Annotated in this window: 224 protein-coding genes and 1 riboswitch (2 of these 225 only partly in view); of the genes, 157 read left to right on the top strand and 67 right to left on the bottom strand. The window is 70.9% G+C overall.

Annotated features, from left to right (window positions below):
• Positions 1–406, top strand: the 3' portion of a protein-coding gene (gene map / locus FHR82_RS33130) for a type I methionyl aminopeptidase (RefSeq protein ID WP_184814529.1). It extends 452 nt beyond the left edge of the window; the window shows 406 of its 858 coding nt (coding positions 453–858); its start codon lies off the left edge, out of view; it ends in the stop codon at positions 404–406.
• A gap of 22 nt (positions 407–428) precedes the next feature.
• Here map and FHR82_RS33125 read toward each other — a convergent pair whose 3' ends face one another.
• The gene (locus FHR82_RS33125) at positions 429–1130 is read right to left on the bottom strand and encodes an alpha/beta fold hydrolase (protein WP_184814528.1); all 702 of its coding nucleotides are present in this window, start codon (positions 1128–1130) and stop codon (positions 429–431) included.
• A gap of 35 nt (positions 1131–1165) precedes the next feature.
• Here FHR82_RS33125 and FHR82_RS33120 point away from each other — a divergent pair, with 35 nt between their 5' ends.
• The 7 genes from FHR82_RS33120 (at position 1166) to FHR82_RS33090 (ending at position 9767) form a co-directional block, all read left to right on the top strand.
• Positions 1166–2686, top strand: a complete 1521-nt coding sequence (locus tag FHR82_RS33120) for a cobyric acid synthase (RefSeq protein ID WP_184814527.1) — start codon at positions 1166–1168, stop codon at positions 2684–2686.
• A 202-nt stretch (positions 2687–2888) separates the two neighbouring features.
• Complete coding sequence (locus tag FHR82_RS33115) at positions 2889–5144, top strand: sensor histidine kinase (protein WP_184814526.1); 2256 nt, start codon at positions 2889–2891, stop codon at positions 5142–5144.
• A 41-nt stretch (positions 5145–5185) separates the two neighbouring features.
• A complete protein-coding gene (locus FHR82_RS33110) occupies positions 5186–6484 on the top strand; it encodes an ABC transporter substrate-binding protein (RefSeq protein WP_184814525.1) in 1299 nt (432 codons plus the stop codon).
• 4 nt (positions 6485–6488) lie between these two features.
• Positions 6489–7349: a branched-chain amino acid ABC transporter permease gene (locus tag FHR82_RS33105; RefSeq protein WP_184814524.1), complete on the top strand. Its 861-nt coding sequence runs from the start codon at positions 6489–6491 to the stop codon at positions 7347–7349.
• Positions 7346–8356: a branched-chain amino acid ABC transporter permease gene (locus FHR82_RS33100; RefSeq protein WP_184814523.1), complete on the top strand. Its 1011-nt coding sequence runs from the start codon at positions 7346–7348 to the stop codon at positions 8354–8356. The genes FHR82_RS33105 and FHR82_RS33100 overlap by 4 nt, the downstream gene beginning before the upstream one ends.
• Entirely contained in the window at positions 8353–9063 is a 711-nt protein-coding gene (locus tag FHR82_RS33095; protein ID WP_184814522.1) for an ABC transporter ATP-binding protein, read from the top strand. The genes FHR82_RS33100 and FHR82_RS33095 overlap by 4 nt, the downstream gene beginning before the upstream one ends.
• Positions 9063–9767, top strand: coding sequence for an ABC transporter ATP-binding protein (locus FHR82_RS33090; protein ID WP_184814521.1), 705 nt, complete (start codon positions 9063–9065; stop codon positions 9765–9767). The genes FHR82_RS33095 and FHR82_RS33090 overlap by 1 nt, the downstream gene beginning before the upstream one ends.
• Positions 9768–9943: 176 nt before the next feature.
• Here FHR82_RS33090 and FHR82_RS33085 read toward each other — a convergent pair whose 3' ends face one another.
• The 3 genes from FHR82_RS33085 to FHR82_RS33075 all read right to left on the bottom strand — a co-directional run bounded on the left by FHR82_RS33085 (position 9944) and on the right by FHR82_RS33075 (position 13157).
• Positions 9944–10864, bottom strand: a complete 921-nt coding sequence (locus FHR82_RS33085; RefSeq protein WP_184814520.1) for a choice-of-anchor P domain-containing protein — start codon at positions 10862–10864, stop codon at positions 9944–9946.
• A 354-nt stretch (positions 10865–11218) separates the two neighbouring features.
• Complete coding sequence (locus tag FHR82_RS33080) at positions 11219–12583, bottom strand: mycothione reductase (protein WP_184814519.1); 1365 nt, start codon at positions 12581–12583, stop codon at positions 11219–11221.
• 37 nt (positions 12584–12620) lie between these two features.
• On the bottom strand, positions 12621–13157 hold the full coding sequence (locus FHR82_RS33075) for a YbhB/YbcL family Raf kinase inhibitor-like protein (RefSeq protein ID WP_184814518.1): 537 nt from the start codon (positions 13155–13157) through the stop codon (positions 12621–12623).
• A gap of 114 nt (positions 13158–13271) precedes the next feature.
• Here FHR82_RS33075 and FHR82_RS33070 point away from each other — a divergent pair, with 114 nt between their 5' ends.
• Positions 13272–14357, top strand: coding sequence for a M48 family metallopeptidase (locus FHR82_RS33070; protein ID WP_184814517.1), 1086 nt, complete (start codon positions 13272–13274; stop codon positions 14355–14357).
• Positions 14358–14390: 33 nt separating this feature from the next.
• Here the strand turns inward: FHR82_RS33070 and FHR82_RS33065 are convergent, their stop codons facing one another.
• Together FHR82_RS33065 and FHR82_RS33060 are read right to left on the bottom strand one after the other, a co-directional pair.
• A complete protein-coding gene (locus FHR82_RS33065) occupies positions 14391–15020 on the bottom strand; it encodes a YHS domain-containing protein (protein ID WP_184814516.1) in 630 nt (209 codons plus the stop codon).
• The gene (locus FHR82_RS33060; protein WP_184814515.1) at positions 15017–15568 is read right to left on the bottom strand and encodes a peroxiredoxin-like family protein; all 552 of its coding nucleotides are present in this window, start codon (positions 15566–15568) and stop codon (positions 15017–15019) included. Before FHR82_RS33060 ends, FHR82_RS33065 begins: the two co-directional genes overlap by 4 nt.
• 71 nt (positions 15569–15639) lie before the next feature.
• Here FHR82_RS33060 and FHR82_RS33055 point away from each other — a divergent pair, with 71 nt between their 5' ends.
• On the top strand, positions 15640–16245 hold the full coding sequence (locus FHR82_RS33055) for a TetR/AcrR family transcriptional regulator (RefSeq protein WP_184814514.1): 606 nt from the start codon (positions 15640–15642) through the stop codon (positions 16243–16245).
• On the opposite strand, the gene FHR82_RS33050 is transcribed toward FHR82_RS33055, so the two are convergent.
• The gene (locus FHR82_RS33050) at positions 16242–17102 is read right to left on the bottom strand and encodes a M15 family metallopeptidase (protein ID WP_311771385.1); all 861 of its coding nucleotides are present in this window, start codon (positions 17100–17102) and stop codon (positions 16242–16244) included. The genes FHR82_RS33055 and FHR82_RS33050 overlap by 4 nt on opposite strands.
• Before the next feature lie 111 nt (positions 17103–17213).
• Here FHR82_RS33050 and FHR82_RS33045 point away from each other — a divergent pair, with 111 nt between their 5' ends.
• Entirely contained in the window at positions 17214–17993 is a 780-nt protein-coding gene (locus FHR82_RS33045; RefSeq protein ID WP_184814512.1) for a S1 family peptidase, read from the top strand.
• 88 nt (positions 17994–18081) lie between these two features.
• On the top strand, positions 18082–18519 hold the full coding sequence (locus FHR82_RS33040) for a GNAT family N-acetyltransferase (protein ID WP_311771384.1): 438 nt from the start codon (positions 18082–18084) through the stop codon (positions 18517–18519).
• Positions 18520–18562: 43 nt separating this feature from the next.
• Here the strand turns inward: FHR82_RS33040 and FHR82_RS33035 are convergent, their stop codons facing one another.
• The gene (locus tag FHR82_RS33035; protein ID WP_184814510.1) at positions 18563–19717 is read right to left on the bottom strand and encodes an 8-amino-7-oxononanoate synthase; all 1155 of its coding nucleotides are present in this window, start codon (positions 19715–19717) and stop codon (positions 18563–18565) included.
• Positions 19718–19864: 147 nt separating this feature from the next.
• Here FHR82_RS33035 and FHR82_RS33030 point away from each other — a divergent pair, with 147 nt between their 5' ends.
• The 8 genes from FHR82_RS33030 (at position 19865) to FHR82_RS32995 (ending at position 29004) form a co-directional block, all read left to right on the top strand.
• The gene (locus FHR82_RS33030; protein ID WP_184814509.1) at positions 19865–20668 is read left to right on the top strand and encodes an ABC transporter ATP-binding protein; all 804 of its coding nucleotides are present in this window, start codon (positions 19865–19867) and stop codon (positions 20666–20668) included.
• 61 nt (positions 20669–20729) lie between these two features.
• Complete coding sequence (locus FHR82_RS33025) at positions 20730–21500, top strand: ABC transporter ATP-binding protein (protein WP_311771383.1); 771 nt, start codon at positions 20730–20732, stop codon at positions 21498–21500.
• 128 nt (positions 21501–21628) lie between these two features.
• Positions 21629–23398, top strand: a complete 1770-nt coding sequence (locus FHR82_RS33020; RefSeq protein WP_184814685.1) for an AMP-dependent synthetase/ligase — start codon at positions 21629–21631, stop codon at positions 23396–23398.
• Positions 23395–24291: a branched-chain amino acid ABC transporter permease gene (locus FHR82_RS33015; protein WP_184814508.1), complete on the top strand. Its 897-nt coding sequence runs from the start codon at positions 23395–23397 to the stop codon at positions 24289–24291. The genes FHR82_RS33020 and FHR82_RS33015 overlap by 4 nt, the downstream gene beginning before the upstream one ends.
• 92 nt (positions 24292–24383) lie before the next feature.
• Complete coding sequence (locus FHR82_RS33010; RefSeq protein ID WP_225944110.1) at positions 24384–25415, top strand: branched-chain amino acid ABC transporter permease; 1032 nt, start codon at positions 24384–24386, stop codon at positions 25413–25415.
• Positions 25416–25457: 42 nt separating this feature from the next.
• The gene (locus FHR82_RS33005) at positions 25458–26729 is read left to right on the top strand and encodes an ABC transporter substrate-binding protein (protein ID WP_184814506.1); all 1272 of its coding nucleotides are present in this window, start codon (positions 25458–25460) and stop codon (positions 26727–26729) included.
• 57 nt (positions 26730–26786) lie between these two features.
• Complete coding sequence (locus FHR82_RS33000) at positions 26787–28028, top strand: bifunctional cobalt-precorrin-7 (C(5))-methyltransferase CbiE/decarboxylating cobalt-precorrin-6B (C(15))-methyltransferase CbiT (RefSeq protein ID WP_184814505.1); 1242 nt, start codon at positions 26787–26789, stop codon at positions 28026–28028.
• Between the two features lie 175 nt (positions 28029–28203).
• Positions 28204–29004, top strand: coding sequence for a S1 family peptidase (locus FHR82_RS32995; RefSeq protein ID WP_184814504.1), 801 nt, complete (start codon positions 28204–28206; stop codon positions 29002–29004).
• Positions 29005–29041: 37 nt separating this feature from the next.
• Here FHR82_RS32995 and FHR82_RS32990 read toward each other — a convergent pair whose 3' ends face one another.
• Positions 29042–29596 carry a thioredoxin family protein gene (locus FHR82_RS32990; protein WP_184814503.1) on the bottom strand — a complete coding sequence of 185 codons (555 nt, stop codon included), beginning with the start codon at positions 29594–29596 and terminating at the stop codon, positions 29042–29044.
• 40 nt (positions 29597–29636) lie between these two features.
• On the opposite strand from FHR82_RS32990, the gene cobA reads away from it, so the two are divergent.
• Positions 29637–30836 (top strand): uroporphyrinogen-III C-methyltransferase, encoded by a 1200-nt coding sequence (gene cobA, locus FHR82_RS32985; protein ID WP_184814502.1) that lies wholly within the window; start codon positions 29637–29639, stop codon positions 30834–30836.
• 631 nt (positions 30837–31467) lie between these two features.
• Here the strand turns inward: cobA and FHR82_RS32980 are convergent.
• The 3 genes from FHR82_RS32980 to FHR82_RS32970 form a co-directional block, all read right to left on the bottom strand.
• On the bottom strand, positions 31468–32817 hold the full coding sequence (locus FHR82_RS32980; protein ID WP_225944111.1) for a DEAD/DEAH box helicase: 1350 nt from the start codon (positions 32815–32817) through the stop codon (positions 31468–31470).
• A gap of 696 nt (positions 32818–33513) precedes the next feature.
• The gene (locus FHR82_RS32975; RefSeq protein WP_376706462.1) at positions 33514–34488 is read right to left on the bottom strand and encodes a serine protein kinase RIO; all 975 of its coding nucleotides are present in this window, start codon (positions 34486–34488) and stop codon (positions 33514–33516) included.
• 210 nt (positions 34489–34698) lie between these two features.
• Positions 34699–35058, bottom strand: a complete 360-nt coding sequence (locus tag FHR82_RS32970) for a VOC family protein (RefSeq protein ID WP_184814501.1) — start codon at positions 35056–35058, stop codon at positions 34699–34701.
• A 32-nt stretch (positions 35059–35090) separates the two neighbouring features.
• Between FHR82_RS32970 and mtnA the strand changes: the two genes are divergently transcribed.
• Together mtnA and FHR82_RS32960 are read left to right on the top strand one after the other, a co-directional pair.
• On the top strand, positions 35091–36065 hold the full coding sequence (gene mtnA / locus FHR82_RS32965) for an S-methyl-5-thioribose-1-phosphate isomerase (protein WP_184814500.1): 975 nt from the start codon (positions 35091–35093) through the stop codon (positions 36063–36065).
• A gap of 68 nt (positions 36066–36133) precedes the next feature.
• Positions 36134–37882: a proline--tRNA ligase gene (locus FHR82_RS32960; RefSeq protein WP_184814499.1), complete on the top strand. Its 1749-nt coding sequence runs from the start codon at positions 36134–36136 to the stop codon at positions 37880–37882.
• An 82-nt stretch (positions 37883–37964) separates the two neighbouring features.
• Here the strand turns inward: FHR82_RS32960 and FHR82_RS32955 are convergent, their stop codons facing one another.
• On the bottom strand, positions 37965–38648 hold the full coding sequence (locus FHR82_RS32955; RefSeq protein ID WP_311771382.1) for an HAD family hydrolase: 684 nt from the start codon (positions 38646–38648) through the stop codon (positions 37965–37967).
• 119 nt (positions 38649–38767) lie between these two features.
• Between FHR82_RS32955 and FHR82_RS32950 the strand changes: the two genes are divergently transcribed.
• Positions 38768–39802 carry a YhgE/Pip domain-containing protein gene (locus FHR82_RS32950; protein ID WP_184814498.1) on the top strand — a complete coding sequence of 345 codons (1035 nt, stop codon included), beginning with the start codon at positions 38768–38770 and terminating at the stop codon, positions 39800–39802.
• On the opposite strand, the gene FHR82_RS32945 is transcribed toward FHR82_RS32950, so the two are convergent.
• A complete protein-coding gene (locus FHR82_RS32945; RefSeq protein WP_184814497.1) occupies positions 39786–40193 on the bottom strand; it encodes a secondary thiamine-phosphate synthase enzyme YjbQ in 408 nt (135 codons plus the stop codon). The two genes, FHR82_RS32950 and FHR82_RS32945, sit on opposite strands and share 17 nt — an antisense overlap.
• Before the next feature lie 108 nt (positions 40194–40301).
• Here FHR82_RS32945 and FHR82_RS32940 point away from each other — a divergent pair, with 108 nt between their 5' ends.
• Positions 40302–41327, top strand: coding sequence for an aminotransferase class V-fold PLP-dependent enzyme (locus FHR82_RS32940; protein ID WP_184814496.1), 1026 nt, complete (start codon positions 40302–40304; stop codon positions 41325–41327).
• Positions 41328–41514: 187 nt separating this feature from the next.
• Positions 41515–42138 (top strand): hypothetical protein, encoded by a 624-nt coding sequence (locus FHR82_RS32935; protein WP_184814495.1) that lies wholly within the window; start codon positions 41515–41517, stop codon positions 42136–42138.
• Positions 42139–42141: 3 nt separating this feature from the next.
• On the opposite strand, the gene FHR82_RS32930 is transcribed toward FHR82_RS32935, so the two are convergent.
• Complete coding sequence (locus FHR82_RS32930) at positions 42142–42621, bottom strand: ferritin-like domain-containing protein (RefSeq protein WP_184814494.1); 480 nt, start codon at positions 42619–42621, stop codon at positions 42142–42144.
• Positions 42618–43085 carry a hypothetical protein gene (locus FHR82_RS32925; RefSeq protein WP_184814493.1) on the bottom strand — a complete coding sequence of 156 codons (468 nt, stop codon included), beginning with the start codon at positions 43083–43085 and terminating at the stop codon, positions 42618–42620. Before FHR82_RS32925 ends, FHR82_RS32930 begins: the two co-directional genes overlap by 4 nt.
• A gap of 137 nt (positions 43086–43222) precedes the next feature.
• Here FHR82_RS32925 and rimP point away from each other — a divergent pair, with 137 nt between their 5' ends.
• The 9 genes from rimP to FHR82_RS32880 all read left to right on the top strand — a co-directional run bounded on the left by rimP (position 43223) and on the right by FHR82_RS32880 (position 50458).
• Positions 43223–43756 (top strand): ribosome maturation factor RimP, encoded by a 534-nt coding sequence (gene rimP / locus FHR82_RS32920; RefSeq protein WP_311771381.1) that lies wholly within the window; start codon positions 43223–43225, stop codon positions 43754–43756.
• Positions 43753–44793, top strand: a complete 1041-nt coding sequence (gene nusA, locus FHR82_RS32915) for a transcription termination factor NusA (protein ID WP_184814492.1) — start codon at positions 43753–43755, stop codon at positions 44791–44793. Before rimP ends, nusA begins: the two co-directional genes overlap by 4 nt.
• Before the next feature lie 22 nt (positions 44794–44815).
• The gene (locus tag FHR82_RS32910) at positions 44816–45181 is read left to right on the top strand and encodes a YlxR family protein (RefSeq protein ID WP_311771380.1); all 366 of its coding nucleotides are present in this window, start codon (positions 44816–44818) and stop codon (positions 45179–45181) included.
• A gap of 90 nt (positions 45182–45271) precedes the next feature.
• Entirely contained in the window at positions 45272–48292 is a 3021-nt protein-coding gene (gene infB / locus FHR82_RS32905; protein WP_184814490.1) for a translation initiation factor IF-2, read from the top strand.
• A 63-nt stretch (positions 48293–48355) separates the two neighbouring features.
• Positions 48356–48649: a DUF503 domain-containing protein gene (locus FHR82_RS32900; RefSeq protein ID WP_184814489.1), complete on the top strand. Its 294-nt coding sequence runs from the start codon at positions 48356–48358 to the stop codon at positions 48647–48649.
• 37 nt (positions 48650–48686) lie between these two features.
• Positions 48687–49139, top strand: coding sequence for a 30S ribosome-binding factor RbfA (rbfA, locus tag FHR82_RS32895; protein WP_184814488.1), 453 nt, complete (start codon positions 48687–48689; stop codon positions 49137–49139).
• A gap of 25 nt (positions 49140–49164) precedes the next feature.
• On the top strand, positions 49165–49695 hold the full coding sequence (locus FHR82_RS32890; protein WP_184814487.1) for a TetR/AcrR family transcriptional regulator: 531 nt from the start codon (positions 49165–49167) through the stop codon (positions 49693–49695).
• Positions 49696–49736: 41 nt separating this feature from the next.
• Positions 49737–50057 (top strand): hypothetical protein, encoded by a 321-nt coding sequence (locus FHR82_RS32885; protein WP_184814486.1) that lies wholly within the window; start codon positions 49737–49739, stop codon positions 50055–50057.
• Positions 50054–50458, top strand: coding sequence for a MerR family transcriptional regulator (locus FHR82_RS32880; protein WP_184814485.1), 405 nt, complete (start codon positions 50054–50056; stop codon positions 50456–50458). The genes FHR82_RS32885 and FHR82_RS32880 overlap by 4 nt, the downstream gene beginning before the upstream one ends.
• On the opposite strand, the gene FHR82_RS32875 is transcribed toward FHR82_RS32880, so the two are convergent.
• A complete protein-coding gene (locus FHR82_RS32875; protein WP_311771379.1) occupies positions 50427–50999 on the bottom strand; it encodes a TetR/AcrR family transcriptional regulator in 573 nt (190 codons plus the stop codon). The two genes, FHR82_RS32880 and FHR82_RS32875, sit on opposite strands and share 32 nt — an antisense overlap.
• A 79-nt stretch (positions 51000–51078) precedes the next feature.
• On the opposite strand from FHR82_RS32875, the gene FHR82_RS32870 reads away from it, so the two are divergent.
• Positions 51079–51831, top strand: a complete 753-nt coding sequence (locus tag FHR82_RS32870) for an SDR family NAD(P)-dependent oxidoreductase (RefSeq protein WP_184814483.1) — start codon at positions 51079–51081, stop codon at positions 51829–51831.
• Positions 51832–51931: 100 nt separating this feature from the next.
• Complete coding sequence (locus FHR82_RS32865) at positions 51932–52387, top strand: putative periplasmic lipoprotein (protein ID WP_184814482.1); 456 nt, start codon at positions 51932–51934, stop codon at positions 52385–52387.
• On the opposite strand, the gene FHR82_RS45345 is transcribed toward FHR82_RS32865, so the two are convergent.
• A complete protein-coding gene (locus FHR82_RS45345) occupies positions 52346–52597 on the bottom strand; it encodes a DUF8817 family protein (RefSeq protein WP_221464548.1) in 252 nt (83 codons plus the stop codon). The genes FHR82_RS32865 and FHR82_RS45345 overlap by 42 nt on opposite strands.
• Positions 52587–53039, bottom strand: coding sequence for a MarR family winged helix-turn-helix transcriptional regulator (locus FHR82_RS32855; protein WP_184814481.1), 453 nt, complete (start codon positions 53037–53039; stop codon positions 52587–52589). The genes FHR82_RS45345 and FHR82_RS32855 overlap by 11 nt, the downstream gene beginning before the upstream one ends.
• Before the next feature lie 37 nt (positions 53040–53076).
• Between FHR82_RS32855 and FHR82_RS32850 the strand changes: the two genes are divergently transcribed.
• The 7 genes from FHR82_RS32850 to FHR82_RS32820 all read left to right on the top strand — a co-directional run bounded on the left by FHR82_RS32850 (position 53077) and on the right by FHR82_RS32820 (position 61658).
• Entirely contained in the window at positions 53077–54153 is a 1077-nt protein-coding gene (locus FHR82_RS32850) for a DHH family phosphoesterase (RefSeq protein ID WP_184814480.1), read from the top strand.
• Positions 54154–54306: 153 nt separating this feature from the next.
• Positions 54307–55536: an extracellular solute-binding protein gene (locus FHR82_RS32845; RefSeq protein WP_184814479.1), complete on the top strand. Its 1230-nt coding sequence runs from the start codon at positions 54307–54309 to the stop codon at positions 55534–55536.
• Between the two features lie 137 nt (positions 55537–55673).
• Positions 55674–56537 (top strand): carbohydrate ABC transporter permease, encoded by an 864-nt coding sequence (locus FHR82_RS32840; protein WP_184814478.1) that lies wholly within the window; start codon positions 55674–55676, stop codon positions 56535–56537.
• Entirely contained in the window at positions 56534–57457 is a 924-nt protein-coding gene (locus FHR82_RS32835) for a carbohydrate ABC transporter permease (RefSeq protein ID WP_311771378.1), read from the top strand. Before FHR82_RS32840 ends, FHR82_RS32835 begins: the two co-directional genes overlap by 4 nt.
• A gap of 122 nt (positions 57458–57579) precedes the next feature.
• Positions 57580–58698, top strand: coding sequence for an ABC transporter ATP-binding protein (locus tag FHR82_RS32830; RefSeq protein WP_184814477.1), 1119 nt, complete (start codon positions 57580–57582; stop codon positions 58696–58698).
• A gap of 121 nt (positions 58699–58819) precedes the next feature.
• Positions 58820–59683 carry an SIS domain-containing protein gene (locus tag FHR82_RS32825; RefSeq protein WP_184814476.1) on the top strand — a complete coding sequence of 288 codons (864 nt, stop codon included), beginning with the start codon at positions 58820–58822 and terminating at the stop codon, positions 59681–59683.
• Positions 59684–60293: 610 nt separating this feature from the next.
• Positions 60294–61658, top strand: coding sequence for a Gfo/Idh/MocA family protein (locus FHR82_RS32820; protein WP_184814475.1), 1365 nt, complete (start codon positions 60294–60296; stop codon positions 61656–61658).
• Here the strand turns inward: FHR82_RS32820 and FHR82_RS32815 are convergent.
• Positions 61655–62254, bottom strand: coding sequence for a tetratricopeptide repeat protein (locus FHR82_RS32815; protein ID WP_311771377.1), 600 nt, complete (start codon positions 62252–62254; stop codon positions 61655–61657). The genes FHR82_RS32820 and FHR82_RS32815 overlap by 4 nt on opposite strands.
• 35 nt (positions 62255–62289) lie before the next feature.
• Positions 62290–62814 (bottom strand): CGNR zinc finger domain-containing protein, encoded by a 525-nt coding sequence (locus tag FHR82_RS32810; RefSeq protein ID WP_184814473.1) that lies wholly within the window; start codon positions 62812–62814, stop codon positions 62290–62292.
• 61 nt (positions 62815–62875) lie between these two features.
• Here FHR82_RS32810 and FHR82_RS32805 point away from each other — a divergent pair, with 61 nt between their 5' ends.
• On the top strand, positions 62876–64180 hold the full coding sequence (locus FHR82_RS32805; RefSeq protein ID WP_376706460.1) for an MATE family efflux transporter: 1305 nt from the start codon (positions 62876–62878) through the stop codon (positions 64178–64180).
• A gap of 126 nt (positions 64181–64306) precedes the next feature.
• Positions 64307–65596 carry an MFS transporter gene (locus FHR82_RS32800; RefSeq protein WP_184814471.1) on the top strand — a complete coding sequence of 430 codons (1290 nt, stop codon included), beginning with the start codon at positions 64307–64309 and terminating at the stop codon, positions 65594–65596.
• 145 nt (positions 65597–65741) lie between these two features.
• Here FHR82_RS32800 and FHR82_RS32795 read toward each other — a convergent pair whose 3' ends face one another.
• Entirely contained in the window at positions 65742–66443 is a 702-nt protein-coding gene (locus FHR82_RS32795) for a TetR/AcrR family transcriptional regulator (RefSeq protein WP_184814470.1), read from the bottom strand.
• A gap of 38 nt (positions 66444–66481) precedes the next feature.
• Here FHR82_RS32795 and FHR82_RS45340 point away from each other — a divergent pair, with 38 nt between their 5' ends.
• The 14 genes from FHR82_RS45340 to FHR82_RS32730 all read left to right on the top strand — a co-directional run bounded on the left by FHR82_RS45340 (position 66482) and on the right by FHR82_RS32730 (position 79575).
• A complete protein-coding gene (locus tag FHR82_RS45340) occupies positions 66482–66724 on the top strand; it encodes a hypothetical protein (protein WP_221464546.1) in 243 nt (80 codons plus the stop codon).
• Positions 66703–67389, top strand: a complete 687-nt coding sequence (locus tag FHR82_RS32790; RefSeq protein WP_221464545.1) for an FAD-dependent monooxygenase — start codon at positions 66703–66705, stop codon at positions 67387–67389. The genes FHR82_RS45340 and FHR82_RS32790 overlap by 22 nt, the downstream gene beginning before the upstream one ends.
• Positions 67386–68216: a tRNA pseudouridine(55) synthase TruB gene (gene truB, locus FHR82_RS32785; RefSeq protein WP_221464619.1), complete on the top strand. Its 831-nt coding sequence runs from the start codon at positions 67386–67388 to the stop codon at positions 68214–68216. Before FHR82_RS32790 ends, truB begins: the two co-directional genes overlap by 4 nt.
• Positions 68217–68301: 85 nt before the next feature.
• Positions 68302–69807, top strand: coding sequence for an amidohydrolase family protein (locus tag FHR82_RS32780; RefSeq protein WP_184814468.1), 1506 nt, complete (start codon positions 68302–68304; stop codon positions 69805–69807).
• 110 nt (positions 69808–69917) lie between these two features.
• Positions 69918–70871 carry a bifunctional riboflavin kinase/FAD synthetase gene (locus tag FHR82_RS32775; RefSeq protein WP_184814467.1) on the top strand — a complete coding sequence of 318 codons (954 nt, stop codon included), beginning with the start codon at positions 69918–69920 and terminating at the stop codon, positions 70869–70871.
• 133 nt (positions 70872–71004) lie between these two features.
• Positions 71005–71484, top strand: coding sequence for a helix-turn-helix domain-containing protein (locus FHR82_RS32770; RefSeq protein WP_184814466.1), 480 nt, complete (start codon positions 71005–71007; stop codon positions 71482–71484).
• 2 nt (positions 71485–71486) lie between these two features.
• Complete coding sequence (gene thpR, locus FHR82_RS32765; protein WP_184814465.1) at positions 71487–72044, top strand: RNA 2',3'-cyclic phosphodiesterase; 558 nt, start codon at positions 71487–71489, stop codon at positions 72042–72044.
• A 119-nt stretch (positions 72045–72163) separates the two neighbouring features.
• A complete protein-coding gene (rpsO, locus tag FHR82_RS32760; RefSeq protein WP_133906004.1) occupies positions 72164–72433 on the top strand; it encodes a 30S ribosomal protein S15 in 270 nt (89 codons plus the stop codon).
• A 270-nt stretch (positions 72434–72703) separates the two neighbouring features.
• Positions 72704–74953, top strand: a complete 2250-nt coding sequence (locus FHR82_RS32755) for a polyribonucleotide nucleotidyltransferase (RefSeq protein ID WP_184814464.1) — start codon at positions 72704–72706, stop codon at positions 74951–74953.
• A 5-nt stretch (positions 74954–74958) separates the two neighbouring features.
• Complete coding sequence (locus FHR82_RS32750; protein ID WP_184814463.1) at positions 74959–76305, top strand: M16 family metallopeptidase; 1347 nt, start codon at positions 74959–74961, stop codon at positions 76303–76305.
• A gap of 9 nt (positions 76306–76314) precedes the next feature.
• Positions 76315–77061, top strand: a complete 747-nt coding sequence (dapB, locus tag FHR82_RS32745) for a 4-hydroxy-tetrahydrodipicolinate reductase (RefSeq protein WP_184814462.1) — start codon at positions 76315–76317, stop codon at positions 77059–77061.
• An 831-nt stretch (positions 77062–77892) separates the two neighbouring features.
• Positions 77893–78120: an RlpA-like double-psi beta-barrel domain-containing protein gene (locus FHR82_RS45335; RefSeq protein ID WP_221464544.1), complete on the top strand. Its 228-nt coding sequence runs from the start codon at positions 77893–77895 to the stop codon at positions 78118–78120.
• A 25-nt stretch (positions 78121–78145) separates the two neighbouring features.
• Complete coding sequence (locus FHR82_RS32735; protein ID WP_225944114.1) at positions 78146–78757, top strand: cell wall protein; 612 nt, start codon at positions 78146–78148, stop codon at positions 78755–78757.
• Positions 78758–78771: 14 nt separating this feature from the next.
• Positions 78772–79575, top strand: a complete 804-nt coding sequence (locus FHR82_RS32730) for a MauE/DoxX family redox-associated membrane protein (RefSeq protein WP_184814460.1) — start codon at positions 78772–78774, stop codon at positions 79573–79575.
• Between the two features lie 39 nt (positions 79576–79614).
• Here FHR82_RS32730 and FHR82_RS32725 read toward each other — a convergent pair whose 3' ends face one another.
• Together FHR82_RS32725 and FHR82_RS32720 are read right to left on the bottom strand one after the other, a co-directional pair.
• Positions 79615–80124 carry a YqaA family protein gene (locus FHR82_RS32725; protein ID WP_184814459.1) on the bottom strand — a complete coding sequence of 170 codons (510 nt, stop codon included), beginning with the start codon at positions 80122–80124 and terminating at the stop codon, positions 79615–79617.
• A 147-nt stretch (positions 80125–80271) separates the two neighbouring features.
• Positions 80272–80832 (bottom strand): GNAT family N-acetyltransferase, encoded by a 561-nt coding sequence (locus FHR82_RS32720; RefSeq protein WP_184814458.1) that lies wholly within the window; start codon positions 80830–80832, stop codon positions 80272–80274.
• Between the two features lie 81 nt (positions 80833–80913).
• On the opposite strand from FHR82_RS32720, the gene FHR82_RS32715 reads away from it, so the two are divergent.
• Genes FHR82_RS32715 through FHR82_RS32705 form a run of 3 tightly spaced genes read left to right on the top strand, consistent with a single transcriptional unit; the run spans position 80914 to position 84723 of the window.
• Positions 80914–82485: a serine/threonine-protein kinase gene (locus FHR82_RS32715; RefSeq protein ID WP_184814457.1), complete on the top strand. Its 1572-nt coding sequence runs from the start codon at positions 80914–80916 to the stop codon at positions 82483–82485.
• 46 nt (positions 82486–82531) lie between these two features.
• Complete coding sequence (locus FHR82_RS32710) at positions 82532–83494, top strand: EamA family transporter (protein ID WP_311771376.1); 963 nt, start codon at positions 82532–82534, stop codon at positions 83492–83494.
• Complete coding sequence (locus FHR82_RS32705) at positions 83482–84723, top strand: winged helix-turn-helix domain-containing protein (protein WP_184814456.1); 1242 nt, start codon at positions 83482–83484, stop codon at positions 84721–84723. Before FHR82_RS32710 ends, FHR82_RS32705 begins: the two co-directional genes overlap by 13 nt.
• A gap of 786 nt (positions 84724–85509) precedes the next feature.
• Here FHR82_RS32705 and FHR82_RS32700 read toward each other — a convergent pair.
• Both FHR82_RS32700 and FHR82_RS32695 read right to left on the bottom strand, forming a co-directional pair.
• Positions 85510–86427 (bottom strand): DUF4097 family beta strand repeat-containing protein, encoded by a 918-nt coding sequence (locus FHR82_RS32700; protein WP_184814455.1) that lies wholly within the window; start codon positions 86425–86427, stop codon positions 85510–85512.
• A 5-nt stretch (positions 86428–86432) separates the two neighbouring features.
• Complete coding sequence (locus FHR82_RS32695) at positions 86433–86972, bottom strand: toxin-antitoxin system HicB family antitoxin (RefSeq protein WP_184814454.1); 540 nt, start codon at positions 86970–86972, stop codon at positions 86433–86435.
• A gap of 111 nt (positions 86973–87083) precedes the next feature.
• Between FHR82_RS32695 and thyX the strand changes: the two genes are divergently transcribed.
• Together thyX and FHR82_RS32685 are read left to right on the top strand one after the other, a co-directional pair.
• Positions 87084–87836 carry an FAD-dependent thymidylate synthase gene (thyX, locus tag FHR82_RS32690; protein WP_184814453.1) on the top strand — a complete coding sequence of 251 codons (753 nt, stop codon included), beginning with the start codon at positions 87084–87086 and terminating at the stop codon, positions 87834–87836.
• Positions 87837–87841: 5 nt separating this feature from the next.
• Positions 87842–88219 (top strand): ACT domain-containing protein, encoded by a 378-nt coding sequence (locus FHR82_RS32685; protein ID WP_184814452.1) that lies wholly within the window; start codon positions 87842–87844, stop codon positions 88217–88219.
• Here the strand turns inward: FHR82_RS32685 and FHR82_RS32680 are convergent.
• Positions 88216–89310 (bottom strand): DNA polymerase IV, encoded by a 1095-nt coding sequence (locus FHR82_RS32680; protein WP_184814451.1) that lies wholly within the window; start codon positions 89308–89310, stop codon positions 88216–88218. The genes FHR82_RS32685 and FHR82_RS32680 overlap by 4 nt on opposite strands.
• Positions 89311–89332: 22 nt before the next feature.
• Here FHR82_RS32680 and FHR82_RS32675 point away from each other — a divergent pair, with 22 nt between their 5' ends.
• From FHR82_RS32675 to FHR82_RS32650, 6 genes are all read left to right on the top strand, one after another.
• The gene (locus FHR82_RS32675; protein WP_311771375.1) at positions 89333–90772 is read left to right on the top strand and encodes a serine/threonine-protein kinase; all 1440 of its coding nucleotides are present in this window, start codon (positions 89333–89335) and stop codon (positions 90770–90772) included.
• 24 nt (positions 90773–90796) lie between these two features.
• Positions 90797–91447 (top strand): TIGR03085 family metal-binding protein, encoded by a 651-nt coding sequence (locus tag FHR82_RS32670; RefSeq protein ID WP_184814449.1) that lies wholly within the window; start codon positions 90797–90799, stop codon positions 91445–91447.
• Between the two features lie 110 nt (positions 91448–91557).
• Positions 91558–93015, top strand: a complete 1458-nt coding sequence (locus FHR82_RS32665; protein ID WP_311771374.1) for a serine/threonine-protein kinase — start codon at positions 91558–91560, stop codon at positions 93013–93015.
• A 10-nt stretch (positions 93016–93025) separates the two neighbouring features.
• Positions 93026–94039 (top strand): 4-hydroxy-tetrahydrodipicolinate synthase, encoded by a 1014-nt coding sequence (gene dapA / locus FHR82_RS32660; protein WP_184814448.1) that lies wholly within the window; start codon positions 93026–93028, stop codon positions 94037–94039.
• Positions 94036–95712: a ribonuclease J gene (locus FHR82_RS32655; protein WP_184814447.1), complete on the top strand. Its 1677-nt coding sequence runs from the start codon at positions 94036–94038 to the stop codon at positions 95710–95712. The genes dapA and FHR82_RS32655 overlap by 4 nt, the downstream gene beginning before the upstream one ends.
• Before the next feature lie 93 nt (positions 95713–95805).
• Positions 95806–96936, top strand: coding sequence for an FAD-binding oxidoreductase (locus tag FHR82_RS32650; protein ID WP_184814446.1), 1131 nt, complete (start codon positions 95806–95808; stop codon positions 96934–96936).
• Positions 96937–97114: 178 nt separating this feature from the next.
• Here FHR82_RS32650 and FHR82_RS32645 read toward each other — a convergent pair whose 3' ends face one another.
• A complete protein-coding gene (locus FHR82_RS32645) occupies positions 97115–98110 on the bottom strand; it encodes an EamA family transporter (protein ID WP_184814445.1) in 996 nt (331 codons plus the stop codon).
• Positions 98111–98205: 95 nt separating this feature from the next.
• Here FHR82_RS32645 and FHR82_RS32640 point away from each other — a divergent pair, with 95 nt between their 5' ends.
• Positions 98206–98679 carry an Lrp/AsnC family transcriptional regulator gene (locus FHR82_RS32640; RefSeq protein WP_311771373.1) on the top strand — a complete coding sequence of 158 codons (474 nt, stop codon included), beginning with the start codon at positions 98206–98208 and terminating at the stop codon, positions 98677–98679.
• Here the strand turns inward: FHR82_RS32640 and FHR82_RS32635 are convergent, their stop codons facing one another.
• Entirely contained in the window at positions 98680–99429 is a 750-nt protein-coding gene (locus tag FHR82_RS32635; protein ID WP_225944115.1) for a lysophospholipid acyltransferase family protein, read from the bottom strand.
• Positions 99430–99646: 217 nt separating this feature from the next.
• Here FHR82_RS32635 and FHR82_RS32630 point away from each other — a divergent pair, with 217 nt between their 5' ends.
• Positions 99647–102244 (top strand): FtsK/SpoIIIE family DNA translocase, encoded by a 2598-nt coding sequence (locus FHR82_RS32630; RefSeq protein WP_376706459.1) that lies wholly within the window; start codon positions 99647–99649, stop codon positions 102242–102244.
• Here the strand turns inward: FHR82_RS32630 and FHR82_RS32625 are convergent.
• On the bottom strand, positions 102241–103140 hold the full coding sequence (locus FHR82_RS32625; RefSeq protein WP_184814441.1) for a carcinine hydrolase/isopenicillin-N N-acyltransferase family protein: 900 nt from the start codon (positions 103138–103140) through the stop codon (positions 102241–102243). The genes FHR82_RS32630 and FHR82_RS32625 overlap by 4 nt on opposite strands.
• A 78-nt stretch (positions 103141–103218) precedes the next feature.
• On the opposite strand from FHR82_RS32625, the gene FHR82_RS32620 reads away from it, so the two are divergent.
• Entirely contained in the window at positions 103219–104349 is a 1131-nt protein-coding gene (locus FHR82_RS32620) for a lipase family protein (protein WP_184814440.1), read from the top strand.
• 64 nt (positions 104350–104413) lie between these two features.
• Entirely contained in the window at positions 104414–104689 is a 276-nt protein-coding gene (locus FHR82_RS32615) for a hypothetical protein (protein WP_184814439.1), read from the top strand.
• A gap of 6 nt (positions 104690–104695) precedes the next feature.
• On the opposite strand, the gene FHR82_RS32610 is transcribed toward FHR82_RS32615, so the two are convergent.
• Positions 104696–105214, bottom strand: coding sequence for a phospholipase (locus FHR82_RS32610; protein ID WP_184814438.1), 519 nt, complete (start codon positions 105212–105214; stop codon positions 104696–104698).
• Positions 105215–105324: 110 nt separating this feature from the next.
• Positions 105325–105810 carry an amino-acid N-acetyltransferase gene (locus tag FHR82_RS46655; protein WP_311771402.1) on the bottom strand — a complete coding sequence of 162 codons (486 nt, stop codon included), beginning with the start codon at positions 105808–105810 and terminating at the stop codon, positions 105325–105327.
• Positions 105811–106036: 226 nt separating this feature from the next.
• Here FHR82_RS46655 and rimO point away from each other — a divergent pair, with 226 nt between their 5' ends.
• The 7 genes from rimO to pspM all read left to right on the top strand — a co-directional run bounded on the left by rimO (position 106037) and on the right by pspM (position 111907).
• Positions 106037–107461, top strand: a complete 1425-nt coding sequence (gene rimO, locus FHR82_RS32600; protein ID WP_376706458.1) for a 30S ribosomal protein S12 methylthiotransferase RimO — start codon at positions 106037–106039, stop codon at positions 107459–107461.
• Positions 107458–108084, top strand: coding sequence for a CDP-diacylglycerol--glycerol-3-phosphate 3-phosphatidyltransferase (pgsA, locus tag FHR82_RS32595; protein WP_184814437.1), 627 nt, complete (start codon positions 107458–107460; stop codon positions 108082–108084). The genes rimO and pgsA overlap by 4 nt, the downstream gene beginning before the upstream one ends.
• Positions 108077–108589 carry a CinA family protein gene (locus FHR82_RS32590; protein ID WP_184814436.1) on the top strand — a complete coding sequence of 171 codons (513 nt, stop codon included), beginning with the start codon at positions 108077–108079 and terminating at the stop codon, positions 108587–108589. Before pgsA ends, FHR82_RS32590 begins: the two co-directional genes overlap by 8 nt.
• Positions 108590–108761: 172 nt before the next feature.
• A complete protein-coding gene (locus FHR82_RS32585) occupies positions 108762–109202 on the top strand; it encodes a helix-turn-helix domain-containing protein (RefSeq protein WP_184814435.1) in 441 nt (146 codons plus the stop codon).
• 119 nt (positions 109203–109321) lie between these two features.
• Complete coding sequence (locus FHR82_RS32580; RefSeq protein WP_184814434.1) at positions 109322–109996, top strand: hypothetical protein; 675 nt, start codon at positions 109322–109324, stop codon at positions 109994–109996.
• A 169-nt stretch (positions 109997–110165) separates the two neighbouring features.
• Entirely contained in the window at positions 110166–111005 is an 840-nt protein-coding gene (locus FHR82_RS32575) for a PspA/IM30 family protein (RefSeq protein WP_184814433.1), read from the top strand.
• 41 nt (positions 111006–111046) lie between these two features.
• Entirely contained in the window at positions 111047–111907 is an 861-nt protein-coding gene (pspM, locus tag FHR82_RS32570; protein WP_184814432.1) for a phage shock envelope stress response protein PspM, read from the top strand.
• 6 nt (positions 111908–111913) lie between these two features.
• Here the strand turns inward: pspM and FHR82_RS32565 are convergent, their stop codons facing one another.
• The gene (locus FHR82_RS32565; RefSeq protein WP_184814431.1) at positions 111914–112921 is read right to left on the bottom strand and encodes a quinone-dependent dihydroorotate dehydrogenase; all 1008 of its coding nucleotides are present in this window, start codon (positions 112919–112921) and stop codon (positions 111914–111916) included.
• 36 nt (positions 112922–112957) lie between these two features.
• On the opposite strand from FHR82_RS32565, the gene FHR82_RS32560 reads away from it, so the two are divergent.
• Positions 112958–113866, top strand: a complete 909-nt coding sequence (locus tag FHR82_RS32560; RefSeq protein ID WP_184814430.1) for a hypothetical protein — start codon at positions 112958–112960, stop codon at positions 113864–113866.
• 452 nt (positions 113867–114318) lie between these two features.
• Here the strand turns inward: FHR82_RS32560 and FHR82_RS32555 are convergent, their stop codons facing one another.
• Positions 114319–114696, bottom strand: a complete 378-nt coding sequence (locus FHR82_RS32555; protein ID WP_184814429.1) for a hypothetical protein — start codon at positions 114694–114696, stop codon at positions 114319–114321.
• 16 nt (positions 114697–114712) lie between these two features.
• Positions 114713–115603, bottom strand: coding sequence for a ParA family protein (locus FHR82_RS32550; RefSeq protein WP_184814428.1), 891 nt, complete (start codon positions 115601–115603; stop codon positions 114713–114715).
• Between the two features lie 34 nt (positions 115604–115637).
• On the opposite strand from FHR82_RS32550, the gene FHR82_RS32545 reads away from it, so the two are divergent.
• Complete coding sequence (locus FHR82_RS32545; protein ID WP_184814427.1) at positions 115638–116360, top strand: class I SAM-dependent methyltransferase; 723 nt, start codon at positions 115638–115640, stop codon at positions 116358–116360.
• Here the strand turns inward: FHR82_RS32545 and FHR82_RS32540 are convergent, their stop codons facing one another.
• From FHR82_RS32540 to FHR82_RS32530, 3 genes are all read right to left on the bottom strand, one after another.
• Positions 116361–117764: an MFS transporter gene (locus FHR82_RS32540; RefSeq protein ID WP_311771372.1), complete on the bottom strand. Its 1404-nt coding sequence runs from the start codon at positions 117762–117764 to the stop codon at positions 116361–116363. It abuts the gene before it with no gap.
• A gap of 635 nt (positions 117765–118399) precedes the next feature.
• The gene (locus tag FHR82_RS32535) at positions 118400–118759 is read right to left on the bottom strand and encodes a hypothetical protein (RefSeq protein WP_184814426.1); all 360 of its coding nucleotides are present in this window, start codon (positions 118757–118759) and stop codon (positions 118400–118402) included.
• Between the two features lie 49 nt (positions 118760–118808).
• Positions 118809–120074 (bottom strand): DNA polymerase IV, encoded by a 1266-nt coding sequence (locus FHR82_RS32530; RefSeq protein ID WP_184814425.1) that lies wholly within the window; start codon positions 120072–120074, stop codon positions 118809–118811.
• A 161-nt stretch (positions 120075–120235) separates the two neighbouring features.
• Between FHR82_RS32530 and FHR82_RS32525 the strand changes: the two genes are divergently transcribed.
• From FHR82_RS32525 to FHR82_RS32510, 4 genes are read left to right on the top strand one after another with little or no spacing between them, the layout of a single operon-like run.
• Positions 120236–120718, top strand: coding sequence for a YbaB/EbfC family nucleoid-associated protein (locus FHR82_RS32525; protein WP_184814424.1), 483 nt, complete (start codon positions 120236–120238; stop codon positions 120716–120718).
• A complete protein-coding gene (locus FHR82_RS32520) occupies positions 120715–121035 on the top strand; it encodes a hypothetical protein (RefSeq protein WP_184814423.1) in 321 nt (106 codons plus the stop codon). The genes FHR82_RS32525 and FHR82_RS32520 overlap by 4 nt, the downstream gene beginning before the upstream one ends.
• Positions 121028–122041, top strand: coding sequence for a hypothetical protein (locus FHR82_RS32515; protein WP_184814422.1), 1014 nt, complete (start codon positions 121028–121030; stop codon positions 122039–122041). Before FHR82_RS32520 ends, FHR82_RS32515 begins: the two co-directional genes overlap by 8 nt.
• Positions 122041–122607, top strand: coding sequence for a hypothetical protein (locus FHR82_RS32510; protein ID WP_184814421.1), 567 nt, complete (start codon positions 122041–122043; stop codon positions 122605–122607). Before FHR82_RS32515 ends, FHR82_RS32510 begins: the two co-directional genes overlap by 1 nt.
• Here the strand turns inward: FHR82_RS32510 and FHR82_RS32505 are convergent.
• Positions 122595–123551: a penicillin-insensitive murein endopeptidase gene (locus FHR82_RS32505; protein WP_184814420.1), complete on the bottom strand. Its 957-nt coding sequence runs from the start codon at positions 123549–123551 to the stop codon at positions 122595–122597. The two genes, FHR82_RS32510 and FHR82_RS32505, sit on opposite strands and share 13 nt — an antisense overlap.
• A 55-nt stretch (positions 123552–123606) precedes the next feature.
• Between FHR82_RS32505 and FHR82_RS32500 the strand changes: the two genes are divergently transcribed.
• Positions 123607–123999: a hypothetical protein gene (locus FHR82_RS32500; protein ID WP_184814419.1), complete on the top strand. Its 393-nt coding sequence runs from the start codon at positions 123607–123609 to the stop codon at positions 123997–123999.
• A 6-nt stretch (positions 124000–124005) separates the two neighbouring features.
• Here the strand turns inward: FHR82_RS32500 and FHR82_RS32495 are convergent, their stop codons facing one another.
• Together FHR82_RS32495 and FHR82_RS32490 are read right to left on the bottom strand one after the other, a co-directional pair.
• Positions 124006–124791 (bottom strand): SIR2 family NAD-dependent protein deacylase, encoded by a 786-nt coding sequence (locus tag FHR82_RS32495; RefSeq protein ID WP_184814673.1) that lies wholly within the window; start codon positions 124789–124791, stop codon positions 124006–124008.
• A gap of 48 nt (positions 124792–124839) precedes the next feature.
• Positions 124840–125847 (bottom strand): PHP domain-containing protein, encoded by a 1008-nt coding sequence (locus tag FHR82_RS32490; RefSeq protein ID WP_184814418.1) that lies wholly within the window; start codon positions 125845–125847, stop codon positions 124840–124842.
• Positions 125848–126063: 216 nt separating this feature from the next.
• Between FHR82_RS32490 and FHR82_RS32485 the strand changes: the two genes are divergently transcribed.
• Together FHR82_RS32485 and FHR82_RS32480 are read left to right on the top strand one after the other, a co-directional pair.
• Positions 126064–126468, top strand: coding sequence for an SCO2097 family morphological protein (locus FHR82_RS32485; RefSeq protein WP_184814417.1), 405 nt, complete (start codon positions 126064–126066; stop codon positions 126466–126468).
• Positions 126469–126607: 139 nt separating this feature from the next.
• On the top strand, positions 126608–128170 hold the full coding sequence (locus FHR82_RS32480) for an aldehyde dehydrogenase family protein (RefSeq protein WP_311771371.1): 1563 nt from the start codon (positions 126608–126610) through the stop codon (positions 128168–128170).
• Between the two features lie 160 nt (positions 128171–128330).
• Here FHR82_RS32480 and FHR82_RS32475 read toward each other — a convergent pair whose 3' ends face one another.
• Entirely contained in the window at positions 128331–128885 is a 555-nt protein-coding gene (locus tag FHR82_RS32475) for a helix-turn-helix domain-containing protein (RefSeq protein ID WP_184814416.1), read from the bottom strand.
• Positions 128886–128924: 39 nt separating this feature from the next.
• On the opposite strand from FHR82_RS32475, the gene FHR82_RS32470 reads away from it, so the two are divergent.
• Positions 128925–129431 (top strand): GNAT family N-acetyltransferase, encoded by a 507-nt coding sequence (locus FHR82_RS32470; RefSeq protein WP_184814415.1) that lies wholly within the window; start codon positions 128925–128927, stop codon positions 129429–129431.
• Here the strand turns inward: FHR82_RS32470 and FHR82_RS32465 are convergent.
• The 3 genes from FHR82_RS32465 to FHR82_RS32455 are packed head-to-tail and all read right to left on the bottom strand — an operon-like array spanning position 129414 to position 134319.
• The gene (locus FHR82_RS32465) at positions 129414–131891 is read right to left on the bottom strand and encodes a transglutaminase TgpA family protein (protein ID WP_184814414.1); all 2478 of its coding nucleotides are present in this window, start codon (positions 131889–131891) and stop codon (positions 129414–129416) included. The two genes, FHR82_RS32470 and FHR82_RS32465, sit on opposite strands and share 18 nt — an antisense overlap.
• 14 nt (positions 131892–131905) lie before the next feature.
• Positions 131906–133168 (bottom strand): DUF58 domain-containing protein, encoded by a 1263-nt coding sequence (locus FHR82_RS32460; RefSeq protein WP_184814671.1) that lies wholly within the window; start codon positions 133166–133168, stop codon positions 131906–131908.
• 17 nt (positions 133169–133185) lie between these two features.
• Positions 133186–134319, bottom strand: coding sequence for an AAA family ATPase (locus tag FHR82_RS32455; RefSeq protein ID WP_184814413.1), 1134 nt, complete (start codon positions 134317–134319; stop codon positions 133186–133188).
• Positions 134320–134808: 489 nt separating this feature from the next.
• Between FHR82_RS32455 and mraZ the strand changes: the two genes are divergently transcribed.
• From mraZ to FHR82_RS32425, 6 genes are all read left to right on the top strand, one after another.
• Positions 134809–135240 carry a division/cell wall cluster transcriptional repressor MraZ gene (gene mraZ, locus FHR82_RS32450; RefSeq protein WP_184814412.1) on the top strand — a complete coding sequence of 144 codons (432 nt, stop codon included), beginning with the start codon at positions 134809–134811 and terminating at the stop codon, positions 135238–135240.
• Between the two features lie 159 nt (positions 135241–135399).
• Positions 135400–136365, top strand: a complete 966-nt coding sequence (rsmH, locus tag FHR82_RS32445) for a 16S rRNA (cytosine(1402)-N(4))-methyltransferase RsmH (RefSeq protein ID WP_184814411.1) — start codon at positions 135400–135402, stop codon at positions 136363–136365.
• A complete protein-coding gene (ftsL, locus tag FHR82_RS32440; RefSeq protein ID WP_184814410.1) occupies positions 136362–137015 on the top strand; it encodes a cell division protein FtsL in 654 nt (217 codons plus the stop codon). The genes rsmH and ftsL overlap by 4 nt, the downstream gene beginning before the upstream one ends.
• A gap of 94 nt (positions 137016–137109) precedes the next feature.
• On the top strand, positions 137110–139176 hold the full coding sequence (locus FHR82_RS32435) for a peptidoglycan D,D-transpeptidase FtsI family protein (protein ID WP_184814409.1): 2067 nt from the start codon (positions 137110–137112) through the stop codon (positions 139174–139176).
• 10 nt (positions 139177–139186) lie between these two features.
• A complete protein-coding gene (locus FHR82_RS32430) occupies positions 139187–140071 on the top strand; it encodes a haloalkane dehalogenase (protein WP_184814408.1) in 885 nt (294 codons plus the stop codon).
• A 45-nt stretch (positions 140072–140116) separates the two neighbouring features.
• Complete coding sequence (locus FHR82_RS32425; RefSeq protein ID WP_184814407.1) at positions 140117–141673, top strand: SWIM zinc finger family protein; 1557 nt, start codon at positions 140117–140119, stop codon at positions 141671–141673.
• 609 nt (positions 141674–142282) lie between these two features.
• Here the strand turns inward: FHR82_RS32425 and FHR82_RS32420 are convergent.
• Positions 142283–144547: an ATP-binding cassette domain-containing protein gene (locus tag FHR82_RS32420; protein ID WP_184814406.1), complete on the bottom strand. Its 2265-nt coding sequence runs from the start codon at positions 144545–144547 to the stop codon at positions 142283–142285.
• A 72-nt stretch (positions 144548–144619) separates the two neighbouring features.
• On the opposite strand from FHR82_RS32420, the gene FHR82_RS32415 reads away from it, so the two are divergent.
• The 22 genes from FHR82_RS32415 (at position 144620) to FHR82_RS32310 (ending at position 168487) form a co-directional block, all read left to right on the top strand.
• Positions 144620–145399: a TetR/AcrR family transcriptional regulator gene (locus FHR82_RS32415; protein WP_184814405.1), complete on the top strand. Its 780-nt coding sequence runs from the start codon at positions 144620–144622 to the stop codon at positions 145397–145399.
• A gap of 131 nt (positions 145400–145530) precedes the next feature.
• On the top strand, positions 145531–145878 hold the full coding sequence (locus FHR82_RS32410) for a YciI family protein (protein WP_184814404.1): 348 nt from the start codon (positions 145531–145533) through the stop codon (positions 145876–145878).
• A 2-nt stretch (positions 145879–145880) separates the two neighbouring features.
• A complete protein-coding gene (locus tag FHR82_RS32405) occupies positions 145881–147098 on the top strand; it encodes an RNA polymerase sigma factor (RefSeq protein WP_184814403.1) in 1218 nt (405 codons plus the stop codon).
• Between the two features lie 46 nt (positions 147099–147144).
• Positions 147145–147810: a rhomboid family intramembrane serine protease gene (locus FHR82_RS32400; RefSeq protein ID WP_221464540.1), complete on the top strand. Its 666-nt coding sequence runs from the start codon at positions 147145–147147 to the stop codon at positions 147808–147810.
• Positions 147811–147881: 71 nt separating this feature from the next.
• Positions 147882–149438: a UDP-N-acetylmuramoyl-L-alanyl-D-glutamate--2,6-diaminopimelate ligase gene (locus FHR82_RS32395; RefSeq protein ID WP_184814402.1), complete on the top strand. Its 1557-nt coding sequence runs from the start codon at positions 147882–147884 to the stop codon at positions 149436–149438.
• Positions 149439–149544: 106 nt separating this feature from the next.
• A complete protein-coding gene (locus tag FHR82_RS32390) occupies positions 149545–151026 on the top strand; it encodes a UDP-N-acetylmuramoyl-tripeptide--D-alanyl-D-alanine ligase (protein WP_184814401.1) in 1482 nt (493 codons plus the stop codon).
• Positions 151023–152111, top strand: coding sequence for a phospho-N-acetylmuramoyl-pentapeptide-transferase (mraY, locus tag FHR82_RS32385; protein ID WP_184814400.1), 1089 nt, complete (start codon positions 151023–151025; stop codon positions 152109–152111). The genes FHR82_RS32390 and mraY overlap by 4 nt, the downstream gene beginning before the upstream one ends.
• 1 nt (position 152112) lies before the next feature.
• Complete coding sequence (murD, locus tag FHR82_RS32380) at positions 152113–153453, top strand: UDP-N-acetylmuramoyl-L-alanine--D-glutamate ligase (RefSeq protein WP_184814399.1); 1341 nt, start codon at positions 152113–152115, stop codon at positions 153451–153453.
• Positions 153450–154871 (top strand): putative lipid II flippase FtsW, encoded by a 1422-nt coding sequence (gene ftsW, locus FHR82_RS32375; protein ID WP_184814398.1) that lies wholly within the window; start codon positions 153450–153452, stop codon positions 154869–154871. Before murD ends, ftsW begins: the two co-directional genes overlap by 4 nt.
• A complete protein-coding gene (gene murG / locus FHR82_RS32370) occupies positions 154868–155968 on the top strand; it encodes an undecaprenyldiphospho-muramoylpentapeptide beta-N-acetylglucosaminyltransferase (RefSeq protein ID WP_184814397.1) in 1101 nt (366 codons plus the stop codon). The genes ftsW and murG overlap by 4 nt, the downstream gene beginning before the upstream one ends.
• Positions 155969–156014: 46 nt before the next feature.
• A complete protein-coding gene (gene murC, locus FHR82_RS32365; protein ID WP_184814396.1) occupies positions 156015–157436 on the top strand; it encodes a UDP-N-acetylmuramate--L-alanine ligase in 1422 nt (473 codons plus the stop codon).
• Positions 157436–158464 carry a cell division protein FtsQ/DivIB gene (locus FHR82_RS32360; RefSeq protein WP_184814395.1) on the top strand — a complete coding sequence of 343 codons (1029 nt, stop codon included), beginning with the start codon at positions 157436–157438 and terminating at the stop codon, positions 158462–158464. Before murC ends, FHR82_RS32360 begins: the two co-directional genes overlap by 1 nt.
• 42 nt (positions 158465–158506) lie before the next feature.
• Positions 158507–159013: a DinB family protein gene (locus FHR82_RS32355; protein WP_184814394.1), complete on the top strand. Its 507-nt coding sequence runs from the start codon at positions 158507–158509 to the stop codon at positions 159011–159013.
• A gap of 193 nt (positions 159014–159206) precedes the next feature.
• Complete coding sequence (gene ftsZ / locus FHR82_RS32350; protein WP_184814393.1) at positions 159207–160574, top strand: cell division protein FtsZ; 1368 nt, start codon at positions 159207–159209, stop codon at positions 160572–160574.
• A 168-nt stretch (positions 160575–160742) separates the two neighbouring features.
• The gene (gene pgeF / locus FHR82_RS32345) at positions 160743–161456 is read left to right on the top strand and encodes a peptidoglycan editing factor PgeF (protein WP_221464538.1); all 714 of its coding nucleotides are present in this window, start codon (positions 160743–160745) and stop codon (positions 161454–161456) included.
• A complete protein-coding gene (locus tag FHR82_RS32340; protein WP_184814392.1) occupies positions 161453–162181 on the top strand; it encodes a YggS family pyridoxal phosphate-dependent enzyme in 729 nt (242 codons plus the stop codon). Before pgeF ends, FHR82_RS32340 begins: the two co-directional genes overlap by 4 nt.
• A gap of 36 nt (positions 162182–162217) precedes the next feature.
• Positions 162218–162913, top strand: a complete 696-nt coding sequence (locus FHR82_RS32335) for a cell division protein SepF (RefSeq protein WP_184814391.1) — start codon at positions 162218–162220, stop codon at positions 162911–162913.
• A 19-nt stretch (positions 162914–162932) separates the two neighbouring features.
• Positions 162933–163217 carry a YggT family protein gene (locus FHR82_RS32330; RefSeq protein ID WP_184814390.1) on the top strand — a complete coding sequence of 95 codons (285 nt, stop codon included), beginning with the start codon at positions 162933–162935 and terminating at the stop codon, positions 163215–163217.
• 47 nt (positions 163218–163264) lie between these two features.
• Positions 163265–164095, top strand: coding sequence for a DivIVA-like cell division protein Wag31 (gene wag31, locus FHR82_RS32325; protein WP_184814389.1), 831 nt, complete (start codon positions 163265–163267; stop codon positions 164093–164095).
• Positions 164096–164128: 33 nt separating this feature from the next.
• Positions 164129–164764: a hypothetical protein gene (locus tag FHR82_RS32320; RefSeq protein ID WP_184814388.1), complete on the top strand. Its 636-nt coding sequence runs from the start codon at positions 164129–164131 to the stop codon at positions 164762–164764.
• A gap of 238 nt (positions 164765–165002) precedes the next feature.
• On the top strand, positions 165003–168131 hold the full coding sequence (gene ileS / locus FHR82_RS32315) for an isoleucine--tRNA ligase (protein ID WP_184814387.1): 3129 nt from the start codon (positions 165003–165005) through the stop codon (positions 168129–168131).
• Positions 168132–168235: 104 nt separating this feature from the next.
• Positions 168236–168487: a DUF167 domain-containing protein gene (locus FHR82_RS32310; RefSeq protein WP_184814386.1), complete on the top strand. Its 252-nt coding sequence runs from the start codon at positions 168236–168238 to the stop codon at positions 168485–168487.
• Here the strand turns inward: FHR82_RS32310 and FHR82_RS32305 are convergent.
• Together FHR82_RS32305 and FHR82_RS32300 are read right to left on the bottom strand one after the other, a co-directional pair.
• Positions 168477–170417, bottom strand: coding sequence for a YhgE/Pip family protein (locus FHR82_RS32305; protein ID WP_184814385.1), 1941 nt, complete (start codon positions 170415–170417; stop codon positions 168477–168479). The genes FHR82_RS32310 and FHR82_RS32305 overlap by 11 nt on opposite strands.
• Entirely contained in the window at positions 170404–171015 is a 612-nt protein-coding gene (locus tag FHR82_RS32300; protein ID WP_184814384.1) for an ATP-binding cassette domain-containing protein, read from the bottom strand. The genes FHR82_RS32305 and FHR82_RS32300 overlap by 14 nt, the downstream gene beginning before the upstream one ends.
• Positions 171016–171072: 57 nt before the next feature.
• Between FHR82_RS32300 and FHR82_RS32295 the strand changes: the two genes are divergently transcribed.
• Entirely contained in the window at positions 171073–171720 is a 648-nt protein-coding gene (locus FHR82_RS32295) for a TetR/AcrR family transcriptional regulator (RefSeq protein ID WP_184814383.1), read from the top strand.
• Here the strand turns inward: FHR82_RS32295 and FHR82_RS32290 are convergent.
• Complete coding sequence (locus FHR82_RS32290; protein WP_184814382.1) at positions 171710–172669, bottom strand: M28 family metallopeptidase; 960 nt, start codon at positions 172667–172669, stop codon at positions 171710–171712. The genes FHR82_RS32295 and FHR82_RS32290 overlap by 11 nt on opposite strands.
• 104 nt (positions 172670–172773) lie before the next feature.
• Between FHR82_RS32290 and FHR82_RS32285 the strand changes: the two genes are divergently transcribed.
• Together FHR82_RS32285 and FHR82_RS32280 are read left to right on the top strand one after the other, a co-directional pair.
• Entirely contained in the window at positions 172774–174258 is a 1485-nt protein-coding gene (locus FHR82_RS32285; protein ID WP_311771370.1) for a potassium/proton antiporter, read from the top strand.
• Between the two features lie 125 nt (positions 174259–174383).
• Positions 174384–174605 (top strand): hypothetical protein, encoded by a 222-nt coding sequence (locus FHR82_RS32280; RefSeq protein ID WP_184814381.1) that lies wholly within the window; start codon positions 174384–174386, stop codon positions 174603–174605.
• A 37-nt stretch (positions 174606–174642) separates the two neighbouring features.
• On the opposite strand, the gene sthA is transcribed toward FHR82_RS32280, so the two are convergent.
• The gene (gene sthA / locus FHR82_RS32275; protein WP_184814380.1) at positions 174643–176046 is read right to left on the bottom strand and encodes a Si-specific NAD(P)(+) transhydrogenase; all 1404 of its coding nucleotides are present in this window, start codon (positions 176044–176046) and stop codon (positions 174643–174645) included.
• 71 nt (positions 176047–176117) lie between these two features.
• A riboswitch (SAM riboswitch) is annotated at positions 176118–176246 on the top strand.
• Positions 176247–176284: 38 nt separating this feature from the next.
• Between sthA and FHR82_RS32270 the strand changes: the two genes are divergently transcribed.
• The 4 genes from FHR82_RS32270 (at position 176285) to FHR82_RS32255 (ending at position 179509) form a co-directional block, all read left to right on the top strand.
• Positions 176285–177604 carry an aminotransferase class V-fold PLP-dependent enzyme gene (locus tag FHR82_RS32270; protein ID WP_184814379.1) on the top strand — a complete coding sequence of 440 codons (1320 nt, stop codon included), beginning with the start codon at positions 176285–176287 and terminating at the stop codon, positions 177602–177604.
• A 22-nt stretch (positions 177605–177626) separates the two neighbouring features.
• Positions 177627–178196, top strand: coding sequence for a signal peptidase II (gene lspA, locus FHR82_RS32265; protein ID WP_376706457.1), 570 nt, complete (start codon positions 177627–177629; stop codon positions 178194–178196).
• Positions 178196–179128, top strand: a complete 933-nt coding sequence (locus FHR82_RS32260) for an RluA family pseudouridine synthase (protein ID WP_184814377.1) — start codon at positions 178196–178198, stop codon at positions 179126–179128. Before lspA ends, FHR82_RS32260 begins: the two co-directional genes overlap by 1 nt.
• A 66-nt stretch (positions 179129–179194) precedes the next feature.
• Positions 179195–179509, top strand: coding sequence for a hypothetical protein (locus FHR82_RS32255; protein WP_184814376.1), 315 nt, complete (start codon positions 179195–179197; stop codon positions 179507–179509).
• 1 nt (position 179510) lies between these two features.
• Here FHR82_RS32255 and FHR82_RS32250 read toward each other — a convergent pair whose 3' ends face one another.
• Positions 179511–180551: an Lrp/AsnC family transcriptional regulator gene (locus FHR82_RS32250; RefSeq protein ID WP_311771369.1), complete on the bottom strand. Its 1041-nt coding sequence runs from the start codon at positions 180549–180551 to the stop codon at positions 179511–179513.
• A gap of 185 nt (positions 180552–180736) precedes the next feature.
• Between FHR82_RS32250 and FHR82_RS32245 the strand changes: the two genes are divergently transcribed.
• From FHR82_RS32245 to FHR82_RS32225, 5 genes are all read left to right on the top strand, one after another.
• Positions 180737–181894, top strand: coding sequence for a CehA/McbA family metallohydrolase (locus tag FHR82_RS32245; RefSeq protein ID WP_221464537.1), 1158 nt, complete (start codon positions 180737–180739; stop codon positions 181892–181894).
• A 264-nt stretch (positions 181895–182158) separates the two neighbouring features.
• Positions 182159–183562: an extracellular solute-binding protein gene (locus tag FHR82_RS32240; protein ID WP_184814374.1), complete on the top strand. Its 1404-nt coding sequence runs from the start codon at positions 182159–182161 to the stop codon at positions 183560–183562.
• 56 nt (positions 183563–183618) lie between these two features.
• The gene (locus FHR82_RS32235) at positions 183619–184509 is read left to right on the top strand and encodes a carbohydrate ABC transporter permease (RefSeq protein WP_184814373.1); all 891 of its coding nucleotides are present in this window, start codon (positions 183619–183621) and stop codon (positions 184507–184509) included.
• Complete coding sequence (locus FHR82_RS32230; RefSeq protein ID WP_184814372.1) at positions 184506–185327, top strand: carbohydrate ABC transporter permease; 822 nt, start codon at positions 184506–184508, stop codon at positions 185325–185327. The genes FHR82_RS32235 and FHR82_RS32230 overlap by 4 nt, the downstream gene beginning before the upstream one ends.
• Positions 185327–186379, top strand: a complete 1053-nt coding sequence (locus FHR82_RS32225) for an ABC transporter ATP-binding protein (protein ID WP_184814371.1) — start codon at positions 185327–185329, stop codon at positions 186377–186379. Before FHR82_RS32230 ends, FHR82_RS32225 begins: the two co-directional genes overlap by 1 nt.
• Here the strand turns inward: FHR82_RS32225 and FHR82_RS32220 are convergent.
• The 5 genes from FHR82_RS32220 to FHR82_RS32200 all read right to left on the bottom strand — a co-directional run bounded on the left by FHR82_RS32220 (position 186312) and on the right by FHR82_RS32200 (position 190344).
• Positions 186312–187481, bottom strand: a complete 1170-nt coding sequence (locus tag FHR82_RS32220; protein WP_184814370.1) for a glycosyltransferase 87 family protein — start codon at positions 187479–187481, stop codon at positions 186312–186314. The genes FHR82_RS32225 and FHR82_RS32220 overlap by 68 nt on opposite strands.
• A 22-nt stretch (positions 187482–187503) precedes the next feature.
• Entirely contained in the window at positions 187504–188130 is a 627-nt protein-coding gene (locus FHR82_RS32215; RefSeq protein ID WP_184814369.1) for a LysE family translocator, read from the bottom strand.
• A 461-nt stretch (positions 188131–188591) separates the two neighbouring features.
• The gene (locus tag FHR82_RS32210) at positions 188592–189110 is read right to left on the bottom strand and encodes a GNAT family N-acetyltransferase (RefSeq protein WP_184814368.1); all 519 of its coding nucleotides are present in this window, start codon (positions 189108–189110) and stop codon (positions 188592–188594) included.
• A gap of 51 nt (positions 189111–189161) precedes the next feature.
• Positions 189162–189587: an OsmC family protein gene (locus FHR82_RS32205; protein ID WP_184814367.1), complete on the bottom strand. Its 426-nt coding sequence runs from the start codon at positions 189585–189587 to the stop codon at positions 189162–189164.
• A gap of 112 nt (positions 189588–189699) precedes the next feature.
• On the bottom strand, positions 189700–190344 hold the full coding sequence (locus tag FHR82_RS32200; protein ID WP_184814366.1) for a nucleoside/nucleotide kinase family protein: 645 nt from the start codon (positions 190342–190344) through the stop codon (positions 189700–189702).
• A 295-nt stretch (positions 190345–190639) separates the two neighbouring features.
• On the opposite strand from FHR82_RS32200, the gene dnaE reads away from it, so the two are divergent.
• Positions 190640–194230, top strand: a complete 3591-nt coding sequence (gene dnaE / locus FHR82_RS32195; protein WP_184814365.1) for a DNA polymerase III subunit alpha — start codon at positions 190640–190642, stop codon at positions 194228–194230.
• Between the two features lie 119 nt (positions 194231–194349).
• Complete coding sequence (locus FHR82_RS32190; RefSeq protein ID WP_184814364.1) at positions 194350–195906, top strand: phosphodiester glycosidase family protein; 1557 nt, start codon at positions 194350–194352, stop codon at positions 195904–195906.
• A 246-nt stretch (positions 195907–196152) separates the two neighbouring features.
• Here FHR82_RS32190 and FHR82_RS32185 read toward each other — a convergent pair whose 3' ends face one another.
• Positions 196153–197094 (bottom strand): GlxA family transcriptional regulator, encoded by a 942-nt coding sequence (locus tag FHR82_RS32185; protein ID WP_184814363.1) that lies wholly within the window; start codon positions 197092–197094, stop codon positions 196153–196155.
• Between the two features lie 71 nt (positions 197095–197165).
• On the opposite strand from FHR82_RS32185, the gene FHR82_RS32180 reads away from it, so the two are divergent.
• On the top strand, positions 197166–198056 hold the full coding sequence (locus tag FHR82_RS32180) for an NADP-dependent oxidoreductase (RefSeq protein WP_184814362.1): 891 nt from the start codon (positions 197166–197168) through the stop codon (positions 198054–198056).
• A gap of 392 nt (positions 198057–198448) precedes the next feature.
• Complete coding sequence (locus FHR82_RS32175; RefSeq protein ID WP_184814361.1) at positions 198449–199714, top strand: adenosylmethionine--8-amino-7-oxononanoate transaminase; 1266 nt, start codon at positions 198449–198451, stop codon at positions 199712–199714.
• 345 nt (positions 199715–200059) lie between these two features.
• Here FHR82_RS32175 and FHR82_RS32170 read toward each other — a convergent pair whose 3' ends face one another.
• Positions 200060–200752, bottom strand: coding sequence for a barstar family protein (locus tag FHR82_RS32170; protein WP_184814360.1), 693 nt, complete (start codon positions 200750–200752; stop codon positions 200060–200062).
• 64 nt (positions 200753–200816) lie between these two features.
• On the opposite strand from FHR82_RS32170, the gene bioD reads away from it, so the two are divergent.
• The 4 genes from bioD to FHR82_RS32155 all read left to right on the top strand — a co-directional run bounded on the left by bioD (position 200817) and on the right by FHR82_RS32155 (position 203649).
• Positions 200817–201536 carry a dethiobiotin synthase gene (bioD, locus tag FHR82_RS32165; protein WP_184814359.1) on the top strand — a complete coding sequence of 240 codons (720 nt, stop codon included), beginning with the start codon at positions 200817–200819 and terminating at the stop codon, positions 201534–201536.
• A gap of 99 nt (positions 201537–201635) precedes the next feature.
• Complete coding sequence (bioB, locus tag FHR82_RS32160) at positions 201636–202670, top strand: biotin synthase BioB (protein ID WP_184814358.1); 1035 nt, start codon at positions 201636–201638, stop codon at positions 202668–202670.
• A 127-nt stretch (positions 202671–202797) separates the two neighbouring features.
• Positions 202798–202992, top strand: coding sequence for a biotin synthase auxiliary protein BsaP (gene bsaP, locus FHR82_RS46650; RefSeq protein WP_225945265.1), 195 nt, complete (start codon positions 202798–202800; stop codon positions 202990–202992).
• A 51-nt stretch (positions 202993–203043) separates the two neighbouring features.
• On the top strand, positions 203044–203649 hold the full coding sequence (locus FHR82_RS32155) for a DUF2567 domain-containing protein (RefSeq protein ID WP_184814357.1): 606 nt from the start codon (positions 203044–203046) through the stop codon (positions 203647–203649).
• Positions 203650–203752: 103 nt separating this feature from the next.
• Here FHR82_RS32155 and FHR82_RS32150 read toward each other — a convergent pair whose 3' ends face one another.
• Genes FHR82_RS32150 through FHR82_RS32135 form a run of 4 tightly spaced genes read right to left on the bottom strand, consistent with a single transcriptional unit; the run spans position 203753 to position 207069 of the window.
• Entirely contained in the window at positions 203753–205180 is a 1428-nt protein-coding gene (locus FHR82_RS32150) for a hypothetical protein (protein ID WP_184814356.1), read from the bottom strand.
• 15 nt (positions 205181–205195) lie between these two features.
• Entirely contained in the window at positions 205196–205570 is a 375-nt protein-coding gene (locus FHR82_RS32145) for a hypothetical protein (RefSeq protein WP_184814355.1), read from the bottom strand.
• Between the two features lie 55 nt (positions 205571–205625).
• The gene (locus FHR82_RS32140; RefSeq protein WP_184814354.1) at positions 205626–206342 is read right to left on the bottom strand and encodes an LON peptidase substrate-binding domain-containing protein; all 717 of its coding nucleotides are present in this window, start codon (positions 206340–206342) and stop codon (positions 205626–205628) included.
• Positions 206343–206352: 10 nt separating this feature from the next.
• Positions 206353–207069: an NUDIX hydrolase gene (locus FHR82_RS32135; protein WP_184814353.1), complete on the bottom strand. Its 717-nt coding sequence runs from the start codon at positions 207067–207069 to the stop codon at positions 206353–206355.
• A gap of 70 nt (positions 207070–207139) precedes the next feature.
• On the opposite strand from FHR82_RS32135, the gene nadA reads away from it, so the two are divergent.
• From nadA to nadC, 3 genes are read left to right on the top strand one after another with little or no spacing between them, the layout of a single operon-like run.
• Positions 207140–208150, top strand: a complete 1011-nt coding sequence (nadA, locus tag FHR82_RS32130; protein ID WP_184814352.1) for a quinolinate synthase NadA — start codon at positions 207140–207142, stop codon at positions 208148–208150.
• A complete protein-coding gene (locus FHR82_RS32125; RefSeq protein WP_184814351.1) occupies positions 208147–209763 on the top strand; it encodes an L-aspartate oxidase in 1617 nt (538 codons plus the stop codon). Before nadA ends, FHR82_RS32125 begins: the two co-directional genes overlap by 4 nt.
• On the top strand, positions 209760–210602 hold the full coding sequence (nadC, locus tag FHR82_RS32120) for a carboxylating nicotinate-nucleotide diphosphorylase (RefSeq protein WP_184814350.1): 843 nt from the start codon (positions 209760–209762) through the stop codon (positions 210600–210602). The genes FHR82_RS32125 and nadC overlap by 4 nt, the downstream gene beginning before the upstream one ends.
• 183 nt (positions 210603–210785) lie before the next feature.
• On the opposite strand, the gene FHR82_RS32115 is transcribed toward nadC, so the two are convergent.
• Entirely contained in the window at positions 210786–211358 is a 573-nt protein-coding gene (locus FHR82_RS32115) for a TetR/AcrR family transcriptional regulator (RefSeq protein ID WP_184814349.1), read from the bottom strand.
• A gap of 49 nt (positions 211359–211407) precedes the next feature.
• On the opposite strand from FHR82_RS32115, the gene FHR82_RS32110 reads away from it, so the two are divergent.
• On the top strand, positions 211408–212718 hold the full coding sequence (locus FHR82_RS32110) for a cytochrome P450 (protein ID WP_184814348.1): 1311 nt from the start codon (positions 211408–211410) through the stop codon (positions 212716–212718).
• 88 nt (positions 212719–212806) lie between these two features.
• Here the strand turns inward: FHR82_RS32110 and FHR82_RS32105 are convergent, their stop codons facing one another.
• Positions 212807–213580 carry a carbon-nitrogen hydrolase family protein gene (locus FHR82_RS32105; RefSeq protein ID WP_184814347.1) on the bottom strand — a complete coding sequence of 258 codons (774 nt, stop codon included), beginning with the start codon at positions 213578–213580 and terminating at the stop codon, positions 212807–212809.
• Between the two features lie 75 nt (positions 213581–213655).
• Here FHR82_RS32105 and FHR82_RS32100 point away from each other — a divergent pair, with 75 nt between their 5' ends.
• A complete protein-coding gene (locus tag FHR82_RS32100; protein WP_311771368.1) occupies positions 213656–215176 on the top strand; it encodes an ABC transporter substrate-binding protein in 1521 nt (506 codons plus the stop codon).
• Positions 215143–216348: an aminotransferase class V-fold PLP-dependent enzyme gene (locus FHR82_RS32095; protein WP_311771367.1), complete on the top strand. Its 1206-nt coding sequence runs from the start codon at positions 215143–215145 to the stop codon at positions 216346–216348. The genes FHR82_RS32100 and FHR82_RS32095 overlap by 34 nt, the downstream gene beginning before the upstream one ends.
• A gap of 180 nt (positions 216349–216528) precedes the next feature.
• On the opposite strand, the gene FHR82_RS32090 is transcribed toward FHR82_RS32095, so the two are convergent.
• Positions 216529–217803: a M14 family metallopeptidase gene (locus FHR82_RS32090; protein WP_184814345.1), complete on the bottom strand. Its 1275-nt coding sequence runs from the start codon at positions 217801–217803 to the stop codon at positions 216529–216531.
• 191 nt (positions 217804–217994) lie between these two features.
• Between FHR82_RS32090 and hisD the strand changes: the two genes are divergently transcribed.
• Genes hisD through FHR82_RS32070 form a run of 4 tightly spaced genes read left to right on the top strand, consistent with a single transcriptional unit; the run spans position 217995 to position 221217 of the window.
• Positions 217995–219320, top strand: a complete 1326-nt coding sequence (gene hisD / locus FHR82_RS32085; RefSeq protein WP_184814344.1) for a histidinol dehydrogenase — start codon at positions 217995–217997, stop codon at positions 219318–219320.
• Positions 219313–220416: a histidinol-phosphate transaminase gene (locus tag FHR82_RS32080; RefSeq protein ID WP_184814343.1), complete on the top strand. Its 1104-nt coding sequence runs from the start codon at positions 219313–219315 to the stop codon at positions 220414–220416. The genes hisD and FHR82_RS32080 overlap by 8 nt, the downstream gene beginning before the upstream one ends.
• Positions 220413–221012, top strand: a complete 600-nt coding sequence (gene hisB / locus FHR82_RS32075) for an imidazoleglycerol-phosphate dehydratase HisB (RefSeq protein WP_184814342.1) — start codon at positions 220413–220415, stop codon at positions 221010–221012. The genes FHR82_RS32080 and hisB overlap by 4 nt, the downstream gene beginning before the upstream one ends.
• Before the next feature lie 43 nt (positions 221013–221055).
• Positions 221056–221217: a CG2302 family histidine operon protein gene (locus FHR82_RS32070; RefSeq protein ID WP_184814341.1), complete on the top strand. Its 162-nt coding sequence runs from the start codon at positions 221056–221058 to the stop codon at positions 221215–221217.
• Here the strand turns inward: FHR82_RS32070 and FHR82_RS32065 are convergent.
• On the bottom strand, positions 221214–221771 hold the full coding sequence (locus tag FHR82_RS32065; RefSeq protein ID WP_184814340.1) for a TetR/AcrR family transcriptional regulator: 558 nt from the start codon (positions 221769–221771) through the stop codon (positions 221214–221216). The two genes, FHR82_RS32070 and FHR82_RS32065, sit on opposite strands and share 4 nt — an antisense overlap.
• A gap of 30 nt (positions 221772–221801) precedes the next feature.
• Here FHR82_RS32065 and FHR82_RS32060 point away from each other — a divergent pair, with 30 nt between their 5' ends.
• Positions 221802–222221: a DnaJ family domain-containing protein gene (locus FHR82_RS32060; RefSeq protein ID WP_184814339.1), complete on the top strand. Its 420-nt coding sequence runs from the start codon at positions 221802–221804 to the stop codon at positions 222219–222221.
• A gap of 51 nt (positions 222222–222272) precedes the next feature.
• Here FHR82_RS32060 and soxR read toward each other — a convergent pair whose 3' ends face one another.
• Complete coding sequence (soxR, locus tag FHR82_RS32055) at positions 222273–222734, bottom strand: redox-sensitive transcriptional activator SoxR (RefSeq protein WP_184814338.1); 462 nt, start codon at positions 222732–222734, stop codon at positions 222273–222275.
• A gap of 164 nt (positions 222735–222898) precedes the next feature.
• Here soxR and FHR82_RS32050 point away from each other — a divergent pair, with 164 nt between their 5' ends.
• The 6 genes from FHR82_RS32050 to priA form a co-directional block, all read left to right on the top strand.
• On the top strand, positions 222899–223489 hold the full coding sequence (locus tag FHR82_RS32050; RefSeq protein WP_225944116.1) for a thiamine pyrophosphate-binding protein: 591 nt from the start codon (positions 222899–222901) through the stop codon (positions 223487–223489).
• A complete protein-coding gene (locus tag FHR82_RS32045) occupies positions 223486–224370 on the top strand; it encodes a transketolase family protein (protein ID WP_221464536.1) in 885 nt (294 codons plus the stop codon). Before FHR82_RS32050 ends, FHR82_RS32045 begins: the two co-directional genes overlap by 4 nt.
• A gap of 104 nt (positions 224371–224474) precedes the next feature.
• Complete coding sequence (locus FHR82_RS32040; protein ID WP_184814337.1) at positions 224475–225083, top strand: LamG-like jellyroll fold domain-containing protein; 609 nt, start codon at positions 224475–224477, stop codon at positions 225081–225083.
• Positions 225058–225717, top strand: a complete 660-nt coding sequence (locus tag FHR82_RS32035) for a fibronectin type III domain-containing protein (protein ID WP_184814336.1) — start codon at positions 225058–225060, stop codon at positions 225715–225717. The genes FHR82_RS32040 and FHR82_RS32035 overlap by 26 nt, the downstream gene beginning before the upstream one ends.
• Before the next feature lie 9 nt (positions 225718–225726).
• A complete protein-coding gene (gene hisH, locus FHR82_RS32030) occupies positions 225727–226356 on the top strand; it encodes an imidazole glycerol phosphate synthase subunit HisH (RefSeq protein ID WP_184814335.1) in 630 nt (209 codons plus the stop codon).
• Between the two features lie 13 nt (positions 226357–226369).
• Positions 226370–226810, top strand: partial view of a bifunctional 1-(5-phosphoribosyl)-5-((5-phosphoribosylamino)methylideneamino)imidazole-4-carboxamide isomerase/phosphoribosylanthranilate isomerase PriA gene (gene priA, locus FHR82_RS32025; protein WP_184814334.1) — the 5' portion only. The gene runs 291 nt beyond the window's last position; the window shows 441 of its 732 coding nt (coding positions 1–441); the start codon lies at positions 226370–226372; its stop codon lies off the right edge, out of view.

Below are 226810 nucleotides of genomic sequence, written 5' to 3'. Positions count from 1 at the left end.
CGTCGACGAGGAGGTGCGGCTCCTGGTGGAACGCACCCACGAGGCGACGATGCGTGCCATCAAGGCGGTCAAGCCGGGGCGCGCGCTGAACGTCATCGGCCGGGTCATCGAGGCGTACGCCAAGCGGTTCGACTACGGCGTGGTCCGCGACTTCACCGGCCACGGCATCGCGCGGAGCTTCCACAGCGGCCTGGTGATCCTCCACTACGAGGAGCCGAAGGTCGACACGGTCATCGAGAAGGGCATGACCTTCACCATCGAGCCGATGATCACCCTGGGCGGCATCGACTACGACATCTGGGACGACGGCTGGACCGTCACGACCAAGGACAAGAGCTGGACCGCCCAGTTCGAGCACACGATGGTCGTCACCGAGAACGGCGCGGAGATCCTGACACTGCCCTGACCGGCTCGGGCCGGACGGCAGGTCAGAGCAGCTCCGACAGCACCTCGAGGATCGCCAGCGCCACCGGACCGGGGTCGGTCGCCGGTGCGAGGTGGTGTGTGGCCAGGCGGCGGATCGGCCACCCCTGCGCCACCGCGGCGTCCGCGTCCGCGTCGTAGGGCGACGACAGCCGCACGTACCCCGAGGGCCCGGTCCACTCGACCTCCGGGCGCTCCTCCTTCAGGAACGCGATCGGCACCTCCGGCGCCTCGTCCGCGATCTCCGCACGCAGCTCCGGATCGGTGACCAGCGCCTCCAGGGGGTCCGGGGAGAACCACCGCTGCCAGCGGGGCAGCTGCCCTTCCCGCGACATCGCCCGCAGCTCCGAGTACAGGGGCCCGGGCACGGTGTCGCGCCACGACCGGCCGGGCGTCGGCAGGCCGGCGTCCACGTACACCAGCCCGGCCACGCCGTCCTCCAGCGCGTCCGCGAACCCCGGCAGCAACGGTCCCGCGCCGCTGTGCCCGATCAGGACGACCGGGCCGTCGAGGAGCTCCTCGCTCATCGCGTCGGCGAACGCGCCGAGCAGCACCTGGTGCACGGGCGGGGCCACCACCGACGGCCGCAGGTCCAGCAGTACCGCGGGGTGTCCCAGGGACGCCAGCGCGTCGGCAAGTGGACGTAGGCTCGCCGGACCGAGGAACGGGCTGTGCACCAGTACGGCGGTGACCGGGGTGGCGGGCATGACCGCGATGATGGCAGGTGGAGGGAAGGACGGGGATGCGGGGAGCACTGCTGGTCGCCGGGACGTCGTCGGACGCGGGCAAGAGCGTGCTGGTCGCCGGGATCTGCCGGTGGCTGGCGCGGGAGGGCGTGCGCGTCGCGCCGTTCAAGGCCCAGAACATGTCCAACAACTCGGCCGTCACCGTCGAAGGCGGTGAGATCGGGCGCGCGCAGGCGATGCAGGCCCGTGCCGCCGGGCTCGAACCCAGCGTCCGGTTCAACCCCGTGCTCCTCAAGCCCGGGTCGGACCGCAGCTCCCAGGTCGTGCTCCTCGGCAAGCCCGCCGGCACGCTCCGCGACTACCGGCAACGGGACTTCGGCCCCACCGTTCTGTCCACATTGGACGAACTGCGGCGGGATTTCGACGTCGTGGTCTGCGAAGGGGCCGGATCGCCTGCCGAGGTCAACCTCCGCGACGGTGACATCGTCAACCTCGGTCTCGCCCGCGCCGCCGGCCTGCCGGTGCTCGTCGTCGGCGACATCGACCGCGGCGGGGTGCTCGCGCACCTCTTCGGCACGCTCGCCGTCCTCGATCCCGCCGACCAGGCAATGATCCAGGCCTTCGCGATCAACAAGTTCCGCGGTGACCTCGGGCTGCTGCGGCCGGGGCTCGACTGGCTCACCGGTGCCACCGGCCGCCCGGTGCTCGGGGTCCTGCCGTGGCGCGAGGAGCTGTGGCTCGACACCGAGGACTCCCTGTCCTACGCCGCCGACGGCGTCATCGGGCGGCCCCTGCCCCCGCTCGGCGACCAGTGGCTGCGCGTGGCGGTCGTCCGCCTGCCGCGCATCTCCAACGCGACCGACGTCGAGGCGCTCGCCTGTGAACCCGGTGTCGCGGTCCGGTTCGTCACCGAACCGTCCCGCATCGCGGATGCCGACCTCGTCGTCATCCCCGGCTCGAAGTCCACTGTGGACGATCTGACGTGGTTGCGGGAACGGGGGATCGCCGACGCGATCGTCGAGTCGGACCTGCCCGTGATCGGCATCTGCGGCGGGTTCCAGATGCTGGGCAGGCGGATCGTCGACGACGTCGAGTCCGGCGCGGGCGAGGTGGCCGGGCTCGGGTTGTTCGACCTCGACGTCGAGTTCGCCGCCGAGAAGACGCTCACCCGCCCCAGGGGGACCGCGCTCGGCCACCCGGTCAGCGGGTACGAGATCCACCACGGCCGGGTCGCCCGGCAGTCCTCGCCCGGGCTCGTCGAGCTGCCCGACGGGTCACTCGAAGGGGCGTTCACCGATCGGGTGATGGGCACGCACTGGCACGGGCTGCTCGACAACGACGGCTTCCGTCGTCACGTACTGCGATGGGCGGCGGCCCGCGCGGGCCGTGACCGGTTCCTGCCATCGCCCGGCACGTCGGTCGCCGCCGCCCGCGCGGCGCAGCTCGACGTGCTCGGTGATCTTGTTTCCGAGCACCTCGATACCGCTGCGCTGGTAAATCTCATCGAGAATGGTCCGCGCGGCGACCTTCCACATCTCGTTGTCGGTGCACCGAATAACACGTCAACTGTCCACTGAGGATGATCCAGTAATATCTGGAGAAAGATCGGGTTCCTGGTCGATTTCGCAACAAATCCCCCATGCGGATTACGACAACCGAGTGTAGTTGGAGAATTCTCCTCAGCATTGGTTCCTCCGAACGGGGGATGTCGCTATAGTCCGCCGGGTGTCGCGATCCAGTCACGCTGTGTTTACAGGGGCGAAGACGAAATTCGGGTTCGTGAGGCGCGCCGTGGCGACGCTCTCCGGGCTGCGCCATTGGCGGGTGCAGTGGAAGCTCGTCGTGGTCGTCGTCGGCCCGACGCTCGTCGCCGTCGCCCTCGCGGTCAGCAGCGCCTTCAGCTCGTGGTCATCGGTCGCCGACTACGGGCAGGCCTCCGACCTCGTGCGCGTCAACCACCAGATCAACGCGCTGGTCGACGCGCTGCAGCAGGAGCGGGACGTCACCGCCGTGTACGTCGCCTCCGGCCGCACCCGCGGCGGTGACGAGGTCGACGGCGCGAGAGTCGACGTCGACACGGCGGCCGCGGACTACCGGGCGGCCATCGACGGCATCGACGTGGCCGAGTCCGAGGGACTCGCCGACGACGTGCGGAGAGCCGACGACGCGCTGAACGGCCTGTCGTACGTGCGGAGCGCGGTCAGGGACGCGAGCCTCACCGAGGGCGCGATCCGCGCGACCTACACCGACACGATCGCGAAGCTGTACGCGCTGGTGGTCTTCGACCCGGCGGGCACGAACTCGCGCCTCGCGGGCGACCTGCGCGTGCTCGGCGACATCTTCGTGGTCAAGGAGAACGCCAGCCAGGCCCGCGCCGAGCTGGGCGCGATCGTCGCCACCGGCGCGTTCACCATCGGCAAGCTCCAGGACTTCACCGGCGTCCTCGCCCGGCAGCGGGCCGCGGTCGAGGCGTTCCAGACCGACGCCTCCGACGAACAGCGCACCAGGTACGCGAACGCGGTGCAGGGCGTGCCGGTCTCGCAGGTGCAGACCGACCAGACCAGCGCGGTCGAGCAGGCCACCTCGGAACGGCTCACCATCGACCCGGCGACGTCGTTCGCCGCGGCCACCGAGAAGCTGGGGATGCTGCGCACCGCGCAGACCCAGCTGCTCGACGGCGCGATCGCCGCCATCGACGGCTTCCACGACGACGCGCTCTTCTCCGCGTGGATCGCGATCGGCACGCTCGCGCTCGTCGTCATCCTCGCGGTCGTCGTGTCGACCGCGGTCGCCCGCTCGATGTCCCGGTCGCTGCGCAGGCTGCGCTCCTCGGCGCTGCACGTCGCGGAGGACTGGCTGCCCGAGATCACCCAGCGGCTCCGGCTCACCAACGTCGAGGCGATGGCCGAGGTGCACGTGGCCCGCGTCGACCTGGACGCCGAGGACGAGATCGGCGAGGTGGCGCGCGCGTTCGACTCGATCGCCGCGGCCTGTGCGCGGCTCGTGCGCGACCAGGTGGAGCTGCGGGTGTCGATGAACTCCGGCTTCATCAACCTGGCCCGCCGCAACCAGCTCTGCGCGGAACGCATCCTGCGCGCGCTCGACGAGTGGGAGCAGGACGAGCTGGACACCGAACGGCTGCAGAAGCTGTTCGTCATCGACCACCTCGCGACCCGCATGCGCCGCACGGACGACAGCCTCATGGTCATCGCGGGCGCGCAGACGATCACGAAGCGGACCGGGCCGCGGTCGCTCGACGACGTGGTCGGCGCCGCACTGTCCGAAGTGGAGCACTACACGCGCGTCGTGCGGCGGGTCGCCGGGGACGGGGTCGTCGTGGTCGGGCACGCGGTGCCCGACGTCGTGCACCTGCTGTCGGAGCTGCTGGACAACGCGACCACGTTCTCGCCGCCGTCGAGCCAGGTCACGGTCGGGTTCATGCGCACACCGACCCACCCCGGCGCGGTCGTCGTGCTGGTCCGCGACCACGGTGTCGGCCTGTCGCGGGACCGGCTCGACGAGCTGAACCAGCGGATCACGGCACCGGAGGCCATCGACGGTTCGATGGTCCGCAGCATGGGCCTGATCGTGGTCGGCCGCCTCGCGGCGCGGCACCGCATCTCGGTGAAGCTCGGCCCGACCGAGGGCGGCGGGGTCACCGCGACCGTCGTGCTGCCGCAGCAGTTGCTGGCCGGTGAGGGGCGGCAGCAGGAGCCGGAGTGGCAGCGGATGCCGCAGACCGCGGCCGTGCAGCGCTTCGACCCGTACTCGGAGCAGACCACCGCGCGGCAGAGCCCGCCGCCACCGCAGTGGTCACCACCGCCCGCCCCGCCCTCAGCGCTGCCGGTGCGGCAGTCCGCACAGCCCGTGCCACCGCACCGCGTGGTGCCGCCGCACGTCGCGGGCGGCTACCCGCAGGACACCGGCACCGCGGAGATCGCGCCGCTCGTGCCGGGCAAGGCACTCACCCTGCAGGACGCGATGGCCATGCGCCGCCAGCAGCGCAGGCAGCGTTCGCACCCGTCCGACAACTGACCGATTCCTGTTCGATTCCTCTTGTGAGTCAAGGAGTTCCAGTGTTCCAGCGTGTGTCGGCCTCACGCAGAGGCCGGGTCATCGCCGTCGCGGCCGTGACCGCGGTGCTCGCGGTGTCCGCGTGCTCGACGTCCGGTGCCGACGGCGGCGGCGCCGACGTGACGGAGATCAAGATCGGCGCCCCGCTGCCGCTGTCCGGCCCGAACGCGCCGCTGGGCAAGGACGCGCTGCAGGGCGCCGAGCTGGCCGCCGACATCCTCAACGACGGCCTGCCCGGGTTGAAGCTGCCGCTGGCGAACGACAAGGGCGTGCCGAACCTGGACCACGCCAAGTTCACGATCGTGCCCGCGGACACGCAGGGCAAGCCGGAGAACGGCGCCAGCGCGGTCAACCACCTCGTCAACGACGAGGAGGTACACGTGCTCGCAGGCGCGCTGGAGTCCGGTGTCACGAAAACCGCGGCACAGCAGGCAGAACGGCTGCAGGTGCCGTTCGTCACCAGCATCTCGTCCTCGCCCGCGCTGACACAGCAGGGCCTGAAGTGGTTCTTCCGCACCGGTCCCACGGACGTCACGTACGCCCAGTCGTTCTTCGGCCTGCTCGACGAACAGAAGAAGAAGGACGTCCCGGCCGACAGGATCGCCCTGCTGTACATGAACAACACGTTCGGCACGGACGCGGCGAAGGTCGCGAAGAGCCTCGCCGAGTCGAACAACAAGCAGATCGTCGCGGACGTGCCGTTCGACCCGGCCGCGACCGACCTGACCTCGCAGCTGCAGAACGTGCGCGCGGCCGAGCCGGACACGGTGTTCGTGGTGGCCTACCCGCCGACCGCGACGCTGTTCATCAACGCCACCGAGCAGCTCGACTACGTCCCGCCCGCCGTGATGGCGTTCGGTGCCGGCTTCATCGACGCGGGGTTCATCGAGTCCGCTGGTGACGGCCTGGAGGGCATGTCGCGCCGTGTGGCGTGGTCGGAGGACCTCGGCAACCGCAACCCGGCCGCGAAGATCGTGGCGGACGAGTACCAGAAGCGGTACGACGCGCCGCTGACCGAGAACTCCGCGCGCGTGTTCACCACGATGATGGCGCTGGCGCAGGCGGTGAACAACGCGCGTTCCGTCGACCCGGACCAGATCCGCGCCGCGCTGACCGCGCTGGACATCCCCGGCCGCGACACGATCATGCCGTGGGACGGCATCAAGTTCGACGACCAGCACCAGAACACCGGCGCCCGCGCGGTGGTCGAGCAGCGGCTCGACGGGGTGTGGAAGGTCGTGTACCCGAAGGACGTGGCCGCTCAGGAGATCGTCTGGCCCGCTTCGGAAGCACGCAAGTAAGTTCATGCAGGACCTTCTGCAGGCGTTGACCAACGGCGCGTTCCTCGGCGCGGTGTTCGCCCTGGCCGCCGTTGGCCTCACGCTGGTCTTCGGCGTCACCAACATGCTGAACTTCGCGCACGGCGACTTCATCATGGTCGCGATGTACGCGGGGTTCGTGTGCTGGTCGCTCGCCGGGATCGACCCGCTGATCGCGATCCCGATCGCGGCGCTGACGCTCGCGCTGGTGGCGGTCCTGGTGTACGCCGGGATCATCCGCCCGGTGCTCGGCTCGACGCAGCTCGCGCAGATGGTGGTGACGTTCGGGCTGCTGACGTTCTTGCGCGGGGCGATCCAGTTCGCGTTCACCGCGACCCCGCGCCGGATCGAGGACCCGATCGTCGGCGGCATCCGGGTGGTCGTCGGGGGCGTGGCGGTCACCGGCGCGCAGCTGGTGTCCGCGGTCGGCGCGCTCGTCGCGACCGGTGCGCTCGCCTGGTTCGTGTACCGCACGGAGACCGGCCGGGCGCTGCAGGCGGTCGGCGAGGACGCGGCGGGCGCGTCGCTCATGGGCATCAACTCGGGTCGCATGTACGGGCTCACGTGGGCACTCGCCGGTGTGTCGACCGGAGTCGCGGGTGCGTTGCTCATCAACAACTTCGGCATCGACCCGCTCGCCGGTGCGACGTTCGGGATCATGTCGTTCATCGCGGTGGCGCTCGGCGGGTTCGGCAGCGTGTTCGGCGCCGCGCTCGCCGGGCTGCTGCTCGGTGTCGTGCAGGGCGTGGTGGGCCTGTACCTGTCGGGGTACACGCTGACCGCCGCGCTCGGGATCTACCTGCTGGTGCTCGTGGTGCGCCCGCAGGGTCTGCGAGGCAGCCGATGACCGCCACACTCGCACCGCCGTCCGCGCGGCCGGTGCCCGCGAGGAAGGTGCCGTGGGGCCGGTACGCGGGGATCGCGGTGGTCGCCGTGCTCCTGGTGGTGTACCCGCTGGTGGCGAAGACGTCGTTCCTGCAGACGATCGGCGTCACGGCGCTGACCATGGCGATCGCGTCGACGGGGTGGAACATCCTCGGCGGGTACGCGGGCCAGATCTCCTTCGGGCACGCGGTGTTCTTCGGCACCGGCATGTACGGCACGACGCTGCTCGTGACCGGCGGCTGGTCGCCGTGGCTGACGATGATGCCGATCGCGCTGCTGGCGGCTGTGCTGGGCGTCCTCATCGGACTGCCGACGTTCCGGTTGCGGGGCCACTACTTCTCGATCGCGACGCTCGCCATCGGCATGATGGTGATGTCGATCCTGCCGAACATCCAGTGGCTCGGCGCGACGGACGGCCTGTCGGTGCCGTTCCTGGACGAGGGCTTCTGGAACCTCACGTTCTCGTTGCGGGACAAGACCGAGTACTACTACACCGCGTTGGGCCTGTTCGCGGTGGCGACGGTCGCGGCGTGGCTCTTCCTGCGCGGCCGCATCGGCAGCTACCTGGAGGCCATCCGCGACGACGACGTCGCCGCCTCGGCCGTGGGGGTGCCGGTCCGGCGGTACAAGCTGTACGCGGTGGCCATGTCGGCGGCGCTGACGTCGATCGCGGGCAGCTTCCACGTCATGTTCGTGACGTTCGTGGACCCCAGCTCGAGTTCTGACCTGTCGCTGTCGACGGCCATCGCGCTGATCGCGGTGGTCGGCGGCGCCGGTTCGATGTGGGGCCCGATCCTCGGTGCGTGGCTGGTGATCGCGCTGCAGGAGTACACCAGGACCTACCTCTCGGCGACGGGCCGCACGATCGACCTGATGATGTTCGGCGCGCTGATCATCCTGGTGGCGGTGGTCGACCCGCGCGGCCTGGTGAACCTGGTCAAACGCGGCTACCGGAGGGTGCGGCGATGACCCTGCTTTCGGTCGACGGGGTGACCAAGCGGTTCGGTGGCCTGGCGGCGGTGTCGGACGTGTCGTTCGAGGTGCCGGAAGGCACGATCACCGGGCTCATCGGCCCGAACGGCGCCGGGAAGAGCACGCTGTTCTCGATGATCGCGGGTGCCCAGCGCCCGACGGCGGGCCGGATCTCGTTCGCGGGCAAGGACATCACCGGCTGGCAGCCACACGAGGCGGCCCGCGCCGGGGTGGGCAGGACGTTCCAGCTGATGCGCGTCTTCGGCTCGATGACCGTGCTCGAGAACCTGACGACGGCCGCCCACCTGCGCCACCGGACGAAGGCGTCGGCTCGAGCCGTGGCGGAGCGCGTGTGCGCCGAGACCAACCTGGGTTCGTACGCGCACCGCCCGGCCGCCACCCTGACCGGTGCGACGAAGAAACGCCTGGAGCTGGCACGTGCCTTGGCGACCTCGCCGCGGCTGTTGCTGCTGGACGAGGTCCTGTCGGGGCTCACTCCCACGGAGACGGCGGAGGCCATCTCGCTGATCGAACAGGTGCACGCGCAGGGGATCACCATCGTGCTGGTGGAACACGTGATGCAGGTGGTCATGAGCCTCTGCCCACGGCTGGTGGTGCTGGACTTCGGGAAGCTGATCTTTACGGGCAGCCCTGACGACGCTGTCAAGGACCAGGCCGTGCTCGACGCGTACTTGGGGGCCTGATGCTGACGGTGACCGACCTGCGGGTGTCGTACCAGGACGCGCCTGCCGTGAACGGGGTGTCGCTGTCGTTGTCCGCCGGTGAGCTGGTGTCGCTGGTCGGCTCGAACGGGGCGGGGAAGTCGAGCGTTCTCGCCGCCATCGCCGGGCTGCACCGCCCCATTGGCGGCTCGGTGGTCTTCGACGGCCGGGATGTCTCGCGTCTGCCCGCGCACGCCATCGCCCGGCTGGGGCTGGCGCTGGTGCCGGAGGGGCGGCGGCTGTTCGCACACCAGACCGTGCGGGCGAACCTGATCCTGGGTGCGTACCTGCAGCGGGACCGTGCTGTGCGTGCCGAGCTGCTGGCCCGGGTGGTGTCGCTGTTCCCCGTGCTGGGGGAGCGGATGGGCCAGAAGGCGGGGATGCTGTCGGGCGGGGAGCAGCAGATGCTGGCGCTGGGCCGGGCGCTGATGAGCAAGCCGCGGCTGCTGGTGCTGGACGAACCGTCGCTGGGCATCGCGCCGCGCACCGCGGAGCTGATCTTCGACGCGATCTCCCAGGTGCGCGCCGAGGGGGTGACTGTTCTGCTGGTGGAACAGAACCTGCGGGCGGCGCTGCGGCTGTCGGACCGGCTGTACGTGCTGCAGACGGGGTCGCTGGTGCTGGCGGGCACCGCGGCGGAGCTGGAGGAGTCACCGCTGATCAGGCAGGCCTACCTGGGACTGTGAGCGTCCCGCCTGTGGACGGTCGAGCGTCCTGTGGACAACCCGGCGCTCGCACGCCGTCGTCGTAGGTCCCCGCTGGGAGATGGGCATCGGGGCCGGAGGCCGAAACGCGGACACCGCGGCGGTGGGGTCCGTGGGGACCGGGCCCACCGCCGCGGCTGGTCAGCGTGCTGGCCGGGTCAGTCCTGGCTTGCCGTGCGCTTGCGCCGCGCGATGAACAGCGTCGTACCGCCCGCGGCCAGGAGCGCCAGCGCCCCCAGCGAGATCGGCACGATGCCGCTCGCGCCGGTTTCGGCCAGGTCCTCGTCGTTCGACGCCTTCGAGATGCCCTGCTTCGTGGTGGTGGGCTCGTCGTCGTCCGGCGTGGTGGTCGATGTCGGCTCGCTCGGGTCCGTCGTGCTGGTCGGCGGTTCGCTCGGTTCCGTGGTGCCCGGCGGCGTCGTGGTCGTGGTGGTCGTCGGCGGGGTGGTGGTGCCGTGCCACGCGCACTTCGCCTGCGACAGCACGATGTCGGCGCTCGTGACGTTGCCGACCGGGCCGCCGACGATGACGTGCACGGCGTTGACCGTGAGGGTCCTGCCGCTGCGGACCTGTTCGTTGACGCGGACCTTCGCGATGCCGAGCACGTCGATCTCACCCGGCAGGGGCGAGGTGACATCGATCTTCTGGCCCAGCACCGTCAGGTCGGCGATGGTGGACTTGCCCGTCACACCGGTCGGACCGGCCACACAGTCGGCCTCGATCACCGACGCGCTGAGCAGGTTCTTCACCACCACGTCGGCGATGCTGGCCGCGCTGACCAGCGTTCGTCCCTTGAGGACGGACGACGCGTTCAGCGCGTTCGCGGTCACCAGGCCCGCGACGTCGGGGCCCACCTTGACCAGCGAGTCACTGCCGCCGCGCGGGTACACCGCGGTCGGGCGGGGATCGATCTTCACCAGTGGCTGGTCGAGCAGCGTGGTCGTGACGGACAGCGCGTAGGCGGAGCCGCGCGGCCCGTTGCCGGCGAGTGCAGGCGGCGCGGTGAGGACCGCTGCCAGCGCGGCGACGCCGATCAGGCCACATCCGGACGCGAGCATGCGGGTACGACGCAAGGTCATCTCCAGGTTCTTCTGCGGACAGGATTCCCCGACGGAAGGACCCCAGAATTGTGATTACCGTCGGTGAAGTCAATTCACGGACAGGAGTGAGTGTCGGCCCGGAAGTGTCACCCACAATTTCCGAGAGCCGTTACCAATCCGTGATCTTTGCACGATGTCCTGCGACAATGCGCAAACGACTCTGCTGTGACCACGGTGCCATTGGGCCAACCAGGCGTCTGCCTCACTCGAAAGAGTGACCCTGTCGATCACAAAAGCATCACAAACACGTGACGCGGATCACCGACGATTCTTCTGAATCGACAAGAAACGTCAGGGGTGGGGAAATGGTGGCGAAATCGTCTGATAAGAGAGTCAGTCCAGTGGCAGGTTCAGCAGCGCGTTCTCGACCAGCTCCGGCATGGCCGGGTGGATCCAGTACTGGCCGCTTGCCATGGACCGCGCGTCGAGGCCGAAGCTCATCGCCTGGATCAACGGCTGGATCAGCGTCGACGCCTGCGGGCCGATGATGTGCGCGCCGAGCAGCTGACCGGACGCGGGGTCGGCGAGCAGCTTCGCGAACCCGGTGGTGTCCTCCATCGCCCAGCCGTACGCGATGCCCGCGTAGTCCTGCGTCGCGGTGACGTACCGGACGCCACGCGCACGGGCCTGCTCCTCGGTCAGCCCCACCGCCGCCACCTGCGGCGACGTGAACACGGCGTGCGGCACGTACCGGTGGTCGGCCGCGATCGGCGCCGCCGGGTTCAGCAGGTTGTGCCGCACGACGCGGGCCTCGTGGTTCGCGACGTGCTTCAGCTCGACGGGCGAGCTGATGTCACCCAGTGCCCACACGCCCTCCGCGGTCGTGTGCTGGAACTCGTCGACGACCACGTGCCCGGACGACGCCACCTCGATCCCGGCGGCGGGCAGGTTCAGCAGGTCCGAGTTCGGGGTCCGGCCGATCGCCACCAGGACGAGGTCCGTCGTCAGCGACTCGCCGTCCAGCTCCAGCCGGATGCCCGCGGCGTCGCGGGACGCGCCGAGCACCTTCCGGTTCAGCCGCACGTCCCACGTCTGCGCCGCGAGCTGCGTGAACCGGGACGAGATGTCGCTGTCCTCGCCCCGCAGCAGCGCACCGGACCTGGCGATGACGGTCACCTCGACGCCGAACGACGCGAACACGTGCGCGAACTCCGCCGACACGAACCCGCTGCCGATGATCGTCAGGTGCCGGGGCAGCTCCTCGAGCCGCATGATCGTGTCGCTGGTGTGGTAGCCGACCTCGTCGAGACCCGGGATGTCCGGCAGCACCGGCCGGGCGCCGGCGGCGAGCACCATCCGGTCCGCGGTGATGGTCTCGCCGTCCACGTCGAGCGTGCGCGGCCCGGTGAACCGCGCCGTGCCCTCGTACACGGTCACGTTCTCGTTGTCCGGGTGGTTGATCCGGTACTCCCGGCCACCGGCGGCGATGGGGTCGATCCGGCCGAAGATGCGGTCCCGGATCTCGGTCCAGCGGACGCCGTCGAGCGAGAGGTCCACGCCGAGCCGCGCCGCTTTCGCGGGGGTCGCGGCCAGGTCGGCGGGGTGCACGAACATCTTCGTGGGGATGCAGCCGACGTTGAGGCAGGTGCCGCCGAACGTGCCCTTCTCGACGATCGCGACGCGCTGTCCGGCGAACCGCTCGTCGAGGATGGAGTTGCCGGAGCCGGTGCCGATGATGACCAGGTCGAAGTTCGTCACATGGTCATTCAACCCGCACCGGCCCTGGCGGATTCCGCTAGTGGCGGTAGGTGGGTGTGATGATGGCCCTGGCCAGGGTGTGGAAGGCCAGGTTGAAGCTCACCACCGCGGCGGAGGCGTTCTCGTCGACCTCCAGTGCCTCCACGTCGACCGCGTGCACCACGAAGTAGTAGCGGTGCGGCACGTCGCCCTGCGGCGGCGCGGCACCGCCGAAGTCGCGGGAGGAGAAGTCGTTGCGCACGTGGAACGCCTCGCCCGGCAGGCTCGCGTCGCCGGCGCCGGCGCCGGCGGCCAGCTCGGTGACCGAGGCGGGGATGTTCACGGCGATCCAGTGCCAGAACCCGCCTGGCACGGGCGCGTCCGGGTCGAAGCACGTCACCACGTAGCTCCTCGTCCCGTCCGGCGCGCCCTCCCACGACAGCTGCGGCGAGGTGTTCTCGCCACCGGCGCTGCCGTGCACGGCGCTCGTGGGCAGCTGCTGCCCGTCGGTCACGTCCGTGGACGTCACGGTGAACGAACCGGTCGCGGGCAGCAGCGCGTACGGATCCGGTGCGGTGGGACGCTCCAGGCTCATCGCTTCTCCATTCGATGATCACGTCGGGGGCGCGTCCACCCTAGTCCCGCGCGAACCGACTCGCTGTTCACGTCGTGAGGCCTATGGTGGCGTCACGGACCGAGGGAGATGAAGGTGACCGAGAACAACGACATCGAGCGCAGCGCGTCGACGCGGGTGCGTTTCCGGGGGATCAGTCCGAGGGCCTACGAGCACCCAGCCGACCGGGGTGCCATGGCGGCGTTGCGGGCCGTGCCTGGGGTGGCGTCCGTGCTGAAGGCCGTCGCAGGCATGTGGAACGAGCGGGCGGAGCGCCTGTACGCCGTCGCGTCGGCGATCCGCGTGGGGGAGAAGCAGTACCCGAAACTCAACACGCTGCGGCTCGACTGCGCGGAAACCCTGGACCTGGACACGACACCCGATCTGTTCGTGACGCGCCACCCGGTGGCCAACGCGTACGCGATCGGCATCGACAAGCCGTTCATCGTGGTCACGACCGGCCTGGTCGAAGCGCTGGACCTGGAGAGCATGCGGGTGGTGATCGGGCACGAGACGGGCCACGTGCTGTCCGGTCACAACGTGCTGCGAACGCTGCTCATGCGGCTGCTGCGCCTGCAGGCCACCGTGCAGTGGGTACCGATCGGGGCGCTGGGGCTGCGCGCGGTGATCGCGGCGCTGATGGAGTGGTACCGCAAGGCGGAGCTGACCGCCGACCGCGCGGGCCTGCTGTGCTCGCAGGACCCGGCGGCGGCGCTGCGCCAGCACGTGTACATGGCGGGCGGCACGTCGATGTCCGACATCGACATCCCCGAGTTCATGCAGCAGGCCAAGGAGTACGAGGATGTCGACGACATCCGCGACAGCATCCTGAAGCTGATGACGGTGGAGAGCATGAGCCACCCGTTCGCGGTGGTGCGTGCCGCGCAACTGCAACGCTGGGCCGCGTCGGAGGAGTACCGGGCGATCCTCGCGGGCGACTACCTGCGCCGCGCCGACGACCAGCCGTCCTCGTCGATGATGGACGACATCAAGGCGGCGGGAAGGTCCTACAAGGAGTCGTGGTCGAACTCCACCGACCCGCTGACCAAGGTGCTGAGCGACGTGGGCGAAGCCGTGTCGGGCGCGGCGGGCAACCTGTTCAGCCGCTTCGGCGGCGGCAACCGCACCGACTCCGACGGCAACGACAACGACAACGAGTCGAATGGCGCGGACCCGAAGTGACCTGACGACGGACCGGCCCGGTGCGTGCCGACCTCACGCTCCACCGCTGCCTCGACGGGCACCACCGGCTCGGTCCTCGCTGAAGACCTTCTTGCACACCGGCGCGCAGAACGCGTACAGCGTGCCGTCGTGCTCGAGGGTGATCGTGGCGGTCGCGAGGTCGACGGTCATGCCGCACACCGGGTCGATCGCCGTGCCGGGAGCGGGTTCCCGCTGGTCGGCGGACGCGCGGTAGCCGTCGGTGATGAGCCGGGTGATGTCCGTCGCCGTCGTCACCCGGCCCAGCGTGCCGACCGCGTGTTCCTTCAGGCCCACGACCTGCACCTGGCAGTGCGGTTCGCGGTACAGGCGACCCGGATCGTCCTCCGTCGCCGCGACCGCCTCGGTGACGGCGGCGATCATGTACTCGGTGAACTCCTTGCTCTGCCAGGACCCCGGCACGGTCAGGCGGACCAGGTAGCGTGGCTCGTCGCCCTGCGTCACCCAGGTCTCCTCCTCGCGCACCAGCACGTTCGTCAACGCCCTGGCCGTCGCCAGCACGGATTCCGGGGCCTTGCCGTCCCCTGGGTCCCCGGCCACGCTGCCGAGCAGCCTGCGCCCCAGCTCCTCCCGCCGCTGCGCGGTCAGCGTGCCCTTGCGCACCTGCACCTCGATGGTCATCATGGCCGGTTCTCCTTCACTGGCAACAGGTTCAGCAGTTCGTCGACGGACCACTGGTCGTAGACGTGGGTGCCGTGGTGGCTCGCGAGCACGCGGCCGTCCGGCGCGATCAGGAAGTCGGCAGGCAGCCCGAACCGGCCGCCCTCCGGCTTGTTCGGGGGCGCCGGCCTGCGCTTGCGGGCGATGTCGGGCAGTGCGACCGCGAGCGCCCGCAGGATCGCGGGCCACGCCTTCGGGTGCAGCAGCGCTCTCGGCGCGGACTCGACGCCGAACTCGCGGTACAGCGCCTTCTCCGGGTCGGCGACCACGTCGAGCGGCAGGTCGGCGACGTGCGGCCGCAGGTCGCCGACCCCAGAGTGGAACAGCACGACCTCGTGGATGCCCGCCGCCTCGACCTCCGCCCGCCGCGTCACGAACGACCGCAGGTGCAGGCCGCACACCGGGCAGCCCGCGAAGCGGCGGAACTGCAGGTGTGTCAGGCGGTCCGGGTCCGGCACGCGCACCGGTTCGCCCATGACCGTGACGAGCTCTCTCGCGGGTACGTGGTCCATGCGGTCCTCCTCCGACGTAGGCGTACAACGTACATCTACGAGTATGCGCGTATCGCGTACGCTGTCAACTCGTGCCCCGGCCTCGCTCGCTCACCCCGGACCGCCTCGCGACCGCCACACTCACGGTGATCGACCGCGACGGTCTCGACGCGCTCACCATGCGCGCGGTCGCCAAGGAGCTGGGCATGGCGACCATGTCGCTGTACCGGTACGTGACCGACAAGGACGAGCTGGAGATGCTCGTCGTCGACCACGTCCTGTCCGGTGTCAACCTGGCCGTGCCGCCCGGTGACTGGCGGGAGCGGATCACCGAGCTGTTGTCGCGCGTGCGCAAGCAGGTGCTCGCGCATTCGGCTGTGGTGCCGTTGTTGTTGCGGCACCGGCATTCCGTGCCGTCGTCGATGGTGCTGATCGAGGCAACGCTCGCGATCCTCACCGACGCCGGGTTCGCGGGGGAGCGGCGGGTGATCGCGCAGCGGACGATCGTCGCGTTCCTGTTCGGGATGTTGCAGAACGAGCACTACGGGCCGTTGTCCGGCCCGGGCACCGCGGTCATGGCCGCGCAGGAGCGGTTCCCGTTGCTGGCGGAGACCGCGGCGCTGGCGCGGGACGTCGCGGGGGACGCCGAGTTCCACAAAGGACTGGCCGTCGTGTTGCGGGGGCTCGCCGACGGCTAGTCGCCCGTCGCGGTGAAGTGCTGGATGTCCTTCGGGGTCGTCCATTCGCCGCCCCAGGACCAGCCGATCGCGGTGAACGCGCGGACCGCCACGTCGCCCGGTTCGACCATGCCCGGTCGTACGTTCGCCCGGTCCAGGTAGGACGACGCGAGTTCCGGCAGCACCAGGTCCCCTCGGACATACGGGTTGCAGAACGGGTTCAGGTCGATCGCCAGGCCGTACGCGTGTGCCGACCACCTCGACTGTCCGACGGCGGGACGGCACACGAACCCCGTCGTGTTGTTGCCGTCGCCGGTCGGTGGGGCCGTCAGTTCCGCCGGTGTCACCACCCGCATCTCCTCGATCGGGAACCGCGCCGCGAAGAGGTGGCCGAACACGCGGGTGACGGCGTCGGCCACGCGTGCGCCGACGATCATCTCGCCGGTGTGCACCCTGCCGTCGTACCCGGTGAACGACATCGTGAGGTAGCGCAGGTCCGTTGCGGCGACCGGACACGATGGCTGCCACGTGCTGCGCGCGAGCACGTCATCGGGCACCGCCGCGACCGTCGAGTGGTAGCGACCATCACCCGGCGGGGGCAGCACGTCGGCGGTCGGCAGGTGCCGGTTCACCAGTTCGGGTGGTGTCGGCAGAACCTGGCCGAAGCCGTCCGGTCGCAGCGGCAGCGGCCGCCCGCCGACCGTCCACTCGGGACTCGGCGGTGCGGGCGCTGGCGTGGTCGTGGTGGGTGGCGAAGTCGTTGGTACGCCGGACGAAACGGATGGCGAGGACGAGACGGGCGGCGGTGCGGACGGCGTGCTCGTGCAGCCCGCCACCACCACGGCGGCGAGCACGACCAGCCTGCGCGGACGAACCACGCGTCCCAGCATGCCTCATGCCCAAGTTCACCCGGTCCAGCTACATGGTCGAGTTGACCACGTCACACCCAGCGGGGAAGGTCGGGGAACTCAACAGTGAGGAGATGACACATGGGGGCGACCTCCAGGGTCACTCGGCTTCTGCTTGCGGCGGTTCTGGCGTCCGCCGCGGTCGTGGCCGGGCTCACGCAGGCGAACGCCGACCAGGAGAACCAGCAGATCGTCGGCGGCAGCCGGGCCAGCATCGCCGACCACCCCTACGTCGTGTACCTGACGACCGCCGAGGGCTTCCAGTTCTGCGGGGGCACGCTCGTCGACGACAACAAGGTCATCACCGCCGCCCACTGCACCGCGGGCAAGCAGCCTGCCGACGTCGTCGTGGTCGCCGGCCGCGAGGACAAGGAGAGCGGCGCGGGTCTCGCCAGCCCGGTCCGCCAGATCTGGGTGCACCCGGAGTTCACCAACGTCCGGTCCGGCAACGACGTTTCGGTGCTGACGCTCACGCAACGGGTGCAGTACGCGCCGCTGCCGCTGCCGAGCAAGGACGACGCCGACATCTACCGGGCCGGGCAGCCGGGCCTGGTCCTGGGGTGGGGCCGCGTCGCAGCCGACGGGCAGCCGTCGCGGTACCTCCTGCGGGCGGGCGTCCCGATCATGGCCGACCCGGACTGCACCAAGTCCTACCCCGCGTACCAGCCGACGACCATGGTCTGCGCCGGGTTGCCGCAGGGCGGCGTCGACACCTGCCAGGGCGACTCGGGCGGTCCGCTGGTCGTGGACGGCAAGCTCGCCGGGATCACGTCGTGGGGCGAGGGCTGCGCCGCGCCTGGCAAGCCCGGTGTGTACACCCGGCTGGCCGTCTACCGGGACGTGCTGGAGGACCAGGTCTGATTCGGCCAGCGCGAGCCTCGTGCCGGCCAACCGGACCTTTCATGGCGGTGACGGCACCGGTGGCGCGTGGATCTGATATCCAGGTGTGGTGCTGTACTCCGCGAAGGGCGACGAGATCACCGCGGCCGAGCTGTACCCGCTGCTCAAACTGCGGGTGGACGTGTTCGTGGTCGAGCAGGAGTGCCCGTACCCCGAACTGGACGGCCGCGACCTGCTGCCGACGACCGTGCACGTCTGGTGGCAACCGGCCGGCGAGGTCCTCGGCTACCTGCGCCTGCTCCGCGACCCAGACGGCACACACCGCATCGGCCGCGTCTGCACCCCACTGTCCGCCCGGGGCGGCGGGCTGGGCGCCCTGCTCATGAAGGCGGCGATGGAGGTCGTCGGCGACGAGGAAGCGGTGCTGGAGGCCCAGACGTACGCCCTGGACTTCTACGCCCGGTTCGGCTTCGTCGCAGAAGGTGACCGCTACCTGGAAGACGGCATCGAACACCAGACGATGCGCCGGGCCGCGCTGGTGCCATGAGGATCGCCGCACCGGCGGCGGCCGCCCGCCGGCCCGCGGAACCTCACGTGCGGGGAGGCGCGCTGGGCGCGTGCTTGACGATGACCTCGATCGCGCGCTCGATGTCGGAGTCCGACAGGTCCGCGCGGGCGGTCAGCCGCAGCCGGGACACGCCGTCCGGGACCGACGGAGGGCGGAAGCAGCCCACCCACACACCGGACGCGCGGCAGTCGTCCGCCCACTGAACCGCCTGCTCCGGGGTCGGCGCGAGTACCGACACCACCGCCGCGGCCGGGTCGGTCACCCGTAGGCCCGCTTCGCGCAGCCGGGAGGAGAACGTCAGCGCCACCTCACGCACCTTCTCCGGCAGCGCGGGTTCCTCCTTGAGGACGTTCAGCGCCGCCAGGGCGGCCGTCGTGCTCGACGGGGCAAGACCGGTATCGAAGATGAAGCTCCGCGCCGAGTCGACCAGGTGCTTGATCACCCGTCGCGGGCCGAGGACCGCGCCACCCTGCGCACCCAGTGCCTTCGACAGCGTCACGGTCGTCACCACGTCCGGCTCGCCGATCAGGCCCGCCTCCGCCACGGCACCGCGACCACCTTCGCCCAGCACCCCCAGGCCGTGCGCGTCGTCCACCACCAGTGCCGCGCCGTTGGCGCGGCACGCCTCGTGCAGCTCGCGCAGCGGGGCGAGGTCACCGTCCACTGAGAACACCGAGTCCGTCACCATCAGTGCACGCTCGGTGCGGCGCGTCTTCAACGCGTGCGTGACGGCCGCGACGTCACCGTGTTTCATGACCGCCACGTCCGCGCCCGACAGGCGGCAGCCGTCGATCAGTGAGGCGTGCAGGTAGGCGTCGGTGACGATGGCCGAGCCCTTGCCGGACAGGGCGGTCACCGCGCCGAGGTTGGCGGTGAAGCCCGACGAGAACACCAGCGCCGCCTGCGCGCCGCAGAACTTCGCGAGCTCGTGCTCCAGCTCGATGTGCGCCTCGGTGGTGCCCGTGACCAGCCGCGACCCGGTCGAACCGGCGCCCCAGCGCAGGGTCGCGGCCGCCGAGGCGCCGGTGACCCGCTTGTCGCGGGACAGGCCGAGGTAGTCGTTGCCCGCGAGGTCCAGCAGGTCGGAGTCGACGCGGCGGGGGTGCAGCCGCCGGGCGAGGCCTGCCCGGCGGCGCTCGTCCGCGCGGGTGTCGAGCCAGTCGAAAACCGAGGTCACGGCGTCGAGTCTGACACCCCGTGGATCGAGGGCGGTTCGTGGCCTCGCGGGCCGGTGGGTAACGGTTCGGCATGATCCTTGCCCGGACCGATTTGGCCGGTTACCGTCCGGTTCTGGCGTGATCGACGTCACAACCACGGAGTGGCGATGGCAACGGTGCCGGTCTTGTCGGTCAACAACCTCGAGGTCGTGTACGACGACGTGGTACTCGTCCTCCGCGGCCTGTCCCTCGACGTACCGGACGGCTCGATCGTGGCGCTCCTCGGTGCCAACGGCGCGGGCAAGACCACCCTGCTCCGCGCCGTCACGGGCCTGCTCGTCGCGCACCGCGGCAAGATCACCAAGGGCACGGTGACCGTCGGGGGCGACGACCTCACCGGCGCGGACCCCGCCGACGTCGTCCGCAGGGGCGTCGCCCAGGTCATGGAGGGGCGGCGGATCTTCGCCGAGATGTCGGTCGAGGACAACCTGCGCGCGGGCGGCCACTCCAGGAAGCGCGCCGAGTACCGCGAGGACGTGACCAGGGTCTACGACCTGTTCCCGCTGCTCGCGCAGCGCCGCCGCGGCACGGCGGGCTACCTGTCGGGTGGCGAGCAGCAGATGCTCGCGATCGGCCGCGCGCTGATGGCCCGTCCGAAGCTCCTGCTGCTGGACGAGCCGTCGCTGGGACTCGCGCCGCGGCTGGTCGAGCAGGTCCGCGACATCGTCGTGCAGATCAACGGGCAGGGCACGAGCGTGCTGCTGGTCGAGCAGAACGCGGTGATGGCCCTGTCCATCGCGAGCTACGGCTACGTCCTGGAGGTCGGGAAGGTCGTGCGGGACGGCCCGGCCGCCGAGCTCCTGGACGACGAGGACATCCGCGAGTTCTACCTCGGATCCACACCGGATTCGGGACGACGGTCGTTCGCCGAGGTCAAGAGCTACCGGAGGAAGAAGCGATGGAGCGCGTGAGCGGAGCCTGCGGAGCGAACCACGCCGACGAACGGCGTGACCGAGCCTGCGAGGGGACGGCGTGACCGAGCCTCTTCTCGACGTGTGGGACCTGACGCTGCGGTTCGGTGGCGTCACGGCCCTCAACGGGGTCAGCTTCACCGTCGGCCGAGGTGAGCTGTTCGCGGTCATCGGCCCGAACGGCGCGGGCAAGACGTCGATCTTCAACTGCCTCAACGGCGTGTACCGCCCACAGCGCGGCACGATCACCCTTGCGGGACAACGGGTCAACGGCCGCTCACCGGCGACGATCGCCGGCATGGGCGTCGCGCGGACGTTCCAGAACCTCGGCCTGTTCGAGCAGCTCACGCTCATCGAGAACCTGATGCTGGGCCGCCACCACCTGATGCGCACCGGGATGCTCGCGGGGATGGCGTGGTGGGGACGGGCCAAGCGCGAGGAGGTCGATCACCGGGCGGCGTGCGAGGAGATCGTCGAGCTGCTGGAACTGGAGCCCTACCGCCGCATCCCGGCCGGCCTGTTGCCCTACGGCGTGGCGAAACGCGCGGAACTGGGCCGGGCGCTGGCGATGTCGCCGACGCTGCTGCTGCTCGACGAGCCGGTGGCGGGCATGAACGTCGAGGAGACCGAGGACATGGCCAGGTACCTGGTCGAGGTCCGCCGTGAGCTGGACCTCGCGATGATCCTCGTCGAGCACGACACGCGGCTCGTGATGGACCTCGCGGACCGCGTGCTGGCACTGGACTTCGGGACACCCATCGCCATGGGCACCCCCGAGGAGGTCCAGCACGACCCGAAGGTGGTCGAGGCGTACCTCGGCGGTGCGGCATGAGCGGAGCTCGCGGAGCGAATCATCGGCACCAGAGCGGAGCTCGCGGAGCGAATCATCGGCACCAGAGCGGAGCTCGCGGAGCGAATCATCGGCACCAGAGCGGAGCTCGCGGAGCGAATCATCAACCTCTGGCTCCCACCCTGTGCGCCCGCCTGCTGGAACACGCGACCACGCGGGCGGACGAGGTCGCCATCCGCGAGAAGTACCGCGGCATCTGGCGCGAGTGGACGTGGGCGGAGTACGCGCGGCGGGTCGCGAACGTGGCGGGCGGCCTGCGGTTGCTCGGGGTGGGCCCCGGCGACCGGGTCGCGATCCACGCGGAGAACCGGCCGGAGTGGGTGATCGCCGACCTCGCGGTGCAGGGGCTCGGCGCGTGTTCGGTCGGTGTGTACCCGACGTCCCCGGCGGCCGAGGTGGAGTACGTGCTGGCGCACTCGGAGGCGTCGGTGCTGATCGCCGAGGACGAGGAACAGCTGGACAAGGCACTGGAGGTCCGCTCGCGGCTCCCGCTGCTGCGGCACGTGGTCGTGATGGACCCGCGCGGCGTGCGCGAGGAGGTGCTCACGTTCGCCGACATCGAGAAGGACACCCCCGACTTCGTCGCGGCGTACGAGGATTCGGTGCGCGCGCTGGACGCCGACGACACCGCGATCCTGGTGTACACGTCCGGCACGACCGGGCCGCCGAAGGGCGCGATGATCTCCCACGCGAACCTCGTGGCGGCAGGCGAGACGGCGGTGGCGCTGGGCACGCGGCAGGGCGACGAGGTGCTGAGCTACCTGCCGCTGTGCCACGTGGCCGAGCGGCTGATCTCCGTGATCGACGGCGTGTGGGTGCCCGCGGTCGTGAACTTCGGGGAGGGCGGCCCGTCGTTCCCCAACGACCTGCGGGACGTGCAGCCGACGGTTTTCCTCGGCGTGCCACGGGTCTGGGAGAAGATGCTGGCCACGGTCGAGATCCGGATGTCGGACGCGTCGTGGCTCAAACGCCTGCTGTACCGGGCCTGTCTGCGCCAGGGCAGGCGCCTCGCCCCGCGCCGGATGGCGGGTCGCCTGCCGGTGCCCGCCCGCGTGGTGGCTGGTCTGTGCGAGGTGCTGGTTTTCCGTGCCCTGCGGGAGAAACTCGGGATGGCACGGGTGCGGGTGCCGCTGTCCGGGGCCGCGCCGATCGCGCCGCAGGTGCTGGAGTACCTGTGGGCCATCGGGATCCCGGTGCGTGAGGGCTACGGGCAGACCGAGAACACGGCGATCTGCACGCTGACCCCGGCCGACGACATCCGCCTCGGCTCGGTGGGCACGGTGCTGCCGGGCGTGGAGGTGCGGCTGGCGCCGGACGGCGAGATTCTGACCCGCTCTGCGGGTGTGTTCCAGGGCTACCTCAACGACCCGATCGCCACCAAGTCCACGGTGGACGAGGACGGCTGGCTGCACACGGGCGATGTCGGTGAGCTGGCGGACGACGGGTTCCTGCGGATCACCGACCGCAAGAAGGACATCATCATCACCGCGGGTGGCAAGAACATCTCCCCGTCGGAGATCGAGAACCGGTTGAAGGTGTCCCCGTACGTGCGGGAGGCGGTGGTGATCGGCGACCGCCGCAAGTACCTGACGGCGCTGATCGGCATCGAGCTCGACACGGTCGGCAACTGGGCGTCCCGCAAGGGCATCCCGTACACGACCTACGCCGACCTGACCACGAAGGACGAGGTGCACGGCCTGATCGACGCCGTGGTCGCAGCGGCGAACGAGGAACTGGCGCAGGTGGAACGCATCAAGCGCTTCACGCTGATAGCCAAGGAGCTCGACCACGAGGACGGCGAGCTGACCGCGACGCAGAAGGTGAAACGCAGAGCCCTCGAACACCGCTTCGCACCCGAGATCGAGGCGATGTACCGGTGACCACCTTTCTCACGAACGTGTTCGCGGGGCTCGCACTCGGGTCCACCTACGCGCTCGTCGCGCTCGGGTTCGTCGTCATCTACAAGTCGACCGGTGTCATCAACTTCGCGCAGGGCGGCCTGCTCGCGCTGGGCGCCTACCTCGGCTACACGTTCGCCGACAACCTCGCCATCGCGTTCGCGGTCTCGATCCTCCTCGCGTGCGCGGCCGCCGCCATCGTCGGCGCGAGCGTCGAACGGCTCGTGCTGCGGCGCATGGTCGGCCAGCCGCCGTTCGCCGTCATCATGATCACCATCGGGCTCCTGTTCGTCATCGAACCGCTGATCACCGCGATCTGGGGGTTCGACAACCTGCCGCTCGCCAACCCGTGGAACATCCAGACCGTCGAGGTCGGCGGGCTCGTGCTCGGCGTGCGCGACCTGTGGACCATCGGCATCACCGCCGCGGTCGTCGTCGCGTTCTTCCTGTTCTTCCGGTACACCCGGATGGGACTGGCCATGCGGGCCACGGCCTTCGACCCGGAAGCCGCGCTGGCGCAGGGCATCAGCGCCCGCCGCGTCTACGCCACGTCGTGGGCCATCGCCGCCGCGCTGGCCGCGCTCGCGGGCATCACGCTGGCCGCCGGACCGGGCGGGCTGTCGCCGTCGATCAGCTTCATCGCCCTCGCCGCGTTCCCGGCGATGATCCTCGGCGGCCTCGACTCACCGGCGGGTGCCGTGCTCGGCGGCGTGATCATCGGCCTCGCCGAGGCGCTGACCCGCGGCTACCAGGACCAGCTGTTCTCGTGGGCGGGCGCGAACGTGTCGCTGATCGTCCCGTACCTGCTCATGATCGTGATCCTGCTCATCCGGCCGTACGGGTTGCTCGGCACCAAGGACGTGAGGCGCATATGAGCGGAGCTCGCGGAACGAACCGGGCACAGGGCAAGCCACATCGTAATCTGGTCCGCTCTTACGAGCAGGACCTGCGCCTCTTCGGCTCGCCCATGTCCAAGGTCGGGCTCGGGCTCATGCTCGCCACCCTGCTGGTCCTGCCGACCGTGGTGCGGGACGACTTCTGGCTGTCGGTCCTGATCTACTCCGGGATCACCGCGATCGGCGCGATCGGGCTCAACCTCCTCACCGGCTACTGCGGTCAGATCTCGCTGGGCCACGCGTTCTTCATCGGCGCGGGTGCCTACGCGGCCGCGGTCGTCGGCGGCGACCTCGGCCTGCCGCTGCCGGTGTGGTTGCTCGCGTCGGCGGCGATCGGTGCCGTGCTCGGCGGGCTCATCGGGCCGTTCGCGCTGCGCCTGCGGGGCCACTACCTCGCGATCGTGACCCTCGGGCTGATCTTCATCGGCGAACACCTGTGGCGGAACCTGCGGGACGTCACCGGCGGCAACAACGGCACGTCCGTCGGCGCGGAGGCCACTGTCGGGCCCGTCGACCTCGGCGCGCTCGAGCTGGCGGGCGAGAACTACTCCCGCAACCAGGGGTACTTCTGGCTCGTCTGGGCACTGGTCGCGATCATCGCGCTGCTGGCCAAGAACCTCGTCCGCACCCGGCCCGGCCGGGCGCTGCGCGCGGTTCGCGACCACGACCAGGCCGCCGAGGTCATCGGCGTGCGCGCGGGCCGGTACAAGATCGGCGCGTTCGTGGTGTCGAGCGCGATCGCGGCCATGGCAGGCGCGCTCTTCGGTTCCTACCAGCAGCACGTCAGCCCGGACGACTGGACGTTGCTGCTGTCCATCCAGTACATCGCGATCATCATCGTCGGCGGTCTCGGGACGATCTTTGGGGCGATCCTCGGCGCGATCTTCGTCGGGGCGCTGCCCGCGCTCATCGACGAGTACAGCTCCGCCATCCCGGGGGTCGCCACCGAGGCCGGCGGCGACGGGTTCATTTCCGTGTTCGCGCTCAACCAGGCCATTTTCGGCCTGCTGATCGTGTTGTTCCTCGTCTTCGAACCCAGAGGGCTCGCGGGCATCTGGTTCCGGGTCAAGGCCTACTTCAAAGCCTGGCCCTTTTCCTACTGACGCAAGAGAGCGAAGCGATCCAATGAAGAACGGAGGCGTCAGATGACGCGCAAAATTGCCGCGCTGGCACTGGGCCTGACACTGGTCCTCGCCGCCTGCGGCGGTGCGGGGGAGGACGACGACGGTGGCGGCGGCTCGGCGGGAGCGCCGGGCAACACCGCGGGATTCGACGGCAAGACCATCAAGCTCGGCGTGCTGACCCCGTTGTCCGGCACGGTCGCGGTGATCGGGCAGCCGCTGACCGCGGGCAACGAGGTGTGGTTCGAGGCGCTCAACGCCAAGGGCGGCGTCGCGGGCAAGTACAAGGTCGAGCTGGTCCAGGAGGACACCCAGTACAAGACCGACATCGCGGTCCAGAAGTACAACAAGATCAAGAGCGATGTCGTCGCGTTCACCCAGGTGCTCGGCACCGCGCCGACACTGGCCGTGCTGCCACAGCTCAAGACCGACAAGATCCTCGCCGCGCCGGCGTCGCTGGACGCGTTGTGGGTGCGGGAGGAGAACCTGCTCCCGGTCGGCGGCCCGTACCAGGTGCAGGCCATCAACGCGATGGAGTACCACTTCACCGACGGCGGCGGCACCACGAGCGACCGGATCTGCACGATGATCCAGGACGACGTCTACGGCGAGGCGGGCCAGCAGGGCATCGACTTCGCGGCCGAGAAGTACGGGTTCACGGTCACCAACACGCAGAAGTTCAAGGTGGGCACCGAGAACTACGCGGGCCAGATCGGTGCGCTCGCCGGTGCGGGCTGCCAGGTGGTGTTCCTCGTCGCCACGCCGTCGGACGCCGCGAAGATCTGGGGCACCGCCGCGCAGGCCCGGTTCGCGCCGCAGTGGTTCGGGCAGTCGCCGAGCTACACGGGTGCGCTCGCGAAGTCCGCGGTGGCGCCGTACATGCAGCAGTCGGTGCTGATCGTGTCCGAGGGCACCGAATGGGGTGACAACTCCGTGCCCGGCATGACCCAGATGGTGGCGGACGCGACGCAGTACGCGTCCGACCAGGAACCGGACTACTACTTCGCGTTCGGCTACAACCAGGCCCGTGCGATGACGGCGGTGTTGGAGAAAGCCGTCGAACTGGGCGACCTGTCCCGCGAAGGAATTCTGCGCGCGTCGAATGAGCTGGACACCGTGACGTTCGACGGACTCACCGGCGACTACCGGTACGGCGCGACCGAGGACCGGAATCCGCCCAGGTCGAGCACGGTCTTCAAGGTCGACCCGAGCAAGCCCTTCGGCCTCGCGAAGGTCAAGTACAACTTCTCCTCCGACGCCGCGAAGGAGTTCGAGTTCAAAAAAGCAGATCTCTGATAACGAACAGTCCGAACATTCGCCGCGCGGCAGGCCGGATCGTGGTCGAATTGGACCATGGCGGCGACCGTGACCCTGATCGGCCTCGCCGGGGTACACCTCCCGTGCGGCGCCGATCCGGCGCTCGCCGCGGCGCGACTGGTGGTCGGGTTCGACGCGGCGCTGCACACGGTGCTCGCCGCGGCGGGAACAGGCAACGGGCCCGGTGCGCCACGCACCATCGAGGTGCCGCGCGCACCGGGTCTGCCCGCGCCCGCACTGGACGCGCTCGCGGCCGCGGTGGCGGCGGGGGAGCCCGCGGTGGTGCTGGTGCCCGGTGACCCGGGGTACTTCGGTGTGTTGCGTGCACTGCGGGACCGCGGGCTGCCGACCGAGTGCCTGCCCGGGGTGACCGGGGTGCAGCGGATCGCGGCGCTCATCCAGCGGCCGTGGGACGACGTGAGCGTGGTCAGCGCGCACGGCAGCGCGTTCCGCAAGGCGGTCAACGTGTGCCGGGCCCGGCCCGCGGTCGGCGTGCTGACCGGACCGGACGCCGGTCCCGCCGAACTGGCCGCCGCGCTCGGGGGCTGGCACAGGACGCTCGTGGTGCTCGAGGACGTCGGCGGCCCGGCCGAGGAACTGTCCATCGTGGATCCCGCGGAGGCGGTGGCGCGCACCTGGCGCGCCCCGAACGTGGTCCTGTGCCTGTCCGATCTGGACCGGGTGGGCGCGCCGGGCTGGCTGGCCGGTGGCGAGCCGGGTCCGCCCGCCGACGGGTGGGCGCTGGCGTCGGACGCGTTCGCGCACCACGACGACACGGGTGGCTCGCCGGAGCTGCGCGCGCTGGCGCTGGCGAAGCTCGCGCCACGACCGGGCGCGCTCGTGTGGGACGTCATGGCCGGCTCCGGCGCGATCGGCATCGAGGCGGCGCGCATGGGTGCCGCGGTGATCGCGGTGGAGCCCGACGCGGGACTGCGCGTGCGGCTGCTCGCGAACGCCCGGCGCCACGGCGTGGACCTGCGGCTGGTCGACGGTCCCGTCCCGGCCGCCCTGACCGGGCTGCCGCGGCCGGACGGGGTCTTCCTCGCGACCGCCCGCGGCGACGTCGTGCGCACCTGCGCCACGGCAGGCGCGACCCGCGTCGTCATCGAGGTGCACGAGCTGGGCAGCGTCGGCCCGGCCCGCGACGCACTCGTCGACGGCGGCTACGCGGTCGACGGCAGGCTGCTGTCCGCGGCGCCGTTGCAGGGCCTCGCGAGCGGCGGCGCCGCGGTGGAGACGGCCACGTCATCGCTGCTGCTGTGGGGTGTGCGGCGGTAAGTCCATCCGTTCGTCGGGTCGCGGTCCCGCCGGATGAATCCGCTGGTCAGCGCCCTGTTGACGATCAGTTTCACCCAGATGGCCTACGACCTTCTCCCGTTGTGGCAGCTTGTGACCGCCGAGTAACCATAAGTCAGCTCGTGGGCACAACGAGCCTGAACAAGGGAGAAGAGGCATGGCTGAGGCAAGGCGCCTGCTACGCCTGATCGGGGTTGCCGCAGCGGCTCTCGCAACGGCTGGTATCGCCGGCACGGCCACCGCGGCCGCCGACGACGTCACGCCGATGATCATCGGTGGCGAGGAGACCACCATCGAGGAGAACCCGTTCGCCGTGGCGCTGACCACGCCGGACGGCTTCCAGTTCTGCGGCGGCACCATCGTCGCGCCGAACAAGGTCCTCACCGCGGCCCACTGCACCGAGGGCAGCTCGCCCGCGGACATCCAGGTGGTCGCGGGCCAGACATCGCTGTCGGCCGGTGGCGGCACCACCGCCGGTGTCACCGACATCTGGATCCACCCGGCCTGGAACTCCAGCGCGCTGCAGAACGACGCCTCGGTGCTGACGCTCGACGCGTCGCTCACCGAGACGCCGATCGCGATCGCCGGGCCGGACGACTCGGCGCTGTACGCGGAGGGCGCGAACAGCACCGTGCTCGGCTGGGGCACGACCGAGAGCGGGTCCACCTCGGACACCCTGCGCAAGGTCGACGTGCCGGTCGTGTCGGACGCGGCGTGCACCGAGTCCTACGCCGACCAGTACGACGCCGCCTCCATGGTGTGCGCCGGCCTGGCCGAGGGCGGCAAGGACAGCTGCCAGGGTGACTCCGGCGGTCCGCTGGTGGGCGTGGCCGCGGACGGCACCCGCAAGCTGATCGGCATCGTGTCGTGGGGCCAGGGGTGCGCCGAGCCGGGTTACTACGGCGTGTACGGCCGGGTCTCCGCGTTCTACGACGAGCTGTCCGGGCAGATCGGCTGAGGTTCGTCTTCTCGTTCGGAAGGACCGCTCCTGCGTGTCAGGGGCGGTCCTTCCATTTGATGGAGCACCCGATGCTCGGCAGCTGCCCGACCTCGATCTCCTCGCCGGCGAGCACCGAGTCGACGGCCGCACCCAGCTCGTCACCGGTCACCGGTACCCCGTTGCCGGGCCGCGCCGCGTCGAACCGCCCCCGGTAGACGAGTCGGTTCGCCCCGTCGTAGAGGAAGAAGTCCGGCGTGCAGGCGGCACGGTAGTCCCCAGCGGCCGACTGCTCGGTGTCCGAGACGTACGGGAACGTCCACCGCCAGGCCGTGGCGTTGACGGCCATCTGCTCGGGCGTCTCGTCGGGGTGGTCCGGGTTGGGGTTGATCCCGATCACGCCGAGCCCGCGCTGCCGCCACCGCGCCGCGAGCGCGCCGAGGTGGGGAGCGATGTGTTTCACGTACGGGCAGTGGTTGCAGACGAACGCGACCAACGTGCCGCGCGGCCCGGCGATCCCGTCGAAGGTCCAGGTGGTGCCGTCCGGCTCGGCCAGGGCGAACGCCGGGGCGGCGCTGCCGAGCGGGGCCATCGTCGAGGGTGTGGCGACCATGACCCGACGATACCGACGTGCGTGGGGCATGCTGTCGGCCATGAGTGAGTCGCACTACCTGGCCGGACTGGACCTGGCAGGCCGCCGCGTGGTCGTCGTCGGTGGGGGGACGGTGGCGCAGCGCAGGCTGCCGAGGCTGGTGTCGTCGGGGGCGCGGGTGGAGGTGATCTCCCCGTCGGTCACGCCGTCGGTCGAGGCCATGGCCACGTCCGGTGCGGTGACCTGGCACGAACGTCCCTACGCGGACGGCGACCTGGCGGACGCCTGGTACGTGCTGTGCTGCACGTCCTCCAAGCCGGTGAACGAGTCGGTGTCGGCCGAAGCCGAACGGCGGCGCGTGTTCTGTGTCCGAGCCGACGACGGCGCCGCGGGCACCGCCGTCACTCCCGCGACCGGCAACCACGACGGTCTGCTCGTGGGCGTTCTCGCCGGCGGTGCGTTCCGCCGCTCGGCCACGGTCCGCGACGGCCTCCTGTCGGCGTTGCGGGCGGGCGCGGTCCACGTGGAAGGCACGCGCCCGCAGGGTGTCGCCCTGGTCGGCGGCGGCCCTGGCGACCCGGACCTGATCACCGTCCGCGGCCGTCGCCTCCTGGGGCTCGCCGAGGTGGTGGTGGCCGACCACCTGGCTCCGGCCGCGCTGCTGGAGGAGCTGGACCCGTCGGTGACGGTGATCGACGCGGCGAAGCTCCCGTACGGCCGGGCCGCCTCCCAGGAAGCGATCAACGACCTGCTGATCACCCACGCCCGCGCAGGCCGTTTCGTGGTCCGCCTGAAGGGCGGCGACCCTTATGTCTTCGGCCGCGGTTTCGAGGAGCTGCTGGCCTGCGCCGCGGCGGATGTCCCTGTCACGGTGGTACCGGGCGTGACGTCGGCGTTCGGCGTGCCCGCGGTGGCCGGAGTGCCGGTGACCCATCGGGGAGTGGCGCACGAAGTGGTGGTGGTGTCAGGCCACGTCCCACCGGGCCACCCGACGTCGTTGGTGGACTGGCCCGCACTGGCCGCGCTGCGGGGAACGCTGGTGCTGCTGATGGCGGTGGAACGCATAGCCCCGATCACCAAGGCCCTGCTGGACGGCGGCCGGGCCGCGGACACCCCGGCAGCGGTGATCCAGGAAGGGACGACGGCGAACCAGCGGGTCGTGAGGTCCACTTTGGACAAGTTGGCGGACGAGGTTGCGGCACAAGCGATCCGCCCACCGGCGATCGTGGTGATCGGCCCGGTGACCGCGCTGGCGGACTGAGGACGGCCTCCGGCCCCCGACTCCCTGCGTAGCAACGAGGACCGACATTCCCGGGAAGTTGTCCACAGCCAACGAGGTTGTCCACAGCGGCCGGACGAACACCCGAACTTGTCGCCCCCACAAGGTAATGTGGATCCGGGGGGCCGGAGGCCAGCCACGGGCTGGCGGTCCGGTTGTCCGAGGCGTCCGATCACGGGGCTGATTGCCCGGATTGTCCGGCGCGCGAGACGGGCGTGGCTCGAAGCGTTGGAAACCAGGCGATTGCCCCTATCCCGCGCTCGACTGCATTGCCTGCGGCGCAACCCGATGGAGACTGGGCATCGGCGGCCGCGCGTCGCCAGCCGTTCCGTCCTGGGCAGTCGTGCCCGCTCGCCGGGGCCCTGCGGAGGTTGTTCGCAGCCATGCCCGCCGTCCAACTTTGGTGATGGCGCGTCGTCAAGGGGTTTCTGCGGTGAGGCGTGTCGTGCTGCCAGTGGTTCGGTCAGAAGAGCTGGGTTGTCCACAGCCTCGTTCGCCGACGTCCGTTTCTGTCGGTGGTGGCCGGTAGCGTGGTTCGAGGGGGCCGGAGGCCACGGCCCGGAAACGCGTCGGCCCCCGGCTGGAAAGCCGGGGGCCGACATCGTACGAAAAATCAGCGGTCGCGGCTGCGTTCCGAGCGGCCGCGGCGCGGGTTGAAGCGGTCGCGGTTGCGGTTGCCCTGCCCGCGGTAGCCGCCGCCGCCTGCGCTGCGTGCACGCGGCGGACGCTTCGACTGCTCCTGCTCGACGATCGGCTCGCCGCTCGGGACGCGGGCGCCCGTGATGCGGACCAGGTCGTCGTCGCCCGGGGTGACCTTCGTGCTCGTCGGGCGGACGCCTGCCTGCTCGGTCATGCGGGACACCGTGCGGCGCTCCTGGTGCGTCACCACCGTGACGACCGTGCCCGACTCGCCCGCTCGCGCGGTGCGGCCCGCGCGGTGCAGGTACGCCTTCGAGTCGGCGGGCGGGTCGACGTGCACGACGAGGCTCACGCCGTCGACGTGGATGCCGCGGGCCGCCACGTCCGTCGCGACCAGGACCGGAAGGGAGCCTTCCTTGAAGTCCCCGAGGACCCGGTTGCGGGCACCCTGGGTCTTGCCGCCGTGCAGTGCGCCTGCGCGGACGCCCATGGAGCGCAGCTTCGCGGTCAGGCGGTCCACGTGGTGCTTGGTGCGCAGGAACATGATGGTGCGGCCCTCACGGGCGGCCATCTCCGCGACCACGGCGGGCTTGTCCTCCTTGGACACCAGCAGCACATGGTGGTCCATGGTGGTCACGCTGGCCTTCGCCGACTGCACCGAGTGCGTCACCGGGTCGGTGAGGTAGCGGGAGACGAGCTGCTGGACGTCACCGTCCAACGTCGCCGAGAACAGCATCCGCTGACCCTTGGGCGTCAGGTCGAGGATCGCGCGGACCTGCGGCAGGAAGCCCATGTCGGCCATCTGGTCGGCCTCGTCGATCGCGGTGAACGCGACCTCGTCCAGGACGCAGGTGCCCTGGCGGACGTGGTCGGACAGCCTGCCGGGGGTGGCGATCAGCAGGTCGACGCCGCGACGGAGCGCGTCCGACTGCTTCGGGAACGACATGCCGCCGACAACCGTGCGGCACCACAGGCCGAGCGCCTTCGCGAGCGGCGCCAGCGAGTCGCTGACCTGCATCGCGAGCTCACGCGTCGGCACGAGGACGATCGCGCGCGGGTGCTTCGGGCGGGCCTTGCCGCCTTCGAGACGGGACAGGAGTGCGAGCCCGAACGCGAGCGTCTTGCCGGAGCCGGTCTGGGCACGGCCCAGGACGTCACGGCCGGCAAGGGCGTCGGGCAGCGTCGCGACCTGGATCGGGAACGGCTTGGTGATGCCGGCACGCTCCAGTTCCGTGGACAGTCTGGCGGGCAGTCCCAGCTCGTCGAACGTGTCGATGTCGGGGATGGTGCTGGTGGGGATCTCGTCCAGTGCCGACGTGTGCATGTCGACACGCGGACGGGGCGTGCTCACTCGGCTGCGGGGCTTGCGTGAGCGGTGGCCGGCGGATGCCGACCGGTTGTGCATGGTCGTCACAAAGGTCCTCTCGGGACTTGGCGCGTCTCGGAGAACCCTGGTGTCCAGGGGCACGGACGAGCCCGGCGCACGTTGCGCCGAAGTGCGTGGTGGTCACCGCTTGCCGAACCGGCGCATCTCCGCCGGGCTGGGGAGCGGCACAGGGTCCGCTCGCGGTGCGATCTTCATCTTACTCGACCCCGTCGTCTCACGGCGCGCGGCACGACATGCCACCTGCCAGGACGGGCCATGGGGCCTGGGCGCCCGTCTCCTGGAGGAACCGCCGGACCACCGGTTTGATTCCCCCGCGGCGGATCGGGAGCCACATCATGACGTTCGACACAGGACCTCGGCCGGGCCCGTGTGTCGTGGCGAGGACGGGGCGAGCCGCGGTGGCCGAGGGGAGACAGGGTCGACGCGCCGATCGGGTGAAAGCCGGCGAGCCGGGGGACGAACGTGGCGAGCGACATGCGAGCGAGGGACAAGGCGCGCACAAGTCGAGGTGCTGCGCGGAACGTGTGACGAAAGAGATGCGGGATTGGACAACGAAGCGGGCGTGGGCGTGTTGGGTTGCCCCGCCGGCCGACTGGGTGTCGGCCGGCGGGGGCCCTTCCCCCGGGGTGGGCTTCAGTCCAGGCCTGCCGTCTCTATCAGGTGTTCTGTCAGTGCTGCCGGGTTTGCCTTGTCTTCCGGCAGACCCTTGGACATGAACCAGTTCGCCACGTTCGCCACGTCCCTTGTCAGGAACTCCAGGCCCCTTGGGTTGGCGACGAGGTCGACGATCTGTGGCAGGTCGATCAACATGAGCCTGTCCTCGTGGACCAGGATGTTGTAGGCCGACAGGTCGCCGTGGGTCACGCCCTCGCTTGCCAGTAGGGACAGGACGTCAGTCAGTTGGTGCCACAGCGCTTCCAGCTCCTCGCCCGTGGGCCGCAGCTCCGCCAGGCGGGGAGCGGCGGTGCCGTCGTCGTCGCCCAGGTACTCCATCAGCAGCTCCGTGCCGCTGCGTTGCACCGGGTACGGGACCGGGGCGCCTATCGACCACAGCCGCGACAGCGCCGCGAACTCCGCCACCGCCCACCGTTCCGCGATCAGGTTGCGGCCGAAGGCCGTCCTGTTGGCCATTGCGCGCATCTCTCGGCTGCGGCGCATTCTGCGGCCTTCCAGATAGCCAGCGTCGCGGTGGAACATCCGGTGTTCGTTCGAGCGGTAGCGTTTCGCGGCCATGATGCAGCCACGGGAGGTGTCCGGCACCGCCCGTTGGATCAGGTAGACGTCTGCTTCCTTGCCCGTCTTCAGTACTCCCAACTCGCTGTCGGCCGCTGCCAGTTCGGTCACCACCCAGCTCGGCCTCGGGCGCGGGCCTTGTTCGGCGTCGTCCCACGTGGACCAGCGGTCGGCGCCATCGGGCAGCGGCGGGCCGGTCTGTGCGCTGTCGCGTACCGCGGCCAGCCGGATGCGTTCTTCTTCCGTCAGCCGGCCGGCGCGGGTCTGTACGGGATCGGAATCGGCGTCGTCGCGCTTCTGCCTGCGTGGGCGGGAGCGGCGTTCCTCGTAATGGGTCTCGTCGTCCAGGAAGTCTTCGAAATCGTGCATGCGCACTGGTGGGTACTCCTCAGAGAAAGGATGTGAGCGCCCCACCAAGGCGCGTTGCGACGACTCTCAGTGGGACGGGCGGACGAGGGCGTGCCACGTCCAGGCGACCTTGTTGGCCATCCGGCACCTCCCTCATGTCCGCCGGTCACCGACCGGCGTGCTTCAACGACGGCACGCAGTTTCTCAGAGCCCGCTGCCGTGTCGCAACCGATTAACTCAGCTGTGCGCCGAGCCCACGCAGAACTCGTTGCCTTCGGGGTCCTGTAAGACCGTCCACGTGAGGCCGGGCATCTCGTGTGTCGCGCCGACCGTCGCGCCGAGGGACTCCAGGCGCTTGAGCTCGCCTTCTCTGTCGTCCGTCGCGAAGTCGAGGTGTACGCGGTTCTTGCCCGCGCGCTGCTCCGCCACCTTCTGCAACCCGAGGTACGGCTGCTGCGGGTTGGCAGAGGAGGTGAGCTGCAGGAACTCACCGTCCGCGTCGAACGCGATCTGCAGGCCCAGAGCCTGCGTCCAGAATTCCGCCAGCGTGCGCGGATTCGAGCTGTCGATGGTGATGCCGCCGAGGTTGAGGTTCATGCGGCGCACGCTACGGGCGACCACCGACAAAAATGGGGCTCGTGCGGACCATTGATTGGCAGGATCACCACATCGTGGCGATCGACCAGACGAAACTACCGAGCGAGGTCGTCGTCCTGGAGATCTTCACCGTCGAACGGCTCGTCGACGCCATCCAGCGACTCGCCATTCGGGGAGCTCCGGCACTCGGAGTAGCGGGCGCGCTGGGCACGGCCATGGCGGTCCTCGGCGAGCCCGCCCACCTGGACCGCGACATCGCCGCCCTCCGGGCCGCGCGGCCGACGGCCGTGAACCTCGCCTGGGGCGTCGACCAGGCCCTGGCGGCGCTGCCGGACGGCCGGGACGCCGTGCTCACGGCCGCCCTGGAGATCCTCGAATCCGACGCCGCACGCAACCGCGCGCTGAGCGAGCGGGCCGCGGACTGGCTGACCGCCCAGGTCGACGGGCCCATCGCGATCCAGACGCACTGCAACGCGGGCGCGCTCGCGTGTGTCGAGTGGGGCACCGCGCTCGGCGTCGTCCGGTCGCTGCACCTGCGCGGCCTGCTGCGCCACGTCTACGTCGACGAGACCCGCCCGCTCCTGCAGGGGGCGCGGCTCACCGCGTGGGAGCTGGCCGACATGGGCGTCGCCCACACGCTGGTCGTCGACTCGGCGGGCGCGACCGTGCTGGCCAGGGGACTCGCGCAGGCCGTGGTGGTCGGCGCGGACCGCATCACCGCGAACGGCGACGTGGTCAACAAGATCGGCACGTACCCGCTGGCCCTGGCCGCCGCACGGGCCGGTGTGCCGTTCCTCGTGGCGGCTCCGGAGTCGACCGTCGACCCGGCGCTCGCGTCCGGCGCGGACGTCGAGATCGAGGTGCGCGACGGCCGGGAGATACTGGGTGGCCTGCCGGACACCCCGACGCTGAACCTCGCGTTCGACGTCACCCCGGCCGACCTCGTCACCGCGATCGTGACCGAGGACCGGCTCGTGCGGCCGGCGACCGGTGAGCGGCTCGCATAACCCGCCTGCGCTGGCAGGGGGTCGTTCACTACCCTTTGCCGCACGTTTCCCGTACAAGGAGAATTGCCGTGATCACCAGGATGTCGTCGCTGTTCCTGCGCACGCTGCGTGAGGATCCGGCGGACGCCGAGGTGCCCAGCCACAGGCTGCTGGTGCGCGCCGGGTACGTCCGCCGGGTGGCACCGGGCGGCTTCTCCTGGCTGCCGCTCGGCCTGAAGGTGCTGCGGAACATCGAGCGCGTCGTCCGCGAGGAGATGGACGCGATGGGCGGGCAGGAGATCCAGTTCCCCGCGCTGCTGCCCCGCGAGCCCTACGAGGCGACCGGCCGCTGGACCGAGTACGGGGACAACATCTTCCGCCTCAAGGACCGCAAGAACGCCGACTACCTGCTCGGGCCGACGCACGAGGAGCTGTTCACACTCACCGTGAAGGGTGAGTACACCTCGTACAAGGACTACCCGGTCGTGCTCTACCAGATCCAGACGAAGTACCGGGACGAGGCGCGGCCCCGTGCGGGCATCCTGCGCGGCCGCGAGTTCCTCATGAAGGACTCGTACTCGTTCGACCTGTCCGATGACGGATTGGCGGACTCGTACCAGAAGCACCGCGACGCGTACATCAAGATCTTCGACCGCCTCGGCCTGAAGTACGTGATCGTGTCGGCCACGTCCGGCGCGATGGGCGGGTCCGCGTCCGAGGAGTTCCTCGCCGAGGCGGAGACCGGTGAGGACACGTTCGTGCGCAGCACGGAGTCCGGTTACGCGGCCAACGTCGAGGCCGTGGTGACGCCCGTGCCCGCCGCGCAGCCGGTCGACGGCAAGCCGGCCGCACAGGTGCACCACACGCCCGGCACGCCGACGATCGAGACGCTGGTCACGTTCCTCAACAAGGCGGACCTCGGCCGGGAGTTCACCGCCGCGGACACGCTGAAGAACGTGCTGCTCAAGACGCGTGCGCCCGGTGCGGACAAGTGGGAGCTGCTGGCCGTCGGGCTGCCGGGTGACCGCGAGGTCGACATGAAGCGCATCGAGGCCGCGCTGGAGCCCCGCGAGGTGGCGATCCTCGAGGAGGCCGACTTCGCCGCGCACTCCTTCCTGGTGAAGGGGTACATCGGGCCGAAGGCGCTGCAGGACAACGGGGTCACCTACCTCGTCGATCCTCGCGTCGTCACCGGCACCGCGTGGGTGACGGGTGCTGACAAGGCCGACCACCACGTGGTGGACCTGGTGTGCGGACGCGACTTCACGCCGGACGGGACGATCGAGGCCGCCGAGGTCCGCGAGGGCGACGCCTCGCCGGACGGCAAGGGCACGCTGGTCGCCGCGCGCGGCATCGAGATCGGGCACATCTTCCAGCTGGGCCGCAAGTACGCCGACGCGTTCTCGCTCGACGCGCTCGGCGCGGACAGCAAGCCGATCCGGATCACCATGGGTTCCTACGGCATCGGGGTGTCGCGTCTCGTGGCGGCGATCGCCGAGCAGTCCTACGACGACCACGGGCTGATCTGGCCGCGCGGCATCGGTCCCGCCGACGTGCACGTGGTGATCGCGGGCAAGACCGACGAGATCCGCGCGGGCGGCGAGCAGGTCGCGGCCGATCTCGACGCGGCGGGTCTGACCGTGCTGCTGGACGACCGGACGGCGATGCCCGGGGTGAAGTTCGCGGACGCGGACCTGATCGGGGTGCCGACGATCGTGGTGGTCGGGCGCGGGCTCGCCAACGGGGTCGTCGAGGTCAAGGACCGGCGGTCGGGGGAGCGGACCGAGGTCGCGGTCGGTGACGTGGTGGCGCATCTGACCGAACTGGTGCGCGGCTGACGGAGTGTCGAAAGGGCCGCCGGGTGTTGTTCGCCCGGCGGCCCTTTCGCTTGACCGCCTGTGCCGGCGTTCGTCAGAAGCCTTACGCCAGTAGGACTTTCGCCACCGCTGAGGTGTCCGACAGGTCCCGAAGCGTCACATGGGCGCCCGACTCCGACAGTTCCTCCACTGTGTACCGGCCAGTGGCCACGCCAACGGTCGTCGTGCCGTGGTGGAGGCCCGCCGCGACGTCGTGGGGCGTGTCGCCGATGACGACCACCGACTCGAAATCGGTGCTGTGTTTGGACTTCGCCTGTGCGATGGCGGCCTCGACCAGGTCGTGGCGGTGTTCGGACAGTGAGCCGTAGCCGCCGATCTCGAAGTCGATGTGGTGGTGCAGGCCGAACGCTTCCAGCTTGTAGCCGGCCAGTACCGGCAGGTTGCCCGTCACCAGCGACTGCACCACATGCGAGCGCGTCGACAGTTCCGAGAGGATCTCCTGCGCGCCCGCCAGCGCACGGCCCAGGCTGGGCAGCGAAGGTCGGTCCTGCTCCGCCAGCGCCGTGAGTGCCGCGAAGAACCGTTCCACCCGTTCGTCCGAGTGCTCGAACCCGTGTGCGGTCAGGAACTCACGGGCCAGTGACCGTTCGGTCCGGCCGGGGAACGACGGCAGGTGCGTGATCGGCACCCCGGCCACCTCGGCCAGCGCGTCCGCGTACCAGCGCCTCCCGACGCCCGAGTAGTCGACGAGGGTCAGGTCGATGTCCCACAGCACGAGCGTTCTCACCCGGCCATCGTGACACGGACCACCGACAGACCCTGCAATTCAACGGCAGTTGACCCACGTTGCGGGACAGGCGTACCGTCGGCACCAAATTCAACGCACGATGAATCGAGGGGTAGAAAATGCGCAACCCGACCACGGTCGCGGTGGGGCTGGGGCTCGTGGGGGCGGTCGTCGCCACGGTGCTCGGGTTCCTGACCTTCGGCGCGCAGGCGACCGTCGCGCCCGACCACCTGCCACTGGCGGTCGCCGTACCGCGGGACGCGCCGCCCCAGCTCGGTGCGGCCGCCGAGCGGATCGCAGGTCAGGGCGGGGACGCCGTCGAATGGCAGGTCACCGATCCGGCCCGGGCGAGGGACCTCCTCGCCGACAAGGAGATCTACGGGATCCTCGAGCTGAACGCCGGTCCCGCGCTCACGATCGTCACGTCCGGGGCCGTGAACCCGCAGGGCACGCAGGTCGCCCAGCAGGTGCTCACCGGCGCCGCGCAGGGGCTCGCGGGTGCGCTCGCCCAGCAGAACGTGCAGGTGGCGCCGCCCAAGGTGGAGACGCTGCACGCCGTAAGCACCGCGGGCCGGACCGCGCCGCTGGCCGCCAGCGCGCTCCTGTGGATCGGTGGCCTGGTCGCGGCCATGGCGTTCGGGCTGCTCGTCGTCAAGCCGGGAGTACGCACCAGGGCAGGGGCACGGCTCACACTCGTCCTGTCCGTCAGCGTGCTCGCCACCGGTGCGGTCGCCGGGCTGCTGAAGCTCTGGGACTCCTCGCTGACCCTCGGCTGGGACGTACTCGGCTTCCTGCTGCTCACCGCTGTCGCGTTCGCGTCGGTCCAGGGGGCCCTGCTGCGCCTGCTCCACCTGCGTGCCGCCGCGATCCTCGGCCCGATGTACCTGCTCGCCCCGGCGGTCGCGGGGGCCGTGCCCGAGATGCTCGACCCGGCCTACCGCACGCTGCTGTGGTCGTGGACGCCGTTCCGCTTCTCCACCGAAGGCCTCCGCAGCCTCCTGCAGGGCACGCCGGACGCGCCGGACGTGCGGACCGGGATGCTCGTCCTCGCGTCGATGGCGGTCGTCGGGCTCGTGGTGATGGTCTGGCCGGGGCGGCGGCAGCAGGCGGAGGCGCCGGCACAGTCGCGGGAGCTGGTCAGCTCAGGTAGCTGAGCCGCACCTTCCGCGTGTGGTTGTCGACGTTCGTGTCGACCAGGCAGATCGACTGCCAGGTGCCGAGCGCGAGCCGGCCGCCGACGACGGGGACGGTGGTCGAGGGCGGGACCAGTGCGGGGAGCACGTGGTCCCGCCCGTGGCCTTTCGAGCCGTGCTTGTGCCGCCAGCGGTCGTCGGCTGGGAGCAGGTCGTGCAGCGCGGCCAGCAGGTCGTCGTCGCTGCCCGCGCCGGTCTCGATGACCGCGATGCCCGCGGTGGCGTGCGGCACCCACACGTTCAGCAACCCGTCCGCCGCGCCGACGGACGACAGGAACTCCTCGCAGTCCCCGGTGAGGTCGCGCACGACCTCGTGGCCGCCGGTCCGCACCTCGATCTCGGTGGTCTCCATGCCGCCATTAGCTCACGGCGATCGCCTCGATCTCGAGGAGCCACTCCGATGCGTGGACGTCGGTGACGGTGTGATCACGCGCGCATCCTCGCGGGTAGGTTCGAGCGTGTGCGAGAGGTTTTCGAGGCGCGCTTCGACGTGCCGACCGGGTACCTGAACACGGCGAGCATCGGTATCCCGTCGGCGGCGGTCGCCGACGCGGTGGCCGAGGCGATCACGGGTTGGCGCACGGGTGCCGCGCGGCCGCCGCAGTACGACCGGTACGTCACGGCAGCGCGGGTGAACTGGGCCCGGCTCACCGGCGTCGCACCGGAGCACGTGGCGAGCGGGGCGAGCGTCTCGCAGCTGGTCGGCCTCGTCGCCGCGAGCGTGCCGGACGGGACCCGCGTGGTGACCGTGGGGAGCGAGTTCACCAGCGTCACCTTCCCGTTCGCCGCGCAGGAGAAGCGGGGTGTCACCGTCACCGAGGTGCCGCACGCGCGGCTCGCCGAGGCCGCCGCCGACGCGGACCTCGTCGCCGTGAGCGTGGTGCAGTCCGCCGACGGGGTGCTCGCCGACCTCGACGCGCTGGCGGCCACCGGCACACCGGTACTCCTCGACGCCACGCAGGCCGTCGGCTGGCTGCCGCTGGACCTGGCCTGGGCCGACTACGTGGTCGGCGGCAGCTACAAGTGGCTGTTCGCGCCCCGCGGCGCGGCCTGGCTCGCCGTCCACCCGGACGCCCGGCCGGTGACACCGCACGTCGCCAACTGGTACGCCGCCGCCGACCCCTGGGACGGCGTCTACGGTTTGCCGCTGCGCCTCGCCGACACCGCCAGACGGCTCGACCTGTCCCCGGTCTGGTTCTCGCAACTGGGTGCCGCCGTCTCCACCGAGTGGCTGGCCGCGCTCGACCTCGCACAGGTCCGGGACCACTGCGTCCGGCTCGCCGACAAGGTGCTCACCGAGCTGGGGCACGAACCGGCGGGCTCGGCGATCATCTCCCTCGAACTCACCGCTGACCAGCGGGAACGCCTGGCCGCCGCGGAGGTGGTGAGCAGCGTACGGGCGGGCAGGACGCGGCTGTCGTTCCACCTGTACAACACCGAGGACGACGTCGACCGGGTGCTCGGGGCGCTGGCTACCAGACCCTGACGAGGACCGGTATGGGACCTCGCCCTGGTTAACCAACGTATGTCCGGTTACGGTGCCTCCCGTGTCGGCTCCTTACCGCCCCGGGCAACCGCAGTGGCCCGCAAACGGCCCGCAGAGGGCACCGGATCGCCCACCCCCGATCCAGTTCCGCCAGGACGAACCACCCCGGCCGAAGGGGAACCCCGCCATGCAGTGGGGGTTGCGGATCCTGGGCCTCGTCGGGGTCGCGGTCATCTCCGGTGTGGTCTGGTACTACGTCATCGACGACGGCAAACAGGAGAACACCGCGGGTGACCAGGGCGGCACCGAGCAGAAGGCCGAGGGCAGGTACGCCTTCACGCCGCACCCGGACATGACCTCGCCCGCCACCGACGAGAACTGCGCGGAGCACGCGTACGGCCGCATCCGTGAGCACCTGCAGTCCACCCCGTGCGACCACCTGTCCCAGCAGCTGTTCGTCACGGAGGTCGACGGGCGCACCGTCTACGCGTCGGTCTCGGTGGTCACCATGCCCGACGACGAGAAGGCCGCGGAACTGCGCGCGCTCACGGACGAGGACGGCTCCGGCAACGTCAACGACGTCGTGCGGGACCGCGGCGTCACGATCGAGGGCATGGACCGGCTGAGCGCGGGCGGCGGCTACGCGGCCAAGCAGAACGGCAACGAGGTCGTCATCGTCGAGGCCGACCTGGACCCCAAGGACCAGAGCGAGACCGAAGGGGACCAGAAGAAGGACGAGAAGAACATCCTCGACCCCGTCTGCGAGGACGCGCTGCTGCTCGCGCAGCAGGTCGACACGAAGTCGGGCTGAGCCTCAGCCGGGCGTGCCCGGCAGCGGCGGCGTCGCGGGCGTCTGACCCGCGGCGCGCCGCCACCGCGTGGCCCGCACGGCCGCGTCCGTGAGACCGCCCAGCGCGGCCGCGCGCAGCGTCTTGTCGTCCGTGCGCTCCAGCACCGCGCGCCACGCGACCGTCACGTCCGTCTCCACCACGACCAGCACGGCGAGCGCGGACGGCTCGTCGGCCACCTCCTGCGGCAGCACGTACGCGGCCTCCGCGGAACGCGGGCTCTGCCCGGCACCGCTCAGCAGCAGCTCGGTCGCGTCCCGGCGCGCCCGGTGCGCGTTCGAGCCCTCCTGCAGCGCGTTGCCGTAGTCGGCGGGCAGGAACGCGCTCACCAGCCCGTACACCCACAGGGCCGCGTGCTCGGCACCCAGTGCGTCCTGCGTGGCCTGTGCGGCGTCGTCCGGCAGCGAAGAAGGGCCCTGCGACGGCGGTGGCGTGGGAGAGGTCATGTGAGCACCACCCGGAGGCTCGCGCAGCCCGCGGCGACCGACCCGAGCAGCCCGGCCCGGTAGCGCGGCACGGAGGCGACCAGGTCGGCGGCCTGCTTCTCCGCCGTCGTGAGGGCGTCGACGAGCGCGGCGACCCCGTCCGCGGGGACGTCCGGCGTGGCGGGCGGCCGCGTCGAGGAGGACGACACGGGCGGTCGTTCGCGGTCCACCTCGGCCTGCAGCGCGGTCGCGTGCTCGGTCCGCGCCGTGGCGATCTCCGTCGCGGCGGTGGCGAGCGCGGGCTGCGCGGTCGCGATGGCGGTGGCCAGTGCGGCGTCGGCACGGGCCTTCGCGGCGAGCTCGGCGAGCGGATCGGGAGGTGGCGGGGCGGACGGCTCCTCCGTGCACGCCGCCACCACCGGTACCAGGGCGGCCACTGTGCCGACCTGTAGGCCAAGACGCAGTGCCGCTCGACGGGTGACCATCACAGGCGGTCATACTGCCAGGCCGCTCCGCCACCCGGTCGGACGCACCATGCCTGCTCGGGGCCAGGGCGTCAGGGCAGACGAGATACGCTTGGCAACCACGCAAGGTGAACGTCCACAACAGCAGGGAGCGGCACGTGCCAGGTCAGCGACAACGCGCAGGCGGCGCCGGCGAGGAGCTGGAGCCAATCGTCGCGGACGCCGTGGCACAGGCCGGTTTCGAACTCGAGGAGCTGGTCGTCCAGCAGGCCGGCCGCAAGCAGATCGTGAAGGTCGTCGTCGACGGTGATGACGGAATCGGCCTCGACGAGGTAGCCGTGGTGTCGAGAGCGGTGTCGGAGGCGCTGGACTCGCGCGACGACGTCCTTGCCGCCGCCTACACGCTCGAGGTCACCTCGCCCGGCCTGGACCGGCCGCTGACCAAGCCGAGGCACTGGCGCCGCGCGCGGCTGCGGAAGGTCTCGGTCACGCAGGCCGGTGGCGACGCGGCAGCCAAGTTCCTCGCCCGCGTCGGCGACGCGGGCGACGACGACGTCGAGCTGCTGGTCGAGGGGCAGTTGCGCCGCGTGGCCTACACAGACATCGAACACGCCGTCATCGAGGTGGAGTTCAAAGAGCCACCCGCGGCGGAGATCGCCCAACTGACACACGAAGAGGAGGGGTCGAGGTGAATGTCGACATCGCGGCACTGCGTGCCATCGAACGTGACAAGGACATCCCCTTCGACACGGTGATCGAGGCGATCGAGACGGCGCTGCTCACCGCGTACAAGCACACCGAGGGCCACCAGGCGCACGCGCGCATCGACATCGACCGGCGCACCGGCGTGGTCCGCGTGCTCGCGTCCGAGTTCGGCCAGGACGGCGAGCTGCTCAACGAGTGGGACGACACGCCGGAGGGCTTCGGCCGGATCGCCGCCACGACCGCGCGCCAGGTCATCCTGCAGCGCCTGCGGGACGCCGAGAACGAGAAGACCTTCGGCGAGTTCTCCGCCAAGGAGGGCGAGATCGTCGCCGGTGTGGTGCAGCGCGACGCGCGCGCCAACTCCCGCGGCATGGTCGTGGTCCAGGTCGGCGACACCGAGGGCGTCCTGCCCTCGGTCGAGCAGGTGCCCGGCGAGCGCTACGAGCACGGCACGCGCATCAAGTGCTACGTGCTCGGGGTGAGCCGGGGAACACGGGGACCCCAGATCACGTTGTCCCGATCGCACCCGAACCTGGTGCGGCGGCTGTTCGCGCTCGAGGTCCCGGAGATCGCCGACGGCACCGTCGAGATCCCGGCGGTCGCGCGCGAGGCCGGCCACCGCTCCAAGATCGCGGTCCGGTCCACGGTCCCCGGCGTCAACGCCAAGGGCGCGTGCATCGGCCCGATGGGGGCGCGGGTGCGCAACGTGATGAGCGAGCTGCTCGGGGAGAAGATCGACATCATCGACCACTCGGACGATCCGGCCACCTTCGTCGGCAACGCGTTGTCGCCTGCGAAGGTGATCTCCGTCCGCGTGGTCGACGAACGGGCGAAGACCGCTCGAGTCGTCGTGCCGGACTTCCAGCTGTCGCTGGCGATCGGCAAGGAGGGCCAGAACGCCCGCCTCGCCGCCCGCCTGACCGGCTGGCGAATCGACATCCGGAGCGACGCCGCTCCCGCCGACCCGGAAGAGGCTTCCGGCGACGTGGGGCAGGTCGCACCGGCGTCGGGTTCGGCTGACTGACACGGACGGGATAGACTCATCAGTGGTTCGACGATCTGGACCGGCGCCCTCGCACGCGTCAGCACCGGCCTCTGGCCCGGTGCGCACTTGTGTCGGCTGCCGGACCAGGGCGTTGTCCGGTGAGTTGCTCCGGGTCGTGATTTCGGATGGGGAACTCGCTCTCGATCTGCGAAGATCACTTCCGGGTCGCGGGGCGTGGGTGCATCCCGATCTCGGTTGCCTGAGCAAGGCCGAGCGGCGGCGCGCGTTCGCGAGAGCGTTACGCGTACCGGAGCCGCCCGACACCGGAGGCCTCCGAGCCCAGCTGGAGGCACTGGTTCACCGCACGACCGGCACGGGATCTTCCCGGACCGGGCTGGACGAACGAAAGCAGGTCGACCCGTCATGAGTCAGCCGTGAAGCTGAAGCCATGAACGTCAGGCAATAGACGAGGTCGCGCGGGTCAAGTGCCGCCGGCCTCACTCGGACGAGGAGAGCAGTGGCAGGCAAGGCCCGAGTGCACGAGCTCGCTAAGGAGCTCGGTGTAACCAGCAAGGACGTCCTCTCGAAGCTCAAGGAGCTCGGAGAGTTCGTGAAGAGCGCGTCGTCGACCGTCGAGGCCCCGGTGGCCCGGCGGCTGCGAGACGCATACCCCAAGGCAGGCGGCGCCAAGTCCGACGGCGCGCGCAGGTCCCAACCCCAAGCAGCCCCGGCGCAGCCGAAGCCCGCGGCGAGTCCCAGTGAGCCGGAGGTCACCGAAGCGGTGGCGCAGACCGTTCCGAAGCCGGCGATGAAGCCAGGCCCGAGGCCGCCGGCCCCGCAGCCGGCCGCCGCGAAGGTGGAGACGACCGAGGCACCGAGGCAGCCGGCGGCGGGCCCAGGCCCGCGGCCCGGCCCGGCCCGGCCGTCGACGCCCGCCCCCGCTGAGGCGCCGGCCCCAGCTCCGGCACCGGCCCAGCAGCAGCCGCCGGTTCAGCAGCAGCAGCCGCAGGCCCAGCAGCCCGCGGCCGCCCGGGACAACAACCAGGGTGGCCAGGTCGTGCCGCCCAAGCGGCAGTCGCCCAAGCCTGGCCCGCGTGCGCCGCGCGTTGGCAACAACCCGTTCGGCGTCGGCGCTGGCGCGCCGCCCGCTCGTCCCACTCCCGGCCCCCGGCCGACTGGTCAGGGCGCGCCCGGCGGCGATCGTGCGGCTCGTCCCGGTGGCGACCGTCCGGCGCCCGGCCCGCGTGGCGGCGGCGCACCCGCGGGTGGCGGCAACCGGCCATCGCCCGGCTCGATGCCGCCCCGGCCCAACCCGGGCATGATGCCCCCTCGGCCTGCTCGTCCGGCCGGTGGCGGCCGCGGTGGTCCCGGTGGCGGCGCACGTGGCGGCCCTGGTGGCGGCGCGCGTGGCGGTCCCGGTGGCGGTGGCGGCGGTGGCGCACGTGGCGGTCCCGGTGGCGGTGGCGGCGGTTTCCGCGGCGGTCCCGGTGGTGGCGGCGGCGGCGGTGGCGGTGGCTACCGTCCCGGTGGCGGCGGCGGTGCCCCGGCCGGTGGTGGCGGTGGCTTCCGCGGTGGCGGCGGTGGCCGTCCCGGCTCCGGTGGCGGTCGCGGTGGCGCCGCGGGTGCGTTCGGCAGGCCCGGTGGGCCGTCCCGGCGTGGCCGCAAGTCGAAGCGGCAGAAGCGCCAGGAGTACATGGAGAACATGCAGGCGCCCAGCGTCGGCGGTGTTCGCCTCCCCAAGGGCAACGGCGAGTCGATCCGTCTCCCGCGTGGTGCCTCGCTGACCGACTTCGCCGAGAAGATCAACGCCAACCCGGCCTCGCTGGTGCAGGTGCTGTTCCACCTCGGTGAGATGGTCACCGCGACGCAGTCGGTCTCCGACGACGTGCTCGAGCTGCTCGGCACCGAGATGAACTACAAGGTGCAGGTCGTCTCCCCGGAGGAGGAGGACCGCGAGCTGCTCGACTCCTTCGACATCTCCTACGGCGAGAACGCCGGTGGCGAGGAGGAGCTGCAGGCGCGGCCGCCGGTCGTGACCGTCATGGGTCACGTCGACCACGGTAAGACGCGACTTCTGGACACCATCCGGAAGACGACCGTGCACGAGGGCGAGGCCGGTGGCATCACCCAGCACATCGGTGCCTACCAGGTCGCGGTCGACGTCGACGGCAACGAGCGGCTGATCACCTTCATCGACACCCCGGGTCACGAGGCGTTCACCGCCATGCGTGCTCGTGGTGCGAACTCGACGGACATCGCGATCATCGTGGTCGCCGCCGACGACGGCGTCATGCCGCAGACGGTGGAGGCCATCAACCACGCGCAGGCCGCTGACCTGCCGATCGTGGTCGCGGTCAACAAGATCGACAAGGAAGGTGCCAACCCGCAGAAGGTGCGCCAGCAGCTCACCGAGTACGGGCTGGTCGCCGAGGAGTACGGCGGCGAGACGATGTTCGTCGACATCTCCGCGCGGCAGAACATCAACATCGGCGGGCTGCTCGAGGCGGTCGTGCTCACCGCGGACGCGGCGCTCGACCTGCGGGCCAACCCGGAGATGGAGGCGCAGGGCGTCGCCATCGAGGCGCACCTGGACCGCGGTCGCGGCCCGGTCGCCACGGTGCTGGTCCAGCGCGGCACGCTGCGCGTCGGCGACTCGATCGTGGCGGGCGACGCCTACGGTCGCGTGCGCCGGATGGTCGACGAGTTCAACGAGGACATCACCGAGGCGACCCCGTCGCGGCCCGTCCAGGTCATCGGCTTCACGTCGGTGCCCGGCGCGGGTGACACCTTCCTGGTGGTCGACGAGGACCGCACGGCACGGCAGATCGCCGAGCGCCGAGCGGCCCGCATGCGCAACGCGGCCAACGCCTCGCGGCGCAAGCGGATCAGCCTCGAGGACCTGGACTCGGCGCTCAAGGAGACCAGCCAGCTCAACCTGATCATCAAGGGCGACAACTCGGGTACCGTCGAGGCACTCGAGGACGCGCTCACCCAGCTCGACGTGGGTGAAGAGGTCGAGCTGCGGGTGATCGACCGCGGTGTCGGTGGCATCACCAAGGCCAACGTGGACCTGGCGATCGCGTCCGAGGCGATCATCCTCGGGTTCAACGTCCGCGCCGAGGGCAAGGTCACCGAGCAGGCCAACCGCGAGGGCATCGACGTCCGGTACTACTCGGTCATCTACCAGGCGATCGACGAGATCGAGCAGGCCCTGAAGGGCATGCTCAAGCCGGTCTACGAAGAGGTCGAGCTCGGCCGCGCCGAGGTGCGCGACGTGTTCAAGTCCTCGAAGGTCGGCACGATCGCGGGTTGCATGGTGCTCTCCGGCGAGATCCGGCGCAACGCCAAGGCCCGGCTGCTCCGCGACGGTGTCGTGGTCCAGGAGGGCCTGCCGATCAGCTCGCTGCGCCGCTTCAAGGACGACGCCGTCGAGGTCCGCGAGGGCTTCGAGTGTGGTCTGACGCTCGGCAACTACGGCGATCTCAAGGTCGAGGACATCATCGAGACCTACGAGCTGCGCGAGAAGCCGCGCGACTGAGTCGACGTTCCCGGCGCCGCCCTCCGAGGCGGCGCCGGGACCTACTCGTTTCAAGGATTTCCGTTGTATGTGGGGGCTCTCGAGCTGGATGTGCTGCTTGGCGACATCCGCTCGTTGAAGGAGAAGCGTTCGGCCGTGCGGCCGGTCATCGCCGAACTGCGCAAGCGGTTCGAGGTGACCGTCGCCGAGGCCGGGCACCTGGACAAGCACCGGCGATCACTGATCGGTGTCGCCGTGGTCGCCGCCGACGCGTCGCACGTGGACGACGTGCTGGACGAGTGTGAGCGGCTGGTCGCGGGACGGCCGGAGCTGGACCTTCTGTCGGCGCGTCGCCGGTGGCTGGGTCCCGAGGACTGATCCGTGCTCCGTCGAAGCACAGTAGAAGGAGACCGTCGTGGCTGACGCACCACGCGCCCGCAAGCTCGCGAAGCGGATCGCGCAGATCGTCGCGTCCGCGCTGGAGCACGAGGTGAAGGACCCGCGGCTCGCCCGCGTGACGATCACGGACACCAAGGTGACCGCGGACCTGCACGACGCGACGGTGTACTACACCGTGCTCGGCGACAGGCTGGACGTGACGCCGGACATGCAGGGGGCGGCCGCCGCGCTGGAGTCCGCGAAGGGTGTGCTGCGGTCGATGGTCGGCGCGGGCACCGGCGTCCGGTTCACCCCCACGCTCACGTTCGTCGCCGACCCCATCCCGGAGGACTCGAAGAACATCGAGGACCTGCTGGCCAGGGCGGCCGCCGCGGACGCGGAGGTGGCCCGGCTCGCCAACGGCGCGAAGCCCGCCGGTGACCCGGACCCGTACCGGGCACCCCGTGAGGACGACGAGGAAGAGGATTGATCTTGTCGGCGGTAAGATCGCCGGCATGCCGTACCACCACGGGGATCTGCGGCGCGCGATCCTGAGCGCCGCGGTCGACGCGATCACGGCCGTCGGGTCGGCCAACCTGAGCCTGCGCGACGTCGCCCGCAGGGCCGGAGTCTCGCACGCGGCGCCGGTCCACCACTTCGGTGACAAGGCCGGCGTGCTGACCGCGTTGGCCGAGGAGGGTTTCGACCTGCTGGCCGAGGCGCTGACCGCGGCCGGGGACGACTTCGCGGAAGTGGGCGTCGCGTACGTCCGGTTCGCGGTCGCGCACCCGGCGCACTTCGAGGTGATGTTCCGCCCCGACACCCACCACCGCGACGACCCGGCACTGGCCGCGGCACGCGCGCGGGCGGGGGCGGTGCTCGCGCGTGGCGCGGCGCGGAAACCGGGTGACTACAACGAGGTCGCGGCGTGGTCGCTGATGCACGGCTTCGCGACGCTGTGGCAGGCCGGCGCGCTGCCCGCGCGCCTGGGCGACGACCTGACCGCCGCGGCGCGTGGCGTGGCGCGGACGCTGTTCCAGGATTGAGGCTTGCATCCGGTACCCGGGTACGGGCTTACCGTGGAGTCATGGAGCTGGAATGGGTGCCGTCGGCGTGCACGCTGCCGACGGCGGACCGGCCGCTGCGGGTGGCCGAGTTCGACGCGTTGTTCGCGACCGCGACCAGTGCGGAGCGGGTCGCGCCGGGGGAGCTGCGGTTCGCGCTTCCCCCTGAGGTGGCGGGTACCGCGGCGGCGCTGGCCGCGCGGGAGACCGGATGCTGTTCGTTCTTCACGTTCACCCTGACCCTGACGGCGGGGGAGCTGACGCTCGGGGTGTCGGTGGGGGAGCAGCACGTCGAGGTGCTCGACGCGCTGGCCGCGCGGGCCGTGTCGGGAGTGGCGCCGTGACCGGGTTGCGGAGCGGGGAGGTCGCGCGTGCGGCCGGGGTGAACCCGGAGACGCTGCGCTACTACGAGCGGCGCGGGCTGCTGGCCGAGCCGGAGCGGACGCTCGGCGGGCACCGCGTGTACCGGCCGGAGGCGGTGACCGTCCTGCGCGTGATCAAGGCCGCGCAGCGGCTGGGGTTCACGCTGGACGAGGTGGCGGAACTGCTCGAGCTCCACACCGGACTGGCGGACCGTGCCACGGCGAAGCTCGCCGAGGTGGAGGCGCGGATCGCGGACCTGTCGATCGTCCGCGACTCGTTGCGTGCCGCGCTCGACGCCGGGTGCGACGACCTGGTCGAGTGCGCGGACCGGCCCGAGTGCCCGGTGCCGTTCAGTTCCGGAGGGACTCGAGCGCGTCCGTGAGCGCGGTCTCCAGGTAGGTCATGTCGCCGGTCGCCTGGAGCAGGTTCGCGCCGCCGGTGACGGCGGTCAGAATCGTTGTGGCAGCACGGTTTTCGTCCAACCCGGCCGGGGTGGCGCCGTTGGCCTTCAGTGCGTCGATGCCGGTCACCAGGTGCCGGTGCCACTGCTCGTACAGCTCCGTGATGATCTCCCGGGCGCCCGGGGTGGCCAGTTGCGACACCAGCGCGGAGAGCGGGCAGCCCGCGCGCTGGCCGTCGTAGATCTCGATGACCCGGTCCCGCCACGCCAGCCACTTCTCCCACGTGGTCAGGTCGGCGAGGTGCGGCTGCTGGTCGCCGAGCACGCGGGCGGCCTCGTGCCGCGCCACCGCCAGCAACAGGTCTGCCTTGCCGTCCGGGAAGTAGTGGAACAGCTGGCTCTTGCTCGTCGACGTGGCGCCGCGGATGTCGTCGAGGCCGACGGACAGGCCGCGGCCGCGGATCAGCTCCGCCGCGCCCAGCACGATCCGCTCGCGGGTCGCCGCGCCCTTCGCCGTCAGCACGATCACACTCTAACTCTTGGACTGATCGGTCCAGACGAACGTAGGATTGGACCGGTCAGTCCAAGAAGGGATCGAAGCCATGCGTCTCACCGGCAGGACGGCACTCGTCACCGGCTCCACCAGCAACATCGGCCGCGCGATCGCGCTCGCGTTCGGGGCGGAGGGTGCGCACGTGCTCGTGTCCGGCCGCGACGAGGAACGTGGCGACGCCGTGGTCGCCGAGATCAGGGCGGCGGGCGGGAAGGCCGACTTCGTCGCGGCCGACCTCGGTTCCGCGCAGGGCGCACGTGCGCTCGCCACCGAGGCCACCAGCGTGCTCGGGCACGTCGACATCCTGGTCAACAACGCGGGCCTCATCGACCCGGCACGGACCGAGCAGGTGCGGGAGGAGGCGTTCGACGCGGTGTTCGCGGTCAACGTGAAGGCGCCGGTCTTCCTGGTCGCCGCGCTCGCGCCCGCCATGGCCGAGCGGGGTGGCGGGGTGATCGTCAACCTCGGCTCGTGGATCGCCCGGCTCGGTGTGCCGAGCGGGATCGCGTACTCGGCGAGCAAGGGCGCGGTCGAGACGATGACCAGGACGTGGGCGGCGGAGTACGGGCCGCGTGGCGTGCGGGTCAACGCGATCTCGCCGGGCGTCGTCCACGAGCTGGGGGAGGACCACCCGGCCGCCGGCATGATGGCCGGGACCCCGGCCGGTACGCCGGGTGATCCCGAGGCGATCGCCCGCGCGGCGGTGTACCTCGCGAGCGACGACGCCGCGTTCGTGCACGGCATCACGCTCGACGTCGACGGCGGCCGCCAGCACGTGGCGGTACTCGCCGGGCAGAACTAGCGGCTCGATCCGAGCCCGGCACCGCTATCCTCGTCACACCGCGGTGGACCTGGAACGTCCACTCTGGAATTCGCGGTGCTCCGACGAAGGTGGTGTGGCTGTGGCAGTGCGGCGCGCCCTGAGGTGGTTCCCGCTCCTCGCCATCACGCTGGTGCTGGCGGGGTGCGGCGGCCCCGCCACCTCGGATGAGGTGACGGAGTCGGAGGCGTACGAACGGGTGGACAGCTACGTCCGCCGCGCCGCCACGGCGCTGCCGGACGTCAAGCTGGAGGAGGCTGCGCCTGCCGCGTCCGGCCCGTGCCGGGGGGAGCCCCGCGGCCGCGTGGTCGTCCGCAACACGTACTGGATCCGTGGCCTCGTCGACGAGAACCGGCACTTCGACACGATGGTCGGCTGGTGGGAGGACAACGGCTTCGAGGTCGTGCGCGACCTGCGGCCCGCCCGGCACTACGTGTGGGTGGAGAACACGGCGGACGGGTTCCGGATGTCCTTGAAGGACAACGACGAGGGCGAGCTACTGCTCGGGGCCGAGTCCCCGTGCGTCGCCACCGGGTAGCAGGTCGGTGAGCGCCTCCACCCGCTCCGGCGCGTCCGGTTCGCGGGCGAGCGCGCCGTCGAGGATCTTGGTTGCCGCCCGGCCGCACCACGACGTAGGGGTTCGGCTTCGTCTGGCGGAGGTGCGCCGGAAGCCGAGCGTGTCGTAGAACGCCACCATGTCGTCCACCGCCGCGCACGGCAGCAGGGGGACGGTCACCTCACCGGTCATGTGTGTCCTCCAGCAGGTCGCCGAGATCGCGCAGCACCGCGAGTGCCGCGCGCAGTTCCGAGTGCGGCATGCGCTCGGCGATGGCGGACGCCCAGCCCGCCTGCTGTTCCTCCACGTACCGCAGCGCGGTGCGGCCGGTGTCGGTCAAGGTCATGAGCCGTGCCCTGCGGTCGGCGGGGTTGTCGGTGAACGCGACCATGCCGTCCCTGGCCAGCGCGTCGGCGGTCTGCCGCACGGACTGCCTGGTCAGACCCATCGTGCGCGCCACCTGCGCGACAGTGGCCGGGCCGTGGTCGACGACGCCGAGCACCTGCCACCGCGCGCTCGTCAGCCCGGCCGGCCGGGTCAGTGCGTCGCCCGCGGCCAGCAGCAACCCGTTCACGCGGAACACCTCGACCAGCAACTCGGAGAACGCCCACCCGCCGGGGCTGAGTTCGGACACGCGAGACAAACTGCCAGATCGACAGGTACCTGTCAAAATGCTGTCCGTCGCGGCCACCCGGGTACCACTGGACGGCACCGCCCGGTTGCGTGAGGCTGTGCGGGTGCTGACCGCCGATCTTCGTGCGGCCGCGGAACTGCTCAGGACCGCGACCGACGTGACCCTGCTCGGGCATGTCAACCCGGACGCGGACGCGCTCGGCAGCGCACTCGCGCTCGCCCTCGCGCTGCGGAAGCTGGGTGCGACCGTGCGGGTGTCGTTCGGGCCGCCCGCCGAGGTGCCCGAATCGCTGCGCGGCCTCGACACCGCAGGGCTCGTCGTCCCGGCGAGCGAGGTGCCCGCCGCGCCGGAGCTGCTGGTCGCCCTCGACACCGGCAGCGCGGCCCGGCTCGGCTGGCTGGCGGACCGGGTCGGCACGAGCGGACACGTGCTCGTCGTCGACCACCACGCGTCCAACACCGGGTTCGGCACGCACAACGTCGTCGACGAGACCGCGGAGGCGACGGCCGTGCTGGTCCTCGCGCTGGTCGACGAGCTGGGCGTCCCGCTCGACCAGGACATCGCCCGCTGCCTGTACGCGGGGCTGATGACCGACACCAGTTCCTTCCGCCGCGCCACCGCGGCCACCCACCGGACCGCGGCCCGCCTGGTCGAGGCCGGTGCGGAGCCGACGGTCATCGCGCGAGAGCTGATGGACGGGCACCCGTTCGCGTGGCTGCCGATGCTGGCGCGGGTCCTCGGCAGGGCCGAGCTGGAGCCGGCGGCGGCGGGCGGGCACGGGCTCGTGCACACCGCGGTGACCCTGGACGACATGGCGGGTGTGCGGCTCGAGGAGGTCGAGTCCGTCGTGGACATCCTGCGCACGACGAGTGAGGCCGAGGTCGCGCTCGTGATCAAGGAGATGGCGCCCGGTGAGTGGTCGGGCTCGCTGCGTGCGAAAAGCGCGGTGGACGTGCGGGTCGTGGCGGTCGGCATGGGCGGTGGCGGGCACCGGCTCGCGGCCGGCTTCACGACGACCGGGACCGCGGCCGACGTGGTCGCCCGGGTGCGGGAGATGTTGCGGGAGTGTCCGGTGCTCGCTCCGCACACTCCACTGACCCGGTACCGCTCGTAACCACTTGAGGACAATGGGCGGCGTTCGGGTGAACAAGTGGTATAAACCAATCGCCATTTCGGGCCAAGGGACCACAGCGGTCCGGAGCGGCGACCCAGCCAGGCGGACCGGACCGGCCAGGCGGAAACGGAGGACATCTTGAGGCGCGTCACAATGGCAGTCGCGGTGGCGACCGCGGCAGCGCTCGGACTCGCCGGCTGCGGCAGTGACTCGGGCAGCGGCAGCGGCGGCGATGGCGAGAACGTCAGCCTGGAGCTGCTGGTGCCCATCTACGGCGACAAGACCAAGCCGTACTGGGAGCAGTTGGTCAAGGACTTCGAGGCGGAGAACTCGAACATCGACGTCAAGCTCGAGACCCAGAGCTGGGACGACATCTACAACGTCATGACCACGAAGATGCAGAACAACAAGCCGCCGGACATCCTCGAGCTGGATGCCGCGGGTCCGGCCTACGCCACCGACGGCGCGCTGTACAAGGCCGAGGAGATCGTCTCGCCGGAGACGTACGAGGACATCGAGCCGGCGTTCATCGACAGCGCCAAGATCGACGGTCAGGCCTACGGCGTGCCGACCGTGGCCTCGACCCGCGCGCTGTTCTACAACAAGACGCTCTTCGAGCAGGCAGGCATCACCGCGCCGCCGAAGACGTGGGACGAGCTGCTCGACGCTTCGAAGAAGATCTCCGCGCTCGGCGGCGGTGTCTACGGCTACGGCATGCCGCTGGGCTCCGAGGAAGCGCAGGCCGAGACGTCCATCTGGGCGTACGGCAACGGCGCGTCCTGGGAGAAGGACGGCAAGATGACGATCGACACGCCGGAGGCCAAGGAAGCCCTCACCTTCATGAAGAAGATGATCGACGAGGGTGCCACCCAGCCGAACCCGGGCGCGACCGACCGCACCCCGCTGCTGGACGTGTTCATCCAGGGCAAGATCGGCATGATCGAAGGCCTGCCGCCGATCGTCGGCCAGATCAACGAGAAGGCCCCGGACCTCGACTGGGCCATCGCACCGAGCCCGACCAAGGACGGCGAGCCGGTGACCCTCGGTGTCGCCGACTACTTCGTCGGCTTCAACAAGGACGAGGACAAGCAGGAGTCGATCGCGAAGTTCCTCGACTTCTTCTACCAGCAGGACAACTACGTCAAGTTCAACGACAACGAGGGCTTCATCCCGGCGACCAAGTCGGGCGCCGAGGCGGCCGCCGCCAAGCCGGAGCTGAAGACGTTCCTCGAGTCGCTGCCGGACGCGAAGTTCTACCCGGCCACCAACCCGGCCTGGGGCCAGACCTCGGGTGCCTTCAAGTCCGACGTCGGCCAGATCGAGACCAAGTCGGTCGACGAGGTGCTCAAGTCGATCCAGGCCAAGGCTGACGTCGAAGGCTGAGACTGAGGCGTACAACAGTAAGACGGCCGGCGCGGGGCCCTGCCGAGACAGGGCCCCGCGCCGGTACCCAGAAGGGCGCTCGGGTGGTAACAGCACGTAACAAAGCCTTGCGGCGGCAGGCGCGCCGGCAGTCGACGATGCAGGCGCTTCCCTGGCTCCTGCCTGCGCTGGTCCTGATCGTCGGGGTGGTGATCTTCCCCGCCGGCTACATGGTCTACACGTCGTTCCGCGACCTGTCCCGGTTCGGCAAGGACCGCGGCTGGGCCGGGTTCGAGAACTACGTCCGCGTGTTCGGGCTCGACCCGCTGCCGACGGTGCTCACGAACACCGTTGTCTGGACGGTCGGCACGGTCGTGGTGACCGTGCTGCTCTCGCTGGTTCTCGCCCAGTTCCTGAACAAGAAGTTCCCCGGCCGCAAGGTCCTGCGGATGGTCATCATCGTGCCGTGGGCCGCTTCGGTCGTGATGACCTCGACGGTGTTCGTCTACGGCCTCGACCCGTTCTACGGGATCATCAACAAGTTCCTCGTGGACGTCGGCATCATCGACGAGCCGTACGGGTTCCTGAAGAACGCGACGTCGGGGTTCCTGTCAGCCATGGCGGTCGCCGTGTTCGTGTCGGTGCCGTTCACGACGTTCGTCGTGCTGGCGGGTCTGCAGACGATCCCGCACGACGTGCTGGAGGCCGCGTCCATCGACGGCGCGGGCAAGGTGCAGACGTACTGGAGCGTGGTGTTCCCGATGCTGCGGCCCGCGCTCGCGGTCGCCGCGATCATCAACATCATCAACGTGTTCAACTCGCTGCCGATCCTCAAGACCATGACCGGCGCCATACCCGGCAACGACGCGGACACCACCACCACGTTCATGTTCAAACTCATCCAGAACGACCGGCAGATCGACACGGCGAGCGCCCTGTCGGTGGTCAACTTCGTGGTGATCATCGTGGTCATCGGTGTTTACCTGAAAGTGGTCAAGCCCATGCGGGAGGTGAACGCGTGAGGGAGCTTGCGACCGAACCATCGCCGTCGACCAGCGGAGTGCTCGATCCGCCGAAGACCGAGGCGGGCACGGGGAACGCGGCCACGCCGCGCAAGCGGGACCGCAAGCGCTGGGGACTCACGGTGGTCGGCAGCGTCGTCGCACTGGTGTTCCTCGCGCCGTACCTGATCATGCTCTCCGGTGCGTTCAAGTCGCGCCAGGAGATCCTGAAGGTGCCGCCGGAGTACCTGCCCGGGGACTGGAAGTTCGACAACTTCGTCAACATGTGGGGCACGCCGGAGACGCCGCTGCCCGACAACCTGCTGTCCACGGTCGTCATCTCGCTCGGCGGCACCCTGCTCGCGCTGCTGGCCGCGCTGCCCGCCGCCTACTACACCGCGCGGCACAGCTTCCGCCTGAAGCTGCCGTTCATGCTGCTCGTGCTGATCACGCAGATGCTGCAGCCGACGGTGCTGGCGTCGGGCCTGTTCCGCGAGTTCGTCTCGCTGGAGATCAACGACACCTGGCTCGCGATGATCCTCGTGAACGCGGCGTTCAACCTGTCGTTCGCGGTGTGGATCATGCACAGCTTCTTCGCGACCGTGCCGAAGGAGATCGAGGAGGCGGCCTGGCTGGACGGCTGCTCCCGCGGCCAGTCCATGCGGCGGATCATGCTGCCGCTGGTGTGGCCGGGCATCGTCACGGCGATCATCTTCACGTTCATCGCGTGCTGGAACGAGTTCGCGGCGAGCCTCATCCTGTTGCCCACGGACACGAACCAGCCACTCACCGTGGCGCTGACCAGGTTCATCGGTCAGTACGAGTCGGCGTGGCAGTACGTGTTCGCGATCTCGATCATCGGCATCTTGCCGGTCGTGGCCCTGTTCGCCATGATCGAGAAGCACCTGGTGTCCGGGCTCACCGCGGGCGGGGTGAAGTGAATTCGTGATTCTGAATCGTGGTGTTCACGTCTTTGTTGTTCTAGATTGTGCACGCGCGCCGGTTTCAGACCGGACCGCGACAACGGGGTGCGGTCTTTGACCGGCGGAAGGAAAGGATCACCATGGCGACAGTGACCTTCGACGGCGCGAGCCGTTACTACGCGGGCACGGAGCGGCCCGCGGTCGACCAGCTGAACCTCGAGGTGGAGGACGGTGAGTTCCTCGTCCTGGTCGGGCCGTCGGGCTGCGGCAAGTCCACCACCCTGCGCATGCTCGCGGGGCTCGAGGGCGTCGACGAGGGCGCGATCCGCATCGGCGAGCGCGAGGTCACGGACCTGCCGCCGAAGGACAGGGACATCGCGATGGTGTTCCAGAACTACGCGCTGTACCCGCACATGACGGTGGCCGACAACATCGGCTTCCACCTCAAGATCAAGAAGGTGCCGAAGGCGGAGCGCGCCGAGCGCGTGCTCGAGGCCGCGAAGCTGCTGGACCTCGAGCAGTACCTGGACCGCAAGCCGGCCAAGCTGTCCGGTGGTCAGCGCCAGCGCGTCGCCATGGGCCGCGCGATCGTCCGCAGCCCGCAGGTGTTCTGCATGGACGAGCCGCTGTCGAACCTCGACGCCAAGCTCCGTGTGCAGACCCGAACGCAGATCGCCTCGCTGCAGCGGCGGCTCGGTGTCACCACGATCTACGTGACGCACGACCAGACCGAGGCCATGACCATGGGCGACCGGGTCGCGGTGCTCAAGGACGGTCTCCTCCAGCAGTGCGACACCCCGATCGGCCTGTTCGGCAAGCCGAAGAACCTGTTCGTCGCGGGCTTCATCGGTTCGCCCGCCATGAACCTGATCCCCGCCACCATCAACGGTGAGGGCGCGGTCATCGGTGGCCAGTCCATCGACCTGACCCCGGCCCAGCGGTCGGCGCTCACCGGTTCCAACGTGGTCGTCGGCATCCGCCCCGAGGGCTGGATCCTCAAGCCGGCAGGCGAGGGCATCTCCGCCACCGTCGAGGTCGTCGAGGAGCTGGGCTCGGACCAGTTCCTGTACTGCTCGACCTCCGCCCCGCAGCTCGCCACCGACGACGACGCGGGCGAGGAGGCCGCCGCGCCGCCGCCGATCACCGTCCGTGCGCCGGGCATGTCGGCGTTCCAGCGCGGTGAGAAGGTCGGCCTGGTGCCGCAGCCGGGTGCGGTGCACCTGTTCGACGCCGACTCCGGCGAGCGCCTGCCCGACTGATCCCTGTTCGCGAGGAGCCCGGGGCCTGCTGGTCCCGGGCTTTTTGCTGCCAGCCCAGCTTGCGCGATTGTGCGCGAATGTATGATGAAACGAGCAAGTTCACGCAACAGGGGAGTGGCACATGACGTACCTGCGGGACGAGATCGCCAGCCAGCCGTCCGTGTGGGAGCGAGCACTGGAAGTGCCCACCGGATCCCTGCCCGCCTCGGGCGAACGGGTGGCGGTCATCGGCTGTGGGACGTCGTACTACATGGCGCAGGCGTACGCGGCCCTGCGCGAGGCGGCGGGTCACGGCGAAACGGACGCGTTCGCGGCATCGGAGTTCCCGGCCGGCCGTCGCTATGACCGAGTGGTGGCCCTGACGAGGTCGGGAACGACAACGGAAGTCCTGGCGGCACTGGCCCGCACGTCGACGCCGACGGTGGCAGTGACAGCCGACCCGGCGACCCCGATCTCCGACGTCGCGGACCAGGTGCTGGCACTGGAGTTCGCCGACGAGAAGTCGGTGGTGCAAACCCGCTTCGCGACAGCGGCACTGGTACTGCTGCGAGCCTCCCTGGGAGAGCCACTGCCAGGCCTGACCACGGCGGCGACCGCCGAACTGGCGACATCGCTCCCGCGCGAACTGGTGGCCGCGACCCAGTGGACGTTCCTGGGCACCGGCTGGACGATCGGCCTGGCCAACGAAGCGGCACTGAAACTCCGCGAGGCGACGCAGTCGTGGACAGAGTCCTACTACGCGATGGAGTACCGCCACGGCCCCATCTCCATCGCCGCCCCGGGTCGCGTGGTGTGGGTCTTCGGCGAGGCGCCCACCGGTCTGGTGGACGAGGTGAAGCGCACCGGCGCACACATCGAGCTGTCGACGGGCGACCCGCTGGTATCGCTGGTCCGCGCGCACCGGGTGGCGGAAGCCGTCGCGGAGGCGCGGGGCCTGGACCCGGACCGGCCGCGCAACCTCGACCGCTCGGTCATCCTGACGTAGCCCTGTGGATGGATGCCCGGGTTCTGTCGGTGCTCGCGGCTAAGCTGGATTCCGGGGCCGGAGGGCCGCCCCCTGTGGACAACTCGGGCTGATTGTCGGTGGCCCCGACTACGCTGGATGTCGGGGGGCCGACGGCCGCCGTTGATCTTGAAGTGGCTCTCCTCGGTTGCCTTGCCTTGCCTTTGCCTTGCCTTGTCGAGGTGCTGTCTCGTCGCCGTCTCGCTTGTCACGGTCCCGCGTTGCCGCCGTGCCGCGCTGTTTGCGGTGCCGTCGTGCCGTGTCGCGTTGAGTGGCGTTGCCTTGCCGTGGTTCCGTGTTGTCGCCGTGTCGCGCTGGCTTGTCGTGCCGTTCCCTCGTGCCGTGTCGCCCTGTCGCGTTGAGTTGAGTCGCGCTGGCTCGCCGTCTTGCCGTCGTGCTGCGCTGGCTTGTCGCGTGGCGTCGGCCGTGTCTCCTCGCCGCGTTCAGCAGTTGGGCAGCCTGCTGCTCCCGTCAGCCCGGTGCGCGCCCTCTTTCTCTGGCTAGTCCGATTGGACGTAGCTTTCCCACGACTCTCTGTGTGATAGTGCTTGCAATCGAGCAGTTTCACGCACGAGAGATCGGAGATCTTGCAATGGGTGAGCAGTCGGGTGTCTCGCGCAGGTCGATGTTGCGTGGTGCTGCCATCGCGGGTGTCGGGCTCGCGGCCACGGCGGGGGTGGCTGAGGCGGACACCGCGGCGGCTCCCGCGGCTCGGGGCAAGTCGATGATCGGTGTGCCGTTCGAGGGGGTCGCCAATCCGCGGTTCGGGATCATCGGGCTCGGCAACCGTGGTGGTGGGATGCTCCCGCTGCTCCTCGCGGTGCCCGGTGCGAAGGTGACCGCACTGTGTGACATCCGGCCTGAGTTCGCCCAGGCGGCCGCGAAGGTCGTCACCGACGCGGGACAGCCTGCGCCTGCCGTGTACACGAACGGCGATGAGGACTTCCGCAACCTGGTCGAGCGTGACGACGTGGACTTCGTGTACGTCGCGACGCCCTGGGAGTGGCACACGCCGATGGCGCTCGCCGCCATGCGGGCCGGCAAGCACGTCGGGGTCGAGTGCCCGATCGGGTTGACGCTCAAGGACTTGTGGGACCTCGTCGACACGTCCGAGCGCACGCGGCGGCACTGCATCCAGCTCGAGAACTGCTGCTACGGCCAGAACGAGATGCGTGCGCTGCGGATGGCGCACGAGGGCCTCTTCGGCGAGCTGCTGCACGGCTCCGGTGCCTACCTCCACGACCTGCGCGAGCTGCTGTTCTCGAAGACGTACTACGAGGACCAGTGGCGGCGGAAGTTCCACACCACCACCAACGGCGACCTGTACCCGACGCACGGCCTCGGCCCCGTCGCCGCCTACATGGACCTGAACCGCGGTGACCGCTTCGTGCGCATGACGTCGATGAGCACACCCGCGCTGGGCCTGGCCGAGTACCGCGCGGCGAACATGCCGCCGGGCGACCCGACCTGGCAGGAGGACTACGCCAACGGCGACGTCACGATGAGCCTGATCCAGACCGCGCGCGGACGAGTGATCCACATCGTGCACGGGGTGTCGAACCCGCACCCGTACTCGCGGCTCAACCACCTCGCGGGCACCAAGGGCGTGTTCGAGGACTACCCGCCGCGGATCTACCTGGAGCCCGCCCAGTCGAACGACGAGTGGGGCTCGTTCGACGCCTACGCCGACCACGACCACTGGCTGTGGACCGACGTCGGTCCCGGGCCCGGCGGGCACGGCGGCATGGACTACATCATGCTGTGGCGCCTCGTGCAGACGCTCCAGCTGGGGCTGCCGCCGGACATCGACGTGTACGACTCGGCGGCGTGGAACGCGCCGTACCCGCTGTCGGTGCTGTCGGTGAAGGGGAAGAGCAAGTCCGTCGAGTTCCCGGACTTCACCCGCGGCCGGTGGAAGACCCCGCACCCGGGTACGGACTCGGAGAAGCCCGCCTAGCCCCCAAGCTGGCGCAACGCCTGCCGCGCGATCGGCGCGGCCTCGGCGTGACCACTGTCGGCGGCACGCCGGTAGAGGTCGGCAGCGCGCTCGGGGTCGTCGTCGCACAACACGTCGGCGAGCCCGAGCATCGCGCACGGCGCGGTCGCGGGGGCGCCGGAGTCGATGGCGCGTTCGTAGGCCGCGATCGCGGCGGCCCTGTCGTGCAGGTCGTACCACTGGACCTCGGCGAGGCGCACGAGCGCGTCCGGGCGCAGCGCGTGGCCGGTCCCGATCACCACCTCGTACGCGGCCACCGCCTCGTCGAAGTGGCTCGTGTCCGTGAGCACCTCGCCGAGCAGGTACGCCGCACGCGGGGTCTGGTCCGGGTCGCCGGTGGACATCACCGCGCGGTACGCGGCCGCGGCCTTCGCGGGTTCGCCCGCGCGCCGCAGGGCGGTGCCGAGCCTGACTCCGGCCTCCGCGGTCACCTTCGGGTGACCGGAACCGGCCGCCCGGCGGTAGGCGGCGATCGCACCGTCGTGGTCGCCGCGCTCGGCCAGCTTGTCACCGCGGGCGAGGAACGCCACGGGGTCTCTCCGTACGAGGAAACGCACACCTCATCGTCGCGCCCGGCGTCCGGGACCGGTCCCTAGTCCGCCTTCCTGCGGGAGCGGAACGCGGCCACGTGCACGCGGTTCGCGCAGCGCGGCGAGCAGAAGCGCTTGGCGCGGTTGGTCGACGTGTCGAGGTAGTAGTTGTCGCAGTCCGCCGCGCCGCAGTGCCCCCACCGGCTCAGCCCGTGGTGGACGACGCCGTGCGCGATGCCCCACGCCGCCGCTGCCGCCACCTCTGTCGCCGGGGACGCGTCCGGGTCGGCCATGTGGATGTGCCAGTTCGGCTCGGCCGAGTGCCCCGCTGACAGTCGGGGACCAGGCGGATTGGCGGCCAGCAGTTTGTTGATCTCGGCCAGCACGCCGTCGTTGTCCCCGGCCACGGCACACGCCAGCGTCCTGCGCAGCCCTTCCGCGACCGGGCGCAGTGCGACGAGGTCGTCCTCGCCCGCGCGAGACGACCACCACGGCTCGTCGTGCAGGGCCGCACGCAGGTCCGCCACGTCGTCGAGTGTGGCGTTCGTCAACCTCAGTGCCACATCCAGGTAATCGGCGTTGTCCATCTGCGGTCCTTACAGCTACCGTCAGGGGCGAAATTACAAAGCACACCTTACTGGAGTTGTGGTGGACGACCGGGCGAGCCTGCGGCAGGTGCTCGGTCTCGCCGTACCCGCACTCGGGGTGCTCGCGGCCGAACCGCTGTACCTGCTGGTCGACACCGCTGTCGTGGGTCACCTCGGAGCCGTGCCGCTGGGGGCGCTGTCCGTCGGCGCGATCGTGCTCGCGCAGGTCTCGACACAGCTGACCTTCCTGTCGTACGGCACCACGGCCCGGACCGCCCGCCTGCACGGCGCCGGTCGCCGGGCCGAGGCGGTGGCCGAGGGAGTGCAGGCGACGTGGCTGGCCATCGCGCTCGGCCTCGTGCTCATCCTCGCCGGCCAGCTGCTCGCCGCGCCGATCGCGAACCTCCTTGCCGGACAAGGGGAAGTGGCGGACGCGGCGGTCGGCTGGCTGCGCATCGCCTTGTTCGGCACGCCGTTCATCCTCATCACGATGGCGGGCAACGGGTGGATGCGCGGAGTGCAGGACGCGCGCCGCCCGCTGCGGTACGTGCTCGCGGGCAACGGGATCTCCGCCGTGCTGTGCCCGCTTTTCGTCTACGGGTTCGGCTGGGGACTCGAGGGTTCCGCGATCGCCAACGTCACCGCCCAGGTCATCAGCGCCGCGCTGTTCCTGAGGGCGTTGCGGGTCGAACGTGTGCCGCTGCGACCGGAACCGGCGAAGATGCGCGCGCAGCTCGCGCTCGGCCGTGACCTCGTGCTGCGCAGCCTCGCGTTCCAGGCGTGCTTCGTCTCCGCGACCACCGTCGCGGCCCACCACTCGACGGCCGCGGTCGGCGCGCACCAGATCGTGTTGCAACTGTGGACGTTCCTCGCGCTGGTGCTCGACTCGCTCGCGATCGCGGCGCAGTCGCTCGTCGGCGCGGCGCTCGGCGCGGACGACGACCGGCGGGCACGAGGGCTCGCCTGGCAGGTCACCGGGTACGGGTTCGTGTTCGGTTGTGTGCTCGGCGTGGTGTTCGCAGCACTCGCAGGTGTGCTGCCGCACGTGTTCACCTCCGATGCCTCCGTGCTCGGCGAGATCCCGCAGGCGTGGTGGTTCTTCGTTGCACTGCAACCAATCGCGGGCATCGTGTTCGCCTTGGACGGTGTGCTGCTCGGCGCGGGCGACGCCGCGTTCCTGCGCACCGCGACGATTTTCGCCGCTGCCACGGGATTCCTGCCGTTCGTATGGCTGTCGTTCGCGTTCGACTGGGGACTCGCCGGGATCTGGACCGGACTGTCGCTGTTCATGCTGGTACGGCTGGGCACCGTCGTCCTGCGGACCCGGTCCGGCCGGTGGGCCGTGCCGGGTGCCGTCCGCGTGTGACGGTGTGGTCAAGCGCACGCTTAGCTTCGCTAACGATTTCGTGATCAACGGCGCTGTACATCGTGGACACACCCGCCCACGACCCGCGAACGGAGAGTCTTGGCCCCGCAGCACTTCCGACGGGCAATGTTCATCTGGGTGACCGCGGTGCTGGTCTACCTCGCCGCGGTGTTCCACCGCACCTCGCTCGGCGTCGCGAGCCTGGAGGCGAGCCAGCGGTTCGGCCTCGGCCCAGCGGCGCTGGGCACGTTCACCGTGTTGCAGATCGGCGTGTACGCGCTGATGCAGGTGCCGACCGGCATGCTGGTCGACCGCTACGGCGCGCGCCGCGTGCTCACGATCGCCGCGGTCCTCATGGGACTGGGTCAGCTGCTGTTCGCGTTCGCCACCTCCTATCCGCTGGGCCTGCTCGCCCGTGCCGTGCTCGGCGTCGGCGACGCCATGACCTTCGTGAGCGTGCTGCGCCTGGTCGCCGCACACTTCCCGGCACGCCGGTACGCCGCGATCGCGTCGTTCACCGCCGCCCTCGGGGCGCTGGGCAACCTCCTCTCGACCGTGCCGCTGTCGCTGCTCCTCTCGAGCGCGGGCTGGACCGCCACGTTCGCCGTGGCAGGCGCCGCGACCGCCCTCTACTCGGTCGTGCTGGTGCTACGGGTGCGCGACAACCCGATCGGTGCCGTCCCCGAGCCGGTCGACCGCACCGAGTCGCTGCGCACGGTGCTCGCCCAGGTGAGCCAGGCGTGGCGGACCCCGGGCACCCGGCTCGGTTTCTGGGTGCACTTCTCGACGATGTTCGCGCCCGCGATGCTCGGCCTCCTCTGGGGATATCCGTATCTGGTGCAGGCCCAGGGACTGGGCACGGCAGCAGCGGGCCTGCTGCTGTCGTTGCTGGTCATGGGCGCGATCGTGGGCGGTCCCATCGTCGGCGGCGTGATTAGCGCCCACCCGGAATGGCGCATCCCGATGGTGGTCGGCTACCTGGTCGCCGCGCTTGGTGTGTGGGCCGTGCTGCTGGGCTGGCCCGGCGGGCACGTGCCGCTGTGGTTGCTGGTGGCAGGCTTCGGTGTCCTTTCTTTCGGTGGCCCGGCGTCGACCATCGGCTTCGCGCTGGCCCGCGACTACAACCCGCTGCGCCGCGTGGGCACGGCGACGGGTGTGGTCAACGTGGGCGGGTTCGTGGCGATCACGGTGTCGGCTCTGGCGGTCGGCCTCCTGCTGGACGTGGCCGAGTCACTGGCGCCGGCGACGGCGTTCCGGCTCGCGTTCCTGTCGGTGGTGGCGGTGCTGGTGCTGGGCCTGTGGCGCACGTCTGTCTGGTGGCGCCGCGCCCGCGCGGCGGTCTTCGACGCCGAGTCCCGCGGCGAAGAGGTCCCCGTGCAGATCCGGCGCCGTTCGTGGGACCTGGCCCCGGCCTAGCTGTGGCGTCCGGTCCTCGACGGCGCGTCTGGTTCCGGCCTCGCCGGTCGCGTCGCGCGCGATGGCCAGGGAGACACCCTGGCCCGAGGTAAGGCGCCCGTTCTGCCGGCGAACGAACGCCAGCCCTTCCATAGGTATGTACCGGTCAGGCGTGCACCATGGTCGCCAGGCCGGACAGCAGCCACTCGAGGATGGTGTCGAAGTCCTGCGGCTGCTGGGTGAGCCGGTCCGGGTCGGCGGCCCAGCTGCTGAAGTGCGGGTACTTGCCCGACTCGGCGATCCGCGCCAGGTACGGCTCCGCCGCGTTCGCGAGGTCTTCCTCGGACGTGATGCCCGCGCGGGCATGCATCGTCTGCTCCTCGACGAGGGCCAGACCGGACCCGAACACGTGGCCCAGCACCGTGTTGACGAAGCCCATTCGGGCCGCCGCCGGAAGTGCCAGCGGTTCCAGCTCGGCCAGCGCCGCGTCGTAGACCGCCAGCGCGTTCGGGCCCAGCGGCGGGCGGCTGAACGCGAGCCGCGCGAACCACGGGTGCCGTCGCACCGTGGCCCAGCCCGACGTGCCCAGTGATCGCAGCGCGGGCCGCCAGCCCTCGCCACGGGTCACCTCGAGATAGCCGTAGACGTGATCGGCCATGAGGTCGGCCAGGCCGTCCTTGCTGCCGACGTAGCGGTACAGCGCCATCGGGCTGCGCACGCCGAGCCTGCTCGCGAGCGTGCGCATGGTGACCTCGCCGCTCGTCTCCTCGTCGGCCAGCGCGGTCGCCGCGGCCACGATCCGCTCGCGGCTCAGCGGCTCCGAGCGCCGCGGCCGGGGTTCCTGGAACCACACCACATCGATGTTCATGGTGGACACAGGCTATCAGTGGGTGTACGACGTACATCATGATGGACACTGTACACGACGTGCTCAAGGTGGACGGCGGCCTCGTCGGGCTGACCGCGGCACTGGTGCTCCGGCACCACGGCTGCGCCGCGCAACTGCCCCTGTGTCAGCCCGGCGCCGACGGCGAACCGGTCGAGGTCAGCCCGGAGTCGCCTTGTCTGATCGCCCAGGACATCCTCGAACCCGTGCTGCGGGCGGCGGCGGTGACGCGGGCGCGGACGTGCGGTTCGGCACCGCGTTGACGAGCATTCAGGAGACCACCGACACGGTGGTCGCCACGCTGTCCGACGGCGAGTTGCGTGCCCGCCACGTCATCGCCGCCGACGGCGCCCGTAGCGGGATCAGGAACGCGCTCGGCATCGGCAGGAACAGGCGCGGCGCCATCGGCGAGCCGAGCGTGTACTTCCACGCCGACCTGGCCGACGTCGTCCGGGGCCGCGAGTTCAACCTGTGCCTGCTCGACGCAGGCGGTCTCGCGTCGGTCGACGGGCGGACGCGCTGGGTCCTCATGGTCACCGGCGGCGACACCGACCGCGACTGGCCCGCGGTCGTCCGCACCGCGCTCGGAGTGCCGGCGCCGGACGTGGAGATCCTCAGCGTGCTGCCGTGGCAGGCGGAGATGCTGGTCGCCGACGGCCGCTCGACGCTCGACCTGGCCGGACCGGGCTGGGCCGTGCTGTCCGACGTGGACTTCCTGGCTGCGGCGAGCGGGCATTGCCGCGGCCGGACCACGTCGTGGCGTGGCGCGGCACCGGCGATCCCGAACCGGTGCGGAAAGCATTGCTGGGTGGGCGGTTACCCGTGGTGGCAGCCGTGTCAGGATAGTCGACCGTGCCACCCGCAGCCGCCAAACAACGTGTCACCGTCCCGCCAGGGCTCGTCGTCGTCGACAAGCCGGACGGGATGACCTCCCATGACGTCGTCGCGAAGGTGCGGCGGATCATGAGCACGAGGAAGGTGGGCCACGCGGGCACGCTCGACCCGATGGCGACGGGCGTGCTGGTGCTCGGCATCGAGCGCGCCACCAAGCTGCTGGGACACCTGGCGCTGGACACCAAGGCCTACCTCGCGACCATCCGCCTCGGCTCGGCCACGACGACCGACGACGCCCAGGGCGAGACGCTGTCCACTTCGGACGCCTCAGCGGTGACCGACGAGGCGATCAAGGCAGGCATCGCCAAGCTGACCGGGCACATCCAGCAGGTGCCGAGCGCGGTCAGCGCGATCAAGGTGGACGGCAAGCGGGCCTACGCGCGCGTCCGCGCGGGTGAGCAGGTCGAGCTCGCCGCGCGGCCGGTGGAGGTGTCCCGGTTCGACCTGCTCTCGGCTCGTCGCGAGGACGGCCTGGAGCTGGACGTGATGGTGGAGTGCAGCTCCGGCACCTACGTGCGCGCGCTAGCACGGGACCTGGGCGCGGACCTCGGTGTCGGCGGCCACCTCGCCGCGCTGCGCCGCACCCGCGTCGGTCCGTTCGACCTGCGGGTGGTGACCACGCTGGAGAAGCTCGCCGAGAACCCGGTGCTGTCGCTGCCGCTCGACGAGGCGGTGGCGGCTGCCTTCCCCCGCCACGACGTGCCCTACCGGCAGGCCAAGTCCCTGCTGATGGGCCAGCGCCTGCCCGCCGCGGGCATCGAGGGCACGTACGGCGTCTTCGACCCGGAGGGCCGGGCGATCGCGCTCGCCGTGGACGAAGGCCCCGCGGCACGTTCGGTAGTCGTCCTGATCACCGCGTGACCCGTTCGAGGGTGGGGTAATCCCCACCTGAACTGGGTGGTGCTCCTCAGTGTGCGAGCCGCCGTATTTCGGCAGCATTTCGGGCATGACAGGGAACCTCTCCCGGCGCGGCATGATCGTCGCCGGCGCGGCCACGGGCCTGGCGGGCGCCGCGGCCGCACTGACCCGTCCTGCGGTCGCGGTGGCCGAGCGGCGTGGTGGCGGCACCGCGTTCACGCACGTGACGGTGATCGACCCGGCGTCGGGGCGTGTGCTCCCGGACGTGACGGTGCTGGTCCGCGGCGACTCGATCGTCGACGTGGGCAGGCAGGTCCGGCTGGACGGTGCCACGGAGGTCGACCTGCGCGGCAAGTTCGTCATCCCGGGTCTGGCCGACATGCACACGCACGCGCAGGCGGAGGGCATCGACACCGGCCTGTACATCGCGAACGGCGTCACGACGGTCCGCGAGATGGCGGGCTCGCCGCTGGCCACCGACTGGCGTGACCGCATCGAGGCGGGTTCTCTGCTGGGTCCGCGGTTCACGGTCGGCAGCAGGATGATCGACGGGACACCGACCATCTGGAACCCCGAGTGGGTCGACATCGTGCAGGTGAGCGACCCGGCGACGGCCCGGGCGGCGGTGCGCGAGGAGATCGCCCGCGGTGCCGACTTCATCAAGGTCTACTCACGGGTGCCCAGGGACGCCTACCGCGCGCTGGCGGCGGAGGCACACCGCTACGACATCCCGTTCGTGGGTCACTGCCCGGACGTGGTGCCGCTGGAAGAGGCCGCTGACCTGGGCCAGGCGAGCATCGAGCACCTGTTCTGGACCCCGTTCGAGACGTCGACGAAGGAGGCGTGGATCCGCGCGGAGATCCAGCGCATCCGCCTCGGGCTGGGCGAGTACTCGGGCTGGTTCGCGGCGCTGCACCCTCTGGAATGGACCGCGGCGCACACGTACAGCCCGGTGAAGGCCCGCCACCTGCACGGCAAACTCGCCCGCCGCCGCATCCGCCAGGTCCCGACCCTGGCGATGCACCGGGGGCTGGACTTCGCGCGGACCGTCGACATGAACGACCCGCGCAACAAGTACCTGCCCGCGTCCGCGCTGGGGAGCCAGGAGCTGGCCAGGCAGGAGTTCTACCTGAAGGACCGGGCGCCGTCCGAGGACGCGGAGTGGGCGGCGATGTTCGACTTCCGCCTGCGCACGGTCCGCCAGTTACACGAGGCCGGGGTTCCGCTGATGACAGGCACGGACACCGGCACGGTCGCGGTGTGGCCCGGCTTCTCCGTCCACGACGAACTGGAGCTGCTCGTGGCGGCGGGCCTCTCGCCGATGGCGACTCTGCACGCGTCCACGGCGGAACCGGCGGCGTTCCTGGGAGTCCGGACGGGTCGCGTCGCCGCGGACCATGCTGCCGACTTGGCGATTCTCGACGCCAATCCGCTGCATGACATTCGCAACACACAGAAGCTCGCCGGGGTCGTGGTCCGGGGGCGTTATGTCGACGCGGAGGAGCGGGTGCGGATTCTGGCCGAGGTGGAGCGGGTGGCGGCCGCGATGCCTGCTGACGCTGTGGCGGCTGAATGTCCTTGTCACGGGGGGTGAGTGGGGGTGTTGCCCGGGGAAGCTTCCGCTTGTTCTCTTCTCTCACGGATGCGTGTCCCGGCTGGGTGAGTTGCCGGTGGTCGGAGTGAGCGGCTGCGTAGGCTGTGGGCGTGCAACGCTGGCGTGGACTGGAGGATCTGCCGGGTGGGTGGGGACGGTGCGTCGCCACCATCGGGACGTTTGACGGGGTGCATCTCGGACATCAGGAGCTCATCCACCGGGCGGTGACGATCGCCGACGAGCGGGGGATGAGGAGCGTGCTGGTCACGTTCGACCCGCATCCGTCCGAGGTGGTGCGGCCCGGTAGCCATCCGGCGCAGCTGACCACGCTCCGGCGCAAGGCGGAGCTGGTCGAGGGGCTGGGCGTCGACGTGTTCTGCGTGCTGCCGTTCACGCCGGAGCTGTCGAAGATGCCGCCTGACGAGTTCGTGCACGAGATCCTCGTCGAGAAACTGCACGTCGCGGCCGTGGTCGTCGGGGAGAACTTCCGGTTCGGGCACAAGGCCGCCGGCAAGGTGGAGACGTTGCACCACCTCGGGCAGCGGTTCGGGTTCTCCGTCGAGGGCGCGAAGCTCGTCACCGTGCCCAACCACGTCGCCAGGGAGGAGATCACGTTCTCCTCGACCTACATCCGGGCCTGCATCAACGCCGGTGACGTGACCGCCGCCGAGGCGGCGCTGGGGCGGCCGCACCGGCTCGAAGGGATCGTCGTCCGGGGCGACCGTCGCGGGCATGAGCTGGGTTTTCCCACCGCCAACCTCTCCACCCCGCGGTACGCCGCCATCCCGGCTGACGGGGTGTACGCCGCTCGCTTCTCCTTGCTGAACTCGCCGGGCCGGGAGTCCCTCATCGCCGCGGTCAGCGTCGGGACCAACCCGACCTTCTCCGGGCGGGAACGCCGTGTCGAGGCGTTCGTGCTGGACGTCGACGAGGACTTCTACGGGCAGCGGATCGCCATCGACTTCGTCGCGAAGCTGCGCGACATGGAGCGGTTCGAGTCCACCCAGGCTCTGGTCGAGGAGATGCACCGGGACGTGGCCAGGACCCGCGATCTGCTGTCGTGACGTCCCCGTGATCCGTGCAGATGCGAACAGCTGTCCGGATTTACCGCGCTTCGCGAACTTGCCTGGCAAGATGCTCTGAGGTCGGGATCGAACACAGGGTGTCAAGGGTGAGCAGGACCAGGGGAGCGCGAACGTGGAGGACCACAAGATCGTCCAGCGCAACCTCGCGCTGCAGCGCGAGTGGTATGGGGAGCCGCTCGGCGACCGGGTCCGCCGCCTGGTGGTGGCCTTCGACATCTCCCAGGCCTTCCTCGCCGACGTGCTCGGCATCAGCGCGCCCATGTTGAGCCAGGTCATGAGCGGTCGGCGGGCGAAGATCGGCAACCCGGCGGTGCTCGCACGGCTGATCATGCTCGAGCGCAAGATCCTCGTGCCGGACGTGGCGGCGGGCAAGAAGGAAGCCCTCATGCGGGCCCTGGAGGAGGTGCGGGCCTCTCGCCCGTCCGTGACCAGGGACAACCTGCCTGTCGACATCGGACGCAACGACCGCGTGGCGGTGGCCGCGCTGCGGCGGGTGGCGGAGGCGAACGACCTGACCGCGGCCGCTGGCCTGCTGAACGGGCGGTTCCCCGAGCTGGCGGACCTGCTGCGAAGGGCGGGCCAGCCGCAGTAGACATGGTGCGGCTCTTCTCCGCGATCGAACTGCCGAACCCGGTCCGCCACGAACTGGCGGACCGGCTCGCCGCGGTCCGTACCGCCACGCCCGAACTACGGTGGATCCCGCCGGACCGGTGGCACATCACCCTGGGCTTCTACGGTGACCGCGAGCACCCCGACCGGCGGGCCGCCTGGTTTCGGGAACACGCGCGGGCGCTGCGGCCGTCGCGGGTGCGGCTGCGGGCGGTGGGCCGGTTCCCCGGTGTGCTGTGGGTCGGGGTCAACGCGCTCGACGGCGACAACGCGGCGACCCTGCGCAAGCTGGCCGGCACCCTCGCCGACCAGCAGCTCGACCAGCTCGCGTTCGTCCCGCACGTCACGGTGGCGCGGTGGAAGCGGGGCCGCCCGGGCAACGAGGTCGCGACACGGGCGGCGGCCGCTCTCGACGGGTATCGTGGTCAGTGGTGGCAGACCAGCGAGGTGGTGCTGTACCGGAGCGACCTCACCGCTGACGGGCCGGTGTACACCGCACTGGACCGCGTGGTGCTGTCGGGCGCGCCCGGTCAGCAGCGCTGACGCCATACCTGCTAACCTCGCTCTTTGGATCCGGCTGCGGTCCGTGGCGGCTGGTATCCAGATCCCGATCACCGGGGCACCCCATCAACACGGCACATCTCAAATGAGGAGAACAACGCGTGGCGCTGTCCACCGACCAGAAGAAGACCATCCTGGACGAGTACGGGGTCCACGAGAAGGACACCGGCTCGCCGGAGGCCCAGGTCGCGATGCTGACCAAGCGCATCAGCGACCTGACCGAGCACCTGAAGGTGCACAAGCACGACCACCACTCCCGTCGTGGCTTGTTGCTGCTGGTCGGCCGTCGCCGCCGACTGCTCAACTACCTGACGAAGGTGGACATCGAACGCTACCGGTCGCTGATCCAGCGACTCGGCCTGCGCCGATAGGACCCCGAGGGGGAGTGGTCACCTGACCGCTCCCCCCGCGTCTATATCGGACAAGAAAACAAAGAGGGCGGACGCTCGCCACGTGCGGGGATCAGATCGCCGGTCCTCGGTAGTGGTTCCCGGGTGACGAACCCCGGGGGCTTCGATCGAAGACCGGCCTCGTATGAGCGGAGCTTGCGGAGCGGCCATCGTCGTAGACCGCGAATCCGTGCCCTGTAGCCCCTGATGTGGGGTGTGCACGCGCCCGTGATTTAACGAGGAGTCAACTACATGACCGACTTCAGCCAAGCTGGAGTGCACGAGACGACAGCCGTGATCGACAACGGCAACTTCGGCAAGCGGAGCATCCGCTTCGAGACCGGCCGGCTCGCCCGGCAGGCCGCCGGCAGCGTCGTGGCCTACCTCGACGAGGAGACCATGCTGCTGTCCGCCACCACGGCGTCGAAGCACCCGAAGGAGCACTTCGACTTCTTCCCCCTGACGGTGGACGTCGAGGAGCGCATGTACGCGGCGGGCCGCATCCCCGGCTCGTTCTTCCGTCGTGAAGGCCGTCCGTCGACGGACGCGATCCTGACCTGCCGCCTGATCGACCGGCCGCTGCGCCCGTCCTTCGTGGACGGTCTCCGCAACGAGATCCAGGTCGTCATCACCGTCCAGTCGCTCAACCCGCAGGACCTGTACGACGTCGTGGCGATCAACGCCGCGTCCGCGTCGACGCAGCTCGCGGGCCTGCCCTTCTCCGGTCCGGTCGGCGCCGTGCGCGTCGTGCTGATCGGTGAGCAGTGGGTGGCGTTCCCGACCCACGAGCAGATCGAGAAGGCCGCGTTCGACATGGTCGTCGCGGGCCGCGTGGTCGAGTCCGGCGACGTCGCGATCATGATGGTCGAGGCCGAGGCCACCCCGCAGGTGCTCGACCTGATCGCCGAGGGCCAGAAGGCGCCGACCGAGGAGGTCGTCGCTTCCGGTCTCGAGGCCGCGAAGCCGTTCATCAAGGTGCTGTGCGAGGCGCAGTCGCGCCTGGCCGAGGTCGCCGCGAAGGAGACCCGCGAGTACCCGACGTACCCGGCCTACCAGCCGGACGCGCTCGAGGCCGTCACCGCCGCCGTCTCCGACGAGCTGGCCCAGGCGCTGACCATCGCGGGCAAGCAGGAGCGCGAGTCGAAGCTCGACGAGCTCAAGGCCGCCACCCTGGAGAAGGTCGGCGCGGTCGAGGGCGGCGCGTTCGAAGGCCGCGAGAAGGAGATCGGCGCGGCGTTCCGGTCGCTGAACAAGAAGCTGGTCCGCCAGCGGATCCTCCGCGACAAGATCCGTATCGACGGCCGTGGCCTGACCGACATCCGGCAGCTGTCCGCCGAGGTCGCGATCATCCCGCGGGCGCACGGCTCGGCGCTGTTCGAGCGCGGCGAGACCCAGATCCTGGGTGTCACCACGCTGAACATGCTGCGCATGGAGCAGCAGATCGACTCGCTGTCCCCGGAGACGCACAAGCGCTACCTGCACCACTACAACTTCCCGCCCTTCTCCACCGGCGAGACCGGCCGCGTCGGTTCGCCGAAGCGGCGCGAGATCGGCCACGGCGCGCTCGCCGAGCGGGCCCTGATGCCGGTGCTGCCGAAGCGTGACGAGTTCCCGTACGCGATCCGCCAGGTCTCCGAGGCGCTGAGCTCCAACGGCTCGACGTCCATGGGCTCGGTCTGCGCCTCCACCATGTCGCTGCTCAACGCCGGTGTGCCGCTCAAGGCGCCGGTGTCCGGCATCGCCATGGGCCTGGTGTCCGATGAAGTGGACGGGGAGACGCGCTACGTCGCGCTGACCGACATCCTCGGTGCCGAGGACGCGTTCGGCGACATGGACTTCAAGGTCGCGGGCACCAAGGAGTTCGTGACCGCGCTGCAGCTGGACACGAAGCTCGACGGCATCCCGTCCGACGTGCTCGCGGGTGCGCTGAAGCAGGCCAAGGACGCGCGCTTCACGATCCTCGAGGTCATGGCCGAGGCCATCGACAGCCCCGACGACATGTCGCCGTACTCGCCGCGTGTGACGTCGGTGAAGATCCCGGTCGACAAGATCGGCGAGGTCATCGGGCCGAAGGGCAAGATGATCAACTCGATCACCGAGCAGACCGGCGCCGACATCTCCATCGAGGACGACGGCACGATCTACGTCGGTGCGTCGGACGGCCCGTCCGCGGAGGCCGCCATCGGCCTGATCAACGCCATCGCCAACCCGCAGCTGCCGAAGATCGGCGAGCGCTTCCTCGGCACCGTGGTGAAGACGGCCGCGTTCGGCGCGTTCGTCTCGCTGCTGCCGGGCAAGGACGGCCTCGTCCACATCTCGAAGCTGGGCAACGGCAAGCGGATCGGCAAGGTCGAGGACGTCGTCAAGGTCGGCGACAAGCTCCGCGTGGAGATCGCCGACATCGACCAGCGCGGCAAGATCAGCCTGGTGCCGGTCAAGGAGGACGCCCCTGAGACGGCGGCGGACGAGGCTCCCAAGACCGACGCTCCCGCTGAGGCGTAAGCACCTTGGCACGTAACGGTGGCACCCGGGTCCTCGAGCGGACCGACAACGGGTGCGAGGTCAAGCGAACCGTGTTGCCGGGTGGCCTCCGGGTGATCACCGAGCACGTGCCGGGTGTGCGGTCGGCCTCGGTCGGCATCTGGGTGGGCGTAGGTTCCCGCGACGAACAGCAGTCCGTCGCGGGGGCCGCCCACTACCTCGAACACTTGCTGTTCAAGGGCACCGCGAAACGCTCCGCGGTGGGGATCGCCGAGGAGATCGACGCCGTCGGCGGTGAGCTGAACGCCTTCACCGCCAAGGAACACACCTGCTACTACGCACACGTCCTGGACAGCGATCTGCCGCTGGCCATGGACCTGGTGTGTGACGTGGTCTTCGACGCCCTGCTCGCCGAGCGGGACATGGAGATCGAGCGCAGCGTGGTCCTCGAGGAGATCGCCATGCGCGACGACGACCCCGAGGACCTGCTGCACGACAACTTCTGTGCCGCGTTGCTGGACGGCCACCCGCTCGGGCGGCCGGTGCTCGGCACCGAGGAGTCGATCACCGGCATGAGCCGGACCGCGCTGAACGGGTTCTACCGGCGGCGGTACTCGATGCCGAAGATGGTGCTGGCCGCGGCGGGCAACATCGACCACGCGACCGTGCTGCGGCACGCGCGCAGGCTGTTGAAGGACCGGCTGACCGGCGAGCACGAGCCGAAGCCGCCCCGGTCGGGCCGGGCACGGGTTCTCACGCCGCAGAAGCTGGCGCTGCACACCGACGACACCGAGCAGGCACACCTGATGCTCGGCGTCCGCGCACTGGACCGGCACGACCCGCGCCGGTGGACGCTCGGGGTGCTGAACACCGCACTGGGCGGCGGGATGAGCTCCCGGCTGTTCCAGGAGGTGCGGGAGCGGCGGGGCCTGGCCTACCAGGTGTACTCGTCGGTCGCGTCCTACGCGGACACCGGGCACCTGTCGATCTACGCGGGCTGCCAGCCGGACCGGCTGGGTTCGGTCGCGGGGGTCGTGCACTCGGTGCTGTCCGAGGTGGCCCGCGACGGGTTCTCCGACGCCGAGGTGGCCCGTGCGAAGGGTCAGCTGCGGGGCAGTCTCGTGCTGGGGCTGGAGGACACCAGCTCGCGCATGTCCCGGATCGGCAAGGGCGAGCTGAGCTATGGCGAGTACCTGACCGTCGAGCAGACCCTCGAGAAGATCGAGTCCGTGACCACCGACGAGGTGGCGTCGCTCGCGGCGGTGCTGCTGGACCGGCCCGCGGCGACCGCGCTGGTGGGCCCGTACGCGCACGTCGACGACGTGCCTGCCGAAGTGCTTGATGTTCGCTCCGCAAGCTCCGCTCAGAGGTGAGGTGATCTTGTGACGATCCGGGTCGGAGTGCTGGGCGCGCGCGGGCGCATGGGCGCCGAGGTGTGCCGTGCCGTCGAGGCCGCGCCCGACATGGAGATCGTCGCGATGATCGACGCCGACGAGTCGGTGCACGACCTCGCGGACGTCGCCATCGACGTGGTCGTGGACTTCACCCACCCCGACGTCGTGATGGACAACCTGCGGTTCTGCGTCGAGCACGACATCCGCGTGGTCGTCGGCACGTCCGGTTTCACGCCGGACCGCCTGGACACGCTGCGCGGGTGGCTGGCGGAGAAGCCGCTGCTGGGGGTGCTGATCGCACCGAACTTCGCGCTCGGCGCCGTGCTGTCGATGAAGTTCGCGCAGCTGGCGGCGCGGTACTACCCGTCGGCGGAGATCATCGAACTGCATCACGCGGGCAAGGCGGACGCCCCGTCCGGCACCGCCGCGCACACGGCGGCGCTGATCGCCGAGGCACGTGCGTCGGCCGGGCTCGGCAAGGCCCCGGACGCGACCACGTCCGCGTTGGAGGGAGCGCGCGGGGCGCTGGTCGACGACGTGCGCGTGCACTCGGTGCGGCTCGCCGGCCTGGTGGCGCACCAGGAGGTGCTGTTCGGCGGCGAGGGCGAAACGCTGACCATTCGCCACGATTCGCTGGACCGGAAGTCGTTCATGCCAGGGGTGCTGCTGGGTGTGCGGGAAGTTCTCGGCCGCGACGGGCTGACCGTGGGCCTGGAGAACGTGCTGTCGCTCTGAGGGGCGGCCTCCGGCCCCCGGATCCAGCCTACGCGTTCGCGCCGACGGAATTGGGCTGTGCGGCGGGGACTGTGGACAACTGTGTCGGTTGTGGACAACCCGGGGTCATCAGACCGTAGTTGTCGGTCCTGCCCGCTACGCTGGATTTCGGGGGGCCGACGGCCGCCGTTGCGCCGGATGTCGGTGCCCGCGGCCGCGACCGTCAGTAGATCTTGGCGGCTTTCGCGTGGAGCCGCCGCGGCCAAGATCAATACCAATGCCGCGAGAGCAGGCTCGCTGGGCGAGCGTTGTCGCTGATCACAGTGTTGAAAACTGCCATCTGTGACGGAATTGGTCCACTTGCCTCGTGTGGCTACTCCGGTTGGTCGGTGCGTGATCAAGGATTCACGCAGTAGCGTCGAGAACCGTCAGTAGCTAACCAACTCTTGTCTGTTCGTGCGAAAGTCCCACCCTGCTTCCCTGCCGGGACCGTTGTGCGATGAGGGCCAGACGAGAGACGAGGGTGAGCTCGCGTCCCCGCGCGGGCTCACCCCTGCTCGCCAACCGGTCCGACACCGCGCGCGGATCTCCGGGAAGCCAGGGCACCCCCGAAGGGAATGTCCCATGGCACAACCGGATGGTCGCTACGCAAGCTCCGCTGAGCCAGATCCGAGGGCACCTACAACCGCAGAAGCGTCGTGGTTCTGCTGCGGCGCCGCCTGGGGCCCGTGTGGCTCCGCCGGCGGCGGCGCCTGTGGTAACTGCAGTTCCGGCAGCCGCCACTGCGCGTGGCCGAACACGTCCGACAACTGCTTCGCCATCACACGCCCCGACAAGTGTGGCGACACGCTGTTGCGCAGGACGTGTGGACACACGTTCTACGTCAAGAACCTGTGCGGCACCACGGAGATCGGCGTGAAGATCACCGACTGCGGGCCGCAGACCGACCTGTGGTGCGGCGAACGCTCGTGTTGCAACGGCAACTGCGCCACCAACCGGCTGATCGACTTCACACCCGCCGCGTACAGCGCGATCGGCAACCTGTCCAGTGGCATCATGCCCGTGACGATTCGGAGCTGAAACGATGGTCACTCCGCAAGCTCCGTTGAACGCAGGGCCAGACATCCTGGGACGTAGGCGTTTCCTGTCCAGCGCGGTGCTCGGCACCACCGCAACGGTGATCACCGCGACGACGATCGGCTCGGTTGCCCCCGAGGCCGTCGCCGATCCGAAGCTCGACGTCGAAGCTGGCGCGCCGGACCCGAACTTCGTCGAAGGCCGGATCACCGGCATCGCGGGCGGACTGCTGATCGTGACCGGCTCCGACCGCACGATCAACCAGATCCACCTGACCAAGGCGACAAGTGTGTGGAAGCTGCGACCGACCACATCGGACGCGGCGAAGGTCGGTGACGGCCTCTACGCACGCGGCGTGCGGATGCCCGACGGCACCCTCGCGGCCGACGCGATCTGGCTGAACATCGTGAACCTGCAGGTGCACATCACCTCCATCGGCAGGAGCGTGATGCACATGGACCACCGCGGTGACCGCATAGTCGGCCACGTGGTGTCCGGCACCACCGCGGCCGTCTACAACAGCACACCCGCGGTCAGCGACCTGTCGCTGCTGCAGGTGGGCAGGCACGCGCAGGTGATCGGCGCGTGGCGGCCCGACACGAACGAGGTCGACCTGGCCACCGTCTACGCGGCCGCCTAGAAGGGACCGTCATCGTGATCGAGTGGTTGGCGAGCACGCAGCAGGCCGTCGTCGGCGGTGTGCTGGTGTGGGCCAGTGCGTTCAAACTGGTGCACCGCAACGCTTCCGCCGCGGCGCGGCGATCGGTGCTGGCGCGGATCACCGGCAAGGAACACGCCGTCGGCGCGTACCGGGCCGTCGGCGTGGTGGAGGCGCTCATCGGGCTGCTCCTGCTCGCGCCGCCCGTGCTGGTCGTCGAGGCGTACGCGGCGGCGGCACTTTCCTCCTGCATGCTGGGTTATCTGGCCTACGGGAAGGTGAAGGCGCCGGACGCGGGCTGCGGCTGCCTCGGGGACAAGGAGGCGCCGATCACGGCCCGCGGGTTCGTCCGCGCCGGGTTGCTGGTGGCGCTTTCCCTGCTGGCCGTGGCGGGTTCCGGGTGGTGGCCGACGGAACGTCCACTTGCGACGATCGGCCTGGTCGTCGTCGAGCTGGCCGTTTTCGCCGCGCTGTCACCGGAACTGGACCACCGCTGGCTGTTCCCGTTGCGGCGCTGGCGGGTGCGGATGAGTCACCCGCTGGCGGGCACGGAGGTCGTGGTGCCGCTGGAGTCGACCGTGCAGCAGCTGGTGAAGAGCACCGTGTACCAGTCGGTGGTCACGCAGCTCAGCTCGGACCTGCTGGACCACTGGGACGAGGGCGAGTGGCGGCTCCTGGCGTACGCGGCCCGCACCCCGTCCGGTCCGGCGACCGCGGTGTTCGCGGTGCCCCGCCTCGCCTACCGGCCTGACGACGTCAAGATGGCAATGGTGCCGGCGGAACAGGAGGCACTGGTGTGACAGCTGGGGCGGCGGGGACCCCTCGCCGCCCCACTCCTGTCAGAGGATCCAGTTCGCGAACACGGCCGGGGACGCGGCGACGACGCTGAACCGGATGAAGCGCCCGATCAGGCCGGCGCTGAGGAACGCGGACAGGCTCATCCGCACCATCCCCGCCAGCACCGAGGTCGCCATGAACGGCGGCAGGCCGATCACCGAGCTGACACCGTAGGTGCCGACCATCCAATGCGGATGGCGGTGGCACTTCTCCCGCAGGAACTCGACCCACATGCGGAGCCGCTTCGTGCGCCGCCGCCACGTGGCCCTGCGCGGGGTTTCGACCTTCTCCTTGCGGTGCATGAACGAGGGCAGCCGCAGTGTGCCCTTGGCCGCGTAGTAGTACAGCAGTTTGCCCGCCACCTGTCCGACCGCGACCGTGGCGCCGAGGCACAGCCACGGGATGTGCGGCTGCTGCATGGCAAGCCCCACCAGGAAGATCTCGACGCTGATGAGTGGCAGGAGCGCAGACCCGAAGGCGACGCCGAGCGTCAGTCCGAGCCACGCGATCACCAGCAAACCTCCAGCCGTGGTCGAGATCGGCATGCAGCGTACCTGAGCCACCTGTGGGCTCTGGGCAAACTCGGGGCAAATGCTCGCCCACCACTGAGACGTCGCGCGGACCCGAACGGTTGTGTCGAATTTTCCCGGCGGTGACGCTCAGTCCTCCAAGGCGAAGCGGAGCGTGCCGGTCAGCCGCACCTCACGAAGTGGCCTGCCTCCCGCGTCCAGCGTACGCACCGTTCCGTCCAGCACCCATCCCGCGCGTTCCCAGAACCCCAGCGACGCCTTGTCCGCCTCGGCGACCCACGCGATCCCGCGGGCCAGCCCCGCGGCCAGCATCGCCTTGCCCGCCGTCGCCAGCAGGCGGCCACCGTGGCCCCGTCTGCCCCAGCGCGGTTCGACGAGCAACGTGCTGACCATCGCGACCCGCTCCGCGTCGGGCACCGGCACACCCGTCGCGTCGGCGGAGTCGTCCTGCGGCGCCTGCCCGGCCGCGCAGAACCCGACGCACCACTGGCCCTCGAACGCCACGAACACCCTGGCCGGACCCTGTTCGATCGTGTGCCGCCAGGTCGCGGCCGCCTCGTCGGCGTCCAGCGCGTCGAGGATCTCGGCGGACAGCAGGTCGGTGTAGGCGGCCCGCCAGGTGGCGAGCTGGATGCGGGCGATCTCCGCCGCGTCGGACGGCTCGGCTGGGCGGACAGCGGCTTCGGCCATGCACAGGAACGTAGACGGTCCGGTGCCGAGGTCGCCCGGCAGGCACCTTTCACGAATATTGCTCGGCTACGCTCTCCGACCGTGACCGTCTCCGTGCCCGGCTACGAGATCGTCGACGCGTTGGGGCGTGGCGGTTTTGGCGTGGTGTACCGCGCCCGGCAGCTCACGATCGACCGCGAGGTCGCGATCAAGGTCGACACCCGCGTCATCCTCGACGACCGCGACCAGCGCCGGTTCCTGCGCGAGGTGCGGGCGGCCGGGCGGCTGTCCGGGCACCCGCACGTGGTCGAGATCTACGACGCCGGTGTGCTGCCCGACCACCGGCCCTACCTGGTGATGGAGCTGTGTCCCGGCGGTTCGCTCGCCGACCGGCGCGCCCCGTCGCCGCCCCGCGAGGTCGCGGAGATCGGGCAGAAGATCGCCGACGCGCTCGCCGCCGCCCACGACCTCGGCGTGCTGCACCGCGACATCAAACCCGCGAACATCCTCGTCAAGCGGTACGGGACGGTCGGACTCGCCGACTTCGGGCTCGCCGCGCTGATGGAGACCGGCCGTGACACGTCGGTCACGCTCGCCGCGCTGACGCCCGCGTACGCGGCGCCGGAGCAGTTCCACCTCGCGCCGCCGACACCGCAGTCCGATGTGTACGCGCTGTGCGCGACGCTCTACACGCTGCTCGCGGGGCGGCCGCCGCGCTATCCCCACGAGGGGGAGCTGAGCGTGCCGGAGATCGTGCGCCGCCACGACCTGCCGCTCGAGGACATCCCCGGGGCGCCGCCGGAGTTCATGGCCGTGCTGCGGCGCGGGCTCGCGAAGGACCCCGCGCACCGGTACCCGGAGGCGGCGGCGCTGCGGGCGGACCTCTCACAGCTGACCGTGGCCGGGTTCAGCGGGCCGCGGCACGTGGTGACACAGCCGGTCGTCACCGTGGCCGGCCCGCGTCCGTCCACCCCGCCCGCGTCGCCGCCGCCGTTCACGCCGCCGCCCGGGTTCGCGCGGCCACCGGCGGTGACCGGGCCGCCGCCGTTCCAGCAGCCGACCGCGCCGCCGAAGCGGAACCTGGCCGCGATCTGGCTGGCCGCGGCGCTCGCGGCCGTGCTGGTGGGGGCCGGGATCTGGTACTTCGTTTCGCGTGGCACCGGTGGTGAGCAGCAGGCAGGCTCGCCTGCCGGTGACGGCACGACCACGACGGTGTCCTCGACGCCGTCGTCGACCGACATCTACGGGGTCGCGACCGTGGCCGAGGACTGCCCGGCGGCCGAGGTGCCGGACGGGCAGGCCCAGTGCGTGCGCAAGGCCGAGTGCTGGTCCGGATGGGTCATGATCAACGGGGAGATCAACAGCATCCGGAAGATCCCGTGCGAGCAGGGCCACGTCTGGGAGGTCTTCGCGAGCGCGGTGGTGCCGGGCGACGTGTCCGACCCGTACCAGGACGTGCTGGCCGAGCACCCGGTCGTCAAGCAGGTGTGCTCGGTGGACACCCTGCTGGCGTCGCGGTACGGGGACGCGCTCGAGTACGGGGCGGACCGCTGGGATTTCGAGATCCTGCCCCCTTCGAGCGACGACGTGTCCCGTGACCTGGGCGTCTACCGCTGCGTCGGCAAGATCAAGGACAACACGGGGATCACGGGTTCGGCTTTCCGCCCGCGCTGACCAGGCCTGGTCAGTTTTTGTCGGTGGTCCATGTCATGGTGTCGCCGTGACTGTTTCCGCGGCCCCGTCGACCGCTCCGACCCGCGCCCCGGCCTGGCTGGCCTGGGCGGCGCTCGGCGTGGTCTACGTGGTGTGGGGCTCGACGTACCTGGCGATCCGGGTCAGCGTCGAGACCATGCCGCCGCTGCTGTCCGCCGGGGCGCGGTTCCTGGTGTCCGGTGGGCTGCTGTGCCTCGCGGTGCTGGCGTTCGCCGGCCCGGCGGCGTTCCGGATGACGTGGCCGCAGTTCGGCACGGCGGCGCTGGTGGGGGTGCTGCTGCCCGCGTGGGGCAACGGGCTGGTCGTGGTGGCAGAGCGGCAGGTGGCGTCGGGGCTCGCGGCGCTGCTGGTCGCGTGCGTGCCGCTGTACGTGGTGGTGTTCCGGCGATTAACGGGGCAGCGGCCACCGCTCGTGACGGTCGCCGGGGTGGCGATCGGGCTGGTCGGGCTGGTGGTGCTGCTGCTCGGTGGTCCGGTCGCGGGCACCCACGGGACGGCGTGGTGGGGGCCGTGGCTGGTGGTGCTCGCGGCGCTCGGCTGGGCGGCGGGCACGGTCGCGGGGTCGCGGCTGCCGACACCGCCCAACCCGGTGACGTTCTCGGCGGTGGGCATGCTCATCGGCGGTGCGGTGCTGACCGTCGGCGGCGTGGTACGCGGTGAACAGGTCGTGGTGGCCGAGGTGTCGACGGCGTCGTGGCTCGGGTGGGGGTACTGCGTGGTGTTCGGGTCGCTCGCGTTCAGCTCGTACGTATACGCGCTGGGCAGGCTGCCGGTGTCCACTGTGGCCACGTACGCGTACGTGAACCCGGTGATCGCCGTGCTGCTCGGGGTGCTGTTCGCCGACGAGCGGTTCGGGGCGGCCCAGTTCGCGGGCGGGCTGGTGGTGCTGTGCGCGGTGGTGCTGGTGGTGCGCGGGGAACAGCGGGCCAAGGAGAAGTTGACGAGCGTGACGGAGGGATGTCCACGATGACCGTGCTCGGTGCGGATGCCGCGCGGCGGATCGCGTTGGGGGCGCAGGGTTTCACCGAGCCCCGGGCAGGCGGCGACGTGTCGCGGCGGCACCTGAAACGGGTGCTCGACCGGGTGCGGCTGATCCAGCTCGACTCGGTGAACGTGGCCGTGCGCGCGCACTACATGCCGCTGTTCTCCCGGGTCGGCCCGTACGAGATGGCTGTGCTCGACGACGCGGCGTGGACACACCACGCCCGCAAACCGCGGCAGCTCGTCGAGTACTGGGCGCACGAGGCGAGCCTGTTGCCGGTCGCGGACTGGCCGCTGTTCCGCTGGCGCATGCGCGAGTACGAGGCGAAGTACGCCCACCGGTACGCCTCGCTGCGCAAGGACGCCCCGGGCCTGTTCGACGACGTGCTTGCCGCGGTGAAGGAACTGGGCCCGATCGGCGCCGGCCCGCTGGAGGACGAGCTGGGCCTCGCGGAGGGCCGCGCGAAGAAGGCCCCGGGTGGCTGGTGGAACCGTTCGGCGGTGAAGCACGCGTGCGAGTGGCTCTTCGCGACGGGCGAGCTGACAACAGGCACCCGCCGCGGTTTCCAGCGCCTGTACGACTTACCGGAGCGGGTGCTGCCGCCGGAAGTCCTTGCGGCAGCACCGATCCCCGACGAGGAGGCCGCCCGCGAACTGATGCTGCGCGCCGCCACGGCCCACGGCATCGGCACCGAGCCGGACCTGCGTGACTACTACCGGCTGAAGCCGTCCCGCAGCCAGGCCGCGCTGGCGGAGCTGGTGGCCGAAGGCTTGGTGGAGGAGGTCGAGGTACGGGGCTGGCCCCAGCCCGCGTACCGCCACCTGGCGGCGAAGACCCCGCGCAAGGTCACGGGCCGCGCGCTGCTGTGCCCGTTCGACCCACTGATCTGGCGCCGCGAACGCACCGAGCGGATCTTCGACTTCCACTACCGCATCGAGATCTACGTCCCGGAGCCAAAACGCGTCTACGGCTACTACGTCTTCCCGTTCCTGCTCGACGGGGAACTGGTGGGCCGGGTGGACCTGAAGACCGACCGCGCGGAGGGCGTTCTGCGAGCGCGGGGCGTGTTCGCCGAGCCGGGGGTGGACCACGCACGCGTGGCCGTCGAACTGGCAGCCGAACTGCGCGCGATGGCCGGATGGCTCGGTGTGGACTCGGTTGCGGTGGGAGACAAGGGAAATCTGGCGGCGGCGCTGGCGAAGGTGCTGAGGGTCTGACTGCGGGGCCGGGGGGCCAGTCGGGGGAGGAATGCGAGGGGAGGAGGGAGATTTCGGCAGTTCGGGTCGGACTGGACCTGGGCTAGACGGATTGGGATTGGGTGGCCCGGGCGGCGAGCTGGGTTGGGCACGGGCCGGATTGGCGGCCGGGCTGCCGGATTGGGCTGAGTGCTGGGCTGCCGGATTGTGCTCGGCCGACGGGCCGGGTTGGCGTTGAGCCGGAATCGGCGCTGGTGGCCGGGCCGGGGCTTGGGAATTGGATCCGTAAGCGGCTGAGCCGAGCGGGGTTCTGGCCTGGGCCGAGCAGCTGAGCTGGGTTGGGGTGCCAGGCCGGGTGGGGCCGGACTGGGCTGGCGGCCGGGCCCGGTTGGCCTGGTGGCTGGGCCGGGCTGCGCGGCCGGACTCGCTGAGCGGCCGGGCTGGGTTGGGTGCCTGACCGCGCAGGGGGAGCGCCTTCGCCTACCGGGTCGGGCTGTGGCCGAGTCGGGTTGGGTGCCGTGTCGGCCGGGGCGAGGCGGTCGGATTGGGCGCTGAACCGGCCGCGGCTGTGTGGGCGGCCCGGGCTTGAGCTGGTGCGCCCGGGGGAGTGCCTGCACGTGTTCCGCAGTTGTCCACAGGGGTCGTTCCGCTGCGGCCGAAGTTGTCGGTGCTTGCCGTTACGCTGGATTTCGGGGGCCGGAGGCCGCCGTTGATCTTGTCCGGGAGGCCCGAGCACAGGCCTGAGCGGCGCCTCGTGTGCTGGGAACGGAGGCGCCGCTCAGGTTCTTTCCCCCTGTGGGCAGTGATCTACTCCGTGGCTGCGGCCGTGACCAGTGCGCTGCCCGAGCCGGTGCGGCCGCGGATGCGCAGGGACGGCTTCGACTCCGGTGGGCTGGTCTTCAGGTCCAGGTCGCTGCGGGCTTCGCCCGAGCCGGAGGACAGGTCGACCTCTGCCGGGCTGCCCTCGCGGACGCCCACGTGGATGGCGCCGGAGCCGGTGTGCAGCTCCAGTTCGCCCGACGCCGCGTTGGCGATGGTCACGCGGCCGCTGCCCGTGCGGGCCAGGACGTCGCCCGTGACGGCACCCAGCCAGACGTCGCCACTGCCGGTGACCACGGTGCTTGCGCCGCCGATCGCGGTGATCTCCACGTCGCCGCTGCCGGTTTTGGCTCGCAGGCCCGCTGCCATCGGGCCCAGGCGCACGGTGCCCGAGCCGGTGTCCACGTGAACCGTGCTCTCGGCCTGGTCGGCGCTGATGCGGCCCGAGCCCGTGTTGAGGTTCAGGCGGCCCGCACCACCGTTGACCGTCACGTCGCCGGAACCCGTGCGGGCCTCGACGTGGGAGCCGACCGGGGCCTGGACGGACACCAGGATCGGGATGTTGCGGAGCTGGATGTCCTTCGGTGTGCGGACCACCAGGCGGCCCGCGTTGAAGTCCACCCTGGTCTGGCGTACGGCTTCCGCGTCGGCGTTGGAACCCGGTGGCACGGTTTCGCCGAACTGGCCGCCCAGCTGGCTGCCGAACTGGGTGCTGACCCAGCTCATCAGGTTGGTGACGCCCTGGGCCCACGGGCTCGCGGCACTGGGGTCGTGGCGGATCTCCACGTGCACCCCTGGCTCGTCGACCAGCCGCACCGTGACGCCGCCGCCCCCGGTGCCGAGGTCCAGCTCGACCGGGCCCTCGGCGTCGAAACTCTGTCTGCGCACCACGTTCTCTTCAGTCATCCCCGTCACCCCTCGTACCAGCCGTGCACGCGGGAGCCGCTCTGCCCGCGCTCGGGGCCGCCCCAGCCACGCTGGCCGCCGCCCCACTCCTTGCCGCCACCGAACGCGCGGCTCCTGCCGTGCAGTGCCCCCTGCACCGCCTGCTGGACGAACGTGTTCAGCGACACCCCCTGTGCCGCCGCCGCCTGCTCGGCCTTCGACTTGAGCTGTTCGAACAGCCGGAGCGTCATGCGGCTCATGTCGCCGCCCGCCGTGTCGTCGACCGGCGGGAGGTCGCTCCCGCGCGGGTCGTCGTGCGGCTGTGCCCTGGACGTGACCACGACCTGGACGTCACGGCCGGCGAGCCGCACGTCGACGACGTGGTCCTCCTGCGCGGCGGTCACCTCGGCGGCCAGGTCGGACAGGGCGTTCATGATCGCGAGGCGTGCCGCCGGCTCCAGCGCCGCCGCCAGCACCTCCGCCGTGCGGCGGGTGTTCTCGTCGCCGGCCGAGGCGGCCGTGGCGAAGTCCTCCCGCAGCGAGGCGATATACGGTGTGAGATCCATGATGTCACTATGACACCACGAATGACATCAGGCAAGTGTCGCTGGCGACAGCGTTGTGACGGCACGCGTCGATGCGAAGCGGCGCCACGTGCGGCGGTTACTCTTTCCGGCATGACGGAGACCGTGTCGCCGAGAGTGCAGCTCATCGCCAAGACGGAGTTCTTTCCGCCGAAGGACGTGCCGTGGACGACGGACGCGGACGGTGGCGAGGCGCTCGCCGAGTTCGCGGGCCGCGCGTGCTACCAGTCGTGGAAGAAACCCAATCCCGTGACGGCCACCAACGCCGGGTACCTCAACCACATCCTCGAGGTGGGGCACCTCTCCGTGCTCGAACACGGCACGGTGAGCTTCTACATCACCGGGATCTCCCGCTCGCTCACCCACGAGTTGATCCGGCACCGGCACTTCTCCTACTCCCAGCTCTCGCAGCGCTACGTCCCCGAGCGGAACGCGGCGATGGTGGAGCCGGACGTGATCGCGGGCGATCCGGTCCTCCACGACAAGTTCATGAAGGCCGCCGAGGCGAGCGTCGCCGCGTACACCGACCTGCTCAAGGGGCTCGAGGAGCACTTCGCGGACGTGCCGAACGCGACGCTGCGGCGCAAGCAGGCCCGGCAGGCCGCCCGCGCGGTGCTGCCGAACGCGACCGAGACGAAGATCGTCGTCACCGGGAACTACCGGGCCTGGCGGCACTTCATCGCGATGCGAGCCAGCGAGCACGCCGATGTCGAGATCCGCCAGCTGGCGATCCAGTGCCTCCGCGAGCTGCAGCTGGCGGCGACCAACGTCTTCGACGACTTCAAGATCTCCGAGCTGCCGGACGGCACCGAGGTCGCGTCGAGCCCGTTCGTCACCGAGGGCTGAGGCGGGTGAAGCGGCTCACGATCGACATCGCGCCGGGGGACTACACCGTCAGTCGTCTGCCGGCCGGTACCGAGGCGCCTCGGATCGAGGCGGCCGGGCTGGTGTCGATCACCAGCACGCCGACCGAGGTGTCGATCGTCTGCCCGACCGACGTCGCGCCCGAGACCGAGCACGCGCACCCCGGCTGGCGGCTCCTCACCGTCCGCGGTCCGCTCGAGTTCGACCTCACCGGGATCATGGCGGCGCTCGCGGGTGAGCTGGCGGCGGCCGGGGTGAGCCTGTTCGCGGTCTCGACCTACGACACCGACCACGTGCTGGTGAAGGCCGCCGACCTGCAACGCGCGGTGAAGGCGCTGCGCGAGGCGGGCCACGAGATCCCTTAGGACTCGGGGAACTCCGCGCGCACGCCGAGGAGCCGGACCGGGCGGTCCAGCTCGAACTTCGCCAGCACCGCGAGCGCGGCCTCCGTCAGCCGCGTGACGTCGTCGGTCGGCGACGGCAGCGTCATGCTGCGGGTGTGGGTGAAGAACGGCGCGAACCGCACCTTCACCGCCACCCGCGCGGCGGGGCGGCCCTCCGCGACGACGTCGGCCGCGACCCGCCGGGCGAGTGCCGACACCTCGGCGGCGATCTCGGTGCCGTCGGTCAGGTCCACCTGGAACGTGGTCTCCCGGCTGCGCGACTTCGCCACCCACGGCGTGTCGGTGACCTCGGCACTGCCCGCACCCCGCGCGAGTCCCCGGTACCACGGGCCCATGCGCGGCCCCAGCCGCTCGGCCAGCACCTCCGGCTCCGCGCGGGCCAGCTCCGCCACCGTCGTGAACCCCAGCTCGGCGAGCTTGCGGCCGGTCTTCGCGCCGATGCCCCACAGCGCGGTGGTCGGCCGCTCCGCCATCACCGCGAACCAGTTGTCCCTGGTCAGCTGGTACACCCCGGCTGCCTTCGCGGAGCTTGCGGAGCGAACATCCCGACACGTCGCGGAGCTTGCGGAGCGCACGTTCCGACACTTCGCGAACCCGGTCGCGAGCTTGGCGCGCAGCTTGTTGTCCCCGATCCCGATCGAGCACGACAACCGGGTGTGCTCGAGCACCGCCGCCCGCACCGACAGGGCGAACGCCACCGGGTCGTCGGTGGTGACGCCGAGGAACGCCTCGTCCCAGCCGAGTGCCTCCACCACGACACCGTCGAGCGACCGCAGCACCGCGTAGACCTCGGCCGACGCCGCGTCGTACGCGGGTGGGTCGTGCGGCAGGAAGATCGCGTCCGGGCAGCGCTTCTTCGCCAGCCGCAGCGGGATGCCCGAGTGCACGCCGAACTCCCGCGCCTCGTAGGACGCGGTGGCCACGACCGCGCGTTCGGCCGGGTCGCCCCGCCCGCCAACGACCACGGGTTTCCCGGCCAGCGACGGGTCCCGCAGTACCTCGACCGCCGCGATGAACTGGTCGAGGTCGACGTGGAGCACCCAGGCCGCCATACGGCCATCTAACATCCTGCGGGTGACACAGCAGCCCGAAGTAACCCGTCAGCGGGTGATCGCCGGCCGGTACGCCGTTCTCGAGGAGATCGGCCGCGGCGGCATGGGCATCGTGTGGCTCGCCGAGGACCGGACCATCGGCAGGCGGGTCGCCATCAAGGAGCTGCACCTCCCGGCCGGTGTGCCTGCGGAGGAACGGCGGGTGCTGGAGGAGCGCGTGCTCCGCGAGGCACGTGCGGCGGGGCGGCTCAACGACCCCGGCGTGGTCACGGTGTTCGACGTGCTGCAGGAAGCGGGCGCGACCTACATCGTCATGGAGCTGATCCAGGCGCCGACGCTGACCGACATCGTCGCCCGCCAGGGCCCGCTGGGCCACGAGGCGGTCGCGCGGATCGCCGAGCAGCTGCTGTCCGCGCTGGAGGCCGCGCACGCCGCGGGCGTGGTGCACCGCGACGTGAAGCCGTCGAACATCATGGTGCAGCCGAATGGGCGGGTGAAGCTGACCGACTTCGGCATCGCGCAGACCACCGACGACCCGCGCCTGACCAGCAGCGGCATCCTGCTCGGTTCGCCGACCTACCTGGCGCCGGAGGTCATCCACGGCAGGCAGGCCGACGCGGGCTCCGACCTGTGGGCACTGGGCGCGTCGCTGTTCTTCGCGATCGAGGGCAACTCCGCGTTCGAGCGGCCGACCACCGCCGCGACCATGCACGCGATCGTCAGCGAGGTGCCCTACCTGACGCGTGGCCACGGTCCGCTCGCGTCGGTGATCATGGGCCTGCTGAACGCGACCCCGCAGGCGCGGCTGTCCGCGCAGCAGGTGCGCGGGCTCCTCGCGCAGGTCGGCACCCCGACCGGCGAGCAGACGGTGGCCGCCGCGGCGACCGCGATGTACCCCGGCCCGCATGCCACCCAGCTCGCGCCCGCGCCGCGCGGGAAACGCAGGTCCTGGCCCATCGTGGCCGTGGTCGCGGTGCTGGTCGCCTGCGCGTTCGCCGGTGGCTGGTTCTCCGGCCGCACCGGGCTGGTCGAGCCCGTCGTCGACCCGGCGAAGGGCGAGACGTTCACCTACGGCGAGAACGGCGACATCCCCGAGCTGCAGGTCTCGCCCGGCAGCTGCGGCAGCTCCCCGCTGCAGCGGGGGCGCGGCGTCCCGTCGAGTGTCACCTGCGACGAGCTGCACGACTTCGAGATGGTCTACGGCACCGAGCTGTACCAGTCGGATGACATGGGCTACCCGGGCAAGGACCGCCTCGCGTCCCTCGGCGAGAGCATCTGCTCGGTCGTGTTCAACGACGACACCCACGTCGTGGAGAAGGAGCGCGGCGGCCGGTCCTACGTGACGCTGCTGCCGACCGAGGCGACGTGGACCGACTCGGAACAGGGTGACCAGTCCGTGCTCTGCGCGGTCCGCAACACCGACCGCACGCAGCTGTCGAAGCCGGTGACCCCGCAGGAGTGAGCTACCCGTCGGTAGGCTCGGGGCATGTCTGTTGCCACGGACGAGCGTGCCGCGCTGTGCGACCTGCTCGACGAACTGGGTCCCGACCAGCCGACGCTGTGCGAGGGCTGGCAGACCCGGGACCTCGCCGCACACCTCGTGGTGCGGGAGCACCGGCTGGACGCCGCGCCGGGCATCCTGCTGTCCGCGTTCGCCGGGCACACCAAGCGCGTGCAGGACACCTACGCGCGCAGGCCGTGGCGTGAGCTGGTCGGCCTCGTCCGCGGCGGCCCGCCCCTGTGGTGGCCGACCCGCCTGCCCGCCGTGGACAAGCTGGTCAACAGCATCGAGCTGTTCGTCCACCACGAGGACGTGCGCCGCGGCCAGGAGGGCTGGACGCCGCGCGAGCCCGACGCGAAGCGCGACGCCGCCCTGTGGGCCGGGCTGAAGCGGGCCGGGAAGATGACGCTGCGGCGCACCCCCGTCGGGCTCGTCCTCGCCCGGCCGGCATCGGCTCCGCAGGCTCCGCTCGGTGGCGAGTCGATCGTCGTCAAGCGCGGTCCGAACACCGTCACCGTCACCGGCGAGCCCGGTGAGCTGCTGCTGTTCGCGTTCGGGCGGGACGCCGCGCGGGTCGAGTTCGACGGCGAGCAGTCCGCGATCGGAGCCGTGCAGGGCCTCAGCCGCGGGTTGTGAGCGAAGCGAATTCCTGAACACCGTGAGCGAATTCGACGGAACCTGGCATCCTCCTCACCGGTCCGAGTAACCAGACCGGGCGACGAACCGGGCGACGAGGAGGCCGGAAGGTGACGGAGCAGGTCGGTCAGCGAGTGGTCGCGAGCCGGTACGCCCTGCTGCGGGAGATCGGCCGCGGCGGCATGGGCGTCGTGTGGCTGTCGGAGGACCGCACCATCGGCAGGCAGGTGGCCATCAAGGAGCTGCACCTGCCCGACGGGGTGGTGCCCGCCGAGCGGGAGGTGTTCGAGGAGCGGGTGCTGCGCGAGGCCCGCGCGGCGGGGCGGCTGAACGACCCCGGCGTCGTCACCGTCTACGACGTGGTCCGCGACGAGGGCACCACGTACATCGTGATGGAGCTGATCGAGGCCACCACCCTCACCGACCTGGTCCGCGACCGGGGGCCGCTGCCGCAGGACGCGGTGGCCAGGCTCGCCGAGCAGCTGCTGTCCGCGCTGCGCACGGCGCACGCGGCCGGTGTCGTGCACCGGGACGTGAAGCCGTCGAACATCATGGTGCTGTCCAACGGACGGGTGAAACTGACCGACTTCGGCATCGCCCAGTCGACCGACGACCCGCGCCTGACGACGAGCGGCATCCTCGTCGGCTCGCCGGTCTACATGGCACCGGAGCGGCTGCACGGCCAGCACGCCGACGCGGGCTCCGACCTGTGGGCGCTGGGCGCGGTCCTGTTCTTCGCGGTCGAGGGGTACGCGGCGTTCGAGCGCGCGACCGCGGCCGCGAGCATGCACGCGATCCTCAACGAGGTCCCCTTCCTCACCCGCTGCCAGGGCCCGCTCGCGTCGGTGATCATGGGCCTGCTCAACACGCACCCCGAGGCCAGGCCGTCGGCGGAGCAGGTCGCCGGGCTGCTCGCGCAGGTCACGATGACCCCCGCGAGCGGCTTCCTGGCACAGACCGCGGCGATGACGCCCCAGGCGACCACCCACTACGCACCGCACTCGGCACCCCGCGGGCGCCGGTGGGGTGTGGTCACGGCGGTCGCGCTGATGGCCGCGGCCGCGCTGTTCGCGGGCGGGTTCGCCACCCGCATCGCGACCGAGCCGGAGCCGGGGGAGGGCAGGCCTGCCGAGATGGACCCGCCGCTGACGTACGGCGAGAACGGTTACCTCCTCGAGCTGTCGTGGAGCTCCTACCCCCCGGGCGGCTGCATGGCCAGCGACCTGACCGAGGGCAGGCACATCACGGAGAGCACGCAGGTCGAGTGCGACCAGATGCACGTGTTCCAGGTCTTCCAGACCCGCACCTTCTACAGCTCGCCCAGCGAGTCCGACACGTGGCCGGACATCAAGTACCCGGGCCACGACGGGCTGGTCACCTACACCGAGGCGGTCTGCCGGATGATCTTCGATTCCGCGGTGATGATCCCGGAGACCAGGAAGGACGGACTGCGCTATCGCGCGCTCGTGCCCACAAAGGACGCCTGGGAGGAGCACCGCGACACGCACTGCGTGCTGTACGCGGCGGACAACCACCAGCTCGAAAAGTCATACCTGGTCGTGGAGTAGCGTCTCCGGCATGAACACGTGCCCGACCGCCAAGCCAGGACGGCCGTTCGGCCAGGTGCTCACCGCGATGGTGACCCCCTTCGACTCGAGCGGCAAGCTCGACCTCGGCGCGGCGCAGAGCCTCGCGAACCACCTCGTCGACCTCGGCAACGACGGTCTCGTGATCAGCGGGACCACCGGCGAGTCACCGACGACCTCCGACTCGGAGAAGGCCGAGCTGGTGCGGGCGGTCGTGGAAGCGGTGGGGGACCGGGCCTCGGTCGTGGCGTCGGTCGGCACCTACGACACCGCGCACTCGGTGCACCTGGCGCAGCAGGCCGAGCAGGCGGGCGCGCACGGGCTCCTCGTGGTCACCCCGTACTACTCGCGGCCGCCGCAGGCCGGGCTGGTCGCGCACTTCACCGCGGTCGCCGACGCGAGCGGCCTGCCGAACATGCTCTACGACATCCCGCCGCGCTCGGTCGTGCCGATCGAGGTCGACACGCTGCGCAGGCTGGCGGAGCACCCGAGGATCCAGGCCGTGAAGGACGCCAAGGGCGACCTGCTGGCGGGCAGCGAGGTCATCGCGAGCACCGACCTCGCCTACTACTCCGGTGACGACGCGCTGAACCTGCCGTGGCTGTCGGTCGGCGCCGTCGGGTTCGTCTCCGTCATCGGGCACGTGGTGGCCGGCAGGCTGCGCCGCATGGTCGAGACGTACGAGAACGGCGACGTGAGCACCGCCCGGACCGTCCACCGTGGACTGCTGCCGGTGTACCGGGCCATGGGCCGGGTCGGCGGCGTGATCTTCTCGAAGGCCGCGCTGCGGTTGCGCGGCCACCAGGCGGGCGATCCCCGGTTGCCGCTGCCACCCGCGACGAGAGAGCAGATAGCCCTGATCGCGTCCGACCTCGGTGACGCGGGCGTGCCGCTGGCCGACGCCGCACCGTCCGACGTCGCCGCCGCACGCGTGGCCCACGCCGACGCCGCCGCCGCGTACATCGCCACCACCACCCACACGAGCGCCGGGCAGGTTCATCCGTGAAGCCATTGGCCGCACCCGGACCGCTGGCCGACGGCGGGTTGCGCATCGTCGCCCTGGGCGGGATCGGCGAGATAGGCCGCAACATGACCGTCTTCGAGTACGGCGGCCGCCTGCTCGTCGTCGACTGCGGCGTGCTGTTCCCCGAGGACCAGCAGCCCGGCGTGGACCTGATCCTGCCGGACTTCCGCGCGATCGAGTCCCGCATGGACGACATCGACGCGGTCGTGCTCACGCACGGCCACGAGGACCACATCGGCGCGGTGCCGTTCCTGCTGCGCCACCGGCCCAGCCTGCCGGTGGTGGGGTCGCGGTTCACGCTCGCGCTGGTCGCCGCGAAGTGCAAGGAGCACCGGCTCACCCCGAACCTCGTCGAGGTCACCGAGGGTGGCCGGGTGTCCTACGGCGACTTCGAGTGCGAGTTCTTCGCGGTCAACCACTCCATCCCGGACGCGCTGGCGGTCGGCATCCGCACCCCGGCCGGGCTGGTGCTGCACACCGGCGACATCAAGCTGGACCAGCTGCCGCTCGACGGCCGCCTCACCGACCTGGCCGGCTTCTCCCGCCTCGGCGACGAGGGTGTCGACCTGTTCCTCGTGGACTCGACCAACGCCGAGGTCCCCGGCTTCGTGATGGCGGAACGCGAGATCGGCCCGGTGCTCGAGGGCGTGATCTCGCGGGCGAACCAGCGGGTGATCGTGGCGTGCTTCGCGAGCCACGTGCACCGCGTGCAGCAGGTGCTCGACGTGGCCGCCCGCTTCGGTAGGCGGGTCGCGCTGGTCGGCCGGTCGATGGTGCGCAACATGGGCATCGCCGTGGACCTCGGTCTGCTGAACGTGCCGGAGGGGCTGCTGGTCGACCTGCACGAGGCGCTGCAGCTGCCCGAGCGCGAGGTGCTGTTCGTGTCGACGGGGTCGCAGGGCGAGCCGCTCTCGGCGCTGTCCCGCATGGCGCGCGGCGAGCACCGCCAGATCCAGATCTACCCGGGTGACACGGTCGTGCTGGCCAGCTCTCTGATCCCGGGCAACGAGACCGCGGTGTTCGGTGTCGTCAACGGGCTCGCCCGGCTCGGTGCTTCCGTTGTGCACCAGGGGAACGCGCGCGTGCACGTGTCGGGTCACGCGTCGGCGGGGGAGCTGCTGTTCCTCTACAACGCGGTGCGCCCGTCGAACGTCATGCCGGTCCACGGCGAGTGGCGCCACCTGCGCGCGAACGCGGCACTGGCCGTGGCGACGGGCGTGCCTGCCGACCACGTGGTGATCGCCGAGGACGGTGTGGTCGTCGACCTGGTGGACGGCCGCGCTTCGATCAGTGGCCGGGTCGAGGTGGGCCACGTGTACGTGGACGGTCTCTCGGTCGGCGACGTCGGCGAGTCCACCCTGTCCGACCGGTTGATCCTGGGCGAGGGCGGCTTCATCGCGATCACGGTCGCGGTCGACTCGACCACCGGCCGCGCGCTCGGGCCGCCGACCATCTCGGGCCGTGGCTTCTCCGATGACCCGAAGGCGCTCGACCAGGTCGTGTCGCTGGTGGAGATGGAGCTGTCGCACACCGAGTCGGAGGGGATCACGGACACCCACCGCATCGCGCAGTCCGTGCGCCGGGTGGTGGGCCGCTGGGTCGCCGACACGTACCGCCGCCGTCCGATGATCGTCCCGACGGTGATCCCGGTCTAGCTCCCCAAAATTTCTGGCTTCGCGTGTCGATCGCGCGTCTGCGTGTTCGACCTGTGGGTGACACCTACAGATCGACGCCCCAGGGAGCCAGTGATGATTGCCGATGCCACCACCTCGGCCGACGTCCGGAACGCAGTGTCGACCGCGCGGGAGCACGGGTTGCCCGTCGCCGTGTACGCGACCGGGCACGGTGGGCCCATGCCCGCCGCCGACGACGCCGTCGTGATCACCACGGCCGGGATGACCGGCGTGTTCGTCGACCCGGGGCGGCGGGTGGCCCGGGTCGGTGCGGGGGTGCGCTGGGGTGAGGTCATCGCCGCTGCCGCGCCGTTCGGGCTCGCGCCGTTGTCCGGGACCTCGCCGGACGTCGGCGTGGTCGGGTACACGCTCGGCGGGGGCATGGGCTGGTTGTCCCGCCGGTACGGGTTCGCCGCCGACAGCGTCCTGCGGGCCGAGATCGTCACCGCCGACGGTGAGCCGCGCACCATCTCCGCCGACCGGGAGCCGGACCTGTTCTGGGCGATCCGGGGCGGTGGCGCCAACTTCGGCGTCGTGACCGCGCTCGAGTTCAGGCTGTACCCCGCCGGGACCGTGTACGCGGGCACCGCCACCTTCCCGCTCCACCTGGCCGCCGACGTGCTCGCCGCCTACCGGGACACCGACATCCCGGACGAGCTGACCGCGAACGTCGTGCTCACCCGCGAGTCCGTCGCGATCCGCGGCATGTACGCCGGGCCGGCCGAGGACGCCCGCCGTGCGCTGGCACCGCTGTGGCTCGGCGAGCCGGTCGCCGACGGCTGGCGCGCCATGTCCTACACCGAGAGCGGCACGGTCGGCGGCACCGCGCCCCACAACTTCACCCTGCGGCACGACGTGCCCGTCGCGGCCATCGTCGACGCGGTCCACGGCGGCGCGAACACGGTCGAGGTGCGGCGGTGGGGTGGCGCCATGGCGCGGCCCGGCGCGGACGCGGGTCCGATCGGGCACCGCGACGTGCCGTTCTCCGTGGTCGTCGACGGGCCGGCCGAGGTGGTCGCGCCGGTCGTCGCGAACGGCACCGGTGGCTCGTTCCTCAACTGGCTCCACGACCCGGCCCGCACCCACACCGCGTACACCGCGGCCGACTACGCGCGGCTGCGCGAGGTCAAGGCGGCCTACGACCCGGACCGCGTGTTCACCCCGGTCAAGAGCATCCCGCCCGTGACGTGCACGGTGGCCGCGTAGCTCAGCGTTTCGCGAGCGCGACGGCCAGGGCGCAGCCCACGGTGAAGACTTGCCGCAGCAACGCCCGTCGTGCCCTGCGCTGTTCTCGCCTCGTCGGCATCATGGCTGTCACCTGCTTCGACGCTCGTCCTGCCTGGTGTATCGCGGAAAGCGTCTCGCTGTGACGGCTGCCACGTCATCAGACCTGCGGGTGAACCTCGTCCTCCGTCAGTACGACCTTCGGCTTACGGGAGGCCAGCTGCACGATCGTGGCGCCGACGAGCAGCACTCCCGCGCCGAGCACCTGCACCAGCGTGAGTGCCTGGCCGAGCACCAGCCACGCCAGCGTGATGGCCACGATCGGCTCGCACAGGGCGATCACGCTGACCACGTTCGCCGGCAGGTACCGCATCGCGCTGATCGACAGGAGGTACGCCATGGCCGTGCTGACCACCGCGCACGTGACCAGCAGCGTCCACACGGGCACGGTCAGCCCGCCGAAGTCCGTGTCGCTCGCCATGATGTCGCCCGGCAGCGACCACGGCGGCGCCACCACCGCGACCGCGACCGCGCCGATGACCATGCCCCACGTGACGAGGCCCAGTGCGGGCAGCGTGCTGACCCCGCGCTCGCCGATGAGGAAGTACGCGGCAGCGCACAGCGCCGCGGCGACGCCGAACAGCAGGCCGAGCGCGTCGAGCCGCAGCCCCTGCCACACCTCGGCGACCATCGCCAGGCCGACCAGTGCCAGCGCCGTGCCCACCCACATGCGGGCGGGCAGGATCACGCGCCGCACGAACCGCACCCACAGCGCCACGAGCACCGGTGACGTGAACTCCAGCAGCAGCGCCACGCCGATCGGGATGCGGGAGACCGCCGCGAAGTACAGGAACTGCACCAGGGCCACCCCGACCAGCCCGTAGCCGAGGAGCAGCGGCAGGTCGGACCGCCGCAGCCGCAGCAGCTTCGGCCGGGTCGCGGCCACGAACACCAGCAGCAGCGCCGCCGCGAGCCCGATGCGGAAGCTCACCACCTGCTGCGGCGACAGCCCGGCGTCCATGGCCGGTTTCACCAACGGGCCGGAGGTGCCGAAGCAGATCGACGCCAGCACGATCAGCACCGTGCCACGCGTAACCGTCGTAGACGGTTGACTGGTGGCCGACGTGATCGGCTGGGTCGTCACCGTAGTCGTCATCCCCGGTTTTTCCTTTCCCTGGCAGTGCCTTCACGGTATGTCAGAAGGTGCGGACGCCAATTGAATTTTTTCCCGGCATGACGCAAAATTTTTGCGTGAAGCTGGACGAGATCGATCACCTGTTGCTGGACGAACTGCAGACCGACGCGAGCCGCACCCTGCGGGAGCTGGGTGAGGTCGTGGGGCTGTCGCCGAGCGCGGTGCAGCGGCGGATGGAGCGCTACCGGACGAGCGGCCTGCTGGCCCGCACCTCGGCCGTGCTGGACCCGAAGGTCAGCCACGACCTGGTGTACGCCGTGTGCCTGGTCGCCGTGGAACGCGAGTCGCCCCGGCTGCACGACGCGTTCCAGCGCAAGCTCCTCGCGGCACCCGAGGTGCAGCAGCTGTACGTGGTCTCCGGCGAGTGGGACTACGTCGTGGTGCTGACGACCTCGGGCATGGCCCACCACAAGGAGGTCTCGGAGCGGCTGCTGACCGAGGCCCTGAACGTCCGCCGGTACTCGACCCTGTTCGTGCTCAACCCCATCCGCACCGGCACGGCGATCCCGGCCCGTGCCCTGAAGCTGTAGCTACACCTGCGGCTTCCAGGGGCTCTTGCTGTCCGTCGGCCGGGTGGGGTCGTGGAACTTCGGCTTGTCCAGCTCGTCGGCGCGCAGCGGCACCAGGTTGTCCGCGATGGTCTGCATGATCCGCTTGTGGGCGCGGATCGCGTCGCCGGGTTTCGCGGCGGACAGGTCGGACAGGTCCACGACCGGGCCGAAGTGCACCTTGAACGTGGGCCGGTCGCGGACCGCGCGCAGCCACGACGTCAGCAGCGGCAGGACGTCCCGCCACCCGGTCACGACCTCCGTGCCCCAGTACACGGCCTCGTGCGCGCCCCACTGGCTGATCGCCAGCACCGGCACGTCACCGGTCAGCGCCATCCGCGCCACGCCGCTCTTCCCGCGCTCCGGCCACAGCCCGGGGTCGCGGCTGACGCGGCCCTCCGGGTACACCAGCACCGGGCCGGGCGTCTCGCGCAGCGCGGTCGTGGCCCGGTCGAACGCCTCGATGACGTTCGCCTTGCCGCGGTCCACCCGCAGGCTGCCGCCGAGCTTGAGGCCCCATCCGATCACCGGCGCGTCCAGCAGCCCGCCGGTGAGCATGAACCGCGGGCTCACCCCGGCGAGCCGCAGCGCGGCGGTGAGCACGAACGGGTCGAACATGCCGATGTGGTTGGCCGCGATCAGCATGGGCTTGTGCCGCAGTTCGGCGGGCAGCGAGCCGGTGATCTCGATCTTGCCGACCAGCCGGACGAACCACACGTCGAACCGCGTCATCGCCCGCCAGGCCAGCGAGACCTGCTGCGGCCGGGGTCGCCGTGCCAACGGCCCGCGGCGGGGCCACCGGCGTGTCGACTCGGAAGTGCGGCGAGACAGCGCGACCATGAGCGGAGCATCGCACGACCCCTGCCGGGGTCCGCCAGCGGATGTCGACATCCCGGTGTTCGTGTGCCGTGAGTGACTCCTGTGGCTGATGCGACTACCGTGGGGGGTTGTGGCGAACCGGACAGCAGCTTCCAGAAGCCCCAAGGGCCGCGGTGCGAGTGGCGGCTCCGGAAGCGGTGCCCGCGCCAAGAGCGGCTCGACCAGGTCGTCCAGGCCGCCGGCCAAGTCCGCCAAGTCGACCAGGTCCGCTGCCCGTCCCGCCGCCCGCCGCCCACCGGCACGCAAGCCCGCGCGGAAGGGCTCGGTCACGAGCGCGGTCGGCCGTGGCCTGCGCGGTGGCTGGAACCTGCTGGCCAAGGGCGTCGGCAGCCTCGCCCGCACCGTCGGCCGCACCAAGGAGCTGGACTCCGCGCACCGCCGCGACGGTCTCGCGTTCGGCCTGATCGCCGTCGGCGTCATCGCGGGCGCGGGCATCTGGTGGCAGGCCGCCGGACCCGTCGGCCACTACCTGGAGGTCGGCGCGCGGTCGGTCGTCGGCGCCGCCGCCATGGCGCTGCCGCTGACGCTGCTCGTCGTCGGCATCGCACTGATGCGGTCGGACCAGCAGCCGGAGAAGCGGCCCCGCCTGGTCATCGGCGCGCTGCTGTTCGTCCTCGCGATCCTCGGCGTGCTGCACATCTTCGCCGACCAGCCCGCCGACAACCTCGGCCGCATGTACGCGGGCGGCGCGCTCGGGTACGTGTCCGGCGGGCTGCTCGCCAAGGGCGTCACCGCGTGGGTCGCGCTGCCGTTGCTGGCGCTCGTGCTGGGCTTCGGTGTGCTGGTGTTCACCGGCACCCGCTTCCGCGACATCCCGACCCGGCTGCGTGAGCTGGGCATGGACCCCGAGGACCGCGAAGGCTACGAGGCCGAGGGCCTCGACCTGCCGGGCCAGGACGACACCGAGGAGCCGGAGCCGGTCCGGCTGCGCCGCCCGTCGCGCCGCCGCCAGGCCACCATGGCCGACGGCGCCGCCGCGCCACCGCTCGCCGAGACCGGCGTCGGCGAGGAGATCCCGCCGCCCCCGGAGCCCCCAGCCGCCGCAGCCCAGCCCGCCCCGCCGCCACGCAAGCGCAAGAAGCCCGTCGAGGTCGCCGAGATCCCGCAGGCCAAGGACGCGGGTGGCCAGGGCCAGCTCGCGCTCACCCCGCGGGTGGTCGACGGCGACTACACGCTGCCGGACCCGAACATCCTCGAGGCGGGCGACGCGCCCAAGACCCGCAGCCGCGCCAACGACGCCATGATCGAGGCGATCACCGGCGTGCTCGACCAGTTCTCCATCGACGCGCAGGTCACCGGCTTCACCCGCGGCCCGACCGTCACGCGGTACGAGATCGAGCTGGGCCCGGCGGTGAAGGTCGAGAAGATCACCGCGCTGACCAAGAACATCGCGTACGCGGTGGCCACCGACAACGTGCGGCTCCTCGCGCCCATCCCCGGCAAGTCCGCGGTGGGCATCGAGGTGCCGAACTCCGACCGCGAGATGGTGCGGCTCGGTGACGTCCTGCGGTCCAACACCGCGGTCAAGGACACGCACCCGATGGTGATCGGCCTCGGCAAGGACATCGAGGGCCACATGGTCACCGCGAACCTCGCCAAGATGCCGCACCTGCTGTGCGCGGGCTCCACCGGTTCCGGCAAGTCCAGCTTCGTCAACTCGATGCTGGTGTCGCTGCTCGCGCGGGCCACCCCGGACGAGGTCAGGATGATCCTGATCGACCCGAAGATGGTGGAGCTGACGCCCTACGAGGGCATCCCGCACCTGATCACCCCGATCATCACGCAGCCGAAGAAGGCCGCGGCCGCGCTGACGTGGCTGGTCGAGGAGATGGAGCAGCGCTACCAGGACATGCAGGCCAACCGGGTCCGGCACGTCGACGACTTCAACAAAAAGGTGAGATCCGGCGAAATCCAGGCACCACCGGGTTCCGAGCGCGAGTACCGGCCCTACCCGTACATCCTCGCGATCGTCGACGAGCTGGCCGACCTGATGATGACCGCCCCGCGCGACGTCGAGGACGCGATCGTGCGGATCACCCAGAAGGCGCGTGCCGCGGGCATCCACCTGGTGCTGGCGACGCAGCGCCCGTCGGTGGACGTGGTGACCGGCCTGATCAAGACGAACGTGCCGTCGCGGCTGGCGTTCGCCACCTCGTCGCTCACCGACTCGCGGGTCATCCTGGACCAGCCGGGCGCGGAGAAGCTGATCGGCATGGGTGACGGGCTCTACCTGCCGATGGGCGCGTCGAAGCCGATCCGCGTCCAGGGCGCGTTCATCACCGACGAAGAGATCAACGCGATGGTCTCCTTCGTCAAGGAACAGGCGCAGCCCGAGTACACCGACGGCGTGACCTCGGCGAAGGCGGCGGAGAAGAAGGACGTCGACGAGGAGATCGGCGACGACCTCGAGGTGCTGATCCAGGCCGCCGAGCTGATCGTGACCTCGCAGTTCGGGTCGACGTCGATGCTGCAGCGCAAGCTGCGGGTCGGCTTCGCGAAGGCCGGGCGCCTGATGGACCTCCTCGAGAGCCGTGGCGTCGTCGGCCCGTCCGAGGGCTCGAAGGCCCGCGACGTGCTGGTGAAGCCCGACGAGCTGGACTCGGTGCTGTACACGATCCGCGGCGGCGGACCGCCCGCGTCAGACGACGACTTCGACGGCGAGGACTAGAGCGTCAGCCGGTGCACCTGGTCGAACCGCTTGCCGGTCGCCACGTGCACGGTCCGGGTCCCGAGCCCGTAGACCACCGACCACTGGGTGTGGTTCTGCCGCACCTCGCCGAGCAGGTCCATCGCCGCGCGCCAGTCCATGCCGGGGGAGAGGCCCTCGGTCGCGGTGCGGTAGCGGGTGTCGGCCCGGCGGGTGTCCTCGTCGGTGCCGGACAGCGTGAAGTTGACCGCCGCCTGCGTGGGCAGCGCGACGACCTCCCCGTCGACGAACTCGATCGCGGCGGACTTCCCGGTCGCGTCGGCCACCAGGTAGTGCAGCGGCGGACCGCCGTCGAAGTCGACGTTGTGCTCCTCGAAGACCCGCTTGGCCTCCTCGACCGTCGCGGCCGTGTCGAGCACCAGGCGGATGATCCGGACGCTGCCGACCGTCGGCCGGTCCGGGCGCGTGCCCGGCTCCGCGTCGTCGACCGCGGCCAGCCCGATCGCGAGGCCCTTCTCGTTCATGCCGTCGAACGGCAGCAGCGGCGCGTCCACGAGCTTGTCGCGTTCGGTGGCCGGGTCGGTGATGCCCAGGTAGGACAGGTCGACCATGGACACCGACGCGTAGCCGTCGGCCGGGTCGGTGAACAGCAGCATCGCGGGCGCGGGGTCCCAGTCGAAGTTGCGGGCGAACAGCGGGTCATCGGCGTCGTTGGTGGCGAACAGTGAGCAGCCGAACGGGGTGGTGGGCGTCGGCCGGGTGACGTTCTTCATCCGGTCGTAGTCGCCGTCGTACCGCATCGTCCACAGTGGATGATCGTCGAGCTGGCGCAGCACGTGGTCGCGTGGTGCCGACGGGGCCGGCGCGGCCGTGCAACCGGCCAGCACCAGCATCAGGAACACCATTACCAGGCGCATTCTGGGAAGTTTAGGGCCCTTCACGCCAAGTTACTGGCGAGTTAAATTGGAGGTATGGTCTGAACCTCTGGAGGGCACATGTTCGTACGCCATCTGGCGGCAGCAACCCTGCTCGCTGCCGCACTGTCGGTTGCTCCACCGGCCGCCGCCACGCCCGCCGTCGCCGCCGCACCTGGCGACGTGATCTCCGCCCGCGCCGTCAGCGCGCCCGGTTTCTTCTACGCCAAGGTCTGGACGATCACCTACCAGTCCACGTCCGCGACCGGCGCCCCGATCACGGTCAGCGGCACGGTGATCGTGCCGAGGGGCGCCAACGCCAGCACCCCGGTCGTCGGCTACGCACCCGGCACGCACGGCCTCGGCGACCAGTGCGCGCCGTCCCGCCACCTCGAGGCGGGCGACGAGACCGAGGGCCTGCTGATCCACCAGTACGCCACCCGCGGCTTCGCGGTCGCCCTCACCGACTACGAGGGCATCGGCACGCCGGGCGAGCACACCTACATGGCGGGCCGGTCCGAGGGCAACGCCACGCTCGACGCCGTCCGCGCCGCGCTCCGGCTGCCCGGCACGGGCCTGTCCGCGAACACGAAGGTCGCGATCGTCGGCTACTCGCAGGGCGGGCACGCCGCGGGCTGGGCCGCGCAGCTCGCGCCGACCTACGCGCCGCAGCTGAACATCGCCGCCTACGCGGTCGGTGCCCCGCCCGCCGACCTGAAGGTGGTGGCCGAGCACAACGACGGCGGCGACAACGCAGGCCTGGTGCTCGCGGCGGGCTACGGCCTCGACATCACCTACCCGGAGCTGGACATCACGCCGTTCCTCAACGACACCGGCCGCGAGGCGATCACCGACATCCGCGACGACTGCACCGACGAGCTGCAGACGAAGTACTCGGGCAGGTCGATGGCCGACTACACGACGGAGGACGTGCTCAGCCGCCCCGAGTGGTCGGCCAGGGTCGACGAGCAGAAGCTCGGCGGCACCACGCCCCGGGTGCCGGTGCTGCTGTATCACTCGAACGGTGACGAGATCCTGCCCGTACAGGTGAGCGTCGCCCTGCGGTCCGCGTGGTGCGCGGGCGGCGGCAACGTGACGTTCCAGCGCACCAACACCGGCCCCCACTTCGTGACGGCGGCGGTGATGAGCCCGAGCGTGACGAGCTGGGTCGCCGACCGCCTGGCGGGCCGCGCCACGACCGGCAACTGCTGAGCCGGGCCCCCGGCCGGCGCGTACGCTCTCCCGTACACGTCGGCCAGGGGATTCGGGGGTTCTGATGGGCAATCTCGGGGTACCGGAGCTGCTGATCATCGTCGCGGTGATCGGGATCGCGGTCGGGGTCACGCTCGCCGTGCGCGCGAGCAAGAAGCGGGGGCCGCGGTTCCCGCCGAACTACCCGCCGCCCTATGGGCAGCAGTACCCGCCCCAGCACTATCCCCCGCAGTACCCGCAGCAGGGCCACCCGCAACAGCACTATCCGCCCCAGCAGTACCCGCCGCCGGGGCCGCCACCCCAGGGGCCCTATCCACCTCAGCAGGGCCCCTGGCAGTGAGCCGGGTCAGCTGACGGCAGCGGCTGCCTTGGCGGCGTTGGCAGCCTTGTCCACAGCCTGCGCCGTCGACACCGAACTGGCGCCGAACTGGCGCACCGCCGCGTAGTACACGTCCGCGGTCCGGTTGCAGGCCCAGTTGCCCGCGCAGATCTCGTACAGGTCTTCCTTGAAGTTGTTGTCGATCGTCAGGCGGGTCGACTCGGTGAACCGGGACTGCTTCTTGTAGTTGCGGTACCCGAAGTCGTGGCGGTAGCAGGCCTTCACGAAGTTGAACCCGAACGGGTTGTCCGGCGAGCTGGAGCAGCCGTCGGAGCCCCAGTCGAGCTGTCCGTTGTACGGCTGCTGCGACCGCACGGTCTGGAAGCCGTTCAGGCTCGTGGTGTACAGGTACTGGTCGGTCACCTGGCGCAGCTGCGCCGGGTCCAGCGCGGCGGACGCGGTGGCGGCACCGGCGAACACGGTGCCGGAAACGACGACGGTGGTGACGAATGCCCGGGCGGCACGGCGCAGGGTTGACGTGGCCACGGAGATCTCCCTCGCGATCAGTCAGGAACAGGGTCTGATCAATTACGCCCGTTCCCACGTGGCCGGGGAACCCCTGATCGGTTCAAATCTCGGTATCGATAGGGGAACACCTAGAGTTCGAGGAGCATGCGGCTGTTCCCCAGGGTGTTCGGCTTGGCGTAGGGCAGGTCGAGGAACTCGGCGACACCCTCGTCGGCGGAGCGGCGCATCTGCTCGTACACCTCGGCGCTCACCGGGGTGCCGTCGATCTCGACGAACCCGAACCGCGCGAAGAACTTGGTCTCGAAGGTCAGCACGAACACCCGCTGCAGGCCGAGGTCCCGCGCCACCGCAAGCAGCCGCTCGACCAGCAGCCCGCCGATGCCGAGGCGCGCCGTGTCCGGCAGCACCGCGATCGACCGGATCTCGGCGATGTCCTCCCACAGCACGTGCAGCCCGCCGCAGCCGACCAGTTCGCCGTCCACTTCGGCCACCCAGAACTCCTGCACGTCCTCGTACAGGGTGACCAGTTCCTTGGCCAGGAGCACTTTGCCCACGTACGTGTCGATGATGGACTTGATCCCCCGCACGTCTCCGACCCGCGCCCGCCGCACCACCACAACCTGCTCGCTCGCGGTGCTCGACTGTTCGCGTCGCTCCTCCGCTAGCACACCGTCTTCCCTCGTCGCGTGCTCGGCGCTCGTTCCTCGCGCCTGCGCGCGCTCCTCAGTCCAGACGGCGTCCGCTCCGTCGCTCTCGCTCACAAGGGCCCAACCTGCCACGTGAGACCCATCGGAGGCACATCGGGCCCTGGTGGCGGGAACGGCAGTTACCCTGAAGCACGTGTCAACACCACCACCGTCGCGCCGTGCCGCCCTGCTCACCCTCGGGTGCGCCCGCAACGAGGTCGACTCCGAGGAACTGGCCGGCCGTCTCGCCGCGGGTGGCTGGGAGGTCACCGACGGCACGGGTGCTGGCGCCGACGTCGTGGTGGTGAACACCTGCGGGTTCGTCGAGTCGGCCAAGAAGGACTCCGTCGACGTGCTGCTCGACGCCGCCGAGTCCGGCGCGAAGGTCGTCGCCGTCGGCTGCATGGCCGAGCGGTACGGCGCCGAGCTGGCCGAGAGCCTGCCGGAGGCGGCCGCGGTGCTCGGGTTCGACCACTACCCGAACCTGGGGGAGCGGCTCGACGACGTCGTCGCGGGCCGTGCCGTCGCCTCCCACCAGCCGGTGGACCGGCGCACGCTGCTGCCGATCACCCCGGTCGAGCGCAAGCCGGCCGACCTGTCCGTGCCCGGCCACGGCTGGGGCCCCCGGGTGGTGCGCAAGCGGCTCGACGACGCCCCGTTCGCGTCGCTGAAGATCGCCTCCGGCTGCGACCGGCGCTGCTCGTTCTGCGCGATCCCGTCCTTCCGCGGCGCGTTCGTGTCCCGCACCCCGGACGAGATCGTCGCCGAGGGCGCCTGGCTCGCCGAGCAGGGCGTTCGCGAGCTGTTCCTCGTCAGCGAGAACTCGACGTCCTACGGCAAGGACCTCGGCCGCGAGCACGGCGGCCCCGACGCGCTGTCGCTGCTGCTGCCGCGCCTCGCCGCGCTGCCCGGCATCCAGCGCGTCCGCGTGTCCTACCTGCAGCCCGCCGAGACCCGTCCCGCCCTGCTCAAGGCCATCGCGGGCACCGACGGCGTCGCCGACTACTTCGACATGTCCTTCCAGCACGCCAGCTCGACCGTGCTGCGCAGGATGCGCCGCTTCGGCGGCACCGAGTCGTTCCTCGCGCTGATCGACCAGATCCGCGCGCTCGCCCCCGACGCCGGCATCCGCAGCAACGTCATCGTCGGCTTCCCCGGTGAGACCGAGGAGGAGCTGGCCGAGCTGGAGCACTTCCTCACCGAGGCACGGATGGACGTGGTTGGTGTGTTCGGCTACTCCGACGAAGACGGCACCGAGGCCGAGAAACTCGACGGCAAGCTGGACCCCGCCGAGGTCGCCGCGCGGGTCGCGCGGGTCTCCGACCTGGTCGAACAGCTGACCACGCAGCGCGCGGAGGACCGCATCGGGGACGAGGTGCGCGTGCTGGTCGAACGCGACGACGAGGACGGGGTCGCCGGGCGCGCCGCGCACCAGGGGCCCGAGGTGGACGGCGAATGCCTGCTGCTCGACGCCGGTCCGGACGGCGCGGGGATCTCGGTGGGTGACTTCGTGGTCGGCAAGGTGGTCGAGTCCGAAGGCGTCGACCTGGTGGTGCGGCCGTTAGAGGTGCTCCGATGAGTGCCACGCCTGCCGACGGCACGACGCCGGCAGGAGCCGCGGGAGAGGCGCTGGGCCCACCCGCCGTGGCGCAGGTGCCACTCGTCAACATCGCGAACATCCTCACCGTCACCAGGCTGGCACTGGTGCCGGTGTTCCTGTTCGCCCTGTTCGCCGACGACGGTGTGTCGGACAGCTGGCGGATGGTGGCGTTCCTCGTGTTCGCCGTCGGGTCGATCACCGACTTCATCGACGGTCACCTGGCCCGCAAGTACGGGCTCGTCACCGACTTCGGCAAGGTCGTCGACCCCATCGCGGACAAGGCGCTCACCGGCGCCGCCCTCGTCGGTCTCTCCGCCCTCGGGGAGCTGCCCTGGTGGGTGACGCTGACCATCGCCGGCCGGGAGATCCTGGTCACGCTGCTGCGGTTCTGGGTGATCCGCTACGGCGTGATCGCGGCGAGCTACGGCGGCAAGGTCAAGACGTTCGCGCAGATCATCGCCATCGGCCTGTACCTGCTGCCGCTGCCCGCCGCGCTCGACCCGCTGCTGTGGGCGGGCATGGGCATCGCGCTCGCGCTCACCGTGATCACCGGCGTCGACTACGTGGTGCGGGCGCTCCGCCTGCGGGCCACACATGGGTAGGAACCCGCTCGCCGAGTTCGTCGGCGTCGACGCGGCGGAATTGGCGGACCTGGTCGGCGCGTTGAAGAAGAAGTACCAGACGGTCGCGACCGCCGAGTCCCTCACGGGCGGGCTGGTCGCGGCGGTGCTGACGAGCGTGCCCGGGTCGTCGGCCGTGGTCAGGGGCGGGCTGGTGGTGTACGCGACACCGCTCAAGCACGAGCTCGCCGGAGTCGACGACGAACTGCTCGCCGAACACGGTGCGGTGCACCCGGACGTGGCCGCGCAGCTGGCCGACGGGGCCCGCGTCACGTGCGGCGCGACCTGGGGCGTCGGGCTCACCGGCGTGGCAGGACCGGACCAGCAGGACGGGATCGAGCCCGGCGTGGTCCACATCGGCGTGTCGGGCCCGGACGTGGCGGAAGTGCGCACCATCGGTATCGACGGGAACCGCCACCAGGTCCGCGCGGGGGCCGTCGCGGCGGCGTTGGGCCTGCTCAGCAAGCTCGCGGACCAGCAGGACTAGGGCCGGGCTCGAGCAGGTCCGCCATACTTGAGGGAACACCGGGGCGGGTTCACTCGTTCGCCCTTGGCGTACGGACGGTGATGTCGCTGCCGATGATCGCGAGGTCTCGGTAACGTGTTCATCATGCCGGACCCTCCCGGTCCGGCGTAGTGATCTTGAAGGGAGGCGCGCGATGACCGTGCTGTTGCGCGAGGCGATCGGTGATCGGCTCCGGCACGCTCGCACCAACCAGCGACGCACGCTGCGTGAGGTCTCCCGAGCCGCCAGGGTGAGCCTTGGCTACCTGTCGGAGGTCGAACGCGGTCGCAAGGAGGCGTCGAGCGAGCTGCTCGCCGCGATCTGCGAAGCGCTGGACCTGCCGCTGTCGGTGCTGCTGTCCAACGTGGCGACCGACATCGGCGCGCTCGAGTCGGTCGAGCTGCCGGAGACCGCGGAGCGGGTCGAGGCGGACAACTCAGGGCCGCGCGCGTCTGCGTCTGTCGGCTCGGTGGAGGGTGGCAGGCTGGTGCCCGCCGTGGTCGGGGACAACCTGGCTGACCTGCGGCTGCAGCCGGTGCTCAGCCACCGGATGGAGTCCTCGTTGCAGGGGGCCGGGGCGATCTTCGCCGCGTGATCTCAAAAGCCGGCCCGGGCGACCTGGCTCGGCTTCATGCCCTGAAAGACGCTTTCGGGACGCTCAGCGTCCCGAAAGCGTCTTTCAGGGCATCGGTCTGCTGTGGTTAGGCTCTTGGGGTGACCGCCCTGATGTTCCTGCTCGTCGTGATCGGGTTGCTCGCGCTTGTCACGGTGCCGTTCATGATCATCAGCACCCGTCGTCAGCAAGCGGCCCTGCCGCAGTCTGTGGGTGGGCGGCAGCCGCTGCTGGGGAGTGCCGCACAGGTGTGGGTGTCGCGGGGGGAGCGGGTGCTGCGTGAGCTGACCGCTTCGCTCGGTGAGCAGCCCGGGTTCGCCACGCTGGCCGCCGACGCCACGCAGGTCGTCATGGAGTTGCGGGTCACAGCCGCCCAGGTGGCGGAGCTGGATCACACGATCTCGCGTATTCCGGTGCCCTCGCTGGAGGACGAGCGGGCCGCGCTGGCAGGCGCGATCGCCGAGGCCGACGGGGCACCGGCCCAGGCTGACCTGGTGCGGGCGCACCAGGCGGTGTCCGCGCGGCTCGCGGCGGCGGCCCGCCAGCGGGAGACCAGGGACGCGCTGCTCGCGAAGATGCAGGCGACCGTCATGGAGTTCGAGCGGGCCAGGGACGAGCTCGCGGAGCTGATCACGGGAGCGACCAGCGCGTTGTCGACCAACTCCGACGCGGCCGCCGACCTCACCGGTAGGCTCGACGGCCTGCGGGAGGGATTGGTCGAGGTGCGGCGGGCCACCGACCCTGAGATCGGTCCGGCCGGTCAGGGCCATCCCTGATCAGTTCCTGATTTATGCCGGGTTGAGTGGTGAGGACTGCCGCCCACCTGACACGATGGAACCCACAGTGATGACGGGGCGTTGCCATACCAACCGGTGACGGTGGGAGCGGCAGCCGGGGACACGAGTTACGAACTGCGACCAGCGCGGAGTAAGGCAGGCGGAGGAGATGGCCAACCCGTTCGTGAAGTTCTGGAAGTACCTCATGGCGGCCTTCTCGTCGAAGATCGACGAGCACGCCGACCCGAAGGTGCAGATCCAGCAGGCCATCGAGGAGGCCCAGCGGCAGCACCAGGCGCTCTCCCAGCAGGCCGCGGCCGTGATCGGCAACCAGCGTCAGCTGGAGATGAAGCTCAACCGGCAGCTCGGCAACGTCGAGAAGCTGCAGTCGTCCGCGCGTCAGGCGCTCGTGCTGGCCGACGAGGCGCGGAGCAACGGCGACGAGGCGAAGGCGACCCAGTACGAGCAGGCGGCGGAGTCGTTCGCCACGCAGCTGGTCACCGCCGAGCAGGACATCGAGGACCTGAAGACGCTGCACGACCAGGCGCTGCAGGCCGCGACGCAGGCGAAGACCGCCGTCGAGCGCAACGCGATGATGCTGCAGAACAAGCTGGCCGAGCGCACGAAGCTGCTGAGCCAGCTCGAGCAGGCGAAGATGCAGGAGCAGGTGTCCAAGTCGCTCAACCAGATGAGCGAGCTGGCCGCGCCCGGCAACACGCCCTCGCTCGAGGAGGTTCGCGACAAGATCGAGAAGCGGTACACCACCGCGCTCGGGTCCGCGGAGCTGGCGTCGAACTCGGTGCAGGGCCGCATGATGGAGGTCCAGGCCTCCACCACGGAGATGGCGGGCAAGTCGCGCCTGGACCAGATCCGCGCGTCGATGGGCGGCGGCGCCGCGCCGCAGGTCACCAGCGGCTCGTCGTCGAGCTCGGCCGCGACGCAGAACATCCAGGCCGAGATCGCGCAGCGCGTCGCGCAGGAGCAGAAGGCGAACCCGCAGGGCAACTGAGTCCTGGTGTGTTCGTGCTCGACTAGCAGGGGAGGCAGCGGATGGCACCGCGTGGCCGGGACATCTACCAGCTCACCCAGATGGTCGGGAAGTACCTCAACAACAACCAGATGAAGACGTCGGTCGTCGCGCAGGTGCAGGAAGCACTCGCGCGGCGACAGGACGAGAACGTGCGCATCGAACGGCAGCGCCGTCGCCTGGAACGCAAGCGGATGTGGGCGTCCCGGTGGGCGCTCGCCTGGGCGATCGTCTGCCTGTTCCTGGTCGTGTACGTGGCGATGGCCTTCACCGGCATGGTCGGCGAGGGCCCGGAAGCGTCGATGATCGCCGGTGGCGTGGCCGCGGTGGCCGCGACCGGCGCGCTGTCGATCCGTTCCACCCGCCGCATGGTCCTGCTGAAGCGGGCCCGCGAGGAGTTCGACCAGCAGCACAGGCCCGCGGTCGTGGCACAGGCCCGCCCGCCGATGCCGCCTCGCGAGTCCGCCGCCCACGAGCCGATGCAGCGGCTGGGCGAGGCGGAGGACGCACTGACCCAGCTGGTCCGCCAGCTGGCCGGCACTCAGGGCACCCCGGCGTCCGTGCCGCTCGAGTCGGTGGCACACGCGGAACAGACCGGTGCCGAGGCCGCGCAGGCACTGCGGGCGGTCGCGGCCCAGCTCGCGGCCGTCGAACTGGCCCGCGACCACGCGCCGCCCATGGAACGCGGCCCGCTCATCGAAGGCGTGCGGCGCCTGCGTGAACAGCTCGACGAGGGCCTGAACGGCTACCGCAGCCTCGTGGCGGCCGCAGGCCGCGTCGTGGCCGCCAGCTCGTCGCCAGGTCCGAAGCAGGAACTGGCCGAGGCCACCGACCACCTCGCCGGCCTCGCCGTCGCACTACGCGAGCTCTCGGAACACCACTGACCCCGGTCACCGGGCCCGGCGGTTGATCTCCCGCACCAGGCCAGGGCCGCGGTAGATGAAACCCGTGTAGAGCTGCACCAGTGACGCGCCCGCGTCCAGCATCCGCAGCGCGTCGTCCACGGAGTGGATGCCGCCCACGCCGATGATCGGCAGGTCGCCGCCCGTCTCCTTCGCCACGAACGTCACCACCTCCAGCGCGCGTCCCGTCAGCGGGCGGCCGCTCAGGCCGCCCGTCTCCGCGCCGCGGGCCTCGTCTACCGGGGCCAGTCCCGTGCGGGACAGCGTCGTGTTCGTCGCGATCAAGCCGGCCACCCGGTGCGCCGCGCACACCTCGAGGACCTCGCCGATCGCCTCGTCCGTCAGGTCCGGGGCGATCTTCACCAGCAGCGGCAGCGTCGTCCGCAGCTCACCGAGCAGCGTGTCCAGCGCCGCCTTGTCCTGCAGGCCGCGCAGGCCCGGGGTGTTGGGTGAGCTGACGTTCACCGCGACGTAGTCGGCGTGGGGCGCCAGCACCCGCAGCGAGCGCCGGTAGTCGTCGACCGCCTCGTCCACCGGGGTGATCTTCGACTTGCCGATGCTCACACCCAGCGGCACCCGCAACGGCCCCAACGCCGTCAGCCGCGCCGCGAGCGCCTCCGCGCCGCCGTTGTTGAAACCCATCCGGTTGATCACGGCCTCGCTCGCAGGCAGCCGGAACAGCCGCGGCTTCTCGTTGCCGGGCTGAGCGTGCCACGTCACCGTGCCGACCTCGACGAACCCGAACCCGAACGCGGGCCACGCCTTCAGCGCCCGGCCGTCCTTGTCCACCCCGGCCGCCAGCCCGACGGGGCCGGGGAACGGGATGCCGAACACGGTCCTGGGCGCGGCCCCGCCGAAGTACCGGCGCAGGCCGGCCACGGCAGGCGGCACGGCACCGAGCCGCGCGGTCATCCGCACCGTGCGCTCGTGCGCCACCTCGGCGTCGCCGCCACCCATCCGGAACAACGCCGGCCGCAGAACTCGCTGGTAGACCACCCGGCCATCGTTTCATCCCGCGACGGGGCCCGCGGCGTGACCATCGTCGCCGGTTCGCGGCAGGATGGGGGTGTGCCCGCCGACCTGGATTCCGCCGCAGACGAGCTGTACGCCGGTGCCCGCGAGGACTTCACGCCACGCCGCAAGGAACTGGCGAAGGAGGCCAGGACCGCCGGTGACGCCAAGCTGGCCGCCGCCATCGAGAAGCTCGCGAAGCCGACCACGTCCGCGCACCTCGCGAACCAGCTCGCCCGCGACCCGGACGCGGACGTCGACGAGGTCGCCGAGCTGGGTGACGCGTTCCGGGAGGCGCACGCGAACCTGGCGGGCGCCGACCTGCGTGCCCTGTCGCAGCGGCGCACCAAGCTCGTCAACGGGCTGGTGGCGCGCGCGGGCAAGCTCAACGGGTCGCCGCTGACCGAGGGCGTCACCCGTGAGCTGGAGGACATCTTCACGACCGCGATCGCCGACGCCGAGGTCGCGCGCGTGCTGATCGCGGGCAGGTTGGCATCGGCGAAGGACCTGGCCGCGGCCGCCGCGGCGTGGCCGTCCGCCGACCCGGCCGCGGCGACGGGCCTCGTGCCGAGGCGCGCGCCGAAGAAGCCGCAGAAGGAGCGGACCGCTCGCGAGGACGCCGAGCTGGAACGCAAGCGGGACGCGGCCCGGCAGGAACTGGACGACGCGCGGGGGGCGGTCAAGGAGGCCGAGGCCGACCGCAAGGAAGAGGAACGGATCCTCGCCGAGACGCAGAAGGCGGTGGACGCGGCGACCGAGAAGGTGCGCCGGATCAACGAGGAGCTGGACGCCGCCGAGGCCGAGGAGAAGGAGGCGCGCCGGCGCGTCGGGTCGGCGAGCCGGTCGGTGAAGGACGCCGAGCGCAGGGCCGGGCAGGCGTGGCGGCTCGTGCAGCAGGCCGAGCAGAAGCTCGACGAACTGGGCAAATGAAACAGGGGAAATAAAACAGCCCCCGGGCCGTCTCCTGCTTGCGCAGGCCCAGGGGCGGACTAGGTCCCTGAGAGCTCCGGGGGCTGGGTGACTGCCTGGTATTCGCCGACCACACCGCGCGTCTCCGGCACCGGCGAACCGGTGTCATGCCGTGTAGCGCGGCCGGCCAAACCATGTCCGTTTGGGTGGTCCTTAGCGGACAGCCACCTCACGAGTCCTATGGGAATTCACCGTTGGACCACCTCCTCTCTCGTGTACACCCGACATTACGGCCGAATGCGGGGACCGGCAAAGGCATTTCTCGCGATTCAACTCACGGCGTACTCGGGAACAACCGCGTCGCGATGCCGCGGTGACTCCCCCGTTCGGGTGAGGTAGATTCGACAGCCAACTACCAGTGGTCGCTGGACGCTCACCCGAAGGACACCAATGGGGTCCACCCTGCAAAGCGGTCACGGCCGGCTGGCTGTCGGGGCCGTCGTGGGGGCGATCACCTGCACGCTCTTCGCGCTCGGTGCGCTCGGTGGCTCGGACCGGCCGGAGCACGACCCGTCCGAGTTGGGCGCGGTGGAGCCGATCCCGCCCGCCTCGCAGTCGGCCGGTGCCACCGCCACCACCACGACGGAAGCGTCGTCTTCCGGGCCGTCGCGGGACGAGAGCACGACCACGACCACCACGACGTCGAGCACCACCACGACGACGACCGCGGAGTCCGAGCCGTCGGACGAGACGACGACGACCACCACGACGACGACGCGGCGGACCACGACGACGACGCCACCGCGCACGACCACGACGACAACGACCAGGTGCACGTCCCTGATCTGCATCGAGGACTGAGGACGGTCAGCCGTCCTGGACGACCCGCTCGTCGGTGTCGACGTCGGCCTCCGGGTCCAGGTTGTCGTCCACGTCGTCGTCGGTCCTGATCACCGGGCGTGGCCGGGGCTTGCTCATGCTGCGCAACACGCGCGCCAGCAACAGGTTCAGCGCCAGCGCCACCTCACGTGACCCCGGCGTGCCCCACGCGTGGATCGGCAGGCACGCGCCCTGTGCCTGCTGCACCGCGAGCCGGTCGGGCAGCGCGACCGGCATGACGAGGTTCCCGAAGTGCTCGCGCAGCTCCTGGATGCGGTACTGGTGCTCGTAGGACTGCGGCCGCACGCGGTTCACCACCACACCGAGCGGCGACAGCCCCGGGTTGTGCTCCTCGGCCACCTGCTCGACCGCCTCGAACGCGCGCTGCGCGCCGGACACGGCGAACAGCGTCGGCTCGGTGACGAGCAGCGCGCCCTGCGCGGCGATCAGCGCCGACTTGGTGAGCCTGCCCAGCGACGGGGGACAGTCGAGCAGCACCAGCTGGTAGGGCAGCTCGTCATCGGACAGCAGGTGCGCCAGCTCCTCCAGCGCCCTGGACAGCTTCTCCAGGCGCCGAGGGTCCGGGTCCTGGTCGTTGAGCAGCTCGAGGTCCTCCGAGCCGACCAGGACGTCGACCTCCTCGCCCCACCCGCTGCGCGCGATCGCGTCCCGGAGCACCGCGGGCCGCGGTGTCTCGAGCACGTCGGCGAGGGTCGCCTCCGTGTCGTCCGGGTCCAGCGTCGCGGTCGCGTTGCACTGCGGGTCGAGGTCCACCACCAGCGTGCGCGCGCCCCGGCGCTGGGCCGCCGAGGCAAGGCCGAGCACGATGGTCGTCTTGCCGACACCACCCTTGAGGCTGAGCACCGCCACCGTTTGCACGCTATGCACCCTACGGGGCCTACCCTTTCGAATCATGCGACCGGATGCAGTTCGACTCGCGCTCGACACCGAGCTGACCGCCGCGCGGCGCCGCCGCGGCGGCGAGCCACCGCGTGTTCTCGACGTTGGTGGAGGTAGCGGCGTTCTCGCGGTCCCGTTCGCGGCCGCGGGCTGCACCGTGACCGTCGTCGAACCGAACCCGAACGCGCTCGCGACGTTGTCCCGCCGCGCCGCCGACGCGGGCGTGGCTGACCGCATCACCGCGGTCCAGGCCGACAGCGACGCACTCGGACAGGTGGTGCCCGCGGGCTCGGCGGACCTCGTGCTCGCCCACGGCCTGCTCGAGGTGGTGGACGACCCGAAGAACACGGTCGCGGCGATGGCCCACGCGGTCGCGCCGGGCGGTGTGGTGTCGGTGCTCGTCGCCAACCGGACCGCCGCGCTGCTGCACCGCGCGGTCGCGGGACGGCTGGCCGAGGCGGCGGCACTCGCCGACGACCCCGCGGGCAGGCTGCCGGAGGAGTCGCTGCTGCGCCGCTTCGACACCGACGGCCTGGTGGCGCTGCTGACCGACGCCGGGCTGTCGGTGGAGCTGGTGCAGGGGCACGGGGTGCTCAGCGAGCTGGTGCCGGGTTCGGTGCTGCAACAGGACACCTCGGCGCAGGACGCGCTGGCCGCGCTGGAGCTGAAACTGGCTCCGGTCGCCCCGCTGCGGGACATCGCGGCCCGCCTGCACGCGGTCGCCCGCCGGGCGTGATCACCCGATCCGGTCGAACACGGCGGCGGCCCGCCCCGCGGTGCCCGCGGCCCGGCGGCCGGTGCTGACCAGCGCCAGGACCAGCACACCGGCGCCGAGCGCGAGCACCAGCCACCACACGCCCCGCGCCGAGTCGGTGAACACCGGCCCCGATCCCAGGATCGTCCCGGCGATCGCGACCCCCAGTGTGGTGCCGGTCTGCCTGCCCGCGGACGCGACCGACGCGGCCAGCCCCGCCATCGAGCCCGGCATGCCGGACACGGCCGTGTTGGTGATCGGCGGGTTGACGGTGCCCAGGAAGACGCCGAACAGCAGGTAGACCGCGAGCACGGCGGGCAGGGGGGTGTCCGGGCCGAGCAGGGCTGACGCGCCGCCGCCCAGGGCCAGCGCGGTCCCGGCGACCACCAGCGGCACGCGCGGCCCGTGCCTGCCGACCACCCGGCCGGTGAGCGGGGAGAGGACCAGGACCAGCACCCCGACCGGCAGCAGGCACAGACCGGCCGTCAGCGCGCTCATGCCGCGCACGTTCTGCAGGTACAGGGTGGTGACGAACAGGAACGCGGCGAACCCGCACAGGGCCAGCAGGGCCATCAGGATCGCCGAGCTGAACGGCACGCTGCGGAACAGCCGCAGCTCCAGCAGCGGGTCCGCGCGGCGCGCCTCGTAGCCGAGGAGACCGAGCGTGCCGAGTGCGGCGACCGCGAGCAGGCCGAGGATCACCGGTGACGTCCACCCGAGCGCGGTCGACTCGATGATCGCGTAGACGAGGCTGCCCAGCACCAGCACCACGAGGACCTGGCCGACCGGGTCGAACCGGCGCGCCCGCGCGGCGCGGGACTCCGGCACGAACAGGGTCGTGCACACGAGCGCCGCGGCCACGATCGGCACGTTGACCCAGAACACGGCCCGCCAGCCGAGGCCGTCGACGAGCGCGCCGCCGAGGATCGGGCCGAGCGCGAGCGCCAGACCGGACATCGAGCCGAACATCCCGATCGCTCGCGCCCGCTCGGCCGGCTCGGGGAACGTGGTGGCGACGATCGCCATGGCCACCGGGTTGAGCATCGTGCCGCCGACCGCCTGCAGCGCCCGCGCCGCGACCAGCCAGCCGATGTCCGGCGCCAGGCCGCACAACAGCGAGCCGAGCCCGAAGGTGACGAGTCCGATCCGGAAGACCCGCCTGCGGCCGAACCGGTCGGCCGCGGAGCCCGCCACCAGCAGGAAACCGGCCAGCACCAACGTGTACGCGTCGACCGTCCACTGCAGCCCGGACACCGTGGCGTCCAGGTCGCGGCGCATGTCGGGCAGCGCGACGTTGACGATGGAGATGTCCATGACCACGACGACGATGCTCGCGCAGCAGATCGCGAGCACCAGGAGCCTGCGGCGGCGACTGAGTTCCGGCACACCAGCACGGTAGGGATTGGTGTGCGCTACAGGTCAACTGCTTGACGACGAGCCGCCTGCCTCCGCAGGCCATCTCGACGGTCCAGTTGTCCTCGTCGGACGTTCTGCATGGTGTTGGTTTGTCCTCGCCGGACGGGCGTCCTGCCGGACGGGCCTCCTCGCCGGAGGGGCAGGTCTCTGGGATGGCTTGCGTTTGGCATCTTCGGTTCTTTGGCGAGGGACGGTCTGCCTGCCATCCCGTCGACCTCCCTGCGGGCTATCACACCGCGTCAAGAGGCCGGAGCTTTGGCAATCCTGTGCTTCTTGCAGGCCCCTTGGCACAGTGTGATCGGGCTTCGCCAGGTCGACGGGATGGCAGGCAGCCTCGGGGGTGGAGTGGGGCTTGCGCCCCCTCCTACGCGTGCGCCTTCACGTCGTTCGCGCCTTTCGTGGTTCTGGTGGTGTCCCGAAAGGCGCTTTCGGGGCGTTCAGCCTGGATCCACCGATGATCACGCTCCACTCACCACCCATTAGGCGCGTTGAGGACACGTGGGTTGTTGTGAAAGGCGCGTTGAGGGCATTGGCTGTGTCGTGAACGCGCCTTTCAGGGCATCGGCGGTGGCCGAAGGACCCGGCACACGTTGGTGGACACGGTGCTAGCAGTACGGGTCCAGGGAGATCGCGGTGGTCAGGAACATCCGGATCTCGTCGGCGACGCGACGCGCCGTGGCCACCTGCTGTTCGGACGCACCCGCGGTCGTGAGCGCCCACGCGTTGGCGTCGGCCTCGTCCGGAACGCGGAGCAGGCGTGCCCGTGCGAGGTCGGCCTCGTTGCCACGTGCGGCCCGGTACGCGTCGAGTGCTTCGTGGGCCTCGTCCCGCAGGGCTCGCTGCCTGTCGACCAGGTCGGCGATGTGCTGCTTCGCCCGTGCCTCGGCCTTCCGTCGCCTGCCCAGGACCAGCGCAGGCGGAACGACGACCAGCACGGCGGCACCGACGATCCACATCCAGTTCACGACCCGCATTCTTCCTGGACGCGGTTCGTCACTGATTCCGGTGCGTGGGTCAGCGTGCCGGGCCGGGCTTCTCACCGCGCTGGGTCAGGAGCGTCGCCGGGCGGATGGCGGCGCCGCCGAACTTGGCACGGGCCTCGTCCGCTGCCTGATCGGCGTCGCGCCAGCCGCGTTCCGGGGCGTCCAGCAACAGTTGCTGGCCGCCGGCCGCGCCTTCCTCCAGCTGTTCCATGCGCACGCCGATCAGGCGGATCGCGCCCGGCGGGGTCTGCTCGTCGAGCAGGCGGCACGCGGTGCGGTAGATCTCCTGCGTGACGTCCGTGGCCACCGGGAGGGTGCGGGAGCGGGTGATGGTCGTGAAGTCGCCGAAACGGACCTTGATCGACACCGTGCGGCCGCGTAAGTCCCGGCGGCGCAGCGTCGCCGCGGTGCGTTCGGACAGGCGCAGCAGCTCCTGCTTGAGCACCTCGCGGTCGGTGAGGTCGACCTCGAACGTCTCCTCGGCCCCCACCGACTTGTCGACGGACTCGGGCACCACCGCACGGTTGTCGTGGCCGTTGGAGAGCGTGTGCAGGTGCTCCGCCGCAGCGACCCCGATCGCCCGCTTCAGCCGTGCGAGCGGCATCGCGGCCACGTCACCGACCCGGTTCAGTCCGATCGCGGACAGCCGCTCCGCCGTCTTCTTGCCCACGCCCCACAACGCGGACACCGGCAGCGGGTGGAGGAAGTCGAGGATGTCCGTGCGCGGCACCACGAGCATCCCGTCCGGCTTCGCGAGCCCGGAGGCGAGTTTCGCCACGAACTTCGTCGACGACACTCCCACCGAACACGTGATGCCCCACTCGGCCGCCACCCGCACCCGGACCTGCTCGCCGATCTCACCCGGCGTCATCCGCAGCCGCCGCAGCGCACCCGCGACGTCCAGGAACGCCTCGTCGAGGCTGAGCGGCTCCACCAGCGGAGTGATCTCCCGGAAGATCGCCATCACACCGGCGGACGCCTCCGTGTAGAGGGCGAACGTCGGCGGTAGGAACACCGCGTGCGGGCACAGCCTGCGCGCGTGCGCCGTCGGCATGGCCGACCGCACGCCGTACGTCCGCGCCAGGTAGTTGGCTGAGCTGACCACCCCGCGCCCGCCGGTGCCCCCGACCACCACGGGCTTGTCGGCCAGCTCCGGCCGCTCCCTGATCTCGACGGACGCGAAGAACGCGTCCATGTCCACGTGCAGCACCGGGCAGCCGGTGTCGTCCGGCCACTGCCCGTCCCGCGCTTTGAAGCGATCCACCAGCCCGCGCGGCAGATCCCCACTCCGACCCATGCGGAGAGCTAAACAGAGCCCACCGACAATCGACGACCGCACGCCGGGACGAGGCCGGACGAGAGTCCCATTCGCTCGCACTCGCTCGCCCGAAACGGCTCCGTTCACGTGTGCGCCCCGTTATTCTCTCGGTGCGGTCAGTGATGGCAGGGGAGGCCACGATGACTATCGATCCGGAACAGCTGTTCGTCGACTACCAGGCGAAGCTCGACGACGTCGTGCGCAAGGCGGAGCAGGTCACCGCCGGACTGAAGGCCGCCTCGGTCACCGAGCGGTCCGACGACGGGCAGGTCACCGTCACGGTCGACGCGTCCGGCAACGTCACCGACCTGCGCATCGGCCCCGGCGGGCGGCAGGGGCCGGACCTGGCCCAGTCGATCATGGCCACCATGCGGCGCGCGCAGGCCAGGCTCGCCGACGCCGTCCAGCAGACCGTGCCACCCACTGTCGGCACGACCCTGATGACCGAGCTGGCCGACCAGTACCGCCGGACCTACCCGGCCCCGCCACCCGGACCACGCGACCCGCGGCGCACCATGCGCCTCGGTGCCGACCCGGAGGCGCCACCGCCGGCCCGGCCGCTCCGCAGGCGCCCGGCCCCCGGCGACGACACGGACTACTCGAACCGCGGGCTGCTGCGATGACCGACCCGCACGTGGTGAAGATCGATGCCGACATGCTCGGCACCCACCAGAAGCACCTGGCAGCCCTGGTGGACCGGGTCACCACGGCCAGGGACGCAGCAGGCACGACACTGTCGTCCGACGCGTTCGGCGTCTTCGGCGGAGGACTGGCCGCCGAATGCATCCAGTCGCAACGGGAGGGCGCGGACACCCTCCAGGTCACACTCGATGCGAGCATCGTCCACCACGACAACGTCGGTGCGTGGCTCAGGGACCTCACCACGAACGAGCTCGACCTCGTGGCGATGTTCCGGGTGATCGGAGAAGGCGATGTCTGACGGCAACCCGATCGCCGCCGCCGCGCAGGACAAGGTTTCGTGGGCCGAAGGCAGTGGGCTCGTGCAGGACGCCAAGGATCTCGTCGACCAGGTGTCCAGTGACCAGTGGGCCGCCGGACTGACGACCCTGCTCTCGGCCGGGTTGAACGTCCGGGATGCGATCCAGGACCCGATGGCCAAGCTCATCAGCATGGGCCTCGGCTGGGTCATCGAGTTCTTCGACCCGCTGAACGCCTGGCTGGACTGGCTGACCTGCGACACGGAGCAGCTCACCGTGGCCGCCGAGACGTGGTCCGGGATCTCGGCCGAGATGAGAACGGCGGCCGACGAACTGGACGGGTACTACAAGACGGACACCGCGGGATGGTCCGGCCCGGCCGTGGACCAGTACCGGATCTTCTGCGCCGACCGCGTCGACCTGTACAACGCGGCCGCCGGTGCGGCTGCCGCCACCGCCAACCTCGTCAACCGCAACAAGATCCTGCTCACCATGGTCCGCTCGATCGTGCGGGACCTGATCACCGAGGGTGTCGGCAAGGTGATCAGCATCGTTCTCCGTTACCCGCCGCCAGTGACCGTGGCGGCGTCCGGCGAGATCGTCGGGCAGGTGACCCGGACCGGCAATGCGATCGTCGACCTGGTGCGCAAGCTGCAGCAGGCGTTGAAGAACGCCATGCGGTTGCTGCGGCAGAGCAACAGGCTGTTCAAGGAGATCAGGGAGTCGATCAGGGATCTCAACGCGTTGACCACCGTGGTGTCCAGGCACACCAAGAGTCAGGCCAGGGCCATGGACGCCTACAACAAGTCCATGGACCTGATCCTCGACAATGCGAAGAACCTGCCGGGAGCCGCGGTGCGGCCGATGGCCAAGGAAGCAGTCGGCGGTCTGGCCGAGAAGGTCGGTATGGAGATCCTCAAGGAGCCGACGAAGTACGGGCAGGGCCGGGCGGACGAGACGGCACCCGAGCATCCGGCCGTCGAGAACGGAAAAGGGGACGGTATCTGATGGGCTGGTTCTCCCGTCGCCGCGAAGGGAAGCCCGCCGAGGGCGTGGCACCGACGCCGCAGGAGCTGTCGTCCGTTCCGCAGCGGAGCCGGCAGGCTGTGCGAGCGGCGGTCGAGCAGTGCGAGCGAGCGCAGGAGGACGAGTTCGTGCACGCGTGGCGGGAACTGCATGCCGTGCTGCAGACGTCGGCCGGTTCGCTGGAGGGTCTTCTCCGCGGCGCTCCCAACCCACCGGTCCGGCGCATGGTCCGGCTGACCACGGAGGAACTGTGGTCCACCTCCGAGCGGTGGCTGAACGCGCACGCGCCGACGACATCCGAGGACATGGGCCTCATGCAGCGAGCCCTGTGGGAGCGTGTCTCGTCGGCGATCGCCGTCTACGTGGAGACGGGTGATCAGGAGGCCCGGGAACGCCTGCTGCACCTGCCAGACGAGGTCGACGCGAGCGTGGACGGGCTCGAGGGTGGGCCGGCTTCGGAACGGCAGCTCCTCATGTGGCGGCTCGCCGCGGACGAGATTCGGGGGTTGGTGAACGACGCGCTCGTCAGGGGTGGTCAGCAGGTGTAGAGGCTGTTCGGGTGCACGCGTTCGCAGTTGCGGACGTGCAGGTGGTTGTCGTGGTTGGCGTACTGCGTGGTGAGGCCCTCGTCGATGAGGACCGGGTCGTTGAAGAAGATCAGCCGCACGTGGCCGGATGCGGCCGAGCGGATCGCCTGTACCAGCGCGCGGGTGGCGGCGCGGTCGTACGTCGCCGACTGCCACGTGATGCGGCCCGCGGTGCACTGGGCGTTGTCCGTCCTGATCGGCCACACGTCGATGTCGAGGCCGACCGCGTGGCTCGCGTGGCCGGGGATCGTGCCGCCGTGCTCGAAACCCGCGTCTCCCAACGGGATCTGGCCCTGGCCGGTCGCGGCGAAGGTCCGTGCGGCGCGTTCCAGCTGGCCGACCGACGCGGCCGTGGCCCAGTTCGCCGTGCCGTTGCCGTCCGGGTCCTTGTCGCAGAGACCCGCCGCCATGTCGGGATATCCGTAGTGCCACACCAGGTTCCGCCACGTCGTCGGGCCGACCACACCATCGACGCCGATGCCGGCATGGGACTGGAAGTCGCGCACCGCCGTCGTCACCGAGGCGTCGAACACGCCGTTCACCGGCAGCGACAGCCTGCGCTTCTCGTTCAGCTCCACCTGCAGCGCCCGCACCGCCGGGCCGCTCGCGCCCTGCCTGATCTGCGGCACCAGTGCACCCCACGTCGCCGGGCCGACGATGCCGTCCACCCCGAGCCCTTTCGCGGACTGGAACGCGCGGACCGCGGTGGTGGTCGCCGGACCGAACACGCCGTCGGCCGTGAGCGTGTGACCGTGGTGTGTCAGCAGGTGCTGGATCGCCGCCACGTCCGCGCCGCGGTTGCCCGCGCTCTGCGTGTGGAAGAAGGCGTTCGCGTAGGCGAGTGCCGGGGTGCCGGAACAGAACACGGCGAGCACGGCGAGCAGGGTCACGAGGACTCGACGCATACTCACGAACAGTAACGACTTCTCGTCAATAGTCCACGAGGTAACATTCCCATTCATGGTGCCCGTCGGCAGCCTGATCCTCCTGGTGGTCGTGGTGATCGCCCCGACGCTGCTGTTCTGGGTCATGCTGCGGGTGCCGAAGACCCTCGACGCGATCGGCGCGTACGTCCGGAAGCGCCGCCTCGGTCCTGCGCCGGCACATCCGCCCATCGAACGGCTCGCCGCCGACCTGCGCCGGGTGCACCGCACGCTCGCGGAGTTCCCGCCGGGCACGCCCGCCGTCCGGCGCCGGGCCACCCGGGAGGCCTACGACGCGCTGCTCGTCCAGGCCTGCGCCGCGGTCGACGTGCCGCACCGGCTCGACTCCGTCGGTGAGGGCATGGACCGCGAAGTCGAGCGCCTCCGCATCGAGGAGGCGCTGCGCGCGGCGGGCATCAGCGTCAGCTGAGCCGCGTCAACCAACCAGGGCGGGCAGCACCTCGCCCAGCGGGTCGCGCAGCACGATCGCCGCCATGTCGTCGTACGGCGTCTCCGACGCGTTGCAGATCACCACGGCCGCGCCTGCCCTGGCCGCGAGACCGACCAGCCCGGCCGCGGGCTGCACCGACAGCGAGCTGCCGACCGCGAGCATGAGATCGCTCGACAGCACGGCGTCGCGGGCCGCGGTGAGCACGCCGACGTCGAGCGGCTGCCCGAACGAGATGGTCGCCGACTTGAGGATCCCGCCGCACACCCGGCAGCTCGGGTCCGGGTTGCCGTCGGCCACCCGTTCGAGCGCCTCGCTCATCGGCCGGCGCTCGTTGCACTGCAGGCACACGGTCTCGCGCATCGAGCCGTGCAACTCCAGCACCGACTCCGACCCGGCGCGCTGGTGCAGCCCGTCGATGTTCTGCGTCACCAGCGACACCAGCCGCCCGGCCCGCTCCAGCCCCACCAGCGCCTTGTGCGCGTCGTTCGGCTCCGCCGACCACACCGGGTGCGTGAGCCGTGCCTGCCACGACGCGCGCCGCACCTCCGGGTCGTCGCGGTAGGCCTCGAAGCTCGACAGCCGCTCGGCTTTCGGGTCGCGGGTCCACAACCCGTTGGCCCCGCGGAAATCCGGGATGCCCGAGTCCGTGGAGACACCCGCGCCGGACAGCACGGTGATCCGCTTCGCCGCCGACACCACCGCGATGCCGTCCGCCAGCTCGTCCGGCTCCCTCACCAGCTGCCACCTCCGCCGCCACCGCCCCGACGACATTGCCGCCGCCGGAGTACCCACCGCCCGAGTATCCGCCGCCCGACGACCCTAGTGGGCGGCCGCCCACGCAAGAAGGTCGTCCGCGGACTTCGTGTTCATCACCCGTTCGGGTGGTATTCCGCATTCTTCGGCCCGCTCGCAGCCGTACGGCAGCCAGTCGAGCTGACCGGGTGCGTGCGCGTCGCTGTCGATCGTGAACACGCAGCCGATCTCCAGTGCGAGGCTCAGCAGGCGGCGCGGCGGGTCGAGGCGGTCCGGGCGCGAGTTGATCTCGACGGCCTTCCCGTTGGTGACGCACGCGGCGAACACGGCCTCGGCGTCGAACTCCGACTCCGGCCGCTGCCTGCCCTTCACCCGCCTGCCGGTGCAGTGGCCGAGGATGTCCAGGTGCGGGTCGGCGATCGCCGCCAGCATGCGGTCGGTCATCTCCTCGCGGCCCATCCGCAGCTTGGAGTGCACGCTGCCGACCACCACGTCCAGGCGGGCCAGCAGCTCCGGCAGCTGGTCGAGCCCGCCGTCGTCGAGGATGTCGACCTCGATCCCGGTGAGGATCCGGAACGGCGCCAGTTCGGCGTTGAGCTCGGCGACGACGTCCAACTGCCTGCGCAACCGCTCAGCCGACAACCCGTTCGCGACCGTGAGCCGGGGGGAGTGGTCCGTCAGGACCATCCAGTCGTGCCCCAGGAGGACAGCGGTTTCCGCCATTTCCCTGATCGGGCTGCCGCCGTCCGACCAGTCCGAATGGGTGTGGCAGTCGCCCCGGAGCTCGGCGCGCATGGCCTCTCCGCCGGCCACCGGCGCCAGCCCGCCCTCGAGCAGTCGTCGCAGGTAAGCGGGTGCCTCACCCCGTGCCGCCTCGGTGATCACGCCCGCTGTGGTGCGGCCGATGCCGGGCAGCGCGGTGAGCGTCCCCGCACGCAGGCGCTCGGCGAGCTCACCGTCGGGCAGCCCGGCCACCACCATGGCGGCCTTGCGGAACGCCTGCACCTTGTGGGTCGGCTCGGCCGCGCGCTCCAACAGGAACGCGATCTGGCGCAGAGCGATCGCCGGTTCCACTCAACCCACCCGGCGGGGTCGGTGCGGGCTCGTGACACACTCGCGAGTGGCCGGGTTTTGCTGATGCATACGACCATGATTCCGGATCGGGTAGTCGCGGAGCCTCGCGGCTCGTATCCTGGAGGAGACGCCCCCACCGCGGGGCGCCCGCCGGGTCCGGCGGCCAAGACCCGTGATCGCCCGGCGCTCGCGACCGCTGTGCCGGAGGAGGAACGAATGCCACTCTCCGAGCACGAGCAGCGACTGCTCGACCAGATTGAGCGTGCGCTTTACGCCGAGGATCCCAAGTTCGCATCCAGCGTGCGGGGTGCACGTCTTCGCCGCCCCTCGCGGCGTCGACGCCTGCAGGGCATCGCGCTGTTTGTGCTGGGTGTCGCCCTTCTGGTCCTGGGAGTCATCCTGCCGCTGAAGCCTGGCGGTGTCCCGGTAGTCAGCTTGCTCGGCTTCCTGGTCATGTTCTTCGGTGCGCTGCTCACGCTCTCCGCAATGCGAAATGGAACCGCGGAAGCCGAGGAGGGCGCTGAGGGCGGTGGCGGCGGAGGCTCGCCGAAGGCGCGCCGCAGCTCGTTCTCGCAACGCATGGAGGACCGCTTCCGCAAGCGCTTCGAAGACGGACCGTAACTGAACGATGACGGATCGTCGGGTGTCCTGCGACACCCGACGCTCTTTTGCGCGTGACCTCCGACGCAACTTCGATGACTTATCGCCGGTTACCAGTCACCATCGGCTATGGCTCTCGTCACAGCGATGGAGGTAGGCCGTGGCTTTGCGCATCCCGGAACACGCTCAGTGGGCACGTCTGTCAGAGCGGGTCGCCCAGCTGGCGCCGGAAGGTTTCGCCGGTGACCGGCTGAGGAACCTGTACGAGGGACGGTGGCAGGACGGCGGCGAGCGATCGCCCATGGTGTCCCCTGTGGACCAGTCCACGATCGGCCAGCTGTCGAAGGTCGACGAGCCCACCGCGCTGAAGGCCGTCGCGGCCGCGCACCAGCAGCACCGGGAGTGGGCCGACGTGCCGCTCGCCGAGCGCGAGGCCAGGGTCACCGCCGCCGTCGACGCGATGACCGACGCCCGCGACGACCTCGCGCTGCTGCTCGCGTGGGAGATCGGCAAGCCGTGGAAGCTCGCGTGCGCCGACGTGGACCGCGCGCTGGACGGCGTCCGCTGGTACCTCGAGAACATCGAGCAGATGCTCGCCACCGACGCGCACGGCCGTCCGTTCGAGCGGACCCCGCTGCCCGGCCCGGTGTCCAACATCGCGAGCTGGAACTACCCGATGTCGGTCCTGGTGCACGCCGAGCTGGTGCAGCTGCTGGCCGGCAACGCGGTGGTCGCGAAGACCCCGACGCAGGGCGGCGCGGTGTGCCTGACCGTCGCGCACGCGCTCATGAACGACGCAGGCCTGCCGGTCACGCTGCTGTCGGGCGACGGTTCGAAGCTGTCCGGCGCGCTGGTGCGGTCGATGGAGATCGGCGCGCTCGCGTTCGTCGGCGGCCGCGACAACGGCGGCAAGGTCGCCGCGCAGCTCGTCGACACCGGCAAGCGGCACATGCTGGAGCAGGAAGGCCTGAACACCTGGGGCATCTGGGAGTTCTCCGACTGGGAGAACCTCGCCGCGCACCTGAAGAAGGGCTTCGAGTACGCGAAGCAGCGGTGTACCGCCTACCCGAGGTTCGTGGTGCAGCGGGACCTCGTGGACTCGTTCCTCGCGACCTACCTGCCGGTGGTGCAGTCGATCAGGTTCGGGCACCCCCTCGCGGCGGATGACTCCGGTGACCTCCCGGCGCTGGACTTCGGCCCGATGATCTCCTCGGCCAAGGCGGCCGACCTCGCCAAGCGGGTCGACGAGGCACTGCACCACGGCGCCGTGCCGCTGTACCGCGGGTCGCTGGACCAGGGCAGGTTCCTGCCAGGGCAGGACACCTCCGCGTACGTCGCGCCGACCACGCTGCTCGCCCCGCCCGGCGCGGCTCGGCTCATGCACGAGGAGCCGTTCGGCCCGGTCGACACGATCGTCGTGGTGGACACCAAGGCCGAGCTGCTGGCGCAGATGAACGCGTCCAACGGCGCCCTGGTCGCGACCATCGCGTGCGACGACGCGGAGCTGGCGACCGAGCTGGCCGAGCACGTGCAGGCGTTCAAGGTCGGCATCAACAAGCCACGTTCGCGTGGCGACCGCGCGGAGCCGTTCGGCGGCCGCGGCGGTTCGTGGAAGGGTGCCTTCGTCGGCGGCGAGCACCTGGTGCACGCGGTCACGCAGGGCCCGGAGGACGAACTGCTGTACGGCAACTTCCCCGGCTACAACCGCTACCCGGCGGTCTAGTGTCCCGCGCCGGAAATGCGGTGATTGAGTCGGTGGATCCAGGTTTCTGCTGGCAAGGCGCCGGTTCGTCCTCGTACTGGGTCGTACTTGGGCGGACCGGCAACGCCGCCGGCAGGAAGCTGGGCCGCCGAATCAGATGCCTGATTTCCGGCGCGGGACACTAGCGGGGCGCGAGTGCCACCAGGTACCGGCAGGGCGTGTCCGTCTCGTTGACGAACACGCACGCCTGCGGCGGGCCCAGCTGGAGGCAGTCACCGGCCGCCATGTGGTGGTCGGTGGCGCCTTCGCGGAAGGTCAGCCGCCCCTCGAGGACCCAGATCTGCTGGTGCCGGTGCGCGTAGGTCGCCGCGGGGAACGCGACCCGCGCGCCGGCGGGCAGCTCGACCTCGACCAGTTCGAGCGGCCCGCCGGCGACGGGGGAGACGGCGCGGCGCGTGTAGCCGGTGTCCGGGTCGGTCCAGGTGGGCTGGTTCTCCTTGCGGGCCAGGCGGTTCTGGTCCTGCTCCGCCCGCGCGACCAGCTCCGAGAGCGTCATGCCCAGTGCCGCGGCGAGGCGGGACAGCAGCACGGCGGTCGGCTGGGTCTCGCCCCGTTCGATCTTGCTGATCATCGCGCGGGAGACACCGGAGCGGTCGGCGAGCGCGCCGCCGGACAGGCCGCGCGCTTGGCGGGCGGCCTGCAGTGTGGTGGCGAGCGCGGCGCCGAGGTCCGTCACGTCTTCACAATAGTGGATGCCGTGTCTACTATCTTCGACATGTTGGTGAGGGATGCGTCCGAGCCGGGGGACGCGGCGGCCTGCGCGGCGATCTACGCGCCGTACGTGCTGGACACGGCGATCACGTTCGAGCTCGACCCGCCGTCGGCGGCCGAGATGGCGGCCCGGATCGAGATCGCGCGGACGACACACGCGTGGCTGGTCGCCGAGGCCGGCAGCCGGGTGGTGGGTTACGCGTACGGCGGTGAGTACAAGTCCCGCGCGGCGTACCGGTACTCGTGCGAGGTCAGCGTGTACGTGGCGCGGGGCAGCCACCGCGGCGGTGTGGGCCGTGCCCTGTACACCGAGCTCCTCCAGCGACTGGCCGACCGCGGCTTCCGCGTGGCCGTGGCCGGCATGACGCTCCCGAATGACGCCAGCGCGGCCCTCCACACGAAGCTGGGCTTCGAACCGGTGGGCACGTACCGCCAAATCGGCTGGAAGAACGACTCCTGGCACGACGTGGCGTGGACCCAGCGCTCCCTGGGGTCAGCGGCGAAGCACTGAGCGCGGGAGGAGCTTGCCCCGCCAGCCGAGCGGGGAGCCGCGGCGGATGCCGTCCATGAGGTTGTCGTAGGCGGGGGCCAGGCCCGGGTCGGGCTGGTCCTGGCCGCCGTACCAGGAGCGTTCCACCTCGCCGACCACGGTGCGCAGCGCGCGCCTGCCGCCGTCGTCGAGGGAGTGCTCCCTGGCAATGCGGCGGGCGGCCGTGCGGACCGTTTCCGTGCGGCCGACCTCGATGCCGCGGTCCCGCGACTCGGCGATCAGCTCGTTCCACGCCGACGTCGCCGCGCCGGGACCGTTCGTGTGCACGTCGTGCCGGTGCGACAGCCGCCTGCGCTCGCGGACCAGGCCCGGGGTCGCCGCGAGCAGCAGCACCACCACGAGCGCCGCCAGCCACCACGACACCAGCGCGGCGCCGAACACCAGCGCCAGCGCCCACGCGAGGAGTGCGAACGGCAGCAACATGCCACGCCGCCGCGGTTTCCCGCGCGCCGCCGCGACCGCCGCCGTCAGCGCGACCGCGGCCAGTACCAGCGCCGCGATCGCCACCCACACCCACAGCGCGGTCGACTGCTGCTGCTGGTCGTTCCCGCCCGCGCCCGCCTCGGTGGTCTCCTCGTCCTCCGGCGTACCGGTCGGCGCGCTCGGCGCGGTCGGCACCTGGGACGTCTGGCCCGGGTTCTCCGGGTCGTCCTCCGGCCCGGACACCCCGGTGTCCGAGGCGTACGGCGGGTTGTAGGTCGTGCCATCGGACAGCGGCGTCGGGTCGAACGTCACCCAGCCGGCGGACGGGAAGAACACCTCGACCCACGCGTGCGCGTTCTGCGTGGTGATCGTCCGGTAGTCGCCGTTCGCGTAGCCGCCGGTGTAGCCCATGGCGACGCGGGACGGGATCTCCGCGGCCCGCAACAGGATCGCCATCGCCGACGCGTACTGCTCGCAGAACCCGGTCTTGCTGCGGAACAGGAAGTCCTCGAGCGCGCTGTCGTCGGAGCCGGACCCGGTCTCGGTGTCGTAGGTGAAGTTGTTGCTGGGGGCGAAGTAGTCCTTGATCGCGCGGACCTTCGCGTACGTGGTGGTCTTGCCCGCGGTCAGCCGCTGCGCGAGCTCGACGACCGACTGCGGGATCCCGTCGGCGCGCAGGTAGATCGACGGGACCTGGTCGGCCGCGGTGAACGGTCCGTCGCCCGCGAGCTGCTCCGGGGACGGCTCGGACAGGTCGGCCTGTTCGAAGTACACCGGCAGCGAGCGGCGGGACTCGCCGTAGACCATGCCGCTGTCGATGTCGTACCGCATGTCGTCCGGCAGCTCGCTCAGCCCGACCGGCACCCCGGCCACCGGCGCCCAGTAGTCCTTGGAGTTGATCGGCTCGATCCGGATCTCGGTGAGGTCGTCCCGGTCGGCGAGCGGCACACCGGGTGGGAGCGGCAGGTCGCCGTCGGCCGCGACGCCCTGCGGCAGCTCGCGTTCGTTGTCCCGCCGCCAGCCACCGTTGCGGTCGTACACGGGCAGCGTCATGGCACGCAGGTAGCGGGCGCGGTCGTCCTCCATGCCGGTCACCCGGAACAGCTCGACGTTGCCCTCCCGGTCGAGCATGCCGCGCAGCGAGGTGAACGGGTTGAGGCCGAGGCCGCCCTCGCCGCTGCCGTTCTGACCGCCGGGCAGCTGGCCGACCGTGCCGATCCAGGTGAACGTGGCGCCCGCGACCAGCGCGATCGCGACCGAGCCCGCGACCAGCGCGGCCGGTCCGCCGAGGCCGCCGGTGGTGCCCTGGACCGTCGGCCGGTTGCGCCACAGCTGGTGGCGGTGCGTGCCGTCGACCGCGAGCAGCGCCGCGAACGACAGCGCGCCGAGCACGAACGCCCACCAGGGCAGCATCTCGTCGGCGAGCGACGCGGGCACCGCGTACACGCACAGCAGCACCAGCCCGCACGCGGCCGGCGTGCCCGCGGACACGGCGAGCGTGTCGACGAGCACCGCCACGAGCCCGATCGCGATCACCACGAGGCACAGCACGGCCTGGGTCGCGGGCACCGGCGGCACCCCGGTCCGCACCACCTCGACCGACGTCTGCAGCACGCTGCCCAGCTCCGCGATCGACGCCGGTCCGGGCAGGATCCCGAAGATCCCCTCGTTGGTGAACAGCGCGACCAGCAGGCACATCAGCGCGAACATCTGCGCGAGGCCGACCAGCAGGATCGGGGTCCGCGCGGCCCGCAACCCGAGGCCGACGGCGGTGACCACGGTGACGGCGACACCCGCGTAGCCCCACCACCGCAGACCCTCGATGACACCGGCCAGCGCGAGCGCCGCGCAGAGCGTGGTGACGGCCGCGACCACCGGGGTCACGGTCATCGACCACTGCGCGGAGGTCAGCTCGCCACCGGAAGGCGGTGGCGGTGGCGGTGTGCCCCGGCCGCCGGAGGAACCCGCCGGTGGGCGGGTCGGGGTTGCTGTCGTCACGGTCGTGCCACTCCCTATCCCGTGATCACCGCGTCGGCGCGGGTGCCGTGGGTCCGGCAGAGCGTCGCCCACGTCGCCGCCATCGGGGTGTTCGGCCGCGCCACCGTGACGCCCCAGCCCGCGCCGCGCAGCAGCGCGAGCGCGCCGTCGAGGTCCGTGCCCGCCTCGCCCTCACCGGGCGCGGCCCACGCGGCGGTGTCCAGCAGGACCGCGAGACTGCGCGTGCTCCGGGACCGGTGCCCGATCAGCGCCGACAGCTGTTCCGGCGTGGTGGCGCCGAGGATCGCGATCAGCTCCTGCCCGCCGCCGGGGTCGTTGGGGCTGTCCATGTTCGTCGTCGGCGTGGCGGCCAGCGCGGCCAGCGCGTCGAGCACTGCGGTGTCGTTGTGGGTGCCGTCGCCGGTGTCCCGCACGATCAGCCCGCCGGACTCGGTGACGAGCTTGATCCGCTGCCCGTAGCGGTGCAGGTGCAGGCAGACGCTGGCCGCGAACGAGACCGCCCACTCGAGGCTCGAGTTCGCGCCGGTGCCGCGGTGCGCGGCGGCCCGGTGGTCGAGCATCACGGTCGTACCGCCACGCCACGGGCGTTCCTCGACACGGACCATCATCTCGTCGCGCTTCGCGGTCGACCGCCAGTGCACCTTCCGCAGGTCGTCGCCCTGCCGGTACGGGCGCACGATCGCGTCGTCCTCGCCCTGGCCCGCGTTGAGCCGCACCGACCCGTCGTCGCCGGAACCCAGCCCGGACCCGCCCGGCACGCCCAGCAGCTTCACCACCCGGGGCACCACGATCAGCCGCGACGAGTGCGCGAGCTCCCGTTCGAACTCGGCGAGCCCGAACGGGTCGGTGATCGTCGCCTTCAAGGGGCCGAGCTGCTGGATGCCGCGCAGCATCGGCTGCACGTGGTAGCGCAACCGCGTGCCGGTGTGCCTCGGCAGGTGCTCGATGACGAACCTCGGCTTGCCGCCGAGCGAGTACGGCACGCCGTCGGACACGAGCAGCCCGCCGGTCGGCAGCCTGCCGGTGGATGTGATGTGCAGCGTCACCTCGGCACGCCCGCCGACCGGGGTGCGGATCGGGTTGATCTGCCGCTGCGCGTGCAGGCCGACCCGCGCCACCGCGGTCAGCAGGCACACGAGGATCGGCAGCGCCACCACGAACACGGAGACGCGCAACAGGTCCCGCTCGTTCAGCACGAAAGAACACAGTGCCGCCGCGAGCCCGGCCGCGAGCAGGCACCGCCCACGCGTGGTCAGGCCCGACAGCGCACCTCGCAGCGGCCGCGCCACGCCGGCTACCGGTTCCCGCGTGCGGCCCAGTCGGAGCCGGACTGCGGCGCCGACTGGGACAACGCCTGGGGCACCGGCACCCGCTGCACGAGCGCGCGGATCAGCTCGGCGGGGGAGCGGCGGCCGGCCTGGGCCTCCGGGGTGAGCACGAGCCGGTGCGCGAGCACGGGCACCGCGACGGCGTGCACGTCGTCGGGGACCACGAAGTCGCGGCCGGACAGCGCCGCCTGTGCGCGCGCCGCGCGCACCAGGTGCAGCGTCGAGCGCGGCGAGGCGCCGATCCGGATCTCCGGCAGCCGCCGCGTCGCGGACACCAGCTCGACGGCGTAGCGGCGGATGTCAGGGGAGAGCTTGACCGCGCGCACCGTCTCGACCAGGTGCTTGACCTGCTCCGCGTGCGACACCGGCTGCAGGTCGTCGAGCGGGTTGTGGCCCGCGTGCTCGTCGACCATCGCCAGCTCGGCGGCCGGGTCGGGGTAGCCGATCGACACGCGCGCGGTGAACCGGTCGCGCTGCGCCTCGGGCAACGCGTAGGTCCCTTCCATCTCGATCGGGTTCTGGGTCGCGATGACCATGAACGGTGCCTCGAGGTGGTAGGTGTTCCCGTCGACGGTGACCTGCTCCTCCTCCATGCACTCGAGCAGCGCCGACTGCGTCTTCGGGGAGGCGCGGTTGATCTCGTCGCCGACCACGATGTTCGCGAACACCGGACCGGGCCGGAACTCGAACTCGTTGGTCTGCCGGTTGAAGATCGACACACCGGTCACGTCGGAGGGCAGCAGGTCCGGGGTGAACTGGATGCGGCTCACCGTGCAGTCGATGGAACGGGCCAGCGCCTTCGCGAGCGACGTCTTGCCGACCCCGGGCACGTCCTCGACGAGCAGGTGGCCCTCGGCGAGCAGCGTCACGAGCGCGATGCGCACGACCTCCGGCTTGCCCACGAGCACGCGCTCGACGTTCGCGGCGATCCGCTGCGCGGCGGCGCCCAGCTCGTCGAGCGGCGCGACCTGGCGGTAGTGGTTGTGCTGCGGCTGTGCGGGCTGGTCGCCGTTCACGCCGGTCGCGTGCTGCGCGTAGGGATCGCCGCCGGCCGCGTAGGGGTTACCGGGCAGCGCCGATGGCGGGGTACTCGACGTCACGCGACCTCCTGAGAACTTCGTAGGCTCACAGAGCCTGCTACGAAGTGTGTCAAACCTGCGAGAAGTACCCCACCCCTCCATCCGCGAGGACGAGGTACGGGCGTCCTTCTATCTTGTACGCCTTTTGGCGTCGCCGGGTTCCGGACGGGCGAATTGGCCCCGCGCGGGGTTCCTCCACTTCTCCCCACCGGGGTTCCCCACGACGCCCCACGGCGAACCCCTCCCGGCTGGAACAGGGTCGAAATCGGTCCGTTCGGCCGCCTGGCCGGGCACCGAAGGCCGCTCTTCCGGCACCCGGATGGGGGAGTCCCACCACCGGCCCCCACCATTCCCCCCGCGTGTTGACCTGCGCAAACTCTGAGATCCACCTTACGAATTCCTGTCATTCGCCGTTGACTGTGGTGAAAAGTGGGGTACGGTGGCGGCAAGTGGGGCAGAAGGGGGCCCCATGGCTGGTCCGTACGGACCGGTGGGGAGGTGCGGACCCTGATGTTCCTCGGTACGCACACCCCGAAGCTGGACGACAAGGGGCGGCTCACGCTGCCTGCCAAGTTCCGGGACGCCCTCGCGGGCGGGTTGATGGTGACAAAGGGTCAGGACCACTGTCTCTACGTCTTTCCGCGAGCGGAGTTCGAGGAGATGGCACGCAAAGTGGCTGCCGCTCCCTTGACGAACGAGGCGGTTCGCGCCTACCAGCGGTACCTGTTCGCCGGTACAGACGAGCAGCGACCCGATGGCCAAGGCCGGATCGCGATCGCACCGGAGCTCCGCCGCTACGCGGGGCTGACCAAGGAGTGCGTGGTCATCGGTGCGATCACCCGCCTGGAGATCTGGGACGCGCAAGCGTGGCAGACCTACCTGGACGAACACGAGGACGACTACTCCCAGGCTCGGGAGGAAGTCCTGCCCGGCGTGTTCTGACGGGAGCGGAACACCGGGCATGCACGCGGGTGCCGCGAGGCCTCCGTTCCGCTCGCCTTCGACCCTGGCACACCTTCCCCGGCGCCAGGTTCGACGAGCGGGCGGGGACCTGGCGGCACCCGTTGGAATTTCCGAGGCGGGAGAGGGGGTGTATTCGGCATGGGCGAAAACCCGGCACATGTCCCGGTGTTGCTGGAGCGGGTGCTCGCGCTGTTCGAACCCGCTCTCACCCAGCCCGGCGCCGTCCTCGTGGACACCACACTCGGTCTCGGCGGCCACTCCGACGCGCTCCTGGCCGCACACCCCGCGCTCACCCTGGTCGGCCTCGACCGGGACCCGAACGCGCTCGACCGCTCCCGTGACCGCCTCGCGCGGTACGGCGACCGGGTCCACCTCGTGCACGCGGTCTACGACGAGCTGCCGGACGTGCTGTCCGGGCTCGGCATCGCACCCCGCGGCGGTGTCGCGGGCGTGCTCATGGACCTCGGGGTGTCCTCGATGCAGCTCGACGTCGCCGAGCGCGGCTTCGCGTACTCGCGGGACGCGCCACTGGACATGCGGATGGACCCGACTGCCGAGCTGACCGCGGCGGAGGTGCTGAACACCTACCCGCCGGGTGACCTGGTGCGGATCCTGCGCGACTACGGCGAGGAGCGGTTCGCGAAGCGGATCGTCGACCGGGTCGTGCGCGCCCGCGCCACCACACCGTTCACCAACAGCGGCCGGCTGGTGGAGCTGCTGTACGAGGCGGTGCCCGCCGCGTCGCGGCGCACCGGCGGCCATCCGGCGAAGCGCACGTTCCAGGCGCTGCGCATCGAGGTCAACGGCGAGCTCGCCGCGCTGCGCGCCGCGGTGCCCGCCGCGCTGCGCGCGCTGCGGGTCGGCGGCCGGATCGTCGTGGAGTCCTACCAGTCGCTGGAGGACCGCATCGTCAAGCACGCGCTGGCCGAGCTGGCGAAGTCCCGCACGCCCGAGGGCGTGCCGGTGGAGCTGCCCGGCCACGGGCCGCAGCTGAAGCTGCTGACCAGGGGCGCGGAGCAGGCGAACGAGCAGGAGATCGAACACAACCCGCGGGCGGCCTCGGTCCGGTTGCGTGCGGCCGAGCGGATTCTGGAGGCGGCATGACGATCCAGGCAGAGCCGACTCGTCCCCGGGCGAAGGACGCGACCAAGGGCACCGCGAAGGGCGCGCGGAAGGGTGCCGCGAAAGGCGCCGTGAAGGGCGCGGTGCAGGACACCGTCGACACCGCACCCGCGCCTGCCCGTGCCCCGGCACCGAACCGGGCCAGGTCCGCGGCGGCCCAGCGCGCCTACGCGCGGCGGGCCCAGCGCGAGGGCAGGCCGGTCCAGCGCGTGGTGGACGAGGACCTCGACCGCGGTTCCGGCCGCGTGTCGTTCGCGGTGCTGATCATCGTGCTGCTGGTGGTCGGTGTCGCGGCCACGCTGTGGCTGTCCACGCAGGCCATCGCCGACTCCTACCGGCTGGACCAGGCCAAGCAGGACGCCGAGCGGCTGGCCGAGCGCGCGGCGGTGCTGCAGCGCGAGGTGACGCAGAAGGAGTCGGCGGCGTCGCTGGCCGAGCGGGCGAAGGCCATGGGCATGGTCCCGGCCGGTGACCCGGCCCGGCTCATCGTGAAGCCGGACGGCACCGTCGTGGTCGTGGGCGACCCGACACCGGTCACCCCGCCGACGCCGGTCACGCCGCCCGAGAACGACAACCCGTCCGCGAACCAGGACCAGCCGCCCCCGGCGAACGGGCAGGGAGCCGGCGGATGACAGACACCACCGCATGCCCTGAAGGTGCACTGCTGGACGTCGACCGTCCTGAACGGCACCTTCGGGGCATCCGGCGTGCGGGGGGCGATCGCTGATGCCGGGCCAGCCGAGAGCGCGCCGGCCCGGCACGCCCGCGCGCCGGCCGGTGCAGCGGGTCGCCGCGTCCGGGGCACCCGTCCGTGGTGGCGTGCCGGGCCGGGGAGCGGCCCGTGGTGTGCCGCCGCGCGCGTCCGTGCACGGGTCCGGTCGCCGGGTGGCGCCGCCGCCGCGCAAGGTGCCGGTCGGGCCGCGACGGCTCGTGCGCAAGAAGCGCAAGCCGACGAACCACCACATCCGCGTCGTCGTCGTGCGCTTCCTCCTCATCGCCGCGCTGGTCGCGGCCGGGCTGAAGCTCATCCAGGTCCAGGGTTTCGAGGCCGAGGCACTCGCCGCCAAGGCCGAACGGCAGCGCATGACGGAGATCGACCTGCCCGCGCACCGCGGGTCGATCCTCGACCGCAACGGCATGGAACTCGCGTTCAGCGTCGAGTCGCGGTCGCTCGCGTTCCGGCCGAAGGCCCAGCGCGAGGAGATCGACACCTACAACAAGAACATCAAGGACGGCAAGACGAAGGCCACGCCGCTGAACTTCGACACCGAGACCCAGGACATGGCGCGGTTCATGGCCGCGAAGCTCGGTGGCGCGGTGTCGGAGGGCCAGCTGCTCGGCAAGCTCCGCCAGGACTCCAACTTCGTCTACCTGGTGCACAACGTCCAGCCCGCGGTGGCGCGGGCGATCCAGGACGAGTACCCGTCGATCATCGCCGAGTACCGCGCCGAGCGGGAGTACCCGGGCAAGACGACCGCCGCCAACATCATCGGCGTCGCGAACTGGCGAACGGAGGACAAGGACCCCAAGAAGCACGACCTGCACGGCCTCGCGGGCCTGGAGCTGTTGCGGGACAACGACCTCGCCGGCACGTCCGGCCGCCAGGAGGCGGCCACCGAGGAAGGCGACGACGGCGTCATCATCCCCGGCACCGAGCGGGACGTGCGGCCCGCGGTCGACGGGGCGGACCTCGAGCTGACGATCGACGCGGACCTGCAGTACTTCCTGCAGCAGTCGCTCACGGACTACGTGGCGAGGTCGCAGGCGCGCGGCGCCAGCGCGGTGATCATGGATGCGAAGACCGGCGAGGTCTACGCGCTCGCCAACGACAAGACGTTCGACCCGAGCAGCACCGGCTGGGACCCCGACTCGATGGGCAACCCGGCGGTCAGCGACATGTACGAGCCGGGTTCGGTGAACAAGGTCGTCACCGCGCTGTGCGCGATCGACCAGAACATCACCTCGCCGCTGGACGTGCACCAGGTGCGCGACCACATCCGGGTCGCCGACCGCACCATCCGCGACGCGTGGGACCACGGCACCATGCCGTTCACCACGACCGGCATCTTCGCGAAGTCGTCGAACGTCGGCACGCTGATGCTCGCGCAGGAGTGCGGTCCGGACAAGTTCTCCGAGCTGCTGAAGAAGCTCGGGCTCGGCTCCCGCACGGGTGTGGGTCTCGCGGGGGAGAGCCCCGGCAGCGTGCCGCCGCGCGGTCAGTGGTCCGGCTCGACCTTCGGCAACCTGCCGATCGGGCAGGGCCTGGCGATGACCGTGCTGCAGATGGCCGGCATGTACCAGACCGTCGCCAACGACGGCGTCCGCGTGCCGCCGAGGATCGTGTCCGCACAGGTCACCGAGGACGGCAAGCGGATCCCGGAACCGAAGCCGAAGGCGGTGCGCGTGGTCGACGCGAAGACCGCGCGGACCGTGCGCGACATGTTCCGCGCGGTCGTGCAGGACGCGGACACCCCGAACAACGGCACCGGCGTCCCCGCCGCGCTGACCGGCTACCAGATCGCGGGCAAGACCGGCACGGCGCAGCAGTTCGACAAGGAAGCGGGCCGGTACAGCCAGGAGAAGTACTGGATCACGTTCGCGGGCATCCTGCCCGCCGACGACCCGCGGTTCGTCGTCGGCATCATGCTGGACCAGCCCAAGTACGTCGGCGGTCCGCCGGAGGGCAAGAGCGCGGCGCCGCTGTTCCACGACATCGCCTCGCACCTCGCCCAGACGTACAACATCCCGCTGTCGAAGGAACAGACGCCGTTCATCCCGCTCGTGGAGCCGTAATCTCCTTGGCATGGCACTGCGCACCGAGGACTCGCGGTTCACCGACCTGCCGGACTTCCCGTACGAGCCGTCGTACGGCACCGTCGGCGCGCTGCGCATGGCGTACGTGACGGCCGGCCCGCCGGACGGACCGGTCGCGCTGCTGCTGCACGGCGAGCCGACCTGGTCGTTCCTGTACCGCAAGGTGCTGCCGGTGCTGGCCGACGCGGGGATCCGTGCGGTGGCACCGGACCTGGTCGGTTTCGGCCGTTCCGACAAGCCCGCGGCGGCCGCGCACAGCTACGCCGCGCACGTCGAATGGGTGCGTGCGCTGGCGTTCGACGTGCTGGACCTGCGGGACGTGACCGTGGTCGGCCAGGACTGGGGCGGGCTGATCGGGTTGCGGGTCGCGGCGGAGCACCCGGACCGGGTGGCGCGGATCGTCGCCGCGAACACCGGCCTGCCGACCGGTGAGCACGGCATGCCGGACGTGTGGTGGCAGTTCCGCCGCGCGGTGGAGAAGGCGCCGACGCTCGACATCGGCCGGTTCGTGCAGTCGGGGTGCAGGACGGTGTTGTCCGACGAGGTCCGCGCGGCCTACGACGCACCGTTCCCGGACGAGTCGTACAAGGTCGCGGCTCGGCTGATGCCGGGCCTGGTGCCGGTGTCGCTGGAGGACCCGGCGGCGCCGGCGAACCTGGCGGCGTGGCAGGTGCTGCGCAAATGGGAGAAGCCGTTCCTGTGCGCGTTCAGCGATGGCGACCCGATCACCGGGCCGATGGCACCGGTGCTGCGCAAGCTGATCCCGGGTGCGGGCCGGCGCGAGCACCCGGTCATCGCGGGAGCGGGCCACTTCCTGCAGGAGGACGCAGGCGAGGTGCTGGGCGAGGAGATCGCGCGTTTCATGACGGGCTGACGGGAACGTGACCGGGGAGGCGGGCTGGTGCGCTTGAATTGCGGCATGGTGTGGTTCACCGAGGACGATCTGCGCGCCACCGCCGGCGACGGCTCCTTCCGCCGTGGGCGGGACTACGTCGACGCGGTGGGGGACTTGCAACCGACGGCGCTGGGTGTGCGGGCGGCGGTGCGGGGCAAGGACGTCTACGAGGTGTGGCTGGGGCGGGGGAACGCGGCGCTCGTCGGTGAGTGCGGCTGCCCGTTCGGGGTCGAGGGCAACTTCTGCAAGCACTGCGTGGCGGTGGGGCTTGTCCTGCTGGCGTCCGGCGAGCAGGTGCCGGAGGTCGACCTGGGGACGTACCTGCGGTCGCTGGACCAGCGCGAGCTGGTGGAACTCGTGCTGGAGCAGGCGAAGCGGGATCCCGCGCTGTACCGGCAGCTCATGCTGCGGGCGGGCAGCACGGGAGCGCCGCAGGTGGCGGTGTTGCGCAGGCAGCTGGACGAGGCGTTGCGGGTCCACGGTTTCGCCGACCCCGGCTACGCGGGCCGCGCCAAGGACGTCGTGGACACGGTGCGTGCCCTGGTCGACGCGGGCCACGCGGCGGAAGCTCGCCCGCTGGCGAGGCATGCGGTGGAGCTGCTGGTCGAAGCGCTGGGCGCGGTGGACGACCCGGCGGGCGCCGTGTCGGGGGTGGCGAGGCGGGCGGTGAAGCTGTACGCGCGGGCGTGCGCCGTGGCCCGCCCGAACCCGGCGAAGCTGGCGTCGTGGCTGTTCCACGTGCGCCTGAACTGGCCGACGTGGCCGACGATCGACATCGGCGACTTCGCGGAGCCGCTGGGTGAGCCGGGCATGGCGGCGTACCGCACGCTGGTGAACGACGCGTGGCACGCCCTGGACGACGATGCCGACCACACGGTCCTGCGCGGCATGCGCGAACAACTGGCGAAATCCTCCGGCGACGCGGACGCCATGGTGGACGTACTGTCCGACGACCTCCCCGCCGTACGCGCCTACCGCGAGATCGTGGCGGTGTTGCGTCACGCCGGCCGCCTGGACGAGGCCATCCGGTGGGCGGAGCGCGGGGTGGCGGAAACCAGGGACCTGGGCCTGACGGAGCTACTGGTCGAGTCATACCTGGACGGCCAACGCGGCGACGACGCGGTGTCACTGCGGAAGGCGGACTTGCTGTCGGCGCGAACCCGGCTCTGCTACGGCCGCCTGCGCGAGACGGCGGTGGCGGCGAAGGTGTGGTCGGGTCTGCGGTCGTGGGCCCTGGAGGTGCTGCCGCCGTCGGAACTGGTGGGCGCACTGTTGGACGACGGAGAGCACGAGCCCGCCTGGCTGGCGGCGGTGAAGCACGACTGCGCGGGGGTGGAGGTCGTACGGTCCCGGGCGGAGACGCATCCGGCCGAGGTCCTCGCGGCGTACCGGACGCTGGTGACGGAGTGCCTGTCGCGGGGCGGGCGGGAGTGCTACCGGGAGGCGTGCGTACTGCTGAAGGAGATGGCGGCGTGTGCTTCGCGAGCTGGGGAGTCGGTCGCGGGGTTCGTGGCGTCGCTGAAGCTGGCCCACGCACGCCGGCCCGCACTGTTGGACGAGTTGCGGCGAGCCGGGTTTTGAGTGCCCCGAAAGACGCTGTCGAGACATCAGCGATGCCACGAAGGGGCCCTTCGTAACGCCCGGTGCGATGAAGGACCCCTTCGTTGCGCTCACCGTGATGAAGGGCCCCTTCGTCACGCGCGGTGTGATGAAGGGCCCCTTCGTTGCGTTCACCGTGATGAAGGGCCCCTTCGCAACGTCCGGCGTGATGAAGGGGCCCTTCATGACACCGCCACAGCCCCGAAAAGCGCCTTTCACGGCTCAAGGCCAACCGAGCGCGGGGCGGAAGCCCGCCACCAAGGGGCTCCCTGCCATCCCGTCGACCTGGCGAAGCCCGATCACACCGGATCAAGGGGGCACCACCAACCCAAACCGGCGGCAAACGCCGGAACCGCCCCCTTGAGCCGGTGTGATAGCCCGTAGGGAGGTCGACGGGATGGCAGGCAGACCCGCACCCAACCGCAGCCAAACAACGAAACCGAGAAGCCATCCCAGAGACCTGCCCTCCGGCGAGAAGCCCCCGGAGGGCACACCCGCCGGGCGAGACACCCCGAAAGCCATCCGCCGGTCAGCGCAGCGCCTGTGCCGGTTGGCCGCACAACCGGCACAGGCCCCACCTCATCGCCGCTGCTATGGCCGCTCCAAGTACTGCTTCAAGTGCTGCGCGGTCAACGAACCCCCACTTTCGACCAGCGCCGCCGGGGTGCCCTCGAACACCACCCGCCCACCGTCGTGGCCCGCGCCGGGGCCCAGGTCGATGATCCAGTCCGCGTGCGCCATCACCGCCTGGTGGTGTTCGATCACGATGACCGTGTTTCCCTTGTCCACCAGGCGGTCCAGCAGCGCGAGCAGGTTGTCCACGTCCGCGAGGTGCAGGCCCGTGGTCGGTTCGTCCAGTACGTACGTGCCGGCGCCCTCCGACATGCGGATCGCCAGTTTCACCCGTTGGCGTTCGCCGCCGGACAGTGTGGTCAGCGGCTGGCCGAGGCCCAGATAGCCCAGGCCGACGTCGTTCAGCCGGTCCAGGATCGCTCGTGCGTTGCCCGACGGGAAGAAGTCGCGCGCCTCCGCTGCCGACATCGCCAGCACCTCGCTGATGTTCCTGCCCCGCAACGTGTACCGGAGCACCTCCGGCGTGAACCGCTTGCCCTCGCACTGTTCGCACACCGACGCGACGCCCGCCATCATCGCCAGGTCCGTGTACACCAGGCCGATGCCCTTGCAGTTCGGGCACGCGCCCTCCGAGTTCGCGCTGAACAGGGCCGCCTTCACGCCGTTGGCCTTGGCGAACGCGGTCCGGATCGGGTCCAGCAGACCTGTGTAGGTCGCCGGGTTCGAGCGGCGGGAACCCCTGATCGCCGACTGGTCCACCACCGTCACGTCGTCGCGTGTGGACAGTGAGCCGTGGATCAGTGACGACTTCCCGGAGCCCGCGACCCCGGTCACCACCGTCAGGACACCCAGCGGCACGTCCACGTCCACGTCGCGCAGGTTGTGCAGTGACGCGCCGCGGATCGGGAGGTGTCCCACCGGACGGCGGACTTCCGTGCGCAGCGTCACCCTGTGGTCCAGGTGGCGGCCCGTCAGCGTGTCCGACCTGCGCAGACCCGCGAGGTCACCCTCGTAGCAGACCTCGCCGCCCGCCGGGCCCGCTCCAGGGCCCAGGTCCACGACATGATCGGCGATCTCGATGGTCTCCGGTTTGTGTTCCACCACGAGCACGGTGTTTCCCTTGTCCCGCAGGCGGAGCAGCAGGTCGTTCATGCGCTGGATGTCGTGCGGGTGCAGGCCGACCGTGGGCTCGTCGAACACGTACGTCACATCCGTCAGGCTGGAACCCAGGTGCCGCACCATCTTCACGCGTTGCGCCTCGCCGCCGGACAGCGTGCCCGACTCGCGGTTCAGCGACAGGTACCCCAGCCCGATCTCCACCAGGGAGTCGAGTGTCTCGCTCAGCGTCGCCAGCAACGGGCGGACGGACGGCGCGGCCAGTCCCCGGATGAACTCCGCGAGGTCCGAGATCTGCATCGCGCAGCAGTCGGCGATGTTCCTGCCATCGACGCGGGACGACAGCGCCGCCTCGTTCAGCCGCGCGCCGTCGCACGACGGGCACCGGCTGAACGTCACCGCCCGGTCGACGAACGCCCTGATGTGCGGCTGCAGCGCCTCCTTGTCCTTCGACAGGAACAGCCGCTGCACCTTCACGACCAGGCCCTCGTAGTTGGTGTTCATGGTGCCGTACTTGATCTTCGTGGCCGGCTTGTGCAGGAAGTCCGCCCACTCCTGCTCGGTGTAGTCCTTGAGCTTCTTGTCCGGGTCGACGTACCCGGAGTGCGCCAGCGACTGCCAGTACCACGAGTCGACCGCGAAGTTCGGCACCGTGATGGCGCCCTCCTTCAACGACAGCTCCTTGTCGACGAGCTGGTCGACATCGATGGAGTTGACCTTGCCGATGCCCTCGCAGCGCTGGCACATGCCGTCCGGCAGGTTGAAGCTGAACGCCGTCGACGGCCCGATGTGCGGCTCGCCGAGCCGCGAGAACACGATCCGCAGCATCGTGTGCGCGTCCGTGGCCGTGCCCACGGTGGACCGCGAGTTCGCGCCCATCCGCTCCTGGTCGACCACGATCGCCGCCGACAGGTTGCGCAGCTGGTCCACGTCCGGGCGGCCCTGGGCGGGCATGAACGACTGCAGGAACGCCGAGTACGTCTCGTTGATCAGCCGCTGCGACTCGGCCGCGATCGTGCCGAACACCAGCGACGACTTGCCGGAGCCCGACACCCCGGTGAACACGGTCAGCCTGCGCTTGGGGAGGTCGAGGGAGATGTCGGCCAGGTTGTTCTCGCGGGCGCCCCGCACCTCGATCAGGTCGTGGCTGTCGGCCGGGTTCAGCACGTCGCCGCCTCTCTCTTTATGGTGTAAAGTGATGCCAGAAAACAGTACTTTATGGCGTAAGGAGTTGCAAACGTGGTGGTGTTCGCCGGTCAGGGCGACGCACGTCGCTCGATGGCGCTGCTCTGGCGCACCCCGCTCGCGGAGGAGCCGCGGCCCGGTCCGAAACAGGGGCTGACGATCGACGCGATCGTCGCGGCGGCCATCGAGGTCGCCGACGAGTACGGGATGGCGGCGCTGTCGATGCGCGCGGTCGGCGAGCGGCTCGGGCGCACCGGCATGGCGCTCTACACCTACGTGCCGAGCAAGGGCGAGCTGGTCGACCTCATGTACGACACGGTGATCGCCGAGGCGCACCGCACCTACGACCTCGGCGACGGCTGGCGGCCCGCGCTCACCGCGTGGGCGGAGGACATGTGGGCGTTCTACCTGCGCCACCCGTGGGTGCTGCAGGTGTCGCAGGCGCGGCCGGTGCTGGGTCCCAACGAGTACGTGGTGCTGGACGAGGTCGTGCGGCTCCTGTTCGAGACCGGCCTGGACCCGGCCGCGCTGCGGCAGGTCACCGGCGCGTTGTTCCAGTTCGTCCGCGGCGTCGCGCAGGTCGTCGCCGAGGCGCGGGAGGCGTCGGCCGCCACCGGCACGTCCGACGAGGACTGGTGGTACGCCCGGTCCGCGCTGCTGACCGAGATGGCACCGGACTTCGACCAGCGCTTCCCCGCGGTCGCGAAGCTCGCCCGGTCGGGCGGCTTCACGATGACCGACGAGACCGTGCCCTACCAGGAACAGGCCGCGACGGAGACGTTCCGGACCGGCCTCGCCGCGCTGCTGGACGGCATCGAGCGCCGGTCGCGATGAACAGGCCGTGCCGGGGTGCTGGTGGGGCCGAGGTGCTGGAAGAAGGCGGCCGGATGATGTCCTTTCCGGATGGGGCCCGTTCGTTCCATCCTTGACGGCCCAGGGCGGGCCGGGACCGAGGAGGGAACCAGATGGCGCAGTACCTGGCGATGACCTACACCGCCGACGTGGACTGGTGGGCGCCGGAGCACGCGGAGGAGCTCGCGGAGTACCGCAAGTTCGGGGTGGACCACGCCGAGCGGATCACGCAGAGCGCCGTGCTGCACCCGACGAGCACGGCCACGGTGGTCCGGGTGGAGGGCGCGCGTGGCGGTCAGGTCGTGACCACCGACGGCCCGTACGCCGAGACCAAGGAGGCCCTGACCGGGTATTACCTGATCGAGGCCGCCGACCTGGAGGAAGCGGTCGCGATCGCGGCGGAGATCCCCGCGGCCTGGGGCGGCGCCGTCGAGGTCCGGCCGGTCATCGCGGCGCGGTAGCGGTGCGCGCGGAGCACGACACCGTCGCCGAGACGGTCCGGGTCGAGGGCACGCGCATCCTCGCGACCCTGATCCGGACCCTCGGCGACGTCGGGCTGGCCGAGGACGCCGTGCAGGAGGCGACGATCGCGGCGCTCGGCGCCTGGCCGGTCACCGGGGTGCCGCCGCGGCCGAGGGCGTGGCTGACGGTCACCGCCCGCCGCAAGGCGATCGACATCCTGCGGCGGGAGCGGGTGCGCGCGGACAAGGAACGGCTGGCCGACCTGACCCGCGAGGACGTGCCCCCGGACCACGTGGTGGCCGACGACCTCCTGCGGTTGATCTTCACGTGCTGCCACCCGTCCCTGTCCCCGCCGACCAGGGTCGCGCTGGCGCTGCGCACGCTGTGCGGCCTGTCCCCGGCACAGATCGCGAGCGTCCTGCTCACGACCGAGGCGGCCACGGCGAAGCGGCTGACCAGGGCGCGGCAGAAGATCGCCGTCGCGCGCATCCCGTACCGGGTGCCACCGTCGGCGGAGCTCCCCGCCCGGCTGCCCGCGGTGTGCGGGGTGGTCCACAGCCTCTACACGACCGGCCACGCGGACCACGACGTCGACATGTGCGCGGAGGCGGTCCGGCTGGCCGAGCTGCTGCACGAGTTGCTGCCGGACCAGCCGATGCCGGCCGCGGTGCTGGCGCTGCTGTTGCTGACCGACGCCCGCCGCCCGGCCCGGATCGAGGCGGGCGAGGTGGTGACCCTCGACCGGCAGGACCGCACGCGGTGGGACACGTGCGCGATCGGCAGGGGCATCGAGCTGCTGAACGACTCGCTGCGCCGGACGTCCGGTCAGGCGGACGCGTACCAGCTGCAGGCCGCGATCGCCGCGGAACACGCCCGCGCGGCCCGCTACGAGGACACGGACTGGGCGGAGATCGTGCGGCTGTACGACCTGCTGGTGTCGGTGGCACCGAGCGAGGCGGCGGCGCTGGGCCGGGCGGTGGCGGTGGCCGAGGCGTCGGGAGCGGCGGCGGGACTGGCACTGGCCGAGCACGTGCCGCCGAACCCGAGGGTGCACGCCGTACGCGCGGAACTGCTGGCCCGCGAACGCCGGTACGAGGAGGCGGCCGAGGCGCTTACCGCGGCCCTGGCCGGCCAGGCAACGGAACCAGAACGCGAGTACCGGCTCCGCCGCAGGGAGGAGTTTCTGGCGCTGGCCCGCGGCTGCGCGCACGAACCGTGATCGCTCCGGGGTTTCGGGAAGTCGCGGGGTGCCGAATACTCGGGTTGTGAGCAATCTGCCGACCACGCCGTTGCCGACGCCGGACGAGGAAGGGGCGCTCGGGAGCCCGATCGGGCGCGCCGCGTCGCTCATGGTGGCGTTCCTCGCGTTGCTCTGGATCGTGCAGCTGATCAACGCGGGCACGGACTACTCGCTGGCGCAGTCCGGCGGGATCCTGCCGCGGCAGGCGAGCAGCCTGCTCGACATCATCACCTCGCCGTTCCTGCACGGGAGTCTCGAGCACCTCGCAGGCAACGCGCTCCCGCTCTTCAGCCTCGGGATCATGGCGGCCATTCCCAGCCCGAAGCGCTTCCTGCTGATGACGCTGGTCGTGATCGTCATCGGTGGGTTCGGGGTCTGGCTGTTCTCGCCTGCCAACAGCGTCACGGTCGGGGCCAGCGGGGTCGTGTTCGGCTACTTCGGTTACCTGCTGCTGCGGGGGTTCGTCGACCGCAGGCCCGCGGACGTGGTCATCTCGATCGGCGTCGCGCTCGCCTACGGGTACGCGATGTGGAACTCCGTGGGCTTCGGCCGGGAAGGCGTGTCGTGGCAGGGACACGTCGCCGGGCTCGTCGGTGGCATGGCCGCCGCGCTTTTCCTGCGCCTGCCCAGGAGGAAACCGGTTGCGGAGTCGTCCGGGGACGCCTTGCCGGGGTTGCCGCCCGCCGTGTAGCCCAACGTGACGCGGCCGTCCGCACCAGGGTGTCCTTGATCGCCCTCCGTGCGCAGGTAACCTTCCGCGACGTGCCCGCCAAGCTCGTTGGCAAGGCCGTCACGGCACCGCCTCGCCCCACCAGGATCGAACCAGTACCGCTCACCACGTTGGTGGCGCGGGCAGACGCGCGTGTCCTGGGCCGGGACCGCGCCCACGACACCGCCGCCCAGGTCACCGGCGCCACGCTCCGTGCACAGCACGTGCTACCCGGTGACCTGTTCGCCGCGCTGCCCGGTGCCCGCGTGCACGGCGCCGACTTCGCCGCGGAAGCGGTGCGGGCCGGTGCGGTCGCGGTGCTCACCGACGAGGAGGGTGCCCGGCGCGCCGCGTGCAGGGACGTCCCCGTGGTCATCCACGACGACCCGCGCCAGGTGCTCGGGTCCGTCGCCGCCTGGATCTACGGCGAGCCGTCGCTGCGCCTCGCGGTCCTCGGGATCACCGGCACGTCCGGCAAGACCACCACCACGTACATGATCGACTCGGGGCTGCGTGCCGCGGGCATGACGACCGGGCTGGTCGGCACCGTCGAGACGCGCATCGCGGGGGAGCGCCAGGCGAGTGCGTTCACCACGCCGGAGGCACCCGACCTGCAGGCGCTGTTCGCGGTGATGGTGGAGCGCGGCGTCACGCACGTGCCGATGGAGGTGTCGAGCCACGCGCTCGCGCTCGGCCGGGCCAGCGGCACCCGGTTCACGGTCGGCGCGTTCACCAACCTCTCGCGCGACCACCTGGACTTCCACTCCGACATGGAGGACTACTTCCAGGCCAAGGCGCTGCTGTTCGACGGCCGGTCCACCACCGAGGTCGTGTGCGTGGACGGCGAGTGGGGCAAGCGCCTCGTCACCCCGCACACGGTCACCGTCGCCACGCAGGGCGGGGGCGACTGGACCGCGACCGGCGTCACCACGTCCTACGCGGGTGAGCAGACGTTCACCGTGCACGGGCCCGACGGGGTGACGCTGCCGGTGACGCTGCCGATGCCCGGCGCGTTCAACGTCGCGAACGCGCTCGTCGCCGCGGCCTGCCTGCACGCGGTCGGCGTGGCGCCGACGGACATCGCGGCCGGGCTCGGCTCGGTCGAGGTGCCGGGCCGCATGGAGCGGGTCGCGCTGGGCCAGGACTTCACCGCCGTCGTCGACTACGCGCACAAGCCCGCCGCGGTCGCGCTGGCCCTCGACGCCATGCGGGCGCGCACCGACGGCCGCGTGATCGTGGTGCTGGGCTGTGGCGGCGACCGCGACGTGGAGAAGCGGCCGATGATGGGTGAGGCCGCCGCCCGCCGCAGTGAGCTGCTGATCGTCACCGACGACAACCCCCGCACCGAGGACCCGGCCGCGATCCGCGCGGCGACCCTCGCCGGCGCCGAGGCGGTGCCGCCGGGGGAGCGCGGCGAGGTGCTGGACATCGGCGACCGCCGCGCCGCGATCGCCGAGGCGGTGAACCGCGCGCGCCCCGGCGACGTCGTCGTGATCGCGGGCAAAGGGCACGAGACCGGCCAGGAGATCAAGGGCGTCGTGCACCCGTTCTCCGACCACGACGAACTGCGGTCGGCGATCTGGGCCCGCCTGAACGAGGAGTCCACATGACCCGCCACGCACCGAAACCGCCGGTGCTCTCGGCCGACGTGCTGAACGGGGCTCCCCGGGCCCGGTTGAACGGACCTGTCAACCGGGTTCGTGCCGGGGGTGGGCGATGATCCCCATGACGCTGGCCGAGATCGCCGAGGCGACCGGCGGCCGTCTGCACAGTCCGGACGGCACCGCGACCGGCGACGAGATCGTCACCGGCACCGTCGAGTTCGACTCGCGCGCGATCGGCCCCGGCGGTCTGTTCGTCGCGATGCCGGGCGAGCGGGTCGACGGCCACGACTTCGCCGCGCGGGCGGTCGCCGACGGTGCCGTCGGCGTGCTCGCCGCCCGCGAGGTCGACGCGCCTGCCGTGCTCGTCCCGCCGGTCGCGGTCGACGAGCCGTCGCGCGTGTACGCGCTCGCGGGCGACACGGACGGCAGCGGCGCCGCCGTGCTCACCGGGTTCGCCGCCGTGGCCCGCGAGGTGGCGCGCAGGCTCACCGCGAACGGCATGCTGACCGTCGGGGTCACCGGCTCGGCGGGCAAGACCTCCACCAAGGACCTCATCGCGGCGTTGCTGAGCGCGCGTGGCGCCACCGTCGCCCCGCCCGGCTCGTTCAACAACGAGATCGGCCACCCGTGGACCGTGCTGCGCGCCGACGAGCACACCAAGCACCTCGTGCTCGAGCTGTCCGCGCGCGGGGTCGGCCACATCGCGGGCCTGTGCGAGATCGCGCCGCCGCGGATCGGGGCCGTGCTGAACGTCGGCACCTCGCACATCGAGGAGTTCGGCTCCCAGGAGACGATCGCGCAGGCCAAGGGCGAGCTGGTCGAGGCCCTGCCCTCGGCGCACGACGGCGGGGTCGCGGTGCTCAACGCCGACGACCCGTTCGTCGCCGCCATGGCCGCCCGCACGAAGGCCCGCGTGCTCACCTTCGGGCTCGCCGAGCACGCGGACGTGCGTGGCGCCGACGTCGAACTGGACGCCACGGCGCGCCCGTCGTTCACGCTCGTCACCGAGGCGGGCGAGGCGCGGGTCGCCCTGCTGCTGCACGGCGCGCACCAGGTCGGCAACGCACTGGCCGCCGCGGCCGTCGCGCTGGCCGCCGGGATGCCGCTCGCCGACGTGGCCGCCGGGCTGTCCACCGCGACGGCCGTGTCCGCGCGCCGGATGGCCGTCGAGACCACCGACGAGGGGGTCACCGTCATCAACGACTCGTACAACGCGAGCCCCGAGGCCACCCGCGAGGCGCTGAAGACGCTGGTGGCCATCAGCGGAGCGGGGACCGGTCGTGCCTGGGCAGTGCTCGGGCCGCTCGCCGAGATGGGCAGCGACCACGACCGGATCCACGAGGAGATCGGCCGCCTCGCCGCGGACCTGGCCGTCGACCGGCTGGTCGTGGTCGGCGCGGCCGCGCAGCCAATGCACCGAGGTGCGAGCCGTGCCGGCTCGCGAGGAGAGGAGCCGGTCCTGGTGCCCGATGTCAACGCCGCGGTCGACCTGCTGCGCGCCGAGCTGCGCGCGGGCGACGTGGTCCTGGTCAAGGCCTCCAACGCGCAGCGCCTCTGGCGGGTCGCGGACGCGCTCCTGGGGAGCCGCGCGTGATCGGCATCCTGCTCGCCGCCGCCATCGCCCTCATCGTCTCCATCATGTTCACGCCCTACCTGATCCGGGTGTTCTCCCGGCAGGGCTTCGGGCAGGAGATCCGCGAGGAAGGGCCGCAGGGGCACAAGTCCAAGCGCGGCACCCCGACCATGGGCGGCGTCGCGATCCTGGTCGCCATGGTGGTCGGCTACTTCGCCGCCCACCTCGTGACCTCGCTCGTCTCGGAGGACAGCGAGGCGCCGACCGCGTCCGGGCTGCTCGTGCTGTTCCTGACCGTCGGCCTCGGCCTCGTCGGCTTCCTCGACGACTTCATCAAGATCCGCAAGCAGCGCAACCTCGGGCTGAACAAGACCGCCAAGATGGTCGGCCAGCTGGTGGTGGCCGTGGCGTTCGCGATCCTCGCGGTCAACTTCGCCGACGACTACGGGTTCACGCCCGCGTCGGTGAACCTGTCGTTCGTCCGCGACCTCACGATCGTCTCGTTCGGCACCATCGGGTTCATCGTCTTCTGCTACCTGCTGGTGTCCGGCTGGTCGAACGCGGTGAACTTCACCGACGGCCTCGACGGTCTCGCGGGCGGCTCGTCGGCGATGGTGTTCGGCACCTACGTGGTCATCACGTTCTGGCAGTTCCGCTACAACTGCGGCGCCGCCGACCCGACCGTCGGCTGCTACAACGTGCGTGACCCGCTGGACCTCGCGGTGGTGGCCGCCGCGGCCATGGGCGCGTGCATCGGCTTCCTGTGGTGGAACGCGGCCCCGGCGAAGATCTTCATGGGTGACACCGGTTCGCTCGCCCTCGGTGGCCTGGTCGCCGGTCTGTCGATCACCACGCAGACCGAGCTGCTGATGGTCATCGTCGGTGGTCTGTTCGTGGTCGAGATGCTGTCGGTGGTGCTGCAGATCGCGGTCTTCCGCACCTCACGGCGAAGACTCTTCCGGATGGCGCCCTTCCACCACCACTTCGAGCTCGCCGGGTGGGCGGAAACCACGGTGATCATCAGGTTCTGGCTGCTCGCCGGGATCTGCGCGATGTTCGGTCTCGGCCTCTTCTACTCGGAGTGGCTGACCGCGGTCGGCAGCTGACATGTTCGCCGCCAAGCAGGTTCTCGTCGCAGGCGCGGGCGTCACCGGCAAGTCGGTGGCGGCCGCCCTGCTCGAGCGCGGTGCGCACGTCACCGTCACCGACGCGGCCGCCGACCGGCTCACCGGCCTGCCGGACGGCGTCGCGACCGTCGCCGGGCTCACCGCCCCGCCCGTGGGCACGGACCTGGTCGTCACCAGCCCCGGCTGGCCGCCGACCGCGCCACTGCTCGTCGCGGCCGCCGAGGCGGGGGTCGAGGTGCTCGGCGAGGTCGAGCTGGCCTGGCGGCTCGGCCAGGCGCTCGAACACCCACCCGTCTGGCTCGCGGTCACCGGCACCGACGGCAAGACCACCACCGTCGGCATGCTCGAGGCGATCCTGCTCGCGTCTGGCGCGAAGGCGGTGGCCTGCGGCAACATCGGCCTGCCCGTGGTCGACGCGGTCCTCGGTGGCTACGACGTGCTCGCCGTCGAGCTGTCCAGCTACCAGCTGCACTGGCAGTCGTCCATGCGCGCGCACGCCGCCGCCGTGCTGAACGTCGCCGAGGACCACATCGAGTGGCACGGCACGATGGCCTCCTACGTCTCCGACAAGGGCAAGATCTACGACGGTGCCGCGCTCGCGGTCTACAACGCCGACGACGTCGAGTCGGAACGCCTCGCGGCCGACGCGCCGGAGCGGGTCAGCTTCACGACCGGCACCCCCGCGGCGGGCCAGTTCGGCGCGACCGACGGCTGGCTCGTGCACGGCGACCTGCTGCTCGTGCCGGTCGCCGAGGTCCGGCCCGTCGGGCCGCACAACGTCGCCAACGCACTCGCCGCGGCCGCGCTGGCCAGGGCGTACGGCGTGTCACCCGAGGACGTCCGCGCCGGGCTCAACGCCTTCCGGCCACCGGCGCACCGGGTCGAGCTGATCGCCGAAGCAGGCGGCGTCCGGTACGTCAACGACTCCAAGGCCACCAACACCCACGCCGCGCAGGGCTCGCTCGGCGCGTTCGAGTCGGTCGTGTGGATCGCCGGTGGTCTCCTGCACGGCGCGCAGGTCACCGACCTGGTCGCCGAGGCGGCGCCCCGGCTGCGTGGCGCGGTCCTGATCGGAGTCGACCAGGACGTGTTCGCCGCCGCACTCGCGCGACACGCGCCGGATGTGCCGGTCCATCGCGTCCCTTCACGAGACGATGACCCCATGCTCACTGCGGTGCGCGTGGCGAACGCGATGGCCTCTGCAGGCGATGTGGTGCTGCTCGCGCCCGCCGCCAAGTCCCACGACCTCTTCGCCAGCTACGTGCACCGCGGCACGGCCTTCGCCGACGCCGTGCGCGACGTGCTGGCGGAGCGCGGATGACGGCACTCGAGGAGTCGAAGAACACCAAGAGCGAGTCCGACGGCAAGACCGACCGCAAGGAGCGCACCGGCCGCCTCGGCGCCATCCGCACCGCGCTCACCGCGTGGCTCGGCCGCCCGCTCGCGTCGTTCCACCTGATCCTCGCGATCTGCGTGCTGCTGATCGTCATCGGCCTGGTGATGGTGCTGTCCGCGTCCGCGGTCATCTCCATCAACCAGGGCAGCTCCGCGTACACGGTGTTCGGCAAGCAGGTCGTGTTCGTGCTGGTCGGGCTCGTGCTGTTCTGGATCGGCGTGCGGGTGCCGCTGCAGCGGATCCGCGCGTTCAGCCCGATCGCGCTGTGGGTGTGCGTGCTGCTGCTGGTGCTCGTGCTCACCCCGCTCGGTTCGACGCTCAACGGCACCCGCAGCTGGTTCCGGGTCGGGCCGCTGTCGGTGCAGCCGGTCGAGTTCGCCAAGCTCGCGCTCGCGTTGTGGGGCGCGCACATCCTCGTCGTCAAGCGCGGCCTGCTGCACCAGTACCGGCACCTGCTCGTGCCGGTCGTGCCCGCCGCGCTGGTCATGTTCGCGCTGGTCATGCTGCAGCCCGACCTCGGCGGCACCGTCACCCTCGGCGTCGTGCTCATCGCGCTGCTGTGGTTCGCGGGTGCCCAGCTGCGGCTGTTCGGCGCGCTCGCGCTCGGCGGCCTGGCCGGCGTGGTCCTGCTGGCCATCGGCACCAACTACCGACTGGCCCGCGTGGTGTCGTTCCTCAACCCCGGCGAGGACAGCCTGGGCGCCGACTACCAGTCCGACCAGGCCCTGTACGCGCTCGCGGAAGGCGGGCTGTTCGGCAAGGGCATCGGGCAGGGCCAGTCGAAGTGGGAGTACCTGCCCAACGTCCACAACGACTTCATCTTCGCGCTCATCGGCGAGGAGCTGGGCTTCCTCGGCTCCGCGCTGGTGCTCGGCCTGTTCGGCATGCTCGCGGTCACCGGCATGCGGGTCGCCACCCGCAACATCGACCCGTGGATCCGGATGGTCTCCGCCACGCTGACCGTGTGGCTGGTCGCCCAGGCCGCGATCAACATCTGCTACGTGGTCGGGTTGTTGCCGGTCACGGGCATCACGCTGCCCTTGATCTCCTCCGGTGGCACGTCCGTCGTGACCACCATGCTGGTGTTCGGCGTCCTCGCGAACTGTGCGCGGCATGAGCCCGAAGCAGTGGCCGCACTACGCTCTCAGGGGCCGGGCCGATTCGGCAGGCTGATGCGGCTCCCCGCCCCGGAGCCCTACCAGCCGCCGGTCAGGCGCAAACCGGTCCGGCCACCCGCCACGCAGCGAGGCTCCGCCGGTCGCTCCGCCGGTCGTGGCACAGCTCGTGTCACCGCCCGAGGTCGGCCGCCCGCCCCGCGCCGCAGACTAGGAGGACGTTCTTGACCACCCCTGCCAACCGTGGACCCTGCGTCGTCGTCGCCGGGGGAGGGACCGCGGGGCACATCGAGCCCGCGCTGGCCCTGGCCGACGCGGTGCGCCGGATCCGGCCGGACGCGCGCATCGTCGCGCTCGGCACCGAGCGCGGCCTGGAGAAGCAGATCATCCCGGCCCGCGGCTACCAGCTCGAGATGATCCCGCCGGTCCCGATGCCCCGCAAGCCGAACGTCGACCTGCTGAAGCTGCCGCTCAAGGTCCGTTCCGCGATCAAGCAGACCCGTGAGGTGCTCGACCGCGTCGGCGCCGACGTCGTCGTCGGGTTCGGTGGCTACGTCGCCCTGCCTGCCTATCTCGCGGCTCGCGGGCGCACCCCGATCGTCGTGCACGACTCCAACGCCAAGGCCGGTCTCGCGAACAAGATCGGCGCCCGGTACGCCGAGCGCGTCGCGGTCGCCGTGCCGGGCACGGGCCTGCCGAACGCCGAGGTGATCGGCATCCCGCTGCGTGGCTCGATCATCGGTCTCGACCGGTTCCGCCTGCGTGCGCAGGCCCGCCAGTTCTTCGGGCTGCACCCGACCGCGCCGACGCTGCTGGTGTTCGGCGGCTCGCAGGGCGCGCGGACGATCAACAACGCGGTGTCGGCGTGCGCGGAGATCTTCGGGCAGCGCGGCATCGGCGTGCTGCACGCCCACGGCCCCAAGAACTCCCTTGCCGTGCAACAGGTCCCCGGTGCGCCGCGCTACGTGTCCGTGCCGTACCTGGAGCGCATGGACCTCGCGTACGCGGCCGCCGACGCGGTGCTGTGCCGGTGCGGTGCGATGACCGTCGCCGAGGTGTCGGCCGTCGGGCTGCCCGCGGTGTACGTGCCGTTGCCGATCGGCAACGGTGAGCAGGCGCTCAACGCGCGGCCGTCGGTCGACGCGGGCGCCGCGCTGATGATCTCCGACGACGAGCTGACGCCGCAGCGCACCGCGGAGACGGTCGTGCCGCTGCTCACGGACCCGTTGCGGCTCAAGAAGATGAGCGCCGCCGCACAGGGCACCGGGCACCGGGAGGCCGCGGACGTGCTGGCGCGCATGGTGCTGGAAGTGGTGGGCAAGTGAGCGGAGCCTGCGGAGCGGACCACCGCGTGCGCGGGTCGCGCGAGGCGTGCGAGGAGCGGTCGTGACGGGTTCTCTGGATCGGGTCCACCTGGTGGGTATCGGCGGTGCCGGGATGAGCGGCATCGCCAGGATCCTGCTCGACCGCGGCGCGGCGGTGTCCGGCTCCGACGCCAAGGAGTCGCCGACGCTGATGACGTTGCGGGCACAGGGCGGGCGGGTCGCGGTCGGTCAGGCCGCCGGGAACCTGGACCTGCTCGACGGCGGGCCGACGACGGTCGTCGTGTCGTCCGCCATCAAGCCCGACAACCCGGAGCTGGTGGAGGCGCGGGCCCGAGGGCTCGAGGTGCTGCACCGCTCCGCCGCGCTCGCCGCGCTGATGGACGGCCACCGCATCGCCTGCGTCGCCGGTACGCACGGCAAGACGTCCACCACGTCGATGCTCACGGTCGCGCTGCAGCACTGCAGGCTCGACCCGTCGTTCGCGATCGGCGGCGACCTCAACGAGTCCGGGTCCAACGCCCACCACGGCGCGGGCGGCATCTTCGTGGCGGAGGCCGACGAGAGCGACGGGTCGTTCCTGGCGTTCTCGCCGTCGGTCGCGGTCGTGACCAACGTGGAGCCCGACCACCTCGACCACCACGGCACCGCCGACGCCTACAACGCGGTGTTCGAGTCCTTCGTGGACCGTGTCACCGAGGGCGGCGTCCTCATCGTGTGCGCCGACGACCCGGGTGCCGCCGCGCTCGGCCTGATCGCCGAGAGCAAGGGCGTGCGGGTCCGCCGCTACGGCCGGGCCGCCACGGACGTGACGATGACCGGCTACGAACCCGGCGGGGACTCCGGCGCAGCCGGGGTGGCCGGCGTGCTGCTCGACGGCACCGAGGTCGAGGTCAGGGTCGCGGTGCCGGGTGAGCACATGGCCCTCAACGCACTGGGCGCGATCATCGCCGGCCTGGAGCTCGGTGCCCCGCTCGAGGGCCTGCTGGAGGGCATCGCGACCTTCGGTGGCGTGCGGCGGCGGTTCGAGTTCACCGGCCGGGCAGGCGGCGTGCGCGTCTACGACGACTACGCCCACCACCCGACCGAGGTCGCCGCGCAGCTGCGGGCCGTCCGCCCGGCCGCCCAGGGCGGCAAGGTCGTGGTGATCTTCCAGCCGCACCTGTACTCGCGGACCAGGCTGTTCGCGAAGGAGTTCGGCGAGGCCCTCGGCCTGGCCGACGAGGTCGTGGTCCTGGACGTGTACGGCGCACGGGAGCAGCCGGAGCCGGGCGTGAACGGGCAGCTCATCGTGGACAACGTGCCGCTGCCCGCCGACCGCGTCCGGTTCGAGGGGTCGTTCGAGCGCGTGCCCGCGCTGGTGGCGTCGCTGGCCGGCGAGGGCGACCTGGTGCTGACCATGGGCGCGGGTGACGTGACCATGCTCGGTCCCGAGCTGATCGCCGAACTGGACCGCCGGGTCCGGGCCTGATGTCCGGCACGGCCCGCGGCGGCGACCGCTCCCGGGGCAGGACCGGGGGAGCGGCCGACGGCACCCGCGAGTCGTGGAGCCGGGGCAGGCGCCGTCCCACTGAGCGGGCCGATGCCGACACCACCGAGAGCACACCACGGACCGACAGCGCGGCACGGACCGGCGGCACTGCACGGACCGGCGGCGCGGCACGGACAGGCGGCACCCGCACCACGCGCACGCGTGCCGGTGCCGCCGCCGCGCGCCGCGCGGAGCGGGACCGCGCCCGCGTCCGGGCCGACACCACCCGCGACTCCAGCCGCACGCTCAAGCGGCGCACCCGTCCGGCGGCTCCCCGGTCCGAAGGCGGCCCGACCCGCGGCCGGTACCTGGCCCGCCGGTGGGTCGCGGTGCTGGCCGTGCTCACCGTGGTCGCGGTCGCCTACCTGGTGATGTTCACGTCACTGCTCGGCGTGCGGTCGGTCGAGGTCGTCGGCACCGAGGAGATCCCGGAGGCCGACGTGGTGGCGGCCGCGGCCATCGAGCACGGCACACCCATGGTCCGCCTCGACGCCGAGGGGGCCGCCGCCCGCGTGGCGACACTGCCGAGGGTGTTCGAGGTCGTGGTGGAGCGGTCCTGGCCCAGCACGGTCCAGATCATCGTCACCGAGCGCAGCCCGGTCGCCGTCCGCAAGGCGGGGGCGGAGATCCACCTGATCGACGCCACCGGCCTCGACTACGCGGTCACCAGGACCGCTCCGCCGGGGCTGCCCACCCTGGCCATGGACGACATCCGCCCGGACAACCCCGCCGCCAAGGCCGCGGTCACCGTCCTCGGCGCCCTCCCCAAGCAGCTCAGGACCCACATCGTCACCGTCACCGCGGACACCCCCGGCGACGTGCGCCTCACCCTCGCCGACGGCCGCGTCGTCAAGTGGGGCAATGCCCGCGACAACGCCCGCAAGGCGGCCGTCCTCGCTCCGCTGCTCACCCGGCCGGGCAAGACCTACGACGTCGCGACCCCCGACTTCCCGACGGTGTCCGGGTAAAGCACGCGAGAACCGCTGGTCCGCTGCGGCAGGATGCCCGGCATGACCTCGACTGAGACCAGACCAGAACCACCCGGGGTGGCGGGGGAGCGCGAGCAGCTCGCCGGGTTCCTCGACTTCCTCCGCAGCGCTGTCGTCATGAAGGCCGAGGGCCTCACCGACGAACAGGCCCGCCGCGCGCTCGTGCCGTCCGAGCTGACCACCGTCGCCGGTTTGGTGGCGCACCTCACCTACGTCGAGCAGTACTGGTTCGGGGTGCTGTTCGCGGGCAGGCCCGACGAGTGGCGGGACCGTTTCGCGGAAGACCCGGATGCCGAGTTCACCGCCGGGATGCGCACGCCGCTGGCTGACCTGATCGCGAACTACACCGCGGAATGTGCCCGGAGCAGGGCGGTGGCCTCGGAACTGGACCTCGACGCGACCGCGACGCACAAGGGCGAACCGGTCAACTTCCGCTGGGCCCTGATCCATATGATTGAGGAGACCGGGCGCCATGCCGGTCACCTGGACCTGCTCCGCGAGCTGCTTGACGGCAGCACCGGCGAGTAGCCGAAGGGTGAATGGCACACACAACATCGCAACTACGCGGCGTGGCGGCTGGAAACGGGAACGGTCCATGCATACCGTCCTGATTCGACGTCAGCGCTTGACATAACTCTAAGTCTCTCGTAGAGGTTCAGGGTTTACGTCTCGCGACTGTCTCGGGGAACAGCACAAGGCTTCAGATCAGGAAGGCGGCCCGATGACGCCCCCGCACAACTACCTGGCGGTGATCAAGGTCGTCGGAATCGGCGGCGGTGGGGTCAACGCTGTCAACCGCATGATCGAGGTCGGCCTCAAGGGCGTCGAGTTCATCGCGGTCAACACCGACGCGCAGGCTCTGCTCATGTCCGACGCCGACGTCAAGCTCGACATCGGCCGCGAACTGACCCGTGGCCTCGGCGCGGGCGCGAACCCCGAGGTCGGCCACAAGGCCGCGGAGGACCACCGCGAGGAGATCGAAGAGGTCATCAAGGGCGCCGACATGGTGTTCGTCACCGCGGGTGAGGGCGGCGGCACCGGCACCGGCGGCGCGCCGGTCGTCGCGTCGATCGCACGCAAGCTCGGTGCGCTCACCATCGGTGTCGTCACGCGCCCGTTCGCGTTCGAGGGCAAGCGCCGCGCGCGCCAGGCCGAGGAAGGCATCACCGAGCTCCGCAACGAGTGCGACACGCTCATAGTGATTCCCAACGACCGCCTGCTGCAGCTCGGCGACGTCGGCGTCTCGCTGATGGACGCCTTCCGCTCGGCCGACGAGGTCCTGCTGTCCGGTGTCCAGGGCATCACCGACCTGATCACGACCCCGGGTCTGATCAACCTGGACTTCGCCGACGTCAAGAGCGTCATGTCCGGCGCGGGCAGCGCGCTCATGGGCATCGGCTCCGCCCGCGGCGAGGGTCGCGCGGTGCAGGCCGCGCAGAAGGCGATCAACTCGCCGCTGCTGGAGGCGTCCATGGACGGCGCCCACGGCGTCCTGCTCGCCATCGCCGGTGGCTCGGACCTCGGCCTGTTCGAGATCAACGAGTCCGCGTCGCTGGTGCAGGAGGCCGCGCACCCCGAGGCCAACATCATCTTCGGGACGGTGATCGACGACTCCCTCGGCGACGAGGTCCGCGTCACCGTGATCGCGGCAGGCTTCGACAGCGGCACGCCGACGCACAAGAAGCTCGACCCGACCATGGTCAGCTCCCGCGGCACCAGCACGGCCTCGGCCCAGTCCGGCGAGGTGAACCGCCCGGCACCGGAACGTCAGGAGCCGCCGGCGGCCGCCCCGCAGACCCCGGCGCCCGCACCGGTGCAGCAGCACAGCGCCCCGGTCACGCCGAACCCCCAGCCGCAGGCCACCGCGAACCCGAGCCCTCCGGCGCCGAGCACGCCGCAGACCGCCCCGCCACCCCGGCAGGCCGCGGTCGGCTACTCGAACCCGATGGGCAACGCGAGCGTCCCGCCCTCGGCGTCGCCCCGGCCGCGTCCCGCCGGTACCTCGGGCAGCCTGCCGCCCCGCGCGGTCCCGGTGACCGACGAGCCGGACGACGACGGGGTGGACGTCCCGCCGTTCATGCGCCGCTGACCAGACAACGTCGCAAAGGCACGTCGCCCGCGCTGAGAAGGTGACGAGGTGTCTCCCGGCAATCAACCGCACCTCAGGGGAACGTGACGGCACTCAGCCACCAACCACGCGCCCCTCGGTACCGTTCGCTGGAACGTGACCAACACTTTTAAATGCGGGGTGGCGGTATTGATCAGGCGTGTGGTGACGACGCGCGCGGGCGGCCGGTCCAAGGCGCCCTACGAGTCGTTCAACCTCGGCGGTGGCGTCGGTGACGACCCGGAGGCGGTCGCCGCCAACCGGGCGCGGCTCGCCGACGAGCTCGGGCTCGGCCGGGACCGGCTGGTCTGGATGGAACAGGTGCACGGCCGCAACGCCGAGATCGTCGACGGCCCGCGCACCGAAGCCGTCGAGGCCACGGACGCGATCGTCACCACCGAGCCGAACCTCGCGCTCGTCGCGCTGTGCGCCGACTGCGTGCCGGTCCTGCTCGCCGACCCCGGGGCGGGCGTCGTCGGCGCCGTCCACGCGGGCCGGGTCGGCGCCCGCGTCGGCGTGCTCCCGGCCGCGCTCGCCGCCATGGAGAAGGCCGGCGCGAGCGTCGACCGGATCGAGGTGCTGCTCGGTCCTGCCGTGTGCGGAGAGTGCTACGAGGTCCCGGCCGCCATGCAGGCCGACGTCGAGGCGCACCTGCCGGGCAGCGCGACCAAGACCCGCAAGGGCACCCCTGGCCTCGACATCCGCGCCGGTCTCTGGCAGCAGCTCGCCGACGCCGGTGTCGCCAAGATCGGGATCGATCCGCGGTGCACGGTGGAGGACAAAACGCTGTTCAGTCACCGCAGGGACGGCACCACTGGGCGATTGGCCGCGCTCACGTGGCTCGACCCGACGGACGCGTCATGACCGATCGGCGAGCGGAGATCGCGGCCGCGCTCGACACCGTCCGTGAGCGGATCACGGCCGCCTGCCGGGCCGCCGGGCGCGCGGAGAACACCGTTCGGCTCATCGCGGTCACCAAGACGTTCCCGGCCTCGGACGCCGCCCTGCTGACCGACCTCGGCGTCGTCGACCTCGGCGAGAACCGTGAGCAGGAAGCCGGTACCAAGGTCGCTGACCTGCGGGAACTGCGCCCGGACGCGACAGTGCGGTGGCACATGCTGGGCCGGCTGCAGCGCAACAAGGCCCGTGCCGTCGCCCGCTGGGCCGCCGAGATCCAGTCCGTCGACTCGGACCGGCTCGTGGACGCCCTGGACAAGGCCGTGCGCAACGCGCGGGAGGCTGGCGACCGGACCACCCCGCTCGACGTCCTGGTCCAGGTGAGCATCGACAGCGACCCGGAACGGGGCGGAGCGCCACTCGACACGCTGATGCCGCTTGCCGATCATGTCGCCCGTTCGAGTGAATTACGGTTGCGCGGACTGATGGCTGTGGCCCCGCTCACCATGACCCCGGACGAGGCGTTCGAGCGCCTCGCGCGGGCCTCCGATCGCCTGCGTGAAGATCATCCGGAGGCCACGGAACTGTCCTCTGGGATGACCGGTGATCTCGAATCGGCCGTTACTCACGGTTCGACCTGCGTGCGTGTCGGAACCGCGTTACTGGGTACCCGTGGCCTAGCCTCGCCATAACACGTTGAGGGAACCGCACGCACCGAGGGCAGGGGTATGGGCACGCTGCAGAAGCTGAAGGCCTACTTCGGCATGGTCCCTGCCGACGAGTACGACGGCTACGACCTCGATGACCTGGACGAATACGGCGACGACTACGGCGACCGCGCCGGGCACGGCCGCGGCTACCGACGTCCCGAGTACCTCTCCGACGAGGACGACTACGACCCCTACGGCGAGCCACCGCGCAGGCGCGGTTTCGGTCGCCGGGGCGACGACGCGCGCTACGAGGACGGGTACGAGACGGAGCTCTCGGCGCGCGCCGACTTCCCGGCTCGTTCGGCTGCCAGGCCGCGTGCCGCCTGGGCCGCGGAAGCACCGACCCAGGGTGCGCTGGCCGTCGAGCCGCGCCCGGCGCCGCGGCCGCTGCCGCGTCCCGAGCCAGCGGCCAAGCCGAGCACCGGGGGGTACCCGATGGGGCGGATCGTGACCGTGCACCCGACGGGCTTCGCGGACGCGCGCACCATCGGTGAGCACTACCGGGACGGCACTCCGGTGATCATCAACCTCACCGAGCTCGACGACGCCGACGCCCGCCGACTGGTCGACTTCGCCGCCGGTCTCGTGTTCGCCATGCGGGGCTCGATGGACAAGGTGACCAACAAGGTGTTCTTGATCTCACCGCCCAACCAGGACCCCACTGCCGAGGACAAACGGCGCATAGCGGAGGGCGGGTTGCTCAACCGACAGTGAGAGATGGCAGAGTTGACACGTGGATCCCGTGCGGCTTGTCTTGTATTGGGTACTGTTCGTCTTCTGGCTGTTCCTGACCGCGCGAGTCGTGGTGGAGCTCGTCCGAGCGTTCTCGAGGGAGTGGCGCCCGGCCGGCGGGGTTGCGGTAACGCTGGAGACCATCTACACAGTGACCGATCCTCCGGTTCGCTTGGTCCGTCGGTTGATACCGATGGTCCGGATCGGAGGCGTAGGGCTGGACCTATCGATTATGGTGCTGCTGTTGGTCGTGTTCATACTGATGCGACTGGCCTATCCCGGTTAGTGGGGAAACCGGGTGGAAGACAGCCCCTGAGTGCGTGAGGTGATCAGATGTCGTTGACCCCCGCTGACGTGCATAACGTCGCGTTCAGCAAGCCTCCCATTGGCAAGCGGGGCTACAACGAGGACGAGGTGGACGCGTTCCTTGACCTGGTAGAGGTCGAGCTGTCCCGCCTGCTCGAAGAGAACAACGACCTGCGTGCGCAGGTCGAGCAGCTCGACGCGCAGCTCGAGTCGGCGCGCGCGGACATCGAGGACGCACGATCGGTCGCACCCGCGCCACAGCGAGTGGAGGAGCCGCGCAGGCTGACGCCGGTGCCGCCACCGAGCGCACTCGAGCAGACTTCCCCCGGCTCCGCCGGTGGCGATCATCACGTCCAGGCCGCGAAGGTGCTGGGGCTCGCCCAGGAGATGGCGGACCGGCTCACCGGCGAGGCCAAGGCGGAGTCCGACGGCATGCTCGCGGAGGCACGGACCAAGTCCGAGCAGCTGCTGTCCGAGGCCCGTGCCAAGTCGGACACGATGATCAACGAGTCGCGCACCCGTGCCGAGACGATGCTCAACGACGCGCGGACCCGCGCGGAGACGCTCGAGCGTTCGGCCCGCGACAAGGCCACCACGCTGGAGCGCGAGGCACAGCGGCAGCACGCCGAGGTCATCGGTCAGGTGCAGGCGGAGCGCACGGCGCTCGAGAAGAAGATCGACGAGCTGCGCACGTTCGAGCGCGAGTACCGCACCAGGCTGAAGACGTTCCTGGAGTCGAGCCTGCGCGAACTGGGTGACCGGGGATCCGCGGCGCCGACCACCGGCTCGTCGTCGGACAGCGGGCGGTCGTCCGGGCAGCAGGGTTACGCGTTCGGCCCGCGGGCCGAGGCCGGCTGAGCCGCACCATTCCGAGAACAACCTGACTGACCAGTGCTGTACATAGTCCTGGCGCTGGTGGTGGCTGCCTTCGGGCTGCTCATCGCCGCGCTGACCACGGCCAACACGCTGTGGGCGTGGATCTCCGTCGTGGTGAGCGTGGCGGCGGCCGCTCTGCTGGTCACCGACTGGCTGAGCGGCCGGCGCAAGGCGCGCGCGGGCGACTCGGCGAAACCGACGGTCGTCACGGTGGGTGGCGCCCGTCGCGGTGACCAACCGGACCGATCAGACCCACCGCACCGGCCAGGCCGGCCCGACGAGTTCGACGAGCCGGAGATCGCGGACGAGGAACCACTCCCGCCCGCGGTCGAGCCGGAGTCCGACACCGAGGTGACCACGCACATCGAGCCGGTGGTGGCGGCGGAACCGGCAGTGGCGCCGGTCGCCGACACCAGCGAACCGGACGAGGAACCGACGGACGCGAGCGACCTGCTCGTGGTCGCGGGCCTCGACGCCGAGGTCCGCGTCGTCGACGAACACCCCCGCTACCACCTGGCTACGTGCACCTGGCTCGGCCCGCGCGCGACGATCCCGATCGCCGTCTCCGAGGCCCGCCAGCTCGGCTTCACGCCGTGCGCCCGCTGTGGTCCGGACGCGGTCCTCGCCGCCAGGCACCGGGCCGCGCGCTAACCGGCTTGCGTGTTCTGACATCCTTGAAGTACAGGCGTTGAACCGGCCATCACCGGGGAGCCTCCGGAAGAACGGGCCGCGAGGCCTCATTAGAACCGGACGGGCCGGCCCGTCACAGCCGATGAACGAGAGGTCGGCGCGCACGTGCGCCGGCAAGCGGGGTGGTACCGCGGCGTCACGTCGTCCCCGTGTGGCAGCGCACACGCGATCACACGACTGATGGACCACGAGGACCCCGATGGCATATCCCAAGGCGCGGTTCGGCTCTGACCAGGGCTCGGATCGTGGCGTACCCGCGCAGCCGTCCTTCCCGAACCTCGAGCAGGTCGTGCTCGACTACTGGGAGACCGACCGCACCTTCGTCGCGTCCGTCGAAGCGCGCCCGGCAGGCGAGAACGGCTCGAACGAGTTCGTCTTCTACGACGGCCCGCCCTTCGCCAACGGCCTCCCGCACTACGGCCACCTGCTGACCGGTTATGTCAAGGACGTGGTGCCGCGCTACCAGACGATGCGTGGCAAGCACGTCGAGCGCCGGTTCGGCTGGGACACCCACGGCCTGCCCGCCGAGTTCGAGGCGGAGCAGCAGCTCGGCATCAAGACCAAGGCCGAGATCGAGGAGATGGGCATCGCCGAGTTCAACGAGGCGTGCCGCACCTCCGTGCTGCAGTACACCGACCAGTGGCGCGACTACGTCACCCGCCAGGCCCGCTGGGTCGACTTCGACAACGACTACAAGACGCTCGATCTCGACTTCATGGAGAGCGTCATGTGGGCCTTCAAGTCCCTCTGGGACAAAGGCCTGGTGTACGAGGGCTACCGCGTCCTCTGGTACTGCTGGCGTTGCGAGACGCCGCTGTCCAACACCGAGACGAAGATGGACGACGTCTACCTGGACCGGCAGGACCCGGCGGTCACCGTCGGCCTCCGTCTCGAGTCCGGCGAGCTGGCCCTCATCTGGACGACGACCCCGTGGACGCTCCCGTCGAACCTGGCGATGGCGGTCCACCCGGACGTCGACTACGTGACGGTCGAGGCAAATGGCGAGAGGTACCTGCTGGCCGAGGCCCGCGTGGCGGCCTACGCCCGCGAGCTGGGCGAGGACCCGCCGGTGGTGGCCCGCTACAAGGGTGCCGACCTGCTGGGCCGCGCGTACACGCCGCCGTTCGACTTCTTCGCCGGCACGGAGAACGCGCACCGGATCCTGGCCGCCGACTACGTCACCACCGAGGACGGCACGGGCATCGTGCACATCGCCCCCGCCTACGGTGAGGAGGACAAGGTCGTCACCGACGCGGCGGGCATCACCCCGGTCACGCCGGTGGACGCCCACGGCCGTTTCGACGCGACCGTGCCCCCCTACGAGGGCATGCACGTGCTATCCGAGGCCAACGGCCAGATCATGAAGGACCTGAAGGCGGCCGGGAAGCTGCTGCGGCAGGAGACCTACGACCACGCCTACCCGCACTGCTGGCGCTGCGGCAACCCGCTGATCCAGCGCGCGGTCACGTCGTGGTTCGTGGCGGTGACCAAGTTCCGCGACCGGATGGTCGAGCTGAACCAGCAGATCAACTGGGTCCCCGGGCACGTGAAGGACGGCCAGTTCGGCAAGTGGCTGGAGAACGCCCGTGACTGGTCGATCTCCCGCAACCGCTTCTGGGGCAGCCCGATCCCGGTGTGGGTGTCGGACAACCCGGAGTACCCGAGGGTCGACGTGTACGGCTCACTGGACGAGCTCGAACGCGACTTCGGCGTACGCCCGACCGACCTGCACCGCCCGTACGTCGACGAACTGACGAGGCCGAACCCGGACGACCCGACGGGCCAGTCGACCATGCGCAGGACCCCGGAGGTCCTGGACTGCTGGTTCGAGTCGGGTTCGATGCCCTACGCCCAGGTGCACTACCCGTTCGAGAACCGGGAGTGGTTCGAGCACCACTACCCCGGTGACTTCATCGTCGAGTACAACGGCCAGACCCGCGGCTGGTTCTACACCATGCACGTGCTGGCCACGGCGCTCTTCGATCGTCCCGCGTTCCGCAACTGCGTGGCGCACGGCATCGTCCTGGGCGACGACGGCCAGAAGATGTCCAAGTCCCGCAAGAACTACCCGGACGTCAACGAGGTCTTCTCCCGCGACGGCAGCGATGCCATGCGCTGGTTCCTGATGTCGTCCCCCATCCTCCGCGGCGGCGACCTGGTGGTCACCGAACGCGGCATCCGCGATGCCGTCCGCCAGGCGGTGCTCCCGCTGTGGAACACGTGGTACTTCCTGGCGCTGTACGCGAACGCGGAGGGCGTCGAAGGCGAGTGGCGCGCGGACTCCAAGCACGTGTTGGACAGGTACGTGCTGGCGAAGACGCAGGAGCTGGTGGTCGACACCAGGGCGGCGCTGGACGTCTTCGACCTGTCGGGCGCGTGCGCGGGGGTGCGTGAGTACCTGGAGGCACTGACCAACTGGTACGTCCGCCGCTCCCGGGACCGCTTCTGGTCGGGCGACAAGGACGCCATCGACACCCTGCACACGGTCCTCGAGGTCGTGTCGAGGGTGGTGGCCCCGCTGCTGCCACTGACCGCGGAAGCGGTGTGGCGCGGCGTGACGGGCGAGCGCTCGGTACACCTGGCGGACTGGCCGTCGGACGACCTGCTCCCCGCCGACGCGGCACTGGTGACGGCGATGGACCGGGTGCGTCAGGTCTGCTCGGCGGCGTTGGCACTGCGCAAGTCGAACAAGCTGCGCGTACGGCTGCCGCTGGCGAAGCTGACGGTGGCGGCGGAGGACGCCGAGTCGCTGGCGCCGTTCACGGACCTGATCACCGACGAGGTGAACGTCAAGCAGGTGGAGCTGACCACGGACGTGGCGGCCCACGGCCACTTCGAACTGGTCGTCAACGCGCGGGCCTGCGGTCCGAGGCTGGGCGGGGACACCCAGAAGGTCATCCGAGCGGTCAAGGCAGGCGAGTGGGTCGCGCACGGCGACACGGTGGTGGCGGCGGGCATCGAGCTGCTGCCGGGTGAGTTCCAGCGCAGGCTGGTGGCGACGGACACGGGCGCGACAGGCGAACTGCCGAACTCGTCGGGCCTGGTGGTCCTGGACACCGCGACCACACCCGAGCTGGAAGCGGAAGGTGTCGCCCGCGACCTGGTCCGGGTGGTGCAGCAGGCTCGCCGCGACGCCGACCTGGACGTGGCGGACCGCATCACGGTGACGGTCCAGGCCCCAGACGAGGTGGTCGCGGCCATCCGGACGCACGAGGAGTTCCTCGCGGGCGAGACGCTGGCGAACGAGGTCACCTACGGCCCGGCGACGGGCTTCGCTGGCACGGTGGGCGACGGCACCGAGGTCGCGGTGACGGTCGCGAAGGCGTAGCCGGCACGTGAGAAGGGCCCGCCGGCACGTTCTGGCGGGCCCTTCTCACCGCGGGAAGCCTGCGATCGTCTACTGAGGACCGAACCGGTGGTGCGGGGAGCGGCATGCGCGTCGACATCCGGGTGAAACCGGGCGCCAGGAAGGAATCCGTGGGCGGCACCCACGGCGACGCGCTGGTGGTGGCGGTCCAGGCCCCACCGGTGGACGGCAAGGCCAACGACGCCGTCCGCAAGGCGCTGGCCAGGGCCTTCGGTGTCCGCAGACAGGACGTGGTGATCGTGGCCGGGGAACGGAGCCGGGACAAGGTGGTCGAGCTGCCCGACGACCACGACCGCCTCGCCGAGCTCAGAGGCTGAGTTCGGGCTTCAGCTTCGAGACGGTCCACTCGCGCTTGCGCCGCACCACCAGGGTGGTCGATGCGAGCGCGACCACCAGAAACCCGGCCAGCACCAGTACGTCCCGCACCAGGTGTGCCCCGTTGCCACCGGTGATCGTCACCCGCAGCCCGTCGACGAAGTACGTCATCGGCAACACGTGGTGCAGGCCGCGGAAGAACCCGGGCAGCGTCTCGTACGGGTAGGTCCCGGCGGACGTGGTCAGCTGCAACAGCAACAGCACCAGGATCACCGCGCTGGCCACCCCGCCGAGCCACGTCCGCAACATGTGCGCGATCGCGGTGAACGCCAGCGCGGCCAGCACCACCAACCCGATCATCGCCCACGCGTGCACCGGGGCGAGCGCGAGGAACACGTCCAGCACGAGGAACAGCACCAGCCCGCCGACCGCGCAGGCGACCGCGGCGGGCAGCCACCCGGCCAGCGCCACGGTGACGTCCCCGGCCCGGGACGCGAGTGCCCGCGCGGACACCGGCCGCAGGATCAGGAACGCCGTGATCCCGAAGACCACCAGCGCGATCGCGAAGAAGAACGGCGTCAGCCCCCGCCCGTAGGTGCCCGCCGGGTGCAGGTTCTCGGTGGCCACGTCGACCGGCGACGCCAGCGTCGACGCGTTCGACTTCTTCTGGTCGTCCGACAGCACCGGGATCCGGGACTCGGCGTCGGTGAGGCCGTCGGCCAGCGACGAAGCACCGGACGACAGCTTCGCGACCCCGTCGTGCAACGACGTGGCACCGGAAGCCGCCGTGCCCAGTCCCGCGTCCAGTCGTGCCGCACCGGACGCGACCTCGGCGGCACCCGAGTCCAGCGCGGAGATCCTGGTCGCCGCGTCCCGCACCTCGGCCTGCAACCGGGGCGCGTCCTGCGCGAGCTGCTCGGCGTGCCCGTTCACCGTCGCCGTGGCGGTCTTCACCGCGCCCGCCGACGTGCTGACCTGGTTCGCGAACCCGGCAGCGTCCCCCGTGACCCGAACGAGCTCCTGATAGGCGGGATCGGCCTGCAACTCCGGATGCGCCTGCCCGAGCGCGGTCACCCGCGCCTGCACCGAGTCAGCGCCACCGGCAACGGTGCCGGCGGCGGTAGCGGCCGTACCGGCGAGCGAGTCAGCGCCAGCAGCGGCATCGGCGGCGGTCTGCGTGAACGACGGCAGAGCATCGGCGATCGTCCCGGCCGCGGGCACCACCACATCCGCGATGGCCGACACCCCGTCGGACACCTGCTGAGCCCCGGGCGCGAGCCTGTCCGCACCGGCCTTCAGCTCACCGAGACCGGACGACAGGTCCGCACTGCCCTTCTCGGCGGCAGAGGCCCCGTCCCGCAACTGGACGGCCCCGTCCTCGGCCTGGTGCACGCCATCCCGCAACTGCTCGAGGTTGTCGAACACGGACTGAAAGTACGCCGACACCGCGGCCGCGCTGATCTTGTTCTCCAGCTCGGACTGCACGGTCTGGGCCATCTTCCCGACGATGTACCCGTTGGCGTCGTCGAGCGTGATCAACATCCGCGCACGCTCTGGCTTGTCGTCCGCACCACTGGCCAGCTTGCGCGAGAAGTCCGAGGGCACGGAGATCTCGAAGTAGTAGTCGGAGTCGCGCACTCCGCGAGCGGCCTCGTCCCGGTCGACGAAGCGCCAGTCGAAGATCGGGTCCTTCTTCAGCTCGGCCACGAACGACGACCCGGCGTCCACGGTCTGCCCGTTGACCGACACGGGCCGGTCCTCGTTGACCACCGCGACCGGAATCCGGTCGAGGTCCCCGTACGGATCCCAGTTCGACCAGAGGTACAACCCGCCGTACAGCAACGGCACCAGCACCACGAACACGAGCGCGAGCCGCTGCAGCGGCGTGCGGAACCGCTTGATCTCGAACCACGCCAACCTAAACGGCCGCACGGTCGCTCCCCAGCCGCAGCGTGCGCACAACTCCCGCCTGGCGGACCTCGACGGCGCTGGCGACCACGGCGATCCCCGTCCCGGCCACGGCACGCAGCCCGGCCCAGATCCGGTGCTGCTGCGCGGGCGTGGCCCGCAGGTCGACGTCGTCGAGCACCAGCGCGGCAGGCTGGCCCGCCGCGGCCAGCGCCAGCGAGAACAACGCGAGGTCGTCAGGTGCGAGGTCCCCGACCACCGTGGCCGAGTCGAGGTCGAGACCGGCCAGCTCCTCGGCCCGGTCGAGGTCGGCGCCGTAGAAGAGCAGCCCGGCCTCCCGCCTGCTGTCGCCGACCGTGAGATCCGGATCCAGCTCGACCGCACCGGTGGCGCGGGCGACGGTGACCTGACGGCGGATGTCCGGCCGCGAGACGGCGTCCCCGACCCGCAGCTCACCGGCGCTGGGCCGGGCGCGCCCCGCGAGCGCCAGCAGCAGCATCGTGCGTCCGCTGCCCGACGGCCCGGCCACGGCGGCCACCTCGCCTGCGGCCACCGTCAGATCGACGTCACGGAACACCCACCCGTGGCGCGTACGCAGACCCAGCCCGGTCGCCTCGATCATGCCGCCTCCCAAAAAAATACACTGCCGTATCCGATACAGGAATGTACTCTTGGGGGCATGGGTCAGCGACTTGACAGCGACGAGGCGTCCGTCACGCGACCACTCTCCCGCAAGCGGCGCCAGACGCAAGCCAGACTGCTCGACGCGGCGCTCGACGCGTTCGCGGAACGCGGCTTCTACGGCACGTCGGTCGAGGACGTCTGCGAGCGGGCGGGGTTCTCCCGCGGCGCGTTCTACAGCAACTTCTCGTCCAAGGAGGAGCTGTTCGTGGCGCTGTACGACCGGCAGGCCGACCGGGTCCTCGAGACGCTGACCGACCTGGCCCCCTCTGCCGGCGACTCACTGGAGACGGCGCTGGCCGAGCTCGTCGAGGCCATCCCGCAGGACCGCCGGTGGTACCTCGTCAACACGGAGTTCGCGCTGCACGCCGTGCGCGACCCGGCGGCGGGCGAGGCGTACGCGGCCGCGCGCGCGAGGGTCCGGGCGAGCTTCGCCGCCCGGTTCGCCGAGGTGGTCGAGCGGTTCGGCCGGGAGCTGACCGTGCCGCTCGAGGTCCTCATCCGCTGGCTGTTCGCCGTGCACGACGGCGGTGTCGCCCAGTCCTATGTGGAGCGGAGCGGACCGGACGACATCACGCGCCGTGTGGTGCCACTGCTGGTGAACGCGGTGACGCGGATGGGAGCGGAGCGACCTGTCAGGCGCTGAGGGTCCACACCGCCGTCGCGATCGCGTCCGTGTTGCGGTCGAGCGCGGTCGCGTCGATGTTGTCGAGCGTGTCGCAGCCGCGGTGGTAACAGGGGTCGAACGCCTCCCCGGCCGTGCCGCCCCACTTGGCCGCCTGGTCGGCGGTCTTGGCCTGCTCCGCGCCGGTGAACGTGCCGCCGGTCGGGATGCCGGCCCGCGCGAACGCGGCGTGGTCGGAACGCCCGCCGACCTCCGTCGTCTCCGGCTGCACGCCGATCGAGACGAAGTAGTCCGCGAGCACCTTCTCGATCTGGTCCGAACCGGGTGGCTGGCTGCCCGACGCGTACACGAAGTAGCCGGCGTTCGGCGAGCCGATCATGTCGAAGTTTACGTAGCCCGCGATCTTCGCGAGCTCGGCGTCCGGCAGGTTCTCGACGTAGTGGGTCGAGCCGACGAGCCCCAGCTCCTCCGCGCCCCACCAGGCGAACCGCAGGTGCTTCGTCGGCTGGAGGTTCTGCTCGGCGACGGTCAGCGCCACCTCGAGCAGCCCGGCCGAGCCGGAGCCGTTGTCGTTGATGCCGGGGCCCGCGCTGACGCTGTCGGCGTGGCCGCCGAACATGACCGTCGCGTTCTCGTCGCCGCCCGGCCAGTCCGCGACCAGGTTGTAGCCGGTCGCGCCGGCGGCCGTGAACTCCTGGAGCGCGGTCGTGTACCCGGCCTCGTCGAGCCGCGCCCTGACGTAGTCCAGCCCGGCCCGGTAGCCCGGCTGCCCGTGCGCCCGGTTGCCGCCGTTCTCGCCCGCGATCCGCGACAGCTCGGTCAGGTGCGCCTGGACCTCCGCCACGGGGATGTCCGGACCTGCTTGGGGCGAAACGACTTCCAGCCGATCGGGGGACGCGCCCGCGCTGGCGCAGGCCGTGACCGTGGCCCACACCAGGGCGACGATGGCGGGGGACCAGCGAGTGATCATGGCAACTCCCAGCAGTCGAAGACCCTGCTCAGCGTGTCAACAGGCCGCATGAGCCGGTAGGTTCGTTCGTCGGGATTTTCCGGTTCGGCGGTCAGGAGGAAGGTGTGGCCCAGGAGCTTTCGGTGGTGCTCGGGGCTGTCGCCGCGGTCCTGTTGATCTCCGTGCTCGCGGTGCGGGTGTCGGTGCGGCTGGGTTTCCCGTCGCTGGTGCTGTACCTCGCGATCGGGGTGCTGCTCGGCGAGGCGGGCATCGGCATCGAGTTCGAGAACGCGTCGCTCACCGAGTCGCTCGGGCTGGCCGCGCTGGTGCTGATCCTCACCGAGGGCGGCCTCACCACCCGGTGGTCGGACGTCAAGTCGTCGTTCTGGCCAGGGGTCGTGCTGTCCACTGTGGCTGTCGCCGTGAGCATCGCGATCACCGGCGCGGCGCTGCACTGGCTGCTCGGGTTCGACTGGCGGTACGCGCTCCTCTGGGGTGCGGTCCTCGCGTCCACCGACGCGGCCGCCGTGTTCAGCGTGCTGCGCACCATCTCCGTGGGCAGACGGCTCGTCGGCGCGCTGGAGCTCGAGTCCGGCATGAACGACGCGGCCGCGTACCTGGTGGTGGTGCTGCTGGTGTCCGGCAGCACCGCGACGTGGGCCGACCCGCTGTTCGCCGTGTACGAGCTGGCGGTCGGCGGGCTGCTCGGTGTCGGGTTCGGGTGGGTCGGCGTGCGCGCGCTGCGCCGGGCCGCACTGCCCGCGACCGGTCTCTACCCACTGGCGACGGTCTCGGTGCCGGTGCTGGCGTTCTCGTCCGGGTCGTTCGTGCACGCGTCCGGGCTGCTGGCCGCGTACATCGCGGCGCTCGTGCTCGGCAACTCGAAGCTCCCGCACCGCAACGACACCCTGTCGTTCGCCGAGGGGCTCGGCTGGCTGTCGCAGATCGGCCTGTTCGTCCTGCTGGGACTGTTCATGTCCCCGGAACGGCTGCTGGACGCGGTCGTCCCCGGCCTCGTCGCCGGCGTCGTGGTCACGTTCCTCGCCCGGCCCATCTCGGTCGCGGTGTCGCTGACCCCGTTCCGCGTGCCGTGGCGGGAACAGGCGTTCCTGTCGTGGGCGGGCCTGCGCGGCGCCGTGCCGATCGTGCTGGCGATGATCCCCATCACCGGGGGCGTACCGGGCGCGGACAAACTCGTCGACGCGGTGTTCGTGCTGGTCATCGTGCTGACGATCGTGCAGGGCAGCACGCTGCCGCTGGTCGCCAGGGTCCTGGGGCTCGCCAAGCCGGGGGAGACCCGCGAGGTCGACGTGGACGCCGCGCCGCTCGACGAGCTGGGTGCCGTGCTGCTGACGTTCACCGTGCCCACCGGTTCGAAGTTGCACGGCGTGTACCTGTCGGAGCTGCGCCTCCCCGCCGGAGCCACCGTGAGCCTGCTGGTCCGCGACGGCGTCGGCCACACCCCGAGCTCGTCGACCCGCGTTCAGGAACGCGACCAGCTGCTGGTGGTGGCGACCGAACAGGTCCGCACGGCGACGGAGCACCGCATCCGCGCCGTCGACCGCGCGGGCCGCTTCGCCCGCTGGCGCGGTGAGACCGGCGCTGACTAGCGCCGCGTCCGAAATGGGCCATTCACCACAACCCGCAACGCACCCCACACCTGGCCGCATGTCCACTCGTCACGACCATCTCCGTTTCGGCCACCGTGGGCTCGATGGTCGGTTACGGTCCACCCATGGCGGAGAAGAGCTGTTCGTCCTGTGGCAACGAGACGCTGGAGCCCGGCTGGATCGTCGACGCGCGCCAGGGCCTGGAGAACAAGTGGGTGCGCGGTGCCATGGAGCGCGGCATCTTCGGTGGACCGAAGCAGGCCTTCAAGGACAAGTGGGAGATCGAGGCCTACCGGTGCACCCAGTGCTCGAAGCTGGAGCTGTACGCGCTGGACCCGGGTTACTGACCGGCCTCGGAGCGGAGCTTGCGGAGCGAACGCCGGTTCAGTCCGTCAGCATGCTGATCTGACGCATCTTGTTCGTCGCGTCCAGGGCAGCCACCTTGTACGACTCCGCCAGCGTCGGGTAGTTGAACACGGTGTCGACGAGGTAGTCGACCGTGCCGCCGCACCCCATGACGGCCTGTCCGATGTGGACCAGCTCCGTCGCGTTGGTGCCGAACACGTGCACGCCCAGCAGCGACCGGTCCTCCGGCGACACCAGCAGCTTCAGCACCCCGTACGAGTCGCCGATGATCTGCCCGCGGGCCAGCTCGCGGTACCGGGACACGCCGACCTCGAACGGCACCCGCTGCTCGGTCAGCTCGTCCTCGGTCCGTCCGATGTAGGAGATCTCCGGGATGGTGTAGATCCCGATCGGCTGCAGGGCGTGCATCTCGTGCACCGGCTCGCCACACGCGTGGTGCGCGGCCAGCCGACCCTGTTCCATCGACGTCGCCGCCAGCGCCGGGAAGCCGATCACGTCGCCGACCGCGTAGATGTTGTCCACCTCGGTGCGGAAGTTCGAGTCGACCTTGATCCGGCCGCGCTTGTCCGCCGACAGGCCCGCCGCCGGCAGGTCCAGCGCCTCGGTCATGCCCTGCCGCCCCGCCGAGTACATCACCGTGTCGGCCGGGATCTTCTTGCCACTCTCCAGGATCGCGACCGTGCCCTTCGCGTACCGCTCGACCGCGGTGACCGTCTCGCCGAACCGGAACGTCACCGCCAGGTCGCGCAGCTGGTACTTGAGCGCCTCCACGACCTCGGTGTCGCAGAACTCGAGCATGCGCATCCGCTGCTCGATCACCGTGACCTTGGTGCCGAGCGCGGCGAACATCGACGCGTACTCGATGCCGATCACCCCGGCGCCGACCACGATCATGGACCGCGGGATCCGCGCCAGGCCGAGGATCCCGTCCGAGTCGACGATCGTCTGTTCGTCGAAGTCCACAGTGGATGGACGGGCGGGCTTGGTGCCGGTGGCGATCACCATCTTCTCCGCGGTGACCGTGCGTTCCTGCCCGGTGCCGTCGGCCACCTGCACCGTGTGCCGGTCCACGAACCGGCCCATGCCGGGCAGCAGCGTGACCCCGTTGCGGGCCAGCTGGCTGCGGATCACGTCCACCTCGCGACCGACCACGTGGGACGTCCGAGCGGTCAGGTCGCCGATGGTGATGTCGTCCTTGACGCGGTAGCTCTGCCCGTAGAGCTCCCGCTGGTTCATGCCCGTCAGGTACAGCACCGCCTCGCGCAGCGTCTTCGACGGGATGGTGCCCGTCTGGATGCACACGCCGCCGATCATGTTGCGCCGCTCGATCAGCGCGACCGACGCGCCGAGCTTCGCCGCCGCGATGGCGGCCTTCTGCCCGCCCGGTCCGGAACCGAGTACCAGCACGTCGTATTCAGTCATGCGGTTCAGTCTGGCAACCGTCACATCCGTTGGACAGCCGAACGGCCGATCGGCTACCTTTTCTTCACGAAGGTCATGAGTGCCAGCTGCAGGTGACACTGCGAAGCCCCGGCTTGCTGGCCGGCAACCCTCCAACCGCGGTGGGGTGCCCCGGGTGAAGACCAGGCCCCCCGCGACGTGTGGGCGGGCAAGCGCGGGCCCCTGGGGACGGGGTCCCCGACCCCAGGAGGCGCCCGAGATGACCCTCGCGATACCCCACGCCCGAGCCGCTGTCGAAGGACCGAACACGAACCTGCCGTCCGTCGCGGGCAGCAGGCTCACCGTGCCGCTCACCGACGGCACGCAGGTCCAGTACGCCAACCTCGACCACGCCGCCAGCGCACCCTGTCTCAACGCGGTCCAGCAGGCCGTCGACGAGTTCCTGCCCTGGTACGCCAGCGTGCACCGCGGCGCCGGGTTCGCCTCCCAGGTCTCCACGAAGATCTACGAGCGCGCCCGGCAGGTGGTCCGCGAGTTCGTCGGCGCCCGCCGCACCGACGAGGTGGTCTTCACCCGCAACACCACCGACGCGCTGAACCTGCTGGCCAGGGCCCTGCCCGCGAACACCTCGGTGGTCGTGTTCGACACCGACCACCACGCGGCGCTCCTGCCGTGGCGCGGCCCGCACGTGTACCGCGTGACGCCGACCGCCGAGGTCGAGCGCGACCTCGACGAGGCACTCGCGCGGACGCCGACCGGGCCGCGGCTCGTCGTGGTCACCGGCGCCACGAACGTCACCGGTGAGCTGTGGCCGGTCACCCGCCTGGCCGCCGTCGCGCGCCGCCACGGCGCCCGCATCGCGCTCGACGCCGCCCAGCTCGCCCCGCACCGGCCGGTCGACGTGCGTGAGCTGGACGTCGACTACGTGGTCCTGTCCGGGCACAAGCTGTACGCCCCGTTCGGCGCCGGCGCGCTGGTCGGGCGCCCGGACTGGCTGCGTGCCGCCAACCCGTACCTCGCGGGTGGCGGCGCGACCCGGCTGGTCACCGAGCGCGCGGTGTCGTGGAACTACGGGCCGGAGCGGCACGAGGCCGGGTCGCCGAACGTCGTCGGCGCGTACGCGCTCGCCGTCGCCTGCCAGACCCTCGGCCGCTCGTGGGACGCGGTGGTCGCGCACGAGGAGGAGCTGCTCGCCCGGTTGCGGACCGGGCTCGCGAGCATCCCCGGCGTGCGGCAGCTGTCGATCCTCGGCGCGGACACGCCCAGGGTCGGCGTCGTCAGCTTCACCGTCGAGGGCCACGACCCCGGCTTGGTCGCCGCCTACCTGTCGGCCGAGCACGGCATCGGGGTGCGGGACGGCGCGTTCTGCGCGCACATCGCGGTGAACCGGCTCACCGAGGGCCGTGCGCTGCGCGCGAGCCTCGGCCTCGGCAGCACCGCGGAGCACGTCGACCGCCTGCTCACCGCACTGCGGCGGCTGGTCACCGACGGCCCGGCGGGGCACTACGAGCTGGTCGACGGCAGGTACGCGCCGGGCGAGGACACCAGGCCGCTACCGGCCTTCCTGTCCGACCTGTGAACGGCACGTGGACAATGGCTTCGTGACCGACGAGCCGAAAGCCGATCCCGAGACCGCGGCGCCACCCGTGGCGCCGCTGCCACCGAGGAAGGTGTGGCTCGTCGCGGCCGTCTCGCCGGTCGTGCTGGTCATCGACCAGATCACCAAGCAGCTCGCGCTGGCCGGGCTGGAGCACGAGCCGCCCGTTCGTGTCCTCGGCGGGCTGTTCTACCTGCAGATCGTCCGCAACCCGGGCGCCGCGTGGGGCATGGCGACCAGCATGACGTGGGTGCTGACGCTCATCGCGCTCGCCGTGGTCGTCGGCATCATCTGGGTGATGCCGAAGCTGCGGTCCGCCGGCTGGGCCGTCGGCCTCGCGCTGGTGCTGGCTGGTGCCCTCGGCAACCTCCTCGACCGCTTCTTCCGGGCGCCGGGCGCGATGCACGGCCACGTCGTCGACTTCCTGTCGCCGTTCGCGGCGAACGGCGAGGCGTTCCCGGTGTTCAACATCGCCGACTCGGCCATCTGCGTCGGCGGTGCGCTGATCGTGCTGATGGCACTGCTCGGCCGCGACTACGACGGCCGCCGTACCTCCGACAAGAAGGACAAGTGATGACCGCGCGCACCCTCCCCGTCCCCGACGGGCTCGACGGCATGCGCGTGGACGCAGGCCTCGCGAAGCTCCTCGGCCTGTCCCGCACGGTGGTCGCCGCGATCGCCGAGTCCGGCGACGTGCTGCTCGACGGCCGCACCGCGGGCAAGTCGGACAAGCTCACCGCCGGCGCCTGGCTGGAGGTCACGATCCCGGACCCGGAGCGCGAGGACGGTGGCCCGGCGCCCGCGATCGAGGTGCCCGGCATGGTGATCGTCCACGAGGACGACGACGTCGTGGTCGTGGACAAGCCCGTCGGCGTCGCGGCGCACCCGAGCCCTGGCTGGACCGGGCCGACCGTCATCGGCGGGCTCGCCGCCGCGGGTGTGCGGGTGTCGACGTCCGGCGCCGCGGAGCGCCAGGGCGTCGTGCACCGCCTCGACGTCGGCACGACCGGGGTCATGGTGGTGGCCAAGAGCGAGCACGCGTACACGGTGCTCAAGCGCGCGTTCAAGGAGCGCACGGTCGACAAGGGCTACCACGCGCTCGTGCAGGGGCACCCGGATCCGTCGTCGGGCACCATCGACGCGCCGATCGACCGGCACCCCAAGCACGACTACAAGTTCGCGGTCGTCGCCGGTGGCAGGCCCAGCGTCACGCACTACCAGACGATCGAGGCGTTCCGCGCCGCGTCACTGGTCGACATCAAGCTGGAGACCGGCCGCACGCACCAGATCCGCGTGCACTTCTCGGCGCTGAAGCACCCGTGCGTCGGCGATCTCGCCTACGGCGCCGACCCGACGCTCGCCAAGCGGCTCGGCGTGACCCGCCAGTGGTTGCACGCGCGGCGGCTCGGGTTCGACCACCCGGCGGACGGCCGGTGGGTCGAGTTCACCAGTGAGTACCCGGAAGACCTGCAGAAAGCGTTGGACCGTCTGGCGGCCGAGAGCTGAGGTCCTCCACCTGTCGCCGGTTTTCGCGTACTTTGGTCCGCAACCAGCGAGGGTGGGGTGGTGCGAGTGCGCGGCGACAGAGCTGACGGCGACCCGGTGGAGCACTTCCTCGAGGACGGCGTCGCGCCCTCGGTGATCGGTGGCGGCCCTCCGGAGTCGCCGTTCGACCTGGAACCGGATCCCGAGCCACCGGGACGGCAGACACAGGGGCGACATACACCGGGACGACAGGCGCATTACAGACCCGAGCCGGACTACCAGGCGCAGCGCCAGGAGCCGCCCACGTCACCGATCCCGGTCGTGCGCCAGCCGCCGAGCGAGCAGGAGCCGGAGAAGCGCAAGGGGTGGATGGCGCGGATGTTCCGGGCGCCGGAGAAGTAGGTCAGTTCTCGACGGTCCACGTCAGCGAGCGCGACTCCTCGTCGGGGCGGGGGCTCCAGCGGACCGACGTGACCTCGGTGTTCTCCGGCACGACGTACACCGTGTGCCCGCCCTGCGTGTCGCCCGGCGGGACGCCGATCCGGTGCGGCGGCCGCGACGACAGCGACACCGGCGCCTTCGAGATGGTCTTGCCGTCCGGCGTCACCAGCACCAGGTACAGGTCCGGCAGCGACTGGAACGCCACCGCGCCCCGGTTGGTCAGCTCGGTGTGCACGACCACCGACCGCTCACCTTCCTGCAGCCGGTATCCGGCCGCGGTGAACAGGTAGTCCGCCGGGTCGACGACCTCCACGAGCGTGATCGACAGCCGCTCGCCCTCCAGGCCTTCCGTCTGCAGCGCGGAACCGACCTTGCCCTGCCGCACATCCGGTTCCGCCCGGTCCGGCCGAACCGTGGGCTGTGTCACATCCTGGGGTGGTGCGTCGCCGCGTGCCCACGTCGAGGTCTGCGGCGGACCCCACATGCTGATCGGCGCCTCGACCTGCGGCAACGGTTGCGCCTGCTGCTGTTGTACTGGTTGCGGCACGGACGCGGGGAACGGCTGGCTCGGCGGCCCGGTCTGCGCGGGGAAGGGCGCGCTGGGCGGCCCCGTGCGCGGCATCATCGGCTGCGGCACGGAATGCGGCCCGGACGGCGGACCCATCTGGGGCTGTGGCTGGGGTTGTGGCTGCTGCGGTGGTGGCGGGTAGGGCGTCTGCATCGGCCCGGACGGCGGGTACTGCTGCTGTTGTTGTTGTCCGTACGGGTTCTGCACGCCGTACGGCGGTGAGGAGGCGGCCATCGCGGCGGCGGCCACCTGACCGAGCCGGGCCGGGTCGCACTCGACACCCACGAGCAGGGGCAACCCGGTCGCCGAGAGCGCGACGAGCCGAGAGGCGACCTCCCGGGGGTCCATTCCCACACGGGCGGCGACCTCGTGCACCGCTGCTCTGCCCATCTCGGCAACCACGCCGAGCAGGCGGGCGTCAACCGGATCCGTCACGGCTCGCACGCTACCCCGTCCACTCGATCATCGCGGCGGGAGCCGCGCCCAAGCGGGTCATTCTCCTCTCCGCTGCCCGGATCGTTACTGGCAGGATCTACGCCATGGGTGCCCCCACGATCCACAGAGGTTTCTGGACCCGCGACTTACGAGCCGACAAGCACTGGCCCCTACTCCCTTTCGACGTGCCTTCCGGCTGCCGGTCCATCGCCGTATCGCTGGAGTTCGACCCGGCGTCGGGCGCGGTCGTCGACCTGGGCTGCGACGGTGCCAACGGCTGGCGCGGCTGGTCGGGTGGCGCCCGCACGAGCTACGTGATCACTCCCGACGCCGCCACCCCCGGCTACGTGCCCGGCGAACTGGAGCCGGGGGAGTGGCACGTGGTGCTGGGCCTGCACCGCATTCCCGCCAAGGGCGTGGAGGTGACGGTCACCGTCGAGACGGACACCGACGCGCGACCCGCCCCGCTGCGTCCCAACCCGCCCGTCCCCGCGAAGCCGCGACCGCGCGGCCTGCCCGCCGCCGCCGGGCTGCGCTGGGTCGCCGTCGACCTGCACGCACACACACTGCACTCCGACGGTTCGCTCACCGTGGCCGAACTGGCCGCCTCGGCGGTGGCCGCCGGGTTGGACGCGCTGGCGGTCACCGACCACAACACGGTGAGCCACCACGCCGAACTGGCGGAGATCGGCCGCCACTACGGGATCGCGCTGATCCCCGGTCAGGAGGTCACCACGGAGTTCGGCCACGCCAACGCCTACGGCGACATCGGCTGGATCGACTTCCGCGAACCGGCCGCCAACTGGGTGAAGACCGTCCGCGAACGCGGCGGCCTGCTGTCGATCAACCATCCACTCGGCGGCGACTGCGCGTGGCGGCACCCGCTGCCCGAGCACCCGCCGCTGGCCGAGGTGTGGCACTCCAGCTGGCAGGCACCCAACTGGGGCGGCCCGGTGGCGTGGTGGCAGGCATGGGGCAGCGAGGCGACCCCGATCGGCGGCAGCGACTTCCACGTGCCCGACGACGGGGTGCGGCTGGGCGCGCCGACGACGTGGGTGGCCGTCGACTCGCATGCGCGTAACGCCGAGGAGCTGGTCCCCGCGGTACTGGAGGGCCTGCGGGCCGGGCGAACGGCTGTTTCCGCCGATCGGACGGGACCGGTGCTGCTGCCGGTGGACGGCAAGGTGATCGCGCTGGACGCGCCGGGCACGCTGGTCATCGGGCGGGACGTCACGCACAAGGTTCGGTTCGACCGGGACACGTTCGACCCGCCTGGGCCGCATGGGCACGTGTTGTGCGGGCATGACGGATCGGTGCTGGCATTAGCCGGTACGCCGCGCTGACGGTTGTCCACAGGCTCGTCGTCCGGCGGCCGTTTCTGTCGGTGCTCGCCGTTACGCTGGATTTCGGGGGGCCGCGGCCGTCGCCTGTGGATAACTCCGGCTTGATATCGAGAACCGACGGCCGCTGTGGGCTTGCGCCCATGCCTTCGGTGGGCGTTGCGGCCAAGCTGTGCTCGCGCTGTGGGTGCCATCGGCACTAATCTCCGTCCTGTTCGGACCACTGTTGGTGAAAGACCAACGGACTCGATGACGAGAGGTGCCGAGATGCGAGTTCGCCGCACGCTGGCGTTGACCGCGGCCGCGGTCACGACGATGGCCCTGGCCGGCTGCCTCGGGCAGCAGCAGGAGTCGGACACCGGCCGCAACGCCGACGCCAAGGACGTGACCCTCACCGTCACAGCCAACGCGGTGGCGGGCGGGAAGAACGAACTCACCGCGAAGTGGGTCACCGACTGGGTGATCCCCGAGTTCACCACGCAGCAGAAGGACAAGGGCGTCAACGTGACCGTCAAGTACGACGGCATCGGCGTGGACGACGCGGACTACAAGGCCAAGATCGCGCTCGACTTCAACACCGACATCGGTGGTGACGTCGTCGAGATCGACGGGATCTGGCTCGGTGAGTTCGCGCAGGGCGGCCAGGTGCGGCCGCTCGACGACGTGGTCGGCAAGGACGAGGTCGACCGGTGGGACGGCTGGGGCGAGATCCCCGACGCGGTCCAGGCGGTCGGCGAGTTCGAGGACAAGCGGTACGGCATCCCGGTCGGCACCGACGGGCGCGTGATCTTCTTCAACAAGAAGCTGTTCGCGCAGGTCGGGTTGCCCGCGGACTGGCAGCCGACCAGTTGGGACGAGATCACCGCGGCGGCCGTCTCCCTCAAGCAGCTGCCCGGCGTCATCCCCATGCAGCTCAACGCGGGCACCGCGATGACCGAGGCGACCACCATGCAGGGCGTCCTGCCGCTGCTCGCGAGCACCGGAGCGGAGATCAACCAGGACGGCAAGTGGCAGGGCGCCACCGAGAACGTCAAGCAGGTCCTCGACTTCTACCAGCAGGTCTACGGCGGCAAGCTCGGCGACCCGCTGCTCGCGCAGGAGGCCAAGGGCCGCGACAAGTCGTTCGAGCTGTTCGCGCAGAACAAGGTCGGCATGCTGTTCGAGAGCGACTACTTCTGGCGCTCGGTCGTCGACCCGACCGTGGGTGTGGCCAAGATGGCCGACCGGGACGCCGCCGTCGGCTGGGCGAAGATCCCCGCCATGAACCCAGGCGCCGGCGTCGGCGGGCAGGACTTCGTGAGCATGTCCGGCGGGTCGGTGCGGGTGATCAACCCGAACACGAAGTACCCGCAGCAGGCGTGGGAGCTGCTCGAGTTCATGAACTCGGCGGCGGCCACCAAGGCGCGGCTCGGCGACACGGCCCAGGTCACGCAGCGCCAGGACGTGAACGAGGAAGTCCTCCAGAACGACCCGATGCTGAGCTTCATCGCCGAGGAGGTCCTGCCGATCACCCGCTTCCGGCCCGGTCTCGCGGACTACCCGAAGGTGTCCAGCGCGCTGCAGCAGGCCACCGCCGACGTCATCGCGGGCAAGTCCGCCGACGAGGCCGCGGCGGCCTACCAGGACGCGCTGGTCAAGGAAGTGGGCGAGGACAAGGTTGCCCGGGGGTAGCCGGGAGCGGAGCGAGGGAAGACGGCGATGAAGTGGGTAGGGGTGGTGGGCGGGGGATGAGCGCGGCGACCAATCGGACACGGGACACCTCCGGGCTGGGTGTGGCGCGGGCGGTCGCCTTCGTATCGCCCGCGCTCCTGCTCATCGGGCTGTTCCTCGTCTTCCCGGCGCTGTGGACCATCTACATCGGACTGACGAACTACACGCTCACCGGGCCCGCGTCGGTCGCGCCCGCGTTCGTCGGGCTCGAGAACTTCCTCGGGGCGCTCGACGACGCCCTGTTCGGCAACGCGTTGTGGCTGACGCTGGTGTTCGTCCTCGGGTCCGCGGTGCTCGGCCAGAACCTGCTCGGGTTCGGGCTCGCATGGGTGCTGCGGTCGGCGAAACCCGTGGTCCGGCGGGTCGTCGAGGCACTCGTGCTGCTCGCGTGGATCCTGCCGAGCGTGGTCGTCGCCTACCTGTGGACGGCCGTGCTCGACCGCGACGGCGGCACGCTGAACGCGTTGCTGGGCAACGAGTCCACGGCCTGGCTCGTCGAGTACCCGATGGCGTCGCTGATCGTCTTCAACACGTGGCGCGGCACCGCGTTCTCTATGATGCTGTACAGCTCGGCGCTGGCCGCGGTGCCGCCGTCGCAGCTGGAGACGGCGAGGACGGTCGGCGCGAGCGGCTGGCAGACCGTGCGGGACATCGTGTTCCCGCACATCCGCGGGCACGTGCTCACCAACACGCTGCTGATCTCACTGTGGACCGCCAACGACTTCACGCCGTTCCTGCTCACCGCGGGCGGGCCGAACCACGAGTCGGAGACGCTGCCGGTGTTCATCTACCAGCAGGCCATCACGAACGGCGAGCTCGGCTACTCGGCCGCCATCTCGTTCCTGCTGCTGATCGTGAACCTCGTGGTGGCACTGCTGTACCTGCTGTTGCTGCGGAGGCGGTCATGACCTTCCACGCCATGCTGCGCCGCACGCTGTACACGGTGCTGATCGCGGCACTGCTGGCGTTCTTCGCGATCCCCATGCTGTGGCTCGCGTCCGCCCCGTTCGACAGCGACCCCGGCGTCGGCCTGCGCTGGCCGGACTGGACGCTCGACAACTGGCGCATCACGTTCGAGCACCCCTACGCGCTCGGGTCGCTGCTGAACTCGATCGTGCTGTGCGCGGTGGCGACGCTCGTGACCACGGTACTCGGCACGCTCGCCTCGTACGCGCTGTCGCGGGTGCGGATCCCGGGCCGCGACGCGCTGCTGTACGTGCTGTTGCTGCTGTCCAGCGTGGTCACCGGCACCGCGGCGATGGTGCCGATCTTCGTGATGATGTTCCAGCTCGGCCTGATCAACTCGCAGTACGCGACGGGCCTGGTGATCGCGGGTGGCATGCTGCCCGCGGCGATCTTCATCCTGAAGGACTTCATCGACTCGGTGCCCCGCAGCTACGAGGAGTCCGCGCGGGTGTTCGGCGCCTCGCCGGGACAGGTGCTGCTGCACGTCGTGCTCCCCGTGGCGCGGCCGGGCATCGCGACCATCATGGTGTGGGCGTTCGTGCAGGCCTGGGGCAACTTCCTGCTGCCGTTCCTGCTGCTGCGCGATGTCTCAGGGCAGCCGGCGGCCGTGCTGCTGCGCACGCTCAAGGACGAGGGCGGCAGCGCGAACCTGACGGTGATCCCGGTGTTCTCGCTGCTCTACGCGATCCCGGTGGTGGCGCTGTACTTGTTCGTCAGCAAGCGGTACGGGTTCCGCTTCCACGGAGGGATCAAGGCCTGATGGCGGCTATCGAGCTGACCGGTCTGTCCACTGTGTACCCCAACGGGGTGCGCGCGGTGGACGACCTGGACCTGTCGATCGACGACGGGGAGTTCTTCGCGCTGCTCGGTCCGTCCGGGTGCGGCAAGACCACGCTGCTGCGGACCATCGCCGGGCTGGAGCGGTCGTCGTCGGGCACGATCTCGCTCGGCGGCGGGGACGTCACCCGCACCGACGTGGGAAAGCGCGGCGTGGCGATGGTGTTCCAGGACTACGCGTTGTTCCCGCACATGACGGTGGCGCAGAACATCGCGTACCCGCTGCGGGTGCGCAGGGCGTCGAAACAGGCGCAACAGGACGCGGCGAGCACCACGTCCGCCGGACTCGGGCTGGCGGAGCTGCTGGAGCGGCGGCCTGCCCAGCTGTCCGGCGGGCAGCAGCAACGGGTGGCGCTGGCGCGGGCGATCGCCATGGAGGCGCAGGTGCTGCTGCTGGACGAGCCGCTGTCCAACCTGGACGCGCGGCTGCGGCTGGAGGCACGCACGTTCCTCAAGCGGCTGCAACGCGAGCTGGGCCTGACCACGGTGTTCGTGACGCACGACCAGGCGGAGGCGCTGGCGCTCGCGGACCGGATCGCGGTCATGGCCGACGGCCGCATCCGTCAGCTGGGCACGCCGAAGGACGTGTTCCAGCGGCCGGCGGACACGTTCGTCGCGAACTTCATCGGGTCCACGCCGATGAACCTGCTGACCGGCACGGCGCACGACGGGTTCGTCGAGGTCGCGGGCGCCCGCCTGGCGTCGCCGGACCTGTCGCTCGCGGACGGTACGAAGGTGGTGGCCGGCATCCGGCCCGAGTACCTGGCGCCCGCGGCGGAGGGCATCACGGGCACGGTGTCGATCGTGGAGAACCTGGGCGTGACGTCCCTGGTGACACTGGAGTGCCCCGGCGACGTCCTCGTCGGCCTGACGGTGCCGGAACACGAGGAACCGCGGGTGGGCACGGCTATGACCGCGGCACCCGCTCCCGGCAGGCTGCTGGTGTACGACGCCGAGACGACACGACTGCTGTAGTCACCAGCAGGGCGAGCCCTAACCAGGTGAACTCGTTGCCGACGACGTGCTGCCACCACGACCAGTTCAGCTCGCGGTCGTACCGGTTGGGCAGCACCCAGTGCGGCGGCGCGACGAACACGAGGAGACCGGCGACGGCGGCGATCCGCCCTGGCCAGCGCCATCCGCGTAGTCGTGGCACGAGCCAGGCCCCGGCGAGCATGGCCCACACCCAGTGGTGCGACCAGGACACCGGCGAGGCGAGCAGCCCGGCGGTCGCGGCGGCGAGCAGCGCGCCGAGGTCGTCCCCCGCCACGCGGGCTCTGCGCACGGCGACCCAGCCCAGCGCGGCAACGACCAGCGCGGACGCGAGCCACAGCGCGGTCGTGAGCGTGTCGCCGAGCCCGAGCCGGTGCCAGAACCCGTTGAGCGACTGGTTGCCCGTGTAGGTCAGCCCGCCGATCTTCGTCGGGTCGCCCAGCACGGTCGACAGGTAGGCCGGGGTGTCCTCGGGAGCCAGCGCCCAGACCAGCAGTGACACGGCGGCGAACGCGCCCACCGCGGTGACCACCGGCCGCCACCGCCGGTGCGCGGCGAAGTACAGCAGGAACGCGAACGGGGTCAGCTTGACCGCGGCCGCGAGCCCGATCAGCGTGCCGCGCGGCCACCACATGCGCGGCAGCAGGCAGTCGGCGACCACGAGCACCATCAGTACCAGGTTGATCTGCCCGAAGCTGAGCGTGAGGCGCACCGGTTCGAGCACGACCCCGAACGCGAAGGCGGCGGCGACCAGCGTGACCGGCCGCCGGACCACCATGACCGCGACGGCCGCGAGCGCACCCAGCGAGACCGCGGTGAACACCGCGACCGCCACCGCGACGGGCACCACGGCGAGGGTGGTGAACAGCATCGCCGCGACCGGCGGATAGGTGAACGGCAGACCGGTGCCGTACTCGCGGCCGAACCCGTCGGAGTACAGGCCGAACCCGTCGATGAAGGCCTGCCCGCCCGCGCGGTAGACCCGCAGGTCCATGAAGTTGGCCCAGTCGACGAGCAGGAGCAGCACGGCCGCCGCGACCAGGCAGGCGCCGCCGACCGCCAGGACCCCCGATCGACGCGCCACGGCTCACCCCCGGCGGGGGAGCCTAGCGGTCGGCGACCAGCCGCACCGCGAGCGCACCGAAGATGGCCGCCGACACCCGGTTCAGCCAGCGCCGCACCGCCGGCCTGCGCAGCAGCAGCGCGGACAAGGCGCCGGCCGCGAGCCCGACGGTCGCGTCGACGCAGAAGCCGAGCACGATGAGGATCCCGCCCATGACCAGGAACTGGACCGGCATCGCCCAGCCGCCCTCGGTCACGAACTGCGGGAAGAACGCCAGGTAGAACAGCACGACCTTGGGGTTGGACAGGTTGACCAGCGTCGCCATCAGGTAGGTGCGGCGCAACGACCGCCCGCCGAACTTCGCCTGCGCGGTCTCGGCGACGTCCTTGGCCGACCGCAACGCGCTGATCGCCAGGTAGACCAGGAAGATCGCACCCACGAACCGGACCGCGTCGAGCGCAACGGGCGCGGCCTGCAACACGGCCCCGAGCCCGAGCGCCGCGGCGACCGTGTGCCCCGCGAGCCCGGTCGACATGCCCGCCGCCGCGACCACCCCGGCGGCCCGCCCACGCGCGATGCCGTTGGCGAGGATGAACATCATGTCGGGCCCTGGCACGACACTGATCACGACACAGGCGACGGCGAAGGCCAGCAGGATCGAGGGGTCCATGTGGCCATCATGGTCAACCCGGCTGACGTGGTCGCACGGTTTCCCGGCTCGTGGAACACTGCGCGTGCTCGTCATCGAACGCGCCCACCGCGGTGAGGTCGCGCCGCACCACCCGGCCGCGGACCCCGGGGGCCTGCCGGGCTGACTGCTAGTGCTGTGTCCACTTGCGTTGGCCGGGGGTTCGTGGTTTGTCCTCGCCGGACGTTCTCGCCGGGTGGGTTTTGCCTCCGGCGTCTCCCGCACCATCGCGGCGTGCCGTTGTGCTGTGAAAGGCGCTTTCACGGCGTTGGCCATGCCGTGAAGGGCGCTTTCAGGGCGCTCAACGCCCTCAACGCGCCTTTCACAGCGCTGGCGATGTCCTGAACGCGCCTTTCACGGCAATACCAGCCCGTCCCGGTACGGCGATCACCGTGGCTTGGCCGGACCCGCCGGAGGACCTGGCAACGTTGGTGGACACAGCACTAGGCAGGCAGCTCGCTGCGCAGCATCCGGTACAGCACCTCGTCCCGCCAGGCACCGTCCCGCCAGGTGTGCTCCTTCAGCACCGCCTCCCGCACGAACCCCGCCTTCTCCAGAGACCGCTGCTCAACGACATTCTCAACCTCGGTCACGGCCTGGATCCGGTGCACCGGTGATTGCGCGAACAGGTACCGCGCGAGCAACGACTGGGTGGCCGTCCCCAGCCCACGCCCCCGCGCAGGGGGCAGCAGGCTGATCCCGAACTGGAAGACGTGCGCCGCCTGCCCGGTCTGCAGCCGGTACCACGACACGAAACCCACCGTCGCCGACTCGGCCTCGATCATGAGCACGCTCTTGTCGTCGGCGAGCAGGCGGTTCTCCGCGTACCGGCGCCGCCACGGGCTCGGGTCGCTGAAGCCGCTCCAGTTGAACTCGCCGACCTGGGCCGGGTCGGCGAACATCTCGTCGAGCGTGTCGAGGTCCGGTTCGGTCACCGGACGCAGGCGTATCCCCTCGGTCATGCCCGCACCGTACGCGCGGGCATGACCGGGAGCGATGCCTGACGAGCGAAGTCAGACGAGTTCGGCGTCCAGCGTGATCGTCGTGCCGGTCAGCGCCGCCGACACCGGGCAGTTCTTCTTGGCGTCCTCGGCGGCCTTGGCGAAGTCCTCCGCCGAGATGCCGGGGATGCTGGCCCGCACGGTCAGGTGGATGCCGGTGATGCCCTCACCCGGCTGGAAGGTCACCTCGGCCTTGGTGTCGACGGACTGCGGCGGGGTGCCCGCGCCGGCCAGCCCGTGCGAGAGTGCCATCGAGTAGCACGTCGAGTGCGCCGCCGCGATGAGCTCCTCCGGGCTGGTCTTGCCGTTCGCCTCGTTCGCCCTGGACGGCCACGACACCTCGTAGGTGCCGATGCCGGACGAGTCCAGCGACACGGTGCCGGAGCCGTCGAGCAACGCGCCCTCCCAGTGGGCGTTCGCGGTGCGGGTGGTTGCCATGTGTTACTCCCTCAGAGCGGTGGACAGTCGAGTGCCGGGCCTGAGTCTGCCGCACGCCACCGACAACCGCGCGCGTGTGTGACCCGCGTGCCAGCCACCCCGAGACTGTCGCTCAGGTGTTCGATACACTGTCGCCGTCGAGAAGGGCGGGGTGGGCCGGGTCGTCCACCCGCACCGCGAAGTCGGCCGTGTACAGGGGCCGCACGGTCGAGTGGTACCGCTCGATGGCAGGCAGCGACCACGCGTCGGCCTCCGGCAGGCGCCTGCGCAACGCGGCACGGGAGAGCCAGAGGTGAACGGAGCAGTCGAACGGGAGGCCACGGCCGAGCAGCAGCTCGCCGTCGACCACGAGCACGCCGCCGGGCGGGAGGTCCACGTACTCCGCACGGGTGGCGCGGTCGGCCTCGGCGTTCCACAGGGTGGGCAGGATCCGCCCGGAACCGCCGGGTCCGAGCGGCTCGAACACCTCGCGAACGAGTCCGCCCAGGTCGAGCCAGTCGTCGTAGCGGGCGTCCGGGTCGGTCCTGCCGCGTTCGAAGCGCAGCGACGCGGGCCGCAGGAAGTCCGACGTGGACACCCGCCGGACCGGTCGCCCGCGCAGCCGCAGCGCGTCGGCGAGGCGGTCGGCGAACGCGCCGGGCGCGGCGGGCGCCGCGCCGTCGACACCCACCCTGGTCCACTCCTCACCTGCGTGGGTGATGATCGTCTCGGTCACCTCGGTGAGCAGCAGGTCGGGCGAGATGGGCCGGAATCTCATGCCCCGATCATGCCAACGGCCCGGGCAGTGTCCGCTGATTCGCTCCGCAAGCTCCGCGAACTGTCCGCTGATTCGCTCCGCAAGCTCCGCGAACTGTCCGCTGATTCGCTCCGCAAGCTCCGCGAACTGTCCGCTGAACCGCTCCGCAAGCTCCGCGAACTGTCCGCTGATTCGCTCCGCGAGCTCCGCGAATTGTCGGTGTCCGGCGGTAGAACGAGGGCATGCACACACAGCGCGAGACACGCCGCCGAGGGCTCTGCCGGACCACCGAGATCTCGTCGTAGGGTGGTGCCTCGTGGCGGCTGATTCGTTCGTTCATCTCCATGTGCACACCGAGTACTCGATGCTCGACGGCGCCGCCAAGGTCGCGCCGCTGTTCGCCGAGGCCAAGCGCCTCGGCATGCCGGCGGTCGGCATGACCGACCACGGCAACATGTACGGCGCCGACCAGTTCTACCAGGAGTCGCGCAAGGCCGGGATCAAGCCGATCATCGGCATCGAGGCCTACATCGCGCCCGCGAGCCGCTACCACAAGAAGCCGGTCTTCTGGGGCGAGGCGCGGCAGCGCAGCAGCGACGAGCTGGGCGAGGGCGGCGACATCTCCGGTGGCGGTGCGTACACGCACATGACCATGCTCGCCGGCAACGCGACGGGCCTGCGGAACCTGTTCACGCTGTCGTCGCGCGCGAGCATGGAGGGCTACTACCGCAAGCCGAGGATGGACCGCGAGCTGATCGCGGAGTACGCAGAGGGCATCATCGCCACCACCGGGTGCCCGTCCGGCGAGGTCCAGACCAGGCTGCGGCTCGGTCAGACCGCGGAGGCGTTCCAGGCGGCGTCCGACTACCGGGACATCTTCGGCAGGGAGAACTTCTTCCTCGAGCTGATGGACCACGGCCTGCCGATCGAGCGGTCGGTACGCGAGGGCCTGCTGGACATCGCCCGCAAGATGGACCTGCCGCCGTTGGCGACCAACGACTCGCACTACGTGACGAAGGACCAGGCCGAGGCGCACGCCGCGCTGCTGTGTGTCCAGTCGGGCAAGACACTGTCCGACCCCAACCGGTTCAAGTTCGACGGCGACGGCTACTACCTGAAGTCCGCCGAGGACATGCGCGAGTACTGGGACAGGGAGGTCCCCGGCGCGGCCGACGCGACGCTGCTGATCGCCGAGCGCGTCGAGTCCTACGACGAGATCTGGGCGCACGTCGACCGGATGCCGGTCTTCGACGTGCCCGAGGGGGAGACCCAGGGCAGCTGGCTGCACAAGGAGGTCATCCGCGGCCTGAACTGGCGTTTCCCCGACGGCATCCCGGACGGGTACGTCGACCGCGCCGAGTTCGAGCTGGGTGTCATCACCCAGAAGGGCTTCCCGGCCTACTTCCTCGTCGTGGCCGACCTCGTCACCTACGCGCGCAAGGTCGGCATCCGGGTCGGCCCTGGCCGTGGCTCGGCGGCCGGCTCGCTCGTGGCCTACGCGCTGGGCATCACGAACCTGGACCCGATCCCGCACGGCCTGCTGTTCGAGCGGTTCCTCAACCCCGAGCGCACCGCCATGCCCGACATCGACATCGACTTCGACGACCGCAGGCGTGGCGAGATGATCACCTACGCCACCGACAAGTACGGCTCGGACAAGGTCGCCCAGGTCATCACGTTCGGCACGATCAAGACGAAGGCCGCGCTCAAGGACTCGGCCCGCGTCATCCACGGCCAGCCCGGCTTCTCCATCGCCGACCGGATCTCCAAGGCGCTGCCGCCGCCGATCATGGCGAAGGACATCCCGCTGTCGGGCATCGTCGACCCCAAGCACGAGCGGTACAAAGAGGCGGCCGAGGTCCGCGCGCTGATCGAGACCGACAACGAGGTCGGCAAGATCTTCGAGACCGCCCGCGGGCTGGAGGGCCTGATCCGCAACGCGGGCGTGCACGCCTGTGCGGTCATCCTCTCGAAGAGCCCGCTGATGGAGTCCATCCCGCTGTGGCAGCGCGACGACGGCTCGATCATCACCGGCTGGGACTACCCGTCGTGCGAGGCCATCGGCCTGCTGAAGATGGACTTCCTCGGGCTGCGGAACCTGACCGTCATCGGCGACGCGATCGACAACATCAAGTCCAACCGGGGCGAGGACATCGACCTCGACCGGCTCCACCTGGAGGACAAGAACACCTACAAGCTGCTGTCCAAGGGTGACACGCTCGGTGTGTTCCAGCTGGACGGTGGCCCCATGCGTGACCTGCTGCGGCGCATGCAGCCGACCGGGTTCGAGGACATCGTCGCGGTCGGCGCGCTGTACCGCCCCGGCCCGATGGGCATGAACGCGCACAACGACTACGCCGACCGCAAGAACAAGCGGCAGCAGATCAAGCCGATCCACCCCGAGCTGGAAGAGCCGCTCAAGGACATCCTGAGCGAGACGTACGGTCTGATCGTCTACCAAGAGCAGATCATGTTCATCGCCCAGAAGGTCGCGGGCTACTCCATGGGACAGGCGGACGTGCTCCGCAAGGCCATGGGCAAGAAGAAGCAGGAGGTCCTCGACGCGGAGTTCGAGCGCTTCGAGGCCGGCATGAAGGCCAGCGACCTGCGGCCGGGCGGGTTCTCGTCCGCCGCGATCAAGGCGCTGTGGGACACGATCCTCCCGTTCGCCGGGTACGCGTTCAACAAGTCGCACGCGGCCGCGTACGGCCTGGTGTCGTACTGGACGGCGTACCTGAAGGCGAACTACCCGGCCGAGTACATGGCCGCGCTGCTCACGTCGGTCGGTGACAACAAGGACAAGTCCGCGGTGTACCTGTCCGAGTGCCGCCGCTCGGGCATCAAGGTGCTGCCACCGGACGTCAACGAGTCGAGCCTGCGCTTCGCCGCGGTCGGCACCGACATCCGCTTCGGCATGGGTGCGGTCCGCAACGTGGGCGCCAACGTGGTCGAGTCGATCATCAAGACCCGCGAGGCGAAGGGCAAGTACACGAGCTTCACCGACTTCCTCGACAAGTCGGAGCTGGTGGTCTGCAACAAGCGCGTCGTGGAGTCGCTGATCAAGGCGGGCGGCTTCGACTCGCTGGGCCACACCCGCCTGTCCCTGGTGCAGGCGCACGAGGAAGCGATCGAGGCCGTGGTCGGCCTGAAGCGCCAGGAAGCCATGGGGCAGTTCGACCTCTTCGGCTTCGGCGACGACGAGTCCGACACACCGTCGAGCGACTCGAGCCCACTGGCCCACCTGAAGTTCACCCCCGACGAGTGGCCCCGCAAGCAACTCCTCGCCTACGAACGGGAAATGCTGGGCCTGTACGTGTCGGCCCACCCGCTGGACGGCGCGGAACGCCTGCTGCGCAAACACGCCCCGAAGGCGATCGCCGACATCCTGGACAACCCGCCCAAGGAAGGCGAGATCGTCCTGTCGGGCATGATCTCCGCGATGGAACGCCGAGTGAACAAGCAAGGCGAACCATGGTGCATCTGCACGATCGAGGACCTGGACGCCTCGATCGAGGTCCTGTTCTTCGCCAAGAGCTACTCGGTCCTCTCACAGGACCTGGTGGAGGACGCGGCGGTGGCGGTCAAGGGCCGCGTGAACTGGCGCGAGGACAAGATGTCGGTCTTCGGCTCTGGCCTGATCCCGCTGGACATCACCGATGCCGACCTGGCCGCCCCCGGCGAAGAGGCCCCGTTCATCCTGCTGTGCAACCCGGTGAAACTGAACGACGAGGTGGTGGGCGAGCTGAAGAACACCCTGTCCGCCCACCGCGGCGACACCCCGGTACACCTCAAGTTCGCCCACAAGGAAAACGGCATAACCCTCGCCCTGGACGACTACCCGATCAAGGTGAGCCCAGCTTTCCTGGGCGAGATCAAGGCAATCCCCGGGGTGGCGGTCGACGCCTGACGAGCCGCGGTCGACGGCGTCCGAACCGACTGTTCAGCCCGGCAACCTTTCCGGTTCAGCGAATGGCCGCCGGTCGCGGGGTACGTTGTGCGCACCGCTGACGCAGAACGGGATGTCACATGTGGACGAGGAAGTCGGCCGTGCTGGCCGGAGTCGCCCTGCTCGCCGCCACGTTGCACGTGCCGCAGGCGGCGGCCGCGCATGATCGGGGGCTTCCGCTGGGGCCCCGGGACCTGCCGGAGAGCCGCTCGGTGCAGACGTTGCAGCCAGGGGTCACGCTGACCACGATCGTCCGTGGTGCGCCGGATCCCGCGAACACCTGGACGGTGGAGGTCGCGATCCCGGGCGGCAGCGGCTCGCCGGACCCCGACACGCCCCCGACCGCCGTGTCCGACCGGGTGCACGCGGACGAACTGGCCACCGCGCTCACCGCCGCCGGGTTCACGCCGCGGGTCGAGGAGGTCACGACGCCCCGGCTGGCCGACTTCCCCGGTGGCACCCTCGGCTTCCGCGTTCGCGTCGGCGACCACGACACCAAGGCCGCCGCCGACGCCGCGCTCGCCGCCATCCGCGCGGCGAAGTTCACCGCGTCCACTGTGTTCACCGGCTGGGACGGAGACGGCACCGACCGCGGCCCGTGGGCGGTGCGGGTGCTGACCATCGACCCGCGCGAGTTCGACGGGGACCTCGTCGGCGACTTCGGACCGGACCTCGAGCGCCGCGAGACCACCAGCGCACTCGCGGCGGCCAAGGGTGCGACGGCCGCCGTGAACGCGGGCTTCTTCGTGCTGGACCCGGCCGCGGGCGCTCCCGGCGACCCGGCAGGCGTCGGCGTGTACGGCGACCGGCTGCTGAGCGAGGCCACCAACGGCCGCCCCGCCTTCGTATTCTCCGCCGACGGCCGGCACGCGGACGTGGCACGCCACACCTGGACCGGAACCGTCCGAAGTGGACATCGGACGCTGGTGCTGGACGGTGTCAACCGCGTGCCGGGCCTGATCCGCAACTGCGGCGGCACCGGCGACCAGCCCACGAACCGCCCGCTCCACGACACGACGTGCACCGACCAGGACGAGCTGGTCCTGTTCACCAACGGCTACGGCACGAACACCCCGGCGGGCCCGGGCGTGGAAGTACTGGTGGACAAGAAGAACCGGGCCACGACGGTCCGCGAACCGAGGGGCGGCCCACTGCCTGCGGGCGCCCGCTCACTGCAGGCCACCGGCGCGACAGCCGACGAGCTACGGACCCTCGGCCCCAAGGTGACCATCACGAGCAAGCTGCGCGGCCGCACCGGCGACTACGTGCTGAACGGCGGTCCGGAACTGGTCCGCGACGGCAGGCGACACGCCACCCCGGCGACGGACGGCATGGTGCGCCCGAACGACCCGAGCTTCTACTACGGCTGGGTTCAGAAGCGAAACCCGCGCACGATCGCGGGCGTCGACAGCCGGGGCCGCATCCTGCTCGCCACGATCGACGGCCGCAGCACGGCAAGCCTCGGCCTGTCGATAGCGGAAAGCGCGGCAGTGGCACAAGCACTGGGCATGCACGACGCGATCAACCTCGACGGCGGCGGCTCCACCACGATGGTCACCAACAACCAGGTGATCAACAAACCATCGGACGCCGCGGGCGAACGCCCCGTGGGCGACGCGATCCTGATCCTGCCGTAACACCGATCCTGGTCGTGTCGTAACACCGGCGTGGCCTCCGGCCCCCTCGAACCACGCTACCGGACACCACCGACAAAACGTGGCCGCAGGCGGCGAACCTGTGGACTACCAACGGCCCTGTGGACAACCGACCCTTAGCGACCGCCCACTGTCGGTCCCCTGCCGTAGGCTGGAAACCGGGGGCCGGAGGCCAACCCGGGCACAGGTGACTCTCCTACAGCGACTTCCAGTGCCGGCTCCACCGGCTCAGCTCGCGTGGAACGTGCGCCGGTAACTCAGCGGGGACGTGCCCACCGCGGTCCGCAGGTGGTGGCGCATCGCCGCGGCCGTACCGAATCCCGCCTGCTCGGCCACCGCGTCGACCGGCAGCTCGGTCGTCTCCAGCAGGTCCCGTGCCAGTTCGACCCGCTGCCGCGTCAGCCACTGCCCGGGGCTCAGCCCGACCTCGTCGCGGAAGCGGCGCGTGAACGTCCGCCTGCTCATCCCCGCCCGCGCCGCCCACTCGTCCAGCCCCACCACCGCCGACAGCCGCGTCAGCGCCCACTCCCGGGCCGATGCGGTCGTCGCCGTCGCCGGTTCCTGTACCGGGCGGGACACGTACTGCGCCTGCCCGCCGTCCCGCCACGGGGGTACCACGCACCGGCGCGCGACCACGTTCGCCACCGCGCTGCCGTGGTCGCGGCGCACCAGGTGCAGGCACAGGTCCACGCCCGCCGCCGCACCCGCAGACGTCAGCACGTCCCCGTCGTCGACGAACAGCACGTCCTCGTTCACCCGAACGCGCGGGAACCGCGCCTGGAACTCCTCGGAGTGCATCCAGTGTGTCGTCGCTGGGCGGTCGTTCAGCAGTCCCGCCGCCGCGAGTACGTAGGCGCCAAGACAGATCGACACCATGCGCGTTCCCGGCCGCACCGATGCCAGTGCCGTCGCGGCCTCGGGCGACAGCGACCCGGTCCACGTCGGTGACGGGATCACCACCGTGTCGGCCGTCGCCAGTACCGACGCGTCGTTGGCGACCGAGATCGAGAAGTCGGCCGCCGTGCGCACCGGGCCACCGTCGACCGTGCACGTCACCACCTCGTAGAGCGGCGCGCCGTCGTCGGTGGTCGCGGAGCAGAAGATCCGCGACGGAATGCTCAGCTCGAACGGGATCACCCCGTCGAGTGCGAGGACCGCCACCCGGTGCATGGCCCGATCTTGTCACACCGTGGCCTCCGGGCCACTGGCCGATGCGCCGCGCCCGGGACAGGATGGACCGCATGCGAGCGATCATGGCCCAGCGCGCGGGCGGCCCCGACGTCCTCGAGGAGATCGAACTGGACCGGCCGGAGCCCGGGCCTGTCGAGATCCTCGTCAAAGTCCACGCGGCGGGCGTCAACCCCACCGACTGGAAAGCACGCGCCCGCGGCGCCACCCTCGGCCGGCCCGGCCCGTTCGTCCCCGGCTACGACGTCTCCGGCGTCGTCGAAGCCGTCGGTCCCGGCGTGCGGATGTACGCGCCGGGCGACGAGGTCTTCGGCATGCCGTTGTTCCCCACACCACCCGGCGCCTACGCCGAGTACGTCGTGGCGCCGCCGCGGCACTTCGCGCGCAAGCCCGCCGGCCTTGACCACGTCACCGCCGCGGGGCTGCCGCTCGCCGGGCTCACCGCCTGGCAGTCCCTTGTGGACTTCGCGAACGTCAGGGCAGGACAGCGGGTGCTCATCCACGCGGCCGCGGGCGGGGTGGGTCACCTCGCCGTGCAGATCGCCAAGGCACGCGGCGCGCACGTCGTCGGCACGGCAGGCGCGGCCAAGCACGACTTCCTCACGGGACTCGGGGCGGACGAGCTGATCGACTACCGGACCACCGACTTCACCACCGCGACCGGTGACCTGGACGTCGTCCTCGACACCATCGGCGGCGACTACAGCGCCCGCTCACGCCCGCTCCTCCGCCCCGGCGGCACCTACATCGCGCTCACCCCCGGCGACGACTTCCTCCTCGTCGAACCCGACCACGCCGGCCTGCTCGCGCTCGTCGACCTCGTCGAGAAGGGACAGCTCACGGTCGCGATCGACTCCGTGTTCCCCCTGCGGGACGCCGCCAAGGCGCACGAACGCGGCGAAACCGGCCGCGCCCAAGGAAAGATCGTGCTCCAGGTGGTCTAGGCGGCGACCCGGCGACCTGGTTTGCCCTCGCCGGATGTTCTCGCCGGGCGGGTTTGCCTCCGGCGGCTCCTCGCCGGAGGGGCAGGTCTCTGGGATGGCAGGCAGCCTCGGGTGTGGTGTGGGGCTTGCGCCCCCCGGCGCCCCCGGCGTCTCCCGCACCCTCGCGACGTCCCGTTGTGCTGTGAAAGGCGCTTTCACGGCATTGGCCATGCTGTGAAAGGCGCTTTCAGAGCGCTCAACGCCCTCAACGCGCCTTTCACAACACCGGCGATGTCCCGAACGCGCCTTTCACGGCACACCAGCCCCGTCCCGGTACGGCGATCACCGTCGGCTTGGCCGGACCCGCCGGAGGACCCGGCAAACGTCGGTGGACATAGCACTAGCCTCCAGGCGTGACCACCGATCTCGTCGCCCTCGACCGCGCGCACGTCTGGCACCCGTACGGCCCGATGCCGGGGCTGGTCGACCCGTTGGTGGTCGAGTCGGCATCCGGGGTGCGGCTGCGGCTCGCGGACGGGCGGGAGCTGGTCGACGGCATGTCGTCGTGGTGGGCGGCGATCCACGGGTACCGGAACCCCGTGCTGGACGGGGCTTTGGCGGACCAGGCGGGCCGGATGAGCCACGTCATGTTCGGCGGCCTCACGCACGAACCGGCGGTGCGGCTGGCCACGAAGCTGGCGGAGATCACGCCCGGTGAGCTGGAGCACGTGTTCCTGTGCGACTCCGGTTCGGTGTCCGTCGAGGTGGCGGTGAAGATGGCGCTGCAGTACTGGCGGTCGCTCGGCAGGCCGGAGAAGCGGCGGCTGATGACGTGGCGCGGCGGGTACCACGGCGACACGTTCCAGCCGATGAGCGTGTGCGACCCGGACGGCGGGATGCACAGCCTGTGGCGGGGTGTGCTGCCACCGCAGGTGTTCGCGGACGCGCCGCCCGCCGCGTTCGAGCACGACTACGTGGCACACCTGTCTTCGTTGCTGGAGTCCCATGCGGACGAACTGGCCGCGGTGATCGTGGAGCCGGTCGTGCAGGGCGCGGGCGGCATGCGGTTCCACGACCCGCGCTACCTGCACGTGCTGCGTGAGCTGACCCTGGCGTACGACGTGCTGCTGATCTTCGACGAGATCGCGACCGGCTTCGGCCGCACGGGCACGCTGTTCGCGGCGGACCAGGCTTCGGTGGCGCCGGACGTGATGTGCGTCGGCAAGGCGCTGACCGGCGGCTACCTGTCGATGGGCGCGACCTTGTGCACGCCCGCGGTGGCGGAGGGCATCTCGCGCGGCGAGGTCCCGGTCCTGGCCCACGGCCCGACGTTCATGGGCAACCCGCTGTCCTCGGCGGTGGCGAACGCGTCGATCGACCTGCTGGTGTCGCAGGACTGGCAGGGGCAGGTCACGCGTATCGAGAAGGGCCTCGCGGAAGGACTCGCGCCGGCGCGGTCGCTGCCGGGGGTGCGGGACGTGCGGGTGCTCGGCGCGATCGGCGTGGTGCAGCTGGACCACGAGGTGGACATGGCCGCGGCGACGGCGGCGGTGGTGGCGGAAGGCGTGTGGCTGCGCCCGTTCCGGGACCTGATCTACACGATGCCGCCGTATGTCACGGAACCGGACGACCTGGCGCGGATCACGGACGGCGTGCTGGCCGCGGCGCGCGCGGGCTAGTGTGCCGCGCCGGAAACGCGGCGTGGACGAACCTGGCCAGGAGCACCTGTCGCCCTCGGCAACCGGACCCGGTCATCGTCCAGCGGCTCCGCCACGATGCCGAAGCTGGTGGCCGGACCGCCGGTCACGGCGACGTGCACTTTCTCCCGCGGCATGACCGGATGTGCCGGACCGGCGTGGCCTCCGGCCCCCTCGAACCACGCTACGGCACAGGACCGACAGGGACCGGGCCGTGGAGCCGTTCCTGTGGACAACACGATCGGCTGTGGACAACTCCGCCCGCGCGTCCGCCCCTCGTCGGTGCCCTCCCGTAGGCTGGCAACCGGGGGCCGGAGGCCAACCGCGCTACGAAAGCCGCACGTCGACGCCGCCTTCGCGGAGGATCGTCAGCACCGTCTCGAACTCCGGCAGTCGCTGTCGCGCCACCGACGAGTCCTGCCACCGCAACGTGAACGGCGGCGTCGCGCCGAAACCGCCGCGCAGACAGTCCGCCATCGCGTCCAGGTTCCACCCGTAGTACCCGCCCGGCCCGTTCACGGCCTCGCCCAGTGCGCAGTAGAACGCGTCGACGTCCACGACATCGCGGCCGTCCAGCACGTCTGCCTGCCCGCGAACCCGGCGGTTGAGCGCCACCGACAGCCACGCCCGCCGACCGTACGAGCGCCACAGTCCCGGCCGGTCCAGCCGTCCCGTCCGCACCAGTTCCCACACGGCCTCGGCGCCTTCCCGGACGTCGCGATACGCACGTATGGTCAGGTCCACCAGGCCGGGTGTGCCCGGCGACATCCGCACCGCGGTCGGCAGGAAGCCGGTCAGGTCGTACGTTCCCGCCGGTTCGCCCGACGGCAGCAGCAGCGTCAGCCGCGCGTCCTGGCGGCGCGTCTTGCGGGTGCCGACGTCGACGAGCCGCCCGGCCACCGCCCCGCGCACGGCCAGCCGCCGCAACACCACCTCGCCGACGCCCTCGAACAGGCCGTCGATCCCGTCGCCATGGCCCCACGGCTCGTCGTGCACCGTGAGGGCGTACTGCCAGCCCATGCGGCGACCCTATCGACAGGGCGGTTGAGATCGACGAGACCGCGGGGGTCTAGCCTGACGCCTCGTGAGTTTCATGGTGCTCACGGGAACCGGTACCGGAGTCGGGAAGACGGTCGTGACGGCGGCCGTGGCCGCGCTCGCGCTCTCGAAACGGCGCAGCGTGGCGGTGCTGAAACCGGCGCAGACCGGACTTGAGCCAGGGGAGCCGGGAGACGTCGACGAGGTCACGCGCCTCGCCGGCCCCGACGTCACCACCTGGGAGCTGGCCCGCTTTCCCGATCCGCTCGCCCCCGCGACGGCCGCCCGCCGCGCCGGGATCATGCCCGTCACCCCCAAGCAGGCCGCCGCGGCCGCCGTCGAGCTGTCCCGCGGCCACGACCTGGTGCTGGTGGAGGGTGCGGGCGGGCTCCTGGTCCGCATGGACGACCAGGGCGGCACTCTTGCCGACGTCGCCTGGTCCGCGGCCGCGCCGGTGCTGATCGTCGCGAACGCCGGGCTCGGGACCCTCAACGAGACGGCTCTGACCGCCGAGGCGCTGCGACGCCGGGGCATCGAGTGCGCCGGGGTCGTGGTGGGCTCCTGGCCCGCCGATCCGGACCTCGCGGCACGCTGCAACCTCGACGACATCCCGGCCGCCGCCGACGCACCGCTCGTCGGCGCCGTCCCCGCCGGGGCGGGCGCGCTGACCAGGCCGAAGTTCCTCGCCATGGCGATCCGCTCGCTCGGCCCGTCACTGGGTGGCGAGTTCGACGCCAGCGGGTTCGCGGCCGAGCACGCCGCCTGAGGGGTCACTCGCGCGCGTGACATACATCGCGTCCGATGGCCGGAGTCGTGGGGCAGACTGAAGCGGATCAACGCGCCTGACGACGAACATGGAGGCACCGTGACCGCAGCTGCCGAACGGACCGGGACCGAGTCGGTGACCGACCCCATCGCCGCCGCCCGGGAGCAGGTCCTCGAACGCGGTACCGGCCTCGATGAGGAGCAGCTCCTCGAGATCCTCAGGATCGACGACGACCGCATTCCCGAGCTGCTCGCCCTCGCACACGAGGTGCGGATGCGCTGGTGCGGTCCCGAGGTCGAGGTCGAGGGCATCGTGAGCCTCAAGACCGGCGGCTGCCCCGAGGACTGCCACTTCTGCTCGCAGTCCGGCCAGTTCCCGTCCCCGGTGCGCTCGGCGTGGCTGGACATCCCCGGCCTGGTCAAGGCCGCGCGGGAGACCGTGGAGACCGGTGCCAGCGAGTTCTGCATCGTCGCCGCCGTGCGCGGCCCGGACAAGCGCCTGCTGTCACAGGTGCGGGACGGCATCAAGGCCATCCGCGAGGACGGCAACGACATCCAGATCGCCTGCTCACTGGGCATGCTCACGCAGGCCCAGGTCGACGAGCTGGTCGAGATGGGTGTGCACCGCTACAACCACAACCTCGAGACCGCCCGCTCGCACTTCCCGAACGTCGTCACCACGCACTCGTGGGAGGAGCGCTGGGAGACGCTGAAGATGGTCCACGCGGCGGGCATGGAGGTGTGCTGCGGCGGCATCATCGGCATGGGGGAGACCATCGAGCAGCGTGCCGAGTTCGCCGCCCAGCTGGGTGAGCTGGACCCGCACGAGGTGCCGATGAACTTCCTGATCCCGCAGCCGGGCACCCCGTACGAGAACTACGAGATCGTCGAGGGCAAGGACGCGCTGCGCACCATCGCCGCGTTCCGCCTCGCGCTGCCGCGCACGATCCTGCGGTTCGCCGGCGGCCGTGAGCTCACCCTCGGTGACCTCGGCGCCGAGCAGGGCATGCTGGGCGGCATCAACGCGATCATCGTCGGCAACTACCTGACCAACCTCGGTCGCCCCGCGCAGCAGGACCTGGACATGCTGGCGGACCTGAAGATGCCGGTGAAGGCGCTGAGCGAGCACTTGTGAGTGGAGCTTGCGGAGTGAACCGGTGGTGCTGAACGGAGCTTGCGGAGTGAACCGGTGGTGCTGAGTGGAGCTTGCGGAGTGAACCGGTGGTGCTGAGTGGAGCTTGCGGAGTGAACCACTGATGCCGATGTTCTGTGTTCACTGCGGCCTGCCCGCGGACGAGGGTGATCACCCGCGGTGTTCGGGAGCCCAGGCGGCCCTCGACCCGCCGCGGTTCTGCCCGGAGTGCGCGCGGCGCATGGTCGTGCAGGTGACGCCATCCGGGTGGTCGGCACGCTGCAGCCGACACGGTGAGCGTTCTTCGGTAGACGCTGGGTACTAGTCTTTTCGCTACGGGCCGTACCGGCTCGGGAAGGTCTAGCGGGAGGTCGGCGTGGCGGAACAACCGGTCGGGGAGCAGGCAGCGCCGCACCGGGGGCCCGAGTACCCGATCTACCCGCCGCCCGAGTACGCGTGGCGCCCGCCCGTGCCGCGGGTCGTGATCAAGCGTGACCTGCTGCCCGCGGTGAGCGTGCTGTCCACGGTCGCGCTGCTCGGCCTCGCCGTCGGCTGGCTGTGGTCGCGGCTCGCGCCGCCGCAGCGGAAGGTCATCACGCAGGACGGCAGGCCGGCGAACCTGACCGACGAGAGCTACCACCGCTTCGACGCGCTCGTGATCTTCATGCTGCTGTGCTTCGCGGCGGGCGTCGTGGCCGCGGTCGCCGTCTGGTACCTGCGGGAACGCCGCGGCCCGGTGGTCATGCTGGCGGCCACCGCGGGTGGTGCGCTGGGCGGCTGGCTCGCGATGTCGGTCGGCAAGGCGTGGGCGGACGGCCGCTGGCCCGCGCCCTCGTCGGTCAAGCCGCTGGACATCGTGTCGGTGCCGCCCGCGATCGAGTCGGCGTGGGCCATCCTGCTCTGGCCGCTGGCGACGGCCCTGGTCTACGGCGTGTGCGCCGCCATGAACGGCATGGACGACCTGGGCCGCCGCCTGGGCTGACGCTCGTTCGGCGCGGCCGTCACGGACTGCGCACTGACCGAGGCCGAACGCGCGGCCTGCCGAGTGGTGCGCGGGCCGGTAGCTGCGTTCGTGGCACCGGCGCTCAGCGATCCGTGCTCGGGCTCGGGGCCTGCGGGGCGTACGCCGGGAGCGCGCCGCCGTCCTCGTACTCCGCCAACTGGGCGCTGAAGTTGTTCATCATCGCCTCGTGGTCCGACTCGGCCTCGAAGTAGGTGTCGGCGATGTCCTTGAGGGCGACGCCCGCGTTGTACAGGTAGTCGCGGGTGTCCTGGAAGGCGGTGGCCAGCGCCTCGATCGCCGCGTCCACCTGGCTCGTGATGCCGCTGACCACCGTGGCCGACCCCATCCCCGCGTCGAACGGGTAGCCGAGGTTCGCCACCTCGCCGTACGCCTTGTCGAAGTAGTACGCCATCGTCGGCAGGGTGACGATCCCGGCGTACCGGAGGTCCGCGATGGCGTCCACGACGAAGTCCTGGCCCTTGCTCTCCGCGTCGAGCAGGGCGAAGTCCTCGTTCTCCGCGTTCCCCATGATCGACTCTTTGGCGTCGATGACCTTCGGCTTGCTGATGCACATCAGGTCGGGCCCGTCGCCGGACAGGTCCGACTTCAGGGCCGCCATGACGGCCTCCGCCTCGGCGGTGCCCGCCTTGAGGACGTTCTGGATCTGGTCGAGGCACGACGGGATGAACTCGTAGGCGGTGGAGCCGTCGATGGTGCGGTCACCCGCCTCTCCGCCACTGAGCTTCTGGACGTTCCCCAGTGCGCTGGACGCGGTGGTGATCGAGTAGCTGACGCGGGTCGCCACCGTCACGGCGGTCGTCAGACCCGCCGCGCCGAAGGCCGCGATACCGCCTGCGATCGCGGCCGCGACCCACAACAACGATTCCAGGCCGAACTTGGTGTCGACGGTCGGGTCGATCTTCTTGAGCAGGTCCTCCGCGAGCCCGAGCGCGTCCGCCCGGGTTCGCTGGATCACCTCCCGGATGCACAGCGCGGCCGCGACGAGGTCGTCGATGAAGACGAGCTGGTGCACGATCGAGATGCCGAAACTCGGGAGGATGCTGCGCTGGAAGTTGTACGCGGCGTCGCCTTCCCATTTCTCGATCTGCAGGATCAGTTCCTCGAGGCCGGTGTAACCGCTGGCCAGGTCGAGCTGCTGGGACGCCCGGCCGAGCCGCGCGACGACCTCGTCGAACTGGGCCGGATCCGCGCCGCCGTCCAGGAAGATCGGCAGCTCGACCTGGGCGAGGTCGGAGATGTCGTCGCGGAAGGTCGCGTGGTTGAACTCTTCGGTGTCGAAGTCGCTCGGTGTCGGAGTCGGGTTCGCCTGCTGGACTTGCTGGATGTAGTCCGCGGGTGCGGCGTACTTCCCGGTGAGCACGTCCGGCAACGTCGCGGTGTAGGCGTTACCGGTGTCGTAGCTGGCGTCGATGATGTCGTAACACAGGTCGACCAGGTCATCCTCGAAATTCGCCAGTTTGTCCCGGTGTTCGTCGAAGCCGTCGGCCATCTTCTCTCCCCCTGGTCAGTCGCGCCGCAACGGGGACTGGTCCATGTAGTCGTCATCGTCGTCGTGTGCCTCGCCTTGGCGGCCGGTCGTCCCGTGCCACGCCCGGACTTCGGGGAGGTCGTCGGCCGCCCCCGTCACGCACTGCTCCCACGTCGCGTGGCCTGCCCGTACCGCGCGTGCGAGCGCCCGCAGCTCGTACGGCGCGGCCCGGTCCTCGGCGGCCGCCGCGAGTTCGCTCGCCGCGGCCTCGACGCGAACCGCCGCCCGCCGCCGCAGCACGTCGAGCCGCATCGCGGTCGCCGCGTCGTGCGCGTACGGCCCCGACGCCATCTCGTCGATGTGCCGGACGATGCGCCGCAACGCCTGCGGCGCGAATGACGTCTCTCCCATGGAAAGCAGTCTCGGGAGCGTGCTTTCCTCGCGCTTTCGCGGCCGTGAAGGCGGGTCAGTTCTCGATCGCCTGCTGCCGCAGATCCGCCGGGGGAGCGGGGATCGCGTGCAGCGTGGCGAGGATGCCCGCCTCCCGGTTCAGCAGCCGGGTCACCAGGCGCAGCCGGTGCAGCGGCCGGGTCTCCTCCAGGATGCGCTGCCGGTCCTCCAGTGGCAGCAGGCAGTCCGTGGCGAGCAGGTGTGCGAGCGCCGACATCTCGACGTCCGCGTCGGGCTCGGTCCAGTCGCCCTGTTGCCACGCCGCGCGGCAGTAGCGCCGGTACGCCGTCCGCGCCGACTCGATCAGCGCGTCGATCGTGTCGTCGGCCGCGCGCCGTCCGGGGATCATCGCCGGTGCGTCCGGCAGCCACTCCACCGTGCCCATCAGGTACGGCGCCGCTTCCGGGTCCACCGACAGCAGCCGGAACCGGTGCTCGCCGAGCGTCACGACGTCGAAGCGGCCGTCCGGCAGCCGGGCCGCCTGGCGCAGGATCGCCGCGCACCCGATCGGTTTCAACTGTTCGAGTGATGTCACCTCGACCCCGGCCGACGGCGCGAGCGCGACCACGCCGAACCGCTTCTCCGGTACCGCACCGGTCATCAGGTCGACGGTCAGCTGCCGGTAGCGCGGCTCGAAGATGTGCAGCGGCAGTGTCACCCCGGGCAGTAGCACCGTCTGCAGCGGGAACAGCGGCAGCGGCGTCGGTGGCGATGGCTTCGGACCCGTGGGCACGAACCCAAGGTTAGGTCGCCGCGCCACCTCTCGCTTGGTTCGGCGGACGGAGCACCGCGAAGGGGTCGGTGACTTCGATGCCCCGCTGGGTGAACCGGAACAGCGCGGCCGGGCGACCGCCCGCCTTTCCCGGTGGCGCGGTGTCACCGGTCGGCTCGAGCAGACCGCGGCGCGACAGCACCCGCTGCAGGTTCGTCGCCGACACCTTGTACCCGAGGGCCGCCGAGTACAGCGACCGCAGCGCGGAGATCGTGAACGTCGGCGGCGCGAGTGCGAACCCGAGGTTCGTGTACGAGAGCTTCGCCCGCAGCCGGTCCCGCGCTCGACGGACGATGGACTCGTGGTCGAACGCGGTGCGGGGGAGCGCATCGACCGGATGCCACGCCGTGTCCGGCGGCAGCGCCGGGTCGACGTCGGAGGGCACCAGCCCGAGGAACGCCGACGCGACCACCCGCTCGCCGGGCACCCGTTCCGGGGCGCTGAACACCGCGAGTTGCTCGACGTGCGACAACTGCCGGACGTCGACCTTCTCCTCGAGCTGGCGGCGGATCGACGACTCCACGTCCTCGGTCGCGCCGAGCCGTCCGCCCGGCAGTGACCAGCGGTGCGCGTGTGGTTCCTGAGCGCGTTCCCAGAGCAGGACCTGGAGTGATCCCGCTCGCACTTGGAGCACCGCGGCCAGTACTTCGTGGTCGGCCACCGGCAACGCGGTGGTAACATCGGGCATGTTTTCGATCCTAAGGCGAAAACCTCTGGAGAGGAAACGGACAGGCGGACCGTAGCCCAGGGAGGGACCAGTGGCCGCAACGCTCGAGGAAGATCTCACGCCATACACCGGGGTCGACCCCGACTCGGCGTGGCGCGACGAGGTGCGCAGGCTCGCGAAGGAACGCGACGCCGTGCTGCTCGCGCACAACTACCAGCTGCCGGAGATCCAGGACATCGCCGACCACACCGGCGACTCGCTCGCACTGAGCCGCATAGCGGCCGCCAGCGACGCGTCCACGATCATCTTCTGTGGCGTGCACTTCATGGCCGAGACCGCGAAGATCCTGGCGCCCGAGAAGACCGTCCTCATCCCGGACGCGCGCGCGGGCTGCTCCCTCGCCGACTCCATCACCGCCGACCAGCTGCGGGAATGGAAGGCCGAGCACCCGGGCGCGGTCGTCGTGTCGTACGTGAACACGACCGCGGACGTGAAGGCCGAGACCGACATCTGCTGCACGTCCTCCAACGCCGTCGACGTGGTCCGCTCGATCCCCGCCGACCAGGAGGTCCTGTTCCTGCCGGACCAGTTCCTCGGCGCGCACGTCAAGCGCGAGACCGGCCGCGACAACCTGCACATCTGGGCGGGCGAGTGCCACGTCCACGCCGGCATCAACGGCCCCGAGCTGGCCGAGCGCGCCGCCGCGAACCCCGACGCGGACCTGTTCATCCACCCCGAGTGCGGGTGCGCCACCTCGGCGCTCTACCTCGCGGGCGAGGGCATCGTGCCGAGCGCGCAGGTCAAGATCCTCTCGACCGGCGACATGGTCACGCAGGCCCGCGCCACCTCGGCGAAGTCCGTGCTCGTGGCGACCGAGATCGGCATGCTGCACCAGCTGCGCCGCGCCGCCCCGGAGATCGAGTTCAGCGCGGTGAACGACCGCGCCTCCTGCCGGTACATGAAGATGATCACCCCGGCGGCCCTGCTCCGCGCGCTGCGCGAGAACAAGGACGAGGTGCACGTGGACGTGGAGACCGCGGCCCGCGCGCGGGGTGCCGTGCAGCGGATGATCGAGATCGGCAAGCCCGGCGGTGGCGAGTGACCAGCCCGTGCTGGGAGGCGCGCGCCGACCTGGTGGTCGTCGGCACCGGGGTGGCCGGGCTGACCGCCGCGCTGCGTGCCCGTGAGCTGGGCCTGAACGTCCTCGTCGTCACCAAGGACGCGGCCGACGGCGGCAACACCCGCTGGGCGCAGGGCGGCGTCGCGGTCGTGCTCGGCGACATCGAGGCCGACTCGGTCGCGCGGCACGTCGACGACACGCTCGTCGCCGGTGTCGGCCTGTGCGACCCGGTGGCCACGTCGCGGATCATCGGCGCCGGTCCCGCCGCGGTGCGCAGGCTCCAGGCGCTGGGCGCGGAGTTCGACCGTGACGTCCCCGACGGTGACCGGCTCGCCAGGACCCGCGAGGGCGGGCACACCGCGTTCCGCGTGGTGCACGCGGGCGGCGACGCGACCGGTGCGGAGGTCGAGCGGGCACTGGTCACCGCCTCGCGGGACGGGCGCGTGCCGATGCTGGAGCACCACACGGCGGTCGACACGCTGCGCACCCCGGCAGGCGAGGTCACCGGGCTGCTCGTGCTCGACGCGAACGGTGTGCCGGGAATCCTCGTGGCACCGGCGGTGCTGCTCGCGACCGGCGGGCTGGGCCAGCTCTACCAGGCCACGTCGAACCCGTCCGTCGCCACCGCGGACGGCATCGCGCTCGCGCTGCGGTCCGGCGCGCCCGTGGCGGACCTGGAGTTCGTGCAGTTCCACCCGACCGTGCTGTACACCGGTTCCGGCGCGCGGGGACGCTGCCCGCTCGTGACCGAGGCCGTGCGCGGCGAGGGCGCGGTGCTGGTCGACGCGCGCGGCGACCGCGTGATGGCCGGGGTGCACCCGCAGGAGGACCTGGCGCCGCGCGACGTGGTGTCCGCGGCGATCACCCGGCGCATGGCCGCGCTCGGCGACGACCACGTGTACCTGGACACGACACACCTGACCGCGGCGGAGTTCCGGCGCCGGTTCCCGACCGTGCTGGCGGCGTGCCTCACGGTGGGTGTCGACCCGTCGGTGGCGCCGATCCCGGTGGCCCCGGCCGCGCACTTCTCGTGCGGCGGCGTGGTGACCACTGTGGACGGCCGGACGGCGGTGGCCGGTCTGTACGCGGCCGGGGAGGTGGCGCGGACCGGTCTGCACGGCGCGAACCGGCTGGCGTCCAACAGCTTGCTGGAAGGTCTGGTCGTCGGCACCCGGGCGGCGGAGTCCGTCGCGGCGGACCTCGCTCTGGGCGTGCCGTCCGAGCGGCGGCTGGCGGCGTGCCAGCCGGTGCCGACCGTGCCCGTCGCCGACCGCGACACGCTGCAGCGGGTGATGAGCCGCTACGCCGCGATCGGCCGGGACGCGGAGGGGCTGGCGGTGGTCGGCTCGGTGCTGGACGTGTCCGCTGTGGACCGTCCACTGTCGACCCGCGAGCTGGTGGAGGACGCGGCGCTGACGCTGACGGCCAGGGCGCTGATCGCGGCGGCCGCCGCCCGCGAGGAGTCCCGCGGCTGCCACGTGCGTGACGATTTCCCGGCCACCACAACGGAATGGGCGCGCAGCCTGACGGTGCGCCTGACGCCGTCGGGCCAGCCGATGATCGCGGAACCGGCGATGGCGAGGGGAGCGGCATGATCGACGAGGACGACCTCGACCGCGTGGTGAAGACCGCGCTGGCGGAGGACCTGCGCTACGGCCCGGACGCGACGACGGCGGCGACGGTCCCCGAGGACGCGGTCGCGACGGCGACGATCGCCCCGCGCGCGTTCGGCGTCGTGGCCGGGCTCCCCGCGGTACGGGCCGTGTTCGACGAGGTGATCGGCGACTACGAGGTGCTGTCCACCATGGCGGACGGCGCCCGGGTGCGGCCGGGCGACGACGTGCTGGTGGTGCGTGCCCCGGTCCGCGCGCTGCTCACGGCGGAACGCACCGCGCTGAACCTGTTGTGCCACCTGTCCGGCGTGGCGACGGCGACGGCCGAGTGGGTCGAGGCGGTCGCGGGCACCGGGGTCGCGATCCGCGACTCCCGCAAGACGCTGCCGGGCCTGCGCCTGCTGGAGAAGTACGCGGTCCGCTGCGGCGGCGGCGTCAACCACCGCCTCGGCCTCGGCGACGCGGTCCTCATCAAGGACAACCACGTCGCCGCGGCGGGCTCGGTGGCCGCTGCGCTGCGCGCGGCCCGCGACCGGGCGCCGGACCTGCCGTGCGAGGTGGAGGTCGACAGCCTCGACCAGCTCGACGAGGCCCTCGCCGAGAAGGCGGAACTGGTGCTGCTGGACAACTTCACGCCGGAAGACTGCGCCACGGCGGTCCGTCGGGTCGCCGACCTTGGCGCGGTGACGAAGCTGGAGGTGTCGGGCGGCCTCAAGATCGCGGACGCCCGCGTCTACGCGGACACCGGTGTCGACTACCTGTCGGTCGGTGCGCTGACGCACTCGGCGGCCGCGCTCGACCTGGGGCTGGACCTGCGCTGACCGAACCCGGGGGCCGGCCTCCGGCCCCGGGTTCCAGCCTCTCACGGGGCACCGACACGCGCGGCCGCGCGAGCCGGGGTTGTCCACAGCGCGAACGGTTGTCCACAGGAACCGGGGCGACGACCCGGGATCGTCGGTCCCGGCCCCTAGGCTGGTGATCGGGGGCCGGCGGCCGCCCCGGCCTCAACCCGACAGCGCGCGTAAGGCCGTCAACCCGCTCAACAGGTCCTCGCCCCGCGGCGCGGCGGCCGGGTCGAGCAACCACTGCATCGCCAACCCGTCGCACACCGCCATGATCCAGCTCGCCACCGCGGTGCAGCGCGGGTCGTCCGGCGTGGTCGCCAGCGCGTCGGCCACGATGCCGCTCGCCCGCGCCCGCACGTTCCGGTACGTCCCGGCCAGCTGCTCGCGCAGCTCGGGAGAACGGTCGGCCTGCGCCATCGCCTCCACGAACGACAGCAGGACCGCCCGGCGCCCGCCGACGTCGTCCAGGAACGCGGCCCACGTCCGGTGCGCGCGCTCGATCGGTGACGCGGCCGGTTCCGCGAGCGCGATCTCCGCGAGCTGACGCGCCCACTCCTCGAACATCTGCCCCAGCGCCGCGTTCAGCAGCCCCGCCTTCGAACCGAAGTGGTAGCCGATCGAGGCCAGGTTCGTGCCAGACGCGGCGACGAGGTCGCGCGCGGTGATGTGCGCGTATCCCTTGTCCTCCAGCAGTTGCCGCGCCGCGGCGAGCAGCTGTTCGCGATGGCCCACCGGCTGATCGTACTTGTGAGCGTATCTATACGCGCGTATAAAACTGGACATGGCCACGGTCGAGGCACCACCGGGAACCGCCCTGCCACCCGGATCGAACCTGCCGCGGCTCGTGCAGACGATCCTGTTCGTCGCCTTCCGCCGCCAGATCCACGCGCGCTGGCGCCGCCGCTACGGCGAGCTGTTCACCACCCGGGTCGCGGCCAACCGGACCATCGTCACGCTGAGCCGCCCCGAGCACATCCGCCAGGTCTTCGCGGGCGCGCCGACGATCTTCCACGCCGGTGAGGGCAACGGGCTGCTGGCACCGGTCATGGGCAGGCACTCGCTGCTCACCACCGACGAGGGCGAGCACCTGCGTGCCCGCAAGCTCCTGATGCCCGCGTTCAACGGCGCCGCACTGCGCGGCTACCGCGACCTCATGACCGACCTGGCCGCCGCGTTCGTCGAGCGCTGGCCGGTCGGCACCCCGTTCGCCGTGCACCCACGCATGAACGCGGTGACGCTGGAGATCATCCTGCGTGTCGTGTTCGGCATGGCCGAGGGCCCGCGCCTCGCCGAGCTGCGGCCCCGGCTGCGCCGCATCTCCGACATCGGCCCGCTCACCGTGCTCGGCTGGAGCTACCCGCGGCTGCGCCGGTTCGGCGTCTGGCGGCGCAACTGGGAGAACCTGCACGCCGCCGACCGCCTGCTGTACGCGGAGATCACCGACCGCCGCGCGGCGGGTGACCTGACCGAACGCGACGACGTGCTGTCCCGCCTGCTCACCACGGCAGGCGACGAGCTGTCCGACCTCGAGCTGCGCGACCAGATGATCACCCTGCTGCTGGCAGGCCACGAAACCACCGCGACCGCCCTCGCCTGGTCGTTCCACGAACTGTCGCGGCGCCCGGACCTCCTGCGCCGCGCGCAGCAGGCGGCCGACGACGGTGACGACGAGTACCTGGAAGCCGTGGCGAAGGAGGCCATGCGCCGCCGCCCGGTGATCCAGAACGTGGCCCGCCTGCTGACCGAACCGGTCGAGCTCGCGGGCTACCGCCTGCCCGCGGGCACCATCGTGGCGCCGAGCATCTCCCTGGTCCACCGGGACGCGAACGTCCACCAGGTACCAAACGACTTCCGCCCGGACCGCTTCCTCGGCAGGACCCCGGAGGCGGGCACGTGGATCCCATTCGGCGGCGGCGTGCGCCGCTGCATCGGCGCGGGCTTCTCCCTGCAGGAAGCGGTCGCGGTGCTGAAGGAAGCCCTGTCCCGCTACGACATCCGCGCGGCGAGCCCGCACGAGGAGTTCCCGAAACCCCGCAACATCACGCTGGTCCCGTCCCGGGGCGCCCGCATCGTCGCGACCCCGCGCACGTGATGAAGGACCCCTTCGGTGCGCTGGACGTGACGAAGGACCCCTTCGGTGCGCCCGAGGTGATGAAGGACCCCTTCATCGCAGCGGGCCGTCAGATCCGGCGGTTCGCCAGCACCGGGATGGTCTCGCGCACCTTCGCGACGCGGTCCAGGTCCAGGTCCACGACCAGCAGCTCCGGGTCCGCGCCCAGCGACGCGAACACCGACCCGTCCGGCGCCGCGACCAGGCTGTACCCGATCCCGGTTGGCGCCTTCTGCGACCCTGCCCGCGCACCCGGGTCCGCCTGCCCGCACGCCACCACCCAGCACGTCGAGTCCAGCGCCCGCGCCCGCACCAGGAGTTCCCACTGCTCCCGCTTGCCCGGCCCCGCACCCCACGACGCGCCGAGCAGCACCACCGACGCGCCCTTGTCCGCGAGCCCGGTGAACACGCCGGGGAACCGGACGTCGTAACAGGTCGCCACGCCGAGATCACCGAGCACGACGAGATCGTCACCCGGCGCGACGGTCCGCGACTCCTGGAAGCCGAACGCGTCGTACAGGTGGATCTTGTCGTAGCCCACGTGCCGGTCACGATCGGTCGCCAGCAACGTGTTGAACACGCGTCCGTCCGGTGACGGAGTGAACATGCCCGCCACCACGAGCACGTCGTGCTCGGCCGCGATCGCGCGCACCGCCGTCGCCCACGGCCCGTCCAGTGGCTCCGCTAGCGGGCCCAGTGACGTGCCGAAACACGCCATGGTCGCCTCGGGGAACAGGACCACCGACGCCCCGTCCGCCGCGGCGGCCTTCACCTGGGCCGCCACCAGCTCCAGGTTCTCCGTTGGTGATGGCGAGGACGTGATCTGGCTCAACGCGACGCGCACGGCAACCGACCTCCCGGAGCGAGAATGCGTAATCCCTCCCCGCGAGGATATGTCGCCCGGCTAGGGTCGGGCCTCGTGCCTCACAAGTCGCGTCTCCTGGTGCCGTTGCTCGCGGCCGCGCTCGTGGGCGCCTGCACCGGTGACCCGGCGCCACCGGCCTCCGGCGACCCGGACGGCACCTCGATGGTGATCGCCGTCGCCGACGAGCCCGCCGACGTGAACCCGCTGTCCGGGTACGCCGAGAACGGCGCCGCGAAGCTGTTCGACGGGCTCGTCGAGCACGAGGCCAACCTGGCGCTGCGGCCCGCGCTCGCGGTCGACCTGCCGGAGCCGTCCGCCGACGGTCGCTCGTGGACGGTCCGCCTCCGCGGCGAGGTCACGTTCGCCGACGGGACACCGTTCGAAGCAGAGGACGTCGTGGCCACCTACCGCGCGGTGCTCGACCCGGCGCGGAAATCGCCGGTGCGGAAACGGTTCTCGATGCTCAAGGACGTCACCGCGCTCAACCCGTCGACCGTGCGCTTCGACCTGACCGCGCCGTACGCGCCGTTCCCCGAACTGCTCGTGCTCGGCATCGTGTCCAGCGAGTCGGTCGCCACACCGGAGGCGGTCGGCACCGGGCCGTACCGCCTGCAGTCGTGGACCCGCGAGAAGCGGATGGTGCTGACCGCCAACGCCTCGTACTGGAACGACCCGCCCGCCATCGAGAAGGTCACCATCGAGTTCATCCCCGACGACGACGCCCGCGCCGCCCGGCTCCGCGACGGCAAGCTCGACGGCGCCGTGCTGCCGCCGCCGCTGGCCGCCGGGTTCGAGGACACCGACGGCATGCTGGTCGCCTACCACAGCGCCGCCGACGTGCGGGCCGTCGTGCTGCCCACCGGCGACCCCGTGACCGGCGACCCGGACCTGCGGCTCGCGCTGAACCACGCGGTCGACCGCGAGTCCATGGTCGAGGACGCGGTCGCGACGAAGGCACGCGTCGCCTACACGCCGATGCCGAACGTGCTGGCCGAGTTCGTCGACGCGGACGCCACGTTCGAGTTCGACGTGACCAGGGCCCTCGACGCGCTGTCCGCGGGCGGCTGGCTGCCGGGCGAGGCCGGTGTGCGGACCAAGAACGGCGTGCCTGCCCGGTTCACGCTGCACTACCCGGCCGGCGACTCGGTGTCGGAGGCACTGGCGCGGGCGTTCGCGGCGAACGCCCGCGCGGTCGGCGTCGAGGTGACCCCCACGCCCGCGACCTCCGACCTGCCCGGCCCGTCGGTGGTGCGCTTCGGTGACCCGTTCGACCCGGACCCGGACCTGTACCCGCTGGTGCACAGCGGTTCCGCGCTCGGCGCCTACGACAACGAGACGGTCGACGAGGCCCTGGAGACCGGCCGCACGGCGACGGACCCCGCGCAGCGCGCGACCGCGTACCGCAAGTTCCAGCGGTCGTGGGTGGGCGCACCGGGCATGGTGGTGCTGGTGGCGCCGAACCACACCTACGTCATGCGCGAGAGCTGGGACGGTTACCAGCCGGTCGTCGACGCGGCCGGCGCCGACTTCACCTGGGGTGCGTGGTGGAACCTAGAGGCCTGGACCCCGCGGTGATCGACCTGCACGCGGTGCGGGCCGACACCCCGGGCAACCACCGCGGCGTGTTCCTCGACAGCGCGGGCTCGTCGCTGCCACCCGTCCAGGTGCTGGACGAGGTGGTGGCCCACCTGCGCCGCGAGGCCGAGGTGGGCGGCTACCGGGCGGCCACCGAGCGGGCGGACGACCTGGCCGCGGGCTACGAGGACTTCGCGCGCCTGCTGGGTTGCGAGGCGGACGAGGTCGCGTTCACCGACAGCGCCACCCGCTCGTGGCTGGTCGCCTTCGACGCCATCCCGCTCGCCCCGGGCGACCGCATCCTGTGCACCGAGGCGGAGTACGGCGGCAACGCGGTCCCCCTGCTGCGCCGCGCGGCCGAGGTCGGCGCCGAGGTCGCACCGATCCCGTCGGATGCCACGGGCGCCGTGGACGTGCAGGCGCTGCGCACCATGCTCGACGAGCGCGTACGACTGGTGTCCCTGGTCCACGTCCCGACGAACGGCGGCCTGGTGAACCCGGCCGCGGCGGTCATCGAGGCCGCACACGAAGCGGGTGCGCTGGTGCTGCTGGACGCGTGCCAGTCGGCGGGCCAGGTGGACCTGAGCGACCTCGACGCGGACATCGTCACGGGCACGGGCCGCAAGTGGCTGCGCGGCCCGCGCGGTACGGGTTTCCTGGTGGTGCGCGGCCGGATCCGCGACCGCCTCCAGCCGAGGCAGGTCGACCTGCACAGCGGCACGTGGGACGCCCCGGACCGGTTCTCGCTGCGGCCGGACGCGCGCGTGTTCGAACTCTGGGAGTCGAGCGTCGCGGACCGCCTCGGCCTGATCGCGGCGGCCCGGTACGCACTGGCCCTTGGCGTGCCGAACATCGAGGCCGCGGTTCGCTCCCGGGCGGAACACCTGCGCTCAGGCCTGGCCAACCTGCCCGGAGTGACGATCCACGACCTGGGCGAGGTCCGCTGCGGCCTGGTCACGTTCACCGTCGACGGCGTCCCCCCGACGGAGGTCCGCGACCGCCTCGCGGACCAGAACATCACGGTGACGGTCTCGGGAACCACGTCGACCCAGTACGACATGACCCGCCGCGGCCTCGACCTGATCGTCCGCGCGTCCCCGCACTACTTCACCAGCCCAGCCCAACTGGACAAGGCCATCGCGTCGGTGCGCGAACTGACCCGGCACCCGTGACACCATGACCGGGTGCCGGACGAGTTCGACTTCGACGTAGCGGTCTCCTTCGCGGGCGAAGACGCAACTACGTCACGTCGGTGCTGAGCCATCGGCACAGCGAAGTAGTCGCAGCCTTCTGTCGAGAGAACGAATGATGGCCCGGCGGCGCAGCCGCCGGGCCATCACGAAAACACCAGCTCAGGAAGCGTTGGCCAGCAGAATGTCGACCGCGCCGTCGTTCCGGGTCGTCTGCGGGGCGATGTCCTCGTCCGGCGGGTAGAAGCCGTCGATGCCGCCGCCCGACGGGTACATCTCGAAGCAGTACGAGAGCACCTTGTGCTGCCCCCACATCCAGTCGTTGATGTCACCGTCGGTGATGTACAACCCGGACGACTGATCCGGCGTGTAACCGTTCGAGGCGGCCATCTCCTCGCCGACCGACTTGAAGCGGTCGTACTCCTCCTGCGTCATGCCCTCGGTCACCGTGTCGTAGGTGTGCCCGAACGGCCACAGCACCAGTTCGGAGAACGTGTGGAAGTCGATGTGCCCCTTGATCTGCTGCACACCGCCGACCACGCGCGAGTCCACAAAGGCCTGCACCGCCCGCACCTCGGGCGCGGACGCGGCCGACGGCCCCCGGTAGTCCTCCGCGGACGGTGTGGTCGACGAACCGTCGCAGCAGCCCCACTTGTAGGAGAAGTTCCGGTTGATGTCCGTGCCGACGGTGCCGTCGGAGTTCGGCTGGCGGTTCTTGCGCCAGCCCGCGTACTCGCCGCCCGCGATGTCGAACTCCGCGCCGTCCGGGTTCTGCGACGGGACGACCCAGATCTCCTTCGAGTCCACGGCACCGGTCACCCCGGCGTCGGACCCGTAGCCGGACGTGAACCGGTCCACGATGTGCAGGCACATCTCCGTGGTCAGGTGCTCGCGCGCGTGCATGTTGCACGTGAACAGCACCTCGGGCTCGTCCTCGTCGGTCGCCGCGTTGTCGCTGATCTTGATGACCGGGATGTCGCGGCCCTCGTACGTGCTGCCGACGCTCGACACCGCCGTGATGTCCGGGTGCGCCGACGCCGCGGCCTGCAGCGCGGCCACCATCTCGTCGTACGTGTGGTAACCCTCGTCGCCGGCCGGGAAGTCGGCCGCCGCGGCGCGGGACACCCCGCCACCGCGCGCGTCGAGCAGCGCGTCCCAGTCGCCGTCCAGCGACAAGGTCAGTCCCTGGTCGCGCAGCGCGGCCGCCTGCGCCGGGCTCGCCACGACCTCCATGGCACCGTCGCGGACCCCGAGCACATCGACGCCCGTGCGGGTGACGTCGGTCCGTGCGTCGGCGGTGTCCGCGCCCTGCACCTGGTAAAGGCCCTGGTCCGGCACCGGTTCCTCAGCGGCACCGGCCTGCCAGCCGGTGACGAGCACCAGGACGGCCGCCGTGACGCCGGCGCCCGCCCCGAGCACGCGACGTTTGGTGAGCATGTCGCCTCCCCGAAGGCTGTTCGTTGTGATCGCCCGAGCCTCGGGCGGCCACCGCACCGTGACAACCCGTCATTGGTCGGGAACGGTGCGTCGACATTGGATCAGCCGACGAAGGTAGTGGGCCGATCGGGTGCACCGGCGACCACTTAGGCTGGTGGGGTACAGACCCCGCATCAGGAGAGAGGAACCCGATGCTGAGCCGCACCGACCTGCGTGGTCGAGTCCCGTCCCCGGCCGAGCTGCGCACGCTCCTGCCGCGCGCCGAGGTGGACGTGGACGCGGTGCTGCATCAGGTCCGCCCCCTGGTCGACGACGTGCGTGACCGCGGTGTCGAGGCCGTGCTGGAGCTGTCCGAGCGCTTCGACGGCGTGCGGCCCAGGGCGGTCCGCGTCCCCGCGCGGGAACTGACCTCCGGCCTCGCGTACCTGCCCGCGGCCGTCCGCGAGGCGCTCGAGGAGACCATCGACCGCACCCGCCGCGTGCACGCCGACCAGGTCCGCACCGACGTGACCACGCAGGTCGTGCCGGGTGGCACCGTCACAGAACGCTGGGTGCCGGTCCGCCGCGTCGGCCTGTACGCGCCCGGCGGCCTCGCGGTCTACCCGTCGAGCGTCGTCATGAACGTGGTGCCCGCCCAGACCGCGGGCGTCGAGTCGCTGGTCGTGTGCTCACCGCCACAGGCCGAGTTCGGTGGTCTCCCGCACCCGACGGTCCTCGCGGCCGCCGAGCTGCTGGGCGTGACCGAGGTGTGGGCCGTCGGGGGAGCGCAGGCGGCCGCGCTGCTGGCCTACGGCGGCACCGACACCGACGGCACGCAGCTGGACCCGGTCGACATGATCACCGGCCCCGGCAACGTCTACCTGACCGCCGCGAAGCGCCTGCTCCGCGGCCTGATCGGGATCGACTCGGAGGCCGGGCCGACGGAGATCGCGATCCTCGCCGACGACACCGCCGACCCCGTGCACGTGGCCGCCGACCTGATCAGCCAGGCCGAGCACGACACGCTCGCCGCGAGCGTGCTGGTCACCTCGTCGCCCGAGCTGGCCGACGCGGTCGACGCCGAGCTGGCCCGCCAGGTCAAGACCACCAAGCACACCGACCGGATCACGACCGCCCTGCAGGGCCCGCAGTCCGGCTGCGTCCTGGTGTCCGATGTGGACGCCGGACTGTCCGTCGTGGACGCCTACGCCGCCGAGCACCTGGAGATCCAGACCGCCGACGCCGCCGCCGTCGCCGCCAGGGTGCGGGCCGCGGGGGCGATCTTCGTCGGTGCGCACAGCCCGGTCTCGCTCGGCGACTACTGCGCGGGTTCGAACCACGTGCTGCCCACCGGTGGCTGCGCGCGGCACTCGTCGGGCCTGTCGGTGCAGACGTTCCTGCGCGGCATCCACGTCGTCGACTACTCGGCCGACGCGCTGAAGTCGGTGGCGGACAAGGTGGTCGCGCTCGCGAACGCCGAGGACCTGCCCGCGCACGGCCAGGCGGTCACGGCCCGTTTCGGAGGCCGGGATGACTGACCCGATCGGGTCTTCCGTCCAGCTCGGAGACCTGCCGTTGCGTGCCGACCTGCGCGGCCGCAGCCCCTACGGCGCGCCGCAGCTGGACGTCGAGTTCCGGCTCAACACCAACGAGAACCCGTACCCGCCGCCGCCCGCGCTGGTCGCGGACGTGACGCAGGCGGTCGCCGAGGCGGCCGTGAACCTGCACCGGTACCCGGACCGCGACGCCGTCGCGCTGCGGACCGACCTCGCCGCCTACCTGTCCGCGTCGACCGGCGTCGCGCTGACGACCGCGAACCTGTGGGCCGCCAACGGTTCCAACGAGGTGCTGCAGCAGATCCTGCAGGCGTTTGGCGGCCCGGGGCGCACGGCGCTGGGCTTCGAGCCGTCGTACTCGATGCACCCGATCATCGCCGCGGGCACCCGCACGGAGTGGGCGCCGACCCCGCGCCGCGCGGACTTCACGCTGGACACGGCGGCGGCCACGCGGGTGCTGGCCGAACGCGCGCCGCACATCGCGTTCGTGACCAGCCCGAACAACCCGACCGGCGGCTCCATCCCGCTCGACGAACTGCGTGCGCTGGTCGAGGCGGCGCCGGGGCTCATCGTCGTGGACGAGGCGTACGCGGAGTTCTCGTCGCAGCCCAGCGCGGTCACGCTGCTGGCCGAGTACCCGGCGAAGCTGATCGTGTCCCGCACGATGAGCAAGGCGTTCGCGTTCGCGGGCGGCCGCCTCGGCTACCTCGCGGCCGCGCCCGCGATGGTCGACGCGCTGCTGCTGGTGCGGTTGCCGTACCACCTGTCAGTGGTCACGCAAGCCGCCGCGCGGGCCGCGCTGCGGCACGCGGACGCGACCCTGGCGTCGGTGCACAAGCTGGCGTCCGAACGCGACCGCGTGGTGGACGCCTTGCGCGGCCTGGGTTTCCAGGTCGTGCCGAGTGACGCCAACTTCGTCCTCTTCGGACAGTTCGACGACGCGCCCGCGACGTGGCAGGCGTACCTGGACCACGGGGTGCTCATCCGCGACGTGGGCATCCCCGGTCACCTGCGGGTGACCATCGGCACCCCGGCGGAGAACGACGCGTTCCTGGCCGCGAGCAAGGAGATCAGGTGAACCGGATCGGCCGCGTCGAGCGGACCACCAAGGAGTCGTCGGTGGTCGTGGAGATCGACCTCGACGGTGCGGGCAAGGTGGACGTGTCCACCGGCGTCCCGTTCTACGACCACATGCTGACCGCGTTCGGCGCGCACGGCATGTTCGACCTGACCGTCCAGGCCAAGGGCGACATCGAGATCGACGCCCACCACACCGTCGAGGACGTCGCCATCGTCCTGGGCGAGGCGATCGGCAAGGCGCTGGGCGACAAGCACGGCATCCGGCGCTTCGGCGACGCGTGGATCCCCATGGACGAGACCCTGGCCCACGCCGCGGTCGACGTGTCCGGTCGCCCGTACTGCGTCCTGACCGGCGAGCCGGAGATGATGACGGGTTTCGTGGTGGGCAACAACTACCCGACCGTGCTCAACCGGCACGTGTTCGAGTCGCTGGCCTTCCACGCGCGGATCGCACTGCACGTCCGGGTCATCCACGGCCGCGACCCGCACCACATCACCGAGGCGCAGTACAAGGCGGTGGCGAGGGCCCTGCGCGCGGCGTCGGAGTCCGACCCGCGCCAGCAGGGCATCCCCAGCACCAAGGGCACCCTCTAGCGCGCCGTCTCGGTGCACCACGCGTGAACTACGCTCCTGCGTTATGTCCAAGGAAGTCATCGTCATCGGCCTGATCGCGGTCGCCGGGTTCCTCGCCGGCGGCGTCTACTCGACGTACAAGACCGCGAAGGTCCTCGCGATGATCCTCGGCCTGTGCGCGGTGCTCGCGGTCGGCGGCGCGGTCGTCTGGCTGGTCTCCTCCTAGAGCACGCGGTCCAGCTCGGCGTGCAGCGCCCGCACCGCGTCGTCGGTGGCGAGGAATCCCGAGGTCAGGTAGGCGGCCAGCCCGGTGCACATCGCGAGCAGCGAGGTGGCGGTGAGGTCGGGTTCCGGCACCCCGAGTTCGTCGAGCAACCCGGACAGCACGGGTCGCAACTCGTCCGGCCCTGCGGCGTGCGGCTGCGCGGCGAGCGCCGGGTCGGTGAACGCGAGTGCCGCGTAGGCCGCGTGCACCCGGTACAGGTCGGTGCTCGCCTCGTCGGTGGGAAGCACCGACTCCAGCAAGGAACGCACCCGCGCCCGCGGTTCGGTGGGCAGGCCTGCGAACCGCTCGCTGATCAGGCCACGCACGTGCACCAGCCCACCGAGCAGGAGAGCCTCCTTGGTGGGGAAGTAGTACTGCACCAGGTTCACCGACACCCCGGCCTCGGCCGCCACCTCGCGAAACCCGCAGTGGTGCAGGCCCCGCACCCGCGCACAGCGCACCAGGGCAGCGGACATCTCCCGCTTGCGAACGTCGTGGTCGACACGTCTCGGCACCTGATCATCGTACCGCTGTACTATAAAACCATGACCGACAGGAAACCTCGCGGCATGTCGGCCGAGGACTGGGTCGAGCGCCAGATCCGCATGGCCCAGGAACGCGGCGAGATGGACAACCTCCCTGGCATGGGCAAGCCGCTCCCGAAACGCCAGGGCGGGGCGCTCGAGTGGGTGGCGCGGAAACTCCGCGAGGAGAACCACGACACGTCGGCGCTCCTGCCACCGTCCTTGGCGCTGCCGAAGGAAGTGGCGGCACTGCCGGCCCGCCTGGCCAAGCTCCGCACGGAACGGGAGGTCCGCGACCTGGTGGCGGACCTGAACAAACGCATCATGGACGTCCACCGCCGACCCCAGGTGGGCCCGCCGCTACGCCTGGGTCCGCTGGACGTGGAAGAGGTGGTCCGCGACTGGCGCGAGTTGTCCACAGGCCCGGGCCGCGCGGTCTAGAACTGTCGGTCCCCACGACTACGCTGGTGATCGGGGGGCCGACGGCCGCCCTCAGATCCCACCCTCGCTGGCAGCCTTCAACCGTGGTGCCCCCGGACCGTAAGCCGCCAGCAGGTCGTCCTTGTTGATCAGGTGGCAGGACTTCAGCGACAGGCACCCACATCCGATGCACGCCGTCAGCCGGTCCCGCAACCGCTGCATCGCGTCGATCCGCGCGTCCAGCTCACTCCGCCACACGTTCGACAGCCGCGCCCAGTCCGCCTTCGTCGGCGTGCGGCCCTCCGGCAGCGTGCCGAGCGCGTCGCGGATCTCCTCCAGGCTCAGCCCCACCCGCTGCGCGGTCCGGACGAACGCCAGCCGGCGCAGCACCGCCCGTGAGTATTTCCGCTGGTTGCCTGCGGTGCGCTCGGACGTGATGAGCCCCCGCTCTTCGTAGAACCGCAGCGCGGTGTGCGGCACACCGCTGCGCCGCGAGACCTCGCCGATCGTCAGGTGGTCGGGCAGTTTCGACACAAGATTCACACTACCGGGAACTCCACCTAGGTCGAGGTCGCCGGGCTTGACCTCCACCACGCTCGAAGTCGCATGCTCGTGTCATGACGACGACACTCGACCTCGCCGCCCTGTTCCGGCGGATGACCGGTGACGAGAAGCACGAATAGGCCGCTGCGTCCACTTTGGACGTTCTCTGGGTGCTCTACGACCGCGTGCTGAACGTCTCCCCGGACACTGCCGACGACCCCGGCCGCGACCGCTTCCTCCTCTCCAAGGGCCACGGTCCGATGGCGTTCTACGCCGTCCTCGCCGCCAAGGGCTTCCTCGACCCGGCCGTCCTCGACGGCTGGACCACCTTCGGTTCGCCGCTCGGCCAGCACCCCGACCGCGTGCTCGTGCCCGGCGTCGAGATCGGCAGCGGCTCGCTCGGCCACGGGCTCGGCCTCGGCGTCGGCACCGCGCTCGGTCTGCGTGCGCAGCACCGGACCACGCCGAGGGTGTTCGTCCTCGTCGGCGACGGTGAGCTGGACGAGGGCAGCAACCACGAGGCCATCGCGCTCGCGGGCCGCCTGTGCGTCCCCAACCTGACCGTCATCGCCGTCGACAACGGCTCCGCGAGCCACGGCTGGCCCGGCGGCATCGCGCGGCGGTTCGAGGTCGAGGGCTGGCACGCGACCACGGTGGACGGACGCGACCACGACCAGCTGTACGCGGCGCTCACCGCACGCCACGACAGCCCGAACGCCGTCGTGGCAACGATCCGGGAGGCATGACCCCGATGCGAGAGACCTTTGTGGACACCGTCAGCACCGCGCTCGACCACGACCCGCGCCTCGCGGTCGTCACCGCCGACATCTCCCGCGACGCGTTCGCGCCCGCCCATGCCCGGCACCCGCACCGCGTGCTCAACGTCGGCATCCGCGAGCAGGCCATGATCGGTGTCGCCGGGGGACTGGCGCTCACCGGCCTGCGCCCGGTCGTGCACAGCTACACGCCGTTCCTCGTCGAGCGCCCGTTCGAGCAGATCAAGCTCGACCTCGGCCACCAGGACGTCGGCGCCGTGCTCGTCAGCATCGGCGGCTCCTACGACGACCCGGTCTGGGGCCGCACCCACCAGGGGCCCGCCGATGTCGCGCTGCTCGACACCCTGCCGGGCTGGACCGTGCACGTGCCCGGCCACCCGGACGAGGTCGCCGCGCTCCTGCCCGCCGCGCTCGCCGGTGACGGCCGCGTCTACCTGCGGCTCTCCACCAGGCACAACGCGACCGCGCACCCCGCGACCGGCCGGTTCACCGTGGTGCGCGAGGGGCACCGCGGCACCGTGCTCGCCGTCGGCCCCACCCTCGGGAACGTCCTCGCCGCGACAGAGGGCCAGGACGTCACGGTCCTGTACGCCTCGACGGTCCGCCCGTTCGACCACCGCGGCCTGCGTGCCGCCGGGCACACCGACGTCGTGCTGGTCGAGCCGTACCTCGCGGGGACGTCCGCGCACGAGGTCGCGACCGCGTTCGACGACGTCGCCCACCGGCTCCGCGCCATCGGCGTGCGGCGGGACCGGGAGGTCCGCGCGTACGGCACCGCGACGGAACACGACGTCCTCCACGGCCTGGACGCGGCGGGAATCGCGAAGACCATTCGCGAATTCCTCCGATGAATCGCTGATCGCGCGTCATCATGGTCTAGACCAGGAAGCACTCTTCCCGTACCGTGGTCGAGTGACCACGGTTAGTTAACCTGCCTTCCTGATCGGGGTACACCATGAAGCGTCACCTACTGGCGAGCAGTGTCACCGCCGCCGTTGCCGCGCTCTCGCTCACGCTCGCCGCGGCCCCTGCGGCCGCCGCCGAGGTCGAGCCGGGCGGGTGGACCTCCTACTCGCCCGGCTTCTCCGTCCAGGAGCGCGGCTGCGGCGACGTCAACACCCTCACCTTCACGCTGACCTGCTCAACCGCGAGCGGCGACCAGCGCGCGGAGCGCCGCTACACCACCTACACCGGGGGCTCCCGGCAGTTCGAGGGCTACTTCCGGATCACGAGCCAGACCGGCACCAGGATCAGCCTCAAGCAGACGTTCCACGAGACCGGCAGCGGTCCGTTCTTCATGCTGGCCGTGGAGCGCGGCGGTCGTCTCTACGCCGTGCACGGCGGCACCACGCTCGCCACCGGCGCGACCGTCGGCACCACGGTTCGCGTCAACACCGTCCACGATGTCGGCGGCACACATCGGACCTATATCAATGGCTCGCTCAAGCACACCCAGTCGAGTGGCACGGGCGGCTTCTACGACAAGTTCGGCGCCTACCGCACCAACAGCGGCGCCGGGCCCATCTCGGTGGTGTGGAGTGGCATTCGCTTCTGGCGCAAGTAGGGCGGCGCTCTGCCTCGCGTTCGTCGCCGCGGGCTGCGCTCCCGCGGGAGCTGGCGACGGGAGCGACGCGGGCATCCGGTTGTCCGCGTCGCTCACCGGGGACGACGTCACCCTCACCTGGAAGGGGCATGGGGGTGACGTCACCGTCGAGTTCGCCACCGAACCCGGCGGCCCGTACACGATCCTGGGGTTCGTGCCCGAGGCCGTGGCCCGCTACGAACACCCGGACCTGATGCCGGCCACCACGTTCTACTACCGCGTCCGCCCGGTCGAAGGACCCACGTCCGATGTCGCGACCGCCGTCCCGGCCACGGACCGCGTCGAGGGTGAGGACTGGCTGGTCCCGCGGTCGGTGCCCGACGAGCGCGCGGCACCGAAACCGGCCGGCGCCCCGGCGAACCTGCTCGTCGAGTCCGTCGGCCCGGACGCACGGCGCCTGACCTGGACGGACAACGCGTCGGACGAGGAGGGCTACCTCATCGAGCGCCAGGTCGACGGTACTTTCGAGGTCGCGTTCGTGGTCGACGCGAACGTCAACCACGTCGGCCTGATCGGCGAGAGCGCCGACACCTATCGGGTACGGGCGTACCGCTTCGGGGAAACGTCCAACGTGGTCAGCGAGCGCACCCCGTAACCTGGAGGCGTGGCACGAGTCGTCGTACTGGACTACGGATCAGGCAACCTGAGATCGGCCGAGCGCGCACTGCGCCGGGTCGGGGCGGACGTCGAGGTGACCAGCGACCGCCATGCCGCACTGGAGTGCGACGGGCTGGTCGTACCCGGTGTCGGCGCGTTCGCGGCCTGCATGGCGGGCCTGCGCGCGGTCGCCGGTGAGCGCATCATCGGGCAGCGCCTCGCGGGTGGCCGGCCGGTGCTCGGCGTGTGCGTCGGCATGCAGATCCTGTTCGAGCAGGGCATCGAGCACGGCGTCCAGACCGAGGGTTGCGGCGAGTGGCCCGGCACGGTCGACCGGCTCGAGGCCGACATCGTGCCGCACATGGGCTGGAACACCGTGCGCGCACCGGCGGACTCGATGCTGTTCGACGGCCTCGACGCGGACACCCGGTTCTACTTCGTGCACTCGTATGCCGTGCGGAACTGGGAGCTGGTGGCGCAGTCGCCGATGCCGGGCCCGAAGGTCACGTGGGCGAACCACGGCAGCGACTTCGTGGCGGCCGCGGAGAACGGCCCGCTGTCGGCGACGCAGTTCCACCCGGAGAAGTCCGGCGACGCGGGTGCGCACCTGCTGACCAACTGGCTGAAGAACCTTTAGCTAGTCTCTCGGCGTGACGTTCACGCTCTTCCCGGCAGTCGATGTCCGCGACGGCAAGGCCGTCCGCCTGGTCCAGGGCCGCTCCGGCACCGAGACCGCCTACGGCGACCCGCTCGACGCGGCGAAGGCGTGGCAGGACGCGGGCGCCGAGTGGATCCACCTCGTGGACCTGGACGCGGCGTTCGGCACCGGCGACAACCGCGCGCGCCTGGCCGACATCGTGGCCCGGCTGGACGTGAAGGTGGAGCTGACCGGCGGCATCCGCGACGACGCGTCCCTGGCCGCGGCCCTGGGCACCGGCTGCGCGCGGGTGAACCTCGGCACCGTGGCCGTCACCAACCCGGCCTGGTGCGCGGAGGCCATCGCCACGCACGGCGAGAAGATCGCGGTGGGCCTGGACGTCCGCGCCGACGACGAGGGCGTCTGGCGCGTCAAGACCAAGGGCTGGACCGAG

The organism is Actinophytocola algeriensis, assembly GCF_014203735.1.
Classification (GTDB): Bacteria; Actinomycetota; Actinomycetes; order Mycobacteriales; family Pseudonocardiaceae; genus Actinophytocola; species Actinophytocola algeriensis.
The sequence above is the reverse complement of the archived record's forward strand: the minus strand, read 5'-3'. Positions and strand labels throughout refer to the sequence as shown.

Bases quoted from the DNA above. Each gene is read 5' to 3' on its own strand.
- FHR82_RS33120 (WP_184814527.1), top strand. From the start codon at position 1,166: ATGCGGGGAGCACTGCTGGTCGCCGGGACGTCGTCGGACGCGGGCAAG.
- cobA (WP_184814502.1), top strand. From the start codon at position 29,637: ATGAGTGAGTCGCACTACCTGGCCGGACTGGACCTGGCAGGCCGCCGC.
- FHR82_RS32820 (WP_184814475.1), top strand. From the start codon at position 60,294: ATGGGTGAGCAGTCGGGTGTCTCGCGCAGGTCGATGTTGCGTGGTGCT.
- FHR82_RS32670 (WP_184814449.1), top strand. From the start codon at position 90,797: ATGTCTGTTGCCACGGACGAGCGTGCCGCGCTGTGCGACCTGCTCGAC.
- sthA (WP_184814380.1), bottom strand. From the start codon at position 176,046: ATGACTGAATACGACGTGCTGGTACTCGGTTCCGGACCGGGCGGGCAG.
- FHR82_RS32925 (WP_184814493.1), bottom strand. From the start codon at position 43,085: ATGGTCACCCGTCGAGCGGCACTGCGTCTTGGCCTACAGGTCGGCACA.
- FHR82_RS33005 (WP_184814506.1), top strand. From the start codon at position 25,458: ATGACGCGCAAAATTGCCGCGCTGGCACTGGGCCTGACACTGGTCCTC.
- FHR82_RS32225 (WP_184814371.1), top strand. From the start codon at position 185,327: ATGGCGGCTATCGAGCTGACCGGTCTGTCCACTGTGTACCCCAACGGG.
- FHR82_RS45345 (WP_221464548.1), bottom strand. From the start codon at position 52,597: ATGACCGGTGAGGTGACCGTCCCCCTGCTGCCGTGCGCGGCGGTGGAC.
- FHR82_RS32080 (WP_184814343.1), top strand. From the start codon at position 219,313: ATGACTGACCCGATCGGGTCTTCCGTCCAGCTCGGAGACCTGCCGTTG.
- FHR82_RS32995 (WP_184814504.1), top strand. From the start codon at position 28,204: ATGGCTGAGGCAAGGCGCCTGCTACGCCTGATCGGGGTTGCCGCAGCG.
- FHR82_RS32990 (WP_184814503.1), bottom strand. From the start codon at position 29,596: ATGGTCGCCACACCCTCGACGATGGCCCCGCTCGGCAGCGCCGCCCCG.
- FHR82_RS32935 (WP_184814495.1), top strand. From the start codon at position 41,515: ATGCAGTGGGGGTTGCGGATCCTGGGCCTCGTCGGGGTCGCGGTCATC.
- murD (WP_184814399.1), top strand. From the start codon at position 152,113: ATGTTCGCCGCCAAGCAGGTTCTCGTCGCAGGCGCGGGCGTCACCGGC.
- FHR82_RS32500 (WP_184814419.1), top strand. From the start codon at position 123,607: ATGGTGCCCGTCGGCAGCCTGATCCTCCTGGTGGTCGTGGTGATCGCC.
- FHR82_RS32135 (WP_184814353.1), bottom strand. From the start codon at position 207,069: ATGCCCGATGTTACCACCGCGTTGCCGGTGGCCGACCACGAAGTACTG.
- thyX (WP_184814453.1), top strand. From the start codon at position 87,084: ATGACGGAGACCGTGTCGCCGAGAGTGCAGCTCATCGCCAAGACGGAG.
- ileS (WP_184814387.1), top strand. From the start codon at position 165,003: ATGGCATATCCCAAGGCGCGGTTCGGCTCTGACCAGGGCTCGGATCGT.
- FHR82_RS33095 (WP_184814522.1), top strand. From the start codon at position 8,353: ATGACCCTGCTTTCGGTCGACGGGGTGACCAAGCGGTTCGGTGGCCTG.
- FHR82_RS32705 (WP_184814456.1), top strand. From the start codon at position 83,482: ATGTCCACGATGACCGTGCTCGGTGCGGATGCCGCGCGGCGGATCGCG.
- FHR82_RS32515 (WP_184814422.1), top strand. From the start codon at position 121,028: ATGTCTGACGGCAACCCGATCGCCGCCGCCGCGCAGGACAAGGTTTCG.
- FHR82_RS32795 (WP_184814470.1), bottom strand. From the start codon at position 66,443: ATGAACATCGATGTGGTGTGGTTCCAGGAACCCCGGCCGCGGCGCTCG.
- FHR82_RS32625 (WP_184814441.1), bottom strand. From the start codon at position 103,140: ATGCGCCTGGTAATGGTGTTCCTGATGCTGGTGCTGGCCGGTTGCACG.
- FHR82_RS32780 (WP_184814468.1), top strand. From the start codon at position 68,302: ATGACAGGGAACCTCTCCCGGCGCGGCATGATCGTCGCCGGCGCGGCC.
- ftsZ (WP_184814393.1), top strand. From the start codon at position 159,207: ATGACGCCCCCGCACAACTACCTGGCGGTGATCAAGGTCGTCGGAATC.
- FHR82_RS32425 (WP_184814407.1), top strand. From the start codon at position 140,117: ATGGTGTGGTTCACCGAGGACGATCTGCGCGCCACCGCCGGCGACGGC.
- FHR82_RS33075 (WP_184814518.1), bottom strand. From the start codon at position 13,157: ATGAGCCTGGAGCGTCCCACCGCACCGGATCCGTACGCGCTGCTGCCC.
- FHR82_RS32190 (WP_184814364.1), top strand. From the start codon at position 194,350: ATGTGGACGAGGAAGTCGGCCGTGCTGGCCGGAGTCGCCCTGCTCGCC.
- FHR82_RS32110 (WP_184814348.1), top strand. From the start codon at position 211,408: ATGGCCACGGTCGAGGCACCACCGGGAACCGCCCTGCCACCCGGATCG.
- FHR82_RS32060 (WP_184814339.1), top strand. From the start codon at position 221,802: ATGACCGACAGGAAACCTCGCGGCATGTCGGCCGAGGACTGGGTCGAG.
- FHR82_RS33030 (WP_184814509.1), top strand. From the start codon at position 19,865: ATGGCAACGGTGCCGGTCTTGTCGGTCAACAACCTCGAGGTCGTGTAC.
- FHR82_RS32180 (WP_184814362.1), top strand. From the start codon at position 197,166: ATGCGAGCGATCATGGCCCAGCGCGCGGGCGGCCCCGACGTCCTCGAG.
- FHR82_RS32645 (WP_184814445.1), bottom strand. From the start codon at position 98,110: ATGACGACTACGGTGACGACCCAGCCGATCACGTCGGCCACCAGTCAA.
- FHR82_RS32470 (WP_184814415.1), top strand. From the start codon at position 128,925: ATGTTGGTGAGGGATGCGTCCGAGCCGGGGGACGCGGCGGCCTGCGCG.
- dapA (WP_184814448.1), top strand. From the start codon at position 93,026: ATGAACACGTGCCCGACCGCCAAGCCAGGACGGCCGTTCGGCCAGGTG.
- FHR82_RS32070 (WP_184814341.1), top strand. From the start codon at position 221,056: ATGTCCAAGGAAGTCATCGTCATCGGCCTGATCGCGGTCGCCGGGTTC.
- FHR82_RS32340 (WP_184814392.1), top strand. From the start codon at position 161,453: ATGACCGATCGGCGAGCGGAGATCGCGGCCGCGCTCGACACCGTCCGT.
- FHR82_RS33105 (WP_184814524.1), top strand. From the start codon at position 6,489: ATGCAGGACCTTCTGCAGGCGTTGACCAACGGCGCGTTCCTCGGCGCG.
- FHR82_RS33000 (WP_184814505.1), top strand. From the start codon at position 26,787: ATGGCGGCGACCGTGACCCTGATCGGCCTCGCCGGGGTACACCTCCCG.
- FHR82_RS32360 (WP_184814395.1), top strand. From the start codon at position 157,436: ATGTCCGGCACGGCCCGCGGCGGCGACCGCTCCCGGGGCAGGACCGGG.
- FHR82_RS32755 (WP_184814464.1), top strand. From the start codon at position 72,704: ATGACCGACTTCAGCCAAGCTGGAGTGCACGAGACGACAGCCGTGATC.
- FHR82_RS32680 (WP_184814451.1), bottom strand. From the start codon at position 89,310: ATGGCGGCCTGGGTGCTCCACGTCGACCTCGACCAGTTCATCGCGGCG.
- FHR82_RS32810 (WP_184814473.1), bottom strand. From the start codon at position 62,814: ATGGACAACGCCGATTACCTGGATGTGGCACTGAGGTTGACGAACGCC.
- FHR82_RS33010 (WP_225944110.1), top strand. From the start codon at position 24,384: ATGTCCAAGGTCGGGCTCGGGCTCATGCTCGCCACCCTGCTGGTCCTG.
- FHR82_RS32230 (WP_184814372.1), top strand. From the start codon at position 184,506: ATGACCTTCCACGCCATGCTGCGCCGCACGCTGTACACGGTGCTGATC.
- FHR82_RS32170 (WP_184814360.1), bottom strand. From the start codon at position 200,752: ATGGGCTGGCAGTACGCCCTCACGGTGCACGACGAGCCGTGGGGCCAT.
- FHR82_RS32615 (WP_184814439.1), top strand. From the start codon at position 104,414: ATGGGCAATCTCGGGGTACCGGAGCTGCTGATCATCGTCGCGGTGATC.
- FHR82_RS32205 (WP_184814367.1), bottom strand. From the start codon at position 189,587: ATGGCAACCACCCGCACCGCGAACGCCCACTGGGAGGGCGCGTTGCTC.
- FHR82_RS32145 (WP_184814355.1), bottom strand. From the start codon at position 205,570: ATGGGAGAGACGTCATTCGCGCCGCAGGCGTTGCGGCGCATCGTCCGG.
- FHR82_RS32555 (WP_184814429.1), bottom strand. From the start codon at position 114,696: ATGCAGATCAGGGACGTGCACCTGGTCGTTGTCGTCGTGGTCGTGCGC.
- FHR82_RS32970 (WP_184814501.1), bottom strand. From the start codon at position 35,058: ATGAACCTCAACCTCGGCGGCATCACCATCGACAGCTCGAATCCGCGC.
- FHR82_RS32825 (WP_184814476.1), top strand. From the start codon at position 58,820: ATGACGTACCTGCGGGACGAGATCGCCAGCCAGCCGTCCGTGTGGGAG.
- FHR82_RS32295 (WP_184814383.1), top strand. From the start codon at position 171,073: ATGGGTCAGCGACTTGACAGCGACGAGGCGTCCGTCACGCGACCACTC.
- FHR82_RS32040 (WP_184814337.1), top strand. From the start codon at position 224,475: ATGAAGCGTCACCTACTGGCGAGCAGTGTCACCGCCGCCGTTGCCGCG.
- FHR82_RS33045 (WP_184814512.1), top strand. From the start codon at position 17,214: ATGGGGGCGACCTCCAGGGTCACTCGGCTTCTGCTTGCGGCGGTTCTG.
- FHR82_RS32885 (WP_184814486.1), top strand. From the start codon at position 49,737: ATGGAGCTGGAATGGGTGCCGTCGGCGTGCACGCTGCCGACGGCGGAC.
- mtnA (WP_184814500.1), top strand. From the start codon at position 35,091: ATGGGGCTCGTGCGGACCATTGATTGGCAGGATCACCACATCGTGGCG.
- bsaP (WP_225945265.1), top strand. From the start codon at position 202,798: ATGTTCTGTGTTCACTGCGGCCTGCCCGCGGACGAGGGTGATCACCCG.
- FHR82_RS32200 (WP_184814366.1), bottom strand. From the start codon at position 190,344: ATGAGATTCCGGCCCATCTCGCCCGACCTGCTGCTCACCGAGGTGACC.
- FHR82_RS32700 (WP_184814455.1), bottom strand. From the start codon at position 86,427: ATGACTGAAGAGAACGTGGTGCGCAGACAGAGTTTCGACGCCGAGGGC.
- hisD (WP_184814344.1), top strand. From the start codon at position 217,995: ATGCTGAGCCGCACCGACCTGCGTGGTCGAGTCCCGTCCCCGGCCGAG.
- FHR82_RS32575 (WP_184814433.1), top strand. From the start codon at position 110,166: ATGGCCAACCCGTTCGTGAAGTTCTGGAAGTACCTCATGGCGGCCTTC.
- FHR82_RS32510 (WP_184814421.1), top strand. From the start codon at position 122,041: ATGGGCTGGTTCTCCCGTCGCCGCGAAGGGAAGCCCGCCGAGGGCGTG.
- FHR82_RS32355 (WP_184814394.1), top strand. From the start codon at position 158,507: ATGACCTCGACTGAGACCAGACCAGAACCACCCGGGGTGGCGGGGGAG.
- FHR82_RS32280 (WP_184814381.1), top strand. From the start codon at position 174,384: ATGGCGGAGAAGAGCTGTTCGTCCTGTGGCAACGAGACGCTGGAGCCC.
- FHR82_RS32930 (WP_184814494.1), bottom strand. From the start codon at position 42,621: ATGACCTCTCCCACGCCACCGCCGTCGCAGGGCCCTTCTTCGCTGCCG.
- FHR82_RS32215 (WP_184814369.1), bottom strand. From the start codon at position 188,130: ATGGACCCCTCGATCCTGCTGGCCTTCGCCGTCGCCTGTGTCGTGATC.
- FHR82_RS32520 (WP_184814423.1), top strand. From the start codon at position 120,715: ATGACCGACCCGCACGTGGTGAAGATCGATGCCGACATGCTCGGCACC.
- FHR82_RS32695 (WP_184814454.1), bottom strand. From the start codon at position 86,972: ATGGATCTCACACCGTATATCGCCTCGCTGCGGGAGGACTTCGCCACG.
- FHR82_RS33125 (WP_184814528.1), bottom strand. From the start codon at position 1,130: ATGCCCGCCACCCCGGTCACCGCCGTACTGGTGCACAGCCCGTTCCTC.
- ftsW (WP_184814398.1), top strand. From the start codon at position 153,450: ATGACGGCACTCGAGGAGTCGAAGAACACCAAGAGCGAGTCCGACGGC.
- FHR82_RS32240 (WP_184814374.1), top strand. From the start codon at position 182,159: ATGCGAGTTCGCCGCACGCTGGCGTTGACCGCGGCCGCGGTCACGACG.
- pgsA (WP_184814437.1), top strand. From the start codon at position 107,458: ATGAGTGCCACGCCTGCCGACGGCACGACGCCGGCAGGAGCCGCGGGA.
- FHR82_RS32525 (WP_184814424.1), top strand. From the start codon at position 120,236: ATGACTATCGATCCGGAACAGCTGTTCGTCGACTACCAGGCGAAGCTC.
- FHR82_RS32505 (WP_184814420.1), bottom strand. From the start codon at position 123,551: ATGCGTCGAGTCCTCGTGACCCTGCTCGCCGTGCTCGCCGTGTTCTGT.
- FHR82_RS32545 (WP_184814427.1), top strand. From the start codon at position 115,638: ATGCGACCGGATGCAGTTCGACTCGCGCTCGACACCGAGCTGACCGCC.
- FHR82_RS32945 (WP_184814497.1), bottom strand. From the start codon at position 40,193: ATGGAGACCACCGAGATCGAGGTGCGGACCGGCGGCCACGAGGTCGTG.
- pspM (WP_184814432.1), top strand. From the start codon at position 111,047: ATGGCACCGCGTGGCCGGGACATCTACCAGCTCACCCAGATGGTCGGG.
- FHR82_RS32390 (WP_184814401.1), top strand. From the start codon at position 149,545: ATGATCCCCATGACGCTGGCCGAGATCGCCGAGGCGACCGGCGGCCGT.
- FHR82_RS32585 (WP_184814435.1), top strand. From the start codon at position 108,762: ATGACCGTGCTGTTGCGCGAGGCGATCGGTGATCGGCTCCGGCACGCT.
- FHR82_RS33090 (WP_184814521.1), top strand. From the start codon at position 9,063: ATGCTGACGGTGACCGACCTGCGGGTGTCGTACCAGGACGCGCCTGCC.
- FHR82_RS32950 (WP_184814498.1), top strand. From the start codon at position 38,768: ATGCGCAACCCGACCACGGTCGCGGTGGGGCTGGGGCTCGTGGGGGCG.
- FHR82_RS32980 (WP_225944111.1), bottom strand. From the start codon at position 32,817: ATGCACACGTCGGCACTGGACGAGATCCCCACCAGCACCATCCCCGAC.
- FHR82_RS32850 (WP_184814480.1), top strand. From the start codon at position 53,077: ATGCTGTCCGTCGCGGCCACCCGGGTACCACTGGACGGCACCGCCCGG.
- mraZ (WP_184814412.1), top strand. From the start codon at position 134,809: ATGTTCCTCGGTACGCACACCCCGAAGCTGGACGACAAGGGGCGGCTC.
- FHR82_RS32530 (WP_184814425.1), bottom strand. From the start codon at position 120,074: ATGGGTCGGAGTGGGGATCTGCCGCGCGGGCTGGTGGATCGCTTCAAA.
- FHR82_RS32210 (WP_184814368.1), bottom strand. From the start codon at position 189,110: ATGACCGAGGGGATACGCCTGCGTCCGGTGACCGAACCGGACCTCGAC.
- FHR82_RS32890 (WP_184814487.1), top strand. From the start codon at position 49,165: ATGCCGTACCACCACGGGGATCTGCGGCGCGCGATCCTGAGCGCCGCG.
- FHR82_RS32870 (WP_184814483.1), top strand. From the start codon at position 51,079: ATGCGTCTCACCGGCAGGACGGCACTCGTCACCGGCTCCACCAGCAAC.
- FHR82_RS33100 (WP_184814523.1), top strand. From the start codon at position 7,346: ATGACCGCCACACTCGCACCGCCGTCCGCGCGGCCGGTGCCCGCGAGG.
- thpR (WP_184814465.1), top strand. From the start codon at position 71,487: ATGGTGCGGCTCTTCTCCGCGATCGAACTGCCGAACCCGGTCCGCCAC.
- FHR82_RS32045 (WP_221464536.1), top strand. From the start codon at position 223,486: ATGACCCCGATGCGAGAGACCTTTGTGGACACCGTCAGCACCGCGCTC.
- FHR82_RS32150 (WP_184814356.1), bottom strand. From the start codon at position 205,180: ATGGCCGACGGCTTCGACGAACACCGGGACAAACTGGCGAATTTCGAG.
- FHR82_RS33060 (WP_184814515.1), bottom strand. From the start codon at position 15,568: ATGGACCACGTACCCGCGAGAGAGCTCGTCACGGTCATGGGCGAACCG.
- FHR82_RS32485 (WP_184814417.1), top strand. From the start codon at position 126,064: ATGCCACTCTCCGAGCACGAGCAGCGACTGCTCGACCAGATTGAGCGT.
- FHR82_RS32590 (WP_184814436.1), top strand. From the start codon at position 108,077: ATGGGTAGGAACCCGCTCGCCGAGTTCGTCGGCGTCGACGCGGCGGAA.
- ftsL (WP_184814410.1), top strand. From the start codon at position 136,362: ATGACGATCCAGGCAGAGCCGACTCGTCCCCGGGCGAAGGACGCGACC.
- FHR82_RS32335 (WP_184814391.1), top strand. From the start codon at position 162,218: ATGGGCACGCTGCAGAAGCTGAAGGCCTACTTCGGCATGGTCCCTGCC.
- nadC (WP_184814350.1), top strand. From the start codon at position 209,760: ATGATCGACGAGGACGACCTCGACCGCGTGGTGAAGACCGCGCTGGCG.
- FHR82_RS32430 (WP_184814408.1), top strand. From the start codon at position 139,187: ATGGCACTGCGCACCGAGGACTCGCGGTTCACCGACCTGCCGGACTTC.
- FHR82_RS32650 (WP_184814446.1), top strand. From the start codon at position 95,806: ATGATTGCCGATGCCACCACCTCGGCCGACGTCCGGAACGCAGTGTCG.
- FHR82_RS32270 (WP_184814379.1), top strand. From the start codon at position 176,285: ATGACCCTCGCGATACCCCACGCCCGAGCCGCTGTCGAAGGACCGAAC.
- FHR82_RS32290 (WP_184814382.1), bottom strand. From the start codon at position 172,669: ATGATCACTCGCTGGTCCCCCGCCATCGTCGCCCTGGTGTGGGCCACG.
- FHR82_RS32800 (WP_184814471.1), top strand. From the start codon at position 64,307: ATGTTCATCTGGGTGACCGCGGTGCTGGTCTACCTCGCCGCGGTGTTC.
- FHR82_RS32310 (WP_184814386.1), top strand. From the start codon at position 168,236: ATGCGCGTCGACATCCGGGTGAAACCGGGCGCCAGGAAGGAATCCGTG.
- FHR82_RS32185 (WP_184814363.1), bottom strand. From the start codon at position 197,094: ATGCACCGGGTGGCGGTCCTCGCACTCGACGGGGTGATCCCGTTCGAG.
- FHR82_RS32840 (WP_184814478.1), top strand. From the start codon at position 55,674: ATGCAGGCGCTTCCCTGGCTCCTGCCTGCGCTGGTCCTGATCGTCGGG.
- rsmH (WP_184814411.1), top strand. From the start codon at position 135,400: ATGGGCGAAAACCCGGCACATGTCCCGGTGTTGCTGGAGCGGGTGCTC.
- FHR82_RS32845 (WP_184814479.1), top strand. From the start codon at position 54,307: ATGGCAGTCGCGGTGGCGACCGCGGCAGCGCTCGGACTCGCCGGCTGC.
- wag31 (WP_184814389.1), top strand. From the start codon at position 163,265: ATGTCGTTGACCCCCGCTGACGTGCATAACGTCGCGTTCAGCAAGCCT.
- FHR82_RS32620 (WP_184814440.1), top strand. From the start codon at position 103,219: ATGTTCGTACGCCATCTGGCGGCAGCAACCCTGCTCGCTGCCGCACTG.
- FHR82_RS33065 (WP_184814516.1), bottom strand. From the start codon at position 15,020: ATGATGACCATCGAGGTGCAGGTGCGCAAGGGCACGCTGACCGCGCAG.
- truB (WP_221464619.1), top strand. From the start codon at position 67,386: ATGACCTCCCATGACGTCGTCGCGAAGGTGCGGCGGATCATGAGCACG.
- FHR82_RS32435 (WP_184814409.1), top strand. From the start codon at position 137,110: ATGCCGGGCCAGCCGAGAGCGCGCCGGCCCGGCACGCCCGCGCGCCGG.
- FHR82_RS32260 (WP_184814377.1), top strand. From the start codon at position 178,196: ATGACCGCGCGCACCCTCCCCGTCCCCGACGGGCTCGACGGCATGCGC.
- FHR82_RS32720 (WP_184814458.1), bottom strand. From the start codon at position 80,832: ATGGCCGAAGCCGCTGTCCGCCCAGCCGAGCCGTCCGACGCGGCGGAG.
- FHR82_RS32495 (WP_184814673.1), bottom strand. From the start codon at position 124,791: ATGTCGTCGGGGCGGTGGCGGCGGAGGTGGCAGCTGGTGAGGGAGCCG.
- FHR82_RS33085 (WP_184814520.1), bottom strand. From the start codon at position 10,864: ATGACCTTGCGTCGTACCCGCATGCTCGCGTCCGGATGTGGCCTGATC.
- FHR82_RS32300 (WP_184814384.1), bottom strand. From the start codon at position 171,015: ATGATCGAGGCGACCGGGCTGGGTCTGCGTACGCGCCACGGGTGGGTG.
- FHR82_RS32235 (WP_184814373.1), top strand. From the start codon at position 183,619: ATGAGCGCGGCGACCAATCGGACACGGGACACCTCCGGGCTGGGTGTG.
- FHR82_RS32090 (WP_184814345.1), bottom strand. From the start codon at position 217,803: ATGCTCACCAAACGTCGCGTGCTCGGGGCGGGCGCCGGCGTCACGGCG.
- FHR82_RS32635 (WP_225944115.1), bottom strand. From the start codon at position 99,429: ATGACGCGGTTCGACGTGTGGTTCGTCCGGCTGGTCGGCAAGATCGAG.
- FHR82_RS45340 (WP_221464546.1), top strand. From the start codon at position 66,482: ATGATGGACACTGTACACGACGTGCTCAAGGTGGACGGCGGCCTCGTC.
- FHR82_RS32410 (WP_184814404.1), top strand. From the start codon at position 145,531: ATGGCGCAGTACCTGGCGATGACCTACACCGCCGACGTGGACTGGTGG.
- FHR82_RS32830 (WP_184814477.1), top strand. From the start codon at position 57,580: ATGGCGACAGTGACCTTCGACGGCGCGAGCCGTTACTACGCGGGCACG.